220 protein-coding genes, 2 tRNA genes, 1 other RNA gene, 1 pseudogene and 1 riboswitch (1 of these 225 only partly in view) are annotated in these 230,686 nt (G+C 38.9%); of the genes and pseudogenes, 102 read left to right on the top strand and 122 right to left on the bottom strand.

Features of this window, described 5'->3' with window-relative positions:
- The 6 genes from A8B79_RS11320 to ribB all read left to right on the top strand — a co-directional run.
- Positions 1–177, top strand: the 3' end of a protein-coding gene (locus tag A8B79_RS11320) for an efflux RND transporter permease subunit (RefSeq protein ID WP_066222547.1). The gene continues 2,952 nt to the left of window position 1, outside the view; 177 of the gene's 3,129 nt are visible here — the last part of the coding sequence; its start codon lies beyond the left edge, outside the window; it ends in the stop codon at positions 175–177.
- On the top strand, positions 174–3,320 hold the full coding sequence (locus A8B79_RS11315; RefSeq protein ID WP_066222544.1) for an efflux RND transporter permease subunit: 3,147 nt from the start codon (positions 174–176) through the stop codon (positions 3,318–3,320). The genes A8B79_RS11320 and A8B79_RS11315 overlap by 4 nt, the downstream gene beginning before the upstream one ends.
- A gap of 95 nt (positions 3,321–3,415) precedes the next feature.
- Positions 3,416–3,721 carry a YtxH domain-containing protein gene (locus A8B79_RS11310; protein ID WP_066222542.1) on the top strand — a complete coding sequence of 102 codons (306 nt, stop codon included), beginning with the start codon at positions 3,416–3,418 and terminating at the stop codon, positions 3,719–3,721.
- A 123-nt stretch (positions 3,722–3,844) separates the two neighbouring features.
- Positions 3,845–5,131 carry an aminotransferase class V-fold PLP-dependent enzyme gene (locus A8B79_RS11305; RefSeq protein ID WP_066222539.1) on the top strand — a complete coding sequence of 429 codons (1,287 nt, stop codon included), beginning with the start codon at positions 3,845–3,847 and terminating at the stop codon, positions 5,129–5,131.
- A 93-nt stretch (positions 5,132–5,224) separates the two neighbouring features.
- Positions 5,225–5,548 carry a preprotein translocase subunit YajC gene (gene yajC, locus A8B79_RS11300; protein ID WP_076782588.1) on the top strand — a complete coding sequence of 108 codons (324 nt, stop codon included), beginning with the start codon at positions 5,225–5,227 and terminating at the stop codon, positions 5,546–5,548.
- 9 nt (positions 5,549–5,557) lie between these two features.
- A complete protein-coding gene (ribB, locus tag A8B79_RS11295; protein ID WP_066222533.1) occupies positions 5,558–6,736 on the top strand; it encodes a 3,4-dihydroxy-2-butanone-4-phosphate synthase in 1,179 nt (392 codons plus the stop codon).
- 4 nt (positions 6,737–6,740) lie between these two features.
- Here ribB and A8B79_RS11290 read toward each other — a convergent pair whose 3' ends face one another.
- From A8B79_RS11290 to ileS, 3 genes are read right to left on the bottom strand one after another with little or no spacing between them, the layout of a single operon-like run.
- Positions 6,741–7,328: a signal peptidase II gene (locus A8B79_RS11290; protein ID WP_082894157.1), complete on the bottom strand. Its 588-nt coding sequence runs from the start codon at positions 7,326–7,328 to the stop codon at positions 6,741–6,743.
- 14 nt (positions 7,329–7,342) lie between these two features.
- Positions 7,343–7,741 carry a TraR/DksA family transcriptional regulator gene (locus A8B79_RS11285; protein ID WP_066222926.1) on the bottom strand — a complete coding sequence of 133 codons (399 nt, stop codon included), beginning with the start codon at positions 7,739–7,741 and terminating at the stop codon, positions 7,343–7,345.
- Between the two features lie 10 nt (positions 7,742–7,751).
- The gene (gene ileS, locus A8B79_RS11280) at positions 7,752–10,913 is read right to left on the bottom strand and encodes an isoleucine--tRNA ligase (protein ID WP_066222530.1); all 3,162 of its coding nucleotides are present in this window, start codon (positions 10,911–10,913) and stop codon (positions 7,752–7,754) included.
- Between the two features lie 174 nt (positions 10,914–11,087).
- Here ileS and A8B79_RS11275 point away from each other — a divergent pair, with 174 nt between their 5' ends.
- On the top strand, positions 11,088–11,600 hold the full coding sequence (locus A8B79_RS11275) for a low molecular weight protein-tyrosine-phosphatase (protein ID WP_066222528.1): 513 nt from the start codon (positions 11,088–11,090) through the stop codon (positions 11,598–11,600).
- Positions 11,597–12,451: a fructosamine kinase family protein gene (locus A8B79_RS11270; protein WP_066222526.1), complete on the top strand. Its 855-nt coding sequence runs from the start codon at positions 11,597–11,599 to the stop codon at positions 12,449–12,451. Before A8B79_RS11275 ends, A8B79_RS11270 begins: the two co-directional genes overlap by 4 nt.
- A gap of 304 nt (positions 12,452–12,755) precedes the next feature.
- On the opposite strand, the gene A8B79_RS11265 is transcribed toward A8B79_RS11270, so the two are convergent.
- Positions 12,756–13,781 carry an Atu2307/SP_0267 family LLM class monooxygenase gene (locus A8B79_RS11265; protein WP_066222523.1) on the bottom strand — a complete coding sequence of 342 codons (1,026 nt, stop codon included), beginning with the start codon at positions 13,779–13,781 and terminating at the stop codon, positions 12,756–12,758.
- Between A8B79_RS11265 and A8B79_RS11260 the strand changes: the two genes are divergently transcribed.
- A complete protein-coding gene (locus A8B79_RS11260; RefSeq protein ID WP_082894156.1) occupies positions 13,768–14,601 on the top strand; it encodes a helical backbone metal receptor in 834 nt (277 codons plus the stop codon). The two genes, A8B79_RS11265 and A8B79_RS11260, sit on opposite strands and share 14 nt — an antisense overlap.
- A 149-nt stretch (positions 14,602–14,750) precedes the next feature.
- Here the strand turns inward: A8B79_RS11260 and A8B79_RS11255 are convergent, their stop codons facing one another.
- Positions 14,751–15,242 carry a DinB family protein gene (locus A8B79_RS11255; RefSeq protein ID WP_066222520.1) on the bottom strand — a complete coding sequence of 164 codons (492 nt, stop codon included), beginning with the start codon at positions 15,240–15,242 and terminating at the stop codon, positions 14,751–14,753.
- 264 nt (positions 15,243–15,506) lie between these two features.
- Here A8B79_RS11255 and A8B79_RS11250 point away from each other — a divergent pair, with 264 nt between their 5' ends.
- Both A8B79_RS11250 and A8B79_RS11245 read left to right on the top strand, forming a co-directional pair.
- A complete protein-coding gene (locus A8B79_RS11250) occupies positions 15,507–16,019 on the top strand; it encodes a GIN domain-containing protein (protein WP_066222516.1) in 513 nt (170 codons plus the stop codon).
- 90 nt (positions 16,020–16,109) lie between these two features.
- Positions 16,110–16,487 carry a DUF1801 domain-containing protein gene (locus A8B79_RS11245; RefSeq protein ID WP_066222513.1) on the top strand — a complete coding sequence of 126 codons (378 nt, stop codon included), beginning with the start codon at positions 16,110–16,112 and terminating at the stop codon, positions 16,485–16,487.
- Between the two features lie 70 nt (positions 16,488–16,557).
- Here A8B79_RS11245 and A8B79_RS11240 read toward each other — a convergent pair whose 3' ends face one another.
- Positions 16,558–16,923, bottom strand: coding sequence for a co-chaperone GroES (locus tag A8B79_RS11240; RefSeq protein WP_066222510.1), 366 nt, complete (start codon positions 16,921–16,923; stop codon positions 16,558–16,560).
- A gap of 83 nt (positions 16,924–17,006) precedes the next feature.
- Here A8B79_RS11240 and A8B79_RS11235 point away from each other — a divergent pair, with 83 nt between their 5' ends.
- A complete protein-coding gene (locus A8B79_RS11235; RefSeq protein WP_201118566.1) occupies positions 17,007–17,873 on the top strand; it encodes an SDR family oxidoreductase in 867 nt (288 codons plus the stop codon).
- A 46-nt stretch (positions 17,874–17,919) separates the two neighbouring features.
- Here the strand turns inward: A8B79_RS11235 and A8B79_RS11230 are convergent, their stop codons facing one another.
- The 6 genes from A8B79_RS11230 to A8B79_RS11205 form a co-directional block, all read right to left on the bottom strand.
- The gene (locus tag A8B79_RS11230) at positions 17,920–19,062 is read right to left on the bottom strand and encodes a phospholipase D-like domain-containing protein (RefSeq protein ID WP_066222508.1); all 1,143 of its coding nucleotides are present in this window, start codon (positions 19,060–19,062) and stop codon (positions 17,920–17,922) included.
- Between the two features lie 10 nt (positions 19,063–19,072).
- Positions 19,073–19,240, bottom strand: coding sequence for a DUF1328 family protein (locus A8B79_RS11225; protein WP_066222505.1), 168 nt, complete (start codon positions 19,238–19,240; stop codon positions 19,073–19,075).
- Positions 19,241–19,278: 38 nt separating this feature from the next.
- A complete protein-coding gene (locus A8B79_RS11220) occupies positions 19,279–19,476 on the bottom strand; it encodes a hypothetical protein (protein WP_066222502.1) in 198 nt (65 codons plus the stop codon).
- A gap of 147 nt (positions 19,477–19,623) precedes the next feature.
- A complete protein-coding gene (locus A8B79_RS11215; protein ID WP_066222499.1) occupies positions 19,624–20,292 on the bottom strand; it encodes a DUF2461 domain-containing protein in 669 nt (222 codons plus the stop codon).
- Positions 20,293–21,109: 817 nt separating this feature from the next.
- Entirely contained in the window at positions 21,110–24,772 is a 3,663-nt protein-coding gene (locus A8B79_RS11210; RefSeq protein ID WP_066222497.1) for an ABC transporter permease/M1 family aminopeptidase, read from the bottom strand.
- An 11-nt stretch (positions 24,773–24,783) separates the two neighbouring features.
- Positions 24,784–25,674: an ABC transporter ATP-binding protein gene (locus A8B79_RS11205; protein WP_066222490.1), complete on the bottom strand. Its 891-nt coding sequence runs from the start codon at positions 25,672–25,674 to the stop codon at positions 24,784–24,786.
- 205 nt (positions 25,675–25,879) lie between these two features.
- Here A8B79_RS11205 and A8B79_RS11200 point away from each other — a divergent pair, with 205 nt between their 5' ends.
- Positions 25,880–26,473, top strand: a complete 594-nt coding sequence (locus tag A8B79_RS11200; protein ID WP_066222487.1) for a hypothetical protein — start codon at positions 25,880–25,882, stop codon at positions 26,471–26,473.
- 52 nt (positions 26,474–26,525) lie between these two features.
- Positions 26,526–27,125: a hypothetical protein gene (locus A8B79_RS11195; RefSeq protein ID WP_066222484.1), complete on the top strand. Its 600-nt coding sequence runs from the start codon at positions 26,526–26,528 to the stop codon at positions 27,123–27,125.
- 99 nt (positions 27,126–27,224) lie between these two features.
- Here A8B79_RS11195 and A8B79_RS11190 read toward each other — a convergent pair whose 3' ends face one another.
- From A8B79_RS11190 to A8B79_RS11170, 5 genes are all read right to left on the bottom strand, one after another.
- Positions 27,225–27,854 carry a YdeI/OmpD-associated family protein gene (locus tag A8B79_RS11190; protein ID WP_066222482.1) on the bottom strand — a complete coding sequence of 210 codons (630 nt, stop codon included), beginning with the start codon at positions 27,852–27,854 and terminating at the stop codon, positions 27,225–27,227.
- A 32-nt stretch (positions 27,855–27,886) separates the two neighbouring features.
- Positions 27,887–29,620, bottom strand: a complete 1,734-nt coding sequence (locus A8B79_RS11185) for an endonuclease/exonuclease/phosphatase family protein (protein WP_153038426.1) — start codon at positions 29,618–29,620, stop codon at positions 27,887–27,889.
- A 19-nt stretch (positions 29,621–29,639) separates the two neighbouring features.
- Complete coding sequence (locus A8B79_RS11180; protein ID WP_066222477.1) at positions 29,640–31,028, bottom strand: alanine dehydrogenase; 1,389 nt, start codon at positions 31,026–31,028, stop codon at positions 29,640–29,642.
- A gap of 1 nt (position 31,029) precedes the next feature.
- The gene (locus tag A8B79_RS11175; protein WP_066222474.1) at positions 31,030–31,389 is read right to left on the bottom strand and encodes a VOC family protein; all 360 of its coding nucleotides are present in this window, start codon (positions 31,387–31,389) and stop codon (positions 31,030–31,032) included.
- Between the two features lie 64 nt (positions 31,390–31,453).
- On the bottom strand, positions 31,454–31,870 hold the full coding sequence (locus A8B79_RS11170; RefSeq protein WP_066222472.1) for a hypothetical protein: 417 nt from the start codon (positions 31,868–31,870) through the stop codon (positions 31,454–31,456).
- A gap of 225 nt (positions 31,871–32,095) precedes the next feature.
- Between A8B79_RS11170 and rplM the strand changes: the two genes are divergently transcribed.
- The 5 genes from rplM (at position 32,096) to pyrH (ending at position 35,615) form a co-directional block, all read left to right on the top strand.
- Complete coding sequence (gene rplM, locus A8B79_RS11165; protein WP_066222470.1) at positions 32,096–32,539, top strand: 50S ribosomal protein L13; 444 nt, start codon at positions 32,096–32,098, stop codon at positions 32,537–32,539.
- 12 nt (positions 32,540–32,551) lie between these two features.
- Positions 32,552–32,938 carry a 30S ribosomal protein S9 gene (rpsI, locus tag A8B79_RS11160; protein ID WP_066222467.1) on the top strand — a complete coding sequence of 129 codons (387 nt, stop codon included), beginning with the start codon at positions 32,552–32,554 and terminating at the stop codon, positions 32,936–32,938.
- 130 nt (positions 32,939–33,068) lie between these two features.
- A complete protein-coding gene (gene rpsB / locus A8B79_RS11155; protein WP_066222464.1) occupies positions 33,069–33,950 on the top strand; it encodes a 30S ribosomal protein S2 in 882 nt (293 codons plus the stop codon).
- Positions 33,951–33,980: 30 nt separating this feature from the next.
- Entirely contained in the window at positions 33,981–34,814 is an 834-nt protein-coding gene (tsf, locus tag A8B79_RS11150) for a translation elongation factor Ts (protein ID WP_066222461.1), read from the top strand.
- 81 nt (positions 34,815–34,895) lie between these two features.
- On the top strand, positions 34,896–35,615 hold the full coding sequence (gene pyrH, locus A8B79_RS11145) for a UMP kinase (RefSeq protein WP_066222456.1): 720 nt from the start codon (positions 34,896–34,898) through the stop codon (positions 35,613–35,615).
- 73 nt (positions 35,616–35,688) lie between these two features.
- Here the strand turns inward: pyrH and A8B79_RS11140 are convergent, their stop codons facing one another.
- A complete protein-coding gene (locus A8B79_RS11140) occupies positions 35,689–35,898 on the bottom strand; it encodes a cold-shock protein (RefSeq protein ID WP_066222453.1) in 210 nt (69 codons plus the stop codon).
- A 294-nt stretch (positions 35,899–36,192) separates the two neighbouring features.
- On the opposite strand from A8B79_RS11140, the gene A8B79_RS11135 reads away from it, so the two are divergent.
- From A8B79_RS11135 to A8B79_RS11115, 6 genes are all read left to right on the top strand, one after another.
- Complete coding sequence (locus tag A8B79_RS11135) at positions 36,193–37,386, top strand: GAF domain-containing sensor histidine kinase (protein ID WP_066222450.1); 1,194 nt, start codon at positions 36,193–36,195, stop codon at positions 37,384–37,386.
- Between the two features lie 104 nt (positions 37,387–37,490).
- Positions 37,491–37,649, top strand: a complete 159-nt coding sequence (gene rpmH / locus A8B79_RS15885; RefSeq protein WP_076782585.1) for a 50S ribosomal protein L34 — start codon at positions 37,491–37,493, stop codon at positions 37,647–37,649.
- Positions 37,627–38,058: a ribonuclease P protein component gene (locus A8B79_RS11130; RefSeq protein WP_066222447.1), complete on the top strand. Its 432-nt coding sequence runs from the start codon at positions 37,627–37,629 to the stop codon at positions 38,056–38,058. The genes rpmH and A8B79_RS11130 overlap by 23 nt, the downstream gene beginning before the upstream one ends.
- 12 nt (positions 38,059–38,070) lie before the next feature.
- Positions 38,071–39,873 carry a membrane protein insertase YidC gene (gene yidC, locus A8B79_RS11125; protein ID WP_066222445.1) on the top strand — a complete coding sequence of 601 codons (1,803 nt, stop codon included), beginning with the start codon at positions 38,071–38,073 and terminating at the stop codon, positions 39,871–39,873.
- A gap of 72 nt (positions 39,874–39,945) precedes the next feature.
- Positions 39,946–40,851 (top strand): DMT family transporter, encoded by a 906-nt coding sequence (locus A8B79_RS11120; RefSeq protein ID WP_066222443.1) that lies wholly within the window; start codon positions 39,946–39,948, stop codon positions 40,849–40,851.
- A 7-nt stretch (positions 40,852–40,858) separates the two neighbouring features.
- On the top strand, positions 40,859–42,571 hold the full coding sequence (locus tag A8B79_RS11115) for an SLBB domain-containing protein (protein WP_066222440.1): 1,713 nt from the start codon (positions 40,859–40,861) through the stop codon (positions 42,569–42,571).
- 1 nt (position 42,572) lies between these two features.
- On the opposite strand, the gene A8B79_RS11110 is transcribed toward A8B79_RS11115, so the two are convergent.
- Together A8B79_RS11110 and A8B79_RS11105 are read right to left on the bottom strand one after the other, a co-directional pair.
- A complete protein-coding gene (locus tag A8B79_RS11110) occupies positions 42,573–43,463 on the bottom strand; it encodes a glycosyltransferase family 2 protein (protein ID WP_066222436.1) in 891 nt (296 codons plus the stop codon).
- Complete coding sequence (locus A8B79_RS11105) at positions 43,460–44,953, bottom strand: flippase (protein ID WP_066222433.1); 1,494 nt, start codon at positions 44,951–44,953, stop codon at positions 43,460–43,462. Before A8B79_RS11105 ends, A8B79_RS11110 begins: the two co-directional genes overlap by 4 nt.
- 54 nt (positions 44,954–45,007) lie before the next feature.
- Between A8B79_RS11105 and A8B79_RS11100 the strand changes: the two genes are divergently transcribed.
- Positions 45,008–46,180 (top strand): glycosyltransferase, encoded by a 1,173-nt coding sequence (locus tag A8B79_RS11100; RefSeq protein ID WP_066222429.1) that lies wholly within the window; start codon positions 45,008–45,010, stop codon positions 46,178–46,180.
- On the opposite strand, the gene A8B79_RS11095 is transcribed toward A8B79_RS11100, so the two are convergent.
- The 7 genes from A8B79_RS11095 to pyrR all read right to left on the bottom strand — a co-directional run bounded on the left by A8B79_RS11095 (position 46,151) and on the right by pyrR (position 53,591).
- Positions 46,151–47,437: an O-antigen ligase family protein gene (locus A8B79_RS11095; protein WP_066222426.1), complete on the bottom strand. Its 1,287-nt coding sequence runs from the start codon at positions 47,435–47,437 to the stop codon at positions 46,151–46,153. The two genes, A8B79_RS11100 and A8B79_RS11095, sit on opposite strands and share 30 nt — an antisense overlap.
- On the bottom strand, positions 47,437–48,630 hold the full coding sequence (locus A8B79_RS11090; protein WP_066222423.1) for a GumC family protein: 1,194 nt from the start codon (positions 48,628–48,630) through the stop codon (positions 47,437–47,439). Before A8B79_RS11090 ends, A8B79_RS11095 begins: the two co-directional genes overlap by 1 nt.
- Before the next feature lie 139 nt (positions 48,631–48,769).
- Entirely contained in the window at positions 48,770–49,828 is a 1,059-nt protein-coding gene (wecB, locus tag A8B79_RS11085) for a non-hydrolyzing UDP-N-acetylglucosamine 2-epimerase (RefSeq protein WP_066222421.1), read from the bottom strand.
- Positions 49,828–50,961, bottom strand: coding sequence for a glycosyltransferase family 4 protein (locus A8B79_RS11080; protein WP_066222418.1), 1,134 nt, complete (start codon positions 50,959–50,961; stop codon positions 49,828–49,830). The genes wecB and A8B79_RS11080 overlap by 1 nt, the downstream gene beginning before the upstream one ends.
- Before the next feature lie 7 nt (positions 50,962–50,968).
- Positions 50,969–52,021, bottom strand: coding sequence for a glycosyltransferase family 2 protein (locus A8B79_RS11075; protein WP_268872942.1), 1,053 nt, complete (start codon positions 52,019–52,021; stop codon positions 50,969–50,971).
- Between the two features lie 68 nt (positions 52,022–52,089).
- Positions 52,090–53,040 (bottom strand): aspartate carbamoyltransferase catalytic subunit, encoded by a 951-nt coding sequence (locus A8B79_RS11070; RefSeq protein WP_066222412.1) that lies wholly within the window; start codon positions 53,038–53,040, stop codon positions 52,090–52,092.
- Positions 53,037–53,591: a bifunctional pyr operon transcriptional regulator/uracil phosphoribosyltransferase PyrR gene (pyrR, locus tag A8B79_RS11065; RefSeq protein WP_066222407.1), complete on the bottom strand. Its 555-nt coding sequence runs from the start codon at positions 53,589–53,591 to the stop codon at positions 53,037–53,039. Before pyrR ends, A8B79_RS11070 begins: the two co-directional genes overlap by 4 nt.
- Before the next feature lie 164 nt (positions 53,592–53,755).
- Here pyrR and sucC point away from each other — a divergent pair, with 164 nt between their 5' ends.
- Entirely contained in the window at positions 53,756–54,961 is a 1,206-nt protein-coding gene (sucC, locus tag A8B79_RS11060; protein ID WP_066222404.1) for an ADP-forming succinate--CoA ligase subunit beta, read from the top strand.
- 154 nt (positions 54,962–55,115) lie between these two features.
- On the opposite strand, the gene A8B79_RS11055 is transcribed toward sucC, so the two are convergent.
- Positions 55,116–57,521, bottom strand: a complete 2,406-nt coding sequence (locus A8B79_RS11055) for a TonB-dependent receptor (protein ID WP_066222402.1) — start codon at positions 57,519–57,521, stop codon at positions 55,116–55,118.
- 111 nt (positions 57,522–57,632) lie between these two features.
- Positions 57,633–57,732, bottom strand: a riboswitch (TPP riboswitch).
- A gap of 88 nt (positions 57,733–57,820) precedes the next feature.
- Here A8B79_RS11055 and A8B79_RS11050 point away from each other — a divergent pair.
- The 14 genes from A8B79_RS11050 to A8B79_RS16340 all read left to right on the top strand — a co-directional run bounded on the left by A8B79_RS11050 (position 57,821) and on the right by A8B79_RS16340 (position 69,183).
- Positions 57,821–58,336, top strand: a complete 516-nt coding sequence (locus tag A8B79_RS11050) for a DUF3124 domain-containing protein (RefSeq protein WP_066222400.1) — start codon at positions 57,821–57,823, stop codon at positions 58,334–58,336.
- A 39-nt stretch (positions 58,337–58,375) separates the two neighbouring features.
- Entirely contained in the window at positions 58,376–59,641 is a 1,266-nt protein-coding gene (locus A8B79_RS11045) for a M28 family peptidase (protein WP_066222397.1), read from the top strand.
- 81 nt (positions 59,642–59,722) lie between these two features.
- The gene (locus A8B79_RS11040; RefSeq protein WP_066222394.1) at positions 59,723–60,370 is read left to right on the top strand and encodes a hypothetical protein; all 648 of its coding nucleotides are present in this window, start codon (positions 59,723–59,725) and stop codon (positions 60,368–60,370) included.
- Between the two features lie 269 nt (positions 60,371–60,639).
- A complete protein-coding gene (locus tag A8B79_RS11035; RefSeq protein WP_066222392.1) occupies positions 60,640–61,164 on the top strand; it encodes a hypothetical protein in 525 nt (174 codons plus the stop codon).
- A gap of 492 nt (positions 61,165–61,656) precedes the next feature.
- On the top strand, positions 61,657–61,890 hold the full coding sequence (locus A8B79_RS11030; protein ID WP_066222389.1) for a hypothetical protein: 234 nt from the start codon (positions 61,657–61,659) through the stop codon (positions 61,888–61,890).
- Between the two features lie 124 nt (positions 61,891–62,014).
- Positions 62,015–62,770 (top strand): hypothetical protein, encoded by a 756-nt coding sequence (locus tag A8B79_RS11025; RefSeq protein ID WP_066222386.1) that lies wholly within the window; start codon positions 62,015–62,017, stop codon positions 62,768–62,770.
- A gap of 281 nt (positions 62,771–63,051) precedes the next feature.
- Positions 63,052–63,960, top strand: a complete 909-nt coding sequence (locus tag A8B79_RS11020) for a hypothetical protein (protein WP_066222383.1) — start codon at positions 63,052–63,054, stop codon at positions 63,958–63,960.
- A gap of 171 nt (positions 63,961–64,131) precedes the next feature.
- Positions 64,132–64,668, top strand: coding sequence for a dihydrofolate reductase family protein (locus A8B79_RS11015; RefSeq protein WP_066222380.1), 537 nt, complete (start codon positions 64,132–64,134; stop codon positions 64,666–64,668).
- A 544-nt stretch (positions 64,669–65,212) separates the two neighbouring features.
- Positions 65,213–66,688, top strand: a complete 1,476-nt coding sequence (locus A8B79_RS11010; protein ID WP_066222377.1) for a potassium/proton antiporter — start codon at positions 65,213–65,215, stop codon at positions 66,686–66,688.
- A 13-nt stretch (positions 66,689–66,701) separates the two neighbouring features.
- Entirely contained in the window at positions 66,702–67,094 is a 393-nt protein-coding gene (locus tag A8B79_RS11005) for a DUF4345 family protein (RefSeq protein WP_066222375.1), read from the top strand.
- A gap of 78 nt (positions 67,095–67,172) precedes the next feature.
- On the top strand, positions 67,173–67,637 hold the full coding sequence (locus A8B79_RS11000) for a hypothetical protein (protein WP_066222372.1): 465 nt from the start codon (positions 67,173–67,175) through the stop codon (positions 67,635–67,637).
- A 116-nt stretch (positions 67,638–67,753) separates the two neighbouring features.
- Complete coding sequence (locus A8B79_RS10995; protein ID WP_066222369.1) at positions 67,754–68,332, top strand: hypothetical protein; 579 nt, start codon at positions 67,754–67,756, stop codon at positions 68,330–68,332.
- Between the two features lie 317 nt (positions 68,333–68,649).
- Complete coding sequence (locus A8B79_RS10990; protein WP_066222365.1) at positions 68,650–68,886, top strand: RNA recognition motif domain-containing protein; 237 nt, start codon at positions 68,650–68,652, stop codon at positions 68,884–68,886.
- A 171-nt stretch (positions 68,887–69,057) separates the two neighbouring features.
- The gene (locus A8B79_RS16340; RefSeq protein ID WP_268872940.1) at positions 69,058–69,183 is read left to right on the top strand and encodes a hypothetical protein; all 126 of its coding nucleotides are present in this window, start codon (positions 69,058–69,060) and stop codon (positions 69,181–69,183) included.
- A gap of 573 nt (positions 69,184–69,756) precedes the next feature.
- Here the strand turns inward: A8B79_RS16340 and argH are convergent.
- The 8 genes from argH to A8B79_RS10945 all read right to left on the bottom strand — a co-directional run bounded on the left by argH (position 69,757) and on the right by A8B79_RS10945 (position 77,975).
- Positions 69,757–71,055 (bottom strand): argininosuccinate lyase, encoded by a 1,299-nt coding sequence (gene argH, locus A8B79_RS10980; protein ID WP_066222359.1) that lies wholly within the window; start codon positions 71,053–71,055, stop codon positions 69,757–69,759.
- 77 nt (positions 71,056–71,132) lie between these two features.
- Positions 71,133–72,188, bottom strand: coding sequence for a M20 family metallo-hydrolase (locus A8B79_RS10975; RefSeq protein ID WP_066222356.1), 1,056 nt, complete (start codon positions 72,186–72,188; stop codon positions 71,133–71,135).
- A gap of 68 nt (positions 72,189–72,256) precedes the next feature.
- Complete coding sequence (gene argB, locus A8B79_RS10970) at positions 72,257–73,018, bottom strand: acetylglutamate kinase (protein ID WP_066222353.1); 762 nt, start codon at positions 73,016–73,018, stop codon at positions 72,257–72,259.
- Positions 73,011–73,958, bottom strand: coding sequence for an N-acetylornithine carbamoyltransferase (locus A8B79_RS10965; RefSeq protein WP_066222350.1), 948 nt, complete (start codon positions 73,956–73,958; stop codon positions 73,011–73,013). The genes argB and A8B79_RS10965 overlap by 8 nt, the downstream gene beginning before the upstream one ends.
- Positions 73,955–75,082, bottom strand: a complete 1,128-nt coding sequence (locus tag A8B79_RS10960) for an aspartate aminotransferase family protein (protein WP_066222348.1) — start codon at positions 75,080–75,082, stop codon at positions 73,955–73,957. Before A8B79_RS10960 ends, A8B79_RS10965 begins: the two co-directional genes overlap by 4 nt.
- Entirely contained in the window at positions 75,082–76,047 is a 966-nt protein-coding gene (gene argC, locus A8B79_RS10955) for an N-acetyl-gamma-glutamyl-phosphate reductase (protein WP_066222344.1), read from the bottom strand. Before argC ends, A8B79_RS10960 begins: the two co-directional genes overlap by 1 nt.
- The gene (argG, locus tag A8B79_RS10950; RefSeq protein ID WP_066222342.1) at positions 76,040–77,236 is read right to left on the bottom strand and encodes an argininosuccinate synthase; all 1,197 of its coding nucleotides are present in this window, start codon (positions 77,234–77,236) and stop codon (positions 76,040–76,042) included. Before argG ends, argC begins: the two co-directional genes overlap by 8 nt.
- Before the next feature lie 97 nt (positions 77,237–77,333).
- Positions 77,334–77,975: a GNAT family N-acetyltransferase gene (locus tag A8B79_RS10945; protein ID WP_066222340.1), complete on the bottom strand. Its 642-nt coding sequence runs from the start codon at positions 77,973–77,975 to the stop codon at positions 77,334–77,336.
- A gap of 1,117 nt (positions 77,976–79,092) precedes the next feature.
- Between A8B79_RS10945 and A8B79_RS10940 the strand changes: the two genes are divergently transcribed.
- Entirely contained in the window at positions 79,093–79,521 is a 429-nt protein-coding gene (locus A8B79_RS10940) for a hypothetical protein (RefSeq protein WP_066222338.1), read from the top strand.
- A gap of 463 nt (positions 79,522–79,984) precedes the next feature.
- Here A8B79_RS10940 and A8B79_RS10935 read toward each other — a convergent pair whose 3' ends face one another.
- The 6 genes from A8B79_RS10935 to A8B79_RS10910 are packed head-to-tail and all read right to left on the bottom strand — an operon-like array spanning position 79,985 to position 85,797.
- Positions 79,985–81,352, bottom strand: a complete 1,368-nt coding sequence (locus A8B79_RS10935; RefSeq protein WP_066222336.1) for a dipeptidase — start codon at positions 81,350–81,352, stop codon at positions 79,985–79,987.
- Positions 81,353–81,365: 13 nt separating this feature from the next.
- A complete protein-coding gene (locus tag A8B79_RS10930) occupies positions 81,366–82,130 on the bottom strand; it encodes an SH3-like domain-containing protein (protein ID WP_066222333.1) in 765 nt (254 codons plus the stop codon).
- Positions 82,127–83,881 (bottom strand): BatD family protein, encoded by a 1,755-nt coding sequence (locus A8B79_RS10925; RefSeq protein ID WP_066222330.1) that lies wholly within the window; start codon positions 83,879–83,881, stop codon positions 82,127–82,129. The genes A8B79_RS10930 and A8B79_RS10925 overlap by 4 nt, the downstream gene beginning before the upstream one ends.
- Positions 83,865–84,398, bottom strand: a complete 534-nt coding sequence (locus A8B79_RS16175; RefSeq protein ID WP_066222324.1) for a hypothetical protein — start codon at positions 84,396–84,398, stop codon at positions 83,865–83,867. Before A8B79_RS16175 ends, A8B79_RS10925 begins: the two co-directional genes overlap by 17 nt.
- 2 nt (positions 84,399–84,400) lie before the next feature.
- Positions 84,401–85,033, bottom strand: coding sequence for a tetratricopeptide repeat protein (locus tag A8B79_RS10915; RefSeq protein WP_066222321.1), 633 nt, complete (start codon positions 85,031–85,033; stop codon positions 84,401–84,403).
- Between the two features lie 5 nt (positions 85,034–85,038).
- Positions 85,039–85,797, bottom strand: a complete 759-nt coding sequence (locus A8B79_RS10910; RefSeq protein WP_066222318.1) for a YebC/PmpR family DNA-binding transcriptional regulator — start codon at positions 85,795–85,797, stop codon at positions 85,039–85,041.
- Positions 85,798–85,954: 157 nt separating this feature from the next.
- On the opposite strand from A8B79_RS10910, the gene bshA reads away from it, so the two are divergent.
- The gene (bshA, locus tag A8B79_RS10905; protein ID WP_066222314.1) at positions 85,955–87,097 is read left to right on the top strand and encodes an N-acetyl-alpha-D-glucosaminyl L-malate synthase BshA; all 1,143 of its coding nucleotides are present in this window, start codon (positions 85,955–85,957) and stop codon (positions 87,095–87,097) included.
- 18 nt (positions 87,098–87,115) lie between these two features.
- On the opposite strand, the gene A8B79_RS10900 is transcribed toward bshA, so the two are convergent.
- The 7 genes from A8B79_RS10900 to A8B79_RS10870 all read right to left on the bottom strand — a co-directional run bounded on the left by A8B79_RS10900 (position 87,116) and on the right by A8B79_RS10870 (position 93,979).
- A complete protein-coding gene (locus A8B79_RS10900) occupies positions 87,116–87,490 on the bottom strand; it encodes a hypothetical protein (protein ID WP_066222311.1) in 375 nt (124 codons plus the stop codon).
- Positions 87,491–87,497: 7 nt separating this feature from the next.
- Positions 87,498–89,831: a CotH kinase family protein gene (locus A8B79_RS10895; RefSeq protein WP_082894154.1), complete on the bottom strand. Its 2,334-nt coding sequence runs from the start codon at positions 89,829–89,831 to the stop codon at positions 87,498–87,500.
- A gap of 60 nt (positions 89,832–89,891) precedes the next feature.
- Positions 89,892–90,458 (bottom strand): DUF2911 domain-containing protein, encoded by a 567-nt coding sequence (locus A8B79_RS10890; protein ID WP_066222306.1) that lies wholly within the window; start codon positions 90,456–90,458, stop codon positions 89,892–89,894.
- Positions 90,459–90,482: 24 nt separating this feature from the next.
- Complete coding sequence (locus A8B79_RS10885; protein ID WP_066222303.1) at positions 90,483–91,586, bottom strand: amidohydrolase family protein; 1,104 nt, start codon at positions 91,584–91,586, stop codon at positions 90,483–90,485.
- Between the two features lie 75 nt (positions 91,587–91,661).
- A complete protein-coding gene (locus tag A8B79_RS10880; RefSeq protein WP_066222299.1) occupies positions 91,662–93,149 on the bottom strand; it encodes a lipopolysaccharide biosynthesis protein in 1,488 nt (495 codons plus the stop codon).
- A 3-nt stretch (positions 93,150–93,152) separates the two neighbouring features.
- The gene (gene aroQ / locus A8B79_RS10875) at positions 93,153–93,584 is read right to left on the bottom strand and encodes a type II 3-dehydroquinate dehydratase (RefSeq protein WP_066222296.1); all 432 of its coding nucleotides are present in this window, start codon (positions 93,582–93,584) and stop codon (positions 93,153–93,155) included.
- Positions 93,581–93,979 carry an HIT family protein gene (locus A8B79_RS10870; protein ID WP_066222293.1) on the bottom strand — a complete coding sequence of 133 codons (399 nt, stop codon included), beginning with the start codon at positions 93,977–93,979 and terminating at the stop codon, positions 93,581–93,583. Before A8B79_RS10870 ends, aroQ begins: the two co-directional genes overlap by 4 nt.
- A 67-nt stretch (positions 93,980–94,046) precedes the next feature.
- Here A8B79_RS10870 and A8B79_RS10865 point away from each other — a divergent pair, with 67 nt between their 5' ends.
- Both A8B79_RS10865 and A8B79_RS10860 read left to right on the top strand, forming a co-directional pair.
- Positions 94,047–94,517, top strand: a complete 471-nt coding sequence (locus A8B79_RS10865) for a thioredoxin domain-containing protein (protein ID WP_066222287.1) — start codon at positions 94,047–94,049, stop codon at positions 94,515–94,517.
- 86 nt (positions 94,518–94,603) lie between these two features.
- Positions 94,604–94,676: transfer RNA gene (locus A8B79_RS10860), tRNA-Lys, on the top strand.
- A gap of 68 nt (positions 94,677–94,744) precedes the next feature.
- Here A8B79_RS10860 and A8B79_RS16170 read toward each other — a convergent pair.
- Together A8B79_RS16170 and A8B79_RS10855 are read right to left on the bottom strand one after the other, a co-directional pair.
- Positions 94,745–94,900 (bottom strand): hypothetical protein, encoded by a 156-nt coding sequence (locus A8B79_RS16170; RefSeq protein ID WP_161485166.1) that lies wholly within the window; start codon positions 94,898–94,900, stop codon positions 94,745–94,747.
- Positions 94,900–95,208: a hypothetical protein gene (locus tag A8B79_RS10855; RefSeq protein WP_066222285.1), complete on the bottom strand. Its 309-nt coding sequence runs from the start codon at positions 95,206–95,208 to the stop codon at positions 94,900–94,902. The genes A8B79_RS16170 and A8B79_RS10855 overlap by 1 nt, the downstream gene beginning before the upstream one ends.
- Positions 95,209–95,430: 222 nt before the next feature.
- On the opposite strand from A8B79_RS10855, the gene A8B79_RS10850 reads away from it, so the two are divergent.
- The gene (locus A8B79_RS10850) at positions 95,431–96,180 is read left to right on the top strand and encodes a sigma-70 family RNA polymerase sigma factor (RefSeq protein ID WP_066222283.1); all 750 of its coding nucleotides are present in this window, start codon (positions 95,431–95,433) and stop codon (positions 96,178–96,180) included.
- Here A8B79_RS10850 and A8B79_RS10845 read toward each other — a convergent pair.
- Positions 96,177–98,108: a phospholipase D-like domain-containing protein gene (locus tag A8B79_RS10845; RefSeq protein ID WP_066222281.1), complete on the bottom strand. Its 1,932-nt coding sequence runs from the start codon at positions 98,106–98,108 to the stop codon at positions 96,177–96,179. The genes A8B79_RS10850 and A8B79_RS10845 overlap by 4 nt on opposite strands.
- Before the next feature lie 81 nt (positions 98,109–98,189).
- Between A8B79_RS10845 and A8B79_RS10840 the strand changes: the two genes are divergently transcribed.
- From A8B79_RS10840 to A8B79_RS10830, 3 genes are read left to right on the top strand one after another with little or no spacing between them, the layout of a single operon-like run.
- Positions 98,190–98,495, top strand: coding sequence for an FtsB family cell division protein (locus A8B79_RS10840; protein WP_066222279.1), 306 nt, complete (start codon positions 98,190–98,192; stop codon positions 98,493–98,495).
- Between the two features lie 14 nt (positions 98,496–98,509).
- Positions 98,510–99,454 carry an ROK family protein gene (locus A8B79_RS10835; protein ID WP_066222277.1) on the top strand — a complete coding sequence of 315 codons (945 nt, stop codon included), beginning with the start codon at positions 98,510–98,512 and terminating at the stop codon, positions 99,452–99,454.
- 12 nt (positions 99,455–99,466) lie between these two features.
- Entirely contained in the window at positions 99,467–102,136 is a 2,670-nt protein-coding gene (locus tag A8B79_RS10830; protein WP_153038423.1) for a putative LPS assembly protein LptD, read from the top strand.
- A 3-nt stretch (positions 102,137–102,139) separates the two neighbouring features.
- On the opposite strand, the gene A8B79_RS10825 is transcribed toward A8B79_RS10830, so the two are convergent.
- From A8B79_RS10825 to A8B79_RS10800, 6 genes are all read right to left on the bottom strand, one after another.
- Positions 102,140–102,745, bottom strand: coding sequence for a riboflavin synthase (locus A8B79_RS10825; RefSeq protein ID WP_066222274.1), 606 nt, complete (start codon positions 102,743–102,745; stop codon positions 102,140–102,142).
- A gap of 4 nt (positions 102,746–102,749) precedes the next feature.
- On the bottom strand, positions 102,750–103,874 hold the full coding sequence (gene ribD, locus A8B79_RS10820; RefSeq protein WP_066222272.1) for a bifunctional diaminohydroxyphosphoribosylaminopyrimidine deaminase/5-amino-6-(5-phosphoribosylamino)uracil reductase RibD: 1,125 nt from the start codon (positions 103,872–103,874) through the stop codon (positions 102,750–102,752).
- 96 nt (positions 103,875–103,970) lie between these two features.
- Positions 103,971–105,737, bottom strand: a complete 1,767-nt coding sequence (locus A8B79_RS10815; protein WP_235603675.1) for a SurA N-terminal domain-containing protein — start codon at positions 105,735–105,737, stop codon at positions 103,971–103,973.
- 131 nt (positions 105,738–105,868) lie between these two features.
- Positions 105,869–106,816 carry an MlaD family protein gene (locus A8B79_RS10810; RefSeq protein ID WP_066222266.1) on the bottom strand — a complete coding sequence of 316 codons (948 nt, stop codon included), beginning with the start codon at positions 106,814–106,816 and terminating at the stop codon, positions 105,869–105,871.
- A gap of 3 nt (positions 106,817–106,819) precedes the next feature.
- The gene (locus A8B79_RS10805) at positions 106,820–107,560 is read right to left on the bottom strand and encodes an ABC transporter ATP-binding protein (protein ID WP_066222262.1); all 741 of its coding nucleotides are present in this window, start codon (positions 107,558–107,560) and stop codon (positions 106,820–106,822) included.
- A 2-nt stretch (positions 107,561–107,562) separates the two neighbouring features.
- Complete coding sequence (locus A8B79_RS10800; RefSeq protein ID WP_066222259.1) at positions 107,563–108,300, bottom strand: MlaE family ABC transporter permease; 738 nt, start codon at positions 108,298–108,300, stop codon at positions 107,563–107,565.
- A 99-nt stretch (positions 108,301–108,399) separates the two neighbouring features.
- Between A8B79_RS10800 and porQ the strand changes: the two genes are divergently transcribed.
- From porQ to A8B79_RS10765, 7 genes are all read left to right on the top strand, one after another.
- A complete protein-coding gene (gene porQ / locus A8B79_RS10795) occupies positions 108,400–109,383 on the top strand; it encodes a type IX secretion system protein PorQ (RefSeq protein WP_066222256.1) in 984 nt (327 codons plus the stop codon).
- A gap of 2 nt (positions 109,384–109,385) precedes the next feature.
- Positions 109,386–110,453, top strand: a complete 1,068-nt coding sequence (locus A8B79_RS10790; RefSeq protein WP_066222253.1) for a potassium channel family protein — start codon at positions 109,386–109,388, stop codon at positions 110,451–110,453.
- On the top strand, positions 110,450–111,628 hold the full coding sequence (gene aroC, locus A8B79_RS10785; protein ID WP_066222250.1) for a chorismate synthase: 1,179 nt from the start codon (positions 110,450–110,452) through the stop codon (positions 111,626–111,628). The genes A8B79_RS10790 and aroC overlap by 4 nt, the downstream gene beginning before the upstream one ends.
- A 3-nt stretch (positions 111,629–111,631) precedes the next feature.
- Positions 111,632–111,964 carry a tetratricopeptide repeat protein gene (locus A8B79_RS10780; RefSeq protein ID WP_066222248.1) on the top strand — a complete coding sequence of 111 codons (333 nt, stop codon included), beginning with the start codon at positions 111,632–111,634 and terminating at the stop codon, positions 111,962–111,964.
- Positions 111,961–112,944, top strand: coding sequence for a LysM peptidoglycan-binding domain-containing protein (locus tag A8B79_RS10775; protein ID WP_066222245.1), 984 nt, complete (start codon positions 111,961–111,963; stop codon positions 112,942–112,944). The genes A8B79_RS10780 and A8B79_RS10775 overlap by 4 nt, the downstream gene beginning before the upstream one ends.
- Positions 112,944–113,669, top strand: a complete 726-nt coding sequence (locus A8B79_RS10770; protein ID WP_066222242.1) for a CPBP family intramembrane glutamic endopeptidase — start codon at positions 112,944–112,946, stop codon at positions 113,667–113,669. The genes A8B79_RS10775 and A8B79_RS10770 overlap by 1 nt, the downstream gene beginning before the upstream one ends.
- A 155-nt stretch (positions 113,670–113,824) precedes the next feature.
- On the top strand, positions 113,825–114,388 hold the full coding sequence (locus A8B79_RS10765) for a sigma-70 family RNA polymerase sigma factor (RefSeq protein ID WP_066222235.1): 564 nt from the start codon (positions 113,825–113,827) through the stop codon (positions 114,386–114,388).
- Here the strand turns inward: A8B79_RS10765 and A8B79_RS10760 are convergent.
- From A8B79_RS10760 to A8B79_RS10740, 5 genes are all read right to left on the bottom strand, one after another.
- The gene (locus tag A8B79_RS10760; RefSeq protein ID WP_066222232.1) at positions 114,373–115,713 is read right to left on the bottom strand and encodes a sensor histidine kinase; all 1,341 of its coding nucleotides are present in this window, start codon (positions 115,711–115,713) and stop codon (positions 114,373–114,375) included. The two genes, A8B79_RS10765 and A8B79_RS10760, sit on opposite strands and share 16 nt — an antisense overlap.
- Positions 115,714–115,801: 88 nt before the next feature.
- A complete protein-coding gene (gene clpX / locus A8B79_RS10755) occupies positions 115,802–117,055 on the bottom strand; it encodes an ATP-dependent Clp protease ATP-binding subunit ClpX (RefSeq protein ID WP_066222230.1) in 1,254 nt (417 codons plus the stop codon).
- A gap of 26 nt (positions 117,056–117,081) precedes the next feature.
- A complete protein-coding gene (gene clpP, locus A8B79_RS10750) occupies positions 117,082–117,732 on the bottom strand; it encodes an ATP-dependent Clp endopeptidase proteolytic subunit ClpP (RefSeq protein ID WP_066222227.1) in 651 nt (216 codons plus the stop codon).
- 18 nt (positions 117,733–117,750) lie between these two features.
- A complete protein-coding gene (tig, locus tag A8B79_RS10745; RefSeq protein WP_066222224.1) occupies positions 117,751–119,040 on the bottom strand; it encodes a trigger factor in 1,290 nt (429 codons plus the stop codon).
- Positions 119,041–119,103: 63 nt separating this feature from the next.
- A tRNA-Leu gene (locus tag A8B79_RS10740) sits at positions 119,104–119,187 on the bottom strand.
- Between the two features lie 148 nt (positions 119,188–119,335).
- Here A8B79_RS10740 and cutA point away from each other — a divergent pair.
- Genes cutA through A8B79_RS10725 form a run of 3 tightly spaced genes read left to right on the top strand, consistent with a single transcriptional unit; the run spans position 119,336 to position 121,089 of the window.
- A complete protein-coding gene (gene cutA, locus A8B79_RS10735; protein WP_066222221.1) occupies positions 119,336–119,668 on the top strand; it encodes a divalent-cation tolerance protein CutA in 333 nt (110 codons plus the stop codon).
- Positions 119,668–120,420 (top strand): enoyl-CoA hydratase/isomerase family protein, encoded by a 753-nt coding sequence (locus A8B79_RS10730; RefSeq protein ID WP_066222218.1) that lies wholly within the window; start codon positions 119,668–119,670, stop codon positions 120,418–120,420. The genes cutA and A8B79_RS10730 overlap by 1 nt, the downstream gene beginning before the upstream one ends.
- Before the next feature lie 9 nt (positions 120,421–120,429).
- The gene (locus A8B79_RS10725; RefSeq protein ID WP_066222215.1) at positions 120,430–121,089 is read left to right on the top strand and encodes a hypothetical protein; all 660 of its coding nucleotides are present in this window, start codon (positions 120,430–120,432) and stop codon (positions 121,087–121,089) included.
- Positions 121,090–121,097: 8 nt separating this feature from the next.
- Here A8B79_RS10725 and A8B79_RS10720 read toward each other — a convergent pair whose 3' ends face one another.
- Genes A8B79_RS10720 through A8B79_RS10710 form a run of 3 tightly spaced genes read right to left on the bottom strand, consistent with a single transcriptional unit; the run spans position 121,098 to position 124,213 of the window.
- Positions 121,098–122,042, bottom strand: a complete 945-nt coding sequence (locus A8B79_RS10720) for a response regulator (RefSeq protein ID WP_066222212.1) — start codon at positions 122,040–122,042, stop codon at positions 121,098–121,100.
- Complete coding sequence (locus A8B79_RS10715; protein WP_066222210.1) at positions 122,039–123,238, bottom strand: S1C family serine protease; 1,200 nt, start codon at positions 123,236–123,238, stop codon at positions 122,039–122,041. The genes A8B79_RS10720 and A8B79_RS10715 overlap by 4 nt, the downstream gene beginning before the upstream one ends.
- Positions 123,239–123,241: 3 nt before the next feature.
- Positions 123,242–124,213 (bottom strand): DHH family phosphoesterase, encoded by a 972-nt coding sequence (locus A8B79_RS10710; protein WP_066222207.1) that lies wholly within the window; start codon positions 124,211–124,213, stop codon positions 123,242–123,244.
- Positions 124,214–124,225: 12 nt separating this feature from the next.
- Between A8B79_RS10710 and A8B79_RS10705 the strand changes: the two genes are divergently transcribed.
- The 4 genes and pseudogenes from A8B79_RS10705 to A8B79_RS10690 all read left to right on the top strand — a co-directional run bounded on the left by A8B79_RS10705 (position 124,226) and on the right by A8B79_RS10690 (position 126,865).
- A complete protein-coding gene (locus A8B79_RS10705) occupies positions 124,226–124,936 on the top strand; it encodes a thiamine diphosphokinase (protein ID WP_066222204.1) in 711 nt (236 codons plus the stop codon).
- 217 nt (positions 124,937–125,153) lie between these two features.
- A pseudogene (locus A8B79_RS16390) lies at positions 125,154–125,348 on the top strand (GIY-YIG nuclease family protein); the annotation flags it as partial.
- Positions 125,349–125,382: 34 nt separating this feature from the next.
- An RNA gene (rnpB, locus tag A8B79_RS10695) (RNase P RNA component class A) lies at positions 125,383–125,882 on the top strand.
- 65 nt (positions 125,883–125,947) lie between these two features.
- Positions 125,948–126,865 (top strand): T9SS type A sorting domain-containing protein, encoded by a 918-nt coding sequence (locus A8B79_RS10690; RefSeq protein WP_066222201.1) that lies wholly within the window; start codon positions 125,948–125,950, stop codon positions 126,863–126,865.
- Positions 126,866–127,045: 180 nt separating this feature from the next.
- Here A8B79_RS10690 and smpB read toward each other — a convergent pair whose 3' ends face one another.
- The 5 genes from smpB to A8B79_RS10665 form a co-directional block, all read right to left on the bottom strand.
- Positions 127,046–127,516, bottom strand: a complete 471-nt coding sequence (gene smpB / locus A8B79_RS10685; RefSeq protein ID WP_066222195.1) for an SsrA-binding protein SmpB — start codon at positions 127,514–127,516, stop codon at positions 127,046–127,048.
- Positions 127,517–127,627: 111 nt separating this feature from the next.
- Positions 127,628–128,053, bottom strand: a complete 426-nt coding sequence (locus A8B79_RS10680) for a hypothetical protein (protein WP_066222193.1) — start codon at positions 128,051–128,053, stop codon at positions 127,628–127,630.
- Positions 128,054–128,058: 5 nt separating this feature from the next.
- Positions 128,059–129,285: a site-2 protease family protein gene (locus A8B79_RS10675; protein ID WP_066222190.1), complete on the bottom strand. Its 1,227-nt coding sequence runs from the start codon at positions 129,283–129,285 to the stop codon at positions 128,059–128,061.
- A gap of 11 nt (positions 129,286–129,296) precedes the next feature.
- Positions 129,297–130,526 carry an arginine deiminase family protein gene (locus A8B79_RS10670; protein ID WP_066222187.1) on the bottom strand — a complete coding sequence of 410 codons (1,230 nt, stop codon included), beginning with the start codon at positions 130,524–130,526 and terminating at the stop codon, positions 129,297–129,299.
- A 76-nt stretch (positions 130,527–130,602) separates the two neighbouring features.
- Complete coding sequence (locus A8B79_RS10665; RefSeq protein WP_066222185.1) at positions 130,603–131,916, bottom strand: DUF2254 domain-containing protein; 1,314 nt, start codon at positions 131,914–131,916, stop codon at positions 130,603–130,605.
- Between the two features lie 120 nt (positions 131,917–132,036).
- On the opposite strand from A8B79_RS10665, the gene A8B79_RS10660 reads away from it, so the two are divergent.
- Complete coding sequence (locus A8B79_RS10660; RefSeq protein WP_235603674.1) at positions 132,037–132,918, top strand: transglutaminase-like domain-containing protein; 882 nt, start codon at positions 132,037–132,039, stop codon at positions 132,916–132,918.
- Between the two features lie 5 nt (positions 132,919–132,923).
- On the opposite strand, the gene A8B79_RS10655 is transcribed toward A8B79_RS10660, so the two are convergent.
- Complete coding sequence (locus A8B79_RS10655; protein WP_066222181.1) at positions 132,924–133,610, bottom strand: sulfotransferase; 687 nt, start codon at positions 133,608–133,610, stop codon at positions 132,924–132,926.
- A 144-nt stretch (positions 133,611–133,754) separates the two neighbouring features.
- Here A8B79_RS10655 and A8B79_RS10650 point away from each other — a divergent pair, with 144 nt between their 5' ends.
- Entirely contained in the window at positions 133,755–135,089 is a 1,335-nt protein-coding gene (locus A8B79_RS10650; RefSeq protein WP_066222180.1) for an aminopeptidase P family protein, read from the top strand.
- Between the two features lie 165 nt (positions 135,090–135,254).
- Here A8B79_RS10650 and A8B79_RS10645 read toward each other — a convergent pair whose 3' ends face one another.
- Together A8B79_RS10645 and A8B79_RS10640 are read right to left on the bottom strand one after the other, a co-directional pair.
- Complete coding sequence (locus tag A8B79_RS10645) at positions 135,255–135,677, bottom strand: DoxX family protein (RefSeq protein ID WP_066222179.1); 423 nt, start codon at positions 135,675–135,677, stop codon at positions 135,255–135,257.
- 112 nt (positions 135,678–135,789) lie between these two features.
- A complete protein-coding gene (locus tag A8B79_RS10640) occupies positions 135,790–138,000 on the bottom strand; it encodes a DUF5916 domain-containing protein (RefSeq protein WP_082894151.1) in 2,211 nt (736 codons plus the stop codon).
- A gap of 303 nt (positions 138,001–138,303) precedes the next feature.
- Between A8B79_RS10640 and A8B79_RS10635 the strand changes: the two genes are divergently transcribed.
- Positions 138,304–139,305 (top strand): sensor histidine kinase, encoded by a 1,002-nt coding sequence (locus A8B79_RS10635; protein WP_235603673.1) that lies wholly within the window; start codon positions 138,304–138,306, stop codon positions 139,303–139,305.
- The gene (locus A8B79_RS10630; RefSeq protein WP_066222170.1) at positions 139,302–140,024 is read left to right on the top strand and encodes a LytR/AlgR family response regulator transcription factor; all 723 of its coding nucleotides are present in this window, start codon (positions 139,302–139,304) and stop codon (positions 140,022–140,024) included. Before A8B79_RS10635 ends, A8B79_RS10630 begins: the two co-directional genes overlap by 4 nt.
- Positions 140,025–140,409: 385 nt before the next feature.
- Here A8B79_RS10630 and A8B79_RS10625 read toward each other — a convergent pair whose 3' ends face one another.
- Genes A8B79_RS10625 through A8B79_RS10610 form a run of 4 tightly spaced genes read right to left on the bottom strand, consistent with a single transcriptional unit; the run spans position 140,410 to position 147,242 of the window.
- On the bottom strand, positions 140,410–143,901 hold the full coding sequence (locus A8B79_RS10625; protein WP_066222164.1) for an efflux RND transporter permease subunit: 3,492 nt from the start codon (positions 143,899–143,901) through the stop codon (positions 140,410–140,412).
- Between the two features lie 18 nt (positions 143,902–143,919).
- Complete coding sequence (locus A8B79_RS10620; RefSeq protein WP_066222161.1) at positions 143,920–144,993, bottom strand: efflux RND transporter periplasmic adaptor subunit; 1,074 nt, start codon at positions 144,991–144,993, stop codon at positions 143,920–143,922.
- Positions 144,994–145,023: 30 nt separating this feature from the next.
- Positions 145,024–146,451: a TolC family protein gene (locus A8B79_RS10615; protein WP_066222156.1), complete on the bottom strand. Its 1,428-nt coding sequence runs from the start codon at positions 146,449–146,451 to the stop codon at positions 145,024–145,026.
- A gap of 47 nt (positions 146,452–146,498) precedes the next feature.
- Positions 146,499–147,242: a TetR/AcrR family transcriptional regulator gene (locus tag A8B79_RS10610; RefSeq protein ID WP_153038420.1), complete on the bottom strand. Its 744-nt coding sequence runs from the start codon at positions 147,240–147,242 to the stop codon at positions 146,499–146,501.
- A 161-nt stretch (positions 147,243–147,403) separates the two neighbouring features.
- Here A8B79_RS10610 and A8B79_RS10605 point away from each other — a divergent pair, with 161 nt between their 5' ends.
- Positions 147,404–148,978, top strand: coding sequence for a Ppx/GppA phosphatase family protein (locus A8B79_RS10605; RefSeq protein ID WP_066222154.1), 1,575 nt, complete (start codon positions 147,404–147,406; stop codon positions 148,976–148,978).
- A 70-nt stretch (positions 148,979–149,048) separates the two neighbouring features.
- Here the strand turns inward: A8B79_RS10605 and A8B79_RS10600 are convergent, their stop codons facing one another.
- From A8B79_RS10600 to A8B79_RS10580, 5 genes are read right to left on the bottom strand one after another with little or no spacing between them, the layout of a single operon-like run.
- Positions 149,049–150,422: a M28 family metallopeptidase gene (locus A8B79_RS10600; protein WP_082894149.1), complete on the bottom strand. Its 1,374-nt coding sequence runs from the start codon at positions 150,420–150,422 to the stop codon at positions 149,049–149,051.
- Between the two features lie 5 nt (positions 150,423–150,427).
- Positions 150,428–150,898 (bottom strand): hypothetical protein, encoded by a 471-nt coding sequence (locus A8B79_RS10595; RefSeq protein ID WP_066222151.1) that lies wholly within the window; start codon positions 150,896–150,898, stop codon positions 150,428–150,430.
- Positions 150,899–150,958: 60 nt separating this feature from the next.
- Entirely contained in the window at positions 150,959–152,266 is a 1,308-nt protein-coding gene (locus A8B79_RS10590) for a murein hydrolase activator EnvC family protein (protein ID WP_066222149.1), read from the bottom strand.
- Positions 152,263–153,021, bottom strand: a complete 759-nt coding sequence (locus A8B79_RS10585) for a DUF4292 domain-containing protein (protein ID WP_235603671.1) — start codon at positions 153,019–153,021, stop codon at positions 152,263–152,265. The genes A8B79_RS10590 and A8B79_RS10585 overlap by 4 nt, the downstream gene beginning before the upstream one ends.
- Positions 153,018–154,709 carry a tetratricopeptide repeat protein gene (locus tag A8B79_RS10580; protein ID WP_066222146.1) on the bottom strand — a complete coding sequence of 564 codons (1,692 nt, stop codon included), beginning with the start codon at positions 154,707–154,709 and terminating at the stop codon, positions 153,018–153,020. Before A8B79_RS10580 ends, A8B79_RS10585 begins: the two co-directional genes overlap by 4 nt.
- A gap of 204 nt (positions 154,710–154,913) precedes the next feature.
- On the opposite strand from A8B79_RS10580, the gene dnaX reads away from it, so the two are divergent.
- From dnaX to A8B79_RS10555, 5 genes are all read left to right on the top strand, one after another.
- Positions 154,914–156,701 (top strand): DNA polymerase III subunit gamma/tau, encoded by a 1,788-nt coding sequence (gene dnaX / locus A8B79_RS10575; protein ID WP_066222143.1) that lies wholly within the window; start codon positions 154,914–154,916, stop codon positions 156,699–156,701.
- Between the two features lie 125 nt (positions 156,702–156,826).
- Positions 156,827–157,174, top strand: coding sequence for a YbaB/EbfC family nucleoid-associated protein (locus tag A8B79_RS10570; protein ID WP_066222141.1), 348 nt, complete (start codon positions 156,827–156,829; stop codon positions 157,172–157,174).
- A gap of 78 nt (positions 157,175–157,252) precedes the next feature.
- Positions 157,253–157,855 carry a recombination mediator RecR gene (gene recR, locus A8B79_RS10565; RefSeq protein WP_066222139.1) on the top strand — a complete coding sequence of 201 codons (603 nt, stop codon included), beginning with the start codon at positions 157,253–157,255 and terminating at the stop codon, positions 157,853–157,855.
- 180 nt (positions 157,856–158,035) lie between these two features.
- Positions 158,036–159,910: a M1 family metallopeptidase gene (locus tag A8B79_RS10560; protein WP_066222136.1), complete on the top strand. Its 1,875-nt coding sequence runs from the start codon at positions 158,036–158,038 to the stop codon at positions 159,908–159,910.
- 73 nt (positions 159,911–159,983) lie between these two features.
- Positions 159,984–161,138 (top strand): NAD(P)-dependent malic enzyme, encoded by a 1,155-nt coding sequence (locus tag A8B79_RS10555; RefSeq protein WP_066222133.1) that lies wholly within the window; start codon positions 159,984–159,986, stop codon positions 161,136–161,138.
- A gap of 466 nt (positions 161,139–161,604) precedes the next feature.
- Here the strand turns inward: A8B79_RS10555 and A8B79_RS10550 are convergent, their stop codons facing one another.
- The 6 genes from A8B79_RS10550 to A8B79_RS16040 all read right to left on the bottom strand — a co-directional run bounded on the left by A8B79_RS10550 (position 161,605) and on the right by A8B79_RS16040 (position 167,215).
- A complete protein-coding gene (locus A8B79_RS10550) occupies positions 161,605–162,171 on the bottom strand; it encodes a hypothetical protein (RefSeq protein WP_066222129.1) in 567 nt (188 codons plus the stop codon).
- A 295-nt stretch (positions 162,172–162,466) separates the two neighbouring features.
- Positions 162,467–162,874 (bottom strand): hypothetical protein, encoded by a 408-nt coding sequence (locus A8B79_RS10545; protein ID WP_066222126.1) that lies wholly within the window; start codon positions 162,872–162,874, stop codon positions 162,467–162,469.
- A 78-nt stretch (positions 162,875–162,952) separates the two neighbouring features.
- Entirely contained in the window at positions 162,953–165,493 is a 2,541-nt protein-coding gene (gene topA / locus A8B79_RS10540) for a type I DNA topoisomerase (RefSeq protein WP_066222123.1), read from the bottom strand.
- Between the two features lie 13 nt (positions 165,494–165,506).
- Positions 165,507–165,980, bottom strand: a complete 474-nt coding sequence (locus tag A8B79_RS10535) for a peroxiredoxin (protein ID WP_066222120.1) — start codon at positions 165,978–165,980, stop codon at positions 165,507–165,509.
- Positions 165,981–166,145: 165 nt separating this feature from the next.
- The gene (locus A8B79_RS16045; protein WP_066222903.1) at positions 166,146–166,634 is read right to left on the bottom strand and encodes an OsmC family protein; all 489 of its coding nucleotides are present in this window, start codon (positions 166,632–166,634) and stop codon (positions 166,146–166,148) included.
- Positions 166,635–166,645: 11 nt separating this feature from the next.
- Positions 166,646–167,215 carry an NUDIX hydrolase gene (locus A8B79_RS16040; protein WP_066222117.1) on the bottom strand — a complete coding sequence of 190 codons (570 nt, stop codon included), beginning with the start codon at positions 167,213–167,215 and terminating at the stop codon, positions 166,646–166,648.
- Between A8B79_RS16040 and A8B79_RS10520 the strand changes: the two genes are divergently transcribed.
- The 4 genes from A8B79_RS10520 to argS all read left to right on the top strand — a co-directional run bounded on the left by A8B79_RS10520 (position 167,214) and on the right by argS (position 171,343).
- Entirely contained in the window at positions 167,214–168,395 is a 1,182-nt protein-coding gene (locus tag A8B79_RS10520; protein WP_066222114.1) for an AMP nucleosidase, read from the top strand. The two genes, A8B79_RS16040 and A8B79_RS10520, sit on opposite strands and share 2 nt — an antisense overlap.
- A gap of 130 nt (positions 168,396–168,525) precedes the next feature.
- A complete protein-coding gene (gene radC / locus A8B79_RS10515; RefSeq protein WP_066222111.1) occupies positions 168,526–169,242 on the top strand; it encodes a RadC family protein in 717 nt (238 codons plus the stop codon).
- A 35-nt stretch (positions 169,243–169,277) separates the two neighbouring features.
- Positions 169,278–169,643 (top strand): four helix bundle protein, encoded by a 366-nt coding sequence (locus A8B79_RS10510; RefSeq protein WP_201118564.1) that lies wholly within the window; start codon positions 169,278–169,280, stop codon positions 169,641–169,643.
- 71 nt (positions 169,644–169,714) lie between these two features.
- Positions 169,715–171,343, top strand: coding sequence for an arginine--tRNA ligase (argS, locus tag A8B79_RS10505; protein ID WP_066222900.1), 1,629 nt, complete (start codon positions 169,715–169,717; stop codon positions 171,341–171,343).
- Between the two features lie 11 nt (positions 171,344–171,354).
- On the opposite strand, the gene A8B79_RS10500 is transcribed toward argS, so the two are convergent.
- From A8B79_RS10500 to dnaN, 4 genes are all read right to left on the bottom strand, one after another.
- Complete coding sequence (locus A8B79_RS10500) at positions 171,355–174,897, bottom strand: S8 family serine peptidase (protein ID WP_161485165.1); 3,543 nt, start codon at positions 174,895–174,897, stop codon at positions 171,355–171,357.
- Positions 174,898–175,001: 104 nt separating this feature from the next.
- Positions 175,002–175,808, bottom strand: coding sequence for a class I SAM-dependent methyltransferase (locus A8B79_RS10495; protein ID WP_066222102.1), 807 nt, complete (start codon positions 175,806–175,808; stop codon positions 175,002–175,004).
- A gap of 61 nt (positions 175,809–175,869) precedes the next feature.
- A complete protein-coding gene (locus tag A8B79_RS10490) occupies positions 175,870–176,658 on the bottom strand; it encodes an SAM hydrolase/SAM-dependent halogenase family protein (RefSeq protein ID WP_066222099.1) in 789 nt (262 codons plus the stop codon).
- Positions 176,658–177,773 carry a DNA polymerase III subunit beta gene (dnaN, locus tag A8B79_RS10485; protein WP_066222096.1) on the bottom strand — a complete coding sequence of 372 codons (1,116 nt, stop codon included), beginning with the start codon at positions 177,771–177,773 and terminating at the stop codon, positions 176,658–176,660. The genes A8B79_RS10490 and dnaN overlap by 1 nt, the downstream gene beginning before the upstream one ends.
- Positions 177,774–177,961: 188 nt before the next feature.
- On the opposite strand from dnaN, the gene A8B79_RS10480 reads away from it, so the two are divergent.
- From A8B79_RS10480 to A8B79_RS10450, 7 genes are all read left to right on the top strand, one after another.
- A complete protein-coding gene (locus A8B79_RS10480; RefSeq protein ID WP_066222094.1) occupies positions 177,962–179,032 on the top strand; it encodes a PorV/PorQ family protein in 1,071 nt (356 codons plus the stop codon).
- 348 nt (positions 179,033–179,380) lie between these two features.
- Positions 179,381–180,298 (top strand): tRNA (adenosine(37)-N6)-dimethylallyltransferase MiaA, encoded by a 918-nt coding sequence (gene miaA / locus A8B79_RS10475; RefSeq protein WP_066222092.1) that lies wholly within the window; start codon positions 179,381–179,383, stop codon positions 180,296–180,298.
- Between the two features lie 40 nt (positions 180,299–180,338).
- Complete coding sequence (gene purS, locus A8B79_RS10470) at positions 180,339–180,584, top strand: phosphoribosylformylglycinamidine synthase subunit PurS (protein ID WP_066222089.1); 246 nt, start codon at positions 180,339–180,341, stop codon at positions 180,582–180,584.
- Positions 180,584–180,904: an ATP-dependent Clp protease adaptor ClpS gene (locus A8B79_RS10465; protein WP_066222086.1), complete on the top strand. Its 321-nt coding sequence runs from the start codon at positions 180,584–180,586 to the stop codon at positions 180,902–180,904. Before purS ends, A8B79_RS10465 begins: the two co-directional genes overlap by 1 nt.
- A 1-nt stretch (position 180,905) precedes the next feature.
- A complete protein-coding gene (gene purQ, locus A8B79_RS10460) occupies positions 180,906–181,604 on the top strand; it encodes a phosphoribosylformylglycinamidine synthase subunit PurQ (RefSeq protein ID WP_066222083.1) in 699 nt (232 codons plus the stop codon).
- Positions 181,605–181,626: 22 nt separating this feature from the next.
- A complete protein-coding gene (gene lptB / locus A8B79_RS10455) occupies positions 181,627–182,388 on the top strand; it encodes an LPS export ABC transporter ATP-binding protein (protein WP_066222081.1) in 762 nt (253 codons plus the stop codon).
- Positions 182,389–182,403: 15 nt separating this feature from the next.
- A complete protein-coding gene (locus A8B79_RS10450) occupies positions 182,404–182,724 on the top strand; it encodes a rhodanese-like domain-containing protein (RefSeq protein ID WP_066222078.1) in 321 nt (106 codons plus the stop codon).
- Between the two features lie 27 nt (positions 182,725–182,751).
- Here the strand turns inward: A8B79_RS10450 and rho are convergent, their stop codons facing one another.
- The 8 genes from rho to glgB all read right to left on the bottom strand — a co-directional run bounded on the left by rho (position 182,752) and on the right by glgB (position 193,434).
- Positions 182,752–183,975 carry a transcription termination factor Rho gene (rho, locus tag A8B79_RS10445; protein ID WP_076782582.1) on the bottom strand — a complete coding sequence of 408 codons (1,224 nt, stop codon included), beginning with the start codon at positions 183,973–183,975 and terminating at the stop codon, positions 182,752–182,754.
- Positions 183,976–184,131: 156 nt separating this feature from the next.
- Positions 184,132–185,472 carry a tetratricopeptide repeat protein gene (locus A8B79_RS10440; RefSeq protein WP_235603670.1) on the bottom strand — a complete coding sequence of 447 codons (1,341 nt, stop codon included), beginning with the start codon at positions 185,470–185,472 and terminating at the stop codon, positions 184,132–184,134.
- A 66-nt stretch (positions 185,473–185,538) separates the two neighbouring features.
- Positions 185,539–186,828: a hypothetical protein gene (locus tag A8B79_RS10435; RefSeq protein WP_066222076.1), complete on the bottom strand. Its 1,290-nt coding sequence runs from the start codon at positions 186,826–186,828 to the stop codon at positions 185,539–185,541.
- Positions 186,828–188,018 carry a DUF4270 family protein gene (locus A8B79_RS10430; RefSeq protein ID WP_066222073.1) on the bottom strand — a complete coding sequence of 397 codons (1,191 nt, stop codon included), beginning with the start codon at positions 188,016–188,018 and terminating at the stop codon, positions 186,828–186,830. Before A8B79_RS10430 ends, A8B79_RS10435 begins: the two co-directional genes overlap by 1 nt.
- 22 nt (positions 188,019–188,040) lie before the next feature.
- Positions 188,041–188,838, bottom strand: coding sequence for a glycogen/starch synthase (locus A8B79_RS10425; RefSeq protein WP_066222071.1), 798 nt, complete (start codon positions 188,836–188,838; stop codon positions 188,041–188,043).
- Positions 188,839–188,847: 9 nt separating this feature from the next.
- Entirely contained in the window at positions 188,848–189,666 is an 819-nt protein-coding gene (locus A8B79_RS10420; RefSeq protein WP_066222069.1) for a phosphosulfolactate synthase, read from the bottom strand.
- Between the two features lie 70 nt (positions 189,667–189,736).
- Positions 189,737–191,227: a 4-alpha-glucanotransferase gene (gene malQ, locus A8B79_RS10415; RefSeq protein ID WP_066222065.1), complete on the bottom strand. Its 1,491-nt coding sequence runs from the start codon at positions 191,225–191,227 to the stop codon at positions 189,737–189,739.
- A 2-nt stretch (positions 191,228–191,229) separates the two neighbouring features.
- Entirely contained in the window at positions 191,230–193,434 is a 2,205-nt protein-coding gene (glgB, locus tag A8B79_RS10410) for a 1,4-alpha-glucan branching protein GlgB (protein WP_066222063.1), read from the bottom strand.
- Between the two features lie 99 nt (positions 193,435–193,533).
- Between glgB and A8B79_RS10405 the strand changes: the two genes are divergently transcribed.
- Entirely contained in the window at positions 193,534–194,760 is a 1,227-nt protein-coding gene (locus tag A8B79_RS10405; RefSeq protein ID WP_066222891.1) for an FtsX-like permease family protein, read from the top strand.
- 12 nt (positions 194,761–194,772) lie between these two features.
- On the opposite strand, the gene A8B79_RS10400 is transcribed toward A8B79_RS10405, so the two are convergent.
- The gene (locus tag A8B79_RS10400; protein ID WP_235603666.1) at positions 194,773–196,389 is read right to left on the bottom strand and encodes a UDP-N-acetylmuramoyl-tripeptide--D-alanyl-D-alanine ligase; all 1,617 of its coding nucleotides are present in this window, start codon (positions 196,387–196,389) and stop codon (positions 194,773–194,775) included.
- 173 nt (positions 196,390–196,562) lie between these two features.
- Between A8B79_RS10400 and A8B79_RS10395 the strand changes: the two genes are divergently transcribed.
- Entirely contained in the window at positions 196,563–197,567 is a 1,005-nt protein-coding gene (locus tag A8B79_RS10395; protein ID WP_066222061.1) for a sugar nucleotidyltransferase, read from the top strand.
- A gap of 7 nt (positions 197,568–197,574) precedes the next feature.
- Here A8B79_RS10395 and A8B79_RS10390 read toward each other — a convergent pair whose 3' ends face one another.
- On the bottom strand, positions 197,575–198,015 hold the full coding sequence (locus A8B79_RS10390) for a BsuPI-related putative proteinase inhibitor (protein WP_066222058.1): 441 nt from the start codon (positions 198,013–198,015) through the stop codon (positions 197,575–197,577).
- A gap of 29 nt (positions 198,016–198,044) precedes the next feature.
- Positions 198,045–198,476, bottom strand: a complete 432-nt coding sequence (locus tag A8B79_RS10385) for a BsuPI-related putative proteinase inhibitor (RefSeq protein WP_066222055.1) — start codon at positions 198,474–198,476, stop codon at positions 198,045–198,047.
- Between the two features lie 150 nt (positions 198,477–198,626).
- On the opposite strand from A8B79_RS10385, the gene A8B79_RS10380 reads away from it, so the two are divergent.
- Both A8B79_RS10380 and A8B79_RS10375 read left to right on the top strand, forming a co-directional pair.
- Positions 198,627–198,833, top strand: a complete 207-nt coding sequence (locus A8B79_RS10380) for an AbrB/MazE/SpoVT family DNA-binding domain-containing protein (protein WP_066222053.1) — start codon at positions 198,627–198,629, stop codon at positions 198,831–198,833.
- A 2-nt stretch (positions 198,834–198,835) separates the two neighbouring features.
- Positions 198,836–199,228, top strand: a complete 393-nt coding sequence (locus A8B79_RS10375; protein WP_066222051.1) for a type II toxin-antitoxin system death-on-curing family toxin — start codon at positions 198,836–198,838, stop codon at positions 199,226–199,228.
- Positions 199,229–199,242: 14 nt separating this feature from the next.
- Here A8B79_RS10375 and A8B79_RS10370 read toward each other — a convergent pair whose 3' ends face one another.
- Positions 199,243–199,644 (bottom strand): universal stress protein, encoded by a 402-nt coding sequence (locus tag A8B79_RS10370; RefSeq protein ID WP_066222049.1) that lies wholly within the window; start codon positions 199,642–199,644, stop codon positions 199,243–199,245.
- Between the two features lie 85 nt (positions 199,645–199,729).
- Here A8B79_RS10370 and A8B79_RS10365 point away from each other — a divergent pair, with 85 nt between their 5' ends.
- The 10 genes from A8B79_RS10365 (at position 199,730) to A8B79_RS16165 (ending at position 208,613) form a co-directional block, all read left to right on the top strand.
- On the top strand, positions 199,730–201,157 hold the full coding sequence (locus tag A8B79_RS10365) for a CCA tRNA nucleotidyltransferase (RefSeq protein WP_066222046.1): 1,428 nt from the start codon (positions 199,730–199,732) through the stop codon (positions 201,155–201,157).
- Complete coding sequence (ispE, locus tag A8B79_RS10360) at positions 201,158–202,036, top strand: 4-(cytidine 5'-diphospho)-2-C-methyl-D-erythritol kinase (protein WP_066222043.1); 879 nt, start codon at positions 201,158–201,160, stop codon at positions 202,034–202,036. It abuts the gene before it with no gap.
- Between the two features lie 37 nt (positions 202,037–202,073).
- Complete coding sequence (locus A8B79_RS10355) at positions 202,074–204,554, top strand: glycogen/starch/alpha-glucan phosphorylase (RefSeq protein ID WP_066222040.1); 2,481 nt, start codon at positions 202,074–202,076, stop codon at positions 204,552–204,554.
- Positions 204,555–204,672: 118 nt separating this feature from the next.
- Positions 204,673–205,254 (top strand): RNA polymerase sigma factor, encoded by a 582-nt coding sequence (locus tag A8B79_RS10350; protein WP_161485164.1) that lies wholly within the window; start codon positions 204,673–204,675, stop codon positions 205,252–205,254.
- Between the two features lie 51 nt (positions 205,255–205,305).
- A complete protein-coding gene (locus tag A8B79_RS10345) occupies positions 205,306–205,635 on the top strand; it encodes a hypothetical protein (RefSeq protein WP_066222037.1) in 330 nt (109 codons plus the stop codon).
- Positions 205,636–205,638: 3 nt separating this feature from the next.
- A complete protein-coding gene (locus tag A8B79_RS10340; RefSeq protein ID WP_066222033.1) occupies positions 205,639–206,136 on the top strand; it encodes a Spy/CpxP family protein refolding chaperone in 498 nt (165 codons plus the stop codon).
- Positions 206,137–206,191: 55 nt separating this feature from the next.
- Positions 206,192–207,139, top strand: a complete 948-nt coding sequence (locus A8B79_RS10335; RefSeq protein WP_066222030.1) for a mechanosensitive ion channel family protein — start codon at positions 206,192–206,194, stop codon at positions 207,137–207,139.
- 129 nt (positions 207,140–207,268) lie between these two features.
- Positions 207,269–207,781: a hypothetical protein gene (locus A8B79_RS10330; protein WP_153038419.1), complete on the top strand. Its 513-nt coding sequence runs from the start codon at positions 207,269–207,271 to the stop codon at positions 207,779–207,781.
- A gap of 121 nt (positions 207,782–207,902) precedes the next feature.
- The gene (locus tag A8B79_RS10325) at positions 207,903–208,394 is read left to right on the top strand and encodes an MgtC/SapB family protein (RefSeq protein WP_066222025.1); all 492 of its coding nucleotides are present in this window, start codon (positions 207,903–207,905) and stop codon (positions 208,392–208,394) included.
- Between the two features lie 42 nt (positions 208,395–208,436).
- On the top strand, positions 208,437–208,613 hold the full coding sequence (locus tag A8B79_RS16165; RefSeq protein ID WP_161485163.1) for a hypothetical protein: 177 nt from the start codon (positions 208,437–208,439) through the stop codon (positions 208,611–208,613).
- Positions 208,614–208,675: 62 nt separating this feature from the next.
- On the opposite strand, the gene A8B79_RS10320 is transcribed toward A8B79_RS16165, so the two are convergent.
- The 17 genes from A8B79_RS10320 to A8B79_RS10240 form a co-directional block, all read right to left on the bottom strand.
- Positions 208,676–211,876, bottom strand: a complete 3,201-nt coding sequence (locus A8B79_RS10320; RefSeq protein ID WP_066222022.1) for a glycosyl hydrolase — start codon at positions 211,874–211,876, stop codon at positions 208,676–208,678.
- A gap of 107 nt (positions 211,877–211,983) precedes the next feature.
- Entirely contained in the window at positions 211,984–213,360 is a 1,377-nt protein-coding gene (locus A8B79_RS10315; protein ID WP_066222019.1) for a S41 family peptidase, read from the bottom strand.
- Positions 213,361–213,372: 12 nt separating this feature from the next.
- Positions 213,373–214,194, bottom strand: a complete 822-nt coding sequence (locus A8B79_RS10310) for an energy transducer TonB (RefSeq protein WP_066222016.1) — start codon at positions 214,192–214,194, stop codon at positions 213,373–213,375.
- 10 nt (positions 214,195–214,204) lie between these two features.
- Entirely contained in the window at positions 214,205–214,621 is a 417-nt protein-coding gene (locus tag A8B79_RS10305) for an ExbD/TolR family protein (RefSeq protein WP_066222013.1), read from the bottom strand.
- A gap of 2 nt (positions 214,622–214,623) precedes the next feature.
- Positions 214,624–215,331, bottom strand: coding sequence for a MotA/TolQ/ExbB proton channel family protein (locus A8B79_RS10300; protein ID WP_066222009.1), 708 nt, complete (start codon positions 215,329–215,331; stop codon positions 214,624–214,626).
- A gap of 13 nt (positions 215,332–215,344) precedes the next feature.
- Complete coding sequence (locus A8B79_RS10295) at positions 215,345–217,114, bottom strand: SPOR domain-containing protein (RefSeq protein WP_066222006.1); 1,770 nt, start codon at positions 217,112–217,114, stop codon at positions 215,345–215,347.
- Positions 217,115–217,116: 2 nt separating this feature from the next.
- A complete protein-coding gene (locus tag A8B79_RS10290) occupies positions 217,117–217,314 on the bottom strand; it encodes an HU family DNA-binding protein (protein ID WP_066222003.1) in 198 nt (65 codons plus the stop codon).
- Positions 217,315–217,317: 3 nt separating this feature from the next.
- A complete protein-coding gene (locus A8B79_RS10285) occupies positions 217,318–219,036 on the bottom strand; it encodes a TonB-dependent receptor (RefSeq protein WP_066222001.1) in 1,719 nt (572 codons plus the stop codon).
- Positions 219,037–219,113: 77 nt separating this feature from the next.
- Positions 219,114–220,148, bottom strand: coding sequence for a lysylphosphatidylglycerol synthase transmembrane domain-containing protein (locus tag A8B79_RS10280; protein WP_066221999.1), 1,035 nt, complete (start codon positions 220,146–220,148; stop codon positions 219,114–219,116).
- Positions 220,149–220,150: 2 nt separating this feature from the next.
- Positions 220,151–220,765 (bottom strand): LolA family protein, encoded by a 615-nt coding sequence (locus A8B79_RS10275; protein ID WP_066221995.1) that lies wholly within the window; start codon positions 220,763–220,765, stop codon positions 220,151–220,153.
- Positions 220,746–223,289: a DNA translocase FtsK gene (locus A8B79_RS10270; RefSeq protein WP_066221992.1), complete on the bottom strand. Its 2,544-nt coding sequence runs from the start codon at positions 223,287–223,289 to the stop codon at positions 220,746–220,748. The genes A8B79_RS10275 and A8B79_RS10270 overlap by 20 nt, the downstream gene beginning before the upstream one ends.
- Positions 223,282–224,019: a 2-phosphosulfolactate phosphatase gene (locus A8B79_RS10265; protein WP_066221989.1), complete on the bottom strand. Its 738-nt coding sequence runs from the start codon at positions 224,017–224,019 to the stop codon at positions 223,282–223,284. Before A8B79_RS10265 ends, A8B79_RS10270 begins: the two co-directional genes overlap by 8 nt.
- Positions 224,020–224,043: 24 nt before the next feature.
- Entirely contained in the window at positions 224,044–225,144 is a 1,101-nt protein-coding gene (gcvT, locus tag A8B79_RS10260; protein ID WP_066221986.1) for a glycine cleavage system aminomethyltransferase GcvT, read from the bottom strand.
- 95 nt (positions 225,145–225,239) lie between these two features.
- Positions 225,240–225,875, bottom strand: a complete 636-nt coding sequence (locus tag A8B79_RS10255) for a hypothetical protein (RefSeq protein ID WP_066221984.1) — start codon at positions 225,873–225,875, stop codon at positions 225,240–225,242.
- Positions 225,876–225,928: 53 nt separating this feature from the next.
- Positions 225,929–226,201: a type II toxin-antitoxin system RelE family toxin gene (locus tag A8B79_RS10250; protein WP_066221981.1), complete on the bottom strand. Its 273-nt coding sequence runs from the start codon at positions 226,199–226,201 to the stop codon at positions 225,929–225,931.
- Positions 226,185–226,400 carry a type II toxin-antitoxin system RelB family antitoxin gene (gene relB / locus A8B79_RS10245; protein WP_066221978.1) on the bottom strand — a complete coding sequence of 72 codons (216 nt, stop codon included), beginning with the start codon at positions 226,398–226,400 and terminating at the stop codon, positions 226,185–226,187. Before relB ends, A8B79_RS10250 begins: the two co-directional genes overlap by 17 nt.
- A gap of 218 nt (positions 226,401–226,618) precedes the next feature.
- Positions 226,619–227,152, bottom strand: coding sequence for a hypothetical protein (locus A8B79_RS10240; RefSeq protein WP_153038418.1), 534 nt, complete (start codon positions 227,150–227,152; stop codon positions 226,619–226,621).
- Positions 227,153–227,236: 84 nt separating this feature from the next.
- Between A8B79_RS10240 and A8B79_RS10235 the strand changes: the two genes are divergently transcribed.
- The 4 genes from A8B79_RS10235 to A8B79_RS10220 all read left to right on the top strand — a co-directional run bounded on the left by A8B79_RS10235 (position 227,237) and on the right by A8B79_RS10220 (position 230,612).
- Positions 227,237–228,361 carry an Mrp/NBP35 family ATP-binding protein gene (locus A8B79_RS10235; protein ID WP_066221970.1) on the top strand — a complete coding sequence of 375 codons (1,125 nt, stop codon included), beginning with the start codon at positions 227,237–227,239 and terminating at the stop codon, positions 228,359–228,361.
- Positions 228,362–228,561: 200 nt separating this feature from the next.
- On the top strand, positions 228,562–229,167 hold the full coding sequence (locus tag A8B79_RS10230; protein WP_066221968.1) for a trimeric intracellular cation channel family protein: 606 nt from the start codon (positions 228,562–228,564) through the stop codon (positions 229,165–229,167).
- Between the two features lie 182 nt (positions 229,168–229,349).
- Complete coding sequence (locus A8B79_RS10225) at positions 229,350–229,952, top strand: transposase (RefSeq protein ID WP_066221965.1); 603 nt, start codon at positions 229,350–229,352, stop codon at positions 229,950–229,952.
- A 90-nt stretch (positions 229,953–230,042) separates the two neighbouring features.
- Positions 230,043–230,612 (top strand): hypothetical protein, encoded by a 570-nt coding sequence (locus A8B79_RS10220; protein ID WP_066221960.1) that lies wholly within the window; start codon positions 230,043–230,045, stop codon positions 230,610–230,612.
- Positions 230,613–230,686: the final 74 nt, after the last annotated feature.

Here is a 230,686-nt window from a genome sequence, read left to right as displayed (position 1 = left end):
GAAACTTGGAGCCCAATGGCCAGAACAGTGATCGGTGGTTTAACCATGTCAACCATTTTGATGCTTTTTGTTGTACCCAGCGTTTATAATCTGATTAACAAAGGTGTTGACAACCTTGGATTTGACGCTGTTCATAAAACTGATCCGCTTTTGGAAAAAAATGAGGTCCTATCATGAAAAAGTTCAATCTTACCGGTGGTATTTTAAACCGACCAATCACTGTGATCATGTGTACACTGATCGTAGTAGGATTTGGTGTTTTTTCACTTACAAATTTAAGAGTTACCCTTTTCCCTTCTCTTAATATTCCGGTTTTGGCGATCTCGTCAGGATACCAGAATGTAGCTCCGGAAGACATAGACCGACTTATAGTAACTCCGATTGAAGGAGCCGTTTCTGCCATCGAAGGAATTGAATCGTTGGAAGCCCGTGTAAGTCGTGGAAGTGCATTTGTAATTTTACGACTTTTTGAAGGAACTGACATCCGAAAAACGGAGCTAAAAGTCCAAAAAGCTATCGATCAGATCCGAGCTGATCTACCTGCTCAGGCTCGGGCACCTGCTATCTTTCAGTTTGATCCGGAAAGCAGACCGATCATGCAATTAAGCATTAACTCTGGCTTAAGAGGATTGGATGAATTACGTGAACTAGCAATAGAACTTGTGGAGCCAAGACTGGAACGAATTGTAGGTTTGGCTTCAGCAGACACACGTGGCGGACTCGAAAGAAGAATTTATGTAGATGTATCACCAATGAGCCTGGCTCAACACAACATTGTACCTCAGGATCTGGAAAGTGCAATAAGTTCAAATAACGTACAGCTGCCGATTGGAAATGTAGTAACTCAAAATATTAGCTATAGTGTACGAGCTCAGTCGTTATACGAAGATGTTGAACAGATAAAAAAAACCATTATAAAAGTTTCGGATAACGGCATTCCGATCAGAGTTGAAGACGTAGCGGATGTTTCTGATGGTTTTACAGAAGTTACCAGTTTGGTAAATGTAAACGGCAATAACAGTGTTTCTATTGAGATACAAAAAAACTCTGACGCCAACACCCTTGATGTAGTAAAAGCTGTTGAAGAAGCTGTTCCCGGGATCAATGAAATTCTTCCCCCCGGCGTGGAACTCAGAATACTTTCTGATGAAGGTCAGTCTATTGAGGATTCTATCAATAACCTTTCTCAATCTTCCGTAATAGCACTTATAGTAGTTATTTTTGTAATTCTGATCTTTATGGGCGGGTGGAGAATCTCTTTAGTTGTAGCCACTTCCATTCCTGTTTCTATCGCTGCCAGTTTTGCAACTATGTATGCAGCCGATCTTACTCTGAATATTTTTACCATTTCTGCATTAGCTCTCGCGATCGGACTATTAGTTGATAATGCCATCGTAGTAGCAGAAAGTGTTGCCAGAAAGTTAGAAGATGGATTAAGTAAATTTGATGCTGCTCTTACAGGTACTAATGAAGTGGTGGGTCCTCTTCTGGGTTCTACCCTTACAACTCTTGGAGTATTTATCCCTATCACACTGATCAGCGGAATTCAGGGAATTTTCTTTAAAGAATTCGCGCTTACCATAAGCTTTGCGATCGCAATCTCCTTTATTTGTTCTATTGTCTTAGTACCCGTTTTATCCGTTTTGGTATTGGATTCCGAGATGTTCAATAAAAGAAATTTCATGTTTAAAGCGATCCATAAGCTGGAAAATGGCTATGGAAAAGTATTGAGTTGGTTACTCCTTCATAAATGGATACCCGGATTAGCACTGATCGGTATTTTATTTGGAACTGTATTTATTTATCAGGGAATAGATAAAGAAGGTTTTCCTGAAACAGATTCGGGAGAAGTAGATGTAAACGTGACCTTAAAAGAAGGAACCCGTTTGGTTAAAACAGTGGCAGTGATGAAGGATTTTGAAACTCAATTGTTACAAAAACCAGAGATCGAAACCGTTGTTTCTTCAATTGGAAGAAGTCGGTTTACCGAGCAAACCAACCGTGGTAGTTTTACACTCAAACTTGTTCCCCTCGAAGAAAGAGATATTACCAGTAGTGAACTTGCTGCTGCTCTCCGGCAAGAGTTAACCGCTCCGGGAGTAACCATCCGTGCTTCTGTGGAAGGTGGCGGATTACGCTTTGGTGGAAGAGGTTTCAGGTCGGGAGGCGGATCCATAAGACTAAGTCTGATTGGTCCTGAAATGGAAGAATTGCTTAAGATTTCCAAATCCATAGAAGACAGATTACTTGATGACCCGAATATCATCCAGGTAGATAACGGACGAACTGATCCAACCCCGGAAATGCAATTTGTGTTAGACAGAAACCGAGTCGGTTTACTTAATTCAAGTATCAGTCAGGTTGCTAATGCATTGCGTACTCAGACATTGGGTAATCAGGCGGGTTACTTCAGAGCCGATGGTAAGGAAATTCCTATTGAAATTCGTACGGCCAAGAGCTCGCTTAAATCCAGAGAAGATCTGTTTGATCTGGAAGTGCTTCAATATGAAGATCAGCGAGTGCCTGTAGTCGCGGTTGGTGAGTTTGTTGAAACTAAAGGAGTAGATTCCTATCAGAAAAGAAACAGAGAAATTTTACTCGATGTCAGCATTCAATTTACAGGTGACGCTAACGAATACCGTGAACTCATTACTAATTTTATCACAAATGAAGTGGTAATGCCTGAAGGTTATCGCTATGAATTTACAGGAGCAACCCGGGAAGCTGAGGAAGGTGCACAACAATTCTTATTTGCGGGTTTAGCCGCACTTGTGTTGATGTTCATGATCATGGCATCACTTTTCGAAAACTTCCGTGACCCCTTTGTGATCTGGTTGTGTATACCGATGGCTCTTTTTGGAGCTTTATTCTCTCTGTACATAGTTGGAAATCCGCTAAGCACTACCGGAAATATCGGATTGTTTATGTTAGTAGGTATTATCGTAAATAATGGAATTGTACTTGTGGATTACATGCACTTAAAAACAAGAGGCATGGCTTTTGATTTGAATAAAGGTTCAGAATTCCTTGATGGAATTATTTATGCTTGTAAAAGAAGAATGCGTCCCATTTTGCTAACAGCAATAACTACTATCTGTTCAATGATTCCGCTTTCACTTGAGTTAGGTGCCGGAGCAGAAATTTGGTCACCACTTGCCAAAACAGTAATCGGGGGCTTAGCCTTTGGTGTGATCTTTACTTTGTTTATTACTCCTACCATTTCAGTGGGCTTTAAACAAGTAATAAACTTCATTAGAGAAATTTGGGGTGCAATTCTTAAAAACTTCTTCTCTTCTAAAAAGCGAGCATTGGAAAGTTAATATGATATTTTTTCCTGAAACGATAGATATTGGAACTACGAATAGCTATTCTTGTTATAGTTAGAAAGAAAGAATTTTAATTTGAGGATTTTATTATGAACAAGTCAGGTAATTTTATTGCAGGCATTTTAACAGGAGCATTAGCAGGAACCGTTTTAGCACTTCTTTATGCTCCCGATACAGGAAAGAACACCAGAAACCGTCTTTCATATCAACTAAGCAACTACAAAGATGAGCTTAACGATCTGATCGCCCAGCTAAGAGAAGAAAAACAACAACTCATTTCCGAAGCAAAAGACAAAGGCGATAAAGTTGTTCAGTCAGCAAAACAAAAAGCTGATGATCTGATCAAAGAAGCTGAGACTCTTCTTGAAAGCATCGATGATGTTAAAGAAGGCTAAGTCTTTTCTCCTATTTTGAAATTTAAAGGATGATGTTCGCAAGGATGTCATCCTTTTTTTGTTTATACCTTGCTTTTTTAACCCCCAATCTTTAAATCTCAGTAATAAATTATTGGAGAAAATATGAGTTCACGTAAGCAGTTTATTAATCAAATATCCGGTGGGGCACTTGCTTTGGCTTCTACCGCTTTTCTTACCAAACCGCTTTCTGACTCTTTTTACGAAGAACTGAATTCGTTTTCAGGATCAGCTTTTGATATAGCAAAAGATGAAGATTTCTGGGCTACCGTACAGCAGGCTTTTACCGTAGATCGAAGTCTCATAAATCTGAATAATGGCGGTGTCAGTCCTTCTCCTGAATTTGTTCAAGCGGCTATGAAGAAACATCTGGACTTCTCCAATCAAGCACCTGTTTATAATATGTGGCGGATTTTGGAACCAAGACGTGAAGGTGTTCGCCAAAGAATAGCCAGAATGTTTGGTGTGGATACTGAAGAAATTGCTCTAACCCGTAATGCGTCTGAGAGTCTGCAGATCTGCCAGCTGGGAATAGATCTTAAAAAAGGAGATGAAGTTCTTACTACTGATCAGGACTACCCTAGAATGATCACTACATTCCAACAACGAGAACGTCGTGAAGGAATAAAACTCAATCAATTCAGTATTCCCGTTCCGGCTGAAAATGATGACGAGATCGTCTCTCTGTTTGAGCAAAATATCACTCCGAAAACCAAACTCATTCTAATGAGCCATATTGTTAATATTTCGGGACAGATCCTGCCTGTTAAAAAAGTAGTACAAATGGCTCGCAAAAAAGGAATTCCTGTTATTGTGGATGGCGCTCATGCCTTTGCTCATTTTACTTTCAAACAAGAGGACCTGGATTGTGATTATTATACCACCAGTCTTCATAAATGGCTGTTCGCTCCTCACGGAACGGGAATGTTGTATGTAAAGAAAGATAAGATCAAAGATCTTTGGCCTATGATGGCTGCTCCCGAAACCATGGATGAGAACATCCGGAAATTTGAAGAGATAGGAACGCATCCTGCTGCAAATTATCTAGCAATTGGTGAAGCACTTACTTTCCATGAAGGCATTGGCTCTGACAGAAAAGAAGCCAGACTAAAGTACTTGAACGACTACTGGATAGATCAGCTGATTGATAATGACCGCGTTGTGTTACATACCAGTAGAAACCCCAAATACGCTTGTGCAATTGCTACGGTAGAGTTGAAAGGCATTGCACCAAATGATCTGAACGCTGCCTTATGGCGGGATTACAGGATAATTACCACCCCAATCAATCACGATCAATTTAAGGGAATACGCGTTACTCCCAATGTGTATACCACGCTTGAAGAACTCGATAGGTTCGTTGATGCCCTCAAAGATCAACTCAAATCCTGAGTATCTTTAACATTTCAGATCGCCAAAAAGCAGTGAGATTCAGTCAATAATGCCGTATCTTTGGGCTTCTAATTAACTATTAAAAATTTATAAATGAGTTTACTTACGTTTTTTCTAATGGCACCACCTGCTGAAGGTGAAGGAAGTGGATATACAAGCCTTATCTTTATGGGCGCTATCTTTGTGGTTTTTTACTTTTTCATTATTCGTCCACAAAGCAAGAAACAGAAAGAAATTCAGAACAAAGTTTCTGAAATGAAAAAGGGCGACAAAGTTGTTACTTCTTCAGGAATGATTGGTGTGCTAAATACAATTGAAGACGATTCTGTGTTGATCGAAGTTGGTGGAAATGTCAAGATCAGATTTTTGAAATCCGCTATCAATGATGTGAATCCAAATAAGCAGGAAAAAAAGTAATTCAGTCAAATGAGTGACTCTATAAAATTTAATACCATCCCTGAAGCCATTCAAGACATTAAAAATGGCAAAATGGTTATTGTTGTCGATGATGAAGATCGTGAAAATGAAGGCGATTTTCTGATGGCTGCAGAAATGGTTTCTACCGAAGCTATAAATTTTATGATCACTCATGGCCGTGGGTTGGTTTGTGCACCAATCAATAAAAGTCGTGCCGAAAAGCTAAAACTTACTCACATGGTCACCGATGGCGCTGATCCTGATGAGGCCAACTTTACCATTTCTATCGATCATAAAAGATTGACAACCACGGGCATTTCTGCTGCTGATCGCGCTAACACTATTCGCGAAATCGCAAATGAAGATGCAAAACCTGTTGATTTCAGAAGACCCGGACATGTTTTTCCACTTCTTGCAGTAGATGGCGGTGTTCTTCGCCGTGCCGGACATACTGAAGCTGCCATTGATCTTGCAAAACTAGCCGGATTAAAACCTGTTGGTATTATCTGCGAGATCATGAATGAAGATGGTGAAATGGCTCGTGTTCCGGATCTTGCTAAGATCGCACAGAAATATGATATGAAATTCATCACCATTAAAGATCTTATTGCATACCGTAATGAGAATGAATCTTTAGTTCACGAAGTGATGGACATCAATATGCCGACCATGTATGGTGATTTTAAGCTCAGAGCATTCAAAGAAAATCTGACGGGCGACATCCACATGGCGCTCACAAAAGGAAGCTGGAATAAGGAAGAACCTGTTCTCACACGTGTTCATTCTTCTGATCTGATCGGCGATATTTTCGGAAGCCGTTTGAATGATACCAGTGAGTTGCTTCATCAGGCAATGCTTCAGGTTGAACGTGAAGGAAAAGGAGTCGTTCTGTATATGAACAGAAATCAACGTGGTTCCGTGCTTGTAAATCAACTTCGCACATTAAAGGCAATGCAGGAAGGCAATCCTGAACCAGAGGAAGAAAATAACAATCCGAAAAAAGGCGATTCCAGAGATTACGGAATAGGTGCTCAAATTCTTAAATCTTTAGGCGTTTGCAAGATCCGTCTTCTGTCCAATAATCCGGTGAAAAGAATTGGCATCAAAAGTTTTGGATTAGAGATCGTAGATCAGGTTGCTATCGATACAAGTATAGATTTTCTGGACGATCCTGTAAGAAAAAACTAGCCTTTTATTTCTTAGAAATTTCCTCTACAGCTCTTTCTTCACCGGCAACATCTACTTCTGCTGCAGGCTCTTCTTTTTGTGAAGCCGGAAGAAGTTTCTTGCTGAAGATCAATAACGAGATGATTGAAACAGAGATGCCAATATCAGCTACATTAAAGATATAAGGGAAAACTGTCCAGTCATTTATCTGAAGGCTGAAATAGATAAAATCGACTACATGTCCTTCAAGAATTCCACCGTTGCCTTCTACATATCCCATAAAAATTCTGTCCGAAATATTTCCGAAAGCTCCACCCAGAATCAATCCCATAAATATCAGATATCCTATAGAAGCTGTTTCAATGGAACGGAGTAAATAAACCAAAATACCTGTTACCGCCAGAATAGCGACTGAGCTCACCACGATGGTTGGCAACCAGTCTATCCCCATTGCCATTCCGGGATTCTGAGTATAATACAATCGCAACCATCCTTCTATCAGAACTTTATTATGAAGTTCGGGAGACGTTCGGATTATGTATTTCGTGATCTGATCCAGTATCAGAACAACAGCAGCCGGCGTTAAAAGCGCAATAAGTTTGGTTCGATTCAAATCTCTTTGATTAATTATCTACGCTTTAGTTTCGCATCAATACTTAGCTGCGTATGTGGCACTGCTTCCAGTCTGCCCTTGGCAATTTTCTTACCTGTAACTTTACAAACACCATACGTTTTATTGTCGATACGCTTGATAGCATCATCCAGATACTTGATAAATTTTCTGGTACGGTTCAACAGTACATACGTTTTTTCACGTTCCTGGGCATCCGTTCCGGCATCAGCCATATGGAAAGAATAGGCTGATTCGTCAGAGGCATTTTCCATGCTTTCGCGAAGAGACTTCTGTAATGTATTCAGTTCGTCTTCTGATTCTTTTAGCTTCTTTTCGATTATTCCACGAAAATATTCAAGCTCTTTGTCGGTATAAGGAGATACTCTTTCCTCGGTATTTGATTTATCAGCCATAACTTTATCCTTATGTATTAACTGTTCTGCGAATAGATATTTTGCAATCATCATCGCCAATTTCCCACTCTTTTACAAAGTCGGAAACGTCTAAATTTTCAAGTTTAATTTCTTCAGCAAGTGTTTCTCTTTTAATGTACTCATCCATAGAAACCACTGCTTCTTTAAGATCTTCTGATCCCGTAAAACCAATTTGTATTCTGTCAACTACATCAAAGTCTGCTTCTTTTCGCATACTCTGTACTCTATTAACGAACTCTCTGGCGAAACCCTCAAGTTTTAATTCCGGAGATAATTCCGTGTCGACAGCTACGCTTAATCCGCGTTCAGTTTCAACTTGCCAACCTTCCAGTCCGGTTCTAACGATCTCAAGACCGTCTTCGTCTAATCTAATTGTTTCACCATCCTCAAGGGTTAACTCAAGGAAACCATTTTTTTCAAATTGAGTGATCTCATCCGTCGATAGCTGAGCAATTTTAGCTGCAACAGGTTTCATTTTGGGGCCAAGCTTTTTTCCTAAAACCGGGAAATTGGCTTTCGCTGATTTATGTACAATTCCTGAATCATCATCCACAAACTGAATGTCTTTCACATTCACCTCTTCTAAGATAATATCTTTTACGGATTCAATGGCCGCTCTTTCTGCTTCGTCCTTGATCGGTAGAATAATTCTAGCCAGAGGCTGTCGAACGTTCATCTCGATCTGATTTCTAATACGCAGAACAATGGAAGAGATCAATCTTGCCATATCCATTTTATGTTCAAGCTTTTTGAAAATCGCGGTCTCTTCTACAGTTGGGAAGAATGATATATGAACTGATTTTTCTTCCAAGCCTGTAACTCTGTTCAGATTCTGATATAGCCACTCGCCCATAAAAGGTGCTATCGGGCTGATCATTTTACTCAGACTTTTAAGACATTCGTACAAAGTTTGGTAAGCAGCTGTTTTATCAAGCGTATTACCTTCTTTCCAAAAACGACGACGATTTCTTCGTACGTACCAGTTACTTAATTCTTCTACAAACTCTTCTAATTCTCTGGCAGCTTTGGTCGGCTCATAATCTTCTAAAAATCCTTCTACCGTTTTAATGGTAGTATTCAATCTGGAGATAACCCATTGATCAATTTCAGGACGTTCATTGGTAGGAATCTGGGAACCGGAATAAGTAAATCCATCGATATTTGCATACAAGGCAAAGAAGGAATACGTATTCACTAAAGTATTGAAGAATTTTCGCTGAACTTCTTTCAGTCCGTCTTCAGAAAACTTTAGATTTTCCCATGGTGATGAGTTACTCATCATGTACCATCGAACTGTATCAGCGCCGTATTTATTTATGAGTTCAAAAGGATCAGCAGTGTTACCTTTCGACTTACTCATTTTTTCGCCGTTCTCATCCAGAACCAAACCATTGGAGATCACATTACGGAACGCTTCTTCATTAAAAAGCATCGTTCCTAAAGCGTGCAATGTGTAGAACCAACCTCTTGTTTGGTCCACTCCTTCTGCTATAAAATCAGCCGGATAATTGTAGCTGAATTCATGATCGTTATCGAACGGATAATGCCATTGAGCAAACGGCATTGCGCCTGAATCGAACCAGACATCTAAAAGATCAGGAATTCTTCTCATGGTTCCGCCATCGGGAGCTTCCCATGTAATATCATCTATGTACGGCCTGTGAAGATCGATTTCGTCCAGCTCATTGAGCCCTGCTTTCTCACGAAGCTCTCTCATACTTCCGATACATTCCACATACTCAGGGTCTTTATCACTAACCCAGATTGGAATCGGAGTTCCCCAATATCTTTGTCTTGAAACAGCCCAGTCTACATTATTTTCCAGCCAGGTTCCAAAACGACCACTTCCTGTACTTTCAGGTTTCCAGTTTATTTTCTTGTTTAGCTCAACCATGCGTTCTTTAACACTGGTAGTTTTGATAAACCATGAATCAACTGGATAACTCATCAGCGGTGTTCCTTTTCTCCAATCAAACGGATAATTGTGAACACAAGTCTCATGCCTGAACATCAGGTTCTTTTCTTTTATGGCACGCGCAATATCTTTATCAGCTTCTTTGAACCACTGTCCTTCAAAATCAGGTGCTTCACTGGTGAATTTACCTTCCCTATCAATAGGATTGAACATCGGTATACCAGCCTTTTGGCAAGAATCAAAATCATCCGCACCATAAGCCGGAGCAGTATGAACTACGCCTGTTCCTTCATCAGTAGTAACATATTCTGCTTCGATAATCTTCCAGGCTTCTGACTTGTCAAAGTCTTTAAAAGCAAAGTCAAAAACCGGTTCATAAGTTCTTCCTAATAAAGAATGCCCGGGAATTTCTTCAAGAATTTCAAAACCTTCTCCGAAAACCTGTTCTGCACAGTCTTTAGCGACAATAAAATTCTCACCTTCGAAAGATACTTTTGCGTATGTAAGCTTTGGATTTATGGTCAACGCCATATTCGAAACTACCGTCCATGGAGTCGTAGTCCATGCCAGGTAATAAGTGTTTTCTTCGCCATCAGCTTTAAATTTCACATAAACGGAAGGATCCTGAGTTTCTTTGTAACCCAAACTTACTTCATGAGAGGACAGCACCGTTCCTGAACCTGGAGAATACCATTGGATCTTGTATCCTTTATACACCAATCCTTTTTCAAAAAGCTTATCAAAAGCCCACCAAACAGATTCAATGTATTCGTTTTTGAATGTGATATACGGATCTTCCTGATCTACCCAATAAGCCATACGGGAAGTGAGATCATCCCAAAGATCTTTATACTTAAGAACACTTTCACGACACTTCGCATTGTATTTAGCAATGCCAAACTCTTCTACCTGAGAGCGGCCTTCTAAACCCAGCTCTTTTTCTACTTCAATTTCTACAGGTAAACCATGTGTATCCCAACCCGCTTTTCGTTCTACTCTGAATCCTTTGAGCGTCTTGTATCGACAGAACATATCTTTCACTGTTCGCCCCATTACATGATGGATTCCCGGCTTACCGTTAGCAGTTGGTGGTCCTTCATAAAATGTGAAGGGTATTCCATCTTCCCGAGTTTCTAAACTCTGTTTAAAAATGTCATGGTCCTTCCACCAATTCATTGTCTCAACTTCCGACTTCGGATAGTTAAGCTGCTTTATTTCTTCAAACTTTTTCGACATATAAATATGTTGTCCACAGAATAATTTTAAGCCTCAAATATACAAAAACTTAGCAAAAAGCAGGCATTGAGTTCGGAATATTAGTTTTGTATGAAATTTCCTAAAACCGTTAAAAATTTTGTATCTATGGGCTTAACGGTGCTTTTTTGCAAACATTAAAATTTTAATTCAGACATGAAAACATATTTACGGACAATTACGAAAGAAAATCCTTACAAATTGTGCTTTGTATGCCTCGGTAATATTTGCAGAAGTCCGACCGCTGAAGGGCTCTTTATTCATAAAGTAAGAGAAGAAGGATTCGAAAATTATTTTTATATCGACTCGGCCGGTACGGCTGCTTATCATGTAGGAGAAGGCGCAAATAGTAAAAGTCAGGCTACAGCAAATAAACATGGAATTCATCTCCCTTCTAAAGCGAGAAAATTTGAGTATGCCGATCTGGAGGAATTTGATCTTATTCTGGCTATGGATAGAGAAAATTTTTCGAATATTCATGATTTGGACAGAAGAGATCGGTTTGCTCATAAAATTAAACTAATGAGAGATTTTGATCCTTCTCCGGAAGACGGAAGTGTTCCTGACCCTTATTATGGTGGTTTACAAGGTTTTGAGAATGTTTTTCAGATTCTGAGCAGAAGTACCGAAGCATTACTGAACGAATTAAAGCCTCATATTGAGAAATGATCCCTGACCGTATCAGATCTGTAGTTGAGTTAAAGCTTGATGACGAAATTATATCTTCCAAAACTCAATCCGGTGGAGATATTAATAATGCTTCAATTATAAAGTTGAGTGATGGTGAATCCCTTTTCCTTAAATGGAACAGTTCTGCTCCTGACCATATGTTCGAGACTGAGTCTAAAGGCTTAAAGATACTTTCTGATGCGAACACTGATCTGGTAATTCCTGAGGTGGTTGAGGTCGGAAAAAACTTTCTGCTGTTAAGTTTGCTTATTCCCGGTTCCGGAAATTCAGGATCTGCTTATGGATTTGGAACGGAGTTAGCAAAACTACACCAACATTCTGCTGCTACTTTTGGGCTGGATCATGATAACTTTATTGGGAAATTGCCTCAGAGTAACATTCAACATCAAAATTGGGCCGATTTCTTTGTTTCCGAAAGAATTGAACCACAAATCAAACTTGGAATTCAGACCGGAAAATTTGAAAGCGATCTAATTCCAATCGTTGATGCACTTCATAAAACTGTTCAAGACCTTTTCCCATATGAACAACCTGCGCTTCTGCATGGCGATCTTTGGAGCGGAAATTATATGTTTACAAAAAGTGGAGTCGCAAGTATTTATGACCCTGCAGTTTACTACGGGCACAGAGAAATGGACATCGCCATGACTCGTTTATTCGGTGGTTTTTCCTCTTACTTTTATGAAGGGTATAATTCAGAATATCCTTTAGCGGATAGATTTGAAGATCGTATTGAACTCTGCAATCTGTATCCGATCCTGGTTCATGCTAATTTATTTGGAGGCGGGTATATACACCGAACTCTGGAAATTTTGAAGCGATTTGGTTAGGTACACCAGCGAGGATTTCAATCCGCTGCGATATGAAAGTCGATTGAGAATACTTTTAAGGCCTGGGGTTGTTCGGACTAAAGTCCTCTCTGATGAACTTGATTCTGAACGTAGGTGGTGCGCAGATTTTGCTAAGTACACTAGCGAGGATTTTAATCCGCAGCGATTTAAGAATTGCTGGGATTACACGCACCGCAGAACCTAAATGATCTGCTTGTTTAAAATACAAAGCAATTTAAAACCTTAAACCAGAAGGATGCTTGCGTCCGAAGAAATAGTACATTTTTTACACTTGGGACGAAAATCACCCCAACTCTTTTCTAACAACGGGCGCCACTTCCGTAGCAAACAGTTCTATCGATTTCATCATCTTTTCATGAGGAACGCTACCCACACTCATTTGCATCAGAAAGCGATCGTGTCCGAAAATTTCATGCTGATATAAGATTTTATCAATGATCTCCTGTGGACTACCAATAAAGTTAGCGCCTTTAAGCATGGTTGATGATTCAAATTGTTCTCTGCTCATTGGTGCCCAACCTCTCTCACTTCCGATCTTATCCATAGTCTGTTTAAACGCCGGGAAAGCAATGTCTTTTGCTTCTTCTGAAGTCTCCGCAATAAAACCATGAGAATTGATACTTAGAGCAGGCTTTTCTTTTCCATTGTCTTTTGCTCCCCGCTCATGAATATCAGCAAATTGCTTGAACTGCTCGGGCAATCCTCCGATAATTGCCAATGCTAATGGTAATCCCAGAGCGCCGGTTACATATGCTGATTTTGGCGTACCTCCTACTGCTCTCCAAATAGGTAATTCCGATTGCATCGGTTGCGGATATATTCCTTTGTCATCAATTGCAGCTCTGAAATTTCCGGACCAGGTTATTTTTTCGTTTTCTCGAAGCTTCATCAAAAGCTCTAATTTCTCTTCAAACAGCTCTTCGTAGTTCTGTAAGTCATAACCAAACAATGGAAACGATTCAATAAAAGAACCTCTTCCTACCATGATTTCTGCTCTCCCTTTTGATAACAGATCTAAGGTAGCAAACTGCTGAAAAACCCGAACGGGATCCTCTGAACCCAAAACCGTAACCGTACTTGTTAATCGTATATTCTTTGTTCTGGCTGCAATAGCTGATAAAATTACCGCCGGAGCCGAAGCCACATACTCTTCACGGTGATGTTCTCCAATCCCATAGATATCCAAACCGGCTTGATCTGCCAACTCAGCTTCTTCTATTAAATTCTGCAACCGCTTGGAAGGATGCAATTTCTCTCCGGTATTCGGATCCGGATTATTATCTACAAAAGTGAAAATGCCTAATTCCATATTGGTGGTTATTGGTTCCGTTGTTGATTGGTTATCTTACATATTAATTCTAAAAATAATTCAATTTCCGGAAATGTCTTATCAAAGAATCATAAGTCTGGTTCCTAGTCTTACACAATTAGTACTGGATTTGGGACTTGGCAACAGACTTGTTGGCAGAACCCGTTTTTGTATCCATCCTGAAGAACTGGTAAAGGAGATTCCCATTATCGGTGGAACAAAAAATCCGAATATTGAAAAGATACTATCTCTGAACCCTGATTACATTATTGCCAATCACGAAGAAAACAGAAAAGAAGATGTACAAGAACTTCAGGCACATACAGAAGTAAATATCACAGAAATTGATACTATAAATGATGCGATAAATGCAATATGTGAACTTGGCGGAGACTTGGGATTGGAATCAAATGCTCAAAAGCTTGTTGATGAAATTATGGTTTTGCTGTCCGAGTCTCCGAAATATCCGCCTTTAAAAACAGCTTACTTCATATGGAAAGATCCGTGGATGGTTGCTGCTAGTGGCACCTATATTGATTCTGTAATGAAGCATTATGATCTGGAAAATATATTTACTGATCAGCAACGTTATCCTCAGATCTCTGTAGACGAACTGCAAAATCAAGATCCGGAATTGATCCTTTTGAGTAGCGAGCCTTTTCCTTTCAAGCAAAAACACATTGAAGAAATAAAGGAAATCTGTCCTGATGCTAAAATTGAACTAATTAATGGAGAATGGTTTAGCTGGTACGGTTCCGGAATGCTTGAAGCTTTTGACAGACTTAATGCCTGGAGAGCTGAACTTGATACTGGTATTTAATGTCTTAAGCTTTATGAGAACTCAGATTTAGTCTGACAGTAACTTTTCTGTTCTTTTCTTTAGTTCTTAATCATAAAAAAGCACCAAATGTGATCCAACTTAAACTGAACCAACCAAATGGTGCTCGAAGAATGTGGTATATGTTTTAACTACTTATATGACGGAGGAGCAATACCATTTGCTCTCAGATAGGTAACCATTTGCCCGCGATGATGAGAATTATGGCGGAGCACCCCAATTACCCCGGAAGTAAAAGGTCCGCTTTCTTCAGCATTCATAACTATTTCTGTCATTGAATCGAATTGCTCGGTTACATATTTAACCAACTCATCTTTAGACATCGCATCTTCATCTCCCGGTGCCCAGGCTATTGGAGTTCCTTTCAGTCTGTTGCTAAACCACTCTAAACTATACGCAATGTGGTACGCTTGTGCTGCAAATGTTCGAACATCTTCCGTTGGCTTAAAAGAATAATCATCTGCTGGCATTGCGTTGAAAACTTCGATTGTGAAATCTTTAGCAGAAGTCAATGTGCTTTTTAAATATTCATACTGACTTTCCTGAGCCTGCCCGTTTAACTGTATTGATAATCCAGAAATGATAAACAGTGGTAATATTTTGAAGAGCTTTTGGTTTTTCATAATGGTAGAAGTATGTGTGTTTAGTTTGGAATAAAAAACCTACGCTTACTACCCCGCAATGTTTTATGATTCATGTTTTTTTACATTAAACTCGTGTATCTGTCATCACCGCAGAAAATAAATTAGAAGTGAGCTATTTTTCACTTTTAACTTTCACTTTCCTGTTTTTAACATTTATTTAACATCTTCGGTCGCAACTAACTAAGATTGCACTCGTCTAAGGTTCAAGACTATCATCAAGAACCAAAATCAGAGAGTACAATCATGAAAACCCTAATCCTTTCTCTTATATCATTGCTGGTGCCACTAGCTCCATCAACAGATATTACCCCAACCGACTGGGTAACAAAACAAATTTCGGTAGAATCGTTTGCTGACCTTTCCATAGAATCAGCGGGAAACATCGTAGTTTTATACAATGAAAAAAACACACTTCAGATCAATGGTGAAGGAGCCTGTGTTGAAGCATTCGAAACAAATGTATCTGAGAATACTTTACACATAACAAAAAAAGATGGATTTGATAACTGCAAAGCTGAAGTAGTTATTGGAGCTCCAAAAATTGTTGATATCAATGTGAAGAATGGCGGAATTATCAACCTTTCATCTGTTAAAGCGGACTCTATGTTTGCATCAATTGAAAGTGGTGGAATAATTAGTTTAGATGCTCAGGAATTTCTTTATGGAAAAATAAAGGGTGGTGGAATCATCAATTACAAAGGAAACCCGTTTGTTCATAAAGATATTATAGATGCAGGCGAAGTTAAAAGAAACTAGGTTGAGAGAGACCTATTCATCAAGAGAGTGGCTTTCAATTAATTTTGGGAGCCACTTTTTTTTGATACCTAATTTTTATTAATCTCCAATATGCAAACTATAGAAGATTACATTTATGGATTTGAAGGAGATCAACAGGAGGTGCTTTTATACTTTCATGATGTGTTAACCTCATTTCCTGCTGTGACACCTAAGATCAGGTATAAGATTCCATTTTACTATCAAAACACATGGGTTTGTTATCTGAATCCCGTAAAACCGGATAAAATCGCGATCTGCTTTTTAAGAGGCTACGAGATGTCTAACGAACAAGGTTTACTGGAAAGCAAAGGCCGGAAACAAGTGCTTAGTGCTGAATTCGCATCGGTTGATGAAATCCCTAAAAAGTTAATGAACGAGATCATAAACGAAGCACTCTTTCTGGATGAAACCGTCCCTTACAAACCAAAGCGGAATAACGAATATTGACTACCCAATAATGAATTTTTAAAAAAATACTTCGATACTCGATATTCCCTGTTCTGTATTCGTTATTTTTTCAGTCTTCATCTCTGATCAACAGGAGAACAGCACTGTGCGGTACTATAAGATATTTCTCATTTTCGAATTCAATTTCATGCGCTCTGCTTTTCAGGAAAATAGCTAAGTCGCCGGCGTTGGCTTGCATACCGATATACTTTGTGTCTTCATTAGCTTTCCAGCTTTCTTCAAAATCTGTATTGGGAATAGGATAACCGGGACCTGTTTTTATGATATAACCACTTTGGATCTCTTCTTTTTCCTTTACAGAAGCCGGTAACACTAGTCCGCTCCGAGTATGAGTTTCCATATCCCTTGGTTTGATGAGTACGCGATCACCAACTACTATAAATTTTTCAACTGAATTAAGGTATTCCTGTATCATAATCTTAAAGTTTATGAAAAAATAAGGAATTCTGAACCTTTGAGTTTAGATTAACGTGTAGAAAACAAAAAATGATTTCAACTATGGATATGACAAATAAACTCTGCGTAATTACAGGCGCTAATTCCGGAATAGGCTTCGAAACTGCAAAAGCATTGGCTAAAAAGGGAGCTTACATTGTAATGGTTTGCAGAAATGAAGACAAAGCCATCCAAGCAAAAAATGAAATTCTGCAAACTGTAGATGATGCCGGAATCGCAATCGTACTTTGTGATTTCTCTATTCAGAAGGAAATTCATAAAGCAGCTGAAGAGATCACATCCCGATACAAAAAAATAGATGTTCTTATAAATAATCATGGCTTTATAGCTTCCGAAAGAAATGAGACCGTGGATGGACTGGAAGAAACTTTTGCAGTCAATCACATTGGTTATTTCCTCTTCACTCATCTGTTGCTGGATAATATAAAAGCAGCCAAAAAAGCCCGTATTGTAAACGTAGCTTCTGACGCTCACCGCGCCGGAGAATTTGATCCTGAGAACATTCAACTTCAGGAAAATTTCAGCCCAATGAAAGCCTATGGAAACTCTAAACTCTTTAACATTCTATTTACTAAAGAATTGGCTGAGCGATTAAAGGATAGCGATGTCACCGCAAACTGTCTTCACCCTGGCGTGATTCGTTCTAATTTTGGACAAAGCGGAGAATGGTATATAAGTTTGTTTTACAAAGTATTTGGTGTGTTTATGACTTCGAACAAAGAAGGCGCCGAAACATCTGTTTATCTGGCCAGCTCTGATGAAGTTGAAAATGCAAACGGCGCTTATTTCAAAAACATGAAAGCGGTCGCTCCAAAGAAACAAGCCAGAGATATGGAAGCTGCAAAAAAGTTATGGGAAATCAGCGAAGAACTTTGTGATCTAACGAATCAACCTGAGATACAATTATAAAAACAAATAGCTCTCATTTTGTGAGCAGGTATAAGAAGAACATATCTTACAGTTGTTGCCTAAATGGACGAACGATTACTTCCAAAGCTCTTTTGACGGAATCTCTTTTTTTCCATCTGAAATTTGTAATACGCTCACAGTAATCCAGGTCTTCTTCGAAGTGAGCAAAAAGTTCTTTAAATATACTTTTGTCGATCATAACCAGATTGATCTCATCATCTTTTAGCATAGAACGATGGTTGAAATTTGCAGATCCTATACAAGAAAGCTCATCATCAACCATAATTACTTTGGCATGCATCATTGTTTTCTGATAATAGAATAACTCCACTCCCGCTTCCAGTAATCTTTCAAAGCTGTGACCCGCCATTATTTTAGTAGCTCTTTGATCTGTGTACTTTCCCGGAAATATGATCTTTACTTCTATCCCTTCTTTGGCTCGTTTAGTCAGCAGTTCAACAAGCTTTTCATCAGGATTAAAATATGCAGTCTGAATAAGAATTCTTTTTTCAGCCAGCTCAATTAAAGATTGATACAAAAGAACAATATCGCTCCAGCGTACAGAAGCAGAAGTACGAACAGTCTGAATTTTTACAGAACCGGTACTTTGTAATGTACTTGTCTCACTTTTATTTATTTCCAGCTCATTTCCCGCTTCGATCCAGTTTTCAGTGAAAGCCGCTTTAATTCCCTCCACAGCAGGACCTTCTATTTTAAAATGAGTTTCTCTCCATTCGTCTTTATTTCCGGCATCACCGGTCCACTCTTCAGCTATACCAACTCCGCCGGTAAATGCTGTTTTTTCGTCACAGATAAGAATTTTTCGATGCGTTCTGTTATCCATTTTCCAAACTTTCCATCTGGAAAGCGGACGAAACCATACCACTTCAACTCCCGAATCGATCATTAGGTCAACAAGTTCCTGACGCATTGGAAAAGCTCCGTACGAATCCAAGAGCACTTTTACCATTACACCTTCTCTGGCTTTTTTTGAAAACAACTCAGCAAATTCAACTGCTATATTTCCCTGCCAATACACAAAAGTCAAAAAAGAAATTGACTTCTGTGCTTTAGAAACAGCCTCTTTCATGGACGGAAATATTTCATCTCCGTTTTTTAGAACGGTTACAGAGTTTCCCTCAGTAAATGGCACCCCAATAGTTTGTTCAAGGGCTTGCTGATACCCCATATGTCATTTTTTAAGTAGGATTTTTTCTTCTCCCAAATAGTAATGAAAGCACAAATAAAACTAAAAATATATAAAAACATATTTCAGCAATACCTGCTGCCGCACCTGCAATGCCTCCAAAGCCTAATACAGCTGCAATTAACGCTATAATAAATAGTGTAATACTCCATCTTAACATGGCTCTCTCCTTTTCTCTTAATTAAATCTAATCTCTGTTTACTTGGACCTTGCGATCAAGATACCGGCCAGCATAACTACTGCAGATATCAAAACAGGAACATAATCACCTGTACTTACTGCTACATCAGCCCCAAATGCTTCAAATGATTCGGAATCCTGAAAATACATGTAGCCGTAATAAATAACGCCTATTAAACCTCCGGCTCCCATAATCTGTCCGATTGTCTTCTTCATAAAAATCTCCGTTAGTTTATGTTAGATAATAGCTTAAAGGAAATCGTACCGAATTAGTTCCTTTATTTAATTCTGCCGCTGGTTGGGTTTCTTCTTGAGAAATGGATGCGACTAGAAAATCTCAATAAAATTTACACTGATCTTTTGCTATTTCGTGTCACGGGTAAGCACTTCGCTCATGTAATCAAAATAGGGGCGGATAACCAGAAATGATTTTACTATTTCAAATACGAAATCTTCCGAAAGTACTTCCTCGTCTGAAAATTTATGGGACAAATGGAATTGCTTGAACCGTATCAACTCAATATCAGGATGTTCCTTATCAAAACCTCTGGGCGATGTTTTTACAGCGTCGCCCTGAAACGTTCCCCATATATTTTTAAAATCAGAGTCTGCTAATATCTTTTTTAGCGGTTTGGAGTCATGAGCGATATCTTCTCTGATCAATTTAAGGTCAGCTGAATTAGGATTAAAAAAACCTGCTGCTATAAAACAGTTCCCGGGCTCAATATGGATATAATGTCCACCTCTCAGCCATTTCGTTGCTCGAGCCATTCTGGCACCGAAATACGGCTTATATGGTGATTTGTCTTTTGAGAAACGAACGTCTCTGTAAATTCTGAAAAGAGATTTTTTGCCTGAAATGGTTTCGATATTATCGACTTTATTCATTTCAGCGATCATATCATCCATGAAACCGATCATGTTCTCATGTGCAGTTCTGTAACGTTCTTTATTACGCTCAAACCATTCGCGGTTGTTGTTAACCTTTAACTGGTTTAAAAACTCCAGAGTAGACTTCTGAATTGCACCCATGATCTCAGATTTGTTTTTATCTCAAAGAAGATAGCCAGTCGTCCCTGAATAAAAAACTGATTTTATAAACCGAAGTCCTCTAGCAGGTTTTTCTGCAATGGCTTAGTCACTTCCTTTTGACATTAAATAATTATTGCCGGTTTTTGGAAAAAAGGGTCATCTCGCAGACTGTCCGTTGCACTTGTAGATGTTAGATAATTCGTTGACAGTTTAGTTGTAATAATTCTAGAAAAATTCGCCCTTAGTATTTAAGGCGGAAAAGAGAGCGTGATCCGGATGTGTCTGCGAAGCAGGAATAATCCTTTCAGGTCAAGAGTCTAATAACTTTCTCAGAACGAGAGAAGACCTTTAGGATTATTCAGCGCAGGATCATTGAACCCGTCTTAAATACTTCGGCTTGATCTTTTGCTACTTTTGTATCAAGACAAAAGTAGGTACCCTATTCTAAGCTAAGTGTGTTTACAGGATTCAGTTCCTTAGCTCTATGTACTTTTGTACCGACAAAAGTACCAAAAGCTCCCGACAAGAATTATTGGCGAGAACTCCATTACATCAACTAATCATTACAAAAGGTCTTCGTTCAAACTGAACACATTCAAGAATCATCCTGAATGTAATGATTGCTCCTTCGGAGCCGTCGATTTCATTGCGTTCTTGGCTCGCCAATAATTCTAAAGGTCGGAGTAGTTGGAAGCTTTTTCGGAAATCGTCAGGATTATAAATAAGACAATTTTTGTAAGTGAATTATCAACCATCTACAGGAATGACTATGTTGAGCTTGGTATTTAAAGGAACCATTAAAAAGAAGTAAAAACCGTTATTCAGTCCCCTCTTTCAGCACTCTTTTATTATCGTTCGAATCCGTATCGATCAACTTATTGTATGGATCAATTCCGGCTGAAACAGGTTTTTGATCTACTGTTATACTTACCAGATTCTCGATCTCCGTGATCTTGTGTTTTTTCAAATACAGCACCGTTTCTTTGCCGTCTTCATCCACTCCGAATACTCCTACATCGATCCAGTCCTCAAGTGGCAACGATTGCAACGGTCTTCTCCGTCCTTCTATCTCAACTGAAAGACTATCGCCTGCGGTGTTTTTATATGATCGTTTTCCTTCTTCACTGGTGCGATATTTTGTGGCATAGAATTCCAGATCAACTTTGAAAGTACTGTCTTCAAGTGTTTCAAAAGAAGCATCTTTTACACTGTTATCATACAGCGTAATTGTTCTGAACATATCTTCCAGTAAATATTTTAATGAATCCGGAGTTGCTTCATCCAGATAAGAAAGGAATTCAGTTGCAGTTGTATAAGGCGGATTCTGAAAAGCAACGGCATCAATATATCTGCTTAAAGCGGCATTCATATTTTCCTCGCCGATATAATCACTTAATGCATACAGAACCAAAGATCCTTTATTATAATGGATGTATTGCTGGTTTTCGTTATACATCAACGGCTTTTCTTTTGATGATTCAACCGCTCTTCCCAACAAATAACTATCTAAAGCGTCTTTCAGAAAGATTCTCATTTTGTCTTCGCCGTATTCTTTCTCAAGTACTTTCAAAGAACTGTACTCCGACATGCTTTCACTCATCACCGTAGCTCCCTGAACATTGGCACCAATTACCTGATGCGCCCACCACTGATGCGCCACTTCATGCGCGGTAATGCTGAACGGATAATCAACTCCGTCTTCATTTTCTTCATCCACTTCTGCAATAAAACCGATGGCTTCAGAATACGGAATAGTATTCGCAAACGATTGAGCAAATCCACCGCCTGTTCTCGGAAACTCAATGATCCGAACTTGTTTATGCTGATAAGGACTAAATTCTTCCGTGTAATAATCCAGAGACCTTTTCACTCCTTTAATCATCCTGTCAATATTGTAATCATGATCTTTGTGATAGTACACTTCAATGGCAATATCATTCCATAAATCTTTTGCGACTTCAAATTCTGCGGATATGAATGAATAGAAATTCAGCATCTTGCTGTCCATTTTATAATGGAAATAACGACGCCCATTTTCGGTCCACTCATCCTGAAGATATCCCGGTGCAATAGCGATTTGTTCCGACGAAGTGCTAATGGTGGTCTCAAAATCGATCCAGTCCGCATCATAAGCGATGTAAGTGTTCTGTAAGGCTGCAGAATCTGTTTGTGATGCCATACGCTCTTTAGGTGGTAAACCGAACTTCTCGCGCGATTCCTCGCCTCTTAACTCACTTGCAGGATTGTATCCGATACGGGGAAATAAACTGTTATTTACGAATGTACCGTTTGCTCTGATTGGAGAATTATTTCTGAAAATCCCATTCGGTTCATTCGAAATATTAAATGTAAACACTACGGAATCTCCCGGCTGTAATGCTTCTGCAAGCTGATATATATCGTAATTCATGGAATCATCTTCCAATACCAGCTCCGATGGTTTCTCAAAACCAAACTCAGTTATAAATCCTCCATGATCTATGTGGATGGAATCAATAGCTACGTCTGTTTTGTTAACCAGAATATATTCTCCACGAGCTTCAAAGTCACGGCTTTCAGGATAGATATCCAGATTCACATTTACGTCTACAATTCTCGGTTGAGCTATATTCTCAAATTTCCCGTAATTCTTCTCCCAGTCTGCCAGTCTTTTTTCCAATTCCTTAGACGACAGATTTTCATTCTCAACATTGTTCACATAATAGATCCACGTTCCCATGGATAGGAATCCTATCAGACTGATTGAAAACACTGCTTTCAGAATTGGTGTAAATGCTTTTCGGGCATCAGAAAATCGCTCAGAAATGGAATCAGGAACTCCGCGCCTGAAGAAGATGATCGAAAGAACATACAGCGCCGTTCCCAGCAACAACCAATACAGCTTATAGATATAATAAGGAGACAAAGTTGATCCATATCCATTCATATCAGAATATGCAGTGCCCGGCGATTGATTGAACTTGAAGATCATTTGTTCCACACCGATCTGATCTATAAAATTCAAACCGATTGACACGATCAGTAACAGGAAAAAACCCATGTAGAAGTTTTTGAACAGCGTATGAACAAAGATTGCCAAAAATCCCCAGATAACTACATGCACCAGTTTGATGCCATATAATTCGAATAAGTACTGTCCTATCTCAAAATTGAAATACCCGGCGAAGATCTGAATCCCCATTCCCAGAAACATTATCCCCAATAATAAAACCGCCTGCATTTTTACCAACGCAAAAAATTTAGATAACAAAATTGCCCAGTTCGGCATAGGAGTGGAATGAACCAGTTGGTCGATCTTATCCGTTCTACTTCTGTGGATGAGCATCCCTGCATATAAAAATGTGAGCAGATTTATGAACAAGCCAAAAAACAGTCCCGGAAATTCCAGCATTTGCCAGGTTACCGGCAAAGTATCTGTACCATAAATTTCGGCGCTTACAGAAATCGTTACCAGCGACAATAAAAGCCCGAGAATAGTAATAATGATAAACGCCCAGCTTTTGATAATGTATTTGAAATCCTGATTGGAAATTATCCATGCAGTTTTAAAACTCTCGATGAACGAAAAGTCTAAATTCACTTTCGGTAACTTCACTGCCATTATGCTTCCGAAGTTCTTTTTTGTAACCGCTCTGCCTTCTTTTCTTTTGAAGAAACTGAATGAGAAAGCCTCCTGATCAAAGCTGAATGTGCGGTATACAAATCCGAAGACCAGCAATCCAATACCTGTCCACAGTAAACGATTGTATAATATGATATCCCCGAAAGGCAGTGGGTTTTCATTTCGCTCGTAAATAGTCCAGTATTCTGTGTAGTAGTTATTAGCAAGCGAGCCAAACGGGTCCAGCATTGCTGTCAGAATCTTATTATCGCTGTCTTGGGTTAAAACTCCAGCAAAACCTTGTAGAATAATCAGAGCTAAAACAGTGATAAAACCTACACTCACATTTCGGGTAAATGTAACTACGGCAAATACTATTGCTCCGTAGAAAACAAGATTTGGAATCAAATAGTAGACAAACGACTGAACATAGTTCATCAAAATAAATGGCCCCAGCAATTCAGGATTAGTACCGGGAAGTACACTTCCCAACATGATCCCGATAGCCGCAAAAGAAAGCACTATAATTGTAATCGTCAGACCACTCAGAAATTTCGCGAGCAAATACTCCCATTTTTTAAATGGATAAGAAAAAGTGACCGAATGCATTTCATTATCAAAGTCCTTGAATATTGTCCCTCCAATAATTGAAGGTAGCAAGAAGAACATAATGACGGTCATTTCATTCAACAGACCGTTGATAGCGATCGCTGAATTCACAATGGTCACCGAATTTATAGTAGCGGTAATACCTTCGAAAATTCCGGCAGCCGCTGCCATTATAAAAGCGGACAGGAAGAACATGATTCCACAGTAAATGTAGAAAAGAGGCTTACGGAACCAATACCGGATCTCGAATGAGAAAATAGAATAGAACATAATAGAATCTGTTAAGCAGCTACTACTTCGCTGTCTTTGTGAAGGGTTACGAAGTAAACATCTTCCAACTCGGGATTGCTTGAAGCAAAACTTTCGTCCGGCTGCATCTCACTGTGTACTCTTATGTTCAGTGAATTATCCTGATTGAAATTAGAAGAGATCACATTGAATTTAGCTTCATGTTCTTCCAGATCATCGCGCTGGATATTTTTGGTCCACATCTGTCCTTTCAGTCTTTCCACGCCTTCAGTTGGGGTATGATGACTTAAGATTTTCCCTCCATTCATGATCGCCATATCCGTACACAATTCTTTCACATCATCCACAATGTGAGTAGAAAAGATCACGATGTTATTAGTTCCGATCTCACGAAGTACATTTAAAAACCGGTGTCTTTCTGCAGGATCCAATCCGGCTGTCGGTTCATCCACAATGATCAATTTCGGACTATTCAGAAGTAATTGAGCAATTCCGAATCGCTGTTTCATACCTCCGGAATATCCCTTCACATTTTTCTTGCGAACTTCCCACAAGTTGGTAATTTCCAGTGCCGTTTGAACAATTTCTTCGCGCTCTTTTTTATTGCTGATTCCTTTTAATCTCGCAAAATACAGCAACAGATCTTCTGCACTCATTTTCGGATAAACACCAAATGACTGTGGCAAATACCCCAATGTCTGGCGAAGAGCGATCTTGTCCTCAAGAATATTTATACCATTTAATGAAGCTATCCCTGAATCAGGAGCTTGTAACGTTGCGATGGTTCTCATCAACGTAGACTTCCCTGCACCGTTCGGACCCAGAAGCCCAAACATTCCTGCTGAAATATCAATAGTTACATCGTCAAGTGCTTTTACGCCATTTTTATACGTCTTTGAAATATTGGATAGAGATAATTCCATAAATAAATTTTCTTATGTGGATGAATATACCTGCCTCAGACAGACTCCATGATAATAACGAATACTGAATTAGTAGCAAAAAGAGATGTGATTATTACAGGATGGTTTTAAGAAACGTTTTAATTGCCCGGACTTGAATTGAAATTATTAGGAAGATATAAACGACAAGTTTATTTTTGAATAGCACTGAACTAAAAATGATCTTATGCCTAAATATTTATTACTGATTCTGTTTCTATTGCTGAACATCACTGTAAAAGCTCAAAAGCTTTCTTCATCTGAAAAAGATAAAATAGAAGCCCGCCTAGATGAATATATGACTCTTATTTCAGCAGGTGAATATGAGGCCATAATGGAATATGTCTATCCTAAAGTTTTCACTATTGCCAGCAAAAAAGATATGATTGCGATGTTTTCCGGCATTGGAACAGGTTTAGAATTTAGTTTTGACAACCCTGATTTAAAATGGATCGAGGGAGTCCATAATAATAATTATGCACTTATTAGATATTCCATGGAAATGGGCATAAAACTGGTAAGTGAGGAAACCAAAACGGAGTCCATGTTCAATACTATGAAAGTTATATTTGAGTCTCAATTTGGTGCTGAAAATGTAGAAGCTCAAAAAGAAGACTTTTCTCTAAAAGTAAATGCAGGCAAGTATATCGTAGCTATAAACGAAGATATACATTCAAACTGGTTTTTTATGGAATTTGATGAATCAAACCAGGCTTTAATGAGTATGTTGCTTTCTGAAGATTTGATTAGTTCGGTTAATACAAGAATAGCAAAGGAGTAGACGAAACTATATCGCAGAAAACCCCGGTAATTTTTTAGCAAAAAAATCATACATGAAAGAACCCAAGATCTCAGATGCTTTTCCCATTGTTTTAATACTAATTGGGGCTTCGTTCAATTTGATATACTTCTTTTATGAGACTTTTTATAGATTCCTATTTATCTATGCGGAATACATATTTTTATTTCTGTTTTTTGTGTTTTCATTTTTAGTTCTTTTTGGGCTTTGTGAACCAAAAAAGAAGCCTCTCTATTTCAAGTTATCATTAACGTTTATTCTGATAACCACCCTTGTTCATTTTTATAATCCGAATTGGTTTCGCGGCGCCTCCATTCTTGAGGCAAATCTCGTTGATGATCTTTCAGCAATTGAATTGACTATTTACGAGGATGACTCCTGTGTTTCGAAAATCCATATGATGTTTGGTTTCACAAATGATTTTTCCGGAGTTTGTTTGATCGAAGATGAAAAAATTTTCTTCATAGAAGACCCATATGATATTAATTCATTTTATCCAGACACAGCTTTTATTATTGAAAATAAAATGATTATCAGGTTCCATGATAATCGTGAACCCGATTCCACATATGGTAGTTTTTTCCGCATAACTAAGAATACTTTTTCTTCGTCCCAAAAGGTTCAACCGGACTGAAGTCCTCGCTTGTTTACTTAATATCTATTTTGCCAAATTCGCTTTTCTTTAGGTTTGCTAGCAAGGGATTTATCCCGCAGTAATTACAACTACAGATCTCTACTTCACCTTCTTCCCCTCCAGTAAAAGTTCTATCGTCTTTTTGATTCTTCGCGCTCTGGTTTCATCTTTTTTGGCGTCATGAATCCATCTCACATATTCTCTTCGGTGACTGAAAGCTAAGGAATCGAAAAAGATTTGGGCTTCTGGGTTTGCGTTCAATTCTTGTTGGAGGTCTTTGGGAGGAATTACTGTTTTAGTTTTACGGTCAACTCCGGGCGGGTCTTGTCCAAATTTAGAAGGTTTTTTCTGAGCTCCTTTTTTGGCAAGACTCATTATCGACCAATCCGTATTCATTGAGATCAGTTTATTGGGATTCATTTTTAACCCGTTTACTATTCCCCAAATAATATCCCGGTTCAGATCAGAAGAAATGCTACCACTCTTTTTAGGATAAGCCACCCATAACTTCCCGTCCTTTTTAGAAAATTTCTGATTCTTCGGGAGTAGTTCTGCTAACTCTTTTTCATTGTGAACAAAAATGATTACTGAATCGTAAGCTTTTTTAGTTGCTGAATTTTTTTCAAGACTTAACCCTTTAAAATCAGATTCCAGTTCTTCCGGGCAATTGATCAATAAAACATTTTGCTCTTCTTTGATGTTTAGTTTTTGAATAAGTTTTTCGTTCATAGAGCTTCTCTATCGAGTTTGATCCTGCAAAATTACTTAACTAAAATCATCTTTTTGGTTACAGATGCTTCATCAATGGTAAGCATATAGTAATATATTCCGCTAGAATATGAACTTGCATCAAAATTTACAGCTTGTAATCCACCTCCTTTTTTTCCCTCTAAAAGAGTTTCCACTTTCCTGCCAAGTGCATCAAATATTTCTAACTTTATAAACGCCGCTCTTTGAAGTTGAAAATGAATAGTCGTTGATGGGTTAAAGGGATTCGGATAGTTCTGAAAAAGCTGAAAATCGGCAGGTATCATACCGGTTTCCTCATTTCCTGTAGGTATTTTAAAACTAAAATCTCCTACAATTGGAAGATGATCAGAGGCTAACACAACATCCTCTTTCTGTAAACCGTAAGCGACCAAAGAATCCGGGTGCATTTCCGGAGTGTGTAAAGAAAATGCATTCTCTGCTTCCATAACTGAGCCAGTGTAAACCATATAATCTAACCTTCCTGCACTGAATGACGATCCGGAAGAATACCATGTAAATGTTGTTGGCAATCCCGGATTTACCGGTTTAAGATCCTCAAGGTTAGTATTGTCCCAATCGGGAATAAAATCTGATCCGTAACTGCTTTCATCAGTAATATCCCCGGTAATTAAGGTGGTTTGCTGATCCGCTAAACCAACTAGATTCATATCACCCATAATCACTATCGGAGTATTTTCTTCAATATCGAATTCTGAACCGGATTTTGAATCTCTAACAAACGCCATGAATTCATCGATCTCTCTTTGTCTTCCATCATTATTTTGGCAACAAGGTGGATGTGCTACAACTGCTAATAACTTTCTATCTCCCAAGTCTAATAAATAAGCTGCATTTCCGGATAAACTTTTTTGTTTGATCACGGGATAGCGACTCACGATCAAATTATCATTTCCAACATCGCCACTATACCACTGTTCTCCGGTTTCAGAAGGAAGGAATTCTTCAATCAAAGAGGCTGCCTGTTCGCCACTATTTTCATAGACCTCTTCCAATCCAATAATATCAGCATCAATAGCTTGAAAAATTCTTCGGAAATTCTCTTTTGCTGATGGATTGAACAAATTATCCCTTTCAACATTGTAGGATAAAACTCTGAGATCGTTCGGATTTCTTTTCTTCAAGGAATAGTTTTCAGCTTCATAGATATTCTCATCGTTGAATGCATACGTCAACGTTCCGGACCCGTTATCCGGTAACAAGTCTCCATTTGATTCAGACGAACGAATCATAAAATCAAATGAGCCGGAAGTAAATAGTGATGTACCATCTATTTCTGCAGCACGATCAATTTTCATTTCAAATACCGATGAAGTAACTGTAGGCGCTGTTACCAAGCCAATATCATAGGAATTAAAACCGGAAGATTGAGGATCATAAAACCGACCACTTCGTTGCCCGAAATTGAAAATGAATTCGTATCCAATCCCCGAAAAAAATTCCCCTGTCTCAGAATTACTGTCAAGATCGATCAATAAGGAGATATTGTTCCCTTCCTGCAGATTTATCTCTTCACCAACTTCCAGATAAAAATAAATGTATAGATCATCGTTATAGATCTTCAGAGTTTTGAAATCGATTGGATATCCGGAATTATCTCCTGATGCATCATCATAAAAAGAGCTTATACTTTCCCAATCAGAAAAATTCTCATCAATGGAAATTGTCTGGGCCGATATTAAAACCGGAAAAAGGAATAGAAAACTGCAACATAGAACTTTTAGCATTTGCTTAACTATTCTCAATTCAAAATCTCCCACAAACTAACGCCTGTTCCACTCCGGGAGTCATTTTATTCAATCCGTCAATGAATTTATCCTCTCCGATCAGGATATCTGCAATTTGTCCACTGTATTTAATAGCAGTTTCTCTCATAAATCCCATCATCGGCCAACCCCATAATGCTGAGAACAGAACTCCGTCTTCTTCAAAATAAGGATCGGTTAAATAAGTACACTCAATTACATTTTCGACGGCACTTCTGTTTGTGGCGCTTCCGCCCACCAGATCAATAACCACAGTTCCGTCTTCAAGTAAATTCTTAGCATGCTCTTTGGTCACCAGATAATTTACACCCCGCAAATGAGCCGGTTGTTCAGCCCCGTTTATGATCAGATCTGCATCCTTTAAATACTCTTCTATATTTCCTTTTTGAGTTTGATCCTTTCCAAGCACATGAATAGTTCGGACTCCATTTCGATGACATTCATCAATTGCGCCCATTCCTACATTTCCATAACCCAGAACTACAGCAATTGCTTCTTCCGAAGACTTCTTCTTAGAACTTTTGTCTTTCAATAATTCCAATCCGTATCGGGCGCCTGCTCTTCCTGTTTCATGAAGTGCTTCGATCTTTCTTTTACCGAATTTCGGAGATGGATTTACAAGCCGGTAATATCTTAATGCCTCATCACCATGATCGGTTATAAAAGAATGAATATCGAATGTTCTTCCCACTTCTATTTTTGAGATGATTTTATTCGGATCATCAAAAGAGGCAGAATCATATACAATGACTGAGTTTCTGTTCAGAGATCCCAATTCTTCAATACTTACATCTTCAGGATGGAGCACTAAGCTTTTCGGTGAATGATCCATAAAGCGACGAACTGCTCCACTCATCCTTTCACTGTAGCCAATTACATGGAATTCAACTCCGCTCACTCCTGCTCTTCTGATATCAGCTTCCAGACAATTTTCAGCTGCCATTAATCCCAGTATCAGATCGTTTGGGATTTTTTCCGGTGACTGAACCACATATTCCATCGCTACCACGTTGATTTTATGATCTTCAAGAAGTTTTGCCCGTTCCGGAAACGAACTAAAATGTGCCATACAAAAAAGTGTGCTTCCTGATTCCATTAAAGGAATACTTTCCATCGCAGGCCCTTTGAATTTGATGACCATCTCTTTGTTTTGATAGAGCTCCTCATTCTTCTGAAGCTTAGCCCCCGATTCAACATATTCTTCATCTGAAAATCCAACTCCCTCTCCTGCTCCGTGCTCCACAAACACTTCACATCCAAAGTCGACTAATTTTTTAACATCATCCGGAATTAATGCGACTCGCTTTTCTAATGCTCCGGGATTTTCAGGTGACTCGATCTCTTTCGCAAGTCCAATGGTTTTGTACATATTATTCTTTTGCTTCAAAATTAGGGTTCTGGATAATGCCGAAAAGATTCCCAAAAGGATCTACTACCGTAGCAACATATACGTTTCCACCAACATGCATGATTTTCTCATCGGCGGTAGCTCCCAGTTCGATAAGTTTATTCCACGTCTCCTGTATATCTATAACTCCCCAGTAAACGATAGAACCTGCGGTTCCGGGAGTTCGCTCAGGTTGCAGTCCTAACTCATAGCCCCCGATATCAAAGCCGACATAAAACTCTTCGTCAAAATATGGTTGTTCACCTAAAGCAACGGAATACCATTCTTTAGCTTTTTTCAAATTCGGAGCAGGGTAAATTACTGTGCGTAATCCTTTAAACATGATCAATTAATTTGTTGATCATCAAAATGGTGAAATTCTGCGAGATAAGACAGAAGGCAGAATACTATTTAGGAGTTACTATAATTTTTGCTCTATAATTTCTTTTTGGCTCATCATTTGTTTTGCGTATTTCAGGACTTAAACTTAAAAACTCGATCTGATAATCACTTATAAATGACGCCGGCTTTTTTTGCCACGAATAATCCTGATCCGGATGGTATAGATTAATTTCTTCCTGCTCATTATCAACATCCAACAAAATAGTTGCGTCACCTGACGAAACACAATCAATATCTGCTACATTACAACGGAAGTCTGTCACATCCGCAAACCGTATAGATATTTCCGTTCCTCCAAAAGTCAATGTTTCTCCATGATCGATCTCGAATTCTTTTTGAAACTCAGGGGTGGGATTTGTAGAAGTTATATTTTCACTACATGAAAAGAACAGAGCAACCAACAAAATTGTTAAATATCTCATAGTATTCCGGCTTGTGAATTAAACATCAATTTAATCCTTATTTAGTAAAAATCAACTCATTTTGATACTAAGGCTCATGATTCGTTAAACTATTTTTAATGCAATACCCTGTTTAAATCGTTTAAAGGAAATTTCGAAATTAAATGTGCAATTAGATGTTGATACATAGCAGAATTACCCCTATCTTTTTCGACTTTCCAAGAAAACACAAAAACGAGTTTAATCGTGGATACTTTAAGTTTTAAAACATACTCAGCAAAACCTTCCGACATTGAAAAGAAGTGGGTTTTGATCGACGCTGAAGATCAGCCATTGGGCCGCTTGAGTAGTGTTGTAGCATCAATTTTGAGAGGCAAGAATAAGCCAACTTTCACTCCGCACATGGATACCGGTGACAATGTAATCGTTATCAATGCAGAAAAAGTGAAGTTGACCGGTAAAAAAATGACCGATAAAACATATTTCCATCACACATTTTATCCTGGTGGTGAGCGCTTTATTACAGCTGAAGATATGTTGAAAAAAGATCCTACCTCTCTTGTAATGAAAGCTGTTAAAGGTATGCTTCCGAAAACTAAACTTGGCCGTCAATTATTGACGAACGTCAGAGTTTATGCCGGACCTGTACATAACCAAGCAGCTCAGAACCCTGAAATCATCGAGCTTTAATCGATTTATAACATGGCACAAGCTAATTACATAGGACGAAGAAAAACCTCAACTGCGCGTTTGTATATCAAAACGGGAAAAGGTGAATTCTTAGTCAACAAATTACCAATAGAAGAATATTTACCTGTAAAAGCTATGCAGAACATAGCTACACAGCCAATGAACGTAACTGAACTTGAAGGCAAGTACGACATCAAAGTTACTGTACGTGGCGGTGGAAAATCAGGACAAGCCGGAGCAATTTCTCATGCACTTGCACGAGCTCTGGATGGTGAGAACGAAGAAGTACATGACGCATTGAAAAGTCATGGACTACTTACACGTGATGACAGAATGGTAGAGCGTAAAAAGTACGGTCAGCCAAAAGCGCGTAAGAAGTTCCAGTTCTCTAAGCGTTAATACATTTACGCAACAACAAATTAACCACACATATGTGGCGACTCAAAGCCTGGTGTTTCGGTCTTGAACCGGGATTGGTTTTTGGGATTGACCCACGTAGCGGATTAACCTAAACACATATCTTAATACAATGCCTAAAGCAGCTTCAATTGAAGAACTATTAAAGTCCGGTGCACATTTCGGTCACCTGACTCGCCGTTGGAATCCAAAGATGAAAGACTTCATCTTTATGCAACGCAACAACATTCACATCATTGACCTTAAAAAGACTCAACAGTATCTACAGGATGCTCTTGATGAAATTCAGAAACTTTCCCGTGCCGGAAAGACCATTCTTTTCGTAGGTACAAAAAAGCAATCAACCGAGATCATCAAAACAGAAGCTATACGTTCAGGAATGCCTTTTGTAACTCACAGATGGTTAGGCGGAATGCTTACAAACTTTTCTACAGTTCGTAAAAGTATCAGTCGTATGCAAGAGATCGAGCGTATGAAGACTGACGGAACAATGGATGAGCTTACCAAGAAAGAAGGTTTGATGCTTGAAAGAGAGCAGGAAAAACTGGAAAACACTTTAGGTGGTATTGCTAACATGGGCAGACTTCCCGGTGCAATTTTCGTAGTTGATATCCTTAAAGAACATCTTGCAGTAAACGAAGCTATTAAACTTCATATCCCTGTAATCGCTATGGTTGATACCAATAGTGATCCTGATGTACCTGATTTCATTATTCCTTGTAATGATGATTCCGCAAGAACGATCCAATTAGTTTCTTCACAAGTAGCTGACGCTATCATTGAAGGTGCAGCTGAAAGAGAAGCGCATCAAGAAGAAGAAGTAATGGAAAGTGCTGCTTCTGAAGCTAAAGAAGACAACGAAACTCCAGAAGTAAAAACAAAACTTCGTTCTCGTAAGAAAAAGAAATCAGACGATTCAAAGAAAAAAGCTGATGAGCCGACTGTAGAACCGGTTGACGCTAAAGAGTCTGCTGACACTGACGAAGAAGAATAATTTTAACTTTCAAAAAAACTATTCAGAGAAATGAGTATTTCTGCTGCTGACGTAAAAAAACTAAGAGACATGACCGGAGCGGGCATGATGGACTGCAAAAAAGCATTGTCCGAAACAGATGGCGATTTTGATGCTGCTGTTGAATTGCTTCGTAAAAAAGGTCAAAAAGTAGCTGACAAGCGCGCTGATCGTGATGCAAAGGAAGGATTGATTCTTTCCAGAGTTAGCGATGATGCGAAAAAAGCTGTAGCTATTGAAGTGAACTGCGAAACAGATTTCGTGGCTCGTAACGAAGATTTCCAGGCTCAGGCTGATGGCTTTCTGAACGCGGCTTACGAAGGTAACATCGACAACATCGATGACCTGTTAAAAGCTGAAGTTGATGGAAAAGCAATTGCTGACCACTTACAGGAAATGGTTGGAAAGATCGGTGAGAAGATCGAGATCTCTAACTGCATTCTGGTAACTACTGAAGGATCTATCATTGACTATATCCACGCCGGAAACCAACTTGGTGTTTTAGCTGAGTTTGATGGCGATGTAGAAAATGAAGACATCGCTCGCGACGTTGCAATGCAAGTTGCTGCAATGAATCCATTGGCTGTTACCCGTGATGAAGTTGACGCTACTACTGTAGAAAAAGAATTGGAAATTGCTAAAGAGCAATTGATTAACGAAGGTAAGCCTGCTGAGATCGCTGAAAAAGCTGCTCAGGGAAAACTTCGCAGATTCTACGAAGAGCGCGTTTTACTGGAACAAAAATTTGTTAAGGACAACGGAATTACCGTAAAACAATATCTGGAGCAAAATAACACTCCACTTATTAAGTCCTTTCGCAGAATTCAATTAGGCGAAGAGGCTTAATCAAATTTTCTTTACCTTAAGGCTGTTTTGAATTTTCAAAACAGCCTTTTTTTTGACCCATAATTTCAAAAACCAACTACAGTGGCAAATAAATACAAACGCATCCTTTTAAAACTCAGTGGCGAAGCACTTTTAGGAGCTCAGGGACACGGAATTGACGGAGATATACTCACTCAATATGCTGAAGAGATAAAAAGTGTACAGAAAGAAGGCGTTGAAGTTTGTGTAGTTATAGGCGGAGGAAATATCTTCCGTGGTGTAAAAGGAGCTACTGAAGGAATGGATCGTGTGCAGGGCGATTATATGGGAATGCTTGCAACGATGATCAACAGCATGGCTTTGCAGGATGCTTTAGAACAACAAGGCGTTCAAACAAGATTGATGAGCGCCATCAGAATGGAGGCGATTGCCGAGCCTTTTATTCGCCGGAGAGCAGTTCGTCACTTAGAAAAAGGTCGCGTAGTAATCTTTGGAGCTGGAACCGGAAATCCTTACTTCACCACTGACACCGCAGGAGCATTACGCGCCATTGAAATTGAAGCTGATGTAATTCTGAAGGGAACCAGAGTGGATGGAATTTATGATTCTGATCCGGAGAAAAATGACAACGCCAAAAAATACGATCGCATTACCGGTGATGATGTTTTAAAACAACGCCTGTCTGTAATGGATCTTACCGCGTTCACTCTTTGCCGCGAAAACAACACTCCGATCATTGTATTCAATATGAATGAAAGAGGGAATTTCAAGAAGATCGTGGTAGACGGAGAAGACGAAGGAACTACGGTTGTTTGGGAGTGATTAAATAACTTGTTCCATAAAAAAAGCCCGACCTCTTTCGAAACCGGGCTTTTGAAAATCATTGAATTAACGATCATTCAAGAACATACACATCTACTGCGCTGAGTCCTTTGTCCGTTTCTTCAATTTTAAATTCTACAGATTCTCCATCTTTGATACCTTCGTTAAATCCAAGGTTCTCGATGTTGTTTCTGTGCATGAAAACATCTTTGCTTCCATTTTCAGGTGCGATGAATCCAAATCCTTTTTCTGCATCGAACCATTTTACTTTACCGTATTCCATTATAAAAATATAAATATTGCTCACATGTACAGATCGTATTCACAAAAATTGTGAATTGTTATCATTTTCGGCTGTGAAAATTAAAAATTGTGTTTACAAACTAGAGAAGGGAAAACAAATACTGTACTAACTACTAAGAAATGCCGATACCTGACCTTTAACTTGCTTCCTTAAGGTCGCCTTTATTTGAACCAATCCCAAACGTGATACTATTCGTAACTTGGTTTTACATGAGATAAACATTGTGTATGTGATGTTTAAATCTCTATAATGGGTAAATTAAGATAGGTTATTATGGATACATCTAATATTTCGGGTAAGAATCGGGCTTCTTCACTTCTTGAACTTTCTTTGGACTACAACGAAAAGGACCGGGTACTGGCAAGATTTTCAGAATTGATCTGCCATATTTCAGGAGCGTTATACTCTCAGATAAATTTGATCGATGATGAAAACCAATGGACAGTCGCAGAATGTGGAATGGAATTTGAACATATTCCTGTGGAAGAATCTATTTGTTATATCACGATCAATAATGAAGAAATGTATGAAATTGAGGATTTTCGGGAAGACGATCAGTTTCAGGTTCATCCACTTGTAACGGGATCACCTCATCTTAAATACTACTTAGGTTTTCCTTTTAAAGATGAAAAAGGTGTTTTTATCGGTTCTTCTTGCTTGCTGCATACGGAAACTCTTGATCTAACCGATCAACAAATACATAGTTTAAAATTAGTCAATCAACAGGTAGCTGACTATCTGGTCTTGAAAAAGAAAGCTAGTGTTCAATCAGAGAAACTCAACAAACAGGAGAAGCTGGTTACTAAAACCCGGCATGATATCAGAGGTCCCCTCTCCGGAATTATTGGATTTTCCAGCCTTTTGGAAACTGAAATTGAGGATAATAAAACCCTGAAGAACATTGGCATGATCAAACAATCTGCTAAAAATCTGTTAGAATATGCGGAAGGAAGTCTTCAGTACGAAATAGACAAGAATGAAAATGAGTTTGGCACTTCTGTGTCTACAATCATTGACAGAGTAAGTTCTCTTTATTCCATGCAAAGTACATTAAAAGAAATTGATCTGCTTTTTGAAAATCAATGCACAGATAGTTGCTCGATAAATACAATGGCACCCAATCAGATCATTAACATTATCGGAAATGTAGTTTCTAACGCTATAAAATTTTCTCCCGTGGAAGGCTCTATTGAAATATCCTTTGGTAAGACTAAAGTAAAGGACTACAATTTCATTAAAGTTATCGTTGAAGATAACGGAACCGGGATTCCAAAAGAAAAACTGGAAGCACTGCATAAACTCGAGTATGTACAATCCCAGAAAACGGACTCGGGTATACAAGGATTTGGAATTGGTTTAGTGGAAGCACTTCGTTTATTAGACCAAAAAGGTGGTAATTTCTTGATCTCTTCTGCCATAAATGAGGGCACAAAAGTAGAGTTAAATTTCCCGGTTCAGGAAGAGTAGGCGTTTAAAATAATATTCAAAATATAGTTAAGATTTTCGGATATAATCCTTATATTTAAAGCCTTTTTCGGATACGAATTGAACGCAAAAAACATCCAAATCCAATGAAACGTACATTTCAACCAAGTAATAGAAAACGCAAGAACAAGCATGGCTTCAGAGAGCGTATGTCTACAAAAAACGGACGCAAAGTAATTGCAGGCCGACGAGCTAAAGGTCGCCACAAGCTGAGTGTTAGTGATGAGCGAAAAGGGGCAAAGTAACATAACTGTTGCTCCACCTCGTAGATTTACCTTACCTAAATCTCGAATCTTACGTGGTAAGCGAAACTTCCAGAATTTATTTTCCGGAACAGCGCTCATTAAATCACCATCGGTGAATCTTCGCTACACTGCGTTTAATACTTCTGAGTGGGATTTTAAAATCGGATTTATCTCACCCAAAAAAACAGGCAATGCTGTACAAAGAAATAATGCTAAACGAGTTATGAGAGAATCATTTCGTCTGAATCAGCATGAGATCATCCAGACCGTACAGGAGCTGGGCGTTGGTCTTCACTGTGTGCTCATTGCGCGTAATACAAATCTCAGATTTGCAGAAGTTCAAACTCATGTGGTAACTATGCTGGATGAACTCCGTAACCGACTGCTTTCTACAAATCAAACTATTTAAAACCGCAGACTTTTGGATAAAAACACCGCAACCGGACTTGGACTGATCTTTTTAATAATGGTGGCTTGGTTTGTTGTAAGCATGCCCAGCGAAGAAGAACGAGCTGCACAAATTGCGGAAAGAGCCCGACAAGACAGTTTAGCGCAAATCGAAGCTGCGGAAAGTGAAGATTTTACGCCTTCTGTAACTGATCAAACTCCATCTCAGCCAACGATAAGAGAGCAAGCCACTGATCAACAGGAAGCTAATGTTCCCCAATCCGGTATATTTGCCAGCAGTGAAGCTACAGAACGATCTCAATTTGTGGTTACCACTCCACTTTACACAGCGGTTTTCTCAAATAAGGGAGCCGGACCTGTTTCTTTTACGTTTTCAGAATATAATTCCTGGAGCGGAGTTCCTTTTCAACTGATCTCTGACTCAACAAAATCTGCATATAACTTTGGGTTTTTGACTACAGAAAACCTGAATGTAGATACTCAGAACCTTTTATTCAGTCAAATCACAACCGGTTCTTCTCTCACACTTAATGAAGGTGATACACGAGAGCTCAAATATGCTCTTCAGCTCAAAGATGGTCGCCAGATAGTTTACACCTACACTTTCTTGGCAGATACTTATGAAATCGACTTCGATGTTCAATTCATTGGTGTTAGTGATTATATTATTGGAAGAGCTGTAGATTTCGGCTGGACATCAAAGCTGAATGTTTCTGAAAAAGATAAAAAGCAGGAAGGCATAGATGCAGCTGCTTATGTATATCTTGGAGAAGAACTGGAAAAATTTAAAGTTGATGAGCCGGGACGTCAGGAAGAAACTTTTAATGGAAATATTGATTGGTCGGCTACCAGAACAAAGTTCTTTACACAATTTATTAAGCCACAACACCAAACAGAAAGTGCTTATCTGACAGGTGAAGTTACCGGTGAAAACGACGATCCTTTAACAAAGCATAAGTACACCGCTTCAATCACCTCTTCCATTCCAAGTGATGGAGCTCTTTCTTATAAGCTTTTTGTTGGTCCGTTGAAGTACTATGAGATCAAACAGGTAGATGAGCATGCTTATGACATGGTTGAAGTTGGATATAACTGGCTTCGCTGGTTCTCTGATCCCTTTGTTCGTTTTATTGTAATTCCTTTTTTCACATTCTTTAGTGGATTCATCAGTAACTATGGTGTACTGGTAATTATATTTGCAGCTGCTGTAAAACTGGTTCTCTCCCCTCTTACCTTTAAGAGTTACAAGAGTATGGCTGCAATGAGAGAGCTTCAGCCTCAACTCAAAGAACTGCAGGACAAGTACAAAGATAATCCGCAGAAGCAGCAGCAGGAAACCATGAAGCTTTATAAGAAGAATAAAGTGAACCCTCTGGGTGGATGTTTGCCTAATCTTCTTCAATTCCCGATCCTGATCACTCTTTGGAGATTTTTCCAGAATTCTATTCTGCTTCGCCAGGAAGAATTCTTATGGGCAAGTGACCTTTCAGCTCCGGATTATATTATAAACCTGCCTTTTTCTATTCCGTTTTTAGGTGATGCAATTGGTGGTTTTGTACTGCTTATGTCGTTAGCAATGGTATTTCAGAGCAGATTAACCGGCGGTATGAGTGGAGGAGGCGGAAGCAATCCTATGGCTCAGCAAATGAAGGTATTGCAGTACATTTTCCCGGTCATGTTGTTATTCATTTTCAACAGTTTTGCTTCGGGTTTAAGTTTGTATTATTTGATCTTCAACGTGTTATCGATTGTACAGCAACTTTATATCAATAAAACGCTTGGGAAAGGGGAAGAAACAACACCTGCAAAAGCATAATTGTTTCAGGATCTTTTTGCGATCGTTTCAGAAGGCTGATTATCGTATTTTCAGCCTCATAATTTTACCCGATTGATAAAAAAATATCTTACAGATCTAACTCTTATTGGTGTTGCTGTAATTTGGGCTTTAAATTTCAGCGTTGTAAAAATAGCGCTCAATGAATTTGACCCATACAGCTTTAATGCTATCCGCTTTTTCCTTGCCTTTGCATTGCTGTATTATGCAGCCAAAAGAAAGGGTTTTTCCCTCAAAGTAAAGAGAGAACATTTCTGGGCTTTGGTAGGTATCGGTCTTATCGGAAACCTCCTTTATCAAATGTTGTTTATAGTCGGAATAAACCTGACCAAAGCAGCTAATGCCTCAGTAATGCTGGGCACTATTCCAATTTGGGTGGCTTTACTATCTCAGTTCTTTACGGACGAAAAACTTACAACTGTAAAATCTATTGGGGTGCTCTTCGCTTTTTCAGGAGTGGCTTTGATCGTTGCAGGTGGAAATAATGAGATCTCATTTCAGTCTGAGACTTTTTTGGGCGATATCATCACTATTATGTCTGCAATCGTTTGGGCTGTTTACACTATATTATCCAAAAGGTATCTGAAGTTCTATAATTCCACTCAGTTTTCTGCATTCATGGCGCTTATTGGATTTATTTGTCTTTCATTGATCGGACTCCCATCACTGGTTCAAATAGATTGGAGTTCTATTTCTCCAAAAGCATATGGAGGTGTATTATATTCAGGCACGCTTTCTGTTGGAATTGCGTACTTAATATGGAATAATGGTATTGTAAAAATAGGAGCTGTTCGGACTGCGACCTATCAAAATCTGGTACCGGTTCTGGGATTGGTTTTTGGAGTGATTATTTTGGATGAAGTACTCACCCTATTTCAATATATTGGTGCTCTTTCCGTTATTGCGGGCATCGTAATGGCAAGACTCCCTGTATCTTTATACAGGGCTAAAATTAATTAAATACTTTATGTTCAAGCATCGCTTTTACACTCAATTTCTCGGCGTTTTATTTTTTCTTCTGATACCTTCTTTACTTTCTGCTCAAAGAAACGGGCAAAATGAGGATGCTTTTAATTTCGACCTCACAAAAGCATTACAGGGAATTTATTTTCAGGACCCGTTAGGTGCACAACTTGCTTCCAGAATCAAACCGCTTGAGGGAATCATTGATCGTGAAAGCTATGTATTAGGCTCAAACGACCTGATCTCTATTGAAATCGAGGGTACCCAAAAGATAATGGTTCGCGGTGTTCTCGTGAATTCTCAGGGCGATGTGATATTACCGTCTATTGGAGCAGTTTCAGTTGCTTCTCTCACTATTCCTGAAGCCGAAGAGAAAATTAAAACTGCAGGCGAAAGCGCTATAAGCAGTACTTCCGTCAGAATTTCTATTGACAGTCCTCGCCCAATAATTTTTCATGTTACCGGAGGAGTTCCTTATCCGGGAAAATATCTGACTTTACCACAATCAAGAATAGATCAGGCTATATTTTCTTCCTTAACATCGGGTAGCAGAGATTTATCCAACTCTATTCCTAATTCGAGTGATTTTCTCAAAAATGGAAATTACTCCTTCAGGTCTATCCAGATCTTTCATAATGATGGAACTAAATCTGAAGCAGATCTTATAGAATATTTCCGGACCGGTGATCTGTCGAGTAATCCTTTTGTTAAAGACGGCGACTTGATCAGTGTTACCCCAACCAATCGTGAAACTCCGAAAGTTAGTATTTCCGGAGCGGTAAAAGCAGACTTTGAATTCGAGTATAAAAAAGGAGACACTCCTGCTCTTATACTGGAACTTGGCGGTGGCTTTGAAGAAGTTGCTGACACCTCTAAACTTTATATTTACAGAAGAGGCGTCACGGGAATTGAACAAATCGTTGTTGAGTCTGATAACTGGGATTCTTTTCAACTACTCCCAAACGATCGGGTTATTGCACCATTTGGAGATGAATTTGATAAATCAGCTTCTGCATGGGTTTATGGTGAAGTAAATATTCCCGGTAATTTCCCTATTGAAAGCGGAACAACAACAGCACTCGAGTTATTGCAAACGGCTGGTGGTTTATCCCCTGATGCATTACCGGCTGCAGCCTATTTAGTTCGAAGTGGCGGGCGTAAAAATGAAATTCCAAATCAGTTCAATGCCGATCTGATGAAAAGAACTTCTGACCAATACCTTCAGGGTCTCGAGTATTTAGATGCAGAAACTAAACTTTCTCAAAATCAGGTTTTCATTGACCTTACTGACAATTCACAGCTACAAGGGTTAAGGATCTTTGACGGTGACCGACTTTACATTCCTAAAGATGATCAAACCATCTTTGTATTTGGTCAAGTCAACAATCCGGGATATTTCGGATACTCGGGCACCAAAACTGTAAATGAGTATATCACACAAGCCGGAGGGTTTGCGCTTTCAGCTGACAAAGAACGGATCTTTATATTGAAAGCAGGTAATGCGACCTGGTTTAAAGTTGGAGAAACAGAATTGAGTTCCGGAGATAAGATCTTTGTTGATCGGCAGCCTGTTGAAGAGCTTAATGCACGCAGGGCTTATGAAATTCAAAAAGCTCAACTCAAAAATCAGCGAACTCAATTGATCATGACCGGTCTTACCACCATTACAGGTTTGATCACTACGTACTTAGCAATTGAGAACTTCAGAAGGAACTAATTTAATTTCTGAATCTGTTTCTGAGTGTCTTCCCCAACTCAATAAATCCTTGTTTAGAAATAAACAGGGATTTAATCACATAGCTCAAGCCTGATAAAACCCTTAGCTTTTTGATCGATTCTATTCCATATCTATAGTAGTGATTCGATTTAAGCTTTCTAGATAAACTTGGCTCCAACCCAAATTGCTCTACATATTTTTCGCCTAATTCAATGGTTTTAAACATCATCCGCTTTTTATCTGCACTGTAATTCTGCTGATGTTCATGCCTGATACAAAGTACTTCATCTATGTAATCGAACTTATATTTATGGGCGATTCGTATCCACAGATCATAGTCATCCCCGCCCCAACGAATTGATTCATCAAACAAACCTACTTCTTCTAATGCCTTCCTTTTGACCATTGCAGTTGGTGAGGTTATCAAATTCCTGCTAAGCATTAATTCAAGATTGCTTTGTATACTTACCTCCGGTTCAATTTCTTTTTTTTGATCCGCTAGTATCCCCTGATCAGTTCGAACTTCTACATTTGAATAAATGAGACCAAAAGAATCATCGATTTCTAAAAACCTGTTTACCTGTTTTTCTAATTTATGAGGGAGCCATTCATCATCCTGATCAAGAAGTGCAATGAACTCACCAGTTGAGTTTTCAATTCCTTTGTTTCTGGTAGTCGGAATCCCAGAATTTGATTCGTTTCTAAGAAGTTTAATCCTGTTGTCTTCCAGATAGTATTTTATAATCTGTACTGAATTATCTGAGGAACCATCATCAATCAAAAGCAATTCCCAGTTCTCGTAAGTCTGGGCAAGCACACTTTTGATGCTTCTGTCCAGAAAATCCTGACCGTTATATACGGGAGTAATTATTGAAACAAGACCTTTATTCAATTCTTACCTCCGATCATTCCTTTTATGCGTGATCTTAAATTTTCATCAAAAACGTACATCCAAAAAACTAATGTGAGAATTGCTATAAGTAGTAATACTACTCCAACTTTTACCGAGAAACTCAAACCTGCGCCGGAAATGTAAAAGGATAAAGCTACAGGAATAATCGCTCCTAGTATAAGAGACAGAATACTGAGATCGACCTTAAATTTTCTGGTAGAGTAAATATGTAATAGAATAAAATCCAGTAACATTCTGGCTGAAGATGCATATGCCGCTCCAACAATTCCGTATTTATCGGTAAGCACAAACAGCAATACCAGAAACACCGGCAACTCTATGATATGAAATTTAGCAGTGATATCAGGCCTTCCTAATCCCTGAATAAATGAAAAGGGAATTCTGGCAAGAAAATTAAACAAAGCCCCAACTGTAATAATTTGAAGCACCAAAAAACTTTCTGTTGCAAAATTTTCGTCGATCCAAATTGTAAGAAAATCTTCTCCAAAACAGATAAAGACTATAGCGAAGATACCGCTGGCAAGGAGTAGAAGATTAAAACTTGCTTTGTAGATCTTTGAATTTTGTTCGTCGTTAAAATCCTGATTTCTTGAAAAAACAGGAAACAAGACTCCCACTAATGCACTTGGCAACATCCCCACTCGTTGGGTTATTTCGCTTGAAGTGGAATAATAGGCTACGTTCTCCATCCCTTCTTTTGAAGCTACGATCAACCTGTCCAGCGCCGTCATTATCGGGCTTATAATAGTTGATACCGTGATCCACCCTCCGAAACTGAACAAATTTTTTATATACTTTTTCTCAAATGATGTATCTGTAAGGCTGTAACTCATTTTTGAATTAGTGATAAACCTGTAGCAAACAAAATGAATAAATTTAACCGCGCTCATATAGGCGATGATATAAGCCAGATCTTTAGTGAACTCCATCAGAATTATAATTCCGAAATAAGTTATCGCTCCCAAAACGATTTGTACTAACGTAATTGATTTAAATTCGTGCAAAGCTTCCAGTACACCACGATAGCTGTTTATCATGATCGCGAAAGGGATTCCTATTGCCAGAAACGTTAATCCCCTTATAACTTCATCTAAGAAATCCTCAGGTGGTTTCAGAAAGTTTATAGTGATAGGTTCTGCGACAAGGTAGAATATCACTCCTCCAATAATACCCAGCAGAAATGTGAGTGCTACTCCCGTTTTGAAGATATCACCGATCTCTTTGTCTCTGTCTTTTCCAATTCTTTCGGAGATCAATTTTGTAATAGCGCGACCTAAACCAAGATCAAACAGATTGAAATAGCCTATAAAAACCAAAGCTATTGTAAATGCCCCGTACTTTTCTTCCCCTAACCCTTTGATGATGACAGGAATACAGATCAAAGAGATGATAATTGGAAACACTTTGCTTGCAATACTGAAAAAAGTATTGGAAACAATTCCTTTCGACGTGTATGCTTTATTGATCACGTTTAAAAATTAAACACTGTTTAGAATCTGACAAGTTTGGAGTATCTTCAGGCGATGAAAATAGCTTTAATTAGTCATCTTTACCCAACAAAACTTTTTCCGCATCAAGGAAAATTTATTCAGGATCAATTCGATCTTTTGAATGAGGATCACAGAAACGAAGTTGATCTGATTGTGCCTACTCCTCATGCTATCCCATATACAGGAAGATGGAAGGCTTCAAAGTCTGAACTTCTTTGTGATCCCGATCAAAGCTTCAGAGTTCAGTATCTTTCTTTCCCAAAAAGAAGGTTTCCCGGTCTTATCCAAAGATCTTTATCTAATCAGATGTTGAGTTTCCTTCAGAAAAAACAATATGATATTGTTCATGTTCACTGGGCTTATCCTGATGGGTTAATTCTCCCTGAACTAAAAAAGGCGGGCTTCAAAACTGTTTTAACTATTCATGGAAGTGATTGGTATCAAACTAAAGACACTCCCGTTTTATCAGAATTGATAAACGAGTCTTTATTTAAAGCCGACAGAGTTCTCTATTCAGGCCCTAAACTTAAACAGGATATTGAAAAGCGATTCCCTGAATTGAGACATAAATCGGACATCATTTATAACATGGTTGATACAGATGCTTATAAGCCTGCATCAAAAACTGAGAAAATAAGTCTTCGTAAAAAACTGAATTGGGATGATTCAAAAACTCATGTATTAACCGTTGGCAGTTTAAGATCAGAAAAAGGCGTAGATCTGCTTGTAGAAACCATTACCCGAAATAAAGCTCTATCCCATATCTGCTTTCATATCATTGGAAATTCTGAAAACACCGGACATTCACATAAGATCTTAAAAAGTATAAAGGAAAATCCTTTTAACAATATTGATTTCATCCCGCCTGTTAGCCCAAACGAGCTAATCAAATACTACCAAGCTTCAGACTTTTACGTTCTTCCAAGCAGACGTGAAGGCTTTAATGTATCTATTCTGGAAGCAGCTTCCTGTGGGTTGCCTTTGGTTTGCACTGATGTGGGCGGCAACAAAGAAGTGATTGACAAAGGAACAGGTATTCTTTCAAACAAAATAAAAGATCTTGACCCTTCGGATATCCTGGCGATGAGCAAGGAATATTCCAGCTACAAACCTGAAAGTTTAAATAAGATCATCAAAGAAAATTACGGGAAATCAATTTTTCAGAATAATCTCTTATCAAACTACGGGCTCAGTTTGAAGAGCTGACTCACTGTCTTCTTCGGTATTTACAAACTTAGAAGCGCAAAAGAGTAACCCGATGTTAATGGTAAGAATACTATGTAATTGCATCCCTCCTAAAAACTGAAAAAATACTAAATAGGCTATAAAGGACGCAAAAAGACCTAGAGATATCGAAGTACTGTAACCTTGAGCATTATATGCTTTTAAGGTATTCCATCCTGTTTTTACAATCTTCCATAGCAGGAACATAAATACCACAAAGCCGATCAATCCAAGTTCAGCTAATACTGTGTAGTATTCATTGTGAGGCTCAAATACACCGCCTACTTCCTGGGGAGGATAATAATTCTGGAACATCGTTGAAAAGCCCTGGTAACCCACCCCAAAGGTGTAACTATCCAGCCACATAAGAATAGCCGTTTCTAATAAAATTAATCTGAATCTTGAAGAATCATCAGACGTTCCCGCAAATATGTCTGCCACTCTTTCTGCCACACTAAACACAACATTACGGACAGAATCACTACCTAAAAATACCAAGCCCGTTACAATTACAGAGTAGAAGAGAAAACTATATTTTTTCTGGTAAATCATAACCAACATTGCTGCTATGAATATTGCAACCCAGGAACTTCTTGAATAGGTAAGTAAAACAGAAAGTATGATGATCCCTGACAAACCATACAGAAACAATCTGTGCTTAAAGTTTTTAGCTTCTCCCATTAAAGCTATTAATAACATTATGGGCATAAAAAAGTTACTGGCAAAAACATTTGGATCAGCCTCAGCTCCTCTTGCCCTTATGATCTTCTGACCTTCGTTGATATAGTTAAATGCAGCAACTTCAGGATTCAAAACATTGTTAACTATATTCTGAAATGCAACTATTACAGCAATACCTATTATGGCATAGCAAACTATTCTAAGTTCTTTTTTAGTGTTTATTGAATTGTAAATAATATACGTTAATCCGATAAGCACTATATACCTTGTCACATAAAACAGACCTTCTGCTCTTTCCGGGCTGTATATTAATGACAAAAAGATAATGGAAAGAAAAAGAAGGTATTCAATCTCCAAACCGTAAAAAGAAAATGACAGGTCCCGATCAGCAATTTTTTTAAAACAAAAGAAAAAAAATGCTACTACCAGAGCAATTTGAAAAACTGTAAGAGGGATGGCGGAACCTTCAGACAGATATACCATCCCGGATAGATATGCCCCAATAATGACGGGGACTATTATTATAATACCATTAAAAGTTTTACTTATGGATATCATTACCAGCTCTTGAGAGAGTCTATAAACCTCCGAACTCTGCTATATTCTTCAGGATTATCTGTTTGTAATGATCTTTTCCATTCCTGAACCAACACGATAATAAGGGAAAGAAACAGTCCAAAAAGAAATGCTGCTATAATTATATATGCCCTTTTGGGGCTAACTTTATACGTTGGAACCAGAGCAGGATCAATTACACGAAGCCCTGAGTTAACTTCTTCATAATTTAGCTTCTGTTGTTCATATTGTGGATAGAGAACTTTATAGATTTCTTCCTGAACAACTACTTCCCTGTACCTTCTCAAATATTCAATAAAAAGTTCAGGGAGTTCCTTAACGGAAAGAAATGAATCATAGGGATCGTCTAAGGAAGAATTACCATTTATAAGCTGATTATACTTTTTCTCCACTTCAGCTTTTTGAAATTTCAGATCGGATATTTTCGAACTGTTTTCACCCAATATTTCTTCCGCATACCCTATTTCAACTTCAAGCTTTACTATTTGTGCTCTCAGATCAGCTATTGCCTGAACTTGTGCTTTAGCTTGTTCTTCCACTTCCAGTATTCCATACCTCGTTTGAAAGCTTACTAAACTATCTTCTGCTATAAGTAATTCTTTTTCGTTTTGATTAAGTCGGTTTTGAAGGAGTAAATATCCGTCTTCAACATTTTTGCGATTTAGATCTTCAATTTTCTCTTCAAGCAGATCATAGTAAAACTGTAAAATATCATATGCTCTTTGTGGCTCTTCATCAGTATATGAAATGGAAATAGATATAATTTGATTAAAGCCTAACCCACCTTCTCTTTTTTCATCTACTAATATTCTATTGTCCAGTTTTTTTCTTAATGCTTCCCGGATATCTGTACCGAATACTTCTTTCAGATTGAAGTTCTCTATTACTTTATCTTGTATTTCTTTACTTCTGATTAAGACTAATGCTTGGTCTGCAGTAATATTTGTTCCATTCACAGAGAGATTAGCCAAACCGCTCAAAATGCCCCCGCTCGAAAAGTTAACTGCGTTACCATCAGTGACAATAAAAGAGACTTCTGACTTATAGGCTTTAGGCCAAATAAAAGCCAAAACAAAGCCTACTATCGTAAGAATGAGAACTATTGAAAGAATTGTTTTTTTTCTTTTTGCAAGAATCGTAGCAAAATCGAGTAAATCTATTTTTTGAGAGGGCATTTTAAAGCTTGTCTTACACTTCCGTTTATATTTTGTCAGTTAAATTAACCAATTAATAGGTGAACCATTTATATAAAATTTCATCTTCTAAAACTTAGAATAATTAGACCAAGTTTAACCTTACATTTTAAATTTATATCTAAATAATATTCTTAATCTCATCAACCATTTTTTGGGCTACATTTTCACCAAATAGATTCCCATGCTTCTCCGGAACAATAAAATTCCGGATCCCATCAGATATGTTATTATTGACGGGATCTATCAAACAATTCCATCCACTTTCTACAGTTTCTACCCATTCTGTTTCACTTCTTAATGTAATACAAGGCACTTTTAATATATATGCCTCTTTTTGTATTCCACCTGAATCAGTAATGATCTTATGCGATCGTGACATCAGATTCAGAAAACCAATATGTCCTATCGGGTTGATGAAAATAAAATTATTCTCCTCAGGTAATTTACTATGATCTATATTTTTATTTGTTCTGGGGTGAACCGGAAATACGATCTTTTTGTCCAGTTTATTAAGCTCTGACAGTATTTCATTTAATAAAGAAGAGTTATCTACCGTAGAAGGTCTGTGTAGGGTAAGCAGATAATACTCTTCGTCTTTTAGATTTAACTCTTCCGAAATAAAAGCTTCATTGTATGTTTGTTCAACAGAATACTTTACGCTGTCAACCATGATGTCACCGGTGTTAATACTTTTACCACTCAAGCCTTCATTTGTTAAATTAAGCATGGCTCTCTCTGTTGGCGCAAATAACAAATCGCTTAAATGATCGGAGGCAATTCTATTCAATTCTTCCGGCATTGCTCGATTAAAGCTTCTCAACCCTGCTTCAACATGAACCGTTTTAACACCTAATTTCGAAGCTACTAATGTTGCAGCTAATGTAGAATTCGTATCCCCAAATACTACTACCAGGTCTGGTTTTTCTTTCAACAAAACTTCTTCGATTCCTACCATCATTGCAGCTGTTTGCTGACTATGGCTACTTGAACCGACTTCTAAATTGTAATCCGGTTGCCTGATTCCTAATTCTGTGAAAAACACTTCAGACATAGCTTTGTCATAATGCTGTCCGGTATGAACTATCACTTCCTTAAAGTGGCTTTTAAGCGCTCTTGAAAATGGAGCTAGTTTTATAAATTGAGGTCTGGCACCTACAACCGTAACAATCTTTTTCATTAATTATTCACCTCACATTTATTCAGAGATCGATATAATCTCAGTAACTTTTCTTCTTCACTCTTCCAATTATACTTACTAAGTATAGCATTTCGTCCGTTTTTCCCCATTTTTTTTGCTTCATCCGGGTTCTCAATTAATTTAATAACAGCATCTGCGATCTCTTCTGTATTATTAGGATTGACTAAAATACCTGATTTATTGTCATTAATAAATCGTTCCCATAGTGGGAAGTCAGATGCTATTACCGGCAACTCTTCCAACATGTACTCAAATAGTTTATTGGGTTGAGCATTGATATGGCTTGGAACAGGGTGAAAAAGTACAAACCCGGCGATCGCATTTTCTGCTATTTTTTTTAACTCTTCTCTACTAAGCCACCCGATAAAATCTACGTATTCCCACCCTTTTTCATCCTTCATTTTAGCATGTAGTGATTCTGGAGAAAATTTTCCACCCAGTTTTAATCGAATTGGATGATCCTGTTTCTTATTAACAATGTACAAAGAGTTGATCATCTCCTTGATCCCGCGAATAAGTGTAATATCCCCAACATAAAACAGGTAGTCTTTTGAAGACTTACTAACTTCATTAATCTTTTCCTGAACTATAGGAAAGTTTTGAACCATAATGGTTCTTTGTGAATCCAACCTGCTCTTTATCTCTGGAGTAACTACAATAACAGCATCAAATTTAGAAACACAATATTGCTCTAGTCTATCGATCCATTTTGAAATTAACGCCCTTAATTTTACAGGAAGCCAGTCTTTAGAAAGCACATCTTTAGGTACGTTTTCATGGACATCATAAATTACTTTATAGCCAAATACTTTTAATAATAGGCCAACTGGTATTAATTCCGGATCATGAAAATGGAATATCGTGTCTTTTCCATAGGCTATGCATTTTAGAAATAGTTTTGGGATAACCTTTAACGGTCTATCAAGCTTCCTTTGAACTATTGGAAGAGAGCAGATATTGATTCCGTTTACAACTTCATCATCTTTATGTTGTATAATAAGATCGACACTAAATCCTGCATTCTTTATAGATGTACAGATTTTGAAGAAAATTCTGGTATCGAATGCAGGGTGTACTGATGACAGCTGAACAACTTTGAGTTTATTATCCAAAACCTAGCTACCAACCCTTTGCCTTAAAAAATTTCGTTTTAATAATTTGGTATCCGTAGCCCATAAAGTGAGAAGTATTCATTATTACCAATACAAAAAAGGCGGAAATTGCTACAAAAACGGGTTTGGGTGCTTCACGTGATTCATTCTTCCAGACCTCATCCTTAAAATAATTCTTCTCTTTAAATGAGATCCTGAACACTTCTAAAAGTAACAAAAACATCACTGCGGATAATATATATATAGATCCAAGCAGACCATTTAACAAAAACTGATCTACCAGTAATAAAATTGTCATTAGCCCAACAAATATAAATGGCGCTTTGCTTCTGAATGGAATTTTCCCATTATGGGCGTTTGAAGTAAGCACCCTCCCTCTCCCATATCTGAAATACTGCATAAAGAGTTGATGAAATCTCTTCCTGGGATAATACCAAAGCTTGATATCGGGACTAATATAAATTTTACCTTTCAAATTTTCCCGTATCCTATAATTGATCTCGGCATCTTCATTGGTATAGTTAGATTCCTTAAATCCTTGTAACGCCCTAAGATCTGAAGTCCAAAAACACCCCATCGGAACCGTATCTGAATAACCTTCATAGTCCGGATTATAATGTTTTGCTCCTCCATTGCCCATTACACTTAGCACTGAAATTGCTGTGCCTGCTTGCACTAAATTAGAAGCCAAAAATCTAGCAGCACCGCCGGCATTCTTTATATTTGGCCGGTTCAGGTTTTCAACACACTTTTCTATATAATCCCTCGCATAATCACAATGCGCATCGGCACGAACAAATATTTCGCCCTTCGCTTTCGCGATCATTCTATTTAGACCATAAGACTGAAACTGATCCGGATTTTCAATCAATTTAACTCTGTTATCTTTTTTAGAAATTTCTTCAACTATTTCTCTCGTTCTGTCTGTACTTTGGCCGTCGGCTACAAGTATTTCAATAACATTTGAGTATGAATTTTCTATAAATTCATTTATGATTCTTTCAATATGATCTTCTTCATTATACGCAGGTATTCCTACCGTAACTGAAGGGTTATTAATACTGATATGATCTGCTGATGTGCTGATGATGCCTTTATTTAGTTCTTAATTTCTATAATAAGAAAATATCAAACCCTATTCCCGCCACTCAGCAAATAAAGCACTGCCATTCTTACTGCCACACCATTGGTAACCTGATTGAGGATAATGGCACGATCACTATCAGCAACTTCGCTTTCCATTTCAACTCCGCGATTGATCGGCCCGGGATGCATGATCTTAAAGTCCGGATATTTTTCTAAATGTGAGAGTTTGATTCCAAACCTTTCATGGTATTCTCGTAGCGATGGAAATAATTCCGTCCCTTTTCCCTGTCTTTCAAGTTGGATTCTCAATGCCATGGCGATATCGCACCAAGCCAGTGTCTCTTCCAAGTTATGAGAAACCGTAACCCCAAGATCTTCTACAAAAACCGGCATCAGTGTTTTGGGACCGCAAATTACAACTTCAGCACCGAGCTTTGTTAATCCGATTATATTGGACCTAACTACTCTGCTGTAAGCAATATCCCCAATAATGGCGATCTTCTTTCCTTTCAGCTCCGGATGAATTTGTTGCATGGTAAACATATCCAGCAACGCCTGAGTAGGATGTTCATGAGCTCCATCTCCTGCATTCAAAATAGCAGCATCCACACATTGAGTTAAAAAGTGAGGAACTCCCGGACTTTCATGCCGAACCACCACCATATCAATTTTCATGGAACTGATATTCTGTATTGTATCTTTGAGTGACTCTCCTTTCTTTGTGGAAGAAGTGCTCGCCGAAAAATTTACTACATCGGCCCCCATTCTTTTCTGTGCAAGCTCAAAAGACAAGCGTGTTCTTGTGCTGTTTTCGTAGAAAAGATTAACGATGGTTTTGTCTCTGAGAGTCGGGACTTTCGGTACAGGTCGATCCAGTATTTCTCTGAAATATTTAGCCTGTTCCAGCACAAATCGAATATCATCAGCGGAGTAATCTGCCAATCCCAGAAGATGTTTTTGAGTGAAGTTATATTTTTCCAGATCTACGCTCATATATCTTCCTCCATATCTACTAAATACACGGCATCCTCACCATCAAACTCCTGAACTTTTACTCTGATCTCTTCATTCTCATGAGTTGGAACATATATTCCTGTAAAATCTGCTGCTACAGGCAATTCCCTATGACCTCGATCTACCATGCAACAAAACTGAATTTTTCTGGGTCTTCCGTATGCCATCAAAGCATCCATGGCCGAACGAACTGTTCTTCCGGTGTACAACACATCATCCACTAACATGATGTCTCTGTCGTAGAGATCAAAAGGAATTTCTGTTATCTGTACTTCCGGCATTTTGAGTTTTGAGCGAAAATCATCCCGGTAAAAAGTCACGTCAAGCACTCCGAAGTCGATATCTATATCAAATTCCTGTTTGATTACTTCTACAATACGGCGACCTATGTAAACGCCCCGGGTTTGCATGCCGACAATGGCAAGCCTGGTTGGGTCTTCATAAGATTCAAGGAATTGATGTGCAAACCGCAAATAAGTGCGATTCAGGTCTTCCTCGGTCATGATCTGTGCTTTCTGCAATGGATCCATAGATTTTAAAATTCACCCAAATTTAAGCCACATTCAACTCAAATCACAACCTTTTGTGAAATGAAATAATCGAACATTTCATTTTCTTTCCTTTAGCTCCTATTCTCCCTATTTTAGAAGTCTTGAAAAATCGCTTTTTTAACACTTAAAAAGAATACTGTTACATGAAAATCCACGAGTATCAAGCTAAAGAAATTTTAAAAGAATACGGAGTTGCCGTTCCTGATGGAATTGCTGCCACTACCGTTGAAGGCGCCGTTGATGCCGCTAAAAAAATGAAAGAAAACGGAGCTTCACTTTTTGTTGTAAAGGCTCAGATTCATGCCGGCGGACGTGGAAAAGGACGCACTAAAAAGAACGATGCAAAAGGCGTTATCCTGTGCAAAACTATTGATGAAGTTAAAGAAGCTGCTGAATCTCTTTTAGGCGATGTACTTGTTACTATCCAAACCGGAGAAGAAGGACAACTTGTTCAAACCATTTATGTAACGGATGGTGTTGACATCAAAAAAGAATTTTATGTAGGCGTGCTACTTGATCGCGCAGTTAGTAAAAATGTGATCATGGCTTCTACCGAAGGTGGAGTTGAGATCGAAAAAGTTGCTGAAGAGACTCCTGAAAAGATCATCAAAGAATGGATAGAGCCGGGTATGGGACTTCAGGTAAATCAAGCTCGTCGTATTGCTTTTTCACTTGGTTTAGAAGGCAAAGCGCTTAAATCCTGCATTAAGTTCATCATGGCTTTGTATAAGGCGTATGAAGAAACTGATTCTGATATGTTCGAGATCAATCCATTGATCGTAACTCCGGATGACGAAATTTTCGCTCTGGATGCTAAAGTGACATTTGACGGAAACGCATTGTACCGTCATCCTGAACTGGCTGAATTGAAAGACGAAGCTGAAGAAGATCCTGCAGAACTGGAAGCTTCTAAGTACGACCTGAACTACATCAAACTAGACGGAAACGTAGGTTGTATGGTTAATGGCGCCGGACTTGCAATGGCAACTATGGATATTATTAAACTTTCAGGTGGTGAACCTGCTAACTTCCTTGATGTTGGTGGTGGAGCTAATGTTGAAACTGTTAAAAACGGATTCAGAATTATTCTGGAAGATAAAAATGTGAAAGCGATTCTGATCAATATCTTTGGTGGAATTGTTCGTTGCGACAGAGTTGCTAACGGAGTTATTGAAGCTGTTAAAGATCCTGAGATCGCTGAAAAAGTAAAGAATGTACCGATCATTGTTCGTCTTCAGGGAACCAATGCTGAAGAAGCTAAAGAGATCATCGACAATTCAGGAATGAATGTGATTTCTGCTGTTCTTCTTAAAGAAGCTGCAGAAGCGGTTTCTAAAGTAATGGCTTGATCTAAATACATTACAGATAAAGAATTCATAAAAAAGCCCGGCTCATTGAGTCGGGCTTTTTTTGTTCTGTTTGAATCTGTCATCGTTTATTCCCCACCCGTAGGGGCAATTCATGAATTGCCCCTACGGGTGGGGACGATATTTTTAAACTATTCTAAAACTCCCACTTCACTTGTAGCAAGAAATTTCTTCCGGCTTGCGGGTAATAGTAATTGAATCGTTGTTCTCCGCCAAATACATAGCCAAATGTATATCCATTGGTTTCATATTTCTCATCCAACAAGTTGTTGATCATCAAATTTGCAGTGATTCCCTTTGCAAAACTCAGGTTCGTAAATGCATAACTGATTCTAAGATCATTCACTAAATAGGGGTCGATTGAACGAGCATCATTTTGAGTGTTGTCCAAATACTGCTTAGAAACATATTTCGTGGTCAGTTCGGTTGTCAAACCATTCTCCGAAAAACCCAGAATTGAATTAGCAATGATACTTGGTGAAAGCGCTATATCAGTATCTGAATAGTTTCTTTCGATCTGACCACCATTATCATAATCGTCTATAAACTCATTATAATTTTCGATCTTATTTCTGCTGAATGTAGCGTTAGCAGCCCAACTAAAGTTTGATGTTATGGAAACACCACCTTCCAATTCTATTCCCAATCTAGAACTATTCGGTACGTTTTCCCGAACTACTCCGCCAACATCATTGATCTGTCCGGTAACGACTAGCTGATCTTCGTACAACATCGCATATCCGTAAGCACCCACAAAGAATTGCCCGAAATCTCCACGATATCCTGTTTCAACATTATACAGCGTTTCCGGATCTGGGCGACTTGCTGCTGATGACTCTACATACTCATCACGAGTGGGTTCCTTACTTGCTATCCCAAAAGATGCAAATAGACGATTTCCATCATTCACAGTGTAACTCAACCCGAATTTAGGATTGAAGAAAGTGAGGTTATCTGTATCTCTGATATCAACTACTGTATTATTCTGAATGTCGATTCCGTCAAATTCATAGCTAATTGTACGAACCTGAAGATCCAGATATGAACTTAGATTCTCATTAAAAAAGTACTGCGCTTTACCGTATACATTAGCATCTGTTTTGATCGCATTGTTATCGTAATAACGATCTTCAAACTCACTGTTTCCTGCAAATCTCGCCCAGATAACTTCTCCAAAATGGTCACCGTCATATTTGTTTAATCCTCCACCAAAAGTCAGGTTCCAGCTTGTAGAATGAGTGTACTTTGTTGAGAATACCATTCCGTAGAAATCATTATCCAACCATCTTCTCCGAATCAGGTCTGATTCGGTTGGGTCGCCTGGATTAGCTGGAGTAATACCATAGTCTGCGAGATCTTCTCCGCCTTTGTATTCCTCATAATAGCCAGCACCTTTTGTGTAATGAAGCGAAGTATTCAACGACCAATTATCTTGCAGATTATAAGAGTAATGTAATTGGTAATAATCCTGTCCATAATCATCTACCTGATTTTGATAAGGTGATCCTGATTTTTCCATTCCGGCTTCATTGAAAGTACGGTTTCCACTTTCAAGTACACTTTCCTCAACGCCGTACCATGCTTGATAGGTAACCTCGTCACCGGAAAAAATGTCCGCTTTTAGCAAGCTTCTTTTCCCTCTTTTTGAACCGGAAAGGTAAAATGAATTCAGGTCCGAAGAAGCTCGATCTATAAAACCATCCGAAGTGATTTGAGATAATCTTCCTTCAAAACTCCAACCGTTTTTCATCAAGCCTGAGCCTAACTGAATATTGGCTTTACGAGTATTGAAAGAACCCACGCCCGTATTTATTTCTGCATAAGGATCTAAACTATTACTACTGGTTTGTAAATTGATCGACCCTCCAAAAGCTGCAGCACCATTTGTGGATGTCCCAACCCCACGCTGTACCTGAATGTTATCAATGGAAGAAGCAATATCCGGCAGGTTCACCCAAAACACACTGTGTGATTCTGCATCATTTACCGGAATTCCATTTATGGTCACGTTAATTCTAGCCGGATCAACGCCTCTGATCCGAATTCCCGTATATCCAATTCCGGCTCCTGCATCTGAGGTCACAACAGTAGAAGGAGTCAGATTTAACAAGTAAGGTACATCCTGACCAAGGTTCCTTTTTTGTATTTCTTCCTTATCAAGGTTTGAAAAAGTAACCGGAATGGATTCATCCACTCTTGTGGCTTCTACCAGAACTTCGTCGCTAACATAAGTGTCCGGAAGCAACAGAATTTGCAGACCTGACTGACTTCTAACAACAGTTACAGTTTTAGTTTTGAAACCGGTGAAACTGATTCTTAATGACCTATCTTCGCCATCTAAAAGATCGATCTCAAAAGAACCGTCTGTATTTGTGGATACTCCGTTAGAGGTTCCGGTTTGTAGAACAGTGGCTCCGATCAAAGGTTCTTTTGTCTGAGCTTCCAGTACTTTCCCGGAAATTTGAATTTGTGCTGCTGCAAAAGTTGACAGCATGGTGATTAGGATCGCCACCATCAGCGATGATTTGATTAGTTGAAACATAGTTCCTCTTCTTTAGGAATGCCGGGTAGCCGTAGTTTTAGATTTGGCGTCGCGACAAAAATTATAAGTTTATTTAAAAAAGAGGAGGCGAAACAAGCGCATCTTAAAAATAGATAAGCGAACAGGTTTTCCTCCGCCGGTATTACCCGGATCAGGTAGTAGGGTGTGATCTCAGCCTTTGCACTTTGCAAAAGCACCCCTAACCTTTGTAGTTAAACTACGGTTGTAAAACTACGCACTATTTCATCAAAACACGAAAAAAACTGTTAACTTTACCCATTAATCCTAAGGCTCCTGATATGAAACAAATTCGACCAATTTTACTTTTGATTGCATGTGCATTAACTAGCTCTTGTGAACTGAAAAAAGAGATGAGCTCCGTTAATCCGACTAATTGGGACAAACGAGCTGCAGATATTTCGCGACTAAATAACCTTGAATCTGGGAAAACATATCTATCTGTTTACTCTCAAATTTATAGTCGAAATGAGCACCGCACTCATGACCTTACGGTAATAATAAGTATGAGAAACTTAAATCCTGCTGATACCATTTATATCAAAAAAGCCGAATACTTCGATAGTCAAGGAGCTTCTATCAGGTCTTACTTTGATAAACCAATATATCTTGCCCCTATGGAAACAGCGGAAATTATAATCGATGAGAGTGACAAAACCGGTGGACCAGGAGCAAATTTTTTATTCGATTGGGGAGTAAAAAGTACTTCAAATAGTCCACTTTTTGAAGCTATCATGATATCTACTTCCGGACAACAAGGACTTTCATTTACCACGCAAGGCGTGGAACTACACTAATGCCTTTTACATCTAATTAATATCGCAAAACGAATTTCTATGAAACTTAAAATACATTCCACCTCTGCATTTTTGATTCTTTCAGCACTCACATTTTTTGTTGCGTGCAATAATCAATCCGGAGACATTACTCCCGCTGATATTGAAAAGCACATTACCTTTTTGGCAAGTGATTCTCTACAAGGTCGCGAAGCCGGTTCCGCTAACGAAGCTATTGCAGCAAACTACATTGCCGATCATTTCCGGGATTTTGGTTTGGAACCCGCAGGAGATAACGAAACCTACTTTCAGGAATTCACCATTAATACCGCAGTGTTGAGAAATCCACATGCAGGAGATGATGCTGAAGGAGAAAAATTACTTTCCAAAAATGTGGTTGGTTTACTACAAGGAACCGGGAACTCTGATGAGTTGATCATTATTGGAGCGCATTACGATCATTTGGGATTCGGAGAATTCGGCTCCTTATACCGCGGAGAGGAAGAACGCATTCACAATGGCGCTGATGATAATGCTTCGGGAACTGCCGGAGTGCTGGAACTGGCTGAGTATTTCTCTGCAAATCGACCAAAGAAAGATGTTTTGTTTCTGGCTTTTTCAGGCGAGGAAATGGGTTTACTAGGCTCTGCTTATTATGTAGATAATCCAACAGTAGATCTGGAAAACGCTCTTGCTATGATCAACATGGATATGATCGGTAGAATGGTTGATAAAAAATTGATGATCTTCGGAATCGGAACCGCTGAAAACTGGACAGCCATCATAGATTCTGCCAATACCGGAGATCTGGATCTGAATTTGGTAAAAGACGGAACCGGAGCAAGTGATCACACCAGTTTTTATTATAAAGATATTCCCGTGCTTCATTATTTCACGGATACACATGCCGATTACCACCGACCTTCTGACGACACCGAGTATATAAATATGAATGGCACAGCTTTGGCACTTCATCATTTAGTGCGGGTAATGGTGCAACTGGATGAACTACAAAAAGACGAACTGGCTTTTGTGGAGGCTCCGGGTGAACAACGTCAGTCTATGAGTTTAGAAGGACCAACCTTAGGCGTGCTCCCGGATTACGGCTATGAAGGTGAAGGAATGAAGATCACGGGTGTAACTAAAGGTCGTGCAGCTGCAAACGCCGGGGTACAAGGCGGAGATATTATTGTAGGAATTGCCGGTGAAGAACTTGCCGATATTTACGCCTACATGACCATGCTCAACAAACTCAAAAAAGGGCAATTGACTACAATTACTGTTTTGCGTGATGGCGAAAGAAAGACGATGGATTTGGAGTTGTAGGATTGGATGTAATGCAAACAAATAAATAAACCAATAGTTTGTATAGAATATGTTACAGTGGTGATACTAAAATAAAATACTATGTGTAATATCACGATAATTTCATCATTCCATAAAAACTATGGAAAATGTAATCCCAATGAATTGCTAAAAATCATTGAGAGTTTTAAACCAGAAGTAATATTCGAAGAGCTAGATAAAAAGACTTTTAGAGAGATATATGTTAATGCAAACACACCCGTTTCAAATGAAGCAATAGCTATTAGTTACTACTTAAAAAAACATCCTATTGAACACATTCCAGTTGACACTTATCAATTTGATTTTAGTAAGTTATTTAGTGGGGCTGAACAAATTAGTCTAATCAATCAAGAATATTCAAATTTATGGAAACAGCACGCCTCTTTTATAAAAAAGTTTGGCTATGAATATCTCAACAGCGATGATTGCTTTAAAATCGTACAAAGAATAAAGACATTAGAACAAAATGCATTAGTTGGAATAAATGATAAAAAACTTTCAAATAGTTATGAAACTGAACTCTTGATTAACGAAAAAAGAGAACTTGAGATGCTTAAAAACATCTATGACCATTGTATGAAATCACCAATTTCTAAAGGAATTTTTATCTGCGGTGTTGATCATATACATGGATTTAAGGGAAAGCTTACGGATTTCAAATTAAGTGAGAATATCAATATCGAATGGAATTTCTTCATAGCAAACTAAATCTATAATAGCTTAACGCAATTCCGAAAGAATAAGAGGCGCGTTAACCTCGTTTCGTGACCCTGCTGCGAAATATGGTGCGGCAAGCTCCTGCCTCCATAAGGCGGAGTTTCAGCTCTGCATTCCTAACAAGACGTTTGTAACGAGGGGATGAACAAATCCTAACTTCTTTGTTTACTAGTATTTTAAGATTGTTTTGTGGATTTTATCCGGTCAAACTCGGAAAATCCTTGTTTGGATAATTTTATTTTAGCGCCCAATCAATACACATGACAAACTTTTATGTATTAAGTCATTCTACTCGGAGCATTGATCTGTTTTATGAAGTGATTGAGCCATACAATGATGTTGATCTTTTTAAATGCAGCATTTCTCTTGCCTCACCATTACCAGTTAAAAAATCTCAAGGTTATTATGAAAATGATGTTATCAGGCTTCAAGATCCTTTTAATTTCTTGATTTCTAACCGCTTAAAAACTTTATTGCTGTCATCTTGTATTTCTGGATGGAGAACATATGATGTTGTAATAGGTGGAAAACTCAGTGAGAATTATTCTGGTTTTTGTATTAAAGGTAGATGTGGTTCAAGATTGAGACCAAAAGAAAAAGGTTTCATTAACGGAATTCAGTTTGAAATAGATACTTGGGATAGAAGCGATATTTTTATCCCAAATGACTCACTAACAATTTTTTGCACAAAAAAGGTTAAACAAGTATTTGCCGAACTCAAGCTTAAAAATATAGTATTTCAAAGAATTGAAGATTTTGAATGGTATAATCCTAGAGTGCGATAACAAGCGCTTTAAGCGGGCTCGATTAGGGTTCAGAACTTCATAATCATGTCCAACTCTGGAAGAGTTGTTGCACGGAACATGTACTCATTTAAGAGAAAATCCTCCTTTGAAGGAGGTGTCCGCCTGCGGACGGAGGATGTTGTGCGATTTAATAGCTCGGAAGCTGCACAACATCCCTCTGATCTCACACAAGTGTTCGATCGGTCTCCCTTCGAAGGGAGATTTAGAATTTTCGCATCAATCTACTGACCCACTCTTGTTCTCCTGCCTACCGCAGGCAGGCTCCCTAACATCAGGGAGAGAGACTCTTAAACCAGCTAAGAAATTGTTATCAAAGTCCCCTTCCCTTGTTTAAGGGACGGGACAGGGATGGGTTCGTCGGAAAACATACTCCTGATAAGAATTTAGACTTGTGACAATAAAAACAATTCAGTTACTTCAACAAAAACGAAAAACTCTGCGCCGCTTAAACGCTGGGTCGTTATACTGCCTATGAAAAAGGAGATTAGAAAATTCAATCCTATTGATGTTGAACTAAGATTCCCTATAGCAGGAAAGCTTGATGGTTGGTATTTCAAAATTGAAGAAATAAGTAACGGTGCATATCAGGTATCAGGTTCTGATTTGTTTGGTAGAATTGTTTCAAAAACTGGTGGTGATCCTGATGTCACACTTGTTGAATGCATAAAAAAAGCCACCGAAATTCAATCCCAAATTGAAAAATGAGTCCCAGGCAGTATAACAAGCATTTCAAGCGGACACTGAATCAAGTTCAGCGCATGCTCGTTTGAAGCTTTTAACTAAAATCTTAAATTGTGACGTGCCACTTAAACGCAGGATCGTTATCGGTATGAAAACCAAGTTGAGCTATAGATTTTTTTTCTTACTTATATTCTCATCTCTTACTGTCTTTTGCACTCAACAAAAACAAGAAGTAAAAAAGGAATCAATATTTACAACTCAGGATAGTCTAAAAAAAATTTACTCTGACCTTCATAAAGTATTATACGACTCGCTAAAAACAGAAGCTGTAAAAACGGATTCATTGTATCAGGTCGCAAAAAAAAGTCCAACTGACCGTAATTGTTCAATGTTTTTGGAATCAATGCCAAAAGATTTCATCACTTTTTCTAATTATTATACTCTATTTGCAGCTGCCGATGGAAAATTAGTATATAACCATAATGTTGAAGCCACTCATTATGATTTTAATGATCCTGTAATTGCTCCGAATGAAGACGATTATTTTATAATTGATCACGTCCAATTTATTGAAGAAAATCCATGTTTTAGTAAGGAGCAAAAAGCCTGGTGGTTAATACAAGTATCACAAAAAGGAGAATGGGGCGCAGATAATTTAGGTGATCTACTACGATTTCAAGCACAGCACTTCAATAATCACGTAGATTTGTACTGTAAAATTCTTCAATCTAAAAATTACTCAACTTCATTCGAGTATTTTTATACTTTACTAGATAATGCACATATAGATAAAAAAGTTTTAAGTAGATATAATAGCACTAAAACAGAATTATCAGAAAATTGCTCTACGTTAATTCCAATATTAGATGATGTTTTTGGGCAATTAAATCAAAAGGTGCATTAGTACTGATACTGCGGACATGCCTTGCAGTTTATCTCATTTCCAAGCTAGTCTGACCCACTCTTGTTCTCTCCCTAACATTAGGGAGAGAGACTCTTAAACCAACTAAGAAATTGTTATCGAAGTCCCCTTCCCTTTTTTAAGGGAAGGGACAGGGATGGGTTCGTCGGAATACATACTCCGGATAAGAATTTAGACTTGTGACAATAAAAACAATTCAGTTACTTCAATAAAAACAAAAAACTCTGTGCCGCTTAAACGCAGGGTTGTCTTGCCTAATAATCATGAATAAGCTTTCTTTCTTATTATTACTTGCCTTAGTATTAATTGGTCAAAATATTTTTGCTCAAATCAATATTGGTGAGCAAGTTCCTGAGGAGTGGCTGAAAAAAGCGTTAGAACAGCCATCGGATAAGAGCCTTATTATAGAATTTGGAAAATTATTTTTTTCTGAAGCTGTTTCAACTAAATCTTATATGTATGATGAAAAAGAACCTCTTCTAAATCTTACTAAAATAAATCTAGACAATGATATTGAGTCTGAATACCTATTATTCATTGGAACTAATTATTCTGAAACAAATTTTTATGTTATTGATGATAATCTATCAATCATTTTTGGTGAATATTTATACTTGCATAATGAGTATCCACAACTCAGAATTTATAACACTTTAGACCAACACAAATTATTTGGATATAAATTTCTTTATGGAAGAGGGTCTGGACATTGGTTGTTTTCAAATAAAGTATTTCGCGTGGAATCAGGGAAGGTTTCTTTAGTATTAGAATTCATCGATAGTTCAAATGACAGTTTTAATTATGCAGGTATTAATGGAAAGATTGAAACCAATAATATTCGAGAATATGGCGGTGATATTTTTGTTAAATATTCCTATGATCTTTATTTGCGCTACGATTTAATCCAAGATTTAGGAATAGAATTTGAAGGCAATTCTTACTCATTATTTGATGAGAATGAAGTAACCATCATCTATTCTTATGATCCAGTAACAAATCAATTGGTTTACAATGATCATAATATTAGTCAAGAAATGATGGAATATTTTTTTCAACCAAGTAATGATTCATTATTTCTCAAAGCCTTTAATAATAAACTTGATGAAAAATATTCTCAAGGTTCCAACTTAGATAGAAAACTTATTGATTATCTTAGAAGAAATAAAAATTAGGCATAACAAGCATTTCTAACGGACTCTATTAGGATGACGTCAAAGATTGAGATTCTAAACTATCTAACCCACTCCTATTCTAGCTCTAACATTAAGAAGAGAGATTTTAAGTTAAATCGGTTGAAATTCTATTATTACATTACATTTACTCTCTAAATAATCCGATCACATATGGAATGCTCCGTTTATATTGCTACCAGCGCCGATGGTTTTATCGCAAAACCGGATGGCGATATCAAATGGCTTCTGAGGAAAGAATATGAAGATGCTGCTAAAATTGGTTTAGTATACAGTGAGTTCATTTCAACAGTAGACGCAATTGTGATGGGGCGACACTCCTATGAAAAAGTTTTGACTTTCGATGATTGGTATTACGAAGGAATCGAAGTAATTGTACTGACCACCCAAAAATTAACCGCACCTGAGCATTTATCGGGCAAAGTGAGGTTCGAATCCGGAGCGCCAAAAGATATTGTCCGGAAACTGACTAAAGAAGGGAAAACTCATCTTTACATAGACGGAGGAATTACAATTCAAAAATTTCTTGAAGCAAATCTGATTAACGAAATGACTATTACAGTGATTCCAATTCTGCTTGGAAATGGAATTCCTTTATTTAGTAATGGAAAGGAAGAGCAACAACTTGAGTTGATGGATGTATCTTCTTCAAAAAGCGGAACTGTACAAAAGAGATATCGGGTGAAATAATAGAGCCGCATTCCTGACGGGATTTCAGAACAAGAGGAAACCCAAATCGATCTTTTAACTCTTCCAGAGTTATAAACGCCCCAATTTATGAGTAATCACCCTATTCAACTCTGGAAGAGTTGGTGCACGGAACATGTACTCATTTATGAGAAAATCCTCCTTTGAAGGAGGTGTCCGCCTGCGGACGGAGGATGTTGTGCAGCTTCTGAGCTTGTAAACTGTACAACATCCCTCTGATCTCACACAAGTGTTCGATCGGTCTCCCTTCGAAGGGAGATTTAGAATTTTCGCATCAATCTACTGACCCACTCTTGTTCTCTCCCTAACTTTAGGGAGAGAGACTCTTAAACCAGTTAAGAAGTTATTATCGAAGTCCTCTTCCCTCGAAGAAGGGAAGGGACAGGGATGGGTTCGTCGGGAAACACGCTCCGACTAAAATTTCACAATTCCATACCCTAGCATTTTTTTCTCTATTTTAAGTTCTTTCATAAATGCATTTTGAGGTCAAAATGCACACATCTGTTTCAATTCTTAAAAGAAGTTTATGACCATATCCGTCTACATGTTAACAGCTGCAGCTTTGCTCTTGATCAGCATCTTTTCAAGTAAGCTGGCAAGTCGGTACGGCGTTCCGGCTTTGCTTATTTTTTTGGGTGTAGGCATGATTTTCGGCTCTGATGGATTAAACTGGGTGTATTTTGATGACTATCAGCTGGCACAATCACTTGGTATCATCGCGCTTATCTATATTCTTTTTTCCGGTGGACTTGATACACAATGGAAAAAAGTAGGTCCTATCATTTCTCCCGGCATTGCGCTTTCCACCCTCGGTGTTTTAATAAGTGCCCTTGTTGTAGGCGCGTTCGCATATTGGTTACTTGGCTTTAGCTTGCTTGAAGGGATTTTATTAGGAGCCATTGTATCATCAACAGATGCCGCTGCTGTATTTTCGGTTCTCCGTTCCAAAGCGATGGGATTTAAATATCGTCTGAAGGAATTAATGGAATTCGAATCCGGCACTAATGATCCCGTAGCTATATTTCTAACTATCGGCATCATCCAACTACTCACATTGCCTGAGTTTAGCGGATTATCTTTAGTATTCCTTTTTCTGCGACAGATAGCTATTGGATTGGCTGCAGGATACTTGTTCGGAAAAACAATTACATGGGTTACCAACCGGATCAATTTGGAATATGATGGACTGTATCCTGTACTAACTTTGTCATTTGTTCCATTGATCTACGCTACAACGGATCTTTTAGGAGGCAGTGGATTTCTGGCCGTTTACCTTGCCGGTCTAGTGCTTGGTAATTCAAATTTTATTCATCGTCGCAGTTTGATCAGCTTTTTTGATGGTGTGGGCTGGCTTATGCAAATTGCCATGTTCCTGAGTCTTGGGCTTCTAGTATTTCCGAAACAGATCATTGCCATTTCTATTCAGGGTTTATTAATTGCACTCGTTTTGATCCTGCTCGCACGACCAATCAGCGTTTTTATGTCGTTGATGTTTTCCAGATTCAATGCCCGAAGTAAGCTAATGGTTTCATGGACAGGCCTCCGGGGCGCCGTTCCTATTATTATGGCGACCTTCCCATTGGTTGCCGGAGTAGAAAATGCGGAGATGATCTTCAGTATTGTCTTTTTTGTAGTTGTAACATCGGTGATCATTCAGGGACCGACTATCCCATGGGTTGCTCGTCGCCTCCGAGTTGATTCTCCCATTCCGCCAAAAACAAAATTCCCGATCGAGTTTGAACCTTCCATTGATACCAAAAGTGCACTAAAGGAAATCATGATCGAAAGCAAGGATCCTGTAGTTGGCAAAAGTGTAGTTGATCTGAATTTCCCTGACAAAGCATTGATCGTGATCATAAACCGTGAAGGGAAATTCATCGTCCCCAGGGGTACTACTGAAATGAGATCTAACGATAAACTTTTGATACTCGCTAAAAAACAGTTAATGACTGAAATCAGAGGAATTTTAAAAGGAGAGAAATCTTTACATTCTAAAAATTAACTTTCTTCATTCTATGAAAAACTTAGAAAAAAAATCTGTCATTTTTGTGCGTATCAGTGCGCTGATACTTGCCGTTTATGCTTTTGCTTTCCTGGTTACACCTGAGCTTTTAGGTGACTTAGTTGGCTTTACGCACTATAGTCCAAACACTTTAGTAGAAATAACTGCTTTTTATGGTGGACTAGAATTAGGAATGGCTATTTTCTTAATGTGGTCTGCGGCAGATAAAAGCAGAGTACATTATGCATTAATGATGCTATTCTTTGTATTTCTGACAGCCGGTGTGGCTCGTCTTTTTGGAATTATACGATTCGGTTTTGAAGATCCCAGTCAACCAATTGTTACTGCATTAGAGATTGCATGGGCATTTATTGCCATTTGGATGGCGCGTGCAAAAAAGAACTAATTCTATTCCGCATATAACAAAAACAGCTGAATGGTATTCTCTAGAACGGCTGGAAATTAAACTTTATAGTTGATACTAATGGCACATGATGAATTAAAACGGCTCTTGTTTGGGAGTGATAAAAGTAGTGATACTACCTTAATGCGAGTTGAAGTTGGTTGCAATAACAACGCATCCAAAGTTCTGGAAAAAGCAATTGAAGCCCTTACTGTGATCCTTTCAGTAAATAGTGTTTGCGAAGGTAAGGAAGACTGGTTGACAACAGAAAGCTATGAGATGCTGGAGTCCTGGTTTACAAACAATGTATTGCCTGATAACAATGATGACAGACTACTTGATGGCATTCAGAATGTTCGATGGTTTGGTGAAGGACGTGATTGGTTTTGGTGGTCTGCTCAGGTTGCTGATGAAAACACCTTATATGTTTACATATTAGTTGTCGGATTTCCCATCTCCGGCTTTGATAGCTTGCGTTGGTTATTGAAGTGTTGCGGCGCATCCGTAGTTGAACAAGGAGAAGCAGTAAAATCTTCAGATCTATAGTAAATAATTGAATCTAAATTGATACTTCCACAAATCCTGAATCGAGGTAAGGATGACGAACTTATTTTGATTTCTATGTAGAATCACTAGCTTCTTTCTTTAACTAGCTACTTCATATGACAATTTTCGGGCACATATCTGTTTTCATTTCCATCATTCTTGGATTGGCAGTAGTTCATTTATTGAGCGGATTATCTTTAATACTGGATACCCGAAAGCAATCAAAAGTGTATTGGGTTCATTTACTATGGACTTTCAATATGTTATTTGCAGTAGTTTTGATTTGGATAAGCAGCTTTGCGCTCTCTCCCATAGAAGACTTCCGAATGTTCCATTTTATCAATCTGCTAGCTTATGCAATCGTAACTTATCTGATGAGTGGACTCTTGTTTCCCGTTCAGGGAGAAGAAGTGGTAGACTTCCGGGAACATTTCACATCTAATAGAAAACGCTTCTTTATCCTTGGGATTATTTATGTTTTTGTAGACGCTGCGGATGGCGTTCTGGAACATTTCGAAACCGGTATCCCGTTAGATATTGGACAATTTGGAACACTAAGTGTGTGGCTGATTTTTTTTACTATATCTGTATTTAAAGACACCAAGTTCCTGAATACTCTTGTAGCTATAATCTTTACAATTGGTTTGATCGGGTGGCTTGTAAGCATTATCGATACCGGTATTCTCGTTTGGTAATAAAGACTTGTAGCCCTCTTCAACGGGATTACTTCCTTACATGTATTATTCGGAAATGGTAAAAATAACTCTTTCAGAAATGCGGCTTCGAGATGGTGAAGGAATAGCAGATCTTTTAACTCTTCCAGAGTTTAAATGCCCCAATTTATGAGTAATTATCATATTCAACTCTGGAAGAGTTGGCACAGGAGCGTGTAATCGTCTAGGAGAAAATCCTCCTTTGAAGTTAGGGAATCCCGATAATAAGCCTGACCTTTACAGAGCGCTTACCATTACCGCTATTATGTGGATGAGCAGAATTCTAATATCATATATTCATGAAAATACTAGTCCGAAACCTTACACGAAGCATTACAGAAAAAGAAGTCCAAGAACTTTTCGAAAAATATGGTGTGGTTGAAAGCTGTGACTTGGTTCTGGATAAAAGCACGCGAAAATCAAAGGGCTTTGGTTTTGTTGAAATGCCGAACTCAGAAGAAGCTAAAACAGCAATAAAACAACTGAACGGTAAGAAGTTTGTGAATCACCCTATAAGAGTTAAACAAGCGGATTAAGCCTACAAATCCTTCGGAAGTATCTGATGACACTCCATTTTTTCTCGTTTTGTAGCTCTTTCAAAAATCCGGCATTGAGATGGTGAAGGAACAGCTGATCATCATAACAGAACCTCAACGAATAAAACCTGTTCGCAAAGCGAGCATTTGGTTTTATTCAGAGGTTCGTAGATGATCTGCCCGGAAGCATCTCCGCCGGGAGTTTTTGGTACTTTTGTCGGTACAAAAGTACAGAAAGGAATGAGAGCAAAACTGATCTATAACTCTTCCAGAGTTATATGTGTACAAATTTATTAGTCGTAATCATATTCAACTCTGGAAGAGTTGGTGCACGGAATATATCTCACCCATAAGAAATTATTAAAGGATACGGTCATCTCGCGGCGAATGCCCGAGATCTGGATTGGAATAAAAGGGTATAGCCTTAATAACGATCCGGATTCCTGCCTTCGCAAGAATGACCAAGTCCATGGTTTAAAATTTTAATATTGAGATTCTAAGCAGAAGCTTGGAATAGAAAAAATCCTCCTTTGAAGGAGGTGTCCGCCGAATGGCGGGCGGAGGATGTGTACGGTTTACTAGTTCGAAAGCTGCACAACATCCCTCTGATCTCACACAAGTGTTCGATCGGTCTCCCTTCAAAAGGAGATTTAGAACTTTTGCATCAATTACCTGCCCCACCCTTGTTCTCTTCCTAACATTAGGTAGGGAGACTCTTAAACCAGCTAAGAAATCATTATTAAAGTCCCATCCCAAAAACCCTTTGTGTTCTCTGTGGTTAAAACAATTCCCAGCCATTGCTAACCCTCCCTTGTTCCCTCAGAATGACTTTTTTAAAAACCATTACCTTCAATCAATATTGAACATTCATTATTCGATATTCAACACCCTCTCCATCCTCTCCTGAATTTCCTCTAACATCAAATTTCCGATACTGCCTTCGTGCGTGTGATTCAGTTCTTTTGGAGGTACAAAACTTTCGTCTTCGATCTGTTTTGCAACTTGCTGATAGGCTTCGCGAAAAGGAATTCCTTTTACCACTAATTCATTAACAGCCTCTACAGAAAAGATGAGTTTATATTTTGGATCATCCAAAATGTCCTTAACCGGTTCAATTTTTGACACAGAATAAGAAACGATTTTCAGACAGCTTTTCATTTCTTTGATGGCCGGGAATAACAATTCCTTCAACAGCTGAAAATCTCTGTGATACCCGGAAGTGAGATTGCTTAAGGTTATCATGATCTGATTTGGAAGCGCCATCAGCACATTGGTTTTAGCGCGAAGCAATTCAAATACATCCGGATTTTTCTTGTGGGGCATAATACTGGAACCCGTTGTAAGCTCATCAGGTAATTTCAAGAATTGAAAATTCTGACTGTTGTACAGGCACACATCAGCGGCTAGCTTGTTCAAGGTTGAAGCCAGATTTGCCAGCACTGAAGCAACAACCTGTTCTGTTTTTCCCCTTCCCATTTGGGCATATACTGAATTGTAGACCATACTTTCAAATCCAAGTAGGTCAGAAGTCATTTGTCGATTAAGCGGAAAGCTGGAACCATAACCCGCCGCTGATCCCAACGGATTTCTGTTCACAACTTTATATGCACCATTCAATATCTCCACGTCATCAACTAAACTCTCTGCGTAAGCGGAAAACCACAATCCGAAACTACTCGGCATTGCCGCCTGAGTATGTGTATATCCCGGCATCAATACATCTTTGTGCATGTCTGCCTTATCGATAAGTGCAGAAAATAAGTCATTGGTGAGTGATCGTATTTCCTCTAATTGTTCTCTCAGGAATAAACGAATATCAACTAACACCTGATCATTTCTGGATCGGCCGGAATGGATTTTTTTACCTACATCACCCAGTTCTTTGGTCAACATCAATTCGATCTGGGAATGCACATCTTCCACCCCGTCTTCGATCTGAAACTTTCCTTTTGCAATGATCTGCTCCTGAATATTCTCCAGTTCTCTGATCAGAATCTCTAGCTCAGATTTCTCCAATAAGCCTACGGATTCCAGCATAGTGATATGAGCAATGGTTCCGCGCACATCATGTTTTGCCAGTTCAAGATCCAGTTCACGGTCTTTCCCAACGGTAAACTCTTCAATGAATTGATCCGTTTTAATTCCCTTTTCCCAAAGTTTTTTTGCCATAATAACTTCCTTTATTTCTGAGTGTGTCTATTTACACACACACCTGAATCCCCTCTCAAGAGGGGACTTTTCCTTTCCTATAATTCCAAATTATTTAATAACTCAATATAAGTTTCGATACCTTCTTCGATCTCGCTCAGGTAAATATATTCATCGGCGGTATGTGAGCGATGCGTGTCTCCCGGTCCCATTTTAATACAAGGAAACGGCATGTGAACCTGATCCGACATAGTTTGCGAACCATAGGTTTTTATTCCAAGCACTTTGCCTTTCATAACCACAGCATGATTCTCAGAAATACCGGATGCGTTTAGGTTCAGCGATCTTGGATTTACTTCACAGTTCACATTTTCCTTAATGAGCTCAACAACTTCTTTGTTAGTGTAATGCTCATTCGGGCGGACATCAACAACGAACTTACATACATCGGGCACCACATTGTGCTGAGATCCGGCTGAGATCTGTGTCACCGTCATATTCACTTTCCCTAGTACTTCCGATCTCTTTTCAAATTCATAATTTCTGAACCACTCGATGTCCTTCATCGCCTTATAAAGAGCGTTTTCTCCTTCACTTCTTGCAGCATGACCGCTTTTCCCGTGAGCTACACAATCCAGAACGATCAACCCTCGCTCAGCAATTGCCATGTCCATAGATGTCGGTTCGCCCACCACTCCAAGATCGATCTTCCCCAATTCTTCTAACACAATTGGAACGCCTTGTTTGCCTGAAGTTTCTTCTTCAGCAGAGGCTAGAAAAACCAGATTGTAGTTTTGATCAGTACCTGCCAAATGAATAAAAGTATGCAACAAACTAATCAATGGACCGCCGGCGTCGTTACTTCCCAACCCGATCAATTTTCCCTCTTCAATAGTTGGGCTGAATGGATCGTAACTCCATTTGGAAGAAGTTTTCACTGTATCGTGATGAGAATTCAGAAGAATCGTCGGCTTTGATGCATCTCTTTCTCCTGCCCACGCCCAAACATTGTTCTTCTTTCTCTGAGCATCAAAACCCTGCGCCTTTAAATACTCTTCAATCATATCCGCAGTTTTATCCTCCTCCCCACTATAAGATTGAATGGATATCAGTTGCTTTAGTAATTCTATGGCGTTTTGTTGTAGTTTTTTCATAATACTATGTTCATAAGTAGATAAGTAAATAAGGTGGCTTTCACCTTTCACCTTTCACCTTTCACCTTTCACCTAACCAACCTCGTTCCTTTTTCTTCATCTTTAAACACATCAAATCCTATAATTCTGACTTTTTTAGCTCCTGCATTCAGTGCTTTAAAACCCAGATCCAGTTTAGGGATCATTCCTTCTTTTATGATTCCATTTCCTTCCAGATGGCGATATAACAATAAATTCATTTCGGTGATCAATTTCTCGCCATTCATAACGCCCTCGAGATCAAAACACAGATCCATTGCAACATCTCCATACTCTGCCAAGCCTGAAGTAATAAATCCCGCGATATTATCTGCGTTTGTATTCAACAGCTGTCCATTGCCGTCGTGTGTCAGAGGTGCAATTACTGGTGTAATTCCTTCGCTCAATAAGCTGTTTAAAACCGTCGCGTCTACTTGTTCGATATCCCCCACAAAACCAAAATTGATAGGTTCCGGATCTCTTTTTTTCGATTGAATCAGGTTCATATCAGCGCCGGAAAGACCAATTGCGTTACAACCCAACGCCTGAAGTTTTGCCACGATCTTTTTATTCACCAATCCGCCGTAAACCATGGTCACCACATCGATCATATCGGAATCGGTTATTCTTCTGCCATTGATCATTTTGGATTTCAGTCCCAGCTTTTCTGCTACATCGGAAGCTATTTTCCCACCGCCATGAACCAGAATTTTCTTTTCTTCAATTTGTGCAAAATCCTTCAGAAACTGATCCAGCTTTGCCTCGTCATCAATGACTTTACCACCGATCTTTATGACTTTTATTTCACTCATTTTTCAGAATTTTATTGAATATAGTTTGAGCCGAAACAATTCTGTTGGTTGCTTCTTCGATTACCAGTGAATTCGCGCTGTCAATTACTGCATCGCTCACAACCACATTTCTGCGAACGGGCAAACAGTGCATGAATTTAGCGTCATTCGTGAGATTCATTTTGGCCTCATCAACCATCCAGTTTTTATCTTCAGATAGTATTTTTCCATAATCCGAATAACTACTCCAGTTTTTTGCATAGATGAAATCAGCGCCTTCAAATGCTTTTTCCTGATCGTATTCGATATGCGCATTCCCTGAAAATTCAGGAGCTAATTCGTAGCCTTCGGGATGAGTGATCGTAAGATCATACTCCGCTTTTTGAGTCCACAACGAAAACGAATTCGCCACCGCCTGAGGAAGTGCTCTCGGATGAGGCGCCCAAGTCAGTACTACTTTTGGTTTCTCTATCTTCTTATGAGTTTCAATAGTGATCAGATCCGCAAAAGCTTGCAAAGGATGTCTGGTAGAAGACTCCAGATTTACCACCGGCACCGGACAATGTTTAAGAAACTGACTCAAAACCTGTTCTGAATAATCAGATTCGCGATCTTCCAATTTTGCAAAAGCACGGATCGCCACCAGATCAAAGTAAGAACCGATCACTTGTGCTGCTTCTTTGACGTGCTCCGCTTTGTTTCCATTCATGACAGCTCCGTCAGCGAACTCCAGTTGCCAACCGCCTGCGCCCACATCAAAAACAGTTACATCCACACCCAGATTCTGAGCCGCTCTTTGGGAACTCAACCTGGTTCGCAAACTTGGATTTAGAAACAACAAGCAGATCGACTTATTTCGGATGCTTCCCTTCTCTTTAAATGGGTTTTTCTTTACTTCCAATCCTTCTTGGATCAGACTTTTCAGATCGTCTACATCATCAATTGAGAAAAACTGTTTCATGATAATTCTTCCTTTATAGCTTTTAAAAAATCCACCGTTTCTCTTTTTCCAATTCCCAAAGCCGGCAATAACCGCAAGGTATTTTTATTTGATGAGGAGCCGGTAAAAATGTGATGTTTATATAATAATGCCTTTCTCATTTCAGCGATCTCAAATTCGAATTCCACTCCTATCATCAATCCTGCACCACGAACTTCTTTTACCTTCGGGAACTGCTTCAATTCTTCCATCAGGTATTCACCCATTTCTTCTGCGTGCTTAATCAGGTTTTCCTTTTCCATCACTTCCAGCACCGCCAAAGAAGCTGCACAGGCCAAATGATTTCCACCGAATGTTGTTCCCAGCATTCCGAATGTAGCCTCGAACTTTGGATGCGTGATAATTCCTCCAACAGGAAACCCATTGCCCATTCCTTTTGCCATGCTGATAATATCCGGCTCAACTCCCGAATGTTGATGCGCAAAGAACTTACCCGTTCTTCCAAACCCCGATTGTATCTCATCCAGAATGAGAACCGTATTTGTTTGATCACACAGCCTTCTGACATGCTTCAGGAATTCAGGAGTGGGTGCATGAATGCCACTGATCCCTTGAATGCCCTCGATCAAAACCGCACATACATCTTCTTGTTTTAAAGCTTCTTCAACACCCTCAAAATCTTCCAATTTTAGTCGAACAATTTCTGCTCCTTCATTTACAGGAAACAAGATCTTAGGATTGTCGGTAGCAGCAACAGCAAGCGAAGTTCTACCATGAAATCCTTTTTCGAAAACCAGAATTTTCTTTCTTCCATTGTGTGCAGATGCCATTTTCAGTGCATTCTCGTTGGCTTCTGCCCCTGAATTGCACAGAAATAAATTCCAGTCTGCGTATCCGGAAAGTTCTCCCAGCTTCTTTGCTAGCTCTTTCTGAATTCCGATGGGAACAGAATTTGAATAAAAACCGATCTTGTTTATTTGCTCAGTGATGCGTTTCACATAATGCGGATGTGAATGTCCGATAGAAATAACGGCATGACCACCATACATATCTAAATATTTGGTTCCGTCTTCCGTGAAAACATAATTCCCTTTAGCTTTCACGGGCTCCACATCAAACAAGGGATAAACAGGTAATAAATCCATCAGAATGTGCTCCCTTTCAATTTCAATCCGGTAGTTTCTTCCAGACCAAACATCAGATTCATATTCTGAACTGCTTGTCCTGAGGCACCTTTTACTAAGTTGTCTATAACTCCCGTTATTAGTAATTGATCTCCCTCTTTCTGAAGATGAATGACGCTCTTGTTAGAATTCACAACTTGTTTTACATCCACTGCTTTTTCTGAAATATGAACAAATGGATGACCACTGTAATAATCTTTGAACAACACAACGGCTTCTTTAAGGGACAACTCTGTTTTCAGATAACAGGCTGCTAATATTCCTCTGGTAAAAGCCCCGCGAAACGGAATGAAATTAATAGTGCTATCAAAATCATTATTAAGCTGAGTTACACTTTGTGTGATCTCGCCAAGATGCTGATGAGTAAATGCTTTATACACTGAAGCATTATTACTTCTCCAACTAAAATGGGTAGTTGATGTTGGGTTTTGCCCCGCTCCGGTACTGCCCGTCATCGCTGACACATGAATATCATTGTTCAACAAATTAGCAGCAGCCAGAGGTAACAGGCACAACTGAATACAAGTTGAAAAGCATCCCGGGTTAGCTACTTTTTCTGCTTTTTTGATCAGATCTCTGTTCAACTCAGGCAAGCCATAGATAAATTCATTTCCTTCGGATTTCAAACGAAAATCTGAACTCAGGTCAATGATCTTTGCCTTTTCAGGAATTACTCCTGAATCTATAATTCCTTTCGATTTCCCATGACCTGAGCAAAGAAAAACAACATCCACATCCTGATCTAACTGCTCATCAAATACCAGATCGATCTCACCGATCAGGTCCGGATGCGCCTCATGGATTTTTTGTCCCGAGTGACTTTTACTGACAACAGAATTCAGTTCCACTTTAGAGTGATTGATCAAAATTCTGATCAACTCACCGGCTGTATATCCTGCTCCGCCAATTATTCCAACTTTAATCATTGTTCTGTACCGATTGTTGAATGAGCGTTGCGTTTGCCAAGATCTTCGTAAAGCCTTTTACATCTTCGCCACTCCAGCCCTGATTCATCTCCCCGTACTGACCATGTTTTGATTGCATCAGATCAAATTCAGATTCAATGCCGATCAGTTCGAATTGCTTAGGTTCTAATTTCACAAACACCTTTCCGGTCACTTTTTGCTGAGTATTTTCCAGAAAAGCTTCGATATCTCTCATAACCGGATCCAGAAATTGTCCTTCGTGCATCAACATTCCATACCATTCGCCCAACTGATCTTTCCAGTACAACTGCCATTTTCCCAACACATGTTTTTCCAGCAATTGATGCGCTTTGATCAATATCATGGGCGCTGCTGCTTCAAATCCAACTCGGCCTTTTATTCCGATGATGGTATCACCTACATGAATGTCTCTGCCAATTCCATAAGGTTGCGCAATTTCCTGAAATTTTTTGATCACCTGAACAGGAGTTAACTTCTCACCGTTAATTGAAGTTGGTTCTCCATTTTCAAATCCGACTTCCACTGTTAATTCATCGCTTTCAGAAACTTTTGTTGGCCACGCTTCTTCCGGCAGTGTTTGATGAGAAGTGAGTGTTTCAGCACCGCCCACACTCGTTCCCCACAATCCTTTGTTGATGGAATATTTCGCTTTCGCCCATTCTTTTTCCACTCCGTGACTTTTCAGGAATTCCACTTCTTCTTCACGACTCAATTTCATGTCTCTGATGGGCGTGATGATCTCCATCTCCGGAGCAAGCACATTAAAGATCAGATCGAAACGAACCTGATCATTTCCAGCTCCCGTGCTTCCGTGTGCGATGGCGTCAGCGCCGATCTTCTTGGCGTATTCTGCTATAGCCACCGCTTGAAAAACACGCTCTGCACTAACTGAAAGCGGATAAGTATGGTTCTTTAACACATTTCCGAATAACAGATATTTAATTCCTTTCTGATAGAATTCCTGCTCAACATCAATGCAGACGTGATCTTCGATACCCAGATCAGCAGCTTTCTGTGCCAGTGCTTTTTGTTCTGCTTCATCAAATCCACCGGTGTTTACAGCGGCGGTAAACACTTCGTATCCCTTTTCTTTTGCAAGATGGATGGCACAATAACTGGTGTCTAAACCACCACTGAATGCTAGTACTACTTTTTTATTTTTCTTCATGATTATTTCCTTTTACTTGAAAGGTCATCCTGAACCACGTGCTGAACTTGATTCAGTATTGTTTCAGGATCTGCCTCCCTGCTTAATAGCTATAAATTTAAAAGACCTTCAACGGTTTAATGAGTTTTTGAACAGAAGCGGTCTTCATCTGCACCCAACGGTAAAATTTTCTGATGTTTGCTTCGCGTTCTTCTTTTGGTTTGTTATTCGGATGCTTAGGATCGTACAGCATTCCTGTGCATAAACAATTCTTACGATCATTTCTGGAGAGGATGTCGTAATTCGGACAGCTTTGACAACCTCTCCAGAACGTTTCATCCTGAGTGAGTTCTGAAAATGTTACCGGCTTATAACCAAGATCCGAATTGATCTTCATAACCGGCAAGCTAGTCGTGATCCCGAACAACTTCGCAGTTGGGTATTTCTTCTTTGACAACTCAAATGCTTTTCCTTTGATCTTTTTTGCCAATCCAAGCCCTCTGTAATCAGGATGAACGATCAGTCCCGAATTCGCCACATACTTTTTATTTTCCCAGATCTCTATGTAGCAAAACCCGACCAGTTTATCCCCATCTAAGGCTATAACTGCATTTTCATTATCAAATTTAGTTTTGATGTAATTGGGATCACGTTTTGCAATACCTGTTCCGCGCTGTTGAGCTGCTTTTTCAATAAGTGCACAGATCTCTTCCGCATAAACTGCGTGCTTGGATGAACCGAAATAGATAGAAACCGACATGTGAGTAAAAGATGGAAATCCCGAAGGAAAAATTAGAATTGAACTGCTTTTATTAATTCAGATGAGATGGTAATCGTAGAAAACACGACATACCACTATGCGTTACCGCCGCCGCGGAATGCGCCGTACAGATCGTCTGTCAATTCTATGTGCAAGAGATTTTTGCATGGCTTGTAAAATGGGGAATTGAACACTCCAATGCAATAGGCGATTTGAAATTTAATTAAAAACTGTCGTCTCGCAACTTGTCTACCGACAAAGACAGGCGAATGCCCGATATCTTGATTGGAATAGAAAAAATACTCCTTTGAAGGAGGTGTCCGCCCTTCGAACGGATATCAAGACAAAAGTAGATATCCTTGTGCTAAGCTAAGTCTTTTTATCTGGTCTCGATGCTATGCGTTGGAAACGGACCTCCCCGGCTACGAAACAGATTCTTTGGTTCTGAGTAGTTCGCCCCTCCTTGAATAAGGAGGGGAATTCCAAAGTTGATTCTAACTTTTATCAACGAGTCCTCCTCCTGTTGTAGGAGGAGACAGAGGAGGTCTTTACTTATGTATTGTGAGTACATTTACTTGATCATGTGTACTTTTGGACCGATACTGAGCTTCCTCAGCACAGGCTCCAGTACCAAAAACTCCCGACAAGAATTATTGGGGCGAATAATTCTAAAGGTCGATGTAAGTTGGAAGTTGTTCGAGAAACTGAAATTATTAAAGGATACGATCATCTCGCGGCGAATGCCCGAGATCTCGATTGAAAAAGAAAAAATCCTCCTTTGAAGGAGGTGTCCGCCGACTGGCGGACGGAGGATGTTGTGCGGTTTAATAGCTTAGAAACTGCACAACATCCCTCTGATCTCACACAAGTGTTCGATCGGTCTCCCTTCGAAGGGAGATTTAGAATCTTCGCATCCATTCTTTCACCCAACCTTGTTCACTCTCCAACCCCTTTGTGTTCTCTGTGGTTCAAACAATTCTTATCCTTCCCGGACCCACCCTTGTTCCCTCCCTAACATTGCGGAGAAATACTTTTTTGTTAATTCAGATTTCCATCCCTGAACTAACTTTACTAAACTGCTAACAAATTAACTTTAAGAAGAGCCTCCAATATCAATATGGTTAATATCTCTGTAGATGGTAAAAATATCAATGCGAATACTTTCGTGATTCCGCCAATGGGTTTAAGTTCTTCAAAAAGTCACATGAACAAACATTCCTTTACTTGTGAAATTCCGAAATCTAAAATTATTGAACTCATGAGCTCAGAATACAAACAGTGGGTATCGGAATCTAAAGATGATGACGATCGCTATGATGAACCTCAAGATGAATTAGGCCGAGCAGGATATCCTGATATTAATCTGGTTTTGGAGAATAAGGCACTTACTAAACTAACCTTCGGTGATTATCTTGTTCGAGAACTATTGGAAAAACTGATTGAGAATAATAAGCCAAACCATTTCAAGTTCTGGTTTGATGAGATAACTGATTGCTCTATAAATCCCAACCAAGTTATTTTTGAAGGAGTTTGCTACAGCAAATAGAAGTAGCGGTACCCGCTGACCCTTAACTCTGAATCGAATTCTTATCCCGAGCCTTTTGGCTTCCCGAAGCAGCGTTTCCAATCTGCATTCCGAACTGTACAATCGGTATGAGAGGTAAAACCAAACGGACCTTTTAACTCTTCCAGAGTTATAAACGCCCAAGTTAATGATTAATCACCATATTCAACTCTGGAAGAGTTGGTGCGCGAATCTTACTCCACTCCTAAGCCTATTTCTGAATTTTCGCAATTACCCAACTGTGCAGATCCTTCGGAAGTATCCTCAGGATGATACATTAAGCTCATCGTCATTCTGAGCTTGACTCAGAATCTGTAACTGCTCGGGTCAACAAATGTGCCTTACGCAGATCCTGAATCAAGCCTGCCTATCGGCAGTCACGTTCAGGATGACAAGATTATCAAAAAGCAACTAGTTCAGCATTGAACATTCCTTGTTCAATATTCTAAGCCTCTGCTAAGATCTCCAAAAACCTCGCTGACGTTTTAATTCCTCTATGGAAATCCTGAAGTGAGAATTTTTCATTTGGGGAATGGATGGCATCGCTCGTAATTCCAAAACCCATCAGTATAGATTCCACACCAAGTACTTTTTTGAAATCAGCAACGATCGGAATGGAACCGCCTTCACGGGAAAACAGTACTTCTTTTTCGAACACATCTTCAAAAGCCTGAGCAGCCGCTTTCAATCCGTAAAAAGAAAGGTCGGTTACCGATGGGTGTCCACCATGATGATCCGTTACTTTTACTTTCACCGTATCCGGAGCGATGGAATTAAAATATTCTGTGAATAGCTCTGCAATTTCTTTAGGATGCTGATCCGGCACCAAACGCATACTGATCTTTGCATTCGCCTTGGATGGAAGCACGGTTTTAGCACCTTCGCCGGTGTATCCGCCCCAGATTCCGTTAACATCGAGAGTTGGTCTCGCCGAAGCTCTTTCGTGAGTGGTGTATCCTTTTTCACCATGAACGGCGTCAATATCGAGTGACTTTTTATACGCTTCTTCATCAAAAGGAAGTGCCGCAGATGCTTCTCTTTCTGCTTCTGTAAGATCGACCACTTTGTCATAAAAGCCCGGAATCTGAATTCTTCCGTCTTCATCTTTCAATTTGGCGATCATCTCACACAGAACATTCAATGGATTTTCAACCGCACCGCCGTATACACCGGAGTGCAGATCCCGGTTTGGTCCTACTACTTCTACTTCCATATACGCCAATCCGCGTAATCCGTATGTGATGGATGGCATATCTTTTCCGAACATGGAAGTATCTGATATCAACACCATATCACATTCAAGCATGTCTTTGTGATCAGTGATAAACGGAACTAAATTCGGAGAACCGATTTCTTCTTCTCCTTCCAGAATAAATTTCACATTTACCGGAATTTCCTGCCCAGTTTTTCTGAAAGACTCGATCGCTTTTACGTGTGTATACGACTGACCTTTATCATCACTCGCTCCACGAGCGTATACATTTCCATCTTTTACTACCGGTTCAAAAGCAGGAGATTCCCATAATTCATCGGGATCGGATGGTTGCACATCATAATGCCCGTACACTAAAACGGTTGGCTTGTCATCATGCGGACAATGCTCAGCGTATACAATTGGATTTCCCGGAGTTTCAAATAATTCTACTCTTTCAAGATCAAAAGACTCAAACTGATTCAACAGAAAATTCGCCGCTTCTTTGATCGCCGGTTTTTTGGAAGAATCTGTACTCACACTGGGAATGCGAAGCAGGTCAAACAGTTCTTCTTCAAATTTCCTGATGTTTTGATCGATGTACTCTTGTGATTTACTCATGAGTTTTTTTGAATTATAAAATTTTGATTCCTTTGGCTTCTATCCAGCCGAATTGTCCGTTTCCTAATCTAATGTAATACCAGTTTTCTTGTATTGCACTTTTTTTCCGGTCAATGGTCAGATCATATCCTTCGTACGCCATACTCACTAATTCTGAATTTTCAGATGGAGAAACAGATACACTGGATTCATCCATGATCAAAACAGCTTCGTCATATCTTTGGTCTACATAATCCACATAATATGACAGTGAGATGATCAGTACAGCAATGGTTAAACAACTGATGATAATATTCTTTTGCTTTGGAAGCTTTATCAGATTAAACCACCCTGCTATGATCAGCAGTAAAGCCAGACAAACAAAACAATAACCGATCACAAACAGTCCGAACGTACCCGGAGTTACTTTGAAATGATCTACGGCTCTGTCCCACGGCAATTTTGGAAGCTTTGCAGACTGTCTGCTGAATTGTGAGTTCACAAAATCCAGCGCCTGATCTGCACTTTGTTGCGTTGACTCAAATTTTGAGGCCTGCAAAAAGTAGAACTTTGCTAGCCCTAAAGAATCGATTTGAACAGAAGCGATGCCCATATTTAAAAACAGTTCTCCGGAAATAAAGTTATTCCCTTCAATTTGTCGATACTTTTTTAAAGCTTCTCTGTAGTTGCCTTCTTCCAGCAAATTATTGGCTTCATCAAAATTAAGTTGAGGTGAAGATTGTCCAAATAATACTCCGGTAAAACAGAAAAGAATTGATAGTGCCAATACTTTTTTCACAGAACCTTCCCCAAAACTTTGATCAGTTGTTTGGTTTTTTCCACATCATCTTCTAATCCTTCCTGTGAAATATTTGGTGCATAAGCTATGGTTTCGCATTTATCAAAAACTCTCTTCGCTTCCGTTATTACAGATTTATCTGCGCCCTTCTTTTGGATCTCTGTGATTAGACTCTGCCCCGAAACTCCTGCTATCGGAAGATTCAGTTTGTCAGCTATAAACTGCGAAAGAGCTTTTTGAATTTTATGGTATCCCTCTTTAATGTCTTCTGTGGTTTTTGCGTTGTCCAAAATATCCATCGCTTTATCTTTGGCCTTTGTGGATCTTGCAAAACCGGCATCATTATTCAATTTATCGTAATAATTCTTATACCCGTATGCTCCTATAAAAAGCAAAAAGGGAGTAAACAGCATCACCCATGTTGAGTTTCTTTCGGTCAAAGGTGTCCCTGTTTTCTGTTTCCACTGTGCTAATCCTGTAACCGGTTCAATATCCAGGCGCATATCTTCCAAAGAGGTTACCGCAGCATTGGGATCTATATCCGCTCTGAATTTTATTTCTGAAAGCGTAAAATATTCGTAGCTGTTTTTATCAGGATTAAAAGTTGCTATCCTTTTTTCCGGGATTGAATACGTTCCGTCATTACGAGCGATGATAATATCAGTAAACGTTTTAGAGCCCGCAATCAATCTGTTGTCCCGAGTAATACTTGTGTTTTCCTGCGGATTATATAATTCTAAAGACTCCGGAAAATCGTACTCGGGTTTGTTAAGAAGTGGAAGGTTTCCTGAGCCGGTGATCTCAGTTACTATTTCCACACTTTCGCCCACATAAGCAGAACTAGGTTTTATCGTCCTTTTGATCTCAAAATCACCAACTGCTCCTATATATTCAGCATTTTCAATGGCCGGTGGTCGTCCCACATCCAAAGTAACCGGAAGAGTTTTTAATTCTTTGTTTTCTTGTCCAAAACTAAAATTGAAAGGATCTCGCGCAGTTCTTCTACTGTTACGAACCCTTACCGTTAAGCTGTACGGACTTAAGGTCAACTCTCCTGCTTTAGTGGGAAAAAGGGCATACTGTAACAGCCGGGCTCTTTTATATCGAATTCCGTTTATAATTACTGAAGTTGTTCTGGCTTGTGTTGGGTTGTTCAATTCCTCTTTCCAGAAACCTTCAGCTTTCCATCCCGGAACCGTGTTGTAATTAGATACTTCTACTTCGCTTTTAAAATATAATACGATATCAGCTACCACCTGCTGACCTACGACCGGATTTTGAGTAGTTGGTTCTAATCTCACATAAATATCAGGAGCTCTTTCAGCATTTCCGTTGTCGATGGTTTTGGGGTCTAATACTTTGAACGCAATCGGCTTTGTTGCAAATTCTTTCCCGTTAACCTTCACCTTGATCGAAGGAACAGTATAACTTCCGGGCGATTGAGCAATGAACTGAAAACCGTAGCTTTGTGTCAGCGATGGTTTACCATTTACATAAGTGTAGTTGCTTCCTGAAATAGTCCTGTTCGGCAAATATCTTAATCCGGAAATGGATGGGATCTCCGGTCGTTCCAGGGAATTAAGAGAGGTTCCTGAAATTGCGATATCAAGTTGAACCGATTCTCCTTCGAAAATATTGGTTTCTGTGAGGGTTGCCTGTACACTCACATCCTGTGCCAATAAAAACTGGTTGGCAATTCCTGAAATTAACAAGACAAAAAGTAGTACTGGCTTATTACCAATCTTTATCATGCGTAGCGCTGTCTTTTGATTTCTTTTTCTTGAAGTCTTTCAACAATTCTTTTTCTTTCTGAGCCAGAGCTTTCAGGATCTTTTCAGCATCTTCTTTACTTATTTCTTTGGAATCAATTTCCTTTCCTTCTTCAGGTTTAGGTTCATTTTCTTCACTTCCTTCACCTTGCTCCTGTTCCTGCTGCTCTTCTTCGTTTTGCTCTTGATTCTCCTGTTGCTGATCCTGGTTTTGTTCCTGCTGATCTTGCTCTTGTTGTTCCTGCTCCTGATTTTGGTTTTGCTGATTTTGTTGCTGCTGTTGCTGTTTTTCTTTCTCTTCTTCCAGTTTTTGCTTCAGTGCATTCAGCTTAGCATCATTCGGGTGCTGAAATAGTCCTTCATCAACGATCTGAATGGCCTGATTCAGTTGCGAATTAATGTACGAATTCGCCCCTCTGTGAAAGAAACTGTCTGCATCCTGAGCCTGAACAGTCACAGCGATCAAAGCCATTAATAAAATGCTTAAAAAGTATTTCATGATTAATTATCTATAGTGCTTACGGTCTTAATTCGTTCCATAAAATCATTGTAATTAGGCTGAACCGTCTTGTCGTTTGCGGCGGCACTTTCCATCAAGTTAAATGCTTCCTGATATCTTTGCTCTGCCACCAACTGCTCTGCCCGTTTTTTCATCGCCTTGGCATATTCAGTAGGAGGTTCTTTTTCCTGATCCTGGTTTTGTTGATCCTGATTTTGCTCATTCTCTTCTTCTGACGCTTTTATAGCTGCTAGTTCGTAATTATGTTTCGCTTCATGATCTCCCGGATTCAGCTTTAAAGAGTTTCTGAAATGATGCGCGGCAGGTTTCCAGTCTTCGTTTTTAGCCAATATAGTTCCAATGTTGTATTGAGCCAGTGCTTTATCTTCGGCTGATTCAGCGTATTCCTGTGAGTTCAGATAAGCTTCGATGGCATCTTCTACTTTACCCTGCTTTGCCAGTGCATTTCCAAGATTGAAATACAGCTTAGAATTCTCGGGATCCTCTTCCAAAGCTAATCGGAATAAAGAATCTGCTAAAACATAGTTTCCTTCATTGTATGCCTTATTAGCTTCTCTTCCATCGCCCGAAGCCACAAAAAGAAATCCGATCAATATGTAAAACAAGGTTTTCATTAGGCCTATCCCATTTCTTCCGCTACCTGCAGTGTTTCCTCATCCATCAACATATTGGTAAATACATTGGTTACATCATCATTGTCTTCAAACTTGTCCATCATTTTCAAATTTGAAAGAGCCGTATCCGCGTCAACTTTTGTTTCTGTTGTAGCTTCACGGATCAACTCTGCAGACTCGATCTTATTCCCTCCTTCTTCCAATGCTTTTCGCGCATTAAAAAGATCTTCACGAGTCGTGTACACAACGAATAAATCATCTTCTGATTGTATATCATCTGCGCCGGCTTCAATAGCTTCCAGCATAAATTCTTCTTCGTCTTTACCCTCTGCAGCTACACGGATCATCCCTTTTTGCTCAAACAAAAAACTTACCGATCCATTGGTTCCCATGTTTCCACCATGTTTTGTGAAAATATGTCGAATATCAGCAACCGAACGTGTGTTATTATCGGTGGTTACTTCAACAAAATAAGCAATACCTCCCGGACCGTAACCTTCAAAAGTAACTTCCTCATAAGTAGCAGCGTCATCTCCCTCTCCGGTTCCGCGCTTAATTGCGCGTTCCATATTGTCTTTTGGAAGATTTACAGCTTTCGCATTATCAATCGCTAACGATAAACGAGGGTTACCCGTAGGATCACCACCGCCTTCACGCGCCGCTACAGTTAATTCTTTGATCACTTTTGTAAATACTTTTGACCTCTTGGAGTCTTCCTTCGCCTTCTTATGGCGAATATTCGCCCATTTAGAATGTCCTGCCATTAGATTACTACAATTAAGTTGCTGATTCAGGGTTGTAAATATACATAATAGTACATAGCCATCGTAAATTTTTTATGAAACCAAACTGTTAAAGGTTGTGTTAGAAATTCTGAAACAGAAGAAGATTGAGTAACTTTAAAAAAAGATAAGATTATACATGAATATTGGAATTGTTTGTTACCCCACGTTTGGTGGGAGTGGAGTGGTTGCAACAGAGCTTGCGAAAGTATTAGCCTCAAAAGGTCATATGATCCATATGCTGAGTTATGCTAAACCAGCCAGATTAGAAACGCTGGATTCCAATATTTTTTATCATGAGGTGGCTATTAATGCGTATCCTTTGTTCGAATATCCTCCTTATGCGCTGGCATTAGCTTCACAAATGGTCAATCTGATCGAGTATGAGAATCTTGATCTTCTTCACGTTCATTATGCGCTTCCGCATGCAACAAGTGCTTACCTTGCTAAACAAATAATGGCTGAAAAAGGAATTCATGTTCCGGTTGTTACAACTTTACACGGTACAGATATAACTTTAGTAGGTAGCGACCCGAGCTATAAGCATGTAGTGGAATTCTCGATTAACAAGAGTGATGGAGTTACCGCTGTTTCTGACTATCTGAGACGTGAAACTTGCGAACGTTTTGATATAAAAAATGACATTAAAGTTATTCCGAACTTTATTGATCTGGAAAGATTTCAGAAATCGAATAAGAGTCATTTTAAAAGAGCTATTTGTCCTGATGGAGAAAAAGTTGTGGTGCACGTGTCTAACTTTAGGAAAGTAAAGCGAGTACCTGAGGTTGTAACTGTTTTTGATCGGATCCTGAAACACGGAATCGAAGCTAAACTTTTACTTGTAGGCGACGGGCCCGACCGTCAACGGACAGAGCAGCAATGTCGTGATCTCGGAATTTGTGATCATGTACGATTCCTGGGGAAACTGGATCAGGTAGAAGAAGTACTTTCAATTGCTGATCTGTTTTTGATTCCTTCAGGTTCAGAAACTTTTGGCTTGGCTGCTTTAGAAGCAATGAGTTGTTCCGTTCCCGTGATTAGTTCTAACATTGGTGGATTACCTGAGGTTAATATTCAGGGCGAAACCGGGTTTCTTTGTGATCTTGACGATATCGATTGTATGGCAGATAATGCTGTAGAGATACTTACAAATCCGGAACTTCATGACCGAATGAGCAAAAATGCGCGGAAACGAGCGGAATTGTTTAATCAGGACCTCGTTGTTAATCAGTATGAAGATTATTACAAAGTGGTAAGAAGTGAGTTACTAAGTGTTAGCTGAAAAAAGCTTATTTAGATCTTAATTGAATATATTCCATTTACTTGTTGCTGTAGCCTTTGCAACTGCTACATATTTACATTTCCTAAAATTCAACATCACATCTTGTTCTATTGAGTTGTCGATTACATATGCGACAGCAACAGTCATACCTTTCATGTCACTATTTATACTTTGCCCTTTAAATTTTGCGCAAAGCACTACAAAATCAATTTCTTTGTTAATTCCTTTCTCTTTGTTTACCCATAGAATTGAAGATTCCAACGAAGCAAGAATGTAATCTGGCCTGTCTTTTCCCGGAAGCTCTTTTATAGCTTTGGCTTTTATTGGTAGCTGAAGTTCCAGCTCTTCAGGCCCTTTTTCAATACTTGTGATTTCTATATTAAATGGCTTCATATCTAAACTACTTGATTAAAGTAAATTTCTTTGTCTGTGTTGAGGCGGAAGTTCTAAGTCTGTAAAAATAAACTCCGCTTGAAAGATTATCAGCACGAAATTTTACTGAATGCTTCCCGGCACTAAACACCTCATTTTGAATAGTCTCTACTAACTGTCCCGTAATATTGAAAATTTCCAGTTTCACTTTATCCTGCTTATCCAGCTCGAAAGAAATTGTTGTGCTTGGGTTAAATGGATTCGGGTAATTTTGATACAATTGAACTGTTTTTGGGGTTGAGCCAAGTTCTTCATTGCTTACCGGCATACCGTTTGATTCTCCCGGAGTTGGATTATCGATGAACACAAACTCTGTACTACCGTCCTTATCTCTCCCATATGAAACATCTGTTGTTTGTGCACCAAATGTAAGTGTATTCACTGCTTCAAAATCACTTCCATTTTGTTTGTATAGGCCGGCATCTTCTCCTGCTTTACTCAGGTTAAATGAGGCATGCATTGGACCTTCTTTTTCGTCATCATCTGTCCAAATCAATAAAAATCCTTTCCCAGGAATCGTTGTATCCGGGAATGCCCACTTATCAGGATTCGACAAGTCATCCGTAAGAAAATATCCGCTCATTGAAATTTCAGTATCGGTCGTATTATAAATTTCAACCCAATCCGGATATGAACCGCTTTCATCCTGAATGGTTGAACTGTTGCTTGCCATTAACTCATTGATAACAAGTTCAGCGGTGACATCAGAATTTTCCTGTACTAAATTTTTTGCAGGATTTTGTGGATACCGACTTGATTTCCCCTCCTGATCCTGAGCCAATACAAAAAAGTTCACATCATCTGAGTATGTTCCAATATCCTTTGCGCCTGTAAAAATCCCGTCTCCTGCTGTTTCATCAAATCCTTCTCCATCATCTTTAAGTTCAAACGGATTTAAAAATTCTAAAATATCCAATTTGGCACTCACAACATTCAGGTCGTCATCATTTACTTCAGCTTCAACAACAATTGTTTTACTCCCATTATCAGTAAGAAGCTTTGAAGAAGTGGTGTGTATAATCGGATATATATTATTTAGTTCGAGTTGACTGAGCGCTGAATTTGTTCGTTGAGTTATAAATGGCTTCAATCCATATGGAACATGTCCGCCTAGAGCTTGAGTAAAAGATTTGTCATAATCCTCAAAATCTAAAGCTGGCCAGTCTTTCACTCTGAAAGTATCTGATTCAGCTGATGTCTGAACCATAGCCTTTAAACGATCGATTTCAGGAAATAAACTATCTTGATTAAAAACAGTTTCTATGGTTTCGTTAAGATAGTAGCTGTACCAATCCTTAAACTTCTGAACTTCCAGCAATCTTTTGGTGAGGGGTCTTGGCTCCCCTGTTCTGTCCCAAGTATATAAGTTTCTGGTTGCCCAATCTCTATTTATAAAATCAATCCCTAATGTATTATCATAATCATATGGAATTACAGTAAAACTATTCTTTACCGGGTCGTTGTATAAATAAAAATTATTCTTGTTGTACCGGTAGTTATCCCAATTACCTGTTAGTACATCAATTGCCATCCATCTCAGTGTCGCATCCACGTCCAAATAGTCATGGATCTGTTCTTCAAAAACCTGATCACTTGAATTGTTTAAGAATTCAATAAATGAAGCCAATCCGGAATAATCATTTTCGGTTTCATTAGTTTTGAGATCATAAGGCCTTCTTCCGTATTCTTCGTAACCACTATAATCATCTGAATTGGGTCCCCGATAGCTAAGATCTGCCGGATAAAGGCACTTATATAAGTTGCCGGAGTCACCATCAAATTCTTTTTTCAGAAATTCATTATCGATGTGTTCTACATTCAAATATAATCCATAAAAAACATCATTTATAAATAACGAAACATGATTAGACCTGGGAGCTTTGACGCCCATCTTCTCAAAAATATCCCAACTTAATTTGGCTCTCATTATCGTTGGGTCGTTGTGCTCACCGTTCAGATTCATTTTATCTAAACCACGATATTCTCTTCCATCGATAAATGTATCAAATGAAACTTTGAATGATTTTTTCTCGGATGCTCTTGACGTGTTCCCTCTCAACCTGAAACCTACACTGTCAACTGTTTCTGTAACTCCATTTTTAGTAATGCTGAACATCGCATGGAATTCATGATCACTTTGCTGGTTTTCATCATCTAAAATTTCATCGAGATAATTCGAATCGATAGTAATTCTTACTTCCGGCAAGGTTGAATCATCAAAAAGCCATTTAGAACCCGATTGGCTCAATAATGCCGTTGAACATAAAATAGAAAAACTTAGAACTGTCAGTAGCTGTTTCATAAAATGTATTGCATAAAAAAGGAGCTCAAATGAGCTCCTTAAAGTAATAAAAAAAATTAATTACTTAGTTGTGATAGGGATTGCTGTCATTGTTTTTCCCCATTGGAGATTCAAATGAGCTTTTGTATCTGAAAGGGTATCAAAATAGATCGTGAATCTTTCGAAGCTTGAAGCGCCTTCTGTTGTTACTGCAGCGGGTACACGCGCCACATCTTGAGATTCATCGTAGGTAAATGCTCCCCATGATACTCTTGGATCTTCTTCACTTCGGATAAGCTTTCTGTTGATAATAAACGTCCAGTTGTCACCGGGAATAGTGAATAAAGTATAAGTACCGGCAGGTACGGGTTGACCTCCGAAATTTACATCGTTACTAAAAGTGATGAAAGCGGATTCATTAGCACCGGTTCTCCAAACCTGACCAGGCTTTGCAAGAGATGCTAAACTTCTCCCCTTAAGCGCCGGACGTCCATATGTAATTGAAACTGTAGTTGATCCAATATCCTGACTTACTGAGGCGTTCGGACTTGGACGATTTCCTTTTCCTCTTTCCTGTGCAAATGTTAATTCTGATGAAAGGAGAACAGCAAAAACAGCAAGGGCTCCCATTTTTAATAAAGCTTTCATTTCAATTCTATTTAAGTTGAGGGATTAGTTATCCGGGAATAAACTCTTATCAATACCCGGTATTATTTTTAAAGCATTTTTGTAATACATTTTTTTCAACACATTATCAGGAAGATTCAATCCATACATTTTCCAAAAAGCGTGCCTTTTTCTAAAATAATCGAAATACTCATCATCACTTTCCAAAACTCTGAAGTAGGTGTAGTATTCTTCAGGGCGATAAGTATCTTTTCCAAACAATAACCGATCCTGATATTTAATAAAAAATTCTTTTGCGAAACGAGGTTGTCTTCCCAGTTCAGCAATTACCGCAGCTATTTCGGTATACACATTTGGGAATTCATCAAGATGTCTTCCTAGTCTTTCGAGGTCATTTGCCATCCAGCCTAAATGGGCATTTATAAAATTCGTTTCAGGATGTTTTCTGAATACATTCCACTGTTCAGCCATTACTACTTCCCAACTTGGAAACCTTGATGTATCACCTCTGTGCCGGCTTGGAAAGTTTTTCATTTCCAACCAACGTTCGTTTTTCTCATCAATAGGCGCCCAAAATACCTCCGGTTCTCCGGTGTGGATCAATACAGGAATTCCAAGTTCACCAGCTTTTGCCCATACAGGATCGATCCGGGGATCATCAGTTTGCACACGATTTCCTTCAGAGTCCAGAACAGTGAGCCCTAAATTTTTGAATATCTTTACACCACGAGCTCCATTGTCATAATCTTCCTGAAGTTGTGCAACTGCTCTTTCGGTCCATCCTTCTTCATCTATTCCATTAAAGTTGATGTTAGCGAATACGATAAACCTATTTAAACCACTTTTTTCAATGTTATCCGTAATAGCTTTTAATTGATCACCCGATCGACCACTCAAATTCACGATCACTTTCATATTCAGATCTTCCATTTCGGAAGCAAGTTGTTTAAGATCTTGCGTTGCCATTCGCCAGTGATGGCTGTGTACATCGATGAAAGGAAATTTTGCTTTGGTAATCTTCTCTCCGGGAACCACTAAAGTAGAAACAGGATCATACTCCTCAAAAGTCATGGTAGTATCGGCGTCCTGAGCTTGTAACATCCAGCTCGACATCATCAAATTCAGAAAGAGAAATACAGTTTTTTTCATAATTGAAGTATAGTTAAAGATGCATTTACGAGTTGTAAAAAAATAGTCTCTTAAAGACAGTTAAACAGTTATAATCTAGCTTTCGTTTTCCTTTAAAAAGAAATTCTTCATTGTCATTATAGCTAAAACCCCCATTGCTATAATAAACAATAAGACCGAAGCCCAGAATTCAGAGCCAATTAGGTTTTTAAAAGTTGGTTTTAATGCCAAGCTAAACTGTGCTATAGCAATCACAAAAAATCCCTGCCAGAGCTTATAAGGCACATCAAGAGCTTTTTTAGAATGATAGTAAATGATCATCGCCATTACTGCATAACTTGCCAATGTTGTATAAGCAGAAGCCAACATTCCAAAATATGGAACAAATAAGAGGTTTCCGGTTACTGTAATTATTGAACCAATAAGCGTTATATATGCTAATACTTTGGTTTTTTCACCGATGAAGATTCCAGCTGAAAAATTTACGTACCAACCCTGAAACCAATAAGCTAATAACAGAGGCGAAACAACATTAAGCCCTAACCAATATTCTCTACCAATCAAGGTAGCGTCCGTAAAGGGAATAGTGACTTGAACTATTTGCTCAATGAACAGTGAAAAGAATATAAAAATAAGTGCCGCTCCTAAGTTAAAGTACCGAAAGGCTTCTGAGAATATAACCGGAGCCTCCTGATCATCAGATTTTTTCATAAAAAAGGGCTGCCAGGCATATCTGTATACGGTAACAAACAAAAGCATAACAACTGCTAATTTATAAGCTGCAGAATATAATCCTACGATATCCTCTCCTGAATAAATACTTCCATCTGCATTTACTCCATAAATTGCTTCGATTGATTCGGGACTCATCCGTTTTAAAAAAATCCGGTCTAACATTTCATTGATCACATATCCAATCCCGGCAGGTACAAATGGCAAACCAAAACGCAATGCTTTTTTTAAGAATTTTATATCCCAGCTTCCGCTCAGCATATCCCGAGTGATGATCCATACAAAAAATGCAGTAATGAATGACGCAATAATATTACTTATCAATACTGCTTCGATTCCCAGATGTAGTTTTAAGATCAGGTACAGATTAAGTCCCAGATTTATGAATACACCAAACATTTTAAGAAGTGCGAAATGCCACGGCTTTCCTTTTAATCTTAACTCTGCAAAGGGAATAACCTGGATTGTGTCAAAGATCAAAATACCCAGCATCAAAGTTAATAAAGGGAACGGCTCAACCAGACCAATAATCGGATTGATCAAAGGATTCAGAAACCAAACTATAGTTACCAAAACTACTGAGGTCAGTAACAAACTTATCTGAATAGTCTTGAAGATGTCTTTTGATTTCTCCCTATCTTTGGCATATCTGAAGTAACTCGACTCCATCCCATAAGTAAAAACCACATTGAGAAATGCTACTACTACATAAATCAGGCTTATAACCCCATATTCACCGGGCTTGAAAACTCCGGTGTAAAATGGAACCAGCAGGTAGTTCATGAATCTGGTAAATACATGACTCACCCCATAAATAAGAGTATCTGAAAGAAGTTCTTTGAGCTGCTTCAAAAGTTATTGATTTGAAAGATGTTCAATAGCCTGCACACCTAATATGTAGCTATACTTGCCAAAACCTGTAATTATTCCATCCATAACTTCTCCTGTTAAAGACTTTTCTCTGAATTTTTCCCGCGCATGTATATTTGAAATATGAACTTCTACTTTTGGAAAGCTAATCGGTTCCAGTGCATCTCTTAAAGCTACAGAAGTGTGAGTATATGCTCCCAGATTGGTAACTATTCCCTGAGTACCGTCAACCATTGCTTCCTGTAGCTTATTAATAATTTCTCCTTCAACATTACTTTGAAAAAATGAAATTTTGTGCTCTTTAAAGCTTTTAGAAATAAAACTCTGCAATTCTTCCAAAGTTCCTGTCCCATAAATTCCTGTATCTCTTGTGCCTAAAAGATTTAAGTTCGGGCCATTAATGATTAATATTTTCATAATTCAACAGCTTTACTTATTAGTGACGCAATTTCTTTCATTCTTGATTCCTGAATCTCAGATTTTCTGCCCAAACTTACCGGTTGTCCTTCAAAATAGATAGGAATTAAATGTATATGAGCATGAGGCACTTCAAGCCCTTCAACTATTACGCCAGTTCTTATTGTTCCTAGTGCACTATCTATACCTCTTGCTATTTTTTTGGAAAAACTGATCAACCCATGTAACGTCTCATCAGGAAGATCAAAGACATAGTCTACTTCTTTTTTAGGAATTACTAATGTATGTCCCTCAGCAATTGGATTAATATCCAGAAACGAAAAGTAGTCTTCGTCTTCTGCAATTTTGTAACATGGAATTTCACCATTTATAATTTTAGAGAAAATACTTGCCATACTTTTACTTAATCTTTTGAATGCTTATGATATTCAATGTAATGTACTGAACTTATAAAAGCTCTCAATGAAATTTTATCCACTCTTTTTTTTATTAGCAGTTGTATTATGTTTTCCCGCGCAAGCACAGAATGATTATTTAAGCGGTCCGGTTACAGAACAACAGATCAGAGAAGTAAAAATCTTTGATTTATATACTGAGCGTTACAAACCGGATTCGGAAATTATCGCTAAGCTTAATACAATTCAGGATTCTGTTTTAGTTGATGTATTTATGGGAATGTGGTGCCATGACAGTAAAAGGGAAATTCCGGCTTTTTTTAAAATTATGGAGTCAATTGATAATCCATTGATAACTGCTAATTATACTGCTCTGGAATACCGAAGAAGTGGCCCAAAAGATATAATCAAAGAGAATAACATTAAAAGAACGCCCACTTTCATTATTTATAAGAACGGAAAAGAAGTTGGCAGAATCATTGAAGAGGTGGAAGTGAGCGTGGAATCCGACTTATATGAGATAATTATTAAAGAATAATGAAAAAGTCTGAATATTACTCGATTTAAGATTGTCATAAAGTATATAAACCCGTATCTTTGGAGCCTTTCGCGATTGCGATGGAAGATCCGGTAGCTCAGTTGGTAGAGCAACTGCCTTTTAAGCCGTGGGTCGAGGGTTCGAGTCCCTCCCGGATCACAGTTTTATAGTTTACAAGAATCTCTCTTGACCAGCCCCTTACGATTGATCTCGGAAGGGGTTTTTTGTTACACGTATTTAAAATCCCTGATAAGCCCGGCGATGATTGCTTCCAACACTCCTTCATCTCCCAGTAGAAATTTCTTTTTTTCATCTGTAAGCTTTACAGTATTTTTTACTTCCAGCAGCTCTTTAATTACAGATCGCTCTTCATCGTTAGTCATTATATTGCTTTTTTAAATGAGTGCATGTCGATAACCTTAGCTCTTTTATCTGACTCAGAAACACTCTTTTTCACTTTCCCGGTTAATATTCTTTTTAGCTCCTCGTATTCTCCATCCTCAATCAAATTTAGACAGTATTGAAAAAATTCTGACAGATTTGCTGAAGCAACATAACGGCAATCCAATCCCTGCAGCACATTTTTTATATACTCTAGAATAACCGTTTCGTTTTCTGAGTCGCATAACTCAATAAGCTTTTCAAAAGAACGAGTTTTACTACTTATGGTATGGAGATTTTTGAATTTCATTCTACCCCTATTATCGGTTACTCTCAGAAAATCCTTAATTCTTTTAAAAAAAATTTAAATACAACGAGACTTATTAGTCTGCAAATCCAAATTATTGATCCACAAAAGCTCTAAGCGCATCATTCTGTATTAATAAAATTTAATATTAAGATTTTTTAATAATTAAAACTTTTTAATATTATTTATGCGGAGATAATAATCAATAATTGGTGGTACAATACTATGGATCTTCAGAATCTAGTTTCGGAATACAAGGCAAACCCTACTTCTTCCCTTAAGAATCATATCGTAAAAGAGTCCATTCCTCTTATTAAAAGCATAGTTGGTAAAGTGAATAGTCCCAACTCGCCATTATGCGGTAAAGATGATTTAATTAATATCGGAGCAACAGGTCTTTTACAAGCGTTGGATAACTATACTCTTGATAAGGAAGTGAAATTTAATACGTTTGCCTATTATAGAATCAGAGGTAGTATTATCGATTATCTGCGCTCAGTTGATGAACTATCAAGAACAAACCGAGCTCGCTACGGCTCTGCACAAGAGACTACTTGTTACCTACAACAAAAATTGGGACGAAATCCTTTGGATCACGAAGTTGCTGAAGAAATGGAACTCGAACTAAACGACTACCACAAGCTTCTTTCTAAAGTTCAACAGCGTGTTGCTCTTTCACTAGACGTAAGTATTAGTTCTGATTCAGAAAGCTCTCTTTCAGAAAGAATTGAAGATCTTAACTTTGAATTACCTGATCAATCAATTATTAATGAAGAAGATGCTCAAGAGTTAAAACGCGCAATTAAATCCTTAACGGAAAGAGAGCAAATAATCTTAGCTCTTTATTATTACGAGGAGTGTACTTTAAGAGAAATTGCTGAATCCTTAAATTTAAGTGAGGCTCGTATTTCACAAATAATTGGCAAAATGTTAGTCACCTTAAAAGCGACTCTTAAAGAATTGGTGCTTGTCTAATAAACAGTGATCAGTGGACGGATTCTAGCTAATCTCTTTGTTCCTATTCCTTTTATCTGCATCAGTTCTTCTATACTTGAAAACCCATCGTTAGCTAATCTATAATCAATTATTCTTGAAGCGTATGTTTTCCCGATACCAGGCAATAGTTGCAATGTAGCTTGATCAGCTGTATTTATATTAATTGGGTAGACAACCTCAATTGCCGAACCCGCCTCAAGTTCTTTTGCTCTTAAGACTTTCGTACCGATCTTCGACTCACTTTTCCAAATTGCTCTGTTATTTTCTCTGGCAATCGCTTCATATTTCTTAAAAGCCTCAACTGAATCTTTATTCTGTTTGAAATCTCCGGAATAAGTTCCAAAACCATTGATCAGCATTTCTCTGTTTAGTGAATTTTTCTCCCCCTCTTTATCAACAATTACGTAAGCGAAAAGTCGGTTATAAGCTGAGTATGCCTCGCCCCCGTCGTAGTCATAAATTCTCACTTTTCTTCCTTCCAGCAAATTCTTTAAATAACCGGCAGATGCTCCTGAAAAGTAATCTGCGGAATCTCCACCAGCATAAATAGATGGAACCTCAACTCCCAAAAGTTGTACAGGATATCCGAAACCCGGTACTATTTCGATCTCAAACTCTGCTCCGTCCCGAATTGCAAATACATCGTACCATTTTTCCGGATCTGTTTTTGGAGAAGGTCCATAACTTTTTCCTTGAGCCCTGTTCATTACTTCTTTAAAGTTTTGGTAATACTGGTTTGCAATCTCATCAGAATAGATAATAAGTGTATTTTCATCGTTACTGAGTTCTGCATTATTGGAGAAATTATAGGAGCCGGCAATGACCACTGCTTCATCCTCAGGTGAGGGTTCATTGACGTCAATAATGATTAGCTTACTGTGCAACTTTCTTGTTTCACGAGCCGGAAGTATAGTTCTGTTGCCTAGCTGTGCTTCCGGGCTGCCCCAGATTGCTCCTGTGTTTCGGTATCTACTAAAAAAACCGGGATCTATAACTCCTTCTAACTGAATGTCAGTATTAATACTTTTGCTCCAAATTGCTTTGCTGATCGGAATAGTTGGAGTAATTGCAAAAGCCTGAAATCTTATATCTGACTGCGTCTCCGTATTTATCACCTCTACAATTCGGTCACTTACACTTGGCTTTGTATCATCTCTGTTGATGGGTGCGAAGTAAACCTCAATTTTTGTTCCGCCGACATCAAAAATATGCTCGGATACATCTTTTTTATCTTTATGAAATACGGCCCGGTACGGATCGGGTGTATCACCAGTTGAACCCCACATTTGTTCAAATTCCTGCAAATACACCGCCGCTACTTCATGATCTTTTATAACAATCGTATTGTTTGTGTTATATGCTCCGGTATAAGTCAGATTTGTAGAACCAGTCCAAACATAATCATCATTTTTATCCTCAGACAAAGCATCAATTACCGCAAATTTATTGTGCATATCGGCTCCGTCGTTGATCAGATCATTATCTGAGATCTCTCCGTTTGGAAAATAAATATCTCCATCGTCATCAATAGAGGTAATGCCCCCTTTTCTGAAGATCTCCCATATCCTTTCGTCCAGAATCCCCCCGTCCGTTCTGTTATGATTATCAGTTACCACACGAACTCGCACGCCTCTTTTTTTTGCGCCTACCAATGCATGAGCTATTCTCTCGTCTTCAATATCATAAATAGATAGATCTATACTGAACTTAGCTGAATCAATAAGGTTTTCAAGAGTGGAGATAAGATCCCACGAATCATTAGCTTTGTTTCCCTCTGCCATAACCGAAGTATCGCTTGGCATATTAAAATAGACCCTGATCCATTCGCTGTTTCTATTTTCCTGAGCTAAAACTGAAATCGAAAAAAGCAGAGTTAGAACTGTAATAAGAAGAAACTTAACTTTCATAGAATACTTTTAGCATTACCATTAATATGTAAATTAACGTATTTTCGAATACCTCATTGTAAAACTTCAACTTTTCAGCTTATGAAAACCGAATTTTTAAATCCGATTCATTGGAAAAAATCTGTTCTGGTAGTAATACTTTCTACATTTGTGCTGATTTGGTTTGGTTTTGTAGACAGCTATAGCTTGCTTACCAGAATAGGTTTGAATAATCAAAAAGCTGATCTTAAAGAAAAGATTGAGGAGCTAAATGCTTCTACTGAAGTTTTAAAAACTAAAATCGATCATTTGCATCAGGACGCTCAACTCCTCGAAAAAATTGCACGGGAAGAATACGGCATGAGAAAACCGGGCGAGACTGTATATAAAATCCGACGAACAGAATAACCGGGATATTTTAAATGAAAGCAGTTGCTGTAGATCTGGGTGGCACCAATATTAAGGCCGCTATTGTAGATAAAGAAAAAGGAATTATTGAACAAACATCTACTCCAACCCACGCTGAATTAGGTCGAGATCATCTTTTAGATAGAATTAGCGCTACTATAAGAGATCTTGTTTCAAGACACGAAGTCATTGGTGTTGGAATGGGATTGCCGGGAATGGTGAATCTTGAACAAACTATAGTCAGGAATCCCCCAAATCTTCCGGGATGGGATAGAGTACATGCCGCTGAGGAAATATCCAAACGCACCAATCTTTCCTGCAGAATAGAAAATGATGCTAATATTGCTGCTCTTGGTTCACTTCATTTTGGAGTAGGACAACAGTACAACGATTTTATTATCATCACACTTGGTACAGGCGTTGGTGGCGGCATCATTATTAATAAGAAATTATATAAGGGCACTAATGGAATGGCAGGAGAGCTCGGGCACGTGATCCTGGATTATCATGGCCCACTATCAAACAGCGTTACAAGGGGCACTGTTGAAGCTTATTTAGGACAAAAGTTTTTAAGTCGATTTGCTACCGATTTGATCATGCAACAAACCAGCAATCCACTTTATAGTAAATTTCACAAAGATTTTGATAAACTTGAGCCGGTTGATCTTACTATGGAAGCGGACGAAGGCAATGAACTCGCTATCGAAATTCTGAGAAAAAGCGGGGAACGTCTTGGATATGCCATCATTAATTACACTCATATGCTGGATATTCGAAAATATGTACTCAGCGGGGGCGTTTCACGTGCAGGTAATTGGTTATTTGAACCTGCAAGAGAAATAATTAAAAAGCATATGATGTTGCCGTTTCAAGAAGGTCTTGAGCTTGTATATGAAGACCTTGGAAATGACAGTGCTTTACTGGGAGCAGCCGGGCTGGCCTTCGATTCTTTTGCATAAAAAACGCTTTTAATGGATCTCAAAAACTACGTACATGCATGTGCCCGCTTGCTCTTTGCTTGTGTAATAGTTTTGTGTATTTCAACATTTTCGATTGCTCAAACTAAATCTGATTCAACTTCTTCTGCAAATCAAAAAAGCCCTGCCGTTAAGAAAAGCAATGTAAAAGATGCAGTTGAATTTCAGTCGAGCGACTCCTTAGTTATAAATTTAAAAGATGGTCGCAAGGCCTTCCTTTTTGGTCAGGCAAAAGTTTCTCATTCTGCCGGAGAACTCACTGCCGGTAAAATAGAAATGGATATTCAGAAAAATCAGGTGGAAGCCAAAGCTGAATCTCAAACCGATACTCTATCTTATCCTGTATTAAAAAGAGAAACTGATGAGATCAAAAGCACACGGATTTTATTTAACTATAAAACTCAGCGAGGGAAATTTGAAGAAGCCAAAATTCAGGTCCCCGATGGTTACCTGATCGGTTCTAAAGTAAAGAATGTAAATCAGGACGAAGTTTTTATTGAAGACGGTATTTACTCTACCTGTCCGCCTGATTATTTGTATTACTATATAAAGGCTAAAAAAATGAAAGTTGTGGATCAGGAGGAAGTATTCTTTGCCAATGCAAGGCTTTATATTCTTGATATTCCTTATCCAATTGTCTTCCCTTTTGGTTATGTGCCGTCTTCTTTTGAAAAGAGGCGATCCGGTCTTTTAACTCCTACATATGCTTTTGACGCTCAGTCTTCACGTGGATTAGGATTGCAGAATTTAGGTTGGTTTCAATACTTCAACGATTACTTTACTGCTCAGGTCAGCAGTGATGTATACACTTCGGGTACTTTTTTCGCGAATAGTAATTTTCAATACCGCAAAAGAGATAAGTTTTCCGGCAATGTGCAAATAGGGTATTCCCGGGATCAAGGTTTAGAAGAAACAGATCCAGATTTTACACGGACTGTCCAAAAATCATTAGTGATCAACCATAATCAGGATTTTTCACCTTATTCCACTATCAATGCCGGAATAAATTTACGTACTCAAGACTTCTACAAGCTAAACTCTTATGATATTGATGACAATGCTACTACAACCTCTACTTCTAAGTTAGCTTATACTTACAGACATCCTGAAAATGATTTTAACTTTAGTATTAACTCTCAGCTTGCTCAGAATTTCAACAATAATACAACCACATTAACCGGACCAAATAGTACTTTTTCTCTTGCAACTATTACACCATTCAAAGGAGAAGTAAGCAACGATTCAAAATGGTACAATAACGTAACCTTAAACTACAGGAACACCTTTAATTCCAGATTCAGTTACGCACCAATTGATGGTGATTCTGCTGAAGTAACTTTCATAGACGCTCTATTTGATCCCTCTAAATATGAAGAAGCAACGGGTGATGAAGATCATTTTAAATATGGTTTCCGACAAACGGCAAGCGTCGGGATAAGCAGATTGCTCTCAAGCCCTTTTCTAAATCTTTCTGCCAGTGCAAACTTCAATGAATACTGGTATCCAACTTCTACCCGGCAATATTTCAGCCCTGACTCAACATCAGACCCAAACCCTGTTAAAACTGAAATAGTTCGTGGCTTTACATCTGCTCGTGATTTCAATCTGGGATTGTCCTTTTCAACCACTTTTTATGGCGTATCAAATCAGAAGATCGGGAAACTGGAAGGATTCAGGCATACAGTGACTCCTAACCTTTCTTATAATTATCGTCCTGATTTCAGCGATGAAAGTTGGGGATTTTATCGCAGTGTCCAAACTGATACTACCGGTAATAATTTTCGACGTTACTCAATATTTTCAAATGAAATACTCGGTGGTCCCGGGGCCGGAGAACAGCAGGCGATCACCTTCTCTATCAGCAATTCTTTTGAAACCAAGATCGTAAGCAGAGACACGACCGGAGAAGTGCATGAAAGAAAACTAAAATTAATTGATAATTTAAGCGCCAGTGCTTCCTATAATTTTGCCGCCGACAGCTTAAACTTTAGTGATATAAACACTTCTCTTTCTTCCAATGCATTGAAAGGAATACGGTTGACAGCCGGGGCTAATTTTTCTTTATATCAGGTTGACAGTTCAGGAAGAGAAATTGATCGTTTTCTTATTAACAGCGGGGAAAAAATAGCCCAACTTCAGAATTTTAATGTTTCCGCAAGTTATTCCTTCCGGGGCGGAAAAAATGGCCCTGAAGCATATACTCCAATTTACAGAAGAACTTATGATCCGTATGATCAAAGCAGGTTCTCTCCAATAGATACTCACTTTAATGAAGAGCCGGTAGCACCTCTGAATTCTCCCTGGAGCTTCTCGCTTAAATTCAGTTATCGCTGGCAGTATAGATTCGATCAAAGCCCGACCAGATCTGCCGTATTAAATGCAGATAACATTTCGTTCAAACTCACCCCAAAGTGGCGCTTTAATACAAGGATAGGGTATGACTTTATTCAGGAAAAACTAACTCCCTCACAATTTGGTTTAACCCGTAATCTGGAATGTTGGGATCTGACTTTTCAGATCAATCCTTTTGGAGAAAATCAGTACTACTTTTTTAAGCTAACACTAAACAGTGCTCAGGTACAAAGCTTGTTCCAAAAATTACCGATCCTGAAAAATCTGGAGAGAAGTTCTTCGCCTACTGGAAGAGGCTATAACAGGTACTAATGATCAGATTGAATCCCGTCCGATAGACGCCAAATACTTTACCACGTATTTTCCAATAATATCAAATTCCAGATTTAGCTTGTCGCCCGATCTCTTGTTTTTAAGATTGGTATGCTCCCAAGTGTATGGAATAATCGCAACGGTGAATTCATTCGCTTTCTCTCTGGCAATTGTAAGGCTGATTCCTTCCATCGTAATACTTCCACGCCCTACGATCATATTTTGATTTTCCTCAGGGTATTCAACCGTAATCAGCCAGCCTGTTTCTTCCTTTTCGATTTTTTTAATAGTTCCAACTGTATCCACATGCCCCTGAACCAAATGACCTTCAATTCCTTTTTGTAAAGTAAGTGAGCGTTCAAGGTTAACCAATGATCCTTCCGTTAATTCTCCCATTGAAGTTTTCCTCAATGTTTCTTCCACGCTTTGCACGGTAAAAGTTTTGTCGTCAAACGCCGTAACAGTGTGGCAAGCCCCGTTTATGGAAATGCTTTCATCCTCATGACAGGTCTCTGAAAAACTGCATTCGATGGTAAATTCCATTCCTCCGCCATTCAGACTTTCAGCAGATCTTATGGTTCCTACTTCTTGTATAATTCCTGTGAACATAATTCTAAAAATATCCGGTTAATAACATATCATCACCTACTTTTTCCCAACCAACCTCTTTCAGTTCTGCTATTTCATTCATTTTATTGATTCCAATATTCAACACAGATCTGGTTCCGGCTCCTAGTAATTTTGGTGCTATAAACACACAAAGTTTATCTACCAATCCCTGCTTAATCAGAGCTGAAGATAACTGCTGACCACCCTCTACCAAAATAGAAGAAATGCCTTTTTGGCCTAGCATCTTAAAAGCCTCTCTAAGGTCAACATGACCGTCGAGTTTTGGAGTTTGAATGATCTCACCCCGAAAATAATTCTGTGCCAGAACTTTTAGCATTGGGTCGGCTTCGTCCTGTGACGCTTCTTTATTCCAGGTTAAAATAATAGTCTTTTTTTCATGCTTATCAGAAAACAGATTTAAAGATCGGGGCAATTCAAATGGCCCGTCAATAACTATACGCTTTGGTTGCCTTCCTTTAACATGACGAACTGTTAAACCGGGATTGTCTGCCATTGCAGTTGTTCTTCCAACCATCACAGCGTCGTATTCTGCTCTCCACTCGTGAACTTTCTTTCTGGATTGCTTGCCCGAGATCCATTGAGAGTCTCCATCAGCAGCGGCTAAAAACCCATCCACTGTTTGCGCAATTTTGAGAGTGATAAATGGTCTTCCAAAGTTTTGATGGTGGATAAAAAACTCATTTAATTGTTCTGCTTCTTTTTCAAGAACGCCAACTTCTACTTCAATCTCCGCATTTTTCAAAATTCGTATTCCTGATCCGTTCACTTTCGGATTAGGATCCTTCATTGCAACAACTACTTTTTTGAGCGGATATTCAGTAAGCATGTCAGCACATGGAGGCGTTTTCCCTGTATGTGAGCATGGCTCTAAAGTAACATAAACAGTGGCGCCATTGAGCTTTCTCTTATCTTTTACCGATGCAATGGCATTTACTTCCGCATGGGCTTCACCAAACTTTTTGTGATATCCCTGACCAATTTTATTTCCGTCACCATCAATGATTATACACCCTACCATTGGATTTGGAGAAACATTCCCCTTCCCTTCTGAAGCCAGTTCTAAAGCTTCTTTCATCCAGAATTCATGTATTTCTTGCAGAGTTGCCATATTTAAAGGTACGGAGTGTTAGAATGCATCAAAAACAAAAAAAGGCGAGAAGTAATCTTCACGCCTTTTTAAATTCTGAAATAATTTCTTAAAAAATCAGCTTTGAATTAAGCGGCTGCGATTATCAACGATCTCAGCTTCTTTTTTAAGTTGCTCTAACCAAATAGCGCCAAACTTCTGGTTGATCTCTCCTTCCAGTCTGGTTCTGATTTGTTGTCTTGTTGCTTCATCCAAATTATCAATGCTTGGAGTTTGTTTAGAAGTAACGTTAACTATATAAGCCGCACTGTTTCCTTCAATTACACCTGATGTTTCTCCTTCTTCCAATTCGAAGATCGCTCCAATTACTTTGGGCTCACGGCCTGCACGGGTTAAAACTGCTGAACTTTCAGCAAGACCTTCAGCGGTAATAATTTCTTTTTCGGTAGCTGCAGCTAAAGCTTCTACCGTTGGGTTTGAAGCCAATGCTTGTTTAGCATTTTCTACCGCCAAAGCTTTTTTCTTCTCTAGCTTTACCTGAGTTTGAATTTGAGCTTTTACATCTTCTAATGAGCGGTAACCTTCCTTTGTTTTTTCATCAAGCTGAACTACTACAAAATCAGTACCAAGCTCGATAACATTGGAAATATCTCCTTCATCAGCTCTTTCCAAGAATGTAAGAACCTGCTGACTATTCCCTAAGCCTGAGATAAAAGAGCTACCTTTGGTTGCAAAAATTGACTGGATCTCTGTGTCTACTCGCTCCGCTTCTGATGCGAAATCTGTTTCTTCATCTGCATAGTATTGAAACTCTCTGGCTTCTTCATTAGCATCTCTGATAGTACCTTGCAGTGCTTCAATTTGTTTTGAGAAAACTACAAACTTGATCTCATTTCCGTTTTCTTCAACATTTTTGATAATGCTTACCTGTCCTGCGTTTAAGAACGGCTCTGTAACTTCGCCTTCCTCAATATCCAACACTGCACTATACTCTTCACGCACATCATCTTTATCAATAAAGGTTGCTGAATATGGAGTAGTTGATTGTCGTCTGTTTAGGAATAGAGAATCACTTTCAGCTTCTGCAAAGCTGCTTCTCAGGTCTGTTACTTCTTTAAAGATCGCAGCAGTATCATCAGCTGTTGGTAGATAACTAAACTTAACTACGCTGGCTCTGTAGTTTTCTTCTCTTTTGTACTGCTCTTTATTAGCATTGTAATAGTCTTTTAAATCTGCATCTGTTACAGAGATTTCTTCGTCACTGATATCAGCAAACGGAAAGCGTACATAAGAAAGGTCAGCAAAAGTATTCTGCTTTAAATATTCTTGTTCAACCTGCTCGTTTGTTACCTGAACACCCGCTGCGATATAATTCGTTAGTTTTTCTTGTCTTCTTTTTTGACGCAATTGCAGATCAAGAGAAATTGCTTGCTGAGAAAATTCAGTATTTGTCAATACCTGATCAATAGCAGCTCTGTCAATAGTACCATCTGCACGGCTGAAGTTTTGAACAATGATAGGATCCGGATTGTCTCCGTACACCATATCTAAAAGTTCTGCATCCGTAACAGTAATGCCGAGCTCATCCATTTTCTGTTCGATCAAGCGCGAGTTCACAAGTTCATCCCAAACTTGCTGCTCATAAATTGCAGTGATCTCCGGAGTCATACTGTTTCCGGTTTGTTGTACATACAAATTATTGTAGTACTGTACTCTCTGATTATATTCCTGAAGAGAGATGTCATCTCCGTTTACTTGACCCAAGTTATTCGGTCCGGCTTGCATTGCTCCAAAAAAGTCTACATCAGCCAGTACCCAAATCAAACCAAATGAAACAATAAGTATGATTACAATATATTTGGTACCGTTTCTCAACGTTTCCATTAAACCCATAGCAGGTGTCCTCTAAAACAGTTCTTAAATTTTTGATTATCTCTTGATGCAAAGCATCAAAAACAGCTTGCAAATATAACGGAATAAGCAGGAAATTGAAAGTCTAAGAAGAGCTTTCTTCATTAAAAGACCTCTACAAGCCTCATATGCTTGAGATATTTTTTCGGATCCTTCTGAATGTTCTTTACTAACTCGTTCAAATTGAAGGAAAGGCTGTCTAAATTGGTGTACAACGACTCATCGTTGACCATCTTCCCAAATGTTCCTGTTCCTTCATTTATCTTTCCAAGAATATCATTTAATGACAAAGTAGTTTTGTTCAGCCCTTTGCTCAGTGTCTCTAATTCCATACTGGCATTCTTTAAACTTGTGAGCATAGAATCAACTTCAGCTTTATTTCCTTCGGAGAGCTCATCGAAATTTTGAGCCGCATTACTCATACTGATGATCATGGAATCAATATCGCTCTTTCGTCTTTCAATCAGTTGTTGAACATCTTTACCTGTTTTTTCGAAGCTACTGAGAGTATTCCCTATTTTATCTCTATTGTCAGAGTATAGAGAGGAATCAAGTTTACCCATCAATCCGTTTAGCCTTGTTAAAGAAACATTGAGCTTGTCTATAGCTTCATCACCTTTCTCTGAAAATTTATCTATCAATCCTTGCTCAGTAACACCTTCTAAAAAAGATTCCCATTCAGCCTGTTCAGCACTATTCGATCTCACAATTTCAACTGTAACAGATCCAAAAACTTCAGGTGATACAAGCTTAGCTTTAGAGCCAACAGGTATAGGGATTGTGCTTGTGATATTCAGCGTGATCAACATATTATCAGAATCTACCTGATATTCAATTCCCTTTACAGTCCCTATTTTCAAACCCTTAACATGAACTACGCTTCCCGGAAGTAACGCATCTACTCTGTCAAAAGTGGTGTAAAGCACATTAGACTGTCTAAACACCGGTTGATCTTTCATGATTCTGAAACCGACAAAAGCCACAATGATTGCTGCAATTACTACGAGACCGATTTTCATCTCGTTACTTAGATTGAATTTCGATTTTTCCAATTTCTATGCCTTTATTTTATACTCACTTGCTGTTGTAAATTCTACAAGTGGCGGATGTTCACTCTTTTTCATTTCATCGATACTTCCGAACCAGCTTAACTTTTGTGAATCCAGAAAAGCTACTTTCTCTGCAATTGACAACACACTATGCATATCGTGTGTAATTACGATCGACGTAAGATCGAAGCTATCAGCCATACTTACAATTAATTCATTAATTTCTTCTGAAGTCTGAGGATCCAGTCCTGATGTGGGTTCATCATAAAGCAAATAATCTGGTTTCAAGATAATTGCTCTTGCTAAACCTACCCTTTTACGCATTCCACCTGATAATTCTGAAGTCGCTTTATTACCCGCTTCCTTCAGATTTACCATATCCAATGCTTCCTCAACTTCTTTCTTTATCTCACCTTCTGTTTTGTTGGTGAAATACCGTAATGGAAATGCAATATTTTCAAAGGTATTAATTGAATCGAATAACGCTCCCCCTTGAAATAAAATTCCAAACCTTTGCCTCATTAATCTGAGTTCGGAGTAATTTAGATCGAACACACATTGCCCGTCTATTATCACATCACCGGAATCAGGATACATAAGCGCATTCAGATGCTTTAAAAGAACTGACTTCCCGCAACCTGACTTGCCAATTACAGCCAATGTTTCTCCGTCTTCTATTTGAAAAGAAACATCTTTCCAGATCAGGTTTTTACCAAAACTTTTTGTGAGATTATTTATTTCTATCATGATTACAAAAGTATGGCTGCTAATACAAAATCTGCTAAAAGAATATAGATACAACTTAAAACTGTTGCTTGAGTTGTAGCATTCCCTACTCCCTCAGCACCACCATAAGCAAAGTATCCCTTAAAACAGGAGATCGAGGTTATTACAAAACCGAAAACAAATGATTTCAAAATTCCGAATACTACATCTTCAGGAAAAAAGAATAATCTTCCGCCTTTCATAAATTCTGCCGCAGGTAAAATCCCATCAGCCGCCCCTGCCACAACACCGCCAATAATACCCAGTGTTGATGCGATTATATATAAAACAGGGAACATCAAAACTCCGGCAAAAATTCTAGGTAAAACTAAGAAAGCCACCGAATTGAACCCCATGGATTCTAAAGCATCAATTTGCTCACTTACCCTCATTGTGCCGAGTTCAGTTGAAATTCTTGCTCCCACTTTTCCGGCCAGAACCAACCCACTAATTACAGCTGCCAGTTCTATAATCACTGATTGAGCTACGATAGATCCAACTATGTAAGCAGGATAAAGATCAGTATCTAATTGATATGCAGTTTGAAGCGTTAGTACAGCTCCCGTAAATACACCCACCAAAATAATGATCGGAATTGACTGATATCCTATTTTTACGAACTCATTAAATAGATTCTCTCTATAAGTACTAAATTCAGTTACAGAACGTAAAGCTTGGTATAGTAGTAAGGTATATTGTCCGAGTTGCTTTAGTGCTTCCATCAACTATAGAGAAAATTCATGTTTGTGATAACCATTTTCGGGCTTTGCTTATTCAATTGATTATATTACAAAACATTTTACCTAATTGTCATTTTCAAATTGAAAGAATCGAAATCTTTATTATTTCTTAGCCTTTTCTGCTTATGGGGAATTTCTTTATCTGCACAATCGGATGTTTCTACCATATTCAGATTTCTGGATGTAACTCCCAATGCTAATGCATCTGCTTTAGGAGGAAATCATACCGGGCTTTTTGAGGGAGATTACTCTTCATTTCACATCAATCCGGCTTACTTGTATGGCTCGGTTAACGGGCAGGTTTCTGCTACTTTTGTCAATTTACTTGCTGATTCCAAGATGGGTTTTACCAATGGAACTTTTCAAATAAATGAGAATAATCAAATTGGGTTGGGTATCAGGTTTCTCGGGTATGGAGATTTTAAAACGCTGGACAAAGATGGAAATGAGCTAGGAGATTTTAACGCCATTGATATTGCTGTTTCCGGTGGTTATGCAACAAAGATCGCAACAAACTGGAGCGGCGGTGTTGCTCTGGATTTGATCCATTCTTCTTATGAACAGTATAAATCCAGTGCTCTTGCGGTGTCGGGTGGTATCTATTATAAAAATATTGAGGAGCATTTTAGTTTTGGAGCATCAGTAAGAAATTTGGGAACACAGCTTTCTACTTATGCCGGCGTAAGAGAACCTTTACCTCTTGATGTCTCTGTTGGAGTTTCAAAAAAGCCTGAAAATTTTCCGGCCGAACTTAGCTTTACTTTACGCCGACTTAATGACTGGGATATGCGCATTGTTGGTGAGACAAAATCACCGGAGTTTTTCGATAATGCTTTCAGACATGTGATCTTCGGAGGTAAATTTGATTTTGGGGAAGACTTTCATGTCAGGTTGGGTTACAACCGTTATTTACATGAACTAAACAAGACAAAGGAAAATTTTGACTTTGCAGGTGTTGGTTTTGGTGTAGGGTTTATTGTTAAAGACCTGATCATTGACATCAGCCGGAATTCTTACAGCGAAACCGGCGGTGTGGTTCAGTTAAGTGTTAAAACTACATTATAGGAATGAATGCTTTTAAGACCCTTGTTGAAAATCCCGGATTAAAAAATATAGTCACAGCGTCATTCATTATGGTGATTATATTTTCCGTAGGATCAGCTGGATATCATTTTCTTGAAAACATGACATGGTTTGAAGGCCTTTATATGACCTTCATTACAATTTCCACAATTGGATTTACAGAACTTCATACTCTTTCTAATCAAGGACGGGTATTCACAATGTTGATCTTTGTAACCGGTATTGGTGTTATATCCTATATCGCCTCACAGACAACTCAATTATTGTTCGAGGGTGAACTTTTTTATAAACGCGCTATGAAAAAACGACTTGAGAAGATGGAAAACCACTACATTATTTGCGGTTATGGGAGAATCGGGCACAGAATTGCAGCTGTTCTCAAAGATGCCGGATTGCCCCTGGTTATTGTTGAGAACAGAAAGTCCGGTATTGAACAACTAAAAGAAGACAAAATACCTTTTGTAGAAGGAGATGCTGAAGACGAAGACACATTGCTGGAAGCAGGAATAGATAAAGCTCAATCTTTGATATGCACTCTTTCCAGCGATCAGGATAACGTGTTTACTACGCTGCTTGCAAGAGACCTGAATCCCAAATTGTTCATTCTAGTCAGAACAAATGAAACCACGAACAAAAATCGCGTATTGCGAGCAGGAGCTGACAAAGTAATTTCACCTTATGAAATTGGCGCAGACAGAATGGCAAATGTAATTCTCCGACCACATGTAGATCAATTTGTTGATTCTATTACGAAATACACGATGCAAGATCACACATTCGACGAAGCTTTGGTTGCAGAAGGCTCTGTTTTGGATGGAAAGTCACTCGCTGAAATAAACCTCAGAACACAATATGGCGTTTTGATCATTGCTATTATTCCAAAAGGGGAAAGCATACAATTTAACCCTGATAGTTCTTCTCAAATTAATGTGGGAGATTCCTTAATTTTGATCGGTGACTTAAATCAAATTGACAAGTTCAGAAAAGAAGTTTGTAACGATTCCAGACCGCTTGCTGAACGCACACGTAATACCGAAACTTTACATTTATGATCAGATATTTAACAGCAGGCGAATCTCATGGCCCCGCACTTACGGGAATTGTTGAAGGAGTGCCTGCCGGTCTTCCACTCACAGAAGACGATTTAGCACAACATTTAGCCCGCCGCCAAAAAGGCTATGGCAGAGGTGGAAGAATGGCTTTCGAAAAAGATCGTGCTATTTTTAATTCCGGTGTTCGTTTCGGTAAAACAATGGGCGGTCCTGTTTCCATGATTATGGAAAACCGTGCTTTTCAAAAAGATGAAGCCGGCTGGCCAACAGTAATGAACAAAGAAACTGAAGCTGATGGCATCGAAAAGATCACACTACCCCGTCCCGGTCATGCAGATCTTGTTGGTACTCAAAAATACCGTTTTGATGATATCCGTCCTGTCATAGAGCGATCAAGTGCACGTGAAACCGCAATGCGTGTTGCCTGCTGTGGAATTGCCAGACAGTTTTTGAAACACTTTGGAATTGAAATCGGCGGACATGTCATCCAAATTGGAAAAATAGGTTATAAAGACTGGGACTCGGTCCGGAAAACCGTTGACCCTCTCTATGAAAAGGGTGCTGAAAACGTTTACAAAACTGCCGACGAATCCGACGTACGCTGTCTTGATAAACAGCTTTCTGAACAAATGCGAGAGGAGATCAAAATTCAGAGAAAAGCGGGATCTTCTCTTGGTGGAATTTATGAGATCATAATTACCGGAGTTCCAGTAGGTCTGGGAAGTTTCACACATTGGGATCAAAAACTGGACGGAAAAATTGCACAGGCAATAATGGGCACCCAAGCCATGAAAGGTGTTGAAATCGGTCTTGGATTCGAAGCAGCTAAAAGAGATGGGCAAAATGTTCATGATGAGATTACTCATGATGGTTCTAAGTTTAATAGAAGAACCAATCACTCAGGAGGTATTGAAGGAGGAATGAGCAATGGTATGCCAATTATTATTCGCGGAGCAATGAAACCTATTCCTACCATGTTAAATCCTTTAGGAACGGTGGATATGCATACTCTCAAGGAAACTGAAACCAGATATGAACGATCTGATGTTTGCGCATTGCCAAGAGCGGTTGTAGTAGCTGAAAGTGTTATTGCCCCTGTAATTGCCAATGCATTTCTTGAAAAGTTTGGCGGAGATTCTATCGCTGAAATTGAAGAAAGATTTAAATCCATATAAATTTTGGAATCAAAAATTTCAAAGCTAGCTAGTAAATTAAAGGAGAGTCCAAATGATTCATTTTTAAAGTTTGCTTTGGCCTTGGAATTATTAAAAATTGATCAACACGAAAAAGCGTTATCACTTTTTAAAAATATTCGTAATAATGACCCTGATTATGTGGGAGTGTATTATCATTTGGGAAAATTATATGAAGAATTAGGAGAGAACAATTTGGCATTGAAATGCTATAAAGATGGTATTACCGTTACAACCAAGCTAAAGGATCAACATTCACGATCTGAATTGCAGGGAGCACTAATTAATTTAGAGATGGAAATTGAGGACAGTTTATGAAGTCTATATTAAATAAAACCATTAAAGCAGTTTTACTTAGCCTGTTTGTGGTCTTTTTTTCTAATTCGATCAACGCCCAGGAACAGAAGACCTATCAGGTTAAAAAGGGAGATACTTTTTACAGTATATCAAAAGCTCTGGATGTTACAGTAGCGGAATTGAAAGAATGGAACGGCATCACCAGTAACGCTATTGAAATCGATCAGGAACTAATCTACTATATTCAATCCACCCCACAAGCAGTTTCAGATTCACTACCCCCTGAAGACACGACAACTCTAATTAGCACTTCATCCGGTACGCCAAACACATATTATCTTGTAAAAAGTGGTGACAGTTTGTATAAAATTGCTCAGGAAAATGATATGACGGTTCAGGAGCTAAAAGACCTGAATAATTTAACCAGTAACAATTTAAGAATTGGGCAGCGATTAGCGGTTAAATCAGTGAGTATTGCACCGGTCGTTTCTGAGTTTTCTAACGAGTCATCCCCGCAGGGCAAGTTCGCACTTTACACTCTTTCAGGTTCTGATAATCTTAATTCTGTCTTGAATAAATTTGAAATGACGGAAACAGAGCTACAAGCACTAAACCCTCAGATCGACGTAAATAATTTAAATCTTGCAAAGAACATTACCGTTCTTTTGCCTCCATCAAAAACTTTTGATAACCCTTATTTGGAGAAAGCTGACCTTCAAGATCTTGGATCCGTTCCTGTTATGGTATATTCGGATTCTGATAAAGGGAATGCCACAACTAATGGTGAACTCTATAATCCGGAAAAATTGACTGCTGCTCACTCAAATATTTCAATAGGTTCGGTAATTTTTGTTGAAAATCCTATAAATGGAAAGGGAATTTATGTTCGTATCAATGATCGAATTACTAATGCAGGATTGAAACTTTCTCACTCCGCTTTTCGAATATTGGACTTGATTCTTAATCAACCACAATCAGTTTCGATCTATACCGACAGTTAATGGAAAACACCTTAAAGACATATTTTTCAGATACAAAAAATCTACTTTACAGTTTTCTTATAAGTCTACCACTTTTTCTTGCTTACGAATTACTGATTCTTATCTCGCAACCCGACTCCTCTCAAATAGTTCGAATCAGTGTTGATTCCTGGTTCAAATCTATTTTTTCTTTATTCGGTGTTAATACTGTTTCTATTACTCTTTTGATCGTAGCCTTATTCGGAATGTTTATTCTTTATAAAGAACGTGAACAACTACGCGAGTTAAGATTTAAATATTTCCCTCTTATGATCGGAGAATCTACTATTTATGCCGTTCTGGTTACTTTAGTTGCTACGTTTTTTGTATCCATGGTTTTTGCGATTTCAGCTAATGATCCTATCTCCTCACTCACTGGCTTACAAAAATTCGCCTTATCTTTGGGAGCCGGTCTTTATGAAGAACTTTTTTTTAGAGTGATCTTGGTTTCAGTACTTATTTTGGTCTTTCAAAAGGTATTTAATAACAAGAACTGGGCAGCTATTACAGCTGCGGTCGTTTTATCTGCTTTTCTATTCAGCATGGTTCATTATGTTGGATCCATGGGAGATCCATTCACACTGTCATCTTTTACTTACAGGTTTGTGTTTGGATTGATTCTGAACGGTATATATGTGTGGAGAGGTTTTGGAATTGCCGCCTGGACACATGCTCTTTATGATTTAATGGTACTTTTTGTGCTATAAGGGTTTCACTAACTCGTTAATAGTGTTTATCTATTTACCTCTTTAGGATGTAATTACTACATTGAGAGAGTGTTAAAAGAATAGAAAATTCATGTAAGCTTCTTGTATATAACAACTTAGAAGACTACATTGATTTCAGGAAATTAGGACATTCAATGAGGGATAACAAAAAAAAGCAACAAGAGTTTAATAAGGAGATCATTCCACATCTGGATGTTATGTATAACTTTGCGCTTCGTTTGACTACAGATCCCGTTGATGCTGAAGACCTGGTTCAGGACACGATCGTTAAAGCTTATCGTTTCTTTAGCAGCTATGAAAATGGTACTAATGCAAAAGCCTGGCTTTTCAGGATTCTCAAAAACTCCTTCATCAATAATTACCGAAAAACATCAAAAAAACCTCAACAGGTAGACTATGACGAAGTTTCCTCCTATTACGAGTCCGTAAGAGCTGAGCGAACAGAAACTTCTGATCTTGAAAATCTAATGTTCAGAGAGTTAATGGATGATGAGATGTCTATAGCATTGAAACAACTTCCTGAGGACTTCAGAACAGTTGTTCTGCTTTGTGATGTAGAGGGCTACACCTATGAAGAGATTGCCAACATGCTGGATGTCCCTATTGGTACAATTAGATCCAGACTTCACCGTGGCAGAAATCTTCTTAAAACTGAATTAATAGATTACGCTAAGAAAAGAGGCTACAGAGGAGATTGATCCAGTATTGGATTCATGTTATCAGATCTTTCTTTTAACCCTAATGTTACTCTCATTGTAGTTCCCTCATTCAATTCAGAGCGGAGAACGTAAACAGAACCCTTGTGATAGTCTTCAATAATTCTCTTTGTAAGACTCAGCCCTAAACCCCATCCTCTTTTTTTGGTACTAAATCCCGGCCTGAATACATTTCTTACATGCTTTATATCAATTCCTGCTCCCGAATCCTCAATATCTATCAATATCTCTTCCCCATCTATTGAAGATGAAACTTTGATAAAAGAATTCTTTTGGGCAGAAGGCAGAGAATCCATTGCGTTCTTAACCAAGTTTTCAATGGCCCATTGAAAAAGGTCTGGGTTTATCATCACAAAACCTTTTGCTTTAAGATTTTTTTCGACTTTAACTGCTTTTCCAAGTCTTGGCAATCTTCTCTCCATATATACCATTACCTGATCAAGGATGGGCTCAATATTCATTAATTTCAGTTCAGGCTCAGAACCAATTTTTCCAAACCTTTCGGCCACTCCGGCAAGTCGTTGAACATCTTTCTCTATCTCATTGGTAATATTAATAGCTGTTTCATCATGTCGGTATTCATCCTTCATGAGTTGAAGCCAACCATATAAACTTGATATAGGAGTACCCAGTTGGTGGGCAGCCTCTTTAGCCATACCAACCCATAAATTAGATTGTTCAGAACGTGTAATACTTCTATATGATGTATATCCGATTCCTAAAAGCAATGCTAAAAGAAGAATTTGAATGAATGGAAAATAGCGTAACATTTGAACGGTGGGGCTTTCTCCGTAATACACTAACTGTTCAAATTGTTTTTTTTCATCCCCAAAAATGATTCGGACCGGAGGGTTCAAACTTCGGTATTCACGGATCAGTTTTTCTCGTTCTCTAGCAGTACTTAAACGTGTAGAGTCAATATTTTTTGAAGCTGCCAAAAAGTTTCCTTCTCCAACTACAATAGATGGAACTTTAAATCTTTCCTGACTTAAAATGATTTCTTCGGTAACAAAATCAATTGAGCTTTTGGCATTTTCAGCGTCATAGATAAGTTCAATTACACTATCCGGGACACTGGGATATCGTTCAAGCATTTGTGCCACTTTAAGAAGCTTTGTACTGGCTTGCTCATTTACCGGAAGACTGTTGAACTCTATTCCTTTTGCCCACAATTCAACACTTGAACGTTCTTGCTCTAAGATCTTACTTACTAAGTATTGATTATATACTACAGAACCGGCACCCAGAAATACCAACAGGATCACCAGTACAATTTTTATCCTATTTGAAGGAACAAAGAGTTTCATATCAAAAATCTAGAATTCACTTAATGTATGAATCTTTATGAAATGAAAAAGCCCTGCACATTTTTTCTGTACAGGGCTTTTAATCTGTTTATGCAGAAGCTTTTTGCTTTTCGTAAACCGGAGGAGCATTCTTTACAATGGTTTCAGCCGTAATCACACATCTGGAAATATCCTTCATGGAAGGTAATGTAAACATGATATCCATCATGGCTGCTTCCATAATAGAGCGCAAACCTCTCGCTCCCGTTTTTCTCTTCTTAGCTTGTTCAACTATAGCTTCTAAAGCTTCCTTTTCAAACTCCAGTTCAACATCTTCCATCTTGAAGAGTTTTTTGTACTGTTTGCAAAGAGCATTCTTAGGATTCTGAAGGATGTCCAGCAACGCCTCATCAGAAAGTTCATGCAAACCGCAGATCATTGGTAAACGACCAATCAATTCAGGAATCAATCCGAATCTTTGCAGATCTTCAGGTTCAACATGTGTAAAAATATCAGGCTGATTCTTATCAAACTTTACACTATCAGCATTGTGGAATCCCAGAGATCCGGTAGACATACGTCTTGAAATAATATCTTCTAAACCAGAGAACGCACCACCACAAATAAACAGAATATCAGAAGTATCTAATTGAATAAAGCTTTGTTCGGGATGCTTTCTTCCTCCTTTTGGCGGAATATTTGCAACTGTACCTTCCAAAATTTTAAGTAGAGCCTGCTGAACACCTTCTCCACTAACGTCGCGCGTAATTGAAGGGTTATCACTTTTACGAGCTACTTTATCCACTTCATCAATGTAGACAATTCCTTGTTTGGCGCGATCTACATCATAATCTGCAGCTTGTAATAAATTACTTAAAATGCTTTCCACATCTTCGCCTACATAACCGGCTTCAGTAAGCACAGTGGCATCAGCAATTGTAAAAGGCACATCAATGATCTTTGCCAACGTACGTGCCAGTAATGTTTTACCGCTTCCCGTAGGTCCAAGAAGTACAATATTACTTTTCTCTATCTGAGTATCATCAATCTCTTTATGATTGTTATTGACACGTTTATAGTGATTATAGACTGCAACGGAAAGGGTTTTCTTGGCCTGCTCCTGTCCTATTACATATTCATCCAGCTTTGTTTTTACCTCAACCGGCTTCAAAAGTGGTTTTACCGGTTTATCTCTTCGTCGAGCTAAAGAAGCCAGATCACTTTTGATAATGCTTGATGCATCTTCAACGCAACGGTCACAAACATAAACTCCCGGTCCTGCAACCATGCTGTTCACTTCAAGGCTTGAACGGCCACAGAATGAACAATTTACAATATCGTTGTTTTCCTTTTTATCGCTCATAGCACTTAAATCTAATCAAAAAATATTTATTTAGCAGATTTAGCTCTTGAAACAACGTTGTCTACCAAACCATATTTTTTTGCTTCGTCTGCAGTCATCCAGTTATTTCTGTCAGAATCATTCATGATATCTTCTATCGACTTACCACTATGATCAGCAATAATCTGGCTTAATTCTTTTTTAACTCTCAGAATCTCTCTGGCTTCGATCTCAATATCACTTGCTTGTCCCTGAACTCCACCTAATGGCTGATGGATCATTACTCTGGCATGCGGAAGACAACTTCTCTTGCCTTCTGCGCCGGCAGTAAGCAAAACAGCACCCATACTTGCCGCCATTCCCATACACGTTGTAGCAACGTCGCATTTAATGTGCTGCATGGTGTCATAAATAGCTAAACCGGCTGATACAGAACCACCCGGGCTGTTTATATAAAAATTTATGTCCTTTTCAGGGTCTTCTGATTCCAAAAACAGCATTTGAGCAACTAAAGAGCTTGCTACCGCATCATTTACTCCACTGCCCAGCATTATGATCCTGTCTTTAAGCAGACGAGAATAAATATCGTAGGCACGTTCTCCACGGCTTGTTGTTTCAACAACCATTGGTACAAGGTTGCTCTCTATAGGTTCAATAGAACTATTCTTAGGTTGTGATGAAAGTGAGTTATAAAACATAGCCGTTAAGTAAATTTTTTATTTTTTAGATTTCTTCTCCTGAAACTTACGGTACTTTTCTTTGTCAAGTTCCGTGATTTTGACTTCATCTTCAAGCTTAACAAATACTTTATTCTCACGAATACTGCTTCTCAATTGCTCCAGTAAATTCGGGTTCTGAGCGTAGTATTGTTTAAGCTGATCCGGAGAAGCACCGTAACGCGCTGCTTCCACAGAAATGAACTCGTCGATATCTTCGGGTTTTATTTCGATATCTTCAAATGTTTCTTGCAATTTTTGGCTAATGAAATACCACTGACCTTCTCTTAGGCCACGCTCTCTCATTTCTTCTTTATAAACAACTTCATCAAAGTTTTCCGGAAGAGTACCCCCTTGCTGTTGCTTTTGTTGTTCCACATAAGAATTCAGTACCTGCTCTAAAAACACTTCAGGAACATCTACTTTATGAGCATCAACCAACGCTTCTACAACTTCATTTTTGAATAAGTCTTCTGAAGTTTGATCGTAGTACTTTTGCATCTGGCTTTTGATGTAGCTCTTAAACTCATCTTCAGTTTTTGCTTCACCATTGCTGTTTTTAGAAATGAATTCTTCACTCATCTCTGCTTTGTTCAGCTTTTGCACTTTTTTGATGGTTACTCTGAAGCGATCTTTTTCATCACCTTCACCTAGTTCCATATCAACAACATCGCCGGCGGATTTTCCTTTAAGCGACTTTAGGAAATCCTTAGCACCATCTTGTCTCAGGTCAATAACCTGATCAACATCTTCTTCACCGTCAACAGGATTTCCGTCTTTATCCAGAGAAATTACATCTACGATAAGCTTGGAGTCTTTGGTTGCTTTTCCGTCAACATCTTCCCAGTTGCCTTCACGCTCTAAAGTTCTTTCAATTTCTTCTGATACTTCTTCGTCAGTAACATCATGAACCATTTTGTTCACTTTGATCTTACTGAGATCTTTTAACTCTACTTCAGGCTTGGTTCCGATCTTAAAGATCACTTCCAGCTCGTCGTTTTCCCAAGTCATGTCAACCATTTCAGTCTCGCCAACCGGATTGTATTCAGGAACTACATCCTTTTCGAATACTTTTTGTACATACTTATTGATCTCTTCGTACTCGATTTCAGTACCAAATCTCTTTTTGATCATTCCCATTGGAACTTTTCCGGGTCTGAATCCCGGAAGCGCGATCTGACCTTTATACTTTTTGTAAGCTTCGTTGAATGTTTCCTGAAGATCTTCTCGTTTTGCTGTCAGGGTAAGTTCTTTATCAACTTTTGTTAATTCTTTAACAGAAATGTTCACTTTTTCTCCGCTTTGTTATGTGCAATTCAGCTGTTATAAACAGGTATTATTTAGATAGGAAAGTACGAAAGGGGGGACTCGAACCCCCACGCCGGTTAAGGCACTAGATCCTAAATCTAGCGTGTCTACCAATTCCACCACTTTCGCATAGTTTAGAGCTCACAAAGATAGGAGTAAAAACAAACAAATTCCAACTTTCTGGAATGAAAATTTAAAACTAAAACTCTTGCTCTATCAGACACATAAAAAGTAAAAAATTTGGGTTTTGGCTTTGCTTTGCAGAAATTCTGGTACCATGCATAAAAACCTGCGACTACTCTACGTTACAACCGAAACTAAAGCACAAGCTTCTGACTTGGGAAAAAAGATCATTGAAGCAGATTTGGCTGCCTGCGTTAATATTATTCCCGGGATGGAATCTATCTATAAATGGAATAATGTAATTGAGGAAGCTTCTGAAACCATCCTGCTCGTAAAAACACACATTTCTAAAGTACAACCGGTAACTCGCTTTATTTTAGAAAACCATTCTTACGATTGTCCCTGTATTATCAGCCTTAACATTGCAGAGGACGAAGGAAATCCGGAGTATTTACAATGGTTGTTTGAGGAGTCCGCAGAAAGATAATGATTCGATCACAAAGAGTATCCGACCATATTTTGTGGGCAAAAATTGATCGCCCTCAAGCCCGAAACGCAATTAACTTTAAAGTAATTGATCAGTTAGAAGATTTGGTTTCTGAATTAGAAACAGATGATTCTATAAAAGTTTTTATTTTTTCCGGAGCAGGAAAAACAAGTTTTATTGCCGGTGGCGATCTAAAGGAGTTTCATACTATTACTCAAAAAAGTGAAGCCATAAATGTCTCAGAGCGAATGCAAAAGTTGTTCAGACGAGTTGAAGAATTACCTTGCTGGAATATCGCTTATATAAACGGTGATGCATACGGGGGCGGCATTGAGTGTATGATGGCTTTCGACTTTATTCTTTCGGCATCTCATTCCAAATTCGGATTTACTCAGGGAAGGTTCTATTTGACTCCCGGGTGGGGTGGTCTAACTCGACTAATCGAAAGAGTTGGCAGATCTAAAGCATTGGAATGGCAGGGAAAAGCAGAAATTAAAACTGCTCAACAGCTGCTACACCATAATTTCATTAATGCCATTGTTGAAGAGCAGAATGTTGTGGAATGGACTGACCCACTTTTAAAAAACGGAAGGGACTTTATTAAAACGCTTAAACAAAACAGCGGTATCAAATCGCCTGAAAGATTTAAGAAGATGAAAGCCGAGATCGAACCCTTTGCTGATCTGTGGGTGGATGAAAACCATACTTCCAGAGTTGAAAAATTTATCCAAAAGAATAAAAAAGAAAACTAGGATCCCATTATGATAAAATTCCGTCAAGCTATTTTCGCTGCTCTGTTTTTACTTTTGTGCGTCCCGTTATTTGCTCAAAATAATTATCAGGTAACGCTTCTGAGAGCAGCGCCGGGTGAACTGGGCGACCTCATCGAATATGTTAAAAAGCAAAAATCGGATGCCGATGGCAATATGATGATCATGCGTCACAGTCAGGGTGATCACTGGGATCTAATGCTTATGACTCCATTTTCGAAACCTGAGATGCATGATTACAGTGAATGGGTGGATTTTCAGCATGACTTTTTAGCCGAATCAGAAGTCAGCTGGAAAGAATTATTAGAAAAAGATTCTGAAGCGGGCTTATATCATATCGAGATGTTTAATGCTGCCCGGGGTTTGCATGATGAACTGCTCAAGCAAAGAGCTATGGAAAATATTTACTACAACGAAACTAATAGGGATGGAAACGTTATCTTCGTAACCAAATTCGGAAGCGATGTCGATAATTTCACTCTTGGCTTTTACAAAGACATGATCGATTTCGCTACCGATCCTGATCTGACGGATAAAGAGTTTGAAGATGCTGCATTAAAAGCCGGATTCGAATCCCGAGCAACGATTGGGTTATATCTAAGAAAGTTTTTGGTGGGGCATAATGATACGATTGCAACGAAAGTAAATTAGATTTAAATCTACATCTGTTTATACAATCGCCAGATCATGGTGCTGCAACGAATGATGAGCTTAGAAAGAACGGCGTATTCTTTGGTAGAAAAAACCTTACTTCGCTTCATCAACATATAACCAAATATTGGTGCGTTGCCGGGTATTTTCATTTGGTTTTTGATCAGATCGGATTCTGTTATCGCAAACATGGGAACACCTATTTCTGCCGGCATTCCTTCCTCTCGAGAACCTTCAATAAATACTCCCAACTTGCTGTTGTAAATATTGTTGGTATAATATGGTTTCCGGTTTTTTATCATTCTGCGAAAAACTAATTCGGTATAAAGATCTTGCGGATTGTAGTCTCTTGGGGTTTTTGACCCAACCGTTACCAAAAGATTTGGCTTTTCTTTAGATAATTTCCAAAAGGAAAGATGCTCTAACTCAAAAAGTTTTGCTATCTGGTGGCAAAATTCTTGTGATACATTCAGGAAATCCATGGTTTCCATACGCACCATCATATCCTGTACAATCTCTTTTTGATTGGCTGCCAGTTTCTTAGACAAGTCTGGAATTCTGAAATTACTAACTAACTTCATTTCGATGCGTTGAGCAACTTCGATTGGGCTTAAATGAAACAACTCTTTATTAATAAAGTCTTTGGCCCCCAAATCCATCGCCTTTTGCTCTTTTTCAACAGTAGGCAAACTGGTCATCAATAAAATCGGAATATCTTTTTTATCTATATCTTTTTTGATGGCTTCCAGAAACTCCAGACCCGTCATTCCCGGCATATGAATATCACATAATATCAGGTTTATCCTCTTTTCTGAAAGGATATTTATAGCTTGTTGTGGCTCTTTTACGTGAACAAGCTCATATTTTTTGCCAATCAGATTTTTGACAATGATATGCGAAGCTTTATCATCATCTACAACCAAAATAGTATAATTTGTTTCTGGTGTACTCATTTCCCTTTTACTCGTTTTCGCAATGTCAAAACTGCTTCATATTGGTTTTGGCCTCTTGCTAATGTTATCGACATTTTTTCTCCCTCTTCAAATTCCCTCATCAAAGCCCAGGCATGCATTTCGCTACTCACTCTTTCATCTCCGATTTTTGTAATGATATCTCCGGGCATAATACCACTCTCATAAGCAGGTCCATTCTTGTTTACGCTTGTTACAAAAAGTCCATGAATAGACGGCACTCCATATTGATAAACGATCTGAGTAGTCATTCTAGTAAATTCCATCCCCGGATCAAAATCCAGAGCCACTTCGCCGGATTCCTCCAGCTGTTTAATGATCTTCTTTACTCTGTTCGCAGGAATCGCGAATCCAAGGCCCACAAATCCATTACTGGTTCCTCCTGTGAAAATAAAGGTATTCACACCAATTACTTCTCCATCACTGTTTACTAACGGTCCGCCTGAATTCCCTCTGTTAATAGCTGCATCCGTTTGGATCATATCGATATACACTCGGGGGTCTTTAGGGTCGGGGCGAAAATCTCTTTTTGTAGCACTTATCACTCCAACTGTTACCGAAGCCTGCCCATCATCAAATAAACCAAATGGATTTCCCATCGCTATGGCCCACTCACCAACCATCGCTGTTTCGGAATTACTAAATTTCACAAAAGGCATTTTTCCTTTCGGTTCTTTTATTTTCAATAAAGCCAGATCTGCTAATTCATCTGATCCAAGTAGTTCAGCCTCATAAGTATCTCCATTTGAAAGCGCCACCATGATCTTTTTGGCGCTTTTACTTGCTACATGCTCATTGGTAACGATCAAACCGTCTTCTCTGATAATAAATCCCGAACCAATACTTTTAACTTCACGCTCTGATGGCATTTGAAAAAAACGGGAGAAAAAAGGATCCATCACACGATTATATCCTCTTTCAACTTCTGTTACTGTAATACTCACAATTGCAGGACTGGCTTTTTCAACTGCTTTGGTAATAGCGTTACTTCTGCTCTCAGAAATAGAAACCTGATTTGTCTTTACCTCTTCCTTTTCTTCCTCCGGCTCAAAACTTGCCGGTGAGGATTCATATTCTAAAGGAGAAATAGTCGGTATAACTTCCGGTTTATCTTTTTTTAAACAACCTGTCCAAAAAATTAAACCCAGTAAACTTACGGTAGTAACTGTTCTCTTCATTCCCTAATCGTTAATCCATTGTTTTCTTCCAATACTGATGACGTCTTCGATTGCTTCTTCCATATTGCCTTTATACCAGGCTCCTGCTGCTTTTTTATGACCTCCGCCATTGAGTTCTCTTGCCCATTCATTTACATCAATGTCGCTTTGAGAACGCAGGCTTAATTTAATTCTATCTTCGTCTTCTCGTAAGAAAATGCATGCTTTTACTCCTTCTATACTTAGCGGATAAGCTACAAATCCTTCCGTGTCTTCATTGGAAGTAGCCGTTTTCTGAAACATCGCTTTTGTAACGTACATAGTCGCAATTTGTTGGTTCTCATGCAAAGATATGGTATCCAGTGCCAAACCCAGTAACTTGATCTGCTTCATGGGTTTCGAAGAATATACTTTTTGTACAACTTCATCAGGAGTAAAATTTCCATATTCCAACAAAGTTGAAGCCGCTTTCATAGTGCCGGGTTTCACGCTGTCAAACTGAAAAGAACCGGTATCGGTTACTATTCCAACATACATGGCTTTAGCTGATTGTTCATCAATTTGAGTGATATCATGCTCTGCAAACAAATTATAAACTAACTCACAAGTAGATGAAGCGTCCGTTTTTGACACAAACTCTTTAAAAACTTCATCCGGTTGTGGATGATGGTCTATCATATATAACGGCTTTCCAAGTTCGGTGATTTTTTCTGCAGTATCACCAAAACGATGAAGCGCATTCCCATCTACAAAAACAAAGGCATCAAATCCTTTCAGATCAGAGAAATCGGGTTTTTCGATCTTTTTAAATTCGGTTAGCCATTCGAGGTTCTTATTTACTTCATCTTCATTAAATGCGGATGAATCAACGCCGTTTTTCTGCAACCACAGGCAAAGTGCAACTTGTGAGCCCAAACAATCTCCATCAGGACGCACATGTGAAAAAACTCCGATCTTTTTGTGAGATAACAATTCCGGAATTAGCTTTTCAAACATAGAGTTTTCTTTTTGACCGCCAAAATAGATGTATATAGCCAGAATTCCATTTCTTTTTGGGGTGATTTTTTTCGAGTTTTACATCAAAAATATATGCACGTACTTATTATTTGCGGAGGCACGCCTCCAACCAAAGCTTTATTAGAAACCCATATCAAAAAAGCCGATCTCCAAATTGGCGCCGATAGCGGTGGGCACGTGTTTCTCGGATATGGTTTTACTCCTGATATCGTTCTCGGAGATCTGGACAGTTTCAAATACACCAATCATGAAAATATTGAAGTATTAAAACTCGACGACCAAAACAGCACCGATCTGGATAAAGCGTTGAATTATGCACTTAAAAAGGGCGCGACAAGCTGTTCTGTTCTGGGGGCTTTGGGAAAACGCATCGACCATCAGCAAAAGAATCTTTCCTCGTTGGTGGAATTTCATGACCGGTTTGAGTCTTTGGTTTTTGAAGATGATTACGGGAAAACTTTTTTAGCTGATTCTCCTTTTGAAAAAGATATCCCGATGAATACACCTATTTCTTTTTTCCCTGTTTCCGGGTTTGTGGAGAATTTCATCTCTTCCGGAGTTCTGTATCCTCTGAATAATGTGCGTTTAGAACCCGGCGTTCAGGATGCTACTTCTAATACCGTTACTGCTTCTCCGGTTACGCTTGAGTTTTCTTCCGGGAAATTAGCGGTGTTTATTGGGGATGGGAGTAAGATAAAGTGATTAAATATTAGCAAAGATTCTGGCATCCCTCGGAACATCCAAAGAACTGTTTGGATGTTCATCTCCCTTCGAAGGGAGAATTATATGCTTATGATTCTTACTTATCTACTTATTAACTAATCCCTTTGTTCGTTCTTTTATAATCTTGGTCAAAACCGTATTTTGATTCAGGAAAGTCGGGTAATCGCTCCCCGCACATAACATTTAATGCTCTTTTATGTATTTCTATGTTTACCTCCTTCAAAGTAAAACCAATAATAAGTTTTATGTTGGGTACACAAGTAATCTTAAGAAAAGATTAGCCCAACATAATAATGGAGAGGTCAAATCCACCAAAAGTGGAATGCCTTATGAGTTGGTATATTTTGAGGGCTTCAAAAATAAAAGTGATGCTTTAGCCAGAGAAAGAAAGCTGAAACATCACGGACAAGGTATTAGAAGGTTGAAAGAAAGGTTAGAAAAAAGCATTGATCGTTAAATGTTATGTGCGGGGGGAGGAAAGTCCGGACACCGACAAGTACCGCGCTCTGCGATCCTTCGGGCGTAGCAGAGGCTCTTTATCAGGAATGATACTGAGACAGACAGTGCAACAGAAAACAAACTGCCTCCAGCGCGGAGCGCTGGTTAAATTTCAAATAACAAGCTCCAAAACACAAACAAATCACAATGTTTAAATATTAAAACATTGGTGCTTGTTTGAAATTTGAGCTTTAAACATTGGAATTTCCAACGCTCCGCGTTGAAGGTGATGGTGAAAAGGTGAGGTAAGAGCTCACCGCTCTTAGGGTGACCGAAGAGGCACGGTAAACCTCGCGGGGTGCAAGCTCATGTAAGATGGTATACGCCACTTGTCGTGACGCCATCGGGTGGAGTGCACCAGATAAATGATTACCGAATCTGCCAATTGGCGGAGGAACAAAATCCGGCTTATAGACTTTCCTGTTGAATATGAAAACCTCGTCCGAAAGGGCGGGGTTTTGTTTTATGAGGCTAACTTTATTAATATTAACTATGAAAAATATTTTAATACTAATACTGTTCTTATTTTTCGCCAATCCGCTTTTTGGGCAGGTTTCTTCAGAAATCACTACAGATAAAACACAATATGGAGTTGGGGAAACAATCATCCTTAAAGCCACTTTTTATAATGATTCAGATGCAATTCATACTTATAGAGGATCATCCTCTTGGATAGTTAGTCTCGTATTTTCTAGAATTAATCTTTTTGGAGATGAATACCTTACAGATGATTATAGAGATACACTATTTATCGGCGACAAAAGAGAATTAACCTGGGAATTAAATACGTCTTCATTGTTTCTTCCAAAAGAAAGTGGCGAACAAACTATTGTTGTAGATTATTTAGGAATAATTGATTCTGTTAGTTTTAATTCAGAACAATATTTAGGTGGAAATATTGTTCTATATTTTGAAAATCCTGTCGACACATCAACCATTCGCTTTATGGCGGACAGCTTAAATGCAGAAGTACTGGAACTCCGAAATGGTTTTTCTAAATGGGGATTTTCAGAGATTCAAATTGATTCACTTGCGGATGAGCTAATCAAAGATTCTAGAGTCCTGCATATTGAAGTCTATAATAGAAGACTTGTAAGCCCAACTTCTGTCATAGCAACAGATATTAAGAATGAAGGAATTCAAAATTATAGCTTTCGCTTGCTTCAAAACTATCCCAACCCATTCAATCCAACCACAACTTTTTCATTTGAATTAGCGCAAACAGAAAAAGTTAGGTTTTCCATTTTTAACATGATCGGTCAGGAAGTAGCCATTTTACAAAACAACATTTTATCAGCTGGTAAACACTCTGTAAATTTTGATGGTAGTAATTTATCAAGTGGCACTTACTTTTATACACTTAAAACCTCCAACCAATTAGTGACAAAGAAGTTTACTTTAATTAAATAGCTTTTGATTAAATTTTGAGTTCCTATCTTAATCACCCCATTCTAGTTCACGAATGTTTTCCAAGAAATACACAGGCGAGACGCTTGTGTTAGTTGAAGAAGCTTATAAATAAAGCTTAGAACAAGGGTTCTACGTCAAAGCCTTTGCATAAGATCCTGAAACAAGTGCAGGATGACAATGTTACAAATTAACCTTATACGTCCCTTTCACGTTGCGGTCTAGTTGTCGCTTCAGATCTTTTTCTTTGATGCTGTCTCTTTTGTCGAAGCTCTTTTTACCTTTCGCTACTCCGATCAGAATTTTGGCATTTCCTCTCTTGAAGTACAATTTCAACGGAACAAGCGTGTATCCTTTTTGCTGTACAAATTTATCGAGCTGACGAATTTCTTTTTTGTTGAGCAAAAGCTTTCGTTCTCTTCTCGGATCGTGATTGTAATACGAACCATGCTCATAGGGCTTGATGTACAACTCCCTCAAAAACACTTCTCCGTTTTTCAAAAATGCAAAGGAATCAGTAAACGAAGCTTTCCCCTGACGAATAGACTTCACCTCTGTTCCTTTCAGAACGATGCCGGCCTCGAAGGTTTCTTCAACCTGATAATCGTGCCGAGCCTTTCGGTTTTGTATGGTAGGGGTGTTGTTGTTGCTCATTTTATTTTTGTTGTCATTCAGAGCGATAGCGAAGAATCTTCACGTCTTCTTTTCAGCTGAAAATACTTTGTGTAGATCCTTCGGAAGTATCCTCAGGATGACTTCTCTTCTTTAAACTTCAAATCCTAGTTCGCGGAGATCTTCAGCTACTTCTTCATCCGGTTTCCGGTTATCAAAAGTGGCGTAAATTCCCAGAATCTGCTCTATCTCGCTGATCGCTTTTTCGTTATCCGGATTGATCTTCAGTACTTCAACATACTGAGCTAAAGCTCCATTCATTTTATCGCGCATGTTGGTTACGTCGGAATCGCGGTATTCCAGAAAAAGTCCGTAGTTCAGATGCGTTTTTTCTCTCAATGTCATTACTTCTTCAGTCTCTTCCTGAGTTTCCAGTAAAGTAAGCGCATCAGTGTACTGATCATTCTCTAAAAAGAATTCTACTTTTTCAGCCATTGATTTGGTTGACATATCTTCTTTTTTGGTTTCCGCACATGCGGTAAATCCGGCTATCAAAAACAGGATGAATAATTTTTTCATGGGTTCTATTGTGTAAATATTGGATTCAAACTAATACAGAGTATAAATATAAGCATACTTAACCAGCCTATCACTTTTCTTCCTTTAGAAAGTGGTGTGTAAAATGTAACCGGCGGATGCTCTACTTTTACTACAAAAGTGATGAATAGCGTCCATACACCCCATATTAATGTAGGTGAACCTTCCTGAGGGCCTTGGATCACATACAAATAAAGCGCCGAACAAATGAGCGAAGTGGTAAACATTGTGCTTACCCATTTCGATTCTTTTTGAAAAGCGATATGCATAACACAGAACAACATGATTCCCCAGATCAACCAAGAAAGTGCGCCGAATGAAGTGTCGTATTTCCCAAGTAAATCATGGAAAAAAGGAACCAACTCAATTCCGGCTAAAATTGTGATAAATGAATAGAATATTCGAGCTGCTATTTTGTGATTTTTATAACCGATCAAAGAATAGAGAATGTGCCCGCCATCCAATTGACCAACAGGCATTAAATTCAGTGCCGTAAAAAACAATCCAAACCATCCTGCCAACAACCACGGATAATGATACATTTCCCATAGTGGCGGAACATTATCAAACAACGAGGCCAGAAAACCATAGAGAATTGTATTTCCGAAAATAAGCACCGTTCCCTCCTCCTCTGACAAGATCTCTGTAGGATACTCTCCTGTTTGAGCTACATAAGCTTTCAGTTCTTCGTGTCCGCCAAAACTCTGTACATGGCTTGGTTCCGGAAGGGTGGCAAATCCGACGATCAATACGATCAAAGAAACAACGAAACCGGCGATTGGTCCGGCTACTCCTACATCAAACAACTTTTTGGTTTGATGGATCTTTTCTTTGATCCGAATAACAGCACCAAGTGTTCCAATGCCGACAGGAAGTGGAATGTAATATGGTAGGCTCACTTTTATGTTATGATAAACCGCTGCAAAATAATGTCCGAACTCGTGAAAAGTAAGAAAACTCAAAAGCAATGACGCGAACAGCACTCCTCTCAACAGATCTTCTGTTCCCGGTAAAACCAACGGACCAATAGTTGAAATTCCATTCCCCAATCCAACAAAGATCGAACTTACAACTGAAACCGAAATAAACGTAAGCACAAACAAAGCCAGATGTTTTAAGATCGTTTTGGTATCGGGCTTATTTTTCGATTCTTCGCTTCTTGACAGAATTTCGAAATCTGTTTCTATGGATGATGGATGTTCGTCGTTACTCAATCAGTTCCTCTTTAAATTTCTTCTCTTGAAATAGGCATCGTCATACATCGGGCGCCGCCACGACCCCGACATAATTCATGTCCCTGAAAACTTACGGCAATTTTGTTGTCTTGATTCAGATCGAGCCCTTTTTCTCCAAACTCTTCGATAAACTCAAACTGATTCATGTATGAATAGCCATGATCTACCAGTGTATTGAAGGTATTTGTGTTTCGTTCATATCCAACAATAACTCCGGGGGCCAGTGCAAATACATTTGCTCCATCCGTCCATTGTTCGCGGAATTGATTGGTTCTGTCTTCTCCTCCACATTTGATAAAATCGTAAGTATTTGCAGAAAATTCGTTCAACGCAGATTGTAATGACGATCTGGATTCTGCCTGAATTGCTCCGTTTACTTTTTGTAGCGCTACCACATTATCCTGTTGCTCCATAATAGCCGGAGGAAAAGCTATACATTCGGAATTGCTGGCAAAAGTAAAAATAGTATCCAAATGCATGGAAGAACGTTGTTTCGGAATATCAACAGCCAAAACCGTTTTCACTCCATGATTAAGCAGTCCATCTGCCGCCTTCATCAACCCTGTGAATGAAGTACGCTCACTCATTCCGATCAATACAAGGTCTTTGGACTCCACCAACACATCCCCACCTTCAATAGACTGATTACCGGAAATGCGAATAGCGCTGTCCCGCACAGAATCAAAAAGTGGGTTGAATTCTACCAGCGTCTCCATCATCAATGATTCCCTTAAGCGCGTCTTAGTTGCTGCTCTGGAAATCAAAATGGTGTCATCAACTACTGCTGCAAGATCGCGCGTAAATAGCAGATTCGGAGAAGGCAAAAGGGAAAACTTGCTTCCACCCGGTAAAACACCCTGTGTGCTGAATTCCAGTAATTGTTGAGCGTCCAACTTATGTAGTTGCTTTTCGATCACGGATAAATTCTCTTCCGGAAATTCTCTGATCAGCTGCTCAATAAAGAATGCTCTGGCTTCTTCGTTTTGGATGGAATCCTTGAAAAGGTCTACGATCTCTATAACCTGTCCATCTTTGGGCATAGCGGCTTTAAAAAGATCAAGCATATCCAAATGCTCTTCTCTGGCGTCTTCTTCAAAGATAATATCATCAAAAAGGAGCTCATCTTTAAGCTCGGGATTTACCAATGATACTTCATGACCGGGAGTGTGAACGATAACTCCGTTAAGATGTCCGATTTCGGAAGAAACGTTGATTTTCATTTTATACACTGAGTTTTATAATTCAGATAAAGCTAATGATAAAATCATCAAATTGGAGAGCATTTCTTTCTTGTATCTACAGCAATTGAAACTGCTGTTCTTTTTCTAAACATTCGTTTATTTCTCTTAAGCGATCATTGATACTTTCCTTGTCCAATTTATTATCTATGAATTCCTCTGAACAAGTAAGAAAGTTGTCTACATATGATATCAATAGAGAAGTAAAACGTTTGCGGTTTATATCAGAATAGATCATATGTTTGACGCAGTCGAGCAATCGCACTAATACAGAAACATCTTTCTTACCATATTCTCTGATCGGCACAATGATCTGAAACATCACATCCTTAAAAGGAACTGGTCGGACAAATACCAGCGGCTCGTCTTCTGAATTCGGGATGTAATTTTGTTCATCAACCTCCATCAATTTCGTCAACAGATCGGATAACAGATCGATGGCTTTTACAGCTGTTCCCGGATCATTGATTCCCGGACTTAGTGCTTTTACCGCTATTTCAGATATCTGTTTAAAACCGAATAAATAATGATCCGAAACCCGCTCTTCTGTATAAAGTGTAAAATAGGAACTCAATTGATCGATCACGTCCTCATCCTGTTCTTTGCTGATCTCAATAAACGGATATTCTTTTACTACGAATGACCCAATGGAAACTTTCACATTCAGCTTGAAGTCATGTTTTTTGCAAAACTCCGTTAATCCCGATCCATCGATTTTCTTCAGATAACCGGAATCTTTTGCAAGGCATGTTATCCAATCAGAAGTATTCGGCAATTCTTTTTTAGCATTGTCATGATCCACTCCTTCGAGTTCTTTTTTGGTGAGCTTGTAAATATCATTCAGAATGAAATCCACCTGAATTTTTTGAGATATGGAATGAATGAAATACACGAACAAACCCATACAAACTATGGCCAGAATCATACTTACAAAGATGCCCAGAGATGGCACCGAAAAATCAACGCCGGGAGCATCGATATTTACGATCAGGATCAAACTGTAAATAATACTACCCAAATAGAAGCCCAGAACAACTTGATGAAATTTGTCTGATATCAATCCGGGTATAACTCTTGGTGATAAAGTAGAAGTAGCTCTGTTAAGCACTATCATCACCATCGAAAAGCTGAATACCATTAAAGAAATAAGGCTCCCTACAATGGTGCCTAAGATCAATCGGGCATTGTTGGAATCATGGACGAGAACCCGCTCAATATTACTTTTAAGCTCTATTACAAGATCATTGAACTCGATCCTCATCACAAAAATAGAAAAAACCATGAAAGCCAAAGCAATGATCGTGGGATAGAACGCAATGCTGTTTACGATCCTTTGATAGTACTTTGAAATTACGTTCATCCAGTGTTTCATTTATCCATGCAGGTTTATCTTTGATTTTATTGGTAGCCCAAAAAACATCAATAGTTTCAATAAACAGCAATTTTTTATGCATTTAAGTTCAATCAGAGACTTAGAAGCTTTTCTTGGTTGTTGTATTTTTCAATCCTTACCTTTGATTCTATGATCTCAAAATCTGAAATACAATCATTGCTAACTCTTATGGATGACCCGGATCCATTTGTTCAGGAATCTGTGAATCGTCGATTTGTGGAGCTTGGTGAAAATGCCGTTCCTATGCTTGATCAGTATCAGGTTGACCTGAAACAAGGAGAGGAAAAGACACGAGTTAATGAGCTTATCCATACCCTGACTTTTGAAGGATTACAAACTGATTTCGTGGATGCATTGGAGAATGGTATAAAAAACAGGAAAGATCTGGAATCCATCATATTCATGCTTTCACGGTTTGGGAATCCAACTATTGATACCAAACGCTACAAAGACAAACTGGACTATTTCGCTGAAATGGTTGCTCCAAGTATTCGGTATAAACTTGACGAGAAAAAAAAAGCTTCTCATTTATTCAAGTTTGTATTTGAAGACCTGAATTTTAACGGAGATCAAAAAGACTATCACAATCCTGCCAATTGTTTTCTCGATACCGTTATTGATCGTCGAAAAGGATTACCTATTACCTTAAGTATGATAGTTATGTTCATTGCCCGACGATTGGATCTACCCGTTTTTGGAGTAAATATGCCTATTCATTTTATGCTTACGTATATCGGGGAAAGAGAAGAGTTTCTGGTTGATCCATATGATGACGGGACAGTAGTAAGTTACGATCAATGCTATTTCTTTTTGAAAAAGAATAACATCGAGCCAAAACCGGAATATTTTCAGATGGCTTCTGATATGGATATTCTCATCAGAACCATTCGAAATCTTATTCAAAGCTACGAACGCAAGGAACAACTCGAGAAAGTAGAAGATCTAAAACAGTTATTGTCTACCGTTGAGTTATATATGTAAGCTCGTTATTTAGTTTTCGACTTATTTCTCTTTTTCCAGTGCTTAGTATCCAGGTCCAGATCCGAAAAGAAGTTTGTTAGCTTGTCCACACCATCCTTCTGTATATCAAAATAAAGCAATTTGTCTTCTTTGTCCTCAAAGTAATCCAATACATTTTGGTGATGCTCGTCCCACTCTGTTCCCCAACATTGGATCAGTTCCTGTTCCGATGAGTGATAGTTATCTCCACATCTGCAAGATCTGTAAGTGATCAGATTATTATCCTTATTTAGTTTTAATCGGCTTTTGATCCAATCTTCCTTTTCTCTTGTATTAAAGATGAATTTACTTTCCGGATAGTGTTTGTCCAGCTGCTTAAAATGTTTATAGGCGTAAACCGGTGGTGCTTCTTCTACATTTACCTCTGTTTCCCTTAAAAACTTTCTGAAAATAGGATATTTCCATTTAAGCTTTGGTAAACGCCACATATTCACTTTTTCCAGATCTGTATATATATCGTATTCCTTGCAATAGGTGAGTAACGGTTTATTTTTTAATCTGGCGAGCTCCATCCCTACAGCGATAGTGCCTTTTTCCCAGTGAGCTGCACTATACCCATTTTTCTCAAAAAAATACGCAATGGAACTTGTTCCACATCTATTAAATCCTATCTGAAATATATATCCGGATAGTTTCTTTCTATTAAAAAACAATATGTGCCCTTGTTAGCCCTTTTAAATTTTATTGAATCTAAGAAATTGAATTCAATTTTTAAATTCACTTCTTTTGTTAAGGTTTGTTCGAAATTGATGATTCAAATCCATATCCTCAGATATAAAATCTAATACACTACAAAAATGCATAACCAACACAGAGAAAAGCTTTTTTCATTATTTGATGACAACCAAAATGGAGTTGTATTTATTCAGGGAGCCGAAATTATGTATCGTTATGATACTGATTACGAATTTCCATTTCGTCAGGAATCCAATTTCTGGTACTTAACAGGAGTAAATGAAGCTGAATGTTCGCTCGTATTAGACCTGAAGAAAGAAGAATATCATCTTTTTGTACCTGAACGGGATGCTCAATATGCTGTGTGGCATGGATATGTGAAAACAAAAGAGCAATATCAGGAAGAATACCAACCTGACCATCTTCATTACAGAAATGATATCCTTAAAGTTCTGAATGAACTTAAACCTGAAACCGTGTATTGCATTGATGATGAACAGGCAGAATTTGTTGAAGACCTGAACCGTGGTTTTAATGTAGAAACAGAAGCGTTAGTTGATGCGCTCACTTATTGCAGAGTTCTGAAAACCGAATGGGAACTGGATCAATTGCGCGAAGCCTGTAGGGTAAACGATCTGGCTTATCTGGAAGTAATGAGATCAATTAAGCCGGGGATGTACGAGTATGAAATGAAGGCGATCTTTAACAAAGTTCAGATCGAAAATGGGTTAATGCAGGATGCTTATAACGGAATTTTTGCCTCGGGTGTTAATGCATCTATTCTTCATTATGTAGTCAATAACAGCAAGATCAAAGATGGCGATCTGTTTTTGATGGATTCCGGATTTGAATGCAACGGATACGCATCAGATTACACCAGAACTTTTCCTGCAAATGGAAAATATACCGATATTCAAAAAGGGATTTATAACTCTGTTTTAGCCGGGATGGATAAAGTGCTTGATTCCATCAAACCGGGAGTTAAAATGGAAGACCTGCATTTACTTGCTGCCCGAACTATGATGGAAGGCTTAAAAGACATGGGTGTTGTTAAAGGCAATGTTGATGACATGATGGAAGAAAATATCTTTGCGCTTTTCTTCCCGCACGGCTTGGGTCACTTTTTAGGGTTAGACACTCATGATGTTGGAGGCTATCCAAAAGGAGTAGACAGAATTGAACGGCCGGGAATTAAATTTTTAAGAGCTCGTCGTGAGTTGCTACCCGGAATGGTTGTTACCATTGAGCCCGGAATTTATTTTGTTCCTGCTGTGCTGGAACCTGCTATCGCTGATCCTGAAAAGAATCAATTTCTGAATACTGAAAAAGTAGAATCTCTGCTCGGTTTTGGAGGTGTACGCATAGAAGATGATATCATTGTAACGGAAGATGGAATGGAGAATATGACGAACGTTCCTAAAGAGGTGGGTGAGATCGAGGATTTGATGAAGGGTTGAAGAGTTTTGAGTGATTAGTTTTGAGTTGCTAACTCTCCAATTGTTTCCTCTATCTCAGGTTACATCTTCTCATTTATCATTCAGAGTTTCTTTTCGTTTCAAATTTCCTGCTAATAGCTTCAAAACTCTTTTCTAGTTAACGTTAAGACTTCTCTTTTTTTGCTGCTAGCTAGGTTTTTGAATCGCATATTTCCCGGATCCGATCAACATCATTCCAAAAAACACGAACATCATCTTAAATGCATGCGAAGCCTGTCGCCAGCTATCTCCGTCGCTTATGTGTGCATAAACTGCAACCAGCATCATTGATCCTAAAAGCATCGCAACAAATCTGAATTTATAGCCTACTGCAAAGAGCAAAGCTCCCAGTGTTTCAATAAGCGCTCCCAAAAATCCCCAGACCATAGCAATTTCATCAACTCCGAAATGAGGCATTACTTGCCCGAGTGAAATCCACCGTTCGTGACCGCCCATCAGCTTTCCCCATCCATGAAAAAACAGATAATTCAAGCCCACTCCTACTCTCAGTAGCAGTAAACCTTCGTCTTTGTATTTTTTAAGTGAATCGAAATTGAGATTAAGTGACATATTATGATTATAGAGTTTGTTCTGGAGTTCCAGTCAATATAATCAAACGTCTTTTTTTTCACAGATAAGATTAAACTAAAGTGATCTGAAAGAACGATAAAAGTTAACGAGATTAATTAAACCAATAATTCATTTTAAATACCACACCTCGATTTTTAACTGCAAAATTATCTGTGGCATAATTGTCGTTGTATACAATAAACAGATCCGACATAGAAGCAAACCTCCACTGCAATCTGCTGTTCACATTAAAGTTTTCTGCTTGGGTGTTGTATTGCAAGAAGCTGGTCCAACTAAGATTATTTGAAAAACTTACTTCTGCCTGCGGACCGATAAGGTGCAGTGTTGCTTCTCCGTAATTATCGGGTAGAGTTACTTTGTTTCCTATATAACGAACTCCGAAATTTCCCCAAGGTTGAACTCTCATATTCAAAGAACCTCCAAACTGAGTTCTCGTTCCGTTATAGAATTCTCCGAAAGAAGTATTCAAGCTTCCGTTTATAATCCCTCTGGTATCAGAATAATAATCGAATGCAATTCTGCTGAAATTATATGTATCAACCGGAAGTAATTCATCTCCGTTGATCAAGTTTGTTGGAAACAAGAGAGCAACTTTACTGTTTCTGGCACTCAGGTTTACCCCTCCCCAATCCTTTGTGTACATTTCAAAATTAACGGATAATATCCTGTCGATAAAATCTCCGTTTGTTCTTGAGGAGCCAACCATCCAGCCCGAAAATGTATAACTGTTGATCCAGTCAGCATTAGGACGAATGGTAAATCCTGCCCACGGATTGATAAAATTATACCCTACCCGCTTCAATTCCTCAGCTTCGGCATCATATTGAAAAAGTCGATCTGAGAAACCCAGTTCATTTATATAATTGTCTTCAACTCGGTCTGCAGTAATTCCAAAGAATTTGTCTCCATCGCCATACATCAAGGTTGCACCTGCAAAATAAGCGTCATCGAATTTATCTTCAGTTTGCGACCAATGATATCTAGCGTTTCCATTCCAGTATCCGTTTTCAGAAGTATAATTGAATTCAGCTCCTATGGTTCGATTGTAATCCTCTCCCGTTGGTGAAGCTCCATCAAAAGAAGACCGGTTTGTGAATAGTGCTTTAACATTAGTGCGCCCTATAAGGTTTTGCTGAACTGATGCAACGGTATAATTATTGGCTGAAAGATCATTGACCGATCTCGTATGTGCATTCAAAACACCCACTCTCAGATCTTCACTTAGGTTTCCTGTAACTCTTGCGCCAAACAGAATTGGAACTATTTCACCATTATTTAAACCAATTCTTCTTGAGAAAAACGGCTTCAATCCCCATGTTCCAAAACTTCCGAACAGATCGCTGTTTTCAAGAAAGAATGCTCGCTTTTCCGGAAAGAAAATGCTGAATCTCGAAAGATTTGTTACCTGCTGATCTACATCAACCGTTGAGAAATCCGGATTTACAGTCAGATCTAGTTTCAGGTTTTGTCCGACAGGAATTTTGGCATCTAATCCTATTTCTATATCATTTTCCAGTCCATTATTTGCTGCCAAAAAATCTTTGTTTGATGAACCCAGTACATAAGGTTGGATGATCGCTCCTTGTTTTCTCTTTGGCGGGATATCTTTGATCACCATGGTTCCTAAATGGCCTATATCAATTCCGGGAAAGCCCAGCGGAACATGGCTCCAGGTAGAATATTCGTTTCGCTTCATATCATTTCGAACAAAATTAATTCCCCATTCTTCCACATTGGTATCGTAATTGATGGATTTAAACGGAATGGCAAACTCTGCAACCCAATAATCGTCGTGAACTTTCACAGAACTGTACCACACATTATCCCAATTAACATCGGGTCGGGTTCTGGAATTTTCGATACTCACCATTCCATCTACCCTGGCTCCGGCAGCATTCACTCCGAATAAAAATCCATTGGTTTGCTTGTTCATCGGATCCAGCACTACACTAAATCCATCGCTATCCCAGTGATACGATGAATTATCTCTCTTTAATGTTTTGATAACCAGATCTTCCTTTTTTTGATAATTGATCGCACCGATGTACAAAAATTCATCATCATACATGATCCACGCTTTGGTTTGATTAACAGCTAATCCTGTATCTCTGGGGGCTTTGTTTAAAAAGTCAGAAGTAATGGATGCTTCACCCCATTCGGATTCTTCAAGTTCCCCGTCAATAATTACTTTGGCATTTATTTTTACGGCGTTGAGTATAAAGTTCTCGTAAATAGACTGCTCCTGCGCAACAAGTTTAGAATTAAATAGCATTGCCGATACAAGTAGTAAAAAGTATTTCATAGTTCTGTCCCATTTTTGTTGGAACAGATATACGGGGTAAAAAATACTCTTATTTATAGCTTAGATACGTAACGGGTTATTAACGCCGGAAGACGTTTATTCAATGATTTTAGCCATCTGCCGTAACTAAAGTGTTGTTTATCCCTAAATAGACGTTGTTTGCAGAAATGAGAAAATCCTATACAATTTCTTTAGGTTCAATGCGTACATTCATGCTTCGTTATGTTAAACATAGTTCACAAATATCAGTCTACAGGCAACCGAATAGGTTGGCACATTCTCTTCTGGATGTGTTATATAGCTATGTATACCATCATATATGGGAATTTTGAAGAAAGCTATGGAGCTGAATTCTTCTGGGCGATGGCTTATCTACCCATTAAGGTGGTTGCTACTTATTTTACTATGTATTTCATCATTCCCAGATATTTCCTTCAGAAAAAGTATGTTGCTGCAACTGTACTAACCGTACTAGTTGTTTTGTTAGCCGGATTTTTACAACGCTTTCTGGACTATCATGTTTTTTCTCCTATTTATGGTCATGAATGGATGGCAGGTAGTCCTTTTAATATTCCTAAAAGCTTAAAGAATGTATTAAGTATTTATCCGGCGGTAGCACTTGGTGCTTTCATCAAAATTACTAAGCATTTTTATAGTGAGGAGAGTAAATCAAAAGAGCTGCGTCAGGAGAAACTACAGGCTGAACTCAATTTTCTGAAAGGACAAATTCACCCACATTTTTTATTCAATACACTGAATAACTTATATGCTCTTACGCTGAAAAAATCTGAAAATTCCCCTGAAGTTGTTCTGAAATTATCTGAACTCCTCAGCTTTATGCTGTATGAGTGCAATTCCAGAACAGTTCCCTTAAGCAAAGAACTAAAGCTGATAGAAAATTACATCGCTTTAGAAAAAATACGGTACGATGACCGACTCACCATTACCTATGAAACGGAAGGTGATGTTTCCAAAAACCAGATACCACCCATGTTACTGCTTCCATTTGTGGAAAATGCTTTCAAACACGGAACCAGTGATTCCATTGATGAAGTATGGGTTGATATCCACATAAAAGTAGAAGGCAGGTCACTAAGTCTTTCTGTAAAAAACAGCAATGGCTATGATACGGTTGAAAAGAATGAGTTCGATTATCAAAAAGGAATCGGGCTTAAAAATGTGCACCGACGTTTAGAGCTTTTATATGAGGATCATTATACCCTTGAAACAAATGATACCGAAGATCAGTATTCCGTTTCGTTAACCATTAAACTTGATGAACTTCTAGATCACAACAGCGTTTGAATCTTTCCTGCTTCATAATAGATGATGAACCCTTAGCCATTGAGGTTATTGAATCTCATGTTTCTAAAATTGATGGACTGGAAGTGAAAGCTACTTTCCAAAATGCAGTGAAAGCATTTCAGGCTCTCCGGGAATCCCAAGTAGATATTCTCTTTCTGGATATTCAAATGCCACGTCTTACAGGTATTGAGTTCTTGAGAATGATGAAGAACCCTCCGAAAGTGATCTTTACCACTGCTTATCGTGAATATGCTTTGGAAGGATTTGAGCTGGATGTAGTGGATTACTTGCTGAAACCAGTTTCATTCAATCGCTTTTTAAAAGCTGTAGACAAGGTCTTTGAACTTCATTCTGTTACAGAACACTCAACAAAAACTGCAGGTGAAAACAATTCCAATCATTTTGTTTTTGTTCCTGTGGATAAGAAAAACGTAAAGATCTGCCTGAATGAGATCATCTATATTGAAAGCAAAAGAGATTATGTGCTCATTAAAACACTTAATAAAGAAGTAGTCACTCATCAGACTCTAACTTATATGGAAGAACGATTACCAAGTCCTTCCTTTTTAAGAGTACATCGATCGTTTATTATCAATACCAAAATGATAGAAAGCTGGTCGAATAATGAGATCGAACTTCCGGGTATTCAGGTTCCTATCGGCAGAACGTACAAACGGGAAGCTTTGAAGGTGTTGAATAGTAATTCTGAGGTTTTGTAGTGGTTTTTCTGTGAATGGGTCGTCCCGAATTTATTTCGGGATCTTTGTGGAGATTATGAATCTTAATACAGTTTAAGCCTACTATAAAGAGCAAAGCATATTCATAAGATCCTGAAACGAGTTCAGGATGACGGATTTTGTTTCAATTTTATTGCTTAAGCATGCCGAAAAAGCGGAGGGTGTAAGTGAAGTTTACACGTTCCCAAACTTCACTTACACCCCTTGGATTATCCAAAGTAACTGTTTAGATATTTACCTCCCCTCAAGGTGGGCATTTTCTTCTTTCATTCTAGTTTCGAATACCTGTACTAAGGAACATACAGAAAAGCCCGACTCTGGAAAACAGAATCGGGCTTTTAAATCTTTAATGCTGTGTTTTATTCAGCTAAGCAGTGACCGGTTCTGGTTTTGTGCTTGTGCCGTTTCCATTCAAGTCGCTTTGGTCTTTGATGATGCCCGGCTCTTCTTTTCCAAACATAACTTTATTCAAGCCTCGGCGACTTCTTTCAATTAAGCTATAAAGTACCGGAACAAGGATCAATGTAAGCGCTGTAGCAAATAATAAACCTACAATCACAGCGATTGCCATCGGTCCCCACCATGTTGCTTGTTCACCACCCATGTAAACATATGAGCCTAAGTTTCCAAAAAACTCGATCGGTGTATTTACCAAAACGATGAAATCAATATTGAATCCGATTGCTAATGGTACTAAACCAAGTGTGGTTGTAATTGCTGTAAGAATTACCGGACGAAAACGCACTTTACCACCTTGTACCAAAGCATCTCGTAAACTCAATCCATCACGAGTTCTGAGAATATCTACGTAATCGATCAATACAATGGCGTTGTTTACTACAATACCTGCCAGTGAAATAATCCCTAAGAAAGCCATCAATCCGAAAGCCATCTGGAAAGTTACCAATCCGTAAAATACACCTGCCATCGACATTACTACTGAACTCAAAATAATGATCGGCTTTGCTATCGAGTTAAACTGTGATACCAAAATAAAGGCGATCAGAAATACTGCGATCAGGAATGCAATTCCCAGAAACTCGAACGATTCGTCCTGTTCTTGTTGCTGCCCTGTCCAGCTGTAATCATATCCCGAAGGCATGTCGTCCAGATAATTTGAAAGGACTCCCTGAACTTCAGCCAACACTGCATTTGCCTGATATCCGGAACGAACATCGGCACTGATTGTGATCACTCGTTCTGAATCTTTGTGGTTGATTCCGCCAAGTCCGTCTTTAACTTCCCATGTTGCCACTTCTGACAATGGAATTTGATTTCCTTCATGTGGAATAGTCAGATCACCCAATGTGCTCAGGTCATCACGATATTCGTCATTTAACCGAACAATGATATCGTATTCTTCTTTCCCATCACGGAATTTTGAAGCTTCCACACCATTGATCGCCTGACGAATGGTCATCCCAATTACGTTAGTTGAAAGCTCGTAAAGCGCCGCTTTTTCACGATCCACATCTACTCTAATTTCCGGTCTTGCTTCCGGCAGATTTGATTCCAAGCCATCCATTTTAGCGAACACAGAATCTTCTTCAAGAATAGATAAAACATCTCCTGAGAGCAGGCTTAACTGATCCATATTAGGTCCGGAAATTTCAAGATTTACCGGCTTTCCTGTTGGAGGACCATTTGGTGGTTGTTCTACCGTTACTTTTGCTCCAACTATATTATCACTCATGTGATTTCTCAAGAATTCCATGGCTTCAAATACATCACCTTCACGTTCCTGGAAATCCACAAAGTTCAGAGCAACCGTTCCTTTATTTGGAGTATTCCCTCCACCTCCGGCACCCGGATCTGCTGTAATGCTCGCTCCGGATGTTGCAAGTACGCTGTTTACATCTACAAAATTTGGGAGATTTTTAACACGTTGCTGAACCTCTTCAATAATCGTTTTGGTGTATTCCACATCCGAACCGATAGGCGTTTCTACCTGTACATACACATCACGTGGAGGGATGTCTTCAGGAAAAAACTCCGTTCCGGGGTTAAAAGCACCTAATACTACAAAACTCAAAACAAGAACTACAGCAGAAATTCCCAATACAGATAGTCTGTGGTTTAAAGACCATACTAAAGTGTTTTCATATTTGGCTATCACTTTATTAAGACCGTCCCGCTGCCACCATCTTCCAACCGGTTCTAATGCATATTTGTTAAGCGCCCAAAAAATAACACCTAGAATAATCAGCATTGTCCATGTAATAAAACTCGATGCTAAGAAAAGAAGTAAGATAAATCCTATTACCCCATACAGGATCTTTTTTCCTTTCGGAGTTAATTTAGCTTCTGCTTCCTGGCCTTCAACTGTCATAAATAATGCGCAGATCACGGGATTGATAACCAATCCAACAAAGAGTGAACTTGCCAGTGTAATGATCAATGTTTTTGGTAAATAGCTCATAAACTGACCTACAATACCCGGCCAAAATATCATTGGAGCAAAAGCTGCAATTGTTGTAAATGTTCCGGCAATAATTGGAACAGCGACTTCGCCCGTTCCTTTCTTTGCTGCTTCAAATCGTTCATATCCTTCTTCCAGATATCGATAAATATTCTCTACTACCACAATGGCGTTATCCACCAGCATCCCTAAAGATAGAATTAACGAGAACAGAACGATCATGTTCATAGTTATTCCCAATGCAGATAAAATGATAAAAGAAAGGAACATGGACATTGGAATAGAAATCCCAACAAATGATGAGTTTCTTACCCCAAGGAAGAACAGCAATACGCCAACAACCAAGATCAATCCGGATATAATATTGTTTTCCAGATTTGTAACCATGTTAATTACATCCACACTTTGATCGTTAGTGATCGCATAACGTGTAGTTGGTGGAAGGGTTGGAATTGCCTCGTCCAGAATCGCTTTTACTTCATTACCGGTATCCAGGATGTTTTCTCCGGTACGTTTCTTAATACCCAGCGTAATTACAGGAGCATCGTCCAGTTCAGAATACGTTGCTCTTTCTTTGAAACCGAACGTTACTTTTGCAACATCACGAACATAGATCGGGCTACGATTTTCGCCTTTAATTACTATGTCTTCGAGTAGCTTAGTGTCTTCATATTGTCCCGGTATACGAAGTAAAAACTTTTTGGTACCTACTGATATATCTCCACCCGGAATAGTTACGTTTTCATTTGAAATTGCCTGAATAATATCACCAAAAGCAATGTTGTAATATTTCATTTTGGCAAGATCGACGTCCACCTGAACTTCACGCTCAGTTCCACCGGTCAGATCAACACCAAGCACGGATGGAATTGCTTCAATTTTATCCTGAAGATCTTCCGCTATTTCCTTAAGAATGACTTCATCATATTCTCCGGAAAGATTCACGTTCATGATCGGAAATTCTGACAAGTTGATTTCCTGAACGGTTGGCTCTTCTGCATCTTCGGGAAGCTCCGGCTTTGCCAGATCTACTTTTTCCCGCACTTTCTGGAGTGCATCTTCAATATCTACGCTTGGTTCGAACTCCAAATTGATATTCGAATAACCCTCGGCTGATGATGAGGTCATATTTTTAATATCAGAGATATTACTCAGCTCATCTTCAAGTTTTCTGGTAACCAGACTCTCCATATCCTCCGGCGAAACTCCGGGGTACACTGTAACCACAAATATATTCGGGATGTTTATGCTTGGGAAGCTTTCTTTAGGAATGGTCAAATATGACACAATCCCCATGATCGCTATCAGCACCAACAGTACCAGCACACTAATTCTGTTGTTTATCGAGAACGTCGACAGCCCAAATTCTTTACGCTTTCCTTCTTCAGGCAAAGAAGCCCCGTTAGTTGATGCGCCGTTGTTATTTTTTTCGGTACTCATAATAGTTTCCGAGTTAAATTAATTTGCTGCTAATTTTTTATCGTCTTTCACTGTCACACGCATGCCATCATCAAGAAAAGCAGAACCTAATGTGATCAGTTTATCACCTTCAGCAAGTCCTTCTTCTATGATCACATTTGTTTGGTATGACAGGCCCAACTTCACTTCTCTTTCATTTGCCACAGCCTTTCCTTCTTCATTTTCAGAAAGTACATAGACTACATAACGGTTGTCTTTTGAATACACAAACTCCTCACTGATTACTAAAACATTACTTTGCTCAACTGTTTTTAACTTCATGTTAGCAATCATGTCTACTTTATATGTTTTGTTCTTTGGAAGTCTGGTCTCAATCCTGAATGTTCTGTTTTGGGGATTGATACTGCCTCCAACATAATTGATGGCAGAGTTAAGCGTATCCCTTACCTGAGTATCAAACCAAACATCTACCTTATCTCCGATCTGAACAGCATCTGAATATCGGGCTGGAACGCCGGCTACTATTTTATAGGCATCAGAACCGATCAATCGAATAACCTGCATTCCCGGGCTAACCATTTCACCTTCTTCCACCATAATTGCTTCAACTTCTCCGTTGAATGGCGCTTTGATACTTGTATTCTCAAGATCGATTTTTATTGATTCCAATGCCGAGTTACTTTGCTCATAAGCATACTTCGCATTCAGGTAATCTAATTCAGATCCGATTCCGTCTTCCTCATACACTTTTTTGAGACGCTCGTATTGCTCCTTGGTTTGGGAAGTCATTGCTTCTAACCGTGCTTTTTCCTGCTTCAGTTTTGAATCATCAATTTTTACGATGGTCTGCCCTTTTTTAACCTGAGCGCCTTCTTCTACTCTGTAGTCAATTACTCTTCCGTTAACTTCAGCCGAGATCATGATATCATTTGAAGTTTCCACATTTCCTACCACTCTCACATAACTTGCAAAGGTGCTTGGAGCTACGGTTTTAGTTGTAATATTTACTGTCTTTACGAGCTCTTCCTGAGTTTCCGCCTCTTGAGCTTCTCCTCCACAACCCAGAAGTACTGTACCCGCTATAAGTATGGTTAAATAGTTTTGAACTTTCATTTCTTAAATTTATATAGTTGAATAATTTCGTTAGTTAGTTGTGTCTACAAATGGCACCATTCCGGTTGCCATGTCATAATTTGCTTTTGCTGTCAGATAATTAAATACCATGATCGCATAATTTACTTCAGCTTCACGCACCTGAATTTCTGCTTCTGTTAGTTCAAGCTGAGATCCCAATCCGTTTTCGAGTCTTTTCTTAGCCCTGTCATAACCGATACTTGCTTGTTCCAGTGCTTGTTTTCTGGCTGACGCTGTTTCAAAAATCTTATCTAATTCTTCACTCGCACTCGCCACTTCATTCTGCGCCATCAGGATTGCCATTCGCTTTTGCTCTTCGATGTCTTTGTACTGGATTTGGGCTCTCTCCAAATTGGCCATTCTTGAAAATCCCTGGAATAGAGGTAGGCTTAAATTTACACCCAAAGTCTGGAATCGTTTAGCATCCTGAAAAAAGTCAGGGCTTCCAGCCTCGGCTGCACTCCATTGCAAATTGTAAGATGCGGTTAGCGTTGGAAGAAACCTGCTCTTCTCAGCTCTTATTTGTTTGTCTTGTAATCTTAAGTTTGCTTCAGCTACTCTGATATCACCTCTGTTCTCTGTTAGTAAAGCGGAATCGATAGTAGATGAAGAGAAGCTGTAGGGATTCATTCTGTCAATATTTTTCAGATGAGTATTCTCTGGTTGAGAAGCCGTTTCTGATAAAATATCAAATTCGTTAAGACTGCCTTTAACCTTGTAAGAAAATTTTACCGGAAGCCCCATAACAATGTTCAAGTTTCTGTATGCTTCATCAACAGCGTATTTCGCTTCGATTTGTTGAGGTTTCTGATTACTCAATTGTACTTTAAGTTGAAGCACTGCATAATCATCTACAATTCCTGCTTTTGCTCTGGCTTCGTTTTCTTTCAGGTTTGTTTCCAGTCTTTCAATTTGTGCGTTGGCTAGTCTAAGCTGTTCCTGAGCAGCAAGTACAGCATAGTAAGCAATTCTTGCTTGCGTAATTATTTGCTGACTGGCTGACCTATAATTTTCTTCCTGGACTTTTTTAAATACTGCCGAACTTTTTAATGCAACTATTGCTTCGCCTTTGAACAAATTTTGAGCTACCGAAAACCCACCTTGCCAATTATTATCTGTACCGAACTGGACAGGTGTTAATGTGCCTGCTGGTCCGCCAAAAATTTCAGCAGGAAGAAACTGAACAGGTATTTCAATATTTCTGGTATAATTTATTGAAGATGTGATATCAGGATACACTTCCGCTCTTGCCAGATTTAAGAGTTCGTCGGCATCGTCTATAGCAAGAATTGCTCTGTTGATCTGTGGATTATTAGCCAAAGCCATTTCAATGGCTTGCTCCAAAGTTATTTCCCTGTTTAAATCCCCCGGTTGTGCTTTTAAAGTTGATGTAAGCAAGGTTAGTGAAATAAGCAGAAGCCCTAATCTGTTACCCATTCTATTTACGTTAGTTAGTATCATTAAAAATTCAGTTGCCGATTACGTTAATTTGTTCCATTAGTTTCAAAAAATGACTGTGAGTCATAATTCCCTTTCTGAGCTTCAGTGGCAATCCCACACCCAATCATTTTCATGAAGTTCTCAAACAGAGATTTCAGATTTATACCCAGCTCATTTAACAGGTTGAAATGTTGTGTATTTTGATGCTGATAAGCCATGCTTACCATTCCGTGAGAAGTAGCCCATAGTATCAAAGCCAATTCTTTCGGATCATAGCTTGAATTTATACTTCCATCTTGCATTCCAATCTGAATTGCACGCACCATACAGGTAAACGAACTTTGCATATTTGTGGAACAGGAATCAAGAAATGTACTGTCTTCTAAGTCACTTGTCTCCTTCAGGTTATCATGAAATTTCATTGCCCTGAAATATTCCGGATGTTGCGTTACAAAACTCATGAATGTTGATCCTATCATATGAACCAACTCTATTCCGGGTTTGTCCTGTGTAAGCACCTTCTGAATTTCTTTAGTCAGCAATCCTGTTGCTTTATCACAAATACCTAAAACAAGATCTGTTTTACTTTCGAAATACTGATAAAGTGAACCTTTACTTACTTCTGCGCGGTCAGCTACTTCCGTCATATTAAGGTTGTCTAAACCCTTTTCCAGAATCAAAGCTTCAGCTGCCTCTAACATCAGAGATCTCTTCTGCTCCTTTTCCCGTTCTTTACGTTCTGAAATTCCCATTTTGTGACCGCTGGTCATTTTTTGAATTAAGGTCAAAAAGGTACGGGTACTTTAATCTAATTCCAACTATGTTTTGTTAAGAAATAATGATCATAACATTGACCGCCGATTTAATTGCAAATAAAACAGAAACTCTCCTCTTCCAAGTCTTCCATCTTTTGGTTATGATTCAGCACACTTAAAACAAAGGTATTTTTTTGATTATAAGCGGACAGAATAACAACACCACCGTTCCTATTAAGCGATTAGCTGCAATTGATCTGGGAACTAATTCCTTCCATGCTGTTATTGTAGACTTGTATTCTGACGGAAGCTTCAGAAAGATTGAAGATTTTAAAGAAATGGTACAGCTTGCAAAAGGTGGATTGGGTACACGCTTAGCTGAAGGAGCTTATTCTCGAGGTATGAAAGCGCTCAAAAATATCAAAGTTTTGTGTGACAGCCATAATGTAGAACAGATTCTGGCTTATGCCACCAGTGCCATACGGGAATCTGAAAATGGCGGGGAATTTATACAGGACAGCATCGACCGTTACGACATAAAGATAAATGCTATTCCGGGATCCGTTGAAGCTGAATTGATTGGTTACGCGGTTCAGCATGGAGTTCGATTAAGTAACAACCCTGTTTTAATGGTTGATATAGGTGGTGGAAGTGTTGAGTTTATTCTGGGAAATGCTAAAGAATTCCATTTTCTGACCAGTAAGAAGATCGGCGTTTCCAGAATGACCGATATTTTTAAACCATCCGATCCAATCACGGCTACAGAAATTGAGAAACTGGAGGCTCACTATCGGGAACAGACTTCACAACTAGCTAATGCTCTCCGAACAAACAGGACAAACATGATCATTGGTTCATCCGGAACCATGCAAAATATTGCAGCCATGATCGCCGCCCGAAAAGGTCTTCCGGTAGATGTTACCCTCAATGAAATGGAATATACTGCCAAAGATTTTTTCTCTTTTTATAAGGATTTCATCAAACTGAACCGAGCCGAACGGAAAAAAATAAAGGGATTGGATGCCAAGCGTATAGATTTCATCAACACCGGAGTAGTTCTGGTTAACTATCTTCTTAGGGAATACGGCATCAAGAAAGTTAAAATTTCTACTCAGGCGTTAAGAGAAGGCATTATCATTCGACACCTGAAAAAAGATATGATCGGATTGCCCTGGTCGGGGGCCATGTCTGACCCAAGGCGTAGAAGTGTGTTTGAACTGCTGAGAAAATGTGATTGGCATGAAGCTCATTCAACTCACGTCGCAAATATGGCTTTGAAAATATTTGATGAATTAAAAGACGAACTTAAACTGGAAACACCGGATAAAGAACTGCTCGAGTATGCGAGTTATCTCCATGATATCGGTTACTATATTTCGCATTCAAAGCACCATAAGCACGCACTTTATATTATCAGAAACTCAACACTCAAAGGCTTTCGAGAAGAGGAAATTGAAGTTATTGCAAATGTAGCGAGGTACCATCGCCGATCCACTCCAAAAAAGCGACATGGAGAATATTGGAAACTGGCGCCGGCTGTCCGTAAAAGGATTAAAAAGCTTTCGGGTATTTTAAGAGTTGCTGACGGCCTCGATCGGAGTCACTATCAGAATGTTCAGGAATTAGACATAGACTCTACTGACAAAGAGATCACTTTCAAAATAAAAGTACAGGCAGACCCTCAATTGGAAATTTGGGGAGCTCAGAGAAAAGCTCATCTACTCAGAGAAGTAACCGGAAAGAAGATTAGTTTTTCAGTTGTCAATTAAGAATTATTCAATGATCAATGTTTGATCACTCAACATTGATCATTGAACATTGTTGCATTCTTAATTTCAATTATTCCCCAAAAGATCCTGCTGCACCCGGAAAAACTACAGGGCTTTCAAACCCTTCTTTTGAAACTGAAGCTACTCCGAATAAATAATTATCGATCACAACATTTTCCAGCGTATGCGATGTGCTACCTGCAGGAACGAATACACTTTTTTCCCATTGATTGGAATCTGTAAGTCTCCAGTAGATCTTATAACCAGCTAATTGTGGGTTTTGCTCATCATTGAGAGCATCCCATTTTAATGTTGTACTTGGTCGCACCGCTCCCTGGATCTGAACATTAACCGGAGGATTTGGTGCCCATGCCATACTTGCCATAGTCACAGCATTTAAACCGGTTAACTTAGCTGCATAATCAAAATCCACACCGTCAATAGTATCACCGTACTTAATTCCATCCTCAGTTCTTATGTCCTGATGTTGCATTACATAATTTTCATTGGGTTCCATGATTCTAACTCCCGGAAACCCAACAGCATTAAACGGACGATGATGCCCACCTCTTCCAAAACGATCTAAACGATAGATCATCATTACATCTAAATTCGTGATATACAAATCTGCCATTTTATCCACGTAACGTGCAACATTTCTTGAAGGGGAATCAACCTCACCACCGGTAAATCTGCGAATTCTGGCCTCCTGTTCTGTTTCAACTGCTCTTGTTCCTTCCGAAAATACACGAGCTGTGGTATTATTGATCACTCCGTTAATTCCTTTGATGTTTCCGATCATATCATTGTTGAGAACGGCTTTAATTCTCCAGCCTTTTTCGAGTGCATGATCTGCTAAAATCTGCCCCCCGAAAAGCCCTTGCTCCTCTCCTGACAAACCAACATACATTATAGATCCCGGAAACTCGTATTTGGTTAGTACTCGAGCAGATTCAATTACTCCAGCCATTCCTGATGCGTTGTCATTAGCTCCCGGTGAGTCTGAAACACCATCTAATGGATCTGAAACTCTGGAGTCAATATCTCCACTCATCATTACAAATCGATTCGGATCTGCGGTTCCTCTCTGGATCGCAACAACGTTTACAATATTAACAGGATCAGGAATTCTTCTTTGGCCGGAAATCACATCACTCACATAAAAGACTTCTAGACAACCGCCACAGTCTGCTGAAATTCGTTCAAACTCTGCTTTGATCCATCTTCGGGCTGCACCAATTCCTCTTTTGCTTGAGACGGTATCAGAAAGTGTATGTCTGGTTCCAAAATCTACCAATGTTTGAATATCTCTTTCAATACGTTCTGCTGATGGAGCCGCACCAATCTTATGAAGCTCTTCAGGTGTTACAGACTGAGAAATTGCAATATCCGCAGAGAAAAAGAATGCTATGCAAAATATGATCAGAGATTTAATTGATTTCATAAGAGTTAGTTTTTAGTTGAATTTTCGTCCTCGTCTTGAGGAGGATCGCTATGCAAGCGTTTGTCTTGGTCAAAGTAGGCTTTTAGGTTCTCCTGAAATTTGATTTGTGCTTTTAGCCCCATACGATGACCAAAAAATGCACCTGTACCAACTGCCACTAAAAGCATAGGTACATAAATTGCGGGCGAAGTTGCAGTTCCATCCTGATAAATATTTACCCAAACAGCAGGTGGAATTAAAGTAAAGATCGCAAACACATATGGTGCCACTGTTGGACCTTCTAAGCGCCTCATAAATCTTCTGCTGGTGATGGTCACCATATTCATGTAAATCAATCCGAAAAAGAAAAATAGAATGGTTCCTAAAGTGGTTCCATCGTTCACTTTAGTTAGCAGATCGGAGGTTATCAGCGTAAAAGCTCCGGAAATAATAAGTATTCCGGTTAAGTAAAAAATAAATCGGGGGAGGTTATTCAAGGCCTGTTGTTAGTTTAGCTGTTCTTAAAAAAAGAGAGTACAGAATATTGTGCGAAAAATCTATTTTTGAAGCCAGTTTAACGGATTTTGATAATCTTTATGGCGAACCACAAACAATAGGTTCTCTCCCAGCGGTGATTGAGCAACTCCGGAAAGTCCTATTCTATCCCCTGAATTTAAAACCTGGTTCTTTTGTACATCAATCCTACTGAGATTTCCATATGCTGTGTAGTACGATCCGTGCTTGACAAATACTACATCTCCAAAACCACTGATAGGCGATATTTGAGATACATAACCATCTGAAACAACCTTAACTGAAGCGGCAGGATCTGTAACAATATTGATTCCCAGATATTCAGTTACTGTACCATAAACCGGGTTTCTGGTTCTCCCAAAGTTTTTTGAAACCGTTTTACTATTCACCGGCCAAGGCAAAGTGCCTTTAGCAGCTGCAAACATGCGTTCATTGTCCAGCAACATTTCATTGCTTACGGCAGCATCCCGAACTAAAGATTTAGAGTATTTAGCCACTTCTCTGTTTCTGATATTTTCGTCGGCAATTTCTCTTGCTCGGGCTAATTTTATTAAACGCTCATTTTCCAATTCCTGAATTCTTTCTGCTTCTGCAATCAGATCTGTAAATGCATTTTGAAGAGCTTCTTTCTGCTGTCTGCTTTTGGTGAGTTCCGCAACCAGATCTGAGCGCTGACTACGAATAGTTTCAACGGTTTGCTTCTGCTGAGATCTTTGCCCATTAAGAATTTCTTTTTCGCTTTTTATCTCCTGAAGTACCACTTGATTTCGATTCAAACTCTGGCGCAGGTCAATCTGTATCTCATCAAGCTCGTTTCGCCTTCTTCTTATTTGTTCAGCTTGTTTTGCTTTTTGCTCTTCAAATTTCTTCAGATACTGCGCCCTGATCAACATTTGGTTGAATGATCCGGAAGTAAGTAATAACTCTAAATTAGAAGATCTGCTGTTTTTATAAGCGAACAACAATATCTTTTTATAATTCTCAATAAGTACTTTTAGTTCTTCCTGACGAATTCCAATTTCCTGCTCGGTTAAATTTATTTCTTCCTGAATTTGCTGCTGTTCTTTGGTCAGGCTTTCGATTTTGTCGTCTTGTAATGCAATCAATCCATTTAAACTCTCGTATTGTCTATAAGATTGATTGAACTTTGCTTCCGCTTCAGCTACTCTTTTTTGATAGGATTTAATACGGGCATCCAGCACATTGATCTCTGCTCTGGTGTTATTCTGTTTACTCAGAATTTCTTTTCTCTTTTCATCATACGTTTGCGCTGAAAGAGTCGCAGTGCAGCCGATCAGAAATGTAAGTAGTATTAAAATTCTTGACTTCATAATCGTTCAACTTTTATATCATCAGGAATATCAATAATAAGGTTTAGTTCGTCCGGATTCACTTCAAGTGATCTTACCTGAAAAACCACTTGTGAATTCCTGTCTGCACTTAATATGGTGATTTTTCTGGGCAAAATGTAGCCTTTAATCTCTCCATAGCTTTCATAGGTTAATGAAGAATATGGCAACCCCGAAGACCTGGCTTGTTCTACATAACTAACGGTGCCGGTTTTCTTGTTGATTCGTGCAATGCCTTTGTTATAAAACCCCAGTATATATTCAGAATCGGACTGAAGGATTTTTTCTACATCTTCGATCTTTATTTTAAAATTCATCAGATCTAACAAGTTTACTGAAGCCAACTCATTCAGGTTGGTCATTCGCCCATCCTGCACTGATACCTTTTGGGCATATTTATCAATCTTATTATAAATGAGAATGGAATCAGCATCCACCAACATACTCCCTCCTGTAATTCCAATCCGGTTTTTAAAAGTCAGTAGACTTAACACAGTATCTGTCTCGAAATCAATAGTTATTCTGTCGCTGTTTCCGGGCTCACTCACAAGAGCTCTTCCTTTACCTTTTGCCGAAACAAGATCTCCTGAATAATTAGGTATTCTGTCAATGATCTCATTCAACGGAATAGAAACAGGATATAACTCTTCATCATTTGTAAGATTCTTAGAAGAAGTACACGAAATAAGAAGCAGCACAATAGCTGCCAATAAGTATTTATGAGATAGTAATTTCACTCTTGAGTTCTTTCTTTTAAATAAGTCAGGGATGGATCCTTTTCCAAAGCTTGTCTCCACCATTTTTTTGCTTCATCAGGCTTGTTCAGTTTATCATAAACATCTCCTAAATGTTCCAAAACTTCTGCACTTGCCGCTTCATCGTCCAGATCGATAGATGCTTTTATAAATCTTCGGGCTTTTTCAAATTCTCCTGTTTTATAAAATATCCAACCCATAGTATCTAAATATGCCGCATTATCAGGATCAAGTTCCATTGCTTTTACTGCAAGCTCAGCGGCTCTGTCCAGTTTTTCTCCACGAACAGACAAGTTGTATGCATAGTTATTCATCGCATTGTGATTTTGAGGATCATAGCGCAATGCTAATTCATATACCCGGTCGGCTTCTTCGCTGTTTTTAAGATTACTCTGTGCGTCACCTAATGTTGAATACACTACAGACTTAAATGGTTTTCTTGCAGGAGCTCTTGAAGCTCTTTCCAACCACTTTACAGCTTCTTGATTTTCATCACTCAGCAAATATGCAGTTCCTAAAAAGAATTGAATAAAAGAATCTTCAGGTACATTACTATCTGCTTTTAGTCCAACTCGCTGTGCTTCTTCTAACTGGTTTTCACTAAGTAATAATTGAAGCCTTAACCTCCACGCTATATCATCCTGTGGAAGTAATTCATTCCCTTTTTCTAATTTTTCTAATGCTTTTTCTGTTTCTCCAATTTGAGAGTAGTATTGTCCTGAAAGTGTAAAAGCCGGACCATATTCCGGTGAGGATTCTGTAAAAGCGTCCAACGCCCAACCAGTTTCTCTTTTTAACTGTTCATTTAAAGGACTTTCCTGTTGCTTACGGTATAAGAATTGAGCCACTCCGACTTTCTCATCAGGTTGTATAACCTTGTCACTTAAAAACGTTCTGATCAAAGTTCCGGCGCTATCCCACTTTTGATCTTCAATAAAAATCCCCGCCAGATTCATTAACGATTGAGGATCCCTTGCATTACGAGTCAATGCTTCATTGAGAACCTTTTTTGCGTTGTCATCTTTTCCTGTTCTTGAATAGTATTCGCTCAGTAAATTAAGCGTATTCAGATTGTCGGGATCGATGTCTCTTAACGATTCAAGCTGTGTAATTGCAGAATCCCTTACACCCATTGCTTCGAAATTTCTGAATTTCATTAAATAAACAGAGCTTTGTGGACCTGTTAACTTTAAAGCACGATCTAAAACTTGATTACTCTTTATATATTCTCCGTAATCCTGATAGGTATCCGCCAGCATAAACAGCGCGTTAAAGTCGCCCGGATAGTATTCAAGCAGTGTATTTAGCTCTTCCAAAGTTGCAGTATTTTCTCCGGCTCTTCTGTATATCTGTGCTAATTTAAACCTGTACCATTTATTCTCGGGTGATTTCTCTACTGCTTCTTTTCCATAAAGCGCCGCATTGGGGAGGTCTTCCATTGCAAAATAAGTATCTGCAATAGCGTAATTGATCCCTGCTGAAGATCCGAGTTGTTTTTCAGCCTCGATCAGAAGCTCCAGAGATCTTTCATAGTCCTGATTTTCAAATGCATCTAATCCCTGAACATACGCTTGCGTACCCGAAACCTTAGATTTTGGTTGAACCTGAGCTTTAGAATTAACCGCAATCCCAAAACTGCATAAAAGTAATATGTGGAAGATCTTTTTCATCGATTATATCAACGTGGAGTATAACGGGAAAGTGCGATTTATGCTGAATTGATTACAGAATTTAAAATACACGTTTCCCAAAGATATCAACAGATGTATTACAAATAACTCCCTTCAAAATATTCTCCTTTTTAATCCCACATCTGCTCTCCAATTCTTCTCTTCTTTTTGTACATTCCTTTTGTTAGCAAAATCAGCTTAAGAATGTCAGAAAACTACCGCGCACTTACCAGAAAATATCGCCCGCAAAATTTTGAGGATATTGTTTCTCAGGATCACGTAAGCTCTACGTTGATGAACGCCATCAAACAAAATCGTTTATCACATGCTTATATGTTCTGTGGACCGCGTGGTGTTGGAAAAACAACAATGGCTCGGGTTTTAGCCAGAACCATCAATGAAATTGATAACAGCGTGGATGGTGAATCGCTCAACCAAACACTGAATGTGGTTGAGATGGATGCCGCATCAAACAACAAAGTGGACGATGTTCATCATTTGAGAGAAACCGTTCGGATTCCTCCTCAAAATGGTCGCTACAAGGTATTTATTGTTGATGAGGTTCACATGCTTTCTAAAGCTGCGTTCAATGCTTTACTAAAGACTCTGGAAGAACCTCCTGAGCATGCTATATTTATTTTTGCGACCACCGAGCCCCACAAAGTTCTTCCGACTATTCTATCACGCGTTCAGCGCTTCGATTTTAAACGCATAGCTGTAGATGAGATCGTAAGACGACTCCGGAAAATTTCAGCAGATGAAAATATTTCTATTGATGACGAGTCTCTTCATGTGATAGCAAAAAAAGCTGATGGAGCGCTGAGAGACGCGTTGGGTTTGATGGATCAGGCCATTGCTTTTTGTGGAGACACCATTACACACAATGAGTTGGTTCAAGCCTTAAATGTAGTTGGCACTGATCGACTGTTTCAGTTTATGAACTGTGTAAAGGAACATGATGCCGATCAGGGTCTGGAGTTGATCAATACGTTACTTCAGGAAGGTTATGATATACAGGAATTTTTGATCGGACTTACCGAACATCTGAGAAACTTGTACATCGCCCATCACAGTAAACAACTTTACATGGTCGAGGCTTCAGAAGAAACAAAATCGAAATACAAACAGTTTGCTTCTGATTTTTCCAGAGATGACCTGATGCGCATGTTGCATTTAGTTTCTGAAGCGCAGATCAAGATCAAAGATGCTAATCAACCTCGGATCCAATTTGAGATCACTCTCCTTAAGCTCATTCATATGGAGCGTTCCGAAAGCCTTGCTAAACTATTGTCCGATCTTGAGGAAGTAAAAAAAAACTCTAAGAACTTAGCCTCTCTTTCTTCTCCGGAATCTAAACCTGCTGTTCAGGAGAAAAAGAATGAAGACCCTGCTACTGAACCGGCTAAAGAAAATGAAAACGCACCTGCTGAAGAGTCTTCATCAGTAGTTAAAGAAGAACTTCCATCTTCTGAACAAGAACCGGAGGCGACAAAAGTAATTGATGACGAATTTGATATCGGAACACCCGCTTTGCAAACCAGGTTTTCACAAGTAAATGAAGCGAGCAAAGAAGAAGTAAAAACCGAAATTAAAGTTGAAGCTACAACTCAGCACTCTCAAGAAGCTAAGAATTTACAGATCGAAGACATCAAAAGTGCATGGCCGGAGTTTATTGATTCTTTGAATGGATCTGTGTCTTCAATTTTAAAGATGCAAACCGAACGTGCTCTTCCTGTAAAACTGAAAGGGACTGAATTGTCATTAGAATGTGACAATCAGTTAGCAAAGACCATGTTGGACGAACAAGCAAAGGAATTGGCAGGAAAATTGCATGAATGTATTGGAGTGGCGCTTCGTTTTAATGTAGAAGTGTCACAGAAAATTAAACAAACTAAGGCTCGAAACCCTTACGAACGATTTAAGGAGATTCAGCAAAAAGATCCGATGATACGTAGTTTGGTAGAACGATTTGGAGCAGAGTTAGAATATTAGTTTAAATAAGATTTAAGATAAAAGACGCAAGATTTAAGACACGACATCTTAGATTAAGAATACTAGTTTTTCGTGTTTTTGTGGCTTAAATAAGTAATCAAAAAATTCAACCAAAATTTTTAGTTATGAGTGATTTTAACATGGCCGATATGTTCGGCAAAGTTCAGGAAATGCAAGCAAAAATGCAGGAAAGCCAAGCCAAGTTAGCTGAAGTGATCGTAGAAGCTGAAGCAGGCGGCGGAATGGTAAAAGTAAAAGCTAACGGGCTTCGCCAAATTCTTTCCATCAAATTTGATGAGGATGTTATTGATCCCAGCGACAAAGAAATGCTAGAAGATCTGGTTGTAGCCGGTGTTAACAAAGCTCTTGAACAAGCGGATGAAGCTGCAAAGTCTCAGATGCAGGAAGCTTATAAAGGAATGATCCCCGGCGGTGGAATTCCCGGAATGGACCTTTCTAAGTTTGGACTATAATAGAATGAAAAATGAAAGATTAAAAATTGGCCCTCCCAATCCTGATTTTTCATTTTTAATCTTTAATTTTTAATTCCCTTGCAGATAACCTCAGAATATTTAGAACGAGCTATTGAACAGCTTGCAAAACTCCCGGGTACGGGCAGGAAATCGGCTCAAAGAATTGCCATCCATTTATTAAAACAGAATGATGAGTATGCCCTCAGGCTTGCAAATGCGATCATCGACCTGAAAAATAAAGTAACTCGCTGTGAAATTTGTGGAAATGTAAGCGATAACGATCCATGCAATATTTGCGAAAACGCAAAAAGACAAAATGGTAGCATCTGTGTTGTGGAAGAATTCAATGACGTCTATATCATTGAAAAAACAAACGAATTTCGGGGACGGTATCATGTTTTAGGTGGAGTGATTTCACCAATGGATAACGTGGGTCCTGACAACATTCGAATTCAGGAGCTACTAAAGCGTGTTGGCGGCGACGAAGAAATTACAGAAGTAATTCTGGCGCTCAATCCTGATGCTGAAGGCGAGGCTACTTCGTACTACATCAACAAGTTATTGTTGCCTTATGAAGTTAAAGTAACTCGAATTGCTTATGGTATCCCTATGGGAACAGAGCTTGAATTTATTGATGAAGCAACCCTCAGTCGCGCCTTTGCCAGCAGAAACAGCTTTTGATTTACAACCACAGAGCGCACAGAGTTTCTATGTTATATTTCTCAACTTTCAGCTTATTTTGTGTTCCTTTGCGGTTTATTAAACAAAAAATGTAAATACAGTGGAGTTTTTGCATTTTTGTGGGTTCCTTTAATATTGAATAAAAATTTAATCCATCTGATAACCTAAATAATTTCAAGAATGAAGAAATTAATCACTTTGCTTTTACTGGGATTCGTTTCCCTGAATATTTCTGCTCAACACACTTATTGGCAGCAGGAGATCGACTACAAAATGAATATTGACGTTGATGTAGACAAACATCAATACAAAGGAACTCAAAAGATCGTCTATACAAACAACTCACCTGACGAACTAACCAGAGTTTATTTTCACCTCTATTTTAACGCTTTTCAGCCCGGAAGTATGATGGATGTTCGGTCCCGAACAATTGAAGACCCGGACGGAAGAGTAAGAGACAGAATTTCTAAGCTTTCAGAGGATGAGATCGGATATCAAAGAATTAATTCCTTAAAGCAAGATGGTAAGGATGTTAAATTTACTCATGACGGCACCATTTTAGTTGTTGAATTGAACAAGCCTATTAAATCGGGAGCTAAAACTACTTTCGATATGAAATGGGATGCACAAGTACCTCTCCAGATCCGTCGTTCAGGTTGGAGTAATTCAGAAGGCGTTGAGTTTTCAATGAGCCAGTGGTATCCAAAAATGGTTGAATATGATTACACCGGATGGAACCCGAATCCATATGTCGGAAGAGAATTTCATGGAGTTTGGGGAGACTTCGATGTGAAGATCACTATCGATCAGGACTATGTAATTGGAGGAACCGGGGTTCTTCAAAACCCAAACGAAATTGGCCATGGTTATGAAAAACCGGGAACTAAGATAAACCGAAAAAAGCCCGGCCCTATCACTTATCATTTTGTTGCTGAAAATGTGATCGATTTCTTCTGGGGCGCTGATCCGGATTTTGTTCATACCACCGCTCAGGTACCAAACGGACCGAAACTTCATTTCTTTTATCAAGAAACCGTAGACAAAAATGCTACTCCTGAAGAAAATGCCGCTTATAAAAAGCATTGGGAACAACTTCCTGAACTAACCGTGAAGGGATTTGAGTATGCAAGTAAGCATTTCGGAAAATATCCATATCCGCAATTTTCTACAGTTCAAGGGGGAGATGGTGGAATGGAGTATCCAATGGGTACACTTATTACAGGCGGAAGGTCTCTGGGTAGTTTAATTGGCGTAACTGTTCATGAATTTTATCACAGTTGGTTTCAGGGAGTTTTGGCTACAAATGAAGCTCTTTTTGCATGGATGGATGAAGGATTCACAAGTTATGCTTCAGCAGAAACAATGTTGCATATTTTTGACAGGGAATCAGATTTTCCATACGCCGGTTCTTATCGTGGATACTATGGTATCGTTAGATCAGGGTTAGAAGAGCCTTTGACAACTCATTCAGACCACTTTAATACAAACAGAGCTTACGGAGCCGCAGCATATTCAAAAGGAGCTGTTTACTTAGGACAGATGAGTTATATAATCGGTGATGAAACATTCAGGAAAGGAATGCTGAGTTATTTTGATACCTGGAAAATGAAGCACCCAACTGCTGCTGATTTCCTAAGAGTTATGGAAAAAGAATCCGGCATGGTTCTGGACTGGTATAACGAGTATTTCGTAAACACTACAAAGACCGTTGATTACGGAGTCCGCGCTCTTGTTGGTGATGAAAACAAAACCGTGATAGAACTGGAAAGAATTGGTTTAATGCCAATGCCTATAGATATTTTGGTTGAATACACTGATGGAAGTTCTGAAATGTTCTATATCCCACTCAGAATTATGCGTGGTGAAAAGCCTGCCGAAAATGACCTGAAAAGAACCGTATTGGAAGACTGGCCATGGACTAACCCAACCTATACTTTTGATATTCCGGTTGCGGGCACTTCAGTAAAACGTGTTTCAATTGATCCATCTCAGCGTTTAGCTGATATAGAACAATCCAATAATTCTTTTGATGTTGAGGGAATGATTAAGAAATAAACCGTATTTTATGGTATAGGCATCAAGCAGATTGTTTGATGCCTTTTTTATTTATAAAAGCTCTAAAAAAATTATGTCAACAAAAGACTACGCGGCACTTTCGATAGAAGCACATAAAAAAGCTCGGGGAAAAATCTCAATAGAGCCTAAAATGCCTTTGGATACTAAAGATGATCTTAGCATCGCTTATACTCCGGGTGTAGCCGAACCCTGTCGGGAAATAAGTAAAGATGTAGAAAAAGCTTATGATTATACAGCTAAAGGAAATTTGGTTGCTGTTGTCAGTGATGGTTCAGCGGTACTAGGCTTGGGAAATATCGGCCCTGAGGCAGCACTTCCTGTTATGGAAGGGAAAGCTGTTCTATTTAAGAAATTCGCAAATGTTGATGCGGTTCCTATAGTATTAAGCACTCAAAATACTGAAGAGATCATTACAGCGGTAAAAGCAATTGCACCAACTTTTGGAGGAATAAATCTCGAAGACATTTCTGCTCCCCGTTGTTTTGAAATTGAAGAACGACTAAAAAAAGAACTTTCTATCCCGGTGTTTCATGACGATCAGCATGGAACTGCCATTGTTACTTTGGCAGGAATGTTTAACGCCTGCAAGCTGACGGGAAGAAAACTCAAAGACCTTAAAGTAGTTATAAATGGCGCCGGAGCTGCGGGTGTTGCCATTGTAAAATTACTATTCGAAGCTGGTGTCAAGGAAGTGATTATGTGCGACAGCCGTGGAATTATACACAAAGGCAGGACTGATCTGAACGACACCAAAAAGAAAATGTCTAAACTCACCAATAAGTCTAATGTTACCGGTGATCTAGAAGACGCGATAAAAAATTCGGATGTATTTATAGGAGTTTCCGCTCCCGGAGTTTTAACACAGGAAATGGTTAAAACTATGACCAAAGATCCTATCATTTTTGCCATGGCTAATCCTACACCTGAAATAATGCCGGATGAAGCCAGAGAAGCAGGAGCCCGAATAATTGCCACAGGTCGTTCTGACTTTGCTAATCAGATTAACAATGTGTTGGCATTTCCTGGCTTGTTCAGAGGAGCATTAGACGCCCGAACAAACAATTTAACCTCTGCTATGTTCATAGAAGTTGCTAAAGCAATTGCTGACAGTGTGGAAGATTTATCTGAAGAAATGATCATCCCAAGTCCTTTTGATGATCGTGTTCCCGGAAGAGTTGCCGAAGCGGTGAGGAATTTTAAGAGTTAGTAGTTTAGTTCCTTGGCTTAGGTCATTCCTTTAGATGCTATGGAATTCACTTACAAAAATTGTCCTGTTTATAATCATGACGATTTCAGAAAAAGCTTCCAACTATACCGACCTTTTGATTATTTCACTAGCTCCATCACCCCGCTTGCAGCGAAATGATGGATAGCTACTTCTCCGCCTGTCGGGCTTTGCTCGGCTGACGAATTTTGTTTGGTACAAAAGTACATGAACATGTATAAATTACTAGATGGTTATTAGAAACCCGGGGATAAATCCCCTTCTAGCTTATGTTCTTGTCTTAAACTCGTACATAAACAAGCAAGGACTTTAGTCCTGCGATTAACCTTGCAACAAGTAAAGGAATCAGACTTACTTTTCCGTCTTAAATACTAAGGGTGAACGCTTCTATATCTATCATTACTAAACCGTCGACAAATAACCTGACATCTACAGGAATGACCCTTAATTAAAATAAACTCCGCTGTTCCTGGTCTGATTTTTGTGCACGCTCGATGGTTGGATCTTCACGAAGTTCGAAATTATTGAGCATTTCAGGCATAAATCGTTTTTCATAAATACGGCGAGCGATTCCATGAAGAGCTTTTTCTCCGCGTGGTGTAATAGTCAAAAAACCGCCTTCATCTTCCAGAATGAATCCAAACGACCGAAGGTCATTCACGATCAGATAAGCAAGTTTTTCAGTAACTCCTGAGCTTTTTTCAATGATCTCCCGATGAGGAGCTTCATCCTGAGCCATATATAATTTCCCTAACACGTTCAGCTCAGCTTCCGTCATTGGAAAACCTTCGCTGCCTTTAGTTAGTAAATTATCCCAGGTTTTTTGCGAGTAATGAAGTCCAAACCAGTGTTTTCCTTCGCGAAGTAAATGATGAGTTACTGCGCATGCAAAGTGCTTGCCCGGATCAGCTTTTTTGGGCTCCCCTCTGGTTCGAAAAAGATTCACCATTGAAGCCAGATCCAACTCCTGTATGTTGGGCGGATATTTAAAATAGAAATTACTTCTCTTCTGCATGATCTGGTTATATATAACCCGTTACCATTTAGTACCAACAGAATATGCTGAAATTAAATCAGCTAGACCAATAAAATTTTTCTCTAACCAAAGTCATTCCTGCGGAGGCAGGAATCTGGACCTGCTTTCAGATTTATTAGCTTTAAAGAAATTTAGATCTCGGGCATGCGCCGCGAGATGACTAATTCTGTTCAGGTTAATACTTACTGTTCACCGATCGACCCGACATTTAAAAGACGAATCGTGTTAAAATTAAAAAATTCCAAACTCTAAACGAGTCTGCTTTATACGATTGTTATGATTCTACCGACTTGTGTATTGGACGACCTGAGAGAATTAGAAATGCTATAAAAAAAGGGACTGATGAAGCAATACTAATTTCTGAAACTTCACTCATCGCTATTAATCCAACAATTGATAATGACATAAGGAAAGAAAATATTAGAAATACACTTAGTCGTAGCATTTGCTTTTTTACCTTTGCATATAGCGTTTCTAACAATAAAAGTAATATTCCTGGCCACCCGAGTATTAATAAAATATTACTTAGGCACAGCGAGAAATCTTCCATAAAGAAAGGAACTGCTATAAGCATAATTCCAATAGTTCCTACTCCATGTCCTGCTCCAATAATCACGAGATTAAAAAAGCCAAAAAGTATAAAACCTGACTTTATAGGTATTTGTCTTCTAGATTTACTCATATGGAATTAAGAAGTATAACAAATAAAAGAACTTCAATGGATATTGGGTATTGGACATTCAATGTTGATTATTGAATCTCAGCCTTTCTCAGCAATCAAAGCTACTGCTTCATCCAACGTAAACTTCTCCGGTTCTGTACCTTTCGGTAATCCAATATTCTTTTTGCCGTGTTTGATGTAAGGTCCATATCGACCGTTCATAACTTTGATCGGTTTTTTTGTCTCCGGATGTTCACCAAGATCATTCAGCTCAGAGCTTTTTCTTGGAGCTCCTTTTTGCTTCAGTAATTCTACGGCTCTGTCTAGTTCTACTTCAAGAACGCTGTCATCTTTGGGCAACGATTTGAATTTACCATCATGAACTACATAAGGACCGTACCGACCAACACCTGCTTTCACCACTTTTCCGTCTTCAGGATGTTCACCAAGGTTTCTTGGAAGTTCCAGTAATTTCAATGCCAAATCCAGATCAACATCTTCCGGCGTCATTCCTTTTAAAAGTGAAACTCTTTTCGGCTTTTTATTTTCTTCTGTCACTTCTCCCAATTGAACATATGGTCCGAATCTTCCAGTCAATAAAAACACCGGAAGTCCTTCATCAGGGTGTACACCAATTGGCTTGTCTTCTTCTTCAGAAAGCTTGATAAGTTGCTCTAATTTTTCTGCAGTAACATCACTAGGATTCAGATCCTGAGGCAACGAAGTAGAAACTTCTTCACCATCTTTTTCCATTTTAGCGTAAGGACCATATCGACCTACCGCAACCTGAATACCTTCTAATCCTTCAAGTGGAAGATCCAGTAGTTTAGCTTTTTGAGCATCTATCTTGTCTTCCTGTTTATCAACCTGTGCTCTAAGTCCGTTTTCTCCTTTGTAGTAATCGTCCAGATATTCAACCGGATCTTGAGTTCCGTTTGCAACTTCATCCAGTTTGTCTTCCAGGTTTGAAGTAAAATCACTATCCACCAGATCAGGGAAATTTTGCTCTAATAAAGAAGTAACCGCAAAAGCAGTAAACGAAGGAATTAACATCTTGCTTTCGTTTTTAGCATATCCGCGATCCTGAATCGTACTTATAACCGTTGCATAGGTACTCGGTCTACCAATTCCTCTTTTCTCCAGCTCTTTCACCAAAGTAGCTTCTGTATATCTGGCCGGAGGCTTAGTTTCATGAGAATTAAATTCAAGATCCTGAAGATCTGTACCATCACCAACTTTCATTGCAGGCAAAAACTTTTCCTGAGAATCTAATGCTGCTTCAGGATCATCACTTCCTTCTACGTAAGCACGGAAGAATCCGGGGAATAAGATCTTCTTACCACCCGCTCTGAAATCGGCAGCAGTTCCGTTGTTCTTGGCCGTGATCGTTACATTGGTAAATTCCAATTCGGCTTCTGCCATCTGAGTTGCAATGGTTCTCTTCCAGATCAGATCATATAGTTTTAGCTCTCTGTCTTTTAATCCTGACTTTTCAGGAAGAATAAATTTTGAACCTGATGGACGAATAGCCTCATGCGCTTCCTGAGCAGATTTGCCTTTTTTAGTGTAAGTACGAACACGATCAAATAAATAATCTTCACCGTATTGGTCTACAATTCCATCCCTTGCAGCTGTAATTGCTTGCGAGGACAGGTTTGTAGAATCGGTTCTCATATAAGTAATAAAACCTTTCTCGTACAATTTCTGAGCAACGCTCATGGTATCACGTGCCGAGAAGTTGAACTTTCTGTTTGCTTCCTGCTGAAGTGTTGAAGTAATAAATGGAGGCGCCGGATTTCTTTTCTGAGTCTTTACATCAACATTGGTAACTGACCAGTCTGCATCCTTTAATTGTTCAACAAGATCTTTGGATTTGGCTTCATCAAGTAATACAACAGAATCCGGCTTTTTGAGCTTTCCGGTATTCTCATCAAAATCTTTACCGCTTGCTAATCTCTTCTCATTTAAGTGAGTCAGGTCCGCGTTGAACTCGTCGTTCTCTCCGCTTTTTTGAAGTACAGCTGAAAGATCGTAATACGTACCACTTCTGAATTTCATACGTTCGCGCTCGCGCTCTACCAACATTTTTACGGCAACTGACTGTACACGTCCTGCAGATAAACCCGGTGAGATCTTCTTCCATAATAACGGAGAAACGGTATATCCCGCTAATCTGTCCAGAATTCTTCTGGTTTCCTGAGCATGCACCAATTTCATATCAATATCGCGCGTGTTCTCCAACGCATTCAATACTGCTTCTTTGGTGATCTCGCGGAATGCCATCCTTTTAACCGGAACTTTTGGTTTCAGAACTTCCAGCAAATGCCATGAAATTGCTTCTCCCTCACGGTCCTCATCCGTTGCAAGGATCAATTCATCAACATCTTTCAATTTGTCCTTTAGTCTCTTTACGATCTTCTTCTTATCCGGCGGGGTTACGTAAATTGCAAAATATCTGTCATCCGGATTGATGCCTAAAGTTGCCCAGCTTTCCTTTTTATATTTGGCAGGAATCAATTTTGCTGATGATGGCAGATCGCGAATGTGACCCATAGAGGAATCCACATCGTATCCTTTAGGAAGATATTTACTGATCGTTTTCGTCTTTGTTGGAGACTCTACTATTACGAGACTTTTCATACTCTTTCTTTAATTATAAACTTTCAATCAGAGCTTTCAACTCTTCTGCGTGTGCTTTGGTATCAACTTTTTCAACGGTTGCCAAGATAGTACCATCCGAATCAATAACAAAAGCCGATCGGGAGGGAGCTGTAAAACTTTTTCCGAACATCTGTTTATCGACTATTGAATCTGTGGCTTCAGCAAATAAATAATCCGGATCTGAAGCAAGCGTATAATTGATTCCCTGTTTCTTTGCGTAATTCTTATGCGAGCGACATCCGTCCTTACTCATCGCGATCACATTAAATCCTTTTTTATCAAACCAATCTGCATTTTCAGCGAGACTCAGAGTTTGTCTGTCACAGCTCGACGTATTGTTCTTCATATATACTGATACTATAGTCTTGCGATCTAAAAGTTCCGAGAAAGAAACTTCCTTCTCCTCTCCGTCCTGTACAACTTTCAGTTTAAAATTAGTGTCTATCTTTTTACCGGTTTCTATCATTATTGTCTTCTATGGTGTTAAGTTGAGAATGAATAACGGATTTTCATAGTTCAATCGTTCAGGATCGCTGATTTTATCGTTTTAAAGTTTTCTCTGGCCTTTCGAATCAGTTGCATACTCGAACAAAGAGCTCCCCCTCCGTTGGAGGGGATTGAGGGGTGGGTTTTATGATAATGTTCTTAAAGCCTTAACATCCACCTCATGCTCAATCTCAAAATTACAGGAGTTTGCAATAAAGCACATCTCATTAGCTTGTTTATGAAGTGACCTTGCTTGTTCCATCATGGATTCTTTTTCGACTACTACTTTAGGATGAAGTGTTACTCTTTCAAACTTCCCGCTTCCATTTTTATCTTCGGTCATAATCCCTTCCGCAGCATCTTCGTATTCAAGAACAACAATATTATTGGCTGAACACAAATGTAAATACCACAGCATATGGCAGGATGAAATTGAAGCTAAAAATAGTTCTTCCGGATTATACTTTGATTTATCTCCCCGAAAAGCCGGATCAGAAGAACCTTCCAGAATTGACTTTCCTTCAATCTTAACTACATAGCTTCTTTCGTAGGATTTGTAATCCAACGTTCCCGAACCGGAATTTCCCGTCCATTCTAGATTAGATTTATAGTAGTGCTTTTTCACTGATTTCATAATTTCACCTTTCACCTTTCACCTTTCCAAAGAAGATATTTCGCCACTGCGGCTACTACTAAGGAGTGATGCACCTCCCCGTTAGCAACCAAATCCAGAAATTCTTCAAGCGGAATTACGTGCACATTAATTCTTTCATTTCCATCCAGATTTTGTTCCGACACTCTTTTGCAGTTTTTTATCAGATAAGTATGCGTGTAGTTAGTGAGTATTGCCGGATTTGAACTCACCTTTCCCAAATCAATTACTTCTGTTCCTGCAAAACCCGTCTCTTCTTTGAGTTCCCGGATGGATGTTTCTTTGGGATGTTCTCCGGAATCCACCATTCCTCCCGGCAACTCCAATGTCGGCTCCTCAATTCCGTATCGATATTGTTCTACCAACACGATCTCGTCTTCTTCAGTAAGTGCAATCACATTGATCCAGTCAGGTGCTTCAATAATTGAAAATGTAGCTTTATGATCTTCTGACTCGATCTTCATATCTCTACTTAAAACCTTGAAGATATTAGTCGTATATTCAACCTGCTCTTTGGTAGTAACCCAAGGCTCAATTGTATAATTAAATAGTTTTTTGCTCATGCCCGATTCACTTCTATTATCACATTCTGATTTTTCCACTCTCGAAGAACGTATGAAAGCTACGGAAAAAGCCTGCGATCTGATGGAGAAAATTTACGACTCCGGTAAATATCCCAAAATGTTAGTGGAACGAGCCTGGTCAGAACATAATCCGATCATAAAAGGAGAACTCGCTCAACCTAAAGCACTTAGATCCTATCTAGAGCGTGAGATCCTACGTCTTCTGGAAAAAGATGCGGATATCAAGATTGAACCCTCGCGCGATGTTATAGAACTGAATGATCCTCTTTTACTGGATCATACCGATGAAAGTAACTGGGATATCACCAAGAAAAAGCTTTTTCTTTTTAGTCCTGAACGAACTGATATTTCATTAGACAGACTTCAGCATTACACAGGAACCAGCGCTCATGATTTTCAGCGATATATTTTGTTCACCAACTACGATATGCATGTTGAGGTTTTTCTGGAAAAATTTCCTGATTGCGTAAAACCTGTAAGAGAAGGTGTTCAGATGCCAGCCTTCCATCACAAGTTAGATGATAACAAAGGTATTACGTTAATCAATATCGGAGTTGGACCATCAAATGCGAAAACGATTACAGATCATGTTTCGGTACTTCGACCTGATGCTATGATCATGGTTGGCCATTGTGGCGGACTTCGAAATCACCAGGAAATCGGAGACTTTGTGCTCGCTAACGGTTATATGAGAGACGATCGTTTGTTGGACGATCTTTTCCCGATCGGAATACCTGTTATTCCAAACTACATCCTCAATTTATATCTCAAGCAAGTTCTGGATAATCATGGACTGAATCATCGCATCGGAACCGTATTTACGACGGCCAACAGAAACTGGGAGTTCTCTAAAAAAGATACTGTTGAAAAGATCCATCAAAGCAGAAGTTTAGCGGTGGATATGGAATCCGCAACGGTTGCTACCAATGGATTCCGATATCGAGTTCCTCATGCTACTTTACTTTGTGTAAGTGATAAGCCTCTTCACGGAAAACCAAAACTTTCGGGAGCAGCACAAGCGTTCTACCAAAACTCTAAGGAAAAACATTTGGAAATCGTTATTGAAACCATCGACATGGTTAAACAAACTCACCCGGACGGTCTTCCAAACTCAAGTATTCGAGCCTTCAACGAACCGTTGATGGGGAGCGGAGAATAATCAGAATATTGAACAACCAATAACCAAACTATACTTCGCCATTCTATATTCCTTGTTCAATATTCATTATTCATAAATTTTTGTAAGGAATCGCCTCTCAACCTGTCTTACTTGGCAAAAACTATACGCCATGAATACAGAATCATTTTCTTCCGAAGACTTCCTGAACAGAACCGTTAAAGATATGCGTCCCGATGAACAACCCCGAGAAAAGCTTATAAAATATGGAGCCGGCTCTCTTTCTGATGCCGAACTCCTTGCCATTCTTCTGCGAACCGGAACCAAAAAAATGAATGTGATCGAAACTTCAAGAGCACTGCTTGATCATTTCAACGGACTACATTCACTCATCAAAAAACAGTGGAGCGAGCTTAGGGTAATTCCCGGTATCGCGAAAGTAAAGGCTATTACTTTGGAGGCAGCTTTTGAACTTGCTCGCAGAATTCAGGTAGCCGGTTTAGGTGAAGAGGTCCAAGTAACTTCTCCGGAAGATGCTGTTGCTTTCTTTGGTCCTAAACTCCGTCATTTGACGAAAGAAGTCTTCATTGTCGCTTTTCTGAATCACAAAAAAGTGCTCACCGGATTTCAGCAAATCAGTTCGGGTGGAAGCAATGCCACCATCGTTGAGCCCGCTGAGGTAATGCGCCAAGCCGTTGTTCATCAAGCCAATTCCATTCTTTTATTCCACAATCACCCATCAGGAAATGCAAAAGCTTCTACTGCAGATATTCAACTAACCAAAAGGATCTCAGAATCCGGAAAACTACTCGGCATCCCGATAGATGATCATATTATTATTGCAGGATATGATTTTGTTTCTCTACGCTCGCTAGGCGAGCTCAATTAAGAATTATTCAATGATCAATTAAATATTTTACAATAATGAAAGAGAATATCATCCTTAATAAAACTTATCAATTTGCTGTAAGAATTGTAAAGCTCAATAGATACTTATCTAATTCTACTAATCAATATGATATAGCACGGCAAATTCTAAGAAGTGGAACATCAGTAGGTGCTAATACAGAAGAGGCCATAGGTGCTGAATCAAAAAAGGATTTTATTCATAAGATTTCTATTTCGTATAAAGAAGCTAGAGAAACTAAATATTGGTTAAGATTATTAAGAGACGCCGAAGTTTTAGAATCAAAAATGGTAGAATCATTGCTAATTGAAATCGAAGAAATTTTGGCAATACTCGGAAAGATTAAGATCACTTCTTCAAAATCAATTAGAAAGAAACATTGATCATTGAATAATTCTTAATTCTTAATTGAATCAGCCTTATCTTAATGCTGAATCCAGAAATGAATCTTAGAATGAACGACTATCTCCAGCAAATAATCGCTGACTCTTTACAACAATTTGATCTAGAAGAACTGCCTGAAATCCAGACGGAAGCTCCTAAAGACGCCAGCCACGGCGATGCTTCCACCAATGTGGCCATGATGCTGGCAAAACCACTTCGTAATAATCCACGAGCTATTGCGCAACAGATCATTGACGGATTGAAATACGATGAAAAGAAAATTTCCTCTGTAGAAATCGCAGGTCCGGGATTCATAAACTTTCGTTTTGCTGAAGATTATTTATACGATGAATTGCAGAGTATTCTGGATGCTGAATCCGGCTTTGGAAGGACAGATGAACACTCCGGTAAAAAAGTATTGGTAGAGTTTGTAAGTGCAAACCCAACGGGACCGCTGACTGTCGGGCACGGAAGAAATGCTGTACTAGGAGACACCGTTGCAAGATTGCTGGAGTGGACAGGAGCCGAAGTAGACAGAGAATATTACTTCAATGATGCCGGTCGACAAATGCGTGTTCTGGGGCAGAGTGTACAAGCCCGATATTTAGAAAAATTAGGCAAAGAATCTGAATTCCCCGAAGGCGGATATGAAGGAGAGTACATTAAAGAAATTGCAACTGAACTAGCTTCTGAAAACAAAGATCTTTCTGAAAATCCTGAAGATTGGAAACCCTTCAAAGAAAAGGCAGAAGAAGCCATTTTTGCTGATATCAGTAATACGCTTCAGCGAATGAACATCAATATGGATTCCTTTTTCAACGAGCATAGTTTGTATGCCGATGGCTCCATAGACTCCACCGTTGAAAAGCTTCGTGAAAAAGAATTGGTCTATGACAAAGACGGAGCTGTTTGGTTTAAAACAACCGAATTCGGTAAAGAACAAGACACCGTTTTGATCAAAAGCACGGGAGAACCGACTTACAGACTTCCCGACATTGCTTACCACATGAACAAGCTGGATCGTGGTTATGATCTTTGTCTGGATGTATTCGGCGCCGATCACATAGCCACCTATCCGGATGTGCTTTCAGGAATTTCTGCTTTGGGTTACGATAAAGATAAAGTAGACGTGGTGATCTATCAGTTTGTAACGATCGTCAAAGACGGCCAACCTTTTAAGATGAGTACTCGAAAAGCGAATTTTGTAACACTTGATGAGCTTATGGATGAAGTTGGTTCTGATGTAACACGATTTTTCTTTTTGATGAGATCACCAAATACACATCTGGAATTTGATATCGCTCAAGCCAAAGAAGCCGGAGATAAAAATCCGGTATTCTACCTTCAATATGCTCATGCTCGCATTGCCAGTATTCTGCGTAAAGCTGAGGAAGAATATTCGTTTTCCAAAGAAGCAGATCTTTCTTTGCTGAAACATGATTCCGAAGAAAGCCTGATCAAAACTATCCTTCGTTTTCCTGAAATGATCGCTGGTGCTGCCAATGCTCGTGAACCGCATCGATTGATCAACTTTCTGAATGATGTTGCTTCAGCGTTTACAGGTTTTTATCACGATTGCAGAATTATTGGTGTGGATGAAGATCTGGCTCAAGCAAGAATTGAACTGGCAAAGGCAACGGCTCAGGTTCTTCGAAATGGACTAACTATCCTTGGAATTTCTGCACCGGAAAATATGTGATTGTGACTCGGTTATTTGATCAGCATCATTGATTTTATCTGCACAAAATCTCCGGCTTTAATTCTGTAAAAGTACGCGCCACTTGAAAAATTACGGGCATTAAATTGAACTGAATGGAATCCGGCTGACTTTCTTTCATCAACCAGTGTAGTCGACAATCTTCCCAGGATATCAAAAACTTCAATTTTTATATCCGACTGTATTGGAAGTTCATATTCTATAACCGTTACCGGATTAAATGGGTTAGGATAATTTTGCTTTAGTCGAAAAGAACTTGGGATATTTTCTTTTTCTTCATTTAATGAGCTGATACTTCGACTTACTTCTATATAAAATCGTTCTGAAACGCCCTCATCATCTCCATCAAAATAAAATTCGTATTCATCTCTTTCTCTGAGGTTTACCGATTTATTAACCTTCTTGTCGGTCAATTTAATCTCCCAATCTTCCGGGATATTTTCCATTTTTCCTGCGCTGATGCTATAATATCCCGTGCTATTTAATTCTACTCTCAGATCGATCTTATCATTTTCAATATCAACAGGTCTTCCTTCAAACACTCTTAGATCTTTCTTTTCTGATAAAAAAGATATGCTGCTCTTATTCTGATTTAGTGACCGTATTCTATCCACATCAAACACGTCTCTGCCTAAACTTCCTCTGTCACTGAACACAATATGCGCCTGATCATCAAGAGGAATATCCGATTCCCTGAACAATTTTAGATTAATGTATGTTACTGATTCTGATGCTCGTTTTTTACCAAACTTATCAGGACTGCTTTCCGTTTTCTGAGACTGATTAAACCTTAGTTCTGAATTTTCGTTAATAGCTTGAACAAAAAATCCCTGCATCGGTGCTATATACCTTCCTGCAGATCCAATCTCACCTGACATGTTATAATATTTGAATCCCGAACTCCCATCACCTGAAGAAACTGCAGGATCCCAAATTGCATAACTCGTAGCTAAATCTGTTCCATCATTCACGATCTCATGCCAATCCAAAGTTCCCGCAAATGGATTACCGATCAGGTTGTAACTCAGTGAATCATGCGAACCTCTATAAAGATCTAAAGTTAGAGAATCCGGCTCAGAGCCTTTCATTTCAAGATTAGCAGGCAATATTTGTTGTCCGTTGGGATCCGTTTTGAACATATAAAACAAGTACCCTTTGCCGGAAGTGAAAGTTGAATCAGCTCCGTAATGCCCATTGAAATTCTGATTACCGGAATCAAACAACCATAAACTTGAGTTCGGGGCTGATGCCATATTTGAAGCCCAACTACCTCCCTGAGTAAAAAAAGATTCATTTAGTGAGCTGAAATTCGCATCATTGAAAGGTGAAGAGATCATTCTCCAACCGGAAGCTTCCTCCGTATATGCTCTGGAATACACAAGATCTGAAATTAGTTTTCCTCCATTCTTGATCAATTGCGCAGTATTGTTTTCATCAGAAATTAGAGTTAATTCACCGACTGTTTGTTTTAGTGATCCGGCTTCAAGATCTAGTTTTTGATAAATATTCAAGCTTGATCCGATCTCAACAGTATCTGTAGAGACATCAACTTTCAAATCAGATAGTTTTCCTTTTCCGGAATTGAATTCAAGAGGATCGGAGCCTTCTTCCCACCCATATACTGTAATTTTAGATAAACTGTCGCCTGAAAATCCTTTCCCCGAACTCTTTTGATGAGACCCATAAATACTTAAAGCACGCCCGTTTAATTTGAGCTCTGAATTTATTCCGTCGAACGAAATGCTTCCAATTGTAACATCTCCGGTTAAAGTTACGCTGTGCTTTATTACCGCTTCATCAGTTATTGAAGATGGAATGTTTCCATTTAACCAGGTTCCGGAATCTGACCAATTACCATCTGAAATCGTGGAAAACGAAACTCGGGGTTCTGCCTCGCTGATCAGAACTGAAACCTTTTGGCTTCCTGATTGCAAAGCACCTTCATGAGAAATTGTTATCGAATATTCTCCCGAAACAGGTTCTGAAATATAGATTTGTTCAATATTATCTACGTCGTTGTCTCCCGTTGCAGCTGCATTTCCCGGATTATTCTTATCCAGTACCCAAGGCGAGAACACCGTTGAATTAGGATCACTGACCTGTAAATCCAGATCGTTTACCAGAATAATATCTTCGGGATCATCTCCAGAAACCGACACACTTCCTTTCGCATCTGTCCATGCAATAGTAACTATAAATGGCTTTGTGGATGTGTGCTCGTAGTTTATCTGAATCATATTCGATGAGTTAAGAACCGTGTCTTTCAAAACCGCCCAATCATTATCAGCATGATTCGCAGACAGAAATCTCACTGCTCTTTCGGTATTCATCAATCCCCAGCCCATTTTATAGTCGGGACCTTCTACACCCACATCATCTGCTGAATGTGCAAGCAACGCTCTTATTGAAGCTGAAGAAAGAGTATCTGCATTCAGATTTTGATAATGTTCACGAATTAAAGCTACAGAGCCTGCCACCGCTGCGGTTGATGAAGAAGTTCCGGAGGAATTTGAATAAGCGCTATTAGAAGATGCCGAAGAAGTATAAGCCCCGGAAGGAACAACTATGTCAGGTTTTATTCTTCCATCATCAGTGGGCCCAAACCCTGAACCATCGGTCGGTATAATTGAACTAAGAACTGAAAAATCATTAATGGAACTTTGAACTGCGCCAACAACCAATACATTTTTTGAAACTGAAGATCCGGATATAGATTCAAACCCATCTTCTCCTCCATTTATCTGACGAACACTTGTTGAATCTTCAAAACAGTTCAGGTTTGAATCGATCTTCCAGTGTTTTACTGGCTGAGATTCCGGACCAATACCTCTTATATTTCCCGCCGCTTTTACTATCAAATAATCGGGAGCTAAGTAAGCCACGCTATCCCAATCCTGAGCCTGAGAATTATAATAGCCGAATTGATACGCCTTTGAGGGATTCTCTGATTCCAGAGAGTACCATGTATATCCGCTTCCGCAAACTGTTGATGAAGTTGTCCACCCTGCGATCTCTGCATAAGGATGAGCCGAACCCGTTAAACTATCTGCTGCGGCCTGTGCCATTTCGCCAATGTCATTGTTCCAGTTATAAGCCTCAACTTCCGCAGCATTCGCCATTCCACGGGCATCAGCATCCATACCCGTAGCGATCATGGTTCCAACCATTTGAGTAGCGTGATCATCATTTGTGCCACTTTCAGAATCTAGAAAACTAACTCTTCCAGAGTATTCCTGATGGGTGAGTCTGGGTTGATCTTCATCCCAATAGCCAATGATCTGGCCGCTTCCTGAAAGTGATAATCCCGAAACTCCGCCACTCCAAAGAAAATCGTTTTTGAGAGCTCTCGCCATTTCCAGATTTGAACTTTGATATATGACGGGAAGCTTTCCATCTTTAAAGCTGTAGAATTGGAAAAAAGGGATGTTTTTTATCTTCTTTTGCTTAGAAAATTCTTCCTTTTTAGAGCCTGCAAATTCAAGAAGTTCTTGCGGTTTAAAATCCTGAGCGTTCGATAAAGAAGAGTACTGTATCATAAAAATCAGTACTGCCGCAATCTTGAGATGATATGTATAGTTAGGTTGACGCATATAAATCTTAAACCGCCACAAATATAACTATACTACAATAAATAGCACTTTTAACTTGCTTTTAACCTTGTAAAACAGACAATTCCTCTAGTGATCTGTTCATCAACTTTGAAGCCGGCTTGTTTGAACAGTTTGTTGCTTTCATCTTTAGTCCAGAACTTGATCCCTCCGATTCCCATCGACTCCTGAAGTAATCTTCCGTACCAGGCATCGGCTTTTATCAGATGCATCATAAAAAGAACTCCATCCTCTTTCAAAACTCTGCGAGCTTCATACAAAACTTTTAACTCTTCGGTGAGTTCATTTAGAGTTCCACCCATCACAATTCCGTCAAAGGTTTTACTGAAGAACGGCATTTCTTTACCATCTGCTCTTACAAAGAAAAGATTGGTTTCATCAGCTTCTGCTTTTAACCGTGCTTCTTCTAACATCTGCATAGAAAAGTCCAAACCTACAATATCTGCTTTGGATTGCGCAGCTTTTAGTGCTCTGCCATAAAGCGCTGTTGAACACCCAAGATCTAGATATAGACCGTTTTCTTTGGGCTCTGTCCATTCGATAAGCAATTCATGTTCTTTTTCGATCGGAAAATCTTCTCCTGTTAACAAAGAAAGAGAGCGCTTTCGCCAAATCTCTTCATAAATAGTAGCAGTCAGTTTCCAATGATTGGTATAAGATGCTAAACTGGAGAAATCAGGCTGTCCACCTAAAATATCGATGATGTTATTTTTTACATCGTATTCATCTCCATCCTGAGAGCACAAAGTTCCGTTAAAGGGTTTGGTCAGGTTCGAAATTTCTTTCGGTACCTGAATGGCTGCTCTTTCGTTTTCCGGAGATTTTAATTCAAAGCTCATATGTCCTTTCCGTCTTTTATTCGGGGAAACAGTACGTGATTACTGCTTTGGTGTTACGTACTCATTTTTGAAGTACTAACGACACCTGTGCACCTTTATCAACACTTAAAAGCTTTGCGGCATTTCCTTTATTTATACCGATTTCCAACATCCCAGAACTTCCTATAAATGCTGCCGGATCGCCTTCCTCAACATCCCCGAATGTATTCACCAAATGATCGATCATGGTATTTCCAACGTAGATCCGGACCTTTCTCCTCCCGATCATATCTTCAATAAGCTCTTCAGAAATATTTGTGATCAGATTTCCAAAGCGATCAATATGAACTACCCAACCCTGAAGACCATCTTTATCCCCAATTGGAACTGCCCAATGATAAGTGACCAGATCTTTAATCGGATCGCCAAGTTCTTTAAGAGAAACTCCATTGATAAGATGAGCTGCTACCGGAGCAAAAATATCTCTGCCATGAAATGTTCTGGATCGTTCTTTTCTCCAATACTTTGATTTATTCAGCTTTATGGCTTCGTACTCGAACTCACTATAGAAAAGCGAAAAAATTCCGTTGTCCGGACCTACAAAATATTGATCGTTAACTTTTAGAACGATTGGGTGACGCTCTGTGCCTACACCCGGATCCACAACAACCAGATGCACGGTGTTCTTTGGAAAAAGAAAAGCTGAATTGCGAATTACCCATGCTCCCGCCATAATATCCTGTGCAGGAATATCATGTGAAATATCAATGAGGCGAACATCAGGAGCTAAACCCAGAATTATCGCCTTCATCGAACTTACATATTGATCCTGAAGACCAAAATCGGTAGTAAGCGTAATTATTTGGCTCATTAAGAATAGTTATTCAACATAACAGGCATAACTACCATAAGAATTTCTTCGTGATCGCTTTTTTCTGATGGTCGAACGATACCTGCACGATTAGGGGATGAAAATTCAAAACTCACTTCATCATCATCAATGTTACTGAGAACATCACCTAAATACTTTGCATTAAAGCCAATTTCAAGCTCATCATTTGAGTATTCACAAGCAATCGTTTCTTTCGCTTCACTGCTCATATCCAAATCTTCTGCTCTGATCGTAAGTTTATCAGTAGCCAGTTCAAGACGAATTTGTCGGGTTGTTGAACTCGAGAAAATAGCAACACGACGAACAGTAGAAAGCATTTGCTCTTTGGAGATAGTCAGGAATTTGTTGTTGTCCCGCGGAATCACAGAATCATAATTCGGATACTGTTCGTTGATCAGTCTGGTGATCACGATAGTATTTTCACTCTTAAATCTTGCATGATCGGTTGTAACTGTGATCTCACACTCTTCACCGCTCGTTGTTTTTTGAACCAATCCAAGTGCTTTGTCAGGTACGATAAACTCTGTTTCTGCACTTCCTTTGATCTCTTTGTTTACATACTCAACCAAGCGGTATCCATCAGTAGCTACAAACTTACTTTCTTCGGTTCCGATCTTAAAATAAACCCCCATCATAGCAGGACGAAGGTCATCGCTTGAAACAGCAAACAATGTCTTATCAATAGCATTATTAATATTATCGGTAGAAGCACTGATCTCAACACCACCTTCTAAAGTTGGTATTTCAGGAAATTCATCTGCATCATCACCAACAAGTTTATAATTCCCTTTATCAGTTCTGAAATTGATGTTCTTTCGCTCATCAACTGTAAAGAAAACCGTGATATTGGGAAGCTGACGTAAAGTTTCCAGAAGTCGGCGTGCCGGAATAGCTACAGACCCTTCTTCTTCAATGTCTGCATCAATATATTCTACGATTGCAATTTCAAGATCCGTTGCTGATAATTTCAGTTTCCCATCTTCAAATTCAAAAAGAATGGTTTCTAAAATCGGTAGTGTAGCTTTTGAAGGCACAGCGCCAATTACAGCTGACAGCCCTTTGTTGAGTTCGTTGCTTGATACAGAAAATTTCATGAATACGTAATTAGAGTTATTTAGGACAATTTTTTATCCAATCTTGCCCTTTCGAGAACGTGTGCTTATACTAAGAAATACTGGCTCTCTCCGCAACATTTGGAACCGGTAAAAAATCACCAAATAAGTATACCAATATATCGTTAAAGCGCTACTGTAAACCTTTAAGTATTTTATTGCAGCATTAGATGAAAAGCCTTCTCTCAGCGCTTATCTTTTTATTAGTTTTATCTTTTCAAACTTCCGCTCAGTCGTCATTGGCGAAGTATGGAAATGATTTCTTAAGCACTGGTGCCGGAGCTCGCGCTTTAGGAATGGGTTCTGCTCATTCTTCACTTACAAGTGATGTAACCGCAGGATACTGGAATGTGGCCGGGCTATCCAATATAACTGAGCCGCAAGCAATTTACATGCATTCAGAGCGATTTGATGGTATTGTTGGGTACGATTACGGAGCATTTGCAATTCCTCTTCAATCCGGAAATGCTGTGTTTTCTGTAAGTTTCTTTCGCCAAGGTGTAGATAATATTGCCAATACTTTAAACGCATGGGATGCAGATCGAAACCAGCCTCGTGAAAATCCTGAAGATTATATAACACGTTTTAGCGCCGCCGATCTTGCGCTGTTTTTCTCTTTTGCAAAACAAAGCGATGAAAGGTTTTCTTATGGAATTACCGCTAAGATCATCAACCAGCGGTTAGGACCGTTTGCACAAGCCTGGGGTTATAGCCTGGATGTTGGAGCGCAATTGAAAACAGAGATCGTTGATCTTGGATTCGCTATTCGCGATGCAACCACCATGCAAAAAATGTGGACTGTAGATGAAGATGAGTTTGCAGGATTTCAGGAAGTGTTTGATGATTCCATTCCTAGCGGACAAAACGAATATGTGCTTCCTTCCATAAAATTGGGAATATCGAAGAATTTCACTTTCAATGATTTTGATCTTATTACTGCCATTGATACCGACCTGCTTTTTGAAAACCGACAAACTTACTATATAAACTCCGGCAAAATGAGTATTGAACCTCATGTGGGAGCAGAACTTACTTACAAAGATGTGATCAGTTTCAGAACAGGTATTACCGATTTTATAACCGATCCTGAGGGCGGTTTTTCGGTTTCTCCAACGTTGGGATTAGGCGTTCAACTCCTGAAATTCAATCTTGATTACGGCTTTGCCAGCTTTGCGGGAACGTCTAGTAATTTGGGTTATACGCATAGAATTTCGTTGCAGTATAGATTCCTGAGAAATTAATAAGTGATTTTAAAGTCACTCATAACAAGTCCAACGCAGCATTGCGAAGGTGGACGCAGTGAAGAGTCTACACATCGAAGAACAAGCCAAATTCATGCTGTGCAGATCCATCGGGAGTACCCTCGGAATGACTCGTTGTTTTGTGATAAGTGCTTTGTTTAGGAATTCAATTTCACTCAAAGTCATTCCGCAGCGAATGCCGGAATCTGCGATCTTAATTTATGAGTTGCCTTTGATAAAGAATTAGATCGCCTGCCTACGCGTGGCGATGACTCCTAAGTTTAAAGTACGCAGTTTAGGATATGATACCTCTCGAAGAATTCATTAACTTATTCTAAAAACTAATTCTTGCGAATAATTCTACTCGGTCCTACTGCATCCGGAAAAACGGAACTCTCTCTTCAGGTTGCTGAAGAGCTTGGAATTCCTATCATTTCGGTTGATTCTCGTCAGTGCTACAAACATTTAGATATTGGAACGGCGAAACCTTCTGAGAAAGAATTGCAAAGAGTAGAACATTACAATATTTCCAATCTTGAATTGGATGAACCCGATTCCGTACAGGCATTTTCGGAGCGCGCAGAAGCCTGGGAAAAGGAAATTTTAAATTCTTCAGACCATTCTTTTTTTGTTGGAGGAAGTACACTACATCTACAAAGTTTGATTCGCCCAATTGAAGATATACCATCCGCAAACGAAGAGAATATTACAGAAATAGAATCTCAGATCGACAAAGAAGGAATCGAACCTGTTTACAACAAACTAAACTCTGTTGATCCTGAGTACGTGAAAACAATGGATGGAATGAACCGTCAAAGGATAATCCGCGCTTTGGATGTGTGGATGCAAACCGGCAAACCGTTCAGCTCTTTCCATTCAAACCAAAAATTTGAACTACCTGATGATACACTGGTCTTCGGGCTACAGAGAGACAGACAAAGTCTCTATGACCGAATCAACCAAAGAGTCGACAATATGATTGAGGAAGGTTTGGTAGCGGAAACCCAAAAAGTTCTGGACATGGGTTATTCAAAAGATCTTCAACCGCTAAATGCAGTTGGTTATCGAGAAATGATTGCTGTTCTGGAAGGCAAAATGGAACTTGATAAAGCCATCGAAAAGATCAAAACTCAAACCAGACGCTACGCAAAACGACAACTTACCTGGTTCAGGCGCTGGGATTTTATCGAATGGTTACCGGCTGATGAAAAAAAACCTGAAGAACTTAAAGAAATCCTGCTATCTCGTTTAGCAGCTAAGCAATAGAAGCCGTAAATTTGGGCTCACTTTTAAAACTCGTTCATTCATGTACAAAGCAAAAGTAAACGTAACACTACGTCCCTCCATTCTTGATCCAAAAGGAAAAGCGGCTCACCATGCCCTTCAAAATCTTGGGCTGAATGATGTTCAACAAGTACGAATCGGTAAATTTATTGAACTGGATGTAAACGCTGACAGCAAAGAAGCTGCAACTAAAGTTGTGGAATCCGCATGTGCACAGTTGTTAGCTAATGAAGTAATGGAAGACTACGAGATTTCATTCGAAGATTGATGAAACCTTTGGCTCAATTTACAGACTCAGATATTCTGCTTGCTGATACTGATGAGCTGACAAAAACCGAAGAACAAGTTGAAGAGAGTATCGATACTCCCTGGCGATTGTTCTTGTTTGATGATGATATACATACGTTCGATGAAGTAATTGAACAAATCGTGAAAGCAAAAGGCTGTAGTTATTCTGTAGCTCAGGACTTGACCTTTCAGGTTCATAACAACGGCAAAGCCTTGATACATGAAGGCGAGTTTATAGAGTGCCTGAAAATGGAAGGTGTTTTAAAAGAAATTCAACTTGTAACCGAAATAAGAGGTTAACGTGGCAACATTTGGAGTAATAGTTTTTCCCGGATCTAATTGTGATCATGATGCATATCATGCGATGAAGAACATCATGAATAGTAAAGTTAAATTTCTCTGGCACAAAGACACCGATCTTTCAGGCATTAATTTTCTGATCGTTCCGGGAGGATTCTCTTATGGTGATTATCTTCGTTCTGGGGCTATCGCTCGTTTCTCTCCTATAATGCAGGAAGTAGTAAAGTTTGCTGAAAAAGGCGGACCTGTTCTCGGAATTTGCAATGGTTTTCAGATCTTGCTTGAAGCAGGCTTGATTCCGGGAGCTATGATGCACAATCAAGATCTTCGATTTGTGTGCAAAAACGTCTCTATCAGATGCGAGACTACTGATTCTCTTTTTACCAATACGTTAACCAAAGGACAGGTTTTTGATATCCCGGTTTCTCATGGTGAAGGGAATTATCATATCAATGAATCCGGACTAAAATCTCTTCAAGACCAAGACCAGATCTTATTCCGCTATTCTGATGCTGATGGAAATCTAACTGAGGAATCTAATTTTAATGGTTCTATCGATCATATTGCCGGAATTACAAATGACGGCAGAAATGTTCTTGGCATGATGCCACATCCTGAGCGTGCAATGGAAAAACTACTCGGTTCGGATGATGGTAAGATCATATTTGATTCTATTCTCAATTCCTTGTCAGTTGCTTAAGATTTAGTACATTAACTGAATCATGAGTGATCACACACAAACAGATCTGACATTACATAGCGAGAAACTTGTTAAGCGGTACCGAAAAAGAACCGTTGTTAATGAAGTTTCTATTAATGTGAAACAAGGCGAGATCGTAGGTTTGCTTGGTCCTAACGGAGCCGGTAAAACAACTACTTTTTACATGATGGTTGGATTGGTCACACCAAATTCAGGTAAAATATTTCTGAGTGATACCAACATCACAAAAAAGCCCATGTACAAAAGGGCGCGAATGGGAGTTGGTTATTTAGCTCAGGAAGCCAGCGTGTTCAGAAACTTGACCGTTCGTGAAAACCTTGAGTCCATACTTCAGTTTTTTTCTGTCCCTTCAAAAGAGATCAAACAACGTGTCGATAAGCTAATTGAAGAATTTGGGTTGCATAAAGTAGTAAACAACAAAGGCTATTCCTTATCCGGTGGTGAGCGCAGAAGAACAGAAATTGCCCGGGCATTAGTGACGGAGCCTAAATTTATACTTTTAGATGAACCTTTTGCAGGCGTTGATCCAATTGCAGTTGAGGATATTCAGGAAATTGTAGCTCAACTCACCAAACAAAATATTGGAATTCTTATCACGGATCATAACGTTCATGAAACGCTGGCCATCACCGACCGAGCTTATTTGATGTTTGAGGGTAATATTTTAATGGAAGGTACCGCTGATATTTTGGCTGAAAATGAAGACGCTAAAAAGTTATATTTAGGTGAGCAATTTAAATTAGACAGATATAAAAACGATTAAGATTATTTAGTAGCTATGAATGAAATAACAGTACAGGAATTAAAGGAAAAGAAAGAATCAGGAGATGACTTTTTTCTGCTTGATGTAAGAGAAGGTTTTGAATATATGGTATCCAACTTAGATGGAGAAAATATTCCATTGGGAGACCTTCCATCAAGAGTAGATGATATCAAAAATCACAAAGATTCTGAAGTAGTCGTAATGTGCCGTTCAGGTGGACGAAGTGGAAAAGCCCTGGAATTCCTTGAGAAAGAAGGCTTTTCTAACGTTCATAACCTAAAAGGCGGGATTACAGCATGGTCGAAGGAAATTGACACTTCAATGCCTGTAGCTTAATAACTCGGGCTTGAAACTTATATCAGATTAACTGGTTGCAGCGATCTGGTTCAATAGCTCCTGATTACTTTCAGTATTATTTAAAACCTTTAGCAGTCCTAACATAGATTCTTTAGGAGATTTCTTCAGAAGATATCGTCTGACCATATTTCGTTCTTCTAGTGAATCCGTAATGAACTTTTCTTCATTTCTGGTTCCTGAAGCGGTTATATTAATAGATGGATATATCCGGTCGTTTGCCAGCTCTCTGTCCAGAACAAGCTCCATATTTCCGGTTCCTTTAAACTCTTCGAAAATAAGGTCATCCATTCTGGAATTAGTCTCAATCAAGCACGTGGCTATGATAGTCAAAGAACCGCCGCCTTCGATCTTTCTGGCTGAGCCAAATATCTTTTTAGGGATTTCCAACGCTCTGATATCCAAACCACCCGATAACGTTCTTCCACTATTTGTCTGTATAGCATTGTAAGCTCTTCCAAGACGAGTAAGAGAGTCTATAAGTAATACAGAGTCTTCTCCCATCTCTGCCTTTCTCTTAGCGTATCCTAAAGCCATTTCTGTAATTCGAATGTGGCTTTGGGTCTTATTATCGTTAGACGATGCAAACACTTCTGCGTCTGTAGAACGAATAAAATCGGTTACTTCTTCCGGCCGCTCATCAACCAACAAAACACTCAAAGGAATGTCAGGATGATTTTCGGTAATACTCTTAGCGATTTGCTTTAGCATTACTGTTTTACCGGTTCTAGGAGGAGCAACTATTAATGCTCTTTGACCTTTCCCTATTGGGGCCACAAGGTCGATGACTCTCATCTCTATATTGTCCGATTGCTCACCCAACTTGATCCAATCAACGGGCATAATTGGAGTTTGTCGCTCAAATCTGCTTGATTTAGTCCAGGCTTCCTTCTCTTTTCTATTGATACGATCTACAGAATAAACATGCTTATTTCCTCTTTTATCCTCTTCGTATTCACCTTCCAAAATAAGACCAGGGCGAAGATCTAAAGACTTAACCTCTTCCGGCTTTAGAAATGGATCCTGAGGGCTATAACTGAATTCATAATCCAGTTTTCTGATCAATCCCCAGCCTTTCTCATTAATTTCCAGAACACCGGCATAACGTCCCGAAACACCTTGATTTTCCTTCCAGTAGAATTTAGGAATAAAGACATTTCCGCCTTTATTTCTGTTCTTATTGTTTCTGTTCTTGTTATTACGGTTCTTGTAATTTTTCTTGTTCCGTGCCATATAAATATTTGTTGGTCTCCTCTTCAGTAAGAAGCGTTATTTCAATAAATGTTGGAAATACTAAGGAGAGCGAAGTAAAAAAGAACGGTGCTCAGATAAGAGCACCGTTGAATTAATTAGGTATGAAAAGATACAAATGTTTTTGCTGATAGCAAATTAACGAACGGTAGTAGTTTTGTTGATCCAAGCATAGCATGGTGCAACAGAACCATCGATCTTAACTTTTTGTCCGTCTTTAAGGTTATCTAATCGTAAGAATTTGTCTTCTCCGGTTGGAGTAACTGGTCGGTAATTTCCTAACTGTGAATTTACAGTATTTGCCACAGAAGGATCTTTAGCTTTAGCCATGTTCAAATAGTCAATAATCAACCAGTAAACCATTCTGTCTTTTGCTTCCAATTTTCTGTCAGCCACACAATTAGTTACTGCTGCGTTATAGATTGTCGCTTTTGTTATATAAGCCTGACCAAAGTTAGGGTCGATTTTTATAGCAGCATCTGCAAAAGTATCCGCGGTTTTAATATCTCCCTGATTGATATAGGCATTAGCAATGCTAAGATTTGTTTGTTTTTTCTCTGCTTTGGTTTTTGCCATCTTCAGAGCTTCCTTGTAAAGCTTAATAGCATCCCCATAACGAGCGTTACTTCTTTCGGTTTCAGCCAAAGCTTTAGCACTTTCGAATGTTGGCTGAATTTCATGAAGCTTTCTGCGAACCTTTGTTAATTCAGCCTGATTGTCCTGATCTTCGTAAGCTCCCTCAAGAGCCTTCAAAGCTTCAATATTCTTAGGAGACTCCTCAAGTATAGGCGTATAATACGCTATTACATCTGCCGGAGACTCAAAGAGATCTTTTTGATAATTATTCAGTTTCTCTACCAAAGCTCCGGTAGCATACTTCGACGCTTCATTAATAACTTTCTGCGCTTTTTCAGTTTCTCCTTTGTTAACATAGTTACGTAGTAAATTGTCAACGTAGTAACCTCTGGCAGTAGTAGTTGTTTTTTCCGGGTTCATGTCAAACATGATCTGGAACTGCTCATAAGCTTTTGAAACTGCATCTGTAATTATGGAATTATTCTCCAGATAGTACCTACCCATCTGCTGATGAGTTTTGTATACCTGCTCCTTATCATCTTTGTATAGCTCCAATTTAATATCAAATACCATTAAAGCTGAATCAAGATAAGTTGCTTTTAAAGATGGATCTGATTGCTTTTTCGCTATCTCCTGATAGATCGTTGTAAATCTATCTAGCTGTCTTGATAATTCGAAGCCTGGATAACCTTCAATCGTAGTTGGTGTAGAACAAAGAATCCAGCGACCATATTTAAGGGCAAAAGGATAATCCTCGTTTTTAAAATTAGATTGAAATATTGAAAAAGCTGCAATAGGCTTCAGTCCATCTGGTGGTTCTGTAGCTGTACATTCAGCCTGAGCCGTTACTATTGCCGAGCTAGCTAATAAAAATGCTGTAATGAGTGTTAAACTTTTAATCATATCAAAATGTGTTGTTATCTACTGTCGTATTAGAACTACCTTGAGTATAAGAATATTACTTTAAAATTAATTAAGCTTTCTTTTCAAAAACATTAATTCAGTCAAATTCACAGAAAGATTAACTGAAAAAATATCTTCTTTTACTAAACTGTTTGATGTAGTACCCCTTTTCCCATACTGAAAACTAAGATCCAGAGAAGAATTAGTCCTCAGATTTGGTGATAATAATCCAACTCCAAATGAAAACCAAAGCGTATTTATTTCGTTATTTCTGAGTTCCAAATGCCCGGAATCATAAGAAATACCTGCGTTGTACTTAATATTTGATAAAAACCTGCCGGTGCTTCGCCTTGTTGGATTTACCTGTACTCCGAAACCATAAACTTGCCTGTTTTTAAAAACACTTTCGTCTTCACCGCTAAAACCATATTCTGCATTATCCCACTCTTCGAATTGCGCTTCAGCAGAAATACTTGTAGAACCGTTAAATGAATAAGTAAGTCCTGCACCAATCTTTAAAGGGATGCTAACATCAGCTCGTTCAACATCTTCTATTTGCACTTCTGTCTCTTGACTTCCAATGACCTTTGTTGATACAACTTCTCTTTTAGCATTAAATTCTATAGGTAATGAAATTGTACCTCCAAATTGCAGCATATCTCTGTTTGAAAAAATCCTTTTTTTATTGAGGGCTATTCCAAACCTATTTGCGAATCCTGCACCATTCGTGTTAATATCAACGGTATTGATTCTTGCAATTCCATCCAGAAAGACTAAGGTTCTTTTTTCCATTTCTGTAAGAAATGAATAAGATGGAGCATACCCCACTAACAAGTTCTCATTGATCTGATACCCCAATCCAATCTCGAATTTAGTTATCCCTCCGGTTCCTGTCCGATTACTAAAATATTCGTTTGTATTATCTCCTAACTCATAATCCTGATTTGAACTTACGTCATAGCTTGTAACTGTCTCAGGATGCAGAGAAACAGAAAGCCCCAACTTGTTTTTCTGTATAGGAAACACAAGTTGTATGCTTCCTAATTTAAACAACGAATTATCACCTTCATTAAAAGCATCTTTAACAGAGTACTTACTGATATCAAAAGCAACTGATGCATTTGAAAATGTATTTGTACCCCAAAAAGCCGGATTAGCTAAGCTTGGAGAAGCCGGGTCGTTTACGGACAGCCCAAGTGTTCCCAACCCTTTTTCTTGGACAGAATTATTCATTATCGGAAATCCAGTACCGTAGCTTGAATACACAGTACCTGATTTACCCTCATCATTTTGGGCGAATGCACTATTAGAAAATACTATAAGTGACAAAGAAATAAATAGAGCTACTTTTCGCATTAATTTCCTGTTGTTAAAATAATTTTGGGTCTCAAACTTGCATTTGCTGTTGTATCAAAAAAGATCGTGGAGTTTAACGCTCCTCCATCAATACTCAGATTTAGAAAAAATTCTCTCTGATCCGGATCGCTGAACACAAATTCATTGATATGATCTGTTATATCAAATTTATAAGATTTATCAGTATTGTCCCTTATTGAAGTAAATCTTGGGGTGGTAAACTGAAGGCTATATCTCAACTGTTGTGTATCCTGAAACCTTAAGTACATAAAATTAATATCCGGCCTTATATGATCAGTAGGAAGAGAATTTTTAGTTTGTATAGAGTCTTCATATAAATAGAACTCTGCCTTCAGAATGTTTCTATTGTCAACAGTCTCTGCTAAATCTTCGAATGACAATGAATAAAAACTTTCTAAGTAATTATTCAAATAAATACGATCTGCAAATACAGGTTTATTTTCTCTTTCTAAGTTAAATCCATGTCCAAAAACCCCAACAGATACACTATCTTCCTCTTTAATGGTGAGGAAATTGCTTTCATTCATGTCTGGGAAAACAATTTTTGACGACACATCTTCCGGCACAATCGCTAAACCAAAGAATTCAAAGTTATACAAGGAATCACGATTAGTGTCTTCATTATTAACGTAATCAGCATACTCTAAAAAGTAAGACTCTGCCAGATCTACTATAACCGTATCTTCATCAGTATAACTAAACGACCCGATAGAGGTGCTTTCATCAAACAACACATCATCAGAAGACAAAATTGTTGAGCTTCTCCACCTTTCAGTTACTTTATAAATATTGAAATTGATTGATTGAGTTGTATCCCCATAAGAGTCCCTGTCATCAAATTTTAATAACAACTTAAAACTTGTTGAGTCATTCAGTGAATCGTCAGGAACTCCTAATAAAATTGGCTTCATAAGCCCTGTAAACTCAAAATCTCCAAACAAAGGATCATTATATTTTCCCAAAGGCATATTCGAGAGGTCTCCGGAGAATATATCAAGCTCATCTTGTTGATAATCTTCCAGCAATAATGTATCAACTACAATTTCAGCGGGCTCAATAACTCCACCTCCTACAGAATTGCTGTCTTCACAAGAAATCAAACTTCCCACTATTAATACCGACAAAATAAGTCGCCATCCTCTGGCGACTTTAGAAATGCTTTTTTGCATCAACTCTTTATAAATTTTAAAGTTACTTAGCTATCTTTTTATAGTACTCTGCAAACTTTTCAGAAACGTCTTCAGGCGATCCTTGAATTTGATGGGGTTTTATACCTAATTCTTTAAAGCTTTCATCGAACTCGTCCTTAAGGTAATTTCCTGTAACAACGTGATCGCTAAACTGAAGCCCTAATCTCAACAAGTCTACCTTACCATTATCTGTAAGTTTATTTATATCTATATCTTCAGGAAGTCCTAATAATTCAAGAATTTTAGCAGTATCAGCTTGCCCTTCGTTTTCCGGGTGATGAAGATTATAAATAACCTGCGTATTTTTGAAAATCGCTTCGTCTTTATATTTCGTCTTCACCAGTAAAGGAATCAAACCAGCAGGCCAATCATGGCAATGAATTATATCAGGTTCCCAACCAAGCTTCATAACTGTTTCCAGAACACCTTTATTGTAGAAGGCTAAACGTTCTGCGTTATCTTCATAGAATTCTTCCGTATTAGGCTTCTTGAAGAGTCCTTTTCTCTTGAAATAAGTATCATTATCTAAAAAATAAACCTGTAGCTTTGCATTTGGGATGCTGGCTACTTTAATTTTCATGCTCTCAACATTATCACCTACCTCAACTTCGATTCCGGAAAGTCTTATTACTTCATGAAGCCTGTTTCTTCTATCATTGATAGAACCATATTTTGGAAGAAGAATTCTAATCTCAAACCCTTTGTCTTGTAAAGAAGCGGGCAAAAATCTTAGCAAGTCTGCCGTGTAGGTCATTCTTGCAAATGGAGATATTTCTGCTGCTGCGTATAAAATTTTCATAAATAGTCTTTATTTCTCGTCGTTTGAAATTGAATTATTCTTCATCATCTCTTGAAAAGCGGGGTCATCTATTGATATAAAATCCATCAATGTATCACTTCTTAGTCCTTGTCGTATTGTTTCCAGGGCAATCGCCTCTCTAGGAGGAATATTACCAAGGTTTACGTTGCTCCCATATTTTTTAATAAACCAAACCTGTTGTTCTTTTTTGGGAGCTTCAAATATAAGCTTTTCTACAGGAATTTGATCTGTTATCTCTTCAATTAATCCAGACCTTATTTCACCGTTTGGCCTGAACACACCTACCGTTCCGCTTTCTCTGGCTTCACAAATTACTTTTTCTGCACCAGCTTCTAGCTCTTCCCGAATCACTTTAACCCATTTATAAGGAGGAATTATTTCGTTGGGATTTTTACTCCCGACTTCAGAGTATACTTTAAAATCTTTACTTAGATCTCTGATGATTTTTTGTTTCTTGTCATCAGAAAGCCAAATCGTACCGTTTGATACCTCAAGCGTATCGATATTATGCTTGTTTAATAGTTTAACATAAGCATCCAGCTGACCTCTTAACAAATAGGCTTCGAATAACGTACCTCCAAAATATACCGGAATACCGGCATTGGCATATACTTCAAGCTTTTCTTCAAGATTCTGAGTAACTACAGAAGTTCCCCAACCCAGCTTTACAACATCTACTAATTCAGAAGCGACTTGGCAAAAATCTTCGCACTCTCTTATACTGAACCCTTTGTCCAGAACAAATGTCATTCCATTTGTTCGAGGTTTCGAAGTCCTATATGGTAAATTTTTTAACTTAAATGGCATATTGTCTTAAAATTCAAAGCCCTAAATATACTCATTCTAACATTAGTATTAAAGAACTGCTTTTTAGATCCTATTTTCTGTTTGTGTTAACCACTAAATCCAGAATCCTATCGTTATCCACCTCAAGTAGCATCTCTTTAGTATATCTCCATATCCAATTCCCGGATGAAGTTCCGGGAATATTAGATCGATGAGATTCGTTAAGCCCCATAAAGTCCTGAAGTGGAAAAATTGCCTGGTCTGCAACGGAATACATACCAAGTCTGATAAACTCCCAATTTGGCTCGCTCCCATTAGATCTGGTATACACTCTTACTCTGTGTTTTTCGACTTCAGGCGCAGAATTATACCAGCCGATACTTGTATCATTATCATGAGTACCTGAATATACAACACAATTTTGCGGATAATTATGAGGCAGAAAGCTATTTGTAGAATCTGAATCGAACGCGAACTGAATAATCTTCATCCCGGGAAAATTATATTTATCCCGAAGTTTTTCTACACCTTCAGTTACAAAGCCAAGATCTTCTGCCAAAATTGGGAGTTCTCCACATTTTTCCAGGATGGTATCAAATAGTTTTTCGCCCGGACCTTTTACCCAACGTCCGTTCTCGGCTGTTTTCTCAGAAGCCTTTATTTCCCAATAAGCATCAAAGCCTCTAAAGTGATCAACACGAATAGCATCACAAATTGAGAACATGTGCTTAAACCTTTCTACCCACCATGAGAATCCATCATCCTCTAAAACTTTCCATTTGTATAGTGGGTTTCCCCATAGTTGTCCCGTTTTACTGAAATAATCAGGTGGAACACCCGCTACAAGTTTTCGGTTTCCTTTCTTGTCTACCTCAAAGTATTGCGGGTTAGCCCAAACGTCAGCGCTATTGTGGTCTACAAAAATGGGAATATCCCCAATCACTCTTATGCCTTTTTTATTTGCATATTTTTTAAGTGCTGTCCATTGATTTGAAAACTCAAACTGTAACCAATATTGGTGAGCGATCTCCTTTTTGAATTTTTTCTTCGCTTTCCGCAATGCCTCAGGATCTCTCTGGGCAAGAGACTTTTCCCACGTATTCCAAGGTTGCATTCCTTTGTCCAGACCACACGCCATAAAAAGTGTATAGTCATCTAACCAAAACTTATTCTGTTTTTTAAAAAGCTTGAATTCTTTTTCATCTTCAATACTGAGATTAGAATAAAATCTTTCTGAAGCTAATTTGAAAAGTTGGTCTTTGTTTTTGAATGCTTTTTCATAATCAACTTCCACTTTTGAAGGTAATTCCGTCTCGGATACTTCTTTCTTGGTGAGCAAGTTCTTTTCCAACAGTATATCAGGAGCTATTAAATACGAGTTGCCTGCAAAAGCAGAATAACTCGCGTATGGAGAGTTTCCATACCCAGTTGGAGTTAGTGGAAGAATCTGCCAAATAGATTGCCTTGTTGTTTCTAAAAAATCTATAAATGATCTGGCCTCTGAACCGAAATCTCCAATCCCGTATTTTCCGGGAAAAGATGTAGGGTGTACTAAAGTCCCACTTGAACGAGGAAATCTCATTGTTATCCTTTTGGTTTTAAAATTAGTGCTGCTAGTGGAGGAATGGTGACATTTATATAAGCCGGCTGATTATGCCATTCTCCCCATTTCGCTTGGATCGCCGAATCTCCGGCGTTACTTCCTCCATAATATTCTGAGTCGGTATTCATTACTACTTGAAATTCACCGTCTTTAGGAACTCCAATTTGATAACCATAATGAACTGTAGGAGTAAAGTTTAAAATTACCACAACGAAGTCATCCGCGTTTTTACCTCTTCTTATATATGAAATAAGGCTATTGTCAGCATCGCTGACATCAACCCATTCAAAACCTCTCCAGTCACTGTCAATTTCATGAAGGGCTTTTTCTTCTTTTGAAACCCTGTTTAAATCTTTTACCAATTGTTGGAGACCCTGATGCTTCCCCCATTCCAGTAAGTGCCAATCCAATGAGTTGGCATGGTTCCATTCTGACCATTGTCCAAACTCCCCACCCATAAACATTAAGTTCTTTCCCGGATGAGTATACATATAAGCATAGAGCAGACGAAGGTTAGCAAATTTTTGCCAATCATCACCCGGCATTTTCGAAAGCATTGATTTCTTCATATGCACTACTTCATCATGTGAAAAAGGCAATGCAAAATGCTCAGAAAATGCATAAATCAACGAAAACGTAAGTTGGTCTTGATGATATTTTCGGTGTATCGGTTCCTTTTCGATATAGGATAATGTGTCGTTCATCCAACCCATATTCCATTTGTAATCAAATCCTAAACCGCCTGTTGCTGTTGGGCGAGACACTCCGCCCCAAGAAGTAGATTCTTCTGCGAATGTAATTACACCGGGATACAGAGTGTGAAGAACATCGTTAACTTTTCTGAGGAAGTTTATGGCTTCAATGTTCTCTCGTCCACCATATTTATTAGGAACCCACTCTCCTTCTTTTCGCGAATAATCCAAATATAACATTGACGCCACTGCGTCCACTCGCAACCCATCAATATGAAATTTTTCACACCAATAAACGGCATTAGAGACTAAAAAATTAATTGTCTCAGTTCTTCCGTAATTAAAAATACATGTCCCCCAATCTAAGTGCTCTCCCTGTCGCGGATCTTCATGCTCATACAAACCAGTTCCGTCAAATCTTCTTAGACCGTGATCATCTTTTGCAAAGTGAGCAGGAACCCAATCCAGCAATACTCCGATTCCCGCTTTATGACATTCATTAACAAAAAACATAAAGTCTTCAGGCTCTCCAAAACGACTTGTTGGAGCGTAATAACCCGTAATTTGATATCCCCAGGAAGGATCATAAGGGTGTTCAGCGATAGGCAGCAGTTCAATATGAGTAAAACCCATTTCTTTTATATATGGAACCAGCTCTTTTGCCAACTCCTTATAGCTTAAAAACTCTTCTCCATTATCAATTTTCCTCTTCCAGGAACCTACGTGAAACTCATAAATAGAAATGGGTTGATCCTGAGCCTGCTTTGTCTGCCTGCCATTCATCCACTTTGAATCAGTCCATTTAAAACCTTCTAATTCAGACACAATAGAAGACGTTTTTGGCCTCAATTCAGCTTTAAAAGCATACGGATCTGCTTTCAATAATGGCGCATCTTGAACAGTTGATTTTATTTCGAACTTGTATAAGTCTCCCGCTGAAACATGGGGTATAAATATTTCCCAAATTCCCTGATCATGAAACTTTCTCATGGAATGAACTCTCCCATCCCAGTTATTGAAAGAACCAACAACACTTACCCGTTTAGCACTTGGTGCCGAAACAACAAAATGAGTTCCTTCAATATTATTGATCTTTTTGAGATGAGCTCCCATGAACTCATACGCTTTTTGGTGATTACCCTCTCCCCATAATTGTAAATCAAAATCCGTTAATTGCGAACCAAAATTGTACGCATCAATTATATCGAACTTTTTCCCTTCATAAGGAGTGATTTTTAGCTTGTACTCAAACCTGTTTTTTCTTCTAGGAACAATTTTTTCAAACAAACCCTCATCAGAGATCTTATCAAGCTTCAACGGTTTTGCGGATCCTATTTGCGCCACCACCGCTTTTGCCTCCGGCCGGAAAGCTCTTATAACTAATCTTTCTTTTCCATTTTCTTTGATCGTATGCAGCCCCAGAACCGAAAAGGGATCTGCGTATGTGCCATCAGAGATCGAAGCTATTATTTCTTTACTAAGTGTAGAACTCATTAATCCCGTTTATTTGAGGCTGTGAAGATAGCAATTTTATCGAAAATCTTTTGGAGTATTCGTCATGCTTTCCAGCCATTCATTTTCTATTTTGTTACAATGTATTATACAGGTCAAATTGCTAAGAGATATCTTTTTTCTAAGAAACATATCTCCCTTATTTCTACACTTACTTTTATAAGTATAGTTGGTGTTACCATCGGTACGGCTTTATTGATAGTAGTACTTTCTGTTTTGAATGGTTTTTTTGATGTAGTACAAGGGTATTTACTTAACTATGATCCTGATCTTAGGGTGGAAGCATCGGGGTCAAATACTTTCGTGCAAAATCAGGAATTGTTAGAGGAAATAAACTCTCTGCCTGAAATAACTTTAGTATCTCCCTATGTAGAAGGTAAAGCATTACTCACAAACAATGGCAGTAACAACAAAGTTGTTGAAATAAGGGGTGTAGAAAGCGAAAGTTTCGTTAATCTTATCGAGATAGAGCAAAGCATTAAATCAGGTTTATTTGATGTTAGTGTGCGAAATAGAAAACCGGGATTAGTAATAAATGAACAATTACGCAATGAGCTGGACCTTGAACTTGGAGATGAAGTTGCATTATTAAGTGCTTCCGCTATGCGCAGAACCTTGACACAGATCACTGCTCCAAGACTGTATCGATTCGAAATTCGAGGGTCCTATCAACTTGAACAAATTGGTGGCGGAGCTCAGGTTTTTATTGATATCACTGCCGCACAGAGATTATTTAAAACAAGAAATAGTATATCAGGAATAGACATAAAAACAACGGATAGTGATTTAGCCCTATCACTGAAACCCGAACTACAGGAAAAAATAGGCCCTGATTACAATGTATCATCCTGGTATGATTTACAAAAAGCCCTTTACGATGTAATGTATTTAGAAAAATGGGGCGCTTATGCCATCCTTATGATCATTATCGTTGTTGCAGTTTTAAATATTGTGGGCTCTCTTACAATGATCGTTATTCAAAAACGACGAGACATCGGAATATTGATCACAATGGGTTACTCTTCATCTGCTATTAAAAAGATCTTCCGAAAACAAGGACTTTACATTGGACTTATAGGATGTGTTTTTGGAGGATTGATTGGTTTATTACTGAGTTGGTTACAGCTCAAATTCCATATCATTAAACTCTCTACCGCTTTTCTTATTGATGCTTATCCGGTGCAGATCCAAGCTTTAGATGTAACTATTATACTGGCAGGTAGCCTTTTACTTTGTATTGCTGCAAGTTGGTTGCCGGCTACAAGAGCTTCCGAAGTTCAACCCGCTGATGCAATTCGGTACGAATAGAATTTAATTTTCTTACTCGTTGTAAACATCAGGAAGATCATTCTCATATAGAACAATATCCCCGGGCTGCAAATACACTCTTAGGATATCATTAGCTTCAAATAGAGAGTTTACTACAGTAATATTTTCTTCGCCGTTTTCGGTAATTTTAATTCCTTTCAGTATTGGTTCCGCTCGTTCTTCGCCAACCAGTATAATTTTATCAAGTTTAGCATTTCCAATAGCCTCACCAAATTTCTGATTTTCAGAATATTCAATTTCCCCAAGTTCAACCATTCCGGGAGTGATTATAATTCTTCTTCCTGAGTTAAACTGCCCCAGTATTTCAACGGCATTTTTTGCGCCAACAGGATTTGAATTAAAAGCATCATCGATAATATAATACTCTCCTGCTTTTTTAAGCTCAAGTCGATGCTCAACCGGTTCAATATTTTTCGCACCCAATACCACCGTTTTTAATCTGATCCCCAAGTGATGAGCGACACCTATTGCTAACAGCATGTTTTGCACATTATGAGAACCAAGCAACTTAGTCTGGATCTCCTCCGTTTCCTCTCCAACTCCAATTTGAAAACTTGTTCCTTCCGTATTGTAAGAAACATCGCTTCCCTTGATATCTCCTGAGCTTAAACCTGTCAATATTCTCGTAATATCAGATCTGCCCGTACCCATTTTACTAACATGAATATCATCAGCATTCAGGATTGCAACACCTCCTTGGGATAAATTATCTACAAGAGTTCCTTTTTCTCTCGCGATCACTTCCTGAGATCCAAAAGTTTCCAAATGGGCAACACCAACATTGGTAACCACAGAAATATCCGGCTGGGCAATATCACAGAGTTCCTGAATATTTCCCTCGTACCGAGCCCCCATTTCCAATATCAAAATTTGATGATGAGATTGCAGGTCGTTATTAATAACCTTGCAAATTCCCATCGGAGTATTATAGCTTCCGGGTGTTGAGCATACGCTGAACCTTTCTTTCAAAAGATCGCGAATCATGAATTTGGTACTGGTTTTTCCATAGCTACCGGTAATAGCGATCACTTTTAGCTGAGGCATTGACGCCAATTTTTTTCGAGCCTGCTTTTTAAATCCTTCCTGTATAGATCTTTCTATGGGTTTCGTGATCCAACTTCCAATGAAAATAAAAAAGGGAATCAGAATGGCAGAGAACACCCACCCAAAAACCAAGAGAATAATATCGAAGTTTAAAAGTCCGGGGCTGTAATTGTAAAGGTATCTACCGGTGTAAGCTTCAAAGGTCAAAAATCCCGGAAAAAGAATCCCTAAAACAACCACCGGAATCAACAACCGCTTAACCCTGTTGGTAAGCACCAAAGGCTTTTTCACTTTGTCTTGCTTATATCTTTTTACCGAACTCAACCAGAAAACCGCATAAACAAAGAAAATTACTGCTAATGTGTTTTTTGTAACTACGGATCCAAAGAAACCATCTGCAGCAACGGAGATCAACAAAATGAGATTAAAAACTCCCAGATCAATTGGAATTACTTTTTCGTCCCAGTGCGCTCGTAGCCATTGCCAGTATTCATTATTTTTATAACCAACCTGCTGAAATGTGTGAACAAAGAACCGGGTTCTGTACCAGTGATATCTGAACAATATGACACAGAAAAAAATTGAAAAGTAATTAAGTAAAGTTAGGTACCAATCCAAGCCGTAGATTATTAGAATGTAATGTTTAGCAGTTAAATACAGAACTTCTCGATATTGAGTACGAACGCTCTTATATTCACCGCACAATTAAAACAAAGTTTCGAATCGGAGACAAATATATGAAATTAATTATCCCAATGGCGGGTCGTGGAACACGAGTTCGCCCTCACTCTCATACCGTTCCAAAACCTTTGCTTCCTGTTGCGGGAACTATGATCATTGAGCGACTGGTCGAGACTTTTATTCGAACTTTGGATCGTAAAATCGAAGAAATTGTATACATATTAGGTCCTGATTTTGGTCAGGATATCAAAAATCAGCTCACAGCCATGAGTGATCGCCACGACGCAAAAACAACTTTCCGTGTTCAATTTCCTGCTCTAGGAACTGCGCATGCTGTAGCTTGTGCGAACGAAGATCTTGAAGGTGAAGTGATCGTAGCTTTTGCAGATACACTTTTTGACAGCAAAGAAAAATTTGATCTGGATGGGGCAGATAGCGTGATCTGGCTCAAGAAAGTTGAAGACCCTTCTCGTTTTGGAGTTGCCGTTCATGAAGGCGAAAAGATCACCGGATTTGTAGAAAAGCCGGAAGAATTTATTTCTGATCTCGCCATTATCGGGGTGTATTATTTCAAAGATGGGGCTGAACTGAAGCGTCAAGTAAATCGCGTTATGGATGACGGGCTAAAAGGTCCCGGTGGCGAATACTTCCTTACTGCAGCGCTTGATAACATGATCAATGAAGGAAAAGTCTTTAAAATTGCTACTGTTGACGAATGGTTGGATTGTGGAACTTTACCCGCCTGGTTAGAAACTACCGGTGAGATTGTAGCCAAAGAAAACCCAACTTTCAATGCTTCTAAGTTTCCTGGGTCTGAGATCATCCCCCCTGTATTTATTGCGGAGGGTGTTAATATCGAGTCCAGCAAAATAGGACCTCATGTTAGTATTGAAGAAGGAACTACAATCAAGAATTCAACGATCAAGAACTCTATCATCAGAGACAATGCCGTTCTTGAAAATGTGGAAACTGAAGGTTCTACAATTGGGGCCCATACTTCACTCAAAAATGTGAAAGGGAAAGTAGATGTAGGGGACCACTCGAATTTAGAGTTCGAGTAACTTCCGATTAGTTTACACTAAAGCTTTTAGTGGCAAATACTTCATCTTCGTAGCCAATAAGGTAGGCCTTGATGGAGTATGTCCCGGCCTTCAAATCAATATCAAAGTAAGTTGGTAATTCGAAGGTTTTACTTTCGTCTTTTTCCAATTTAAAACTGGTTAAGGCTCTGGTACAAATTAATTTTTCCTCCGCTTTTATAATCTTTGTGCCGTTCTCACTAATTATGAAAGAAATCTGACAACCCGATGAAAAGCTATATTCTTTAGTTTCATCTGTTTTATTTCTTACTGAAAAAGTTGCATCGATATCCTGAACATTGGTTATTTCTGTCTCTTCTAGTTCCAGGTCGGTTGTTAGATCGCCCGAACCGAAATTGATCACATTACAAGAGACCAAAAGCAGCAAAAAAACAACTATTAGAATGGGAATGTTGGTTCGTGTAATCATTAGAATCTGAAATTTCGTGACTTGATTATTTAGTTTACACTAAATCTTTTTGTGGCAAATACTTCATCTTCGTAGCCGATTAGATAAGCTTTGATCATATATTCGCCTGCTTCAAGCTCAACATCAAAAAGTGTGGGTAACTTGAACGTTTCGCTTTCGTTAGGAATTAACTCGATGCCGGTTACGATCGCGATACAACCTAAGTTTTCCTCTGAGCGTAATTTTTTAACACCATCTTTAGAAAGTAAAAAGGAAACTTGACACCCTGAAGAAAACGAATATTTTTTTACTTTATCGGTTCCGTTCCGTACTGTAAAAGTCGCATCGATATCCTGAACATTGGTTATTTCTGTATCTCCTAGCTCCAGATCTGTTGTTAGATCGCCCGAACCGAAATTGATCACATTGCAGGAGATTAGAAGTATGGAAAAACAAAAAATGTAAGTTACTGTCGCTTTCATAATTCTGTATTTAACTGGTCTTTTGACTATTACTTTCTAAATAAAAAGTTAACTCCTTTTTGTCAACTTTATCATAGAATGAAGCAATGTCGTAAAACTTCCAATTTTGCGAAAAATACACTATTTTTGTTTTAACTATGTTATAACATTATGATTAAAAAACTTCAAAATATCGGAAACAGCAGAGGCATCATTCTTGAAAAATCCCTCCTCAAATTGCTTCGAGTGGAACAAGATGACCAGGTTGAAATCGTCCCTCAAGAAGATGGCTTACTAATCAAAAAAATCGATGTGAAATCTGCTTATAAACGAATAAGTGAAAAACATCGAAGATCATTGGATAAACTTGGGGAATAGGTATGTCTCCAAAATTCCTTTCTTTGGATGATATACTTTTTATTCATGGTGAAGAAATTATCACTGCAGGTGGTGAACCAAATATTAGAGATATGGAAGGAATCAAAGCTTGTATTGAATCACCTAAAACTACTTTTGATGGAGTTTATTTACTAGACCTTTATGGTATGGCTGCAGCATATGTTTCCTGTTTTGTATTCCGACACCCATTTATTGATGGCAATAAAAGAACCGCTTTAGCCTCTTGTCTTACTTTTCTTTATTTAAATGGTTTTGAGGTGAATGAAGAACATGAAGAGGAGCTTGCTGATTTGGTAGTTGATTTAGTTACTAAAAAAATTGATACCGATTTCTTATCTGATTTTTTGAGAACAAGATCTTCACCAATTTCTTAGATTAACTACAACTATTATTTCACCACAGTAATAACCCCGTTAAATTTATCAATAATGTAATTGCTGATACCGCCCGGCTTCCCGTCATTTATATCCCACTTAAAATCAGCTCCTCCTATAAAAATTTGATCGCAACCTAATTTTTCAGCTGTTTTTATAATAGTTTTTCCCGGTTCGCCTATCTCCACTGCTAACTCCGGATCCATTTCGGGACCACTGTTTGTCTCGAATAAAAACTTCGCCATTTCAACAATTCCTTTGGCTGTATCTTCGCTTTCCTTATTATCTGCAACCACAAGAATCGTAACTGTTGGTTTATTGTTTAAAAGCGAGCTTAACAAGCCTGCGTGTTTTACGGCTTCACTTGCATATTTACTGCCATTTGTTGCTATTAACCAGTTTGATGGAAATCCCATGATTCATATCCTTTTTATTTACCCTACTATTAATTTTATAAAACAAACCCCTGAAAGCATCCTATAAGATTGGTATCTTTTGCCGATGAATTTTCCGCTACAAATACCCGCTTCACATAAGTCTGTTTTTGAAGTCATAAGCAAAACCGCTGCATCCATAAACCAACCGGTTTACATTGTGGGTGGTTATGTGCGTGACTTTTACCTTGACCGACTTAAACAAACAGAACCTGACCTCGACTTTGTTACGCTTGGCTCCGGAATTTCTTTAGCTGAGAAGGTTCATCAGGCTATAGAAGGTTCTCATCTTTCTGTGTTCAAACAGTTCGGAACTGCGCTTGTAAAGACCGATGAATTTGAACTGGAGTTTGTAGGAGCGCGCAAAGAAAGCTATCGCAAGAATTCCAGAAAACCCATTGTTGAAAACGGGACTCTTGAAGATGATCAACTTCGTCGGGACCTTACGATCAACGCTCTTTCCTGGAGTTTGAATGAGGAAGACTTTGGTACCCTTGTAGATCCATTCGGAGGAATTCAGGATTTAAAAAACAAGCTGATCCGAACGCCTATTGATCCCAAACAAACTTTTGATGACGACCCGCTTAGAATGCTCCGCGCCATTCGTTTTGCCACACAACTGAATTTTGAGATCGAGGAGAAAACTTACCAAGCTATTTCTGAAATGGCTCCCCGGCTTGAGATCATTTCAAAAGAGCGTATTATTACTGAGCTGAATAAGATAATAATGAGCAATAAGCCTTCAATCGGGTTTGCTCATTTATTTCATACAGGTTTGTTGAAACAGTTTTTCCCTCAAATGCATCGACTCCAAGGTGTAAAAGAAAAGAATGGACAAACTCATAAAGACAATTTCTGGCATACTCTGCAAGTACTGGATAATGTTGTTGAATACGGAGGAGACCTTTGGCTGAGATGGGCTGCTATTTTGCACGACATCGCGAAACCACCTACTCAACGATTTGATAATAAAGCCGGCTGGACTTTTCATGGACATGATGCCCTCGGTGCAAAATGGACAAAAGGAATTTTTCGTCAACTAGGTCTGCCGCTGGATGAAAGAATGCGATATGTGAGAAAATTAGTGCGCCTGCATCTCCGCCCTATTGCGTTAGTTTCAGAAGAAGTAAGTGACAGCGCCATAAGAAGATTGATCTTTGAAGCCGGAAATGATATTGATGATCTTATGACGCTTTGCAGAGCTGACATCACAAGTAAGAATGACAATAAAGTAGAGCGGTTCCAGAAAAACTTTAACAGAGTTGAAAAGAAGATCAAAGAAGTTGAAAAGAAAGATCATATCAGAAACTGGAAAAACCCTCTTTCCGGAGAAGAGATCATGGAAGCGCTTAAAATTAAGCCAAGCAAAACAATCGGAGACATAAAAGACGCCGTAAAAGAAGCTATATTAAACGGAGAAATTCCTAATGATCATGATGCTGCTTTTGAGTATATGATGGACAATAAGGATAAATTTTTGGGAAGGAGTAATTAAGTGAAGGAAGTTTGGGTATCAAATTCATACGCTAAGATCAATATCGGGCTCAACGTTTTGGAAAGGCTTGATTCAGGATATCATAACATTGAGACTGGTTTTTGTTTTATCGAGTGGACAGATCGCTTTGAGATAACACCATCGAGCAGAAACAGCTTAACTATGAGCGATGAAAAAATTCCTGTTGATGATACCAATCTGATAGTTAAAGCCGTAAATCTACTTGAGAAAGAAGCGGGTTTAAAAGATCAATTTCATATCAAAGTTCAAAAAAATATTCCTGCAGGAGCGGGACTTGGCGGTGGCAGCAGTAACGCTGCTACAACACTCAGGATGATCAACAAGATCGCCAATCTTGGTTTACAGGAAACGGAATTAATGGAACTTGGAAAAAAATTAGGCGCTGATGTTCCCTTTTTTATTCAAGGCAATCCCGGTTTTGCAACAGGATTAGGAACGGAAATTGAACCTTTAAATATACAACCCGACGGATGGATCGTCACTATCTTTCCGGGCGAACCAAGCAGCACTCCCGAAGCATACAATTTTGTAGAACCAAATCCTGAACCGGAGTTTTCATTAAGAAAGGTGCTGGAGGAAGAACCTCTGGAGGAATGGGAGTACCTGATCATTAATGATCTTGAAGCTTCCGTTTTCCCACGAATGAATATTGTCGGTAACATTAAAGACCAATGCTACGAATTCGGAGCGAGCTACGCCTCTATGAGTGGAAGCGGTTCCAGCGTTTTTGGAATTTTTGAACAGGATTTTGTTGCAATTCATGCATATGAATCGTTTCATAGTCTCGGATTTTCAGCGAATTTATCGCGACCAAATTTTGAGCCTGATCTGGGTATCTACAAGAAACAGATCAGCTAATTTATTTCATATTTAAGATTATCAATCAGCATCTATAATGGCTAAAAAGAAGACTTCTTCAACACCGGATCTAAGGTCGGGAATGGATAAAAACTCCCTTCGCGAAGATATTAAAATGCACCTTCGCCATACCTTGGCAAAGGACGAGTACTCTACCACAAACTGGGATAATTATCGAAGCGTGGTTCTCACTTTAATGGATCGGTTAAATGAGCGCTGGTTAACAACTCAGCAACACTATCATAATTCCGGCGCAAAACGGGTTTACTATTTATCCATGGAATACCTGATTGGTCGCCTGCTGGATAACATGGTGGTTAATCTGGATGTTCAACAAGAAATAGCTGATGCTTTACAGGATGTTGGTCTTGATTATGATGACATCCGAAATGCAGAATGGGACGCCGGTCTTGGAAATGGTGGTCTCGGAAGACTTGCAGCTTGTTTTTTGGATTCCATGGCAACATTAGGTATTCCTGCTATTGGTTACGGCTTACGATACGATTACGGAATCTTCTATCAAACCATGGAAAACGGGTTTCAGATCGAGAAACCGGATCTTTGGTTACGTTATGGAAATCCCTGGGATATTGTCCGTCCAAAAGTTCAATATCCGGTGGAATTTTACGGACATCAGGGTGCGGCTCAAAACGGAGATGGTGGACATCATTACAGTTGGGAAAATACCCGCAAAGTGCAAGCCGTTGCATACGATACTCCTATTCCGGGATACGATAATGGAATTGTAAACAATCTGAGATTATGGAAGGCGGAATCTGATGCCACTTTAGATCTGAAAAGCTTTAATCAGGGACAGTACATTGATGCTGTAAAAGACAATCAGCTTGAGCAGAACATCACACGTGTTCTATATCCGAACGACAAAGTATTTGTAGGTCAGGAACTCCGGTTGAAGCAAGAATATTTTCTTGTATCCGCTTCTATGCAGGATATTATCCGACGTTTCAAAAAAGGAACTGATGACTGGAGTAAATTTCCGGAACGCGTTGCTATTCAGTGTAACGATACCCATCCAAATCTGGCGATCCCTGAGTTGATGAGAGTTTTGCTGGATGATGTACACATGCCATGGGAAAAAGCCTGGGATATTACATCCAACACGATGGCTTACACGAATCATACTTTACTTCCTGAGGCTTTGGAAAAATGGCCGGTTTCCTTGATGAGAAACCTGTTACCAAGACATCTCAATATTATCCATGAGATCAATCGTCGCTTTATGGATACCATCAAAGCAACACATGGAAACGATACTGCTCGCATGAAGAGAATGAGCATAATCGGCGAAGGAGAAGATCCTGTAGTACACATGGCACATTTGGGAATTGTTGGTTCCAGAAAGGTGAACGGTGTTGCCGCACTTCATTCCCGATTGGTAAAAGAAACCATGTTCAAGGATTTTGACGAGCTCTATCCTGACAAATTCACCAACAAAACTAATGGAATTACTCCACGAAGATGGTTGAAGCAATGTAATCCTGATCTATCCGACCTGATCACTGATGAGATCGGAGATAAATGGATCACCGATCTTGATCATCTAAAAAAGCTGGCTCCATCAGCAAAGAAAAAGACTTTCCAGAAAAAGTTTGGTAAGATAAAGCTGGAAAACAAAAAGCTGTTGGCTGATTACATCAAAGAAGAACGAGGAATTGATGTAGATCCGAAATCTATGTTTGATATTCAGATCAAAAGAATACATGAGTATAAGCGTCAGTTGATGGCTGCTTTACATGTAGCTACATTATATAACCGTTTAAAAGAAAATCCTGATCTGGATATTGCTCCTAGAACGGTGATCTTTGGAGGGAAAGCCGCTCCGGGTTATGCAATGGCGAAACTTCACATCAAGCTTATTAACAGCATTGGCGAGAAAGTAAATAACGATCCGGAAGTTAGTGATAAGCTGAAGTGTATTTTCTTGGAAAACTATCGAGTTACCTTAGCAGAAATGATGATTCCGGCCGCTGATCTTTCCGAGCAAATTTCTACTGCAGGAATGGAAGCTTCGGGAACAGGTAACATGAAATTTGCGCTGAACGGTGCTCTTACTATCGGTACTCTTGACGGAGCAAATGTCGAGATTAAAGAGGAAGTTGGTGATGATAATATTTTCATCTTTGGATTAACAGTGGAAGAAGTGGACGAACTTCGTCAACAGGGTTATAACCCGTGGGATTATTACAATGCCAATGCTGAGTTGAAAAAAGTGATCGATCAAATACGTACCGGTTTCTTCTGTGAAGAAGACCCAACGCTTTTCCAGCCCATTGTCGACGCATTACTCCACAAAGGAGACTACTTCATGGTTATGGCGGATTATGAGGCTTATGTGAAAAAGCAGGAAGAAGTTGAAGAGCTTTATAAAGATCAATCCGAATGGAACCGGAAAGCAATTCTTAATGTGGCTAACATCGGTAAATTTTCCAGCGACCGAACTATTCTGGATTATGCAGATGAGATCTGGCAAACAAAACCTGTGAAACTCAAGAAGTAAGTTCTTGAACAATATAACTGTAGGGATGTAATGCATTACATCCCTACAGTTGTTTTCCGGAAAAATTCTTCTGAAAGAAATTCTTAATTCCTTCGTCTAAAACATTAAATTGGCTTTAGTGGAAGAAAAAAAATTCATACAAAGATTAAGGGATAAAGACCGAACTGCGTTTCAGCAATTAGTTCGTGAATACAAAGACCCAATCCTGAATGTTTGTTATGGATACCTGAAAGACGTTGATGACGCTGAAGACCTGACTCAGGAAGTATTTACTGAGGTATACAAAACCATCTCCAACTTTAAAGAAGAAGCCTCTCTCTTTACCTGGATGTACAGAATTGCAGTTTCCAGATCTTTAGACGAACTGAAAAAGCGCCGAAGCCTGAAACGCGCTGCTTACTTCGAGAAACGTGTACGATCAGAAGCCGCCGATCTGGAGATGTCTCAAACTGCATCCGACCTTCCTGATCCGGAAGAAGAACTCTACAAAAAACAGCAGCAGATATTTATTCAGGATTCTTTGAACCAGCTTGCTGAAACCCAACGAACGGCTTTTGTTCTAAGTCAACAAGACGGACTTAGTTACAAAGAGATTGCGGACATTATGGAAAAAAGTTTGTCTTCTATAGAATCCTTGGTTCACCGAAGTAAACAGAACCTCAGAAAGATCATGGAGGACAATTATGAAAATTATTTTTAAAGAGCACAAGTTTTTACAACACATTTCGCCTAATCCTTTATCGGAAGAATTATGAAATCAGAAAAAGACATACAAGCCCATATAGATCAGCTGATGAAAGATGCTGAAAAGCCTGCTTTTCTTTCAACCAGTGATGATTTTGAAGAAACTCTTTTTGCTCGTTTTGATGAAATTGATAATCAGAACGCTCCTAAAAAAGCTACCATTTTCACTCTTTCAGAAGTACGAAAATACGCCGCTGTTATTTTAATTTTGATCCTGAATGTTTCTGCCATTCTTTTTTATTCTACCAGTTCTGACAGCGAACAAACAACTGAAGATATCTCAGAATACTCGGATGAGTACTTTCCTGATTACGCAACTTTAACTTCCTTGGAGTAAGCCATGGGTTTATTTGAAAATAAACGATTTACCATTATATCCATTTCTGTTCTGGTTTTATTGAACCTGATTCTTATCGGATTAGTTGTTGGTCCTAAGATGGGAAAACGAGATCGCGACCAAAGAGACGGAGATCGCAGAAGTGCTTACATCGCCAAGAAGCTTGGGTTTACTGAAGAGCAGAAACAAGCATATGATTCTTTAAACTCCAGTCACAGGGCTGAAACGAAAGCTCTTCAACAAAAAGTCGATGATACCCGCCGAAGAATGTTCCGCCTTACTCAGGAAGAGGATGTTTCAGTTGAAGCTGTCGATTCTCTTACTAATGAGATCGGAATATTGGTTTCTGATATGGAATTCCGAACCTATGAGCATATTTCTAACATCAGAGCGCTTTGTACCCCCGAACAACTCCAAGAATTGGACTCACTGGTTCAGCGAATGATAAAGTCTCGCCGGGAACGAGAGGCTGAGAAAAAGGAACCGAAGCCGGATAATTAAATAGCGTGTGATTCGCCCAGATTTGTTTATTTTCTCTCAACCTAATTAAGAAAATATGCAAGCTGATTCTACACAATCATTACCTACAATGGATGATCTCACCCCCAGTGAGATCTTTGACTATTTAGGTAATCTATTCAATACTACTTTATTTGAATTAAAAGACACCCCGGTTACTCTTCTATCCATTTGTATCTTCATTTTCTTCCTAATTGGGTTTACCTATTTGGGAGGTTTTGTAAAACGGATATTAAACAACAAAGTCTTACCTCGATTTATTAAAGACCCCGGTCTCCGATTCACACTTTCCAGGATGACTCAATATGTGGTCATGATCATCGGGATGCTGGTCTCCTTTCAGTTTGTTGGTGTTGATCTGACGGGACTCGCAGTGATCTTTGGTTTCCTTTCTGTTGGTATTGGTTTTGGCTTACAAAATATCACATCCAACTTCATTTCAGGTTTGATCGTCCTTTTTGAACGTCCCATCAGCATTGGGGATCGTGTATTGGTAAATGATATTGAAGGAGATGTTCAGGAAATTAATATACGCTCCACCACTGTTCGGTCTATAAATAATATTTCTGTGATCGTTCCGAATTCTGAGTTTATCTCAAAAAATGTGGTGAACTATTCTTACGGAGATCCAACTTATCGTTTGGTTATTGATGTGGGAGTGGCTTACGGCTCGGACCTTGATATTGTATTAAAAGCACTCAATGAAGTTGCTGAAGAAAGTGACTCCATACTACATACTCCAAAACATGATGTCCAATTACGCTCATTCGGGGATTCTTCTTGGAATATGAAGCTGATCGTGTGGGTTGGAAATGTGAAAGAACATTATTCGATCTTAAATGAATTGAATCAGGCCATCGTCAGAAAGTTCAGAGCTTATGATATCGAAATTCCTTTCCCTCAAAGAGATATTAATTTCAGAAACGCGATGCCTAAGAGTGAGGAAGTGAAAGGTGAAAAGAAAGAAGTGAAAAGTGGTGAGTGAGAAGAACTCAATTTAGGTGTTCCATCAGACGGGTTATCTGTCAGATGGAATTAAATATGGCGTGAAGGTCTGACGGCTGTAGCCCGTCTGACCATAATTACTTTAATCTTATTAAATAACTTTTAAAATATGAGAACCACATTCTTATTAATTCTAATTTACTTAATCACAACTGCAGTTTATTCGCAGAACCATAATCTTGAAACTCTCAAATCTGATAAATGTAACTTCTCGGCAAGTATGCCAAAAAATGTGTCTTTAGCTACTGACTCTGTATATACTCAAGGACAAAAAGTTCACACTATCACATATACTTCTTGGTCAAAAGAACAAGTAACGTATTCTATCACTTGTAGCGACTTTCCTCCGGCTCATCTTTTTGATACCCCTAGGAAAACTTTTACGATGTTAAGATCTGCCGCAGTACCCGCCGTTGATGGAAAACTTGAAGACATGCAATCTATAACCGCATTTGGTCATAATGGAATAAGTTATACAGAAAAATCTGATTTGTTCTCTGTATACAATTGGGTTTTAATTGTAGATAAAAAGATCTTTCAAATGTATGTTTCGGGGTTGAATCATGATGCTCATGAAGAAGCAAAACAATTTTTTGAAGATTTTAAATTAATATCGCAATAACGGCTAACCCCTCTGATTATAAGGTCATTTCTAATAATTTCATTTGTCCAGCTATCCAACACGGAACAAATCCTTCTCTAACCCATTAGAATAAGAGACTCTTTACTTATTTCGGGTTTTCATGTATGAACAAGCGCAAATTTTATTAGATGTAACAATCGCTCTTATTCTGGGAGGAATTCTGGGGCTGGAACGGGAATGGAAGCAGAAACCTGCCGGATTCCGAACCAATATGATCATCTCCGGTTCGGCTACATTATTAGTTTCTTTGGGGCGAATAGTGATCATTGATTTCAATCAGCTTATTCAACCGGAAGGACTTGGTGTTGATCCTATTCGTATGGTTCATGCCGTTGTAGTAGGAGTCAGTTTTATTGGCGCCGGAACTATTTTAAAAAGCTCCTCAAGTCAGGTTGTGCGATATCTCACTACTGCCGCCACCATTTTAATGGCCGCAGGGATTGGAATAAGTATAGCGCTTAAACAATATTGGTTAGGCGTTGGAACTACATTCATTCTTGTTATCATAAATTATCTTTTCGGATACCTAAATAAGTTGATCAGCAAAAAATCTGATTATGATTCTGAGTATAAGAAAGAGAGTCTCAATTAATTCTTGTTTGCCTTAAAACCCATCAGACGGGTTATCCGTCAGATGGCTAACCAATTAAACACCCCCTCAACCTCCACCGGTGGAGGGGAAGCTCGTTGCTCAGATACTGAATCAAACCAACGGGTTTCTCCTCTTGGGGGGAGAACAAGAGGTGTGTTGATCATGGTGATTATCCTAATTTTAGGAATTCTCTACTACAGCTCCCGTTTCTTTGGTTAAATAAAAAAAGGCGCCCGGAAAGCGCCTTTTGTATAATGATTTAGAATTTGTTAGAGCTCTGGTTAATTCTCAATTTTCCCGCCTTTGCTTTCAAATTCCTGAATAATGTTTTCGTATTCACCGTCCCAAACTGCTTGCAAACGTTTGAATTGAACATCCACTTTTCCTGCAAGTTCTTCATACACGGCATATTGCTGTTTGGTTGGTCTACCATAGCCGGTTGCTACGGTGCTGGCTAGTGCAGCAAGCTTGTTATTCAACTTGATCTCAAAATTCAATACATCCTGAGTTGCTTCGGCTTTGGTTTGCATCAGTTCGTTTTCAACTTCTGACATAGCTTCCAACATCGTTTTCGCTTTTTCCTGAAGCTCTTTGTTGTCTTTTGCTTCAGCCATCATTTCGTTGATCTCTTTACGAACTTCACGAATTCTATTGATGGTTTTATGCGTAGTATCCAGTTTTGCTTTGATGGTTTTAACCAACTCGAATTGTGCAACGAAATCTTCCTGAGTTACATTTTCTAATCTTGGGTCTTTTACTACTTCAAAATTTCGCTCTGCAACAACATCATCACCAATGTGCATTTTTACAGTGTACGTACCCGGAATCGCGGAAGGTCCTGATGTATTTCCTGCCCAAAGAATTTGTGTACCATCAATTCTGGTTACGTCGGGATAATCCAATCCCCAAACAAACTTATTAAGTCCGGGTTGATTTGCTACCACACTTGGTCTGGTTTGGTCTTCTTCTTCGTAAAAAGTAGATGACTCTTTTACCGGACGATCATTATCATCTTTGATGCTGGAATAAGTACGTATGGTATTACCAGCGGGGTCGATAATTTCCAACTTGATCTCTTCTTCTACTTCATCTTTCAATGTGTAAAAGAAAACAGCTCCCCGTTCTGGATTCTGTCCTACTGTAGAACCCGGTCTGCTGAAACTGGGACCTCCGAACAAATATGTTCTCTCCGGCTGGTAAAGATGGTTTTCTGATTTTGAGTTCTGATCACTCATTTGATGAAGCACAGGAAGGTCATCCAATATCCAGAAAGAACGCCCTTGAGTAGCCACAACAAGATCTTTATCACGTTTATGAACAGCCATGTCTGTAACCGGAACTGCCGGAAGATTCAATTGCAGATCCTGCCAGTTTTCGCCCGCATCGAAAGAAACATAGACACCGGTTTCTGTTCCTGCATACAATAATCCTTTTTTGTTGGGATCTTCTCGAACTACGCGAGTGAAATCCATTGCCGGAATTCCTTTTGTGATCTTCGTCCAGCTTTTACCATAATTTGTGGTTTTGTAGATCATCGGAGCAAAGTCATTGAACTTATATCGTGTAGCGGCAAAGTAAGCTGTTCCTGCATCATGATGAGAAGCGTCAATGATGCTGATCATTGTTTCAGGTAACCCCTTCGGTGTTACATTTTCCCAGGTTTCTCCGTTATCTCTGCTGAAATGAATTAATCCATCATCAGAGCCTGCCCAGAAAGTTCCTTCCTGAATTGGTGACTCAACAAAAGTAAAGATCGTATTGTAATACTCTACAGAGGTATCATCTTTTGTGATCGGCCCTCCTGATTCTTTCTGTTTCTCTTTATCATTTCTGGTAAGATCGTCACTGATTGTTTCCCAGCTCATTCCTTCGTCTATAGATCGATGTACATGCTGTGAAGTGGTATACATCACATCAGAGTTATGTGGAGAAATTACGATCGGGAAGGTCCACTGAAATCTATACTTCAGATTCTCAGCACCTGCGCCCATAGGATTATCCGGCCAAACATCAACGCGATCACTTAAACCAAGTTCTTTATCATATTTGTTTAGATAACCACCATAACTTCCACCGAAAGTAACATTCGGGTCTTCCGGATCAGGAGCAATGTATCCACTTTCACCACCGGCTACCGGCCACCAATCGCTTTCATCAATTCCAAAACCGTTCGTTCTGTTCTTGATGGCAAACGTGCTGTTATCCTGCTGAGCTCCGTACACCATATACGGAAATTGATTATCCGTAGTAACCTGATAAATTTGAGCGGTCGCTGACGTGTAATACGACGACCAACCTTCACCACCATTGTATGTTACCTGTCCACCGCCGTCATCTGCAATCACCATTCGTTGCGGATCATTGGGATCGATCCACAGATCATGATGGTCGCCATGTGGAGTTCCAATCCTGCTGAACTTACTTCCCCCATCAGTAGACTTCCAGAAACCCACATTAAGAACATATACTCCGTTTTCATTTTTCGGATCTGCAATAACTTTAGAATAATACCATGCTCTTTGACGAAGATTTCTGTCTGCACTAATTCTTCTCCAGCTATCTCCGCCATTTTCTGAACGGAACAATCCTCCACCATTTTGATTCTCTATAATTGCCCAAACTCTGTTTGAATTTGCGGGCGAAACAGCGACACCGATCTTTCCAAGTAATCCTTTTGGCATTCCGTGGAATTTTGAAATTTCTTCCCAAGTTTCTCCACCGTCCTTACTACGGAATAATCCACTTCCTTCACCACCACTACTCATTTCCCAAGGATTTCTGTAAGCCTCCCAAAGTGCTGCGAATAGTATTCTGGGATTATTTGGATCAACGGCGATATCCACAGCTCCGGTTTTATTATTCCTGAATAAAACCTTTTTCCAGTTAGCTCCTCCATCTGTAGATTTGAAAACCCCTCTTTCTTCATTTCCTTCTTCTCCGAAGATCTGCCCCATAGCAGCAACCCAGACGATATCATCATTTGCCGGATGCACTTCAATGTCACCAATAAATTGGCTTTCACCTAAACCGATATGTTTCCAGGTTTTTCCGGCATCAGTAGACTTATACATTCCATCCCCTGCACTCATATTCCCTCGTATATCCGTTTCACCCATTCCGGCATAGATCACATTCGGATCGGATGGAGCAACTGTGATAGCTCCAACAGAGCCGGTTTTAAAGTAATCATCTGAAATATTGATCCAGCTGCTTCCACCATCTGTAGTTTTAAAAACTCCACCTCCGGTAAAACCCGTGTAAAAAGTATATGGCTGTGAAGCATGACCTGATACTGCAACAGAACGTCCTCCTCTGTATGGTCCAATATTTCTATAGTTTAGATCCTTGAAAAGCTCTTTTTTATAAGTGGGAGAATCTGTTTCCTCTCCATGACCGAAAATCTGAGCTGACACAATATCGGCCATAAATATTGATACAATCACACAGACGATTGCAGAAAAGAGTTGCTTTCTTGCCTTCATAGTAGCACCGAAGTTAGTTTAGTTAGTTATTACAGAATTGAATAACTGAATGTATTGCTACAGAAGCAAGGAATGGGTAAAAAGTTGTGAAGCTACCGGTTAGGTTATCAGTTTTTTTCTGCTGATCTGAACAAAATACTACCTTTACGCTCCGCTCTGATATCCCGTATTTTTTCGAATGGCTGTTTTTGATCTGCCTGGCCTTGCACCGATTGAGATCCTCCGGAAATGCGCTCAAGTGCTGCTTTTAAAAAAGGCTCGTTTAGATCTCCTATCTGGAACGGATCCAACAGATTTTCAGAAACAAAAACATCGGGTTCTAAACCCATAAACAGGTCAGAGTTTCCTTCAGAGTTTTCATATCTCAAATTTACAGGTACCATTGCGTAATTATTTTGAGGTGTCGCATCTTCTCCCTTGATCACAGTAGAACCATAAAATTGACCACTGGTTTGTCCACCTATAATATTCACTGACATATGTGGAATTAGCCCGTTGATAAGTAACTCGCTTGTATTTGAAGTCTCAGAACTGGTCAGAAAATATACACTCTGTAATCCTAAATTGTCGGGGTCAGAATCAAACTTAATTCTCAAACTTTCAGAGTCCTCTCCTTCTTCATCTATTATTCGTTGCTCTTGTAGTGCATTGTACTTAAACCTCACAAAAACTTCTTCGTTCTGAGCTGCGGACTGAGAAACAAGACTGTTACCAATATTCTTTGCTGCATCAAAACTTCCTCCATTGTTGTACCTCAGATCAACGATCATCTCAGTAACTCCCTGAGCAATCATGTCTTGGAAAACGACGTCCACACTGTCTATATATTTATCATTTTCTCCATCTACAAACTCATTATAAAACAGGTATCCGATCTTTGTCCCATTTTGCTCAATTACATCAGTATGAACAATTGGATTAAGCTCGATCTCAACTTGAGGAAGGCTTATCGTATCATCTGTAGATGTTATTGTTTGGTCTGCAGCATTATATCTGCCAAATGTATATGTAGTGGTTGATTTCTCAGCATAAAAAAGTTCTACCACATTAAACACTGTCAGTGGTGCGCCATCAATTTCGATTATTATATCTCCCCGGTTTAGCCCCGAAGTATCTGCAGGTGTATTCGGATATATAAATTCTGCAACAATAAAAGCATCGAAAGAATTACTAAACCTTCCAAAAATCGGTGACAATCCTGTAGTAAAAACTGTAGCATCGCTCGTTGCTTCGGAAGGCAATAATTTTACATCATCTACTATGTATGAATCGAAGTCGTCCGGGTCTAACATGCTCCCGAAGTAAGAATTAGGCACTATTGATCCGTCTACGTTTTCCGGGACCCTTTCATTCCAGAGGTAATTCTCTTCCATGTTCTCTCTGATCCAAGAGTTTACTTCTGTAAATTCATCTTCATTTGGCCCTACGCACGAGAGTAAAAATATCACACTAAGAAAGAGAATGTTACCGGTAAGCTTTTTCATATGTCCTTTAGATTATCCAAATACAAATCTGAATGTTATTGTTCCCCATTGTGCTTGTTGAGGGACACCACTTGGAAGTTTTGAAAACTTCCAACTTCTTAATGTCCGCTGCACTTCCTTTTCTAACTCGGGATTCATTTTCTTCAATGGAATGATCAACCCTACTGAACCATCAGGTTTTACCTGAAATCGTACTGAGATAACCCCTTCTGTGTTTGCAGTATTTTCGGGCAAAGGCTGAACCATCGGGTCTCTTTCAATATTCCCTTCCCACTTTAATTCGTATGGAGCAGATTTCTCATCATCAACCCCTGTTCCGGCATCAGCATTTGTTTCTCCGGTATTACCTTTAACATCTCCGCTTTCTTTTGCTCCGTCGCTAACCTCAAGATCTTTTTTTGCTTGCGGTGGAATTTCAATTTCTTCTTTTACTTCTTCCGCGGTCTCTTTGGTGGGATCTACAACATCCGTCTTAGGTGTTTCCACCTTTTCCTCCTTCACTTCTTCAACTTCGTCAGGTAAGTCAACAGGTTTGGTAATTTCTTCTGTGGGATTTGTTGGCTTCTCTTCCGGTATTGGAGTTTCTTCAACTGGTTTTTCTGTTTTAACTTCTGAAGGGTTTGGTCTTTTGGCTACTTCTTCATCCTTAACCTCAGAAAACTCTGCCAATGTTCCCGATCTAAACTCCCCGAACTCTACTTCAATGAAAGACGGGCGGAAATTTTGGTTCATATCCAAAGTATACCACAAAGAAAACAGAACCATAACGATGCTTACACTCAACGTAACCGTAAGCGCAACACTATCATCTTGTGTAAAGTTAGTTTTCTTCATGTTTATTAAATTATAAGGAACTTTGCTCTGTTGCCATTACCAGTTTTAAATTCAAGGCTTTACCGATATTCATAACTCTCACCGCATCATCTACTTTCGCATCCTTATCGGCACGTAGTATAATCGTTTGACTCTGCTTATTATTGCGTGCAGCTCTGATCTGAAGGGCTAAAGAAGCTCTTGCAGTCAAGTCTCCATCCACATAAAACTCGCCTTCCTTAGTAATTGCTACCGAGATAAACTCATTTTGAGTAGTTGACCCGGACTCTGCTTTCGGAATATTCACTTTTATCCCAAAGTTTGTTACGAATGAAGAAGTCAGCAAAAAGAAGATCAGCAAAAGTAATACTATGTCTGTCAATGAAGATTGAGAGAATAGTGACAACGGGGTTAACCTTTTATCTCCTCGTCTAAAATCGCGTGCCATAATTATGCCTGCTTTTTAGGTGCCGGTGATTGAAGCAGATCCATAAAATCTGCAGATGCATTTTCAAGCTCAAAAATAGATCTGTTTATTTTACCTAATAAAAAGTTATAGAAACCAAATGCTATCAAACCAACGATCAATCCTGCAGCCGTAGTAATAAGAGCTTCCCAGATTCCGCCGGCTAATTCACTTGGATTAACATTTCCCTGAAGGGATTGAATATCCATGAAAGCCTCGATCATACCTGTTACCGTTCCGGTAAAACCCAATAAAGGGGCCACACCTGCAATAGTTGCTAACCAATTCATTCTTTTTTCAAGGAAGAAAATTTCCTTTTTCCCAGCATTATCAATGGCATCTTCGATGTCTCGAATGGGGCGACCCAATCTCTTGATACCTGCTTTAATAATTCTTGACAGCGGTTTATCATGATCATCACAATAAGCCATTGCATCAGACTGTTTGCCTGACTTTAACATACCTTCAACAGAACTTAAAAATCTGTCTGTATCCGTATGTGATCGGTTCAATGCCCGCCAACGTTCTACAATTACGTACATAGAAAGCATAAATAGCACGAAGATCGGGATCATTAAAACCCCTCCTTCAATTAAAAGATCGAATAATGTGATTGTTTCTCCTTCAAGTGCCAGTGCTAACGAATCAGCAACTGCCGTTGAATCTTGAAATAGTAAAAGAAGGATGTCCATGTAAATGAAGTGTTTAAATTTTTGTGATGATATAATTTCCAAGTATTTCAGAATCAACTTTTTCTGCAGCAATAGCCGCATCTGCCAGTGACTCAAACTGCCCAATGCTTACCCTGTACAACCTGCCGAATTCTTGCGACGGTTTTTCTTTAATAATGACCCGAAAGCCTTCTTTCGATAATTTTTCAAACTGTGTGTCTGCTCCAGACTTCCGGCTTAATGTATATAGCACGATTGTATAGCCATTGTTCCCGGCTTCGGTTGCTGTTCCATTTAAACCATAAACTTCAGTTTCTGCCTGAATATTAACCGGAGAAATAATACCTCCATCGCCCGGAGCTTTTTCATCAGCAACTAGTGGAGCTATATCATTTTCTTGATTTTGAGGTGTTTCTTCTTCAGTAATGCCAGATTCAGCATCAGAGGAATTTTCGGTACTTTCTTCCGTTTCATTTGGAGCATTTTCATTGTTCGCTTCAATCGTCGGTACTTCTTTTACCGGTTGTTCCTCTTCTGTATCAGCAGTTTGTGGAGGCGTACTTTCAGGCTGTGTTGCCGGCGGATTGCTCTGTACTACTTGTGTTGAAACTGACGATGGTGTAATTCCTTCAATATTAACAACACCAAAATAAGCTAATAGATATCCGGTTCCTCCCAATAATACCAGAGCAAGAATCATGTATAAGAAAACCGGTGAACTTTGTTTTCTGTCTCTTGGACTTTTCGGAGTTCTGCTCTTTTTTTCCGTTTTCTCGTCTTCATCTTCTTCTTTATCCTCATCAGCTTCCTTTTTAGAAGCTTTGCCTGAAGACACATTTGTTACTACAGGTACAAAATCTTCATCATCATCTTCTTCTTCGATAAGCTCATCAAATGGATCGTCGAAATCTTCATCAGAACTATCATCTTCCAACGCAGAGAAATCTATTTCCTCATCATTTTCTTCTTCAGATACAGTTTCTTCTTGCGAAACTTCATCTTCGGGTTCAGAAACATCTTCTTCAGAAGCGATTTCATCTTCAGTTGCAAAAATGTCATCTTCATCAATTAATTCGGGTTCCTCTTCTGCATCACCCAGCAAACCTGAAAAAGCACCTTCCTGTTCTTCTTCTTTATGCGCATCGATGCCCCAGTTTTCAGGCCCCGGCGCAGACTCCTCTTCCGGTTCAGGCTCTTCTTCTTCTGTTTCTGTTTCTTCTTCAGTTTCGTCTGAACCAAATATGTCTTTAAGCGTATCTTCTAAAGCCTCTTCCGGCTCTTCTTCTTTCTCGGGTTCTTCAGTAATTATTTCTTCAGTATCTTCGCTTTCTATCTCTTCTTCAACAACAGCTTCGATCTCCTCTTCGCTCAGATCTCCTTTTTCAGCCTGCTCCTTTTCTGCTTTTTCATGCTCCTCTGCTTCATTAAACAACTCGGCAAACGGATCTTCGTACTCTTCCGATTCTTCCGTTTTTCCACCGTCAAGAATTCCCTGAATAGGGTTTTCGTCATCCTCTTCCGGTTCCTCAGGTTCTTGCTGTTGCGCTCCTCCCGGAAGTTCGATAGGCTCCATGCCTACATACTTATAGTTGATCTCTGTTTCCAGCTCATCAGATGGGATAAACAGTATATTTGATCCTAGTTTGCTGAAAATCCCAAACCCTTCCACTTCATATCCTTCCCCTTCATCAAAGGACGATTTCATCTCGCTTATAAGTTCTTCCAGGTACTTCTCGACTTTCTCTTTTTCTATTCCGGAATTATCGGCAAGTAAGGCAATAAACTTTTCGTTATCTATCAGCATTGTTATTCCCCCATATCAGCTTTGAATTCAATACTGTCTTTTGGAGGAAGCATTACGAGTTTTCCGTCTCCCTTTCTTTCCTGTTGCTGGCTTGTGTGCTCTGCTTTAAAAGTGCCTAGACCTTTTATTTCAACAGAATTTTTCATGATGATCTGATCACGAATTGTTAACCCAAATGCTTTTAAAAAATCGTTCGTCATAGCTTATAAAGTTACTTTAATACCTCCGAAAATTTGAAAAGGTCGTTCTTCATAACCTTGCCAAACCTCATAGTTTTGTCCCAGAATATTCAACACTTTCAAATAAAGGCCAAATTTTTCATTGATCTTGTAATCAGCGCTACCATTCAAAAGAAGATAACCATCTATTGTTTGTGTATTAGTAGTATTTCCGTCTTCTCTTTCTCCAATATACTGCACCCATGAACTTACTGTAAACTGATCAGCCGGCTTTACTGAAAAAACTCCTTCTGCACCGACTCTTTCTTCAAACGGAATATCTCCTCCATTTTTAAGCTCAGGTCTTTGTGCATATATAAATCCATCAAACCAGAATTTGTCGGAAACTATTTGTTGAGTTACACCTATCTCCATTCTGAATTTGGACGCGTCTGCATAATTAATTGTATAGAATGTTTGTTCTGTATTTACACCAAATGTTCTCGAAGCTCTTGTGTAGTAACTATAATTATCAATTGCTTTGTAAGAAATGCTTCCAAAGAGCTTGGTGGATTCCAGAGGTTTAAATTCTATTCCTCCGTCAACTCCGAATATATATTGAAACTGCGTTTGAGCACTTGTATTCAAAAATCTGTTTTGTTGATGATGCTCCCAAACAGATTTCATTTCCGGACGCGCATAAATCTGCCCGGTCAGGTTTAACCCTTCTTTTACTGTGTGATTCATTGCTGAGTTTAAGACTAGCAAAGGCTTGCTTCTGAATCCATCAGACAGATACGCTATTCCTCCTTCCAATTCAATTTCTGTGGCATAGTTGAATAAACTGCTGTATCCAAACGTCGCTGAAGTACTTATCCATTGATTATCTCCGATTCCTTCGGCTGAATAATTTCCACCTTTAATATCAACTTTTGCACTAAGCACATCATAGAGCTTTGAACCCGCCCATTCTTTTTCAAAGCCTGCTTGAACAAATTGCTCTGATTGACTTCCCCTTAAAGCAGCATTAGGTGCCATAAGATCTATTCCTGTTGCAGATGCATTCAGATACAACTCCCATCCTTCCAGTTCATTGGCATTGTTTTCAAGAATAAATCCTGCGTTAAAACCCTGATAATCTTTTTCAGAAGTTCCTGAATTATCTGAAGGCACATTATTTGACAATTCGAAAAGATGATTGAAATCACTGAATGCACCAACTTTAGCAGATAGTTTTGCGCCGCCATTTAACTTTGTACCGTAAACACCATTCACATCAAAAAACCTGAAGCCGGAATCCTGGTTATCTAAATGACCACTTGAACCGGAAAAATCTACATTTACAGAAGCTATACTTTCACTATTTAATCTTCTTAGAACATAAGCCTCCAATTCCGGAGTAGTAAAACTACCAAAGCCTGCTTTTATAAAAGCATTTGTTCTGGATGGGTCTTCTAAAACTGATTTAGCAGGAGGTTTGGGTCTGTCTAACTGTGTGAGAGCGATACTGGCAACGGCTTCTTTATCAGATTCCATAAAGGGAACTCTGTTTGGGTCGATTCGAAAAACTCTGGGTTTGGGATTGAAACCTAAAATCGGTTGCCGTCTGATTCCCGGAAATCTGGCTCTGAACTCACTTCTGATCTCAATATCCTGTGGATCTATTTCAGGTAATAATGAATTTTGAGTATTCCCGGTTTGAGCGAAAAGCGCCGGACTTATGATGAATAGAAGTAAGATGGTTGCAAAATAGGATCGTTTCATCGTCAAAAAAGAAGTTTTAAGAATGTACTAAAAATTTAGAGCAAGGTTAACCTGTGTACGTCAAAAGATGTACTGATTTATTCTGAGCTTGTTCCCTCAGTTTTAGCCGCATGCTTTAATGCAATATACTTATCCAAAACCAACAACAACGGTGTACTTATAATGATCACTGCGAGTGTTGAGGCATGGGTAATGGTTCCATAAGCCAAACCGATTGCTTCAGGAACTGCATAAAGAAGAAATAAGCTCTTGGTTACAAATAAGTGATAAGTGCCTACTCCACCGGGTGTCGGGATTATAATTCCTACTGCAGAAACCATCGTAAGCACTAAAGCATCTGCATAAGAAAGATCATAAATGGTGTGCATGTCGAACATCCAAAATGGAATGTAAGTCATCCCTATATAGCACACCCAGATCAGCGCGGTGTATAAAACAAAAAGCGGCCAGTTTTTGAGTTCTTTAACCGCAAGAACCCCATCAACAAATGTTTTTGATATCTCTTTAAATTTTTCGAATCCCTTGGCGATAAATTCAACTTTTGTGCTTAATGATCTCAGAACTAAATAGACTGCTCCAAAACCCAGAACTGCGATTCCTAAATATTTACCTATAGAAAATGCAAAAGAAAGAAGAACTTCAGAGTCGGTGATATCTATCCCAAATAAATTACTGAGTATTTCCGGATCTGAGACCATGAATATGACCACAAAAGTCATCAGCAAAAGCAAACTCACCATGTCTATAATTCGCTCAAGAACGATGGTTCCGATCAGCTTGCTGTTGCTTTCGTCAACCTGACGAGCTACATACACAGGTCGTGTAACTTCTCCCAATCTTGCGAATGGAATGTTTGACAGATATCCTACCATCACACCTGTAAAAAGAGTAATTCTGTGCGGCGTTTTAGCTTTATCGTTGAATAATAATCTCCACCTTTCCGCCCGAATAAAATGTGCCGTCAGCGTAGCCAGAACAAACGGAATGATCCAGCCATAGTTCATGGACTTTGATGCTTCTACAATTTGCTCAAATTCTACTTCTTTGAATGCAAGCCAGAGAAAAAAACCGGCGACCAGAATTCCTGCAATTACTTTTAGTGCTGTTTTCAAGATCAGTACCTGGTATCAACTATTTCTGCATCCTGAGGATAGCGTAGCACGAATAACTCTTCATTTTTAAGCAAGAAAGATCCGTTTTTAAATGTGGTTACGATCTCATTTTCTGAAAAATCATAGGCTGTAATACTTATCGGGATTGCTTCAGAATTCACTATGATCTCAACCGTCAGATATAAGGCAAAATCATCGTCTGTTTTCATGATGATCTTTGTTCTGCCGTTATCCATTTTTTCTTCCGTAATGGTATAAGTGGAATCTACTCCGTTCAACATCCTTGATGGAGCAAAATCATCGTCTTCTTCAGAATAATCACTTACAATAACCCTGTTCCGAACTTCATCATAAACTCTGGATGTTTCCCCGTCCACGATCAGCAATTGATTTTCGCTGTCCAACCGGTATTTATCTGATGAAACCCAGATCTTTCCCTGGCTGGTTAATGATTCTTTTGTGTAAGAGTCGTAATAAACGTGTTCGAAATCAGCTACAAAAACCTTTTCGTTTTCGAAATTGGCTTTCAGCTTTGGAAAAACTTTGCTTTGAGCCTGTACCGAGATCGCAAAAACGATCATCAGCAATAAAATAAGACTAGAGGTTTTCAAGGCCATCAAAGATCTCTTGTAATTCTTCTTCTTCCTGAACGAGAACATCGCGTGCTGTACTTCCTTGATATGGTCCAACGATTCCTGCATTAAATAATTGATCTATGATTCTGCCGGCTCTGTTATAGCCGATCTTTAATTTTCTTTGTAATAATGAAACGGATCCCTGCTGATGCAACACTACAACTTTAGCTGCAGCCTGAAACATTTCATCTATATCATCTAACGGGTCAGGTATTCCTACATTGTCCTCTTGTATTATCGGCAGATGAAATGGTTCCTTATACCCGGCTTGTTGGCCAATAAATGAGTTTATTCTTTCTACTTCTTCTGTGGATACAAATGCATTTTGAAGTCTGGTCATTCCGGCGCCATTGGTAAACAGCATATCTCCTGCTCCAACCAATTGATCAGCTCCGCCCATATCCAGAATAGTTCTGGAATCTACTTTCGAAGCAACTTGATAAGCAATTCGTGCCGGGAAGTTAGCCTTGATGGTACCTGTGATTACATTTACAGACGGTCGCTGAGTTGCAACCACCAAATGGATTCCAATAGCTCGTGCAAGCTGAGCTAGTCGGGCGATAGGCTCTTCAATTTGTTTTCCTGCTGTCATCATTAAGTCAGCAAGCTCGTCGATGATAACTACGATATAAGGCAGATGGCGATGACCTAATTCTTCATCTAGTTCGCCTTCTTTGAATTTCTTGTTGTACGCTTTGATATCCCGAACCAGCGCCATTTTCAGCAGGTCATAGCGATCATCCATTTCCTTACACACACTGTTCAGCGTATCCAGAGCTTTTGAAGTATCAGTTACGATCGGTTCGTCCGCGTTTGGTAGCATCGCCAGAAAGTGATTCTGGATATTTCGGTACAATGCCAATTCGATCTTCTTCGGATCGATCATCACAAATTTCAGATTTTCCGGATCGCACTTATAAAGCAGACAGGTAATAATGGTATTCACTCCAACCGATTTACCGGAACCGGTTGCTCCTGCCATTAACAAGTGAGGCATTTTTGTAAGATCGATCATGAACACTTCATTTTCGATCGTTTTACCGAATGCTACCGGCAAAGTCATGTCCGTTTCAACAAACTTTTTGGTGTTGATGACCTGCTTGATGTACACCATCTCTCGGGTGCTGTTCGGAACTTCAATCCCAACTGCAGATTTCCCGGGGATCGGAGAAAGCATGCGCAATCCTTTGGAAGCCATCGCCATTTTTAAGTCATTGGAATAGCTTTCGATCTTACTGATCTTCACATCCGGAGCCGGCTCAAGTTCATAAAGCGTTACCGTTGGGCCCACAATGGCATTAATTCCAACGATCTCAATTCGGTGTCTTTTCAGCTTATCCAGGATGATGCGCTTGTTTTCCCGGATCTCTTCCAGATCAACTTCTGTTCTGTCTTCTGCAGGTGCGTCTAAAAGATCAATGGTCGGGAACTTATATCTGATAACAGGAACTTCCTTTGCTTTATCCCGATTTATCTTATCCAGATCTCTTTCTCCGGCTTCCTCATCACCTTCGCCTTTGTATACCGAAACTTCCAGCTCTTCGCTGTCCTCATCCAGCACTTCTTTTTCTTCCAGATTGGAACTCTTGTTTATAGCCGCTTTTTGTCTGTTATCGATATCGTCGGAAGCTCGTTTTTCCTTTTCGATGCGCTCCAGATCTTGTTCGTGAGATTTAGCTACAATATCATCGATCGTTGGCGCCGGAGCTTCGGGTTCTTTAACTTCTTTTTCCGGCTTTGCTTTGGCGCTTTTTTTCTCTTCTTTCTTGACTGCTTTTTCTTCTTTAGCCGCTTCACGTTCTGCTCTTCTTTCGGCTAAGCGCTCTTCTCTTTCCTGAGCCTTAATTTCTTTCTTTTCTGCACGGGCGATCCGGGCATCTTCCAATTTCTGCTGAACGTTTTCGATCCATAATTTCAGGTTGTCGATGGATTTTTGAAGATCTCTGTCCCAAAGTAATAGTAAAGTTACGATCGCCAAGAGTGACAAGATTATTCCCGATCCGATACTACTTGTAAAGTTCTGAAGCACTTTTGAGATCGCTACTCCGGCCGCTCCGCTCCATACTGAATCAGCAGGAAAATCAAGATTGAAATTCATCCATCCCAAAACAGTTGAGAAAAGGATCATGCTCCAAACACCCAAAATGGTGATCCAGCTCAGATCTTTATAATTTCGCCTTCTGAAAATGTGCCAACCCTGAAAAAAGACCAGAACTGCTAAGATAAAACTGGTGTACCCAAACAATTGATGAACTACGAAATGGGAAAGATAAGCTCCCACGGGCCCAAGCCAATTTTGTACTAACCTGGAGGATGCATCTTTATTGAAAAGATCCATAAACGACAACTTGGTCGCATATTGGTAATCTTCCGGAGTGTAGGAAACGATACTTAACCCAAGCAAAATCGCCAGAGCAATAATTATCACTCCGATGATCTCTACTTTTCGGTTATCGTCAATACCTGCCTTAGAATTTCCGGCTGTATTTAACTTCTTTTTAGCCATTCAAATTGATTAAAATTCCATCCTTCATTCCCGGAAGGACGTCAAATTTATCTACTTCACAAACAAAAGGAATATCCCCGTCAGGAACAAGTTCTTTAAGTCGAATTGCATGGTCACTGGTTTCAATGGCTTTTTCCAGCTCATCTTTATAGCCCTGATATAAACTGAAAGCGACCTTTACTCCATCTTTGGTATTCTTGGGAAGCTTTCCTTTGCACATTTTATAAATAATAGATCCGGCGAACAAAGTGTCTTCTAATGACATTTTCCCCTGCCAACCTGAGCAAATCAAAACTACATCATCGTCGTGATCTTCCAATGCTTTCAAAATGCTTTTCTGATTTAGAAAACAGCCCACATACATACGATTTGCAAGCGCTGCTTTTTTGATCGCCTTGGTTCCGTTTGTAGTGTTGATGATCAACGTCTTATCCGCTACTACATCTTCTGTATACTCCAACGGTGAGTTTCCTAAATGAAACCCTTCGATCTTATGTCCGTTTTGTTCTCCACAAAGCAGATAATCTTTGTTGTCCATGGTTTGGGCAATTCGGACAGCGTCTTCCATTGCACCAACCGGAATGATCTTTTTCGCACCGTTACTCAGCGCTGTCACCATCGACGAAGCAGCTCTCAGCACATCAATAATAACTGCAGACTTTCCACGCAGATCCTCTTCCTGAAAGGATTGCACCGAAAAATATACGTCCATGTAATCTAGTCTAGCCATCGTAGTTCTTTAAAATATGTTCTCTCACTTTTTTATAAATGGAGGGCGTGTTACTGTAGCTTCCGCTGTTTTTTTACGGATTGCAATATGGATAGTGTTGCCTTCAGCAGCAAATTCTTTTTTCACATAACCCATCCCTATTCCTTTACCCAAAGTGATCGACATTGTTCCGCTGGCAACTTCGCCAATGGTATTTCCTGATTCGTCCACTATTTCGTATCCATGACGCGGAATGTTGCGCTCATCATTCATTACAAAGCCAACTAATTGTCGGGAATTCCCTTCTTCTTTTTTCTTGAGAAGGGCTTCTTTTCCTACAAAGTCACCTTTATCAAACTTGGTGATCCAACCCAATCGTGCTTCCAGCGGATGAGTGTCTTTGGTGATGTCGTTGCCATAAAGAGCAAAACCCATTTCCAATCTCAGCGTGTCTCGAGCTCCTAAACCACACGGCTCGATCCCGAATTCTTCTCCGGCTTCAAAGATAGCCTTCCAAACAGCTTCCGGATCTACATTGTTTTTATCGAAGTAGATCTCAAATCCTTTCTCGCCGGTGTATCCTGTTGCTGAAAACACGATGTTTTCAAATCCGGCTAGTGTTCCCATTTTGAAACTGTAGAATCCGATCTCTGAAAGATCCAAATCGGTAAGCTTTTGCAGCGTGTCTACTGATTTCGGTCCTTGAACTGCAAGCAGGCACGTATCATCAGACATATCAACTACTGTGGTATCAAATGTATTTTGGCTGTTTACCCAAGCCAGATCTTTATCTACGTTCGCGCCGTTTACTACCAGTATGTACTGATCTTCTTCAAACAGTTTATACACGATCATGTCGTCCACAATACCACCGTCTTCATAGCACATGCACGTATACTGCGCTTTTCCGGCTACCAGCTTCGAAGCATCATTTACTGAAATATGCTGAACCAGATCAAGTGCTTCCGGTCCGTGAATGTAAAACTCGCCCATGTGTGATACATCGAAAACGCCCACATCATTACGAACGGCTGCATGTTCTACCTTAATTCCTTTGTATTGAACCGGCATTTCAAATCCGGCAAATTCTACAAGTTTCCCGCCTTCTTTTTGATGGATAGCATGAAACGGTGTTTTTTTAGCCATTCGTGTAGTTAGTTTGTGTCGTTTTGTTCTTAATCCTCAATAAGTTAATGATTTTTGAAGAAAGGGATAGAATTAAGAATTGGAAATTTCTTCTTTTAATTTCGTTTAATTGTACCCTCTAACTTAATCACACGACTTTCCATAATTCGGTTTCCCTCTGGTGTTTGAATAATGGGTAAATGAAGATCGATATTCAAAGTATCGCTAGATAGTTTCTTTTGAAACCTTGGATAAAATAACGCTACTTGATATGGAAAGTCCGCGCTGTAAGGATTGTCTCTCATAAAAATCTTTGTGGTATCACTTGGCAAAGAGTAATATAGAATCGATGTTTTTTCAGGGTTATGAATTTCACTTGAAAATGATACCCCTACACCATCTGTAAATACTGAAATATTTTCTGAACTTGTATTCAGTGATATTCTGGATGTTATATTGTATAAAATGAGTTCTTTCTCTAAACCACTCGACTTATTCTCTGTGGCATTACTGTTGCTTTCTCTTCCGTTGGGATAATAATTCGTTTCATATGCATTTGCGCTAACCGTAATTCCAATTGAAAGTCCGTTATTACTTATCCTAATTCTCTTTCCGTCCCAATCAGTATCTAATCCCTGATTTTTCATAGGTTTTAAAATGATAGAATACTCTTCAGATTCCTGACCCAAAATTGGCTTGGTGCTTAACAGGATACAAAAACACAGAAAAAAGCTAACTGTTGATACTTTCATTATTGAAACAAGATTAGAAACTCGATATATAATTTTAAGCATACTTAACTGATTCACTTCTTATCATAAATATCCCGCCGATGTCCGATCCGAATAACTAGGATCAAAATATGCTCATCCTGAATCTGGCTGATAATTCGATAATCTCCAACCCTGTATCGCCAAAGACCTTTCATGCGACCTTTGAGAGATTTACCAGTTCTTCTTGGATCATCTTCTGTCGCCAGATTAGTACGCAGCCATTTCAGAATCCGATCCTGAGTTTGCTTATCTAGCTTTCTGAGTTCTTTACGGGCACGATCGTCAAATTCAACTTTCCAAATCATCGCCGCGCTCGATCTCGTCCAGACTCCAACGCTTCTGAGGCTCTTCAATACGCTGTTCAGCCATATACAAATCTTCCATTTCGTCCAGCTTTTCTTCCAAAGCCTGACGAATGTAATAAGTTTTGGTGCGACCGGTAAGTTTTGCCAACTCATCCAGTCTCTTTTCAACCGACTCTCCTAAACGAACTGTAATAGGCATAATTCAATGAATTTGTTTACATGTAATACAAGTACGACAAATATACTTTTTTGGTATATAAGAACGAATTAGAATTAATATCAGGGTTTTGGCTTGGAAAGGTCGCACAAGCGAGGCGGTTGCGCTGGGTTTATGATAAAAGAACAGGGAGCTGAGCTCCCAATAGCTTTCCGCACCGGAGGTACGGAACGAGGTTAAAGACTTTAGATGTTTTTGAGTCAGTTAATCTTAACTCTTCCCAAACTATACGCAACCTTATATCCTTGATCAGTCCTATACCAAAAGTAAATATGATCATCTATAACTTTAGCATTAGATATATGTTCATCTATTTTTAAGTCGAGTAATATTTCTAATGTTTCTTTCTCAATTAACATTAATCGGGAATAATTAGGAAGTAGCAAATATTTCAACCCGGATTCAAATGTCACATTACCAGATATGGTTATAAATGTAGAGTCTGTTATATCTGTAATTAAAAATAGGTATGGATATGTAATTCTTTTTTGAGTTTCTGCATCTCTTATTTCATAATAATTTGGTTTATTAAGCCCTTGTTCTACCTCTATACCACTAACTGTTAAAAAGTCTCTTGCTTCATCTTGCCAATAAGTAGTAAAATCGAATTCTTCTTCTAACGGTGGGGTTTTTTCAAAGTCTGTATATGAATGACATCCTAGGATCGTCACTAGTGCTATTAACAATAGTGCCCGTTGTCTAAACTTCTCTTTTAGTCCTATACTTGTTTTCACCACTTTCCCTTCCAATACTCAATCTAATTCTTTGTATCTTTATTGCTGATATAAGAATACAGAAAAAAATCCTTTAAAAAGTATATGTCCATCAACAAAGAGCAGATCAAAACAGCACTTGCTCACGTTCTCCATCCAACCGAAAAACAGGACCTGATCTCACTGGATATGATCCATGATATTATCATTCAGGATAAATACATTTCCTTTACGCTGGAAATGCCTGAGAAAAATGATGCCCTGGCTCAGCAAATTCAACGACAATGCGAAGAAGCCATTCACAAGTTCATTGACCGAGAAGCCGTAGTTGATATACAGGTGGGAATCAATGTTTCCAAGAGAAAGGACAAACCGGAACAGGCTCCGCAACAACCTCAGCAGAAACAGGAAGAAGTTCTTTCGGGTGTTAAGAATATCATTGCCGTTGCTTCCGGAAAAGGCGGAGTGGGTAAATCTACTGTAGCTGTAAACATTGCTTCTGCTTTAGCAAAAGACGGATACAAAGTTGGCTTAATGGATACTGATATTTACGGGCCGAGTATTCCAACCATGTTCAATGTGTTTGAAAAGCCGAACATCACCACACAAAAGAAATTAGTTCCTATTGAGCGACACGGAATCAAAATGGTTTCTATGGGATTTTTAGTGGATGTGGATCAGGCGATGGTTTGGCGTGGACCAATGGCTACCAGCGCCATCAAACAATTTATGACCGAAGTGGAATGGGGCGAACTGGATTATCTGATCATGGATCTTCCTCCGGGAACAGGTGACATCCAACTTACCATTGTACAAACGGTGCCCTTAAGCGGAGCTGTGATCGTATCTACTCCGCAAGTTGTTGCTTTGGATGATGTTCGCAAAGGAGTGGCGATGTTTAAGAAAGTGAATGTTCCTGTTTTGGGCGTTGTCGAGAACATGGCGTATTTCACACCTCCGGATATGCCGGAAAAGAAGTATTACATCTTCGGAGATGGCGGTGCCAAGCATTTAGCTAAAGAAATGGGTGTACCGGTGTTGGGCGAGATTCCCATCGAGCAAACCGTTCGTGAAGCGGGAGATAATGGTTTACCTATTGTTTTAGCGGATGATTCTTCTTTCTCTGCAAGAGCTTTTGTCGGAGCAACGGAAAACATGAAGCAACAGCTGGAACTGCGCTCGAAATCGGGTGAAACGACTAAGAAAGTGGATATTAAATTTAGACCGTGAGTCGCTGCGCGAAAATAGCAATGTTCAAATTTCAAATAACAGACCATCTCCCTTTGAAGGGAGATGATTCAGTCGGCAAACCCGGAGGATATTGTGTAGCTCTAAAGTTATAAAGCTTTACAACATCCTCCGACTTCCGATCTATTCGATCGGAACCCACCTCCTTCAAAGGAGGATTAAAACTTCGGAAAAGTAAAACTATGACCATTATCTCCATCCTTGATCTTATCGGGACTTTTGTATTTGCTATAAGCGGTATCAGGATGGCGGCTAAGAAAGATCTGGATATTTTCGGAGCGGCGGTGATCGGTTTTGCGACGGCTATTGGCGGCGGAACCGTTCGTGATATCCTGATTGGAAGCGAGTCCATAACCTGGATCGGCGATATGACTTATCCCATTGTGATCTTGTCTGCAATTCCATTTACTTATCTGATCAGAAACCGATTGGATGACATCAACAAGCCACTCTTTTTATTTGATACCATTGGAATAGCGTTGTTTACGATCAGTGGTATGGAAAAGGCATTGGCTTTCGGATTAAATCCGTTTATGGCAGGAATCATGGGAATGACTTCCGCTGTAGTGGGAGGAATTATACGGGATATTTTATGCCGTGAAGTTCCGCTTATTTTTAGAAAAGAGATCTACGCCACAGCTTGCTTGATGGGAGCTTTGGTTTTCTATCTCGGCATCTATTTTGAGATAGCAACCAATTTGAACTATGTCATTACTACCGGAGTAGTTATTGGAATCCGCGTTGCTGCCATTAAGCTCGACCTTTCGTTGCCTAAGATGAAGGTTTGAGAATCGGTCGGACAGATTACCTGTCTGACCGAAAGAACTAGCTTGATTCGCTAACTCAGTATTCCATCAGACGGGTGATCCGTCAGATGGAATGGAAGCTTGGAGGTCTGACGGCTTAAGTCCGTCTGACCGTAATACGGTATATGTTTATAGTTTAAATCCCATTTTTATTATAATGACAGATGCAATTTCTTCCAGAGCATACCTATCATGTTTATAATCAAGGAAATAACAGAGAACCTCTTTTCTTTGAACGAGAAAATTATCTGTATCTTTTAAAGAAAGTTGAAAAACACCTTGTTCCACACGTTGACATATTGGCATGGTGTTTAATGCCGAATCATTATCATTTTTTATTTCAAGTAAAATCCGAATACGATTCTTCAGATAACATTCAAGAATCGAATAAAGTTGGCACCCTAAACAGGAGTATCGGGATTCTTCAAAGTTCTTATACGCAAGCGGTCAACAAAAAATTGAATCGATCGGGATCTTTATTCCGTGCTAGAGCTAAGGCAAAATCACTGGCTCAAGAATCAAAAACTCATAATGATTATGGAGTCAATTGTTTCTTGTACATCCATCAAAATCCTATTAGAGCCAAACTGGTTACTAAACTAGAAGACTGGGAGTTTTCTTCGTATCAGGATTATGCAGGGTTTCGAAAAGGAAAGCTATGTAATCAGGAATTAGCCAGAGATTTATTTAAACTTCCTATTGACCATAAAGAGTTTAGAGCCTTCTGCAAGCAGACAATTTCTGATGAATTTTTAGTAGATTTTTAATTTCGGTCTGACAGATTACCTGTCTGACCGAAAGAACTAGCTTAATTAGCTAACTCAATATTCCATCAGACGGGAAATCCGTAAGATGGAATGGCCATAACTTTGAATTATTCCTATTCTTTAATATTGTTAGAGATGAGAAAGTTCACAGAAAAACTTGCCATTTCTATATTAGTTTTTGCAATAATTATACCCACATATATTTATTACTGTGATTTCTTTTGGGGTAGTTATTTTGAATATGAAACAAACTTACCCGAAAATTCACGGTATGCTTTCGAAGCTATAGATAACGAGAGCAATCTTCAAATCACCCATGATAACTTTAAAGACTTCACTTGGAAAAGAGAGATGGTTACTGTTGATCATGCAAACTGGCACCTAGATTATATAAACTTTCCTGCTGATTCAGTTGTGCTTGTTCATTCTAGAACCGAATACTTAGAGAATTACTATTATTCATTTCCTGTCTTCAAAACTTTATTGCTTGATAAAGAAAAACCAGCAAAGAGTCATACTGATACATTTGATAGCCAAACAATGGAAATAATAAAAATTGCAGAGGATAATGATTTTATATACTCCGAAGGAGAAGAAATAAGCAGAATCAAAGTAATACTCATAGATCAAAAACTGATTGTATACTGGGCTTGGTTATAATCTCTTCTAAGTTTTTCCTGCCGATTTTCGGTTTGACAGATTAACTTTCTGACCGAAAATCTGATTTAACTAGA

The organism is Balneola sp. EhC07 (assembly GCF_001650905.1).
GTDB lineage: Bacteria > Bacteroidota > Rhodothermia > Balneolales > Balneolaceae > Balneola.
Note: the sequence above shows the minus strand (reverse complement) of the source record. Positions and strands in the feature narration are given on the sequence as shown.

Coding starts and splice junctions, on each gene's coding strand:
- A8B79_RS11315 (WP_066222544.1), top strand. CDS start 174: ATGAAAAAGTTCAATCTTACCGGTGGTATTTTAAACCGACCAATCACT.
- A8B79_RS11310 (WP_066222542.1), top strand. CDS start 3,416: ATGAACAAGTCAGGTAATTTTATTGCAGGCATTTTAACAGGAGCATTA.
- A8B79_RS11305 (WP_066222539.1), top strand. CDS start 3,845: ATGAGTTCACGTAAGCAGTTTATTAATCAAATATCCGGTGGGGCACTT.
- yajC (WP_076782588.1), top strand. CDS start 5,225: ATGAGTTTACTTACGTTTTTTCTAATGGCACCACCTGCTGAAGGTGAA.
- ribB (WP_066222533.1), top strand. CDS start 5,558: ATGAGTGACTCTATAAAATTTAATACCATCCCTGAAGCCATTCAAGAC.
- A8B79_RS11285 (WP_066222926.1), bottom strand. CDS start 7,741: ATGGCTGATAAATCAAATACCGAGGAAAGAGTATCTCCTTATACCGAC.
- ileS (WP_066222530.1), bottom strand. CDS start 10,913: ATGTCGAAAAAGTTTGAAGAAATAAAGCAGCTTAACTATCCGAAGTCG.
- A8B79_RS11275 (WP_066222528.1), top strand. CDS start 11,088: ATGAAAACATATTTACGGACAATTACGAAAGAAAATCCTTACAAATTG.
- A8B79_RS11270 (WP_066222526.1), top strand. CDS start 11,597: ATGATCCCTGACCGTATCAGATCTGTAGTTGAGTTAAAGCTTGATGAC.
- A8B79_RS11260 (WP_082894156.1), top strand. CDS start 13,768: ATGCCTAATTCCATATTGGTGGTTATTGGTTCCGTTGTTGATTGGTTA.
- A8B79_RS11265 (WP_066222523.1), bottom strand. CDS start 13,781: ATGGAATTAGGCATTTTCACTTTTGTAGATAATAATCCGGATCCGAAT.
- A8B79_RS11255 (WP_066222520.1), bottom strand. CDS start 15,242: ATGAAAAACCAAAAGCTCTTCAAAATATTACCACTGTTTATCATTTCT.
- A8B79_RS11250 (WP_066222516.1), top strand. CDS start 15,507: ATGAAAACCCTAATCCTTTCTCTTATATCATTGCTGGTGCCACTAGCT.
- A8B79_RS11245 (WP_066222513.1), top strand. CDS start 16,110: ATGCAAACTATAGAAGATTACATTTATGGATTTGAAGGAGATCAACAG.
- A8B79_RS11240 (WP_066222510.1), bottom strand. CDS start 16,923: ATGATACAGGAATACCTTAATTCAGTTGAAAAATTTATAGTAGTTGGT.
- A8B79_RS11235 (WP_201118566.1), top strand. CDS start 17,007: ATGGATATGACAAATAAACTCTGCGTAATTACAGGCGCTAATTCCGGA.
- A8B79_RS11230 (WP_066222508.1), bottom strand. CDS start 19,062: ATGGGGTATCAGCAAGCCCTTGAACAAACTATTGGGGTGCCATTTACT.
- A8B79_RS11225 (WP_066222505.1), bottom strand. CDS start 19,240: ATGTTAAGATGGAGTATTACACTATTTATTATAGCGTTAATTGCAGCT.
- A8B79_RS11220 (WP_066222502.1), bottom strand. CDS start 19,476: ATGAAGAAGACAATCGGACAGATTATGGGAGCCGGAGGTTTAATAGGC.
- A8B79_RS11215 (WP_066222499.1), bottom strand. CDS start 20,292: ATGGGTGCAATTCAGAAGTCTACTCTGGAGTTTTTAAACCAGTTAAAG.
- A8B79_RS11210 (WP_066222497.1), bottom strand. CDS start 24,772: ATGTTCTATTCTATTTTCTCATTCGAGATCCGGTATTGGTTCCGTAAG.
- A8B79_RS11205 (WP_066222490.1), bottom strand. CDS start 25,674: ATGGAATTATCTCTATCCAATATTTCAAAGACGTATAAAAATGGCGTA.
- A8B79_RS11200 (WP_066222487.1), top strand. CDS start 25,880: ATGCCTAAATATTTATTACTGATTCTGTTTCTATTGCTGAACATCACT.
- A8B79_RS11195 (WP_066222484.1), top strand. CDS start 26,526: ATGAAAGAACCCAAGATCTCAGATGCTTTTCCCATTGTTTTAATACTA.
- A8B79_RS11190 (WP_066222482.1), bottom strand. CDS start 27,854: ATGAACGAAAAACTTATTCAAAAACTAAACATCAAAGAAGAGCAAAAT.
- A8B79_RS11185 (WP_153038426.1), bottom strand. CDS start 29,620: ATGCTAAAAGTTCTATGTTGCAGTTTTCTATTCCTTTTTCCGGTTTTA.
- A8B79_RS11180 (WP_066222477.1), bottom strand. CDS start 31,028: ATGTACAAAACCATTGGACTTGCGAAAGAGATCGAGTCACCTGAAAAT.
- A8B79_RS11175 (WP_066222474.1), bottom strand. CDS start 31,389: ATGTTTAAAGGATTACGCACAGTAATTTACCCTGCTCCGAATTTGAAA.
- A8B79_RS11170 (WP_066222472.1), bottom strand. CDS start 31,870: ATGAGATATTTAACAATTTTGTTGGTTGCTCTGTTCTTTTCATGTAGT.
- rpsI (WP_066222467.1), top strand. CDS start 32,552: ATGGCACAAGCTAATTACATAGGACGAAGAAAAACCTCAACTGCGCGT.
- rpsB (WP_066222464.1), top strand. CDS start 33,069: ATGCCTAAAGCAGCTTCAATTGAAGAACTATTAAAGTCCGGTGCACAT.
- tsf (WP_066222461.1), top strand. CDS start 33,981: ATGAGTATTTCTGCTGCTGACGTAAAAAAACTAAGAGACATGACCGGA.
- A8B79_RS11140 (WP_066222453.1), bottom strand. CDS start 35,898: ATGGAATACGGTAAAGTAAAATGGTTCGATGCAGAAAAAGGATTTGGA.
- A8B79_RS11135 (WP_066222450.1), top strand. CDS start 36,193: ATGGATACATCTAATATTTCGGGTAAGAATCGGGCTTCTTCACTTCTT.
- rpmH (WP_076782585.1), top strand. CDS start 37,491: ATGAAACGTACATTTCAACCAAGTAATAGAAAACGCAAGAACAAGCAT.
- A8B79_RS11130 (WP_066222447.1), top strand. CDS start 37,627: ATGAGCGAAAAGGGGCAAAGTAACATAACTGTTGCTCCACCTCGTAGA.
- A8B79_RS11115 (WP_066222440.1), top strand. CDS start 40,859: ATGTTCAAGCATCGCTTTTACACTCAATTTCTCGGCGTTTTATTTTTT.
- A8B79_RS11100 (WP_066222429.1), top strand. CDS start 45,008: ATGAAAATAGCTTTAATTAGTCATCTTTACCCAACAAAACTTTTTCCG.
- A8B79_RS11095 (WP_066222426.1), bottom strand. CDS start 47,437: ATGATATCCATAAGTAAAACTTTTAATGGTATTATAATAATAGTCCCC.
- A8B79_RS11090 (WP_066222423.1), bottom strand. CDS start 48,630: ATGCCCTCTCAAAAAATAGATTTACTCGATTTTGCTACGATTCTTGCA.
- wecB (WP_066222421.1), bottom strand. CDS start 49,828: ATGAAAAAGATTGTTACGGTTGTAGGTGCCAGACCTCAATTTATAAAA.
- A8B79_RS11070 (WP_066222412.1), bottom strand. CDS start 53,040: ATGAGCGTAGATCTGGAAAAATATAACTTCACTCAAAAACATCTTCTG.
- pyrR (WP_066222407.1), bottom strand. CDS start 53,591: ATGGATCCATTGCAGAAAGCACAGATCATGACCGAGGAAGACCTGAAT.
- sucC (WP_066222404.1), top strand. CDS start 53,756: ATGAAAATCCACGAGTATCAAGCTAAAGAAATTTTAAAAGAATACGGA.
- A8B79_RS11055 (WP_066222402.1), bottom strand. CDS start 57,521: ATGTTTCAACTAATCAAATCATCGCTGATGGTGGCGATCCTAATCACC.
- A8B79_RS11050 (WP_066222400.1), top strand. CDS start 57,821: ATGAAACAAATTCGACCAATTTTACTTTTGATTGCATGTGCATTAACT.
- A8B79_RS11045 (WP_066222397.1), top strand. CDS start 58,376: ATGAAACTTAAAATACATTCCACCTCTGCATTTTTGATTCTTTCAGCA.
- A8B79_RS11040 (WP_066222394.1), top strand. CDS start 59,723: ATGTGTAATATCACGATAATTTCATCATTCCATAAAAACTATGGAAAA.
- A8B79_RS11035 (WP_066222392.1), top strand. CDS start 60,640: ATGACAAACTTTTATGTATTAAGTCATTCTACTCGGAGCATTGATCTG.
- A8B79_RS11030 (WP_066222389.1), top strand. CDS start 61,657: ATGAAAAAGGAGATTAGAAAATTCAATCCTATTGATGTTGAACTAAGA.
- A8B79_RS11025 (WP_066222386.1), top strand. CDS start 62,015: ATGAAAACCAAGTTGAGCTATAGATTTTTTTTCTTACTTATATTCTCA.
- A8B79_RS11020 (WP_066222383.1), top strand. CDS start 63,052: ATGAATAAGCTTTCTTTCTTATTATTACTTGCCTTAGTATTAATTGGT.
- A8B79_RS11015 (WP_066222380.1), top strand. CDS start 64,132: ATGGAATGCTCCGTTTATATTGCTACCAGCGCCGATGGTTTTATCGCA.
- A8B79_RS11010 (WP_066222377.1), top strand. CDS start 65,213: ATGACCATATCCGTCTACATGTTAACAGCTGCAGCTTTGCTCTTGATC.
- A8B79_RS11005 (WP_066222375.1), top strand. CDS start 66,702: ATGAAAAACTTAGAAAAAAAATCTGTCATTTTTGTGCGTATCAGTGCG.
- A8B79_RS11000 (WP_066222372.1), top strand. CDS start 67,173: ATGGCACATGATGAATTAAAACGGCTCTTGTTTGGGAGTGATAAAAGT.
- A8B79_RS10995 (WP_066222369.1), top strand. CDS start 67,754: ATGACAATTTTCGGGCACATATCTGTTTTCATTTCCATCATTCTTGGA.
- A8B79_RS10990 (WP_066222365.1), top strand. CDS start 68,650: ATGAAAATACTAGTCCGAAACCTTACACGAAGCATTACAGAAAAAGAA.
- A8B79_RS16340 (WP_268872940.1), top strand. CDS start 69,058: ATGATCTGCCCGGAAGCATCTCCGCCGGGAGTTTTTGGTACTTTTGTC.
- argH (WP_066222359.1), bottom strand. CDS start 71,055: ATGGCAAAAAAACTTTGGGAAAAGGGAATTAAAACGGATCAATTCATT.
- A8B79_RS10975 (WP_066222356.1), bottom strand. CDS start 72,188: ATGAAAAAACTACAACAAAACGCCATAGAATTACTAAAGCAACTGATA.
- argB (WP_066222353.1), bottom strand. CDS start 73,018: ATGAGTGAAATAAAAGTCATAAAGATCGGTGGTAAAGTCATTGATGAC.
- A8B79_RS10965 (WP_066222350.1), bottom strand. CDS start 73,958: ATGAAACAGTTTTTCTCAATTGATGATGTAGACGATCTGAAAAGTCTG.
- A8B79_RS10960 (WP_066222348.1), bottom strand. CDS start 75,082: ATGGATTTATTACCTGTTTATCCCTTGTTTGATGTGGAGCCCGTGAAA.
- argC (WP_066222344.1), bottom strand. CDS start 76,047: ATGATTAAAGTTGGAATAATTGGCGGAGCAGGATATACAGCCGGTGAG.
- argG (WP_066222342.1), bottom strand. CDS start 77,236: ATGAAGAAAAATAAAAAAGTAGTACTAGCATTCAGTGGTGGTTTAGAC.
- A8B79_RS10945 (WP_066222340.1), bottom strand. CDS start 77,975: ATGTCGGTTTCTATCTATTTCGGTTCATCCAAGCACGCAGTTTATGCG.
- A8B79_RS10940 (WP_066222338.1), top strand. CDS start 79,093: ATGGTTAATATCTCTGTAGATGGTAAAAATATCAATGCGAATACTTTC.
- A8B79_RS10935 (WP_066222336.1), bottom strand. CDS start 81,352: ATGAGTAAATCACAAGAGTACATCGATCAAAACATCAGGAAATTTGAA.
- A8B79_RS10925 (WP_066222330.1), bottom strand. CDS start 83,881: ATGATAAAGATTGGTAATAAGCCAGTACTACTTTTTGTCTTGTTAATT.
- A8B79_RS16175 (WP_066222324.1), bottom strand. CDS start 84,398: ATGAAATACTTTTTAAGCATTTTATTAATGGCTTTGATCGCTGTGACT.
- A8B79_RS10915 (WP_066222321.1), bottom strand. CDS start 85,033: ATGAAAACCTTGTTTTACATATTGATCGGATTTCTTTTTGTGGCTTCG.
- A8B79_RS10910 (WP_066222318.1), bottom strand. CDS start 85,797: ATGGCAGGACATTCTAAATGGGCGAATATTCGCCATAAGAAGGCGAAG.
- bshA (WP_066222314.1), top strand. CDS start 85,955: ATGAATATTGGAATTGTTTGTTACCCCACGTTTGGTGGGAGTGGAGTG.
- A8B79_RS10900 (WP_066222311.1), bottom strand. CDS start 87,490: ATGAAGCCATTTAATATAGAAATCACAAGTATTGAAAAAGGGCCTGAA.
- A8B79_RS10895 (WP_082894154.1), bottom strand. CDS start 89,831: ATGAAACAGCTACTGACAGTTCTAAGTTTTTCTATTTTATGTTCAACG.
- A8B79_RS10890 (WP_066222306.1), bottom strand. CDS start 90,458: ATGAAAGCTTTATTAAAAATGGGAGCCCTTGCTGTTTTTGCTGTTCTC.
- A8B79_RS10885 (WP_066222303.1), bottom strand. CDS start 91,586: ATGAAAAAAACTGTATTTCTCTTTCTGAATTTGATGATGTCGAGCTGG.
- aroQ (WP_066222296.1), bottom strand. CDS start 93,584: ATGAAAATATTAATCATTAATGGCCCGAACTTAAATCTTTTAGGCACA.
- A8B79_RS10870 (WP_066222293.1), bottom strand. CDS start 93,979: ATGGCAAGTATTTTCTCTAAAATTATAAATGGTGAAATTCCATGTTAC.
- A8B79_RS10865 (WP_066222287.1), top strand. CDS start 94,047: ATGAAATTTTATCCACTCTTTTTTTTATTAGCAGTTGTATTATGTTTT.
- A8B79_RS16170 (WP_161485166.1), bottom strand. CDS start 94,900: ATGACTAACGATGAAGAGCGATCTGTAATTAAAGAGCTGCTGGAAGTA.
- A8B79_RS10855 (WP_066222285.1), bottom strand. CDS start 95,208: ATGAAATTCAAAAATCTCCATACCATAAGTAGTAAAACTCGTTCTTTT.
- A8B79_RS10850 (WP_066222283.1), top strand. CDS start 95,431: ATGGATCTTCAGAATCTAGTTTCGGAATACAAGGCAAACCCTACTTCT.
- A8B79_RS10845 (WP_066222281.1), bottom strand. CDS start 98,108: ATGAAAGTTAAGTTTCTTCTTATTACAGTTCTAACTCTGCTTTTTTCG.
- A8B79_RS10840 (WP_066222279.1), top strand. CDS start 98,190: ATGAAAACCGAATTTTTAAATCCGATTCATTGGAAAAAATCTGTTCTG.
- A8B79_RS10835 (WP_066222277.1), top strand. CDS start 98,510: ATGAAAGCAGTTGCTGTAGATCTGGGTGGCACCAATATTAAGGCCGCT.
- A8B79_RS10830 (WP_153038423.1), top strand. CDS start 99,467: ATGGATCTCAAAAACTACGTACATGCATGTGCCCGCTTGCTCTTTGCT.
- A8B79_RS10825 (WP_066222274.1), bottom strand. CDS start 102,745: ATGTTCACAGGAATTATACAAGAAGTAGGAACCATAAGATCTGCTGAA.
- ribD (WP_066222272.1), bottom strand. CDS start 103,874: ATGGCAACTCTGCAAGAAATACATGAATTCTGGATGAAAGAAGCTTTA.
- A8B79_RS10815 (WP_235603675.1), bottom strand. CDS start 105,737: ATGGAAACGTTGAGAAACGGTACCAAATATATTGTAATCATACTTATT.
- A8B79_RS10805 (WP_066222262.1), bottom strand. CDS start 107,560: ATGATAGAAATAAATAATCTCACAAAAAGTTTTGGTAAAAACCTGATC.
- A8B79_RS10800 (WP_066222259.1), bottom strand. CDS start 108,300: ATGGAAGCACTAAAGCAACTCGGACAATATACCTTACTACTATACCAA.
- A8B79_RS10790 (WP_066222253.1), top strand. CDS start 109,386: ATGAATGCTTTTAAGACCCTTGTTGAAAATCCCGGATTAAAAAATATA.
- aroC (WP_066222250.1), top strand. CDS start 110,450: ATGATCAGATATTTAACAGCAGGCGAATCTCATGGCCCCGCACTTACG.
- A8B79_RS10775 (WP_066222245.1), top strand. CDS start 111,961: ATGAAGTCTATATTAAATAAAACCATTAAAGCAGTTTTACTTAGCCTG.
- A8B79_RS10770 (WP_066222242.1), top strand. CDS start 112,944: ATGGAAAACACCTTAAAGACATATTTTTCAGATACAAAAAATCTACTT.
- A8B79_RS10765 (WP_066222235.1), top strand. CDS start 113,825: ATGAGGGATAACAAAAAAAAGCAACAAGAGTTTAATAAGGAGATCATT.
- A8B79_RS10760 (WP_066222232.1), bottom strand. CDS start 115,713: ATGAAACTCTTTGTTCCTTCAAATAGGATAAAAATTGTACTGGTGATC.
- clpX (WP_066222230.1), bottom strand. CDS start 117,055: ATGAGCGATAAAAAGGAAAACAACGATATTGTAAATTGTTCATTCTGT.
- clpP (WP_066222227.1), bottom strand. CDS start 117,732: ATGTTTTATAACTCACTTTCATCACAACCTAAGAATAGTTCTATTGAA.
- cutA (WP_066222221.1), top strand. CDS start 119,336: ATGCATAAAAACCTGCGACTACTCTACGTTACAACCGAAACTAAAGCA.
- A8B79_RS10730 (WP_066222218.1), top strand. CDS start 119,668: ATGATTCGATCACAAAGAGTATCCGACCATATTTTGTGGGCAAAAATT.
- A8B79_RS10725 (WP_066222215.1), top strand. CDS start 120,430: ATGATAAAATTCCGTCAAGCTATTTTCGCTGCTCTGTTTTTACTTTTG.
- A8B79_RS10720 (WP_066222212.1), bottom strand. CDS start 122,042: ATGAGTACACCAGAAACAAATTATACTATTTTGGTTGTAGATGATGAT.
- A8B79_RS10715 (WP_066222210.1), bottom strand. CDS start 123,238: ATGAAGAGAACAGTTACTACCGTAAGTTTACTGGGTTTAATTTTTTGG.
- A8B79_RS10710 (WP_066222207.1), bottom strand. CDS start 124,213: ATGTTTGAAAAGCTAATTCCGGAATTGTTATCTCACAAAAAGATCGGA.
- A8B79_RS10690 (WP_066222201.1), top strand. CDS start 125,948: ATGAAAAATATTTTAATACTAATACTGTTCTTATTTTTCGCCAATCCG.
- smpB (WP_066222195.1), bottom strand. CDS start 127,516: ATGAGCAACAACAACACCCCTACCATACAAAACCGAAAGGCTCGGCAC.
- A8B79_RS10680 (WP_066222193.1), bottom strand. CDS start 128,053: ATGAAAAAATTATTCATCCTGTTTTTGATAGCCGGATTTACCGCATGT.
- A8B79_RS10670 (WP_066222187.1), bottom strand. CDS start 130,526: ATGAAAATCAACGTTTCTTCCGAAATCGGACATCTTAACGGAGTTATC.
- A8B79_RS10665 (WP_066222185.1), bottom strand. CDS start 131,916: ATGAAACACTGGATGAACGTAATTTCAAAGTACTATCAAAGGATCGTA.
- A8B79_RS10650 (WP_066222180.1), top strand. CDS start 133,755: ATGCATAACCAACACAGAGAAAAGCTTTTTTCATTATTTGATGACAAC.
- A8B79_RS10645 (WP_066222179.1), bottom strand. CDS start 135,677: ATGTCACTTAATCTCAATTTCGATTCACTTAAAAAATACAAAGACGAA.
- A8B79_RS10640 (WP_082894151.1), bottom strand. CDS start 138,000: ATGAAATACTTTTTACTACTTGTATCGGCAATGCTATTTAATTCTAAA.
- A8B79_RS10635 (WP_235603673.1), top strand. CDS start 138,304: ATGTATACCATCATATATGGGAATTTTGAAGAAAGCTATGGAGCTGAA.
- A8B79_RS10625 (WP_066222164.1), bottom strand. CDS start 143,901: ATGAGTACCGAAAAAAATAACAACGGCGCATCAACTAACGGGGCTTCT.
- A8B79_RS10620 (WP_066222161.1), bottom strand. CDS start 144,993: ATGAAAGTTCAAAACTATTTAACCATACTTATAGCGGGTACAGTACTT.
- A8B79_RS10615 (WP_066222156.1), bottom strand. CDS start 146,451: ATGGGTAACAGATTAGGGCTTCTGCTTATTTCACTAACCTTGCTTACA.
- A8B79_RS10600 (WP_082894149.1), bottom strand. CDS start 150,422: ATGAAATCAATTAAATCTCTGATCATATTTTGCATAGCATTCTTTTTC.
- A8B79_RS10590 (WP_066222149.1), bottom strand. CDS start 152,266: ATGAAGTCAAGAATTTTAATACTACTTACATTTCTGATCGGCTGCACT.
- A8B79_RS10580 (WP_066222146.1), bottom strand. CDS start 154,709: ATGAAAAAGATCTTCCACATATTACTTTTATGCAGTTTTGGGATTGCG.
- dnaX (WP_066222143.1), top strand. CDS start 154,914: ATGTCAGAAAACTACCGCGCACTTACCAGAAAATATCGCCCGCAAAAT.
- A8B79_RS10570 (WP_066222141.1), top strand. CDS start 156,827: ATGAGTGATTTTAACATGGCCGATATGTTCGGCAAAGTTCAGGAAATG.
- A8B79_RS10560 (WP_066222136.1), top strand. CDS start 158,036: ATGAAGAAATTAATCACTTTGCTTTTACTGGGATTCGTTTCCCTGAAT.
- A8B79_RS10555 (WP_066222133.1), top strand. CDS start 159,984: ATGTCAACAAAAGACTACGCGGCACTTTCGATAGAAGCACATAAAAAA.
- A8B79_RS10550 (WP_066222129.1), bottom strand. CDS start 162,171: ATGCAGAAGAGAAGTAATTTCTATTTTAAATATCCGCCCAACATACAG.
- A8B79_RS10545 (WP_066222126.1), bottom strand. CDS start 162,874: ATGAGTAAATCTAGAAGACAAATACCTATAAAGTCAGGTTTTATACTT.
- topA (WP_066222123.1), bottom strand. CDS start 165,493: ATGAAAAGTCTCGTAATAGTAGAGTCTCCAACAAAGACGAAAACGATC.
- A8B79_RS10535 (WP_066222120.1), bottom strand. CDS start 165,980: ATGATAGAAACCGGTAAAAAGATAGACACTAATTTTAAACTGAAAGTT.
- A8B79_RS16045 (WP_066222903.1), bottom strand. CDS start 166,634: ATGAAATCAGTGAAAAAGCACTACTATAAATCTAATCTAGAATGGACG.
- A8B79_RS10520 (WP_066222114.1), top strand. CDS start 167,214: ATGCCCGATTCACTTCTATTATCACATTCTGATTTTTCCACTCTCGAA.
- A8B79_RS16040 (WP_066222117.1), bottom strand. CDS start 167,215: ATGAGCAAAAAACTATTTAATTATACAATTGAGCCTTGGGTTACTACC.
- radC (WP_066222111.1), top strand. CDS start 168,526: ATGAATACAGAATCATTTTCTTCCGAAGACTTCCTGAACAGAACCGTT.
- A8B79_RS10510 (WP_201118564.1), top strand. CDS start 169,278: ATGAAAGAGAATATCATCCTTAATAAAACTTATCAATTTGCTGTAAGA.
- argS (WP_066222900.1), top strand. CDS start 169,715: ATGAACGACTATCTCCAGCAAATAATCGCTGACTCTTTACAACAATTT.
- A8B79_RS10500 (WP_161485165.1), bottom strand. CDS start 174,897: ATGATACAGTACTCTTCTTTATCGAACGCTCAGGATTTTAAACCGCAA.
- A8B79_RS10495 (WP_066222102.1), bottom strand. CDS start 175,808: ATGAGCTTTGAATTAAAATCTCCGGAAAACGAAAGAGCAGCCATTCAG.
- A8B79_RS10490 (WP_066222099.1), bottom strand. CDS start 176,658: ATGAGCCAAATAATTACGCTTACTACCGATTTTGGTCTTCAGGATCAA.
- dnaN (WP_066222096.1), bottom strand. CDS start 177,773: ATGAAATTTTCTGTATCAAGCAACGAACTCAACAAAGGGCTGTCAGCT.
- A8B79_RS10480 (WP_066222094.1), top strand. CDS start 177,962: ATGAAAAGCCTTCTCTCAGCGCTTATCTTTTTATTAGTTTTATCTTTT.
- purS (WP_066222089.1), top strand. CDS start 180,339: ATGTACAAAGCAAAAGTAAACGTAACACTACGTCCCTCCATTCTTGAT.
- A8B79_RS10465 (WP_066222086.1), top strand. CDS start 180,584: ATGAAACCTTTGGCTCAATTTACAGACTCAGATATTCTGCTTGCTGAT.
- lptB (WP_066222081.1), top strand. CDS start 181,627: ATGAGTGATCACACACAAACAGATCTGACATTACATAGCGAGAAACTT.
- A8B79_RS10450 (WP_066222078.1), top strand. CDS start 182,404: ATGAATGAAATAACAGTACAGGAATTAAAGGAAAAGAAAGAATCAGGA.
- rho (WP_076782582.1), bottom strand. CDS start 183,975: ATGGCACGGAACAAGAAAAATTACAAGAACCGTAATAACAAGAACAGA.
- A8B79_RS10440 (WP_235603670.1), bottom strand. CDS start 185,472: ATGATTAAAAGTTTAACACTCATTACAGCATTTTTATTAGCTAGCTCG.
- A8B79_RS10435 (WP_066222076.1), bottom strand. CDS start 186,828: ATGCGAAAAGTAGCTCTATTTATTTCTTTGTCACTTATAGTATTTTCT.
- A8B79_RS10430 (WP_066222073.1), bottom strand. CDS start 188,018: ATGCAAAAAAGCATTTCTAAAGTCGCCAGAGGATGGCGACTTATTTTG.
- A8B79_RS10425 (WP_066222071.1), bottom strand. CDS start 188,838: ATGAAAATTTTATACGCAGCAGCAGAAATATCTCCATTTGCAAGAATG.
- A8B79_RS10420 (WP_066222069.1), bottom strand. CDS start 189,666: ATGCCATTTAAGTTAAAAAATTTACCATATAGGACTTCGAAACCTCGA.
- malQ (WP_066222065.1), bottom strand. CDS start 191,227: ATGAGATTTCCTCGTTCAAGTGGGACTTTAGTACACCCTACATCTTTT.
- glgB (WP_066222063.1), bottom strand. CDS start 193,434: ATGAGTTCTACACTTAGTAAAGAAATAATAGCTTCGATCTCTGATGGC.
- A8B79_RS10405 (WP_066222891.1), top strand. CDS start 193,534: ATGTATTATACAGGTCAAATTGCTAAGAGATATCTTTTTTCTAAGAAA.
- A8B79_RS10395 (WP_066222061.1), top strand. CDS start 196,563: ATGAAATTAATTATCCCAATGGCGGGTCGTGGAACACGAGTTCGCCCT.
- A8B79_RS10390 (WP_066222058.1), bottom strand. CDS start 198,015: ATGATTACACGAACCAACATTCCCATTCTAATAGTTGTTTTTTTGCTG.
- A8B79_RS10385 (WP_066222055.1), bottom strand. CDS start 198,476: ATGAAAGCGACAGTAACTTACATTTTTTGTTTTTCCATACTTCTAATC.
- A8B79_RS10380 (WP_066222053.1), top strand. CDS start 198,627: ATGATTAAAAAACTTCAAAATATCGGAAACAGCAGAGGCATCATTCTT.
- A8B79_RS10375 (WP_066222051.1), top strand. CDS start 198,836: ATGTCTCCAAAATTCCTTTCTTTGGATGATATACTTTTTATTCATGGT.
- A8B79_RS10370 (WP_066222049.1), bottom strand. CDS start 199,644: ATGGGATTTCCATCAAACTGGTTAATAGCAACAAATGGCAGTAAATAT.
- A8B79_RS10365 (WP_066222046.1), top strand. CDS start 199,730: ATGAATTTTCCGCTACAAATACCCGCTTCACATAAGTCTGTTTTTGAA.
- A8B79_RS10355 (WP_066222040.1), top strand. CDS start 202,074: ATGGCTAAAAAGAAGACTTCTTCAACACCGGATCTAAGGTCGGGAATG.
- A8B79_RS10345 (WP_066222037.1), top strand. CDS start 205,306: ATGAAATCAGAAAAAGACATACAAGCCCATATAGATCAGCTGATGAAA.
- A8B79_RS10340 (WP_066222033.1), top strand. CDS start 205,639: ATGGGTTTATTTGAAAATAAACGATTTACCATTATATCCATTTCTGTT.
- A8B79_RS10335 (WP_066222030.1), top strand. CDS start 206,192: ATGCAAGCTGATTCTACACAATCATTACCTACAATGGATGATCTCACC.
- A8B79_RS10330 (WP_153038419.1), top strand. CDS start 207,269: ATGAGAACCACATTCTTATTAATTCTAATTTACTTAATCACAACTGCA.
- A8B79_RS10325 (WP_066222025.1), top strand. CDS start 207,903: ATGTATGAACAAGCGCAAATTTTATTAGATGTAACAATCGCTCTTATT.
- A8B79_RS16165 (WP_161485163.1), top strand. CDS start 208,437: ATGGCTAACCAATTAAACACCCCCTCAACCTCCACCGGTGGAGGGGAA.
- A8B79_RS10320 (WP_066222022.1), bottom strand. CDS start 211,876: ATGAAGGCAAGAAAGCAACTCTTTTCTGCAATCGTCTGTGTGATTGTA.
- A8B79_RS10315 (WP_066222019.1), bottom strand. CDS start 213,360: ATGAAAAAGCTTACCGGTAACATTCTCTTTCTTAGTGTGATATTTTTA.
- A8B79_RS10310 (WP_066222016.1), bottom strand. CDS start 214,194: ATGAAGAAAACTAACTTTACACAAGATGATAGTGTTGCGCTTACGGTT.
- A8B79_RS10305 (WP_066222013.1), bottom strand. CDS start 214,621: ATGGCACGCGATTTTAGACGAGGAGATAAAAGGTTAACCCCGTTGTCA.
- A8B79_RS10300 (WP_066222009.1), bottom strand. CDS start 215,331: ATGGACATCCTTCTTTTACTATTTCAAGATTCAACGGCAGTTGCTGAT.
- A8B79_RS10295 (WP_066222006.1), bottom strand. CDS start 217,114: ATGCTGATAGATAACGAAAAGTTTATTGCCTTACTTGCCGATAATTCC.
- A8B79_RS10290 (WP_066222003.1), bottom strand. CDS start 217,314: ATGACGAACGATTTTTTAAAAGCATTTGGGTTAACAATTCGTGATCAG.
- A8B79_RS10285 (WP_066222001.1), bottom strand. CDS start 219,036: ATGAAACGATCCTATTTTGCAACCATCTTACTTCTATTCATCATAAGT.
- A8B79_RS10275 (WP_066221995.1), bottom strand. CDS start 220,765: ATGGCCTTGAAAACCTCTAGTCTTATTTTATTGCTGATGATCGTTTTT.
- A8B79_RS10270 (WP_066221992.1), bottom strand. CDS start 223,289: ATGGCTAAAAAGAAGTTAAATACAGCCGGAAATTCTAAGGCAGGTATT.
- A8B79_RS10265 (WP_066221989.1), bottom strand. CDS start 224,019: ATGGCTAGACTAGATTACATGGACGTATATTTTTCGGTGCAATCCTTT.
- gcvT (WP_066221986.1), bottom strand. CDS start 225,144: ATGGCTAAAAAAACACCGTTTCATGCTATCCATCAAAAAGAAGGCGGG.
- A8B79_RS10255 (WP_066221984.1), bottom strand. CDS start 225,875: ATGAAAGTATCAACAGTTAGCTTTTTTCTGTGTTTTTGTATCCTGTTA.
- A8B79_RS10250 (WP_066221981.1), bottom strand. CDS start 226,201: ATGATTTGGAAAGTTGAATTTGACGATCGTGCCCGTAAAGAACTCAGA.
- relB (WP_066221978.1), bottom strand. CDS start 226,400: ATGCCTATTACAGTTCGTTTAGGAGAGTCGGTTGAAAAGAGACTGGAT.
- A8B79_RS10235 (WP_066221970.1), top strand. CDS start 227,237: ATGTCCATCAACAAAGAGCAGATCAAAACAGCACTTGCTCACGTTCTC.
- A8B79_RS10230 (WP_066221968.1), top strand. CDS start 228,562: ATGACCATTATCTCCATCCTTGATCTTATCGGGACTTTTGTATTTGCT.
- A8B79_RS10225 (WP_066221965.1), top strand. CDS start 229,350: ATGCAATTTCTTCCAGAGCATACCTATCATGTTTATAATCAAGGAAAT.
- A8B79_RS10220 (WP_066221960.1), top strand. CDS start 230,043: ATGGCCATAACTTTGAATTATTCCTATTCTTTAATATTGTTAGAGATG.